We start from the raw sequence: 230,686 nt of genomic DNA, 5'->3' as shown, positions 1-230,686 counted from the left end.
TTTTCTCGGCCTTTTCTGCGGCTGCAACCTGAAGTTGCGCAGCATGGGCCGACAACAGTTCACTGATCCCTTCACCAGAGTTCACGGCTCGTGAGACGTCCTGAGCAGGATCACGCCACACTTCTACCGACGCGAGATCGTTCCAAGCCCTCGAGTCCGGCACTCCTGCCGCCAGAGACGACGCCAACCGACGCAAATCCTCAGCGCATGGTCCTTCCAACGATTCGGCTACCGTTGTTACTGCCGACCGCAATGGCAGCCCAGCCTCCATCGCACTCGAGAGCATCAGGAGGGCCTCAGGCAGCTGGGCCGCCCGATGCTGTTCCATCCGTCTATGCCCCGATGCCTCAAGCCGGCCAGATCCCCACCACATCACCGCTCCCACAAGAACGGATAAACCCGCCGCTGCTGGAAACGGCCACGGCACGCCGACGAGGACCGCGCAGGCCGCAACTAGCCCCGCTAGCACCCGTATGTGCGATGCTGGGGCTCCGGGGCGAGGAGCCAGCCAAACGGGAGGCGGTTTCCGACCCTGAGTACGTGTTCGTGCTGTCGCCGGAACGACCAGCCACGCTGCAATCGCGGCCATGATCATCGCCGGAAGGAGGGTTCCCGTCACATCGATGTCGCTCATGGCAGTGCCTCCTTCGCTACCCGATCAGCCAGAGACTCACTCCACAGCACCCCAACGCATGCCAGCAGGGTCGATCCCAACAAGCAAGCCCTCCCTAGCCATGTAGTGGTAAGGAACACCGTCGGATGCGCTCCGACGACATGGCCCATGAGCAATCCGACCAGAGGTAGCAGACCCATGATCCGCCCCGACGCCCGAGCCGCCGCGAGTTCGGAGTCGAGGGTGGCTTCTAGACGGGCTCGCCGAGCTGTTCCTTCAGCCACGGATTTCGCCGCTGGGGCGAGGGGCGCACCTGTTGTCGCCGCCAAGTGCCACGCGTGGGCTAGTGGCACCAGACCAGCCATCCCTGGTTGCCGGGAGGTGGCAATGAGGGCGTCGGAAACGCTTCCGCCCACTGCATGAGCCCGCCTAGCCTGAGCCAATACCTCCACGTCATCGGCCACGTGCTCTAGTGCAACTGAGGGGATCTCCCCCACCGACACCCGTCCAGCCAAGGCCCTTGTCGCCCGGGCAACATCGCGACCGCCTTTAAGAATCTGGGCTCTTCGACGTTGACGGCGCACAACGACAAGCACCGTTTCGCCCACGACTACCGTCATAACGGCCCACACCACACCGCTCGCGCCAAAAAGTAACCAGGCCACCACGAACCCCACCGGTATCCCCGACCACGCTGGCAGATGCCGCCCTTCCTGCTTCCTTGTGGCGGATGGCATAGCTATCCATACCGCCAACCCCATAAGCAAGGAGGCTCCGATGACCGTCATCGCGCCACCTCCATTCCGAGCAACTGCGACAACCTCCCCGCACCGTCGCCAAGAGTCATCACGCCGTCGGCATCCCACCGCACGGCGGGTAGGACCACAGCTCGACCCTCGACATCGACGAAAACCCCAATCTCCGCCACCCGTCGCCCCCTCTCTCCCCTCTCCACATGAATGACGGTGTGGAGGGCTGCGGTGATCTGAGCCGATGCCGCCTCCCGAGATAACCCACCCAAAGCAGCCAGAGCCTCCAGACGAGCTGGTACCTCGGCCACCCCGTTGGCGTGCACCGTCCCGCAACCACCCTCATGACCGGTATTGAGGGCCATGAGGAGATCTCGCAGTTCCGCCCCTCGCACCTCTCCAAGGACGATCCGGTCGGGCCTCATTCGCAAGCACTGACGGACCAAGTCGGTCAAAGTCACCGATCCTTTACCCTCAGAGTTGGCTGCGCGGGCCTCCATTGACACCCAGTGCGGATGGTCGATCCAGATCTCCCGGGAGTCCTCCACAATGACCAGCCTTTGGTCCGACGGCAAGCTCGTCAGCATCGCGGAAAGCAGGGTCGTCTTTCCGGTCCCGGTACCCCCAGTTACCAAGAAGGCTAACTTCCGGCTCAAAATTGTGTCGATCATCCGTCGGCACCCCGGCGCCATCGATCCTCCGGTTACCCAATCGTCGAGGGAGAGGCAGCGTCGGGACGGCACTCGCAAACTAAGACAGGTCCCTGGCCTCGCCAGCACATCCAAGACAGCGTGAACCCGGGTGCCGTCGGGCAGCCTGGCATCCACCCACGGATTGCCGTCATCGAGCCGACGCCCCACCGCTGCAGCCAACCGCACTGCTAAAGCCCTTACTTCCTCAGGTCCGCTGAAGGTGACGTCGGTCAGTTCCAGGCCTTGTCCGCGGTCGATAAACACCTGGTTGGGACCGTTGACGAGGACGTCAGTGACCCCGTCCATTACCAGCAAAGGATCTAATCGCCCGGCCCCAGTGCTGGTGCGGCGTAGCTCTTCAACGACCGCCAATACGGTTTTGTCTGAAGCCACCCGGCCACAGTCGAGAATGGCGTGAGCGACGTCCATCGGTGTCCAGTCCCGCGCAAGGCCAGCCAGTCGGCGTCGCACCTGCTCGACGAGCTTGAGATCCGGTTCTTCTCCGTTCATGAGCCCATCACCTGATCAACGAGCTCAGCGCACCCGCTACGCCATCGTCGGGAGGCCACCACCCATGGTGCTTCCCCATCCCCCTGACCACGAGCCAGTCGGCGGTCGTCCTTGATCGTCATATCGGGCCGTACCCCCAACACCGACTCGATGTCCTCGTCCGGCATGGATCGTCCTGGCCCTCGCCGCGCTACGAGGAGGTCCGGAAGGTTCTGCCCTCTGGCCGTCATCACAGATCTGAGGTCAGCCGCCACCACCCCGACCTTGACGTTCACCGTCACCTCCGGGGTATCAAGACCTCCCGGATCCACGACGACAAGATCGTGATCGCCAGCCAGGGAATCAACCACAGCCCTACGGGCTGCTGGAGGCACGTGAACACCCACCCTGCCTGCACTCACCACCTCAACACCGTCGAGGGAAGGCACGTGAGACCCCAAATCAGTCGTCACCCCGCGGGCCGACGCCAACTCAGGCCACCGCCACCCGTCTTTTCTCTCGATGCCTAGCAGCAGGTCGATCCCGCCGGCACTGGGATCAAGTTCAACCAGCCCAACCTTCATCCCCGACCTCGCAGCGGCCCACGCCAGACCTGATGCCAAGGTGCTGACCCCAGTACCGCCTCCACTCGAATTCACCTGCACCACTGTGGCCCTCGATGTCGTCGCCAGTTCGTCATGGAGAATCTCAGTAAGCACCTGATTGGCTCGCGGCACGACGATGACGCTGGCCGATAGTCCCGCCGACCAGCGTGCCGCCTCCTCAGCGTCGAAACCGACGACATGGGTGCCCGGCCGTGGAGACAGCCCCCACGCCATCACCGACCCAGCCATGTCCGCTCCTACCAGCAATGGACCATTCTTCGACCAAGCCCGTGACACGGCTTCGCGGCCCCCTAGGACTTCCACACCAACCCCACCGCTGGCTGCCACTGACCCGACGACTTCCGCCAATCGACTATCCCGGGTCACCAAGGCGACCGCTGTCTCCTCCGGGGCAGCACTATGCGCAGGCCCATGCACCGCAGCGCCCCGTCCCTGTCCAAGAATCTTCATACCTTCAGTTGTCGTCGGAAACCGCAGAATTCATCACCCAATGTCAGATCTGTGGAAAACCGTGCCAACTCGCCGACGAGCCCCTGTGGACAACCCTGGCCACCACGATTCCCTCTACAATCGGGGCCATGGCAGTCTCTTCGGCACCGCATCTTCCCAGCGGCACATTCGAATGGCTGACTGCCGGACGTGTGGACCCAGGTAGTCGAGTCGTCGTGCTGTGTCCGACCGTCGCCCATTGCCGAGCCGTTGCCTCCTATGGGGCCGACGTCCTGGCCGTTCACCGCGATCCCGATACCGCGGCAAAACTCAACCGCATCCCTGGCGTCATGGCCATCTGCGGGTCGCCCGAATCGTTACCTCTTAATTCATCCAGTTTCGATGCTGTCTTGGTGCATCAGGGCTTTCACGAATTGGCCCCCGGCCTCGCCTTACCTGAAATCGCCCGCGTCCTGCGCCCAGGCAGTGTCCTCGGCGTCTCCTGGCTGGTACGCGATGACACTGTTCCGTGGGTCAAGCGGCTTGCAGCGCTACTGCGCACCGTCGATGAAAATGCTATGAGCGGCGACTACGGCACCGAGTCAGTACATGAACTCATCTCCAGCAAGTACTTTCCGGAGGACGAGCACACCACCAAGCGCCTGTGGGTGCCGGTCGACCGTGACTCTCTCGTCGCCATGGCTGCGGCCCGACCGGCCGTCCGGGCCCTCGACTCCGACGCCCGCTCCAACTTGCTCACGAAGGTTGCCGCACTCGCCGACGATTCTGCCGGGACTAGCGGGTTACGTCTGCCCTATCAACTTGAATGCTGGCGGGCTTGGGTCAACCACGATGAGCTCACCACCCCTATTCGACCCCATGACGACGGCCTGACGATCACGCTCTGATCCCGCTCACACCGTGCCTTAACACGGTCCATCCACCCTATGAGCGCCGATCGGTGACATCACACCAATTTGGTATGCTGCTACATAGGGTGTGCCGGGAAGTCTGGTCGGCGTGACTCTGTCCCCTATCCCGCTGAGCCCGCGCCGCGGGTTCCCGAGAGGCATTTATGACGGATTCCCGCAAGAACAAGCGGCCTCGCAAGAGCATCCTTCGACCGGTGACAGGCCCGAACGCCCTTCACCTGTCTGACATCTTCCGAAACGAGACCACGGGCGGCATGCTGATGCTGGCAGCCACGGTCGCAGCCCTCTTGTGGGCCAATCTTGGTCATCACTCGTACCATTTCTTCCGTGAATTGGCCCTTGGTCCGCTCACAATCGAGCAGTGGGCGGCTGACGGCCTTCTAACGGTCTTCTTCTTCATCGCCGGCCTCGAGCTCAAGCGAGAGTTCGTTGAGGGATCGCTATCGCGACCTGCTGACGCATTGGTCCCCATCGTTGCCGCAGTATGCGGAATGGTGTTCCCGGCTGGCATCTACACGCTATTCAACGTGTTAGCCAGCGACGGACACCCGGCAGGTTGGGCCATCCCGATGGCAACCGACATCGCCTTCGCCTTAGCGGTACTAGCCATCGTCGGAGCAGGCTTGCCACAGGCCGTACGAGCCTTCCTACTCACCTTGGCCATTGCCGATGACCTCGGTTCGATCATCGTGATCGCAGTCTTCTTCTCCACGGGCCTGGACATCTGGTGGCTCGCCGGTGCGATCGCCTGCATCGGCCTCTGGGGAGCGATGCAACACTTCCACGTCGATAACGGTTGGTGGTACGTGCCGATCTTCATCGTCGGGTGGTGGTGCATGCTGCGCTCCGGCGTTCACGCCACCATCGCCGGCGTCGCTTTTGGCCTCCTAACCCGCACTGAGGAAGACGTCCTGGACGACCCCGTTGATCGCTGGCAGCACAAAGTGGAGCCATGGTCGGCCGGTGTCATCGTCCCCTTCTTCGCCCTTATGAGCGCCGGTGTCCACGTCAGCGGGAAAACCTTCCTGGCCCTGTGGACTCACCCAATCTCGCTAGGTATCGTCTGCGGGCTCATCCTCGGAAAGGTCATCGGCATCACCCTCGGATCCTGTCTCACCGCCCGATTCACCTCAGCTGAGCTGGGTCGCGGTGTTGTATGGCGCGACATCATCGCGGTAGCTATGTTGGCGGGCATCGGATTTACCGTCTCGATGCTCATGACCGATCTGTCCTTCCCGAAGAACCACGAATTCGCGGACGAGGCCAAGGCATCCGTGCTGATGGCATCCTTCTTGGCGGCCATCCTTGGTGGTGGCATGCTGCACCATCGCGGCAAAAGTCACGCCATGCGCCAGACCAAACATTCCCACGAGGTTCCGGTAGCAGCCGGTACCTGCAACGACTAAAGCTAATTCCTGCGACGACAACTCAACCCGAATACAGCAGATCGAACCTATTCCCGTTAGGCTGAGATCACCACATTCATCACGCGGAGGCATCCCATGGCAGACAAGCTCCCGGTTGGCGATACGATTGACAACCTTAAGACGGACGGCCAGAAATTCGTCCAGGACTCCAAGGCCTTGGTGACGGCGGAGATCAAGCCTGCCGCCAAGCACGCCGGGATTGGTGTCGGTATGTTCGGAGGCGCTGGTTACTTCGGTATCGTCGGCGCACTGTTGCTGTGGCTGTGTGGCGCCTTCGCTTTCTCTCTCATGTGGCAGCATATTGGCAACTGGGACATCTTGCTGTCTCTAGTTGTCGGTTTTGCGACGATGGCTGTCGTCCTATTCATCCTGGCAGGCATCCTCGCTCTGGTCGGCAAGGGACAGATCTCTCAGGTCAAGGCCCCGACCGGCATCGTTGACGAGGCTAAATCGACCCTCGGGGCGGTCAAGTCAGCCGTCGCCCGTGGTAAATACAACGCCACTGCCCGCAGCAGCATCGACGCCAGCGAAGCTCCTTCCCCTGCCACTCCAGTGTCGGTTGGCGGCGCTTCCGCTCCCCGCCGCGCTAGCGGTGCCACCGAGCGCGACTAAGCTAACTGTTACGGCTCTCCCACAGTTATGTGGGAGAGCCGTTGCTTTATGATGCAGCCGTCAAGGCACGCAGCCCGCACCTCAAGGAATGTCATTCGGTGTCGTCCCCTCCGGCAGGCGTCGAGCCCCTAGATATCCTTCCGGAATCTCCACCATGCGCTCCCGATCCCACGGTCGGGACCATCCGCCGCGATCCAGCAAAGCATTGAGAACGTGGGCAGTGAATCCCCACACGAATATATCGGGTAGAACGAAGGCCGGACCGCGATATCCCGAGGGGTGACGTGTGGTGGCACGAGCCGCCGGATTTGCCAGGTCAGCCAGTCTGACACGCTGCACCATGGCCACCTCGGCGGGATCCACGACCCCAACTGTCCCTGCCCCACTCCAAGTGGCGATGACGGTCGTGACATCAGAGCCGCTAGCAGCCACGTGGGCAGTCGGCAGCACTCCCCTCACGGTGACGAGGCGTCTGTCCAATCCCACCTCCTCGTGGGCTTCCCGTAGGGCGGTATCGACGATCGTCTCGTCAGTGTTCTCAGCCCGACCCCCAGGTAGGGCTACCTGTCCAGCATGGTGACGCAAGGACAGTGGTCGTCGAGTCAGGACAATGTCGTTCCTTTCCTCGCTGATAAGGGCCAGCACCGCCGAGGATCGTCCGCCGCCAGGTCGTCGTCCCACTGAAAAATCAGGGTCGTCACAGCCAAGACTCGCGATGAGGGCACTTAAGTGGCTCATGGCGTCCTCTTAATGGCCTTGTCAATAGCAGAGTCAAGCTCCCGCTGGGAGCGCCACTGCCCACTGTGGCGGGTGACGATAGTTCCGTCGCGCACGATGAAGGTGACGGGCACCCCACTGATCTGCCAAGCGCCTTGGATAGTGCTGTCAGGATCCTGCAGGTGAGGGAAGGTCAGACCCGCGTCACCCGCAAACGAAATGGCCTCGGATGCGTCAGATTCGGCATAATCGATGCCAAGGAAGTGCACCCGGTCGTGATACCTGCGGTACGCGTTTGCAATGAGCGGAGCCTCACTACGACATGGTCGACACCACGACGCCCAGATCGTCACGACGGTCACGCCCCTCGATGTCGCCCGAGACATGGAGATCGTCGGCCCCTCGCCAAGGCATTGCAAGCCGTGATCGGGCATGGGCCGGCCCTCTGTGGCCGTCCCGGAACTTTTCGCAATCGGCCCCGACGGCAAATGCGAGCACCCCGGTATTCCGGCATTTTCACGCTGATGAGCTATGCCCGCATCTCCCCCGCAGCCAGCAAACATCAAGGCGGCCATCACCGCGCCGAAAACGTTCATCCCCCTCATCGACGCGGCTCCCGGACTAACGTGGCGGCCTCCTCAGGATCCGTTGGGCCTTCCCCGAAGGAGGGGCACCGCTCGGCAACCGGGCATACCCCGCAGGCAGGACGCCGCGAGTGACAGCGCCGCCGCCCGTGCCAGATGAGGCGGTGACACAACATCACCCATTCGGACGGGTCAAAAAGCTCAGCCAGGTCGGTTTCCACCTTGGCGGGGGTAGTCGCATCGGTCCAGCCCAGACGTCGAGACACCCGCATGACGTGGGTGTCCGGGGTGATTCCGGGGATGCCGAAGGCATTACCTAAAACAACATTGGCGGTCTTACGACCGACTCCGGGCAGGGTCACAAGCGAGTCAAGATCGTCAGGGATGGCACCGTCAAAATTGTCGACGAGCTTTGCACCCATCGACACAAGGCGCGCTGCTCGGGTTGGTCCACATCCCAACGGGGCGACTACTGTCTCGACTTCACCAATGTCGGCATCGGCCAGGGCCTGGGGGCCAGGCCAACGGTTGAACAACGTGGGTGTGACGGTATTGACTCGCCGATCCGTCGTCTGAGCCGACAGCACCGTAGCAACGAGCAATTGGTACGGACCGACGTAATTCAACTCGCAGTGAGCGTCTGGATAGGCCTCGGCAAGAAGTACTCGCACCTCGTTGGCGCACGCGCGGCAGTCCTCCCGTTGAGGTCGAGATGCGCTAGGGGATGCTGCCATGGAGCTAAGCATAGGAGGAGAATCGAGGCCCGGTGTCAGCACGGAATGTGACAGCTGCCACAATGTAGGCACACGCCCGGCCACAAATGGTCGAACGATGCACGTGCTCATGAGGGGAGATGTTCGGATGGCAAATGTGGTGGCAACAGCGGCGACCCAACCGTTCTTCGCAACTCTCGGCGCCGCCTCGGCCGCCCGAATCATGGCCATGTGTGAGGCGTCAGTCTGCCCGCGAAATACCGTGATCTTCGAGGCCGGAGACTCGGCTGACAACCTGTACCTCGTCGTCGAAGGAAAAGTGAAGCTCACTCGCTCCACAACTGCCGAAGACCTCACTCCCCGCGACTCCCTGTTATGGCTTATGGGCCCCAATGACATGTTTGGGGAGCTGTCGCTGGTTGACGGCGGCACCCGCTCCACGACGGCCACCACTGTGACCCGCTGCAGCCTGCTCAAGGCTCCGGGTGCGCAGATGCGCGAGCTCGTTAAAGGCCGTCACGACGTCGCCCTGGCTATGTTGGGACGCCTGTCGGAGCGCCTGCGTCGAGCCGACGACAACACCGCCCATTTTGTCTCCGGTGACGTCCCAAGTCGATTGGCGTACACCCTGCTCGACCTGGCGCGACGCTTCGGTACCGCGAACCCGTCAACTGGGCACATCGTGGTGCGTCACGACCTCACCCAGCACGAGCTCGCCCAGGCCGTCGGCTCCTCCCGAGAGACCGTCAACAAGGCGCTGACGGATTTCGCCGCTCGGGGATGGATCGCGGCGCGACCCAAGGTTGTCACCATCATGGAGCCAGAGAAGCTGGCATCACGGGCCAACTGAGTTCGCGGCACCTCGCATCCACAAGTGTGGGGGCCAGGCGTTGACACCTGGCCCCCACAGTATTGTTCTGGAACCGGCGCGATCAGACTTCGACGGTCAGTTCGACCTCGACGGCTGATCCGAGTGGCAAGGTGGTCACCCCGACGGCGCTGCGGGCGTGTCGGCCATGCTCACCAAAGACCTGGCCAAGCAGCTGCGAGGCGCCGTTGGCTACCCCAGCTTGACCGGTGAAGTCCGGGGCCGAGTTGACGAAGACGACCACTCGGACAATCCGCTTAATGGCGTCCAACCCACCGGCCACGTCAGCCACAGCAGCGATGGCGTTAAGAGCAGCGGCGCGGGCAGCCTCAGCGGCCTGCTCAGCGGAAACGGCGTCTCCCACCTTGCCAACGGCAGTCAACTCACCGTCAACGAAGGGTAGCTGACCGGAGGTAAGAATTTGTGATCCGGTCTGAATGGCCGGCACGTAGTCGGCGACCGGAGCCGCAACTGGAGGAAGAGTAATCCCCAATTCGGCACACCTCGTTGTGGCGCTCATCGGGGTTCCTCCTGGTCAGAAAGCGGACGTTTGAAGTAGCCCACTAGCGAATCGGGGTTGGGACCGGCGACGACCTGAACAAGTTCCCAGCCGTCGGCTCCGAAGTTATTGAGGATCTGCTGCGAGGCGTGCACCAGAATCGGTGCTGTGAAATACTCCCATCGGGTCATGACTTCACCCTAGCCGTTTTCGTCAGAGTTCCCCGGTCAGCGAGCAGCACATCACGCCAGCTCGTCACGTCTGGACGCTCACGCAGCAGGCGTCGCCTCTCACGCTCGGTCATGCCGCCCCAGACCCCCCACTCAAGCCGGTTATCCAGGGCCTCAGCAAGGCATTCCGGACGGACGCGGCAGTCAGTGCAGATACGCCTAGCTCGGCGCTGCTCTTTTCCATCCGGAAAGAGGGCATCTGCCATACCGCGGCAATTTGCCTGGAGCGTCCAATCGTCAGCTTCATTGCTTTCCACGAATCTCACGGTACGCGATACGGATGCTTTTTGACAAGGGACGAAATAGACAAACTGACTGCACGGCGGGCCGTGGTATCGCATACACCGACCCTAGAGTTACCCCATGGACACCACGGCCACCATCGGCTGGGGAATCGCGGGCACTGGATGTATCGCCCGCACGGTTCTTAAAGACTTTGCACACGTCCCGGGAGCACGCATCTGCGCTATCGCGTCAAGGTCAGCAGCCCGCGCCGATGCTTTTGCCGATCTGGTTACTCAGAACCTGGGTTGCCCCCGCCCAGACGCTCACGATTCCTATGTCGACATGATCACCAACCCCACAGTGGACGTCGTTTACGTGGCAACCCCGCACCCTCAGCATCGACCGATCGCCCTGGCTGCCATTGACTCCGGGAAGACTGTTTTCGTCGAGAAATCCTTCGCCGCAACTGCCCATGCGGCTGCCGAAATAGCTGAGGCTGCTCGGGCTAAAAAGATCTTTGCCATAGAGGGGATGTGGACCCGGTTTTTGCCTGTCGTCACCGAGATGATCGACGCCGTCAACAATGGCGCGATCGGCGAGCCGACGGGTATCCAGGGAGATGTGTTCGCCCTGCGCGATTATGACCCTGACGACCGTCTCTTCTCCCCAGCTCTAGGTGGTGGAGTAACCCTTGACCTCAGCGTCTATGCCCTCGATTTCGCCATTCGCCTTTTTGGAGAGCCCACCGAGGTCATCGCCCGTGGCAACCACTTCCCCAATGGGGTGGATTCCGACGCTTCAATGCTGCGGACCTTCCCAAAGAACAAATTCGCCACGCTGGCCATCTCGTTCACCTCCGACGGTGCGGGACGCATGACTATTCAAGGCACCAACGGCTGGATAGAGGTCGAGCCTAGGTTCCACCACCCCAGCCGTATCCTCATCCACCGCCGCAAAGTCATCCCGGAGGGCCACAACACCCCCCGCGCTGAGCCGCGGCTACGCTCACGAGCTCATGGAGGTCTGCGAATGCCTGCGAGCCGGACGCACCGAGAGCCTGACGATGCCACTCGACGACACGCTGGGAGTGGCCGGGGCGATATCTCGGGTCCTCGACCAGCTCGGTGTGGAGAACTACGACGACACTGAACTGTCCCACGCCTGAACCTTGGGCCCGACAACAGGCCGTGACTCCTCAGATCACTCGCCCACTCCTCGCCCCTCCAGGAAATCGTACGGACGCTAGTAAGTCCAAAACTCCGTGACTGACGTGCCACTTCCCTCTACGTTCCTGCGGGATAATCATGGTCACCTCCACGGCTACCTGTTCGATGCAGGGTAAGGAGTATGCTAACATCATCAAAAATCCGAATCTCGACGAAGTTGATTCCCATGAATACATTGGTCACCGTTGACCGACCTGCCAGTATGACCGAGCAGGAATGGCGAAAAGCCATCAAATTTGACAGCACCGACTGGGGCTGGATCATTATGAGCATCGGCATGGCTATCGGTGCTGGTATTGTATTTCTTCCAGTGAAGATCGGCTTAGTCGGATTGTGGGTTTTCCTCGTCTCATCGGTGATCGCCTATCCCGCGATGTACCTGTTCCAGAGGCTATTCATCAACACATTGGCCGAATCAGCCGAATGCAAGGACTACCCTAGCGTCATCTCAGGTTATCTGGGAAAGAACTGGGGCTTTTTTATCGGTGTCCTCTATTTCATCATGTTGGTGATCTGGGTATTTATTTATTCAACAGCCCTCACCAACGATTCTGCCTCTTTCCTCCATTCCTTCGGAGTGACCAAGACTGTGTGGTCGCACAATCCGTTCTATGGTCTGGTCGTCATCTGCATCATGGTGGCGATCGCCTCACGAGCGGAAAAGATCCTTTTCCGAATCTCGACGGTGATGGTACTCACGAAACTGTTTGTCGTGATTTTCCTCGGCCTCGCGATCATCGGCAGCTGGAACCTGGCGAACGTCGGGGCCTTCCCGAGCTTGGGCTACCTAGTGAAACAGACCATCGTCATGCTTCCATTCACATTGACCTCGATACTCTTCATCCAGTCACTCAGCCCGATGGTCATCTCCTACCGAGCCCACTACAAGTCAATCGAAGTGGCACGTCACAAGGCCTTGCGCTCCATGAATATCGCGTTCAGCGTGCTGTTCATCACGGTCTTTTTCTACGCCATCTCCTTCAACTTGACCATGGGACATGACGTAGCAGTAAAAGCCTACAATCAAAACATCTCAACCTTGGCGATGGTGGCCCAGGGCATGGGAGGCTCGACCGTCAAGATTTTCTCCTTGATTCTCAACATCTTCGCCGTAATGACGGCGTACTTCGGGGTGTTCCTCGGCTTCCGTGAGGCATGCCAAGGAATTGCGATGAACGTGCTACGCCGCCTCATCCCCGAGGAGAGAATCAACAAGAAAATTGTTTCATGGTCCATCCTCGTCTTTGCGATCCTAGTGTCTTGGGGCGCCATCCTCCTCAATGCCCCTGTGCTGAGTTTCACCTCCATCTGCAGTCCCATCTTCGGCATGATTGGTTGCCTCATCCCAGCGTATCTTGTATTTAAGGTTCCCTCACTTCACAAATTCCGAAGCCCGAGTCTAATTCTCATTATCGCAACAGGGATTCTTCTAGTTGTCTCCCCATTCCTGGCTTTCAGCTAATTCTTATCAGAAAGGTTGATCATGACACCCTTGGTGACCGAAGGAGTCCGGAATGCCGACTCGATGCAGAAAACACGATGTCAAACCCCGCTCTCTCCCTCTGAGATCAACAACCTCATTGAGGCCCTCCACCAGGGTGTGACCCCAGCCACCGGCTGCACCGAACCCATTGCCCTGGCCTATGCCGCGGCGCGCGCCAAACGAGCTCTTGGAAGCGACGCGAAACAACTCGACTCTCTCCACATTGACGCTCGGGTATCCCCCAATATTATGAAGAACGGCATGGCCGTCATGGTCCCCGGCACCGGACGGCCCGGCCTCGAGATCGCCGCAGCGGTGGGAGCCCTCGCAGGCAACCCCGATGCGGGGCTAGCGGTCCTGGCCGACGTCAGCGAAGACGCGGCAGAGAAGGCGCGTCATCTAGTCGACTCAGGAGTCGTCGAACTCACTGTGGCCGATGTGGACGATGACCTCTATGCCGAAACCGTCCTTCACCTCGATGGTCACCACGCTCGAGCATGCATTGCAGGCGACCACACAAACGTATTCCTTGTCAGCCGCGACGACGAAGTCCTTGAGAGCAAGGAACGCCCGGCCGCAGGCCACGTCCCCCCGACGGCCGCGCTCCTCCAAGGTCTCAGTCTGGCCAAGATCTACGATTTCGCTACCACCGTGGACATTGAGCTTATCGAGTTCATTACCGAGGCCGAACGCCTCAACAACGCCTTGGTCGACGCTGGACGAGACGGCTCCTACGGGATTGGTGAAGGTGCCGCCATACTCGGATCGATCGACCGCGGCATGGCCTCAGACGACCTGTGCACACGCATGACCGCATACACTGCAGCTGCCTCAGAGGCACGAATGGGCGGTGCCCCGTTGCCGGCAATGACCAACAGCGGATCCGGCAACCAAGGCATCGTCGCCACCGTCCCAGTCACTGTCGCCGCGGACTACGCAGGTGTCGACCACGAACGGCGCGTACGCGCCCTGGCCCTCTCTCACGCCGTCGCCCTCTACGCCCACGCCGGGCTTCCCGTGCTCTCCGCTTTCTGTGCTGCGACCACAGCAGCGATGGGTGCGGCAGCCGGGATCTGCCTGGTGTTAGACGGCTCCTACAGCGCGGTGGAACGCGCAGTCGCATCAATGACCGGCGACGTCGTCGGCATGGTCTGCGATGGTGCAGGCTGCAGCTGTGCGTTGAAGGTCTCCGCCTCAGCGAATGCAGCCGGCCGTGCCGCCTTGCTCTCGTTGGCAGGCCGACGCATACCTGGGACGAACGGGCTGGTACACGATGACGTCGACGCGGCGATTCGCGGCATCGGCCGGCTGGGAACCGAAGGAATGAAACAGACCGATCCGGAGATCCTGTCGCTGATAATGGCGAAACAGACCGTCTGAATCACGGGACCATCAGCCCAGCCTCAGCCGGGCCGATGCGCGAGGTTCCGCGTCGCGATGCTGCTCCGTCGATCCACACCTGGCGACTGGCCGGCACGGCGACCCTCCGTGTCCTCAGACCTTGACGACCTTGACCGCTAGTCCTAGGTCCGGCTCGATGGCCCAGTCGTCGGCGCGGGGCTCACGCGACATCTGGACCGCCAGCACCTCCTGACTGATCTGCTCAGCATGCTCCTCGATAGCTTTAGCCAGATCGGCACTAGCAGACCACGCCAAGGTGATGCGGTCGGAAACGTCGAGTCCAGCCTTCTTGCGGCTGTCCTGGACGAAACGGATGACCTCACGGGCTTGCCCAGCGCGAGCCAACTCGGGGGTAATCTCCAAATCGAGAGCCACCGTCTCACCCTGCTCGTTGACGACGCTCCAGCCTTCCCGAGGACGCTCGGAGACGATCACATCGTCAGCGGTCACGACGGCCTTACCTCCCTCGACCTCTGGTACATCCAACTCGATGGACCCCTTGATGGCCAGTTCGGAGGCAAGCCACTCGGGATCGGCAGCGGCAATAGCGGCTGCGACCCTCGGAGTGGCTTTAGCGTACTTCTTGCCTAGGGCCCGGAAGTTGCCCTTCGCGCAATGATCAACGAGGTCCCCAGCCGCAGTAAAGGAATCCAGGGCCATGACGTTCAGTTCGGACCGGATCTCAGCCTGCAAATCCTCGTCCAGTTTAGCCAAGGCGGCACCAGAAATGAGGGCGCGAGACAAAGGCTGACGGATCTTGGCCTTGGCCTCTGCACGGGCACCGCGCCCCAGCTCGACGATGCGTCGGGCCACATCCATCGATTCGGACAGGGACTCGTCAATGAGCGAGTCGTCGGCCACCGGCCAACTTGCCAAATGGACCGACTCCGGGCCGTGCGGATTTGTCGTCACGAAGAGGTCCTGCCAGACCCGCTCGGTGATAAACGGAACCATCGGTGCCATCAGTTTAGTGAGGGTTTCTAGGGTCTCGTGCAAAGTCCACAGGGCGCCCTCATCGCCGTCCCAGAAGCGACGGCGGGAACGGCGCACGTACCAGTTAGACAGCTCGTCGACGAACTGAGCAATAAGGTTGCCGACGCGCTGGGTATCGAAGTTGTTCAGCGCCTCAGTAACGTCGCGTACCAGCACATTGGTGGCGCCGACGAGCCAGCGATCCAGCACGTGACGCTGTGTTACAGCGGGGGGGACAACCCCCCCGAACCCCCTCGAATCCACAGCGGGGGGGACAACCCCCCCGAACCCCCTCGCCGGGTCGGCATCATCCTGCGTGCCTTGAGCTGGAGACCACCCATTGGCGCGGGCGTAGAGGGCCTGGAAGCTCACGGTATTCCAGTACGTCAACAGAACCTTGCGGACCGTCTCCTGGATGGTCTCGTCACCGACGCGCCGTGCACTCCATGGGGAACCGTCGGCCGCCATGAACCAACGCAGCGCGTCGGCACCATGGGAATCCATGAGCGGGATAGGCAACAGGATGTTGCCCAGGTGCTTGCTCATCTTGCGACCGTCCTCGGCCAAAATGTGGCCCAGACACAGCACATTGCGGTACGAGGACTCGTCAAACACCAGGGTTCCGACGGCCATCATGGTGTAAAACCACCCGCGGGTCTGATCGATGGCCTCACAGATGAAGTCACCCGGGTAGTGAGACTCGAACTTCTCCTTCGAGCCGGGCACATGCGGGTATCCCCACTGGGCGAAGGGCATCGAGCCCGAATCAAGCCAGGCATCAGCCACCTCGGGCACCCGGTGATAGGTATGACCATCCCGGGTGAAGGTCACCTCGTCAATGAACGGACGATGCGGATCCATCCCGGTGAGGTCACGCCCGACGTACTGGGATAACTCGGCCAGCGACTCCACACAGATGACATCGGAGCGATCGTCGTCGTTGCGCCACAACGGCAACGGAGTACCCCAGTAGCGCGACCGGCTGACAGCCCAGTCGATGTTGTTCTCCAGCCAATCACCAAAACGGCCATGCTTGATCGTCTCGGGATACCACGTGGTGCCCTCGTTCTGGGCCAGCAGTTGTTCCTTAACCTTCGTCGTGCGGATATACCACGAGGGCTGGGCGTAATAAATCAAGTGGGTATCACAGCGCCAGCAGTGCGGGTAGGAGTGCCAGTGCATCTCCAGGCGGAATAGAACTCCGCGCCTGTCAAGATCTTCGCATAACGGCTTGTCGGCGGTCTTGAAGAACTGCCCGCCCACCAGCGGCACGGATTCCTCGAAGGTACCGTCGGGGCGAATCGGGTTGACCAGCGGCAACCCGTAGCGACGGCAGGTCTGTAGATCGTCGGCGCCAAAGGCTGGGGCCTGATGCACCAGCCCGGTGCCATCTTCGACGGTGACGTAGTCAGCTAGAACGACGAAGTTTGCGTCAGCTGGGGTGGGACGTCCATCAACCGTCACCCGCTCAGTCTTTGGCCACTCCAGGAAGTTGTAGGGGCGCTCGTAGGTCCAAAATTCCATCTGCGAGCCCAAGAAGGATTCGCCGGTAAGGCTCCACCCCTCACCCAGCACTTTTTCGAACAGTGGCTCAGCGATGATGAGGTCCTGAGAGGCCGGATCCTCTGCAGAGGCAGTAGCGACGGCATCGGATCCCTCCGGAACCGGATCCTGGTGGGCGACGACGTATCGCACCTCGGGGTGGACGGCCACAGCAGTGTTCGATACGAGGGTCCAGGGGGTGGTCGTCCACACCAGCAGCTTGGCGCGTCCAGCCAGCGGGCCCGACGTCACCGGGAACCGCACATAGATCGACGGGTCGCGGTCATCCTGGTAACCCTGAGCCAGCTCATGGTCGGACAGGGTGGTGCCGCAGCGCGGGCAGTACGGGGCCACGCGGTGGTCCTCGCCGAGCAGACCCTTATCCCAGATTCGCTTAAGACCCCACCACACCGACTCGACGTAGGACGGGCTCATCGTCCAATACGCCTCATCCATATTGACCCAGTAGCCCATTCGCTCGGTGAGTTCGCTGAAGGCATCGACGTGGCGGGTAACGGACTCGCGGCATTTGGCATTGAACGGTTCAACGCCGTACTTCTCGATGTCAGGCTTACCGGAGAACCCGAGCTCCTTTTCAACGGCCAGTTCGACGGGTAGACCGTGACAGTCCCAGCCTGCCTTGCGGTCGACGCGGAACCCCTGCATCGTCTTGAAACGCGGGAAGATGTCTTTGAACACCCGGGCCTCAACATGGTGGGTACCTGGCTGGCCGTTAGCGGTCGGCGGGCCCTCAAAGAAGGTCCACGGCCGGCCGTCCTTGGTGGCCTCCAAGGACTTGTCAAAAGTGTGCTGACGAGCCCACAGATCAATGATCTCGTGGTCCATCGCGGGCAGGTCAATCTGTGGCGGCACGTTGTTGTACTGCCTGCAGTTGTCGGAGCGAACTGGGTTCACATCGGTCATCGCAGCGGGTGGTCCTTCGTCTCGGGTCACCGAGGGACGAGCACACCGGATTCTCCGGGTACCCGCGGTACCACCCTCCTTGCACGACGTCAACGACGTCGGCCTCTCGGTTAGTCGATCGCTGCTGGTTCTACTAAGGCAGTGTATGCACTCGCCCGTTCTTCCAGCGACTCCGGGGTGATCGCCCCATCACTGCCTTGCGGTCGCAAACATCTTACTCCAACCGGAGAAAACTGTGGCGGGTCTCCGGGCACGGTGGCAATGATGTCGCTCTACGGCATTGTTGCCACCACAGACGCCAGGAACGCCCATTACCTACCGAAATGCCACACACCTGGAAGCTCCCCCGGCCCGCACGTAGACACTTGATCGACGTTTACCCCAAACACCGGTGGCAATCAGGCTTCAGAATCAACAACGGACCACTGAGATGCTCTGTGCGCGGTAATAGCCACCGTGGGTATCCGGCGTCCTAGACGTCTTCAGCCATGGGTGACACGAGCTAGGTTGACATGAAAAAGAACACCCAAGTGTGCTTGAGATGTTGCTCGTTCCCGTCTCGATGGTCCCGCCTCACCGTCATGCTCGTGTGCCGGAGGGACCCCACCTGCCCACACTGGTCAGTTGACCTCGCGTATGAGGATCACCCACGATTACGCCACGGGCGGGGCTTAACCAGCGAGGCAGAGATCCCTAGAAGGCAGAGAGCCACTGAAAGCACTGCAGACAGTACATCTGTGCGATCCTTCACCGGCCAAGACCACGGAGCTTCGAAACTTGCGGTACTCCCCGCCAATAGACTCATGAGAACCCAAATAGTCGCAGGTAGGGATGACAGCCTCTTGACGCCAAGTGCGTTGGCAAGAAGGGTCACCCCAGACAATCCGACAGTATTTCGCGTGGCAACCATTCCGACGGGGAGATTTCCCACATACGCCACAATTCCAACAAGGACGGCCGGCGTCGTTGACAGGAGACAATCGGCAAGTGCAGTCCGCCGCTCGGATCCTGCCTCCAGCCGCGTGTCACGCCGCGAAAGACACCAACCTTGCACGATGACCACGCACAGGGGAACCACGGCGGCGTTAGAAACGTCAACACCTCTGCCTGTCAAAAACGGGGGGATCGCGATTATGACTTCGGAAGTGAGTCCGATGAGGACACAACAAACCACAGTCGCTGCAAGCAAAGATAACAGGGATCGATTTCGAGCCCAGGCCCTCCAGCCCAGCAGCACATTACCGCTCAACATGTCCGAAGCCGGGCTCGATCATGTTCAATAATGCTGGCCTGCTTCTCGATCGGCAGTCGATCGATGGATTTCAACCACTCACGAGTCTCTGGGGATAATGCCGTGTCTCGCACCTCGATGCCTGAATGTTCCACCAACCAAGCGACAACACGATCCTGAACATTTTGCACCCAGATCTCCACTTCGTCTTGACGAACTTGACATGGAGCAACAGCCAGGCCCTCCGCGACTGCCGATAGTGCGGGTAATGCCGATTCAGACACATCCTCTGCCGACGCCGACCACCAAACGGTTGTTTGAGTCGATTGCCCAATGCCCTGCCGGTATGCCCTTGGAACGTGAACCCCGTTAGCCCTCCACGCAGCATCTGCCTTCTGCACTATGGGCCCCAGCAGTTGGAGGTCGTGCGCATCCCAGGTACACACCGTGGGATCCTTCAAACACGTCTGCGTCCCAGTTCGAGGCACGGCAGGAAAAGCACCCACACCCTCCACCTCACGGAACCCAATTAACACTGTTGAGACCAACCCGATAATCAAGATCACGGTCACGATGGCACTTGAATGATAGCGCAGCCTACTCGCAATAAACGCCACCATAGACACAACAAGAACACCGCACGCCATCGTCATGCCGGCCGCAAGGACTTGCGGATCTAGCATCTCCCCCGCATTACAGCAGTCCATGTAATAGCCAACCAGATACCTCAATTCTAGTACCGATACGGCCGGGCCATACAAAACGAGTATAAATGGGATCAAAAGAGCCGTCGGTGCCGATAATGCCAATGGCCATGACATTCCAATCACGGCGCCAAAGACACCCCACGCGAGCATCCAGACAACACCAATCAACGACATTTTTACAATTTGATCCCCAGATCCTGAAAGCAGAACGAAAACGCCTACAGCTATTGTAGAAGGAAGAACAGCAATTGCCCACCACGGCGCCACAATTCTCAGCCGAGACCGCTTGGATAATCTCTTTAGAATCTGACCTTCGGTAAATCTCCGAAGTTCCAAGCAAGTACTCAGCGCAACAGGCCCCGCAACCATCATGAATGCGTAAAGTATACTGGAAGCCCGCTCAATAGCTGAGCGCGCCGGAGGGTTCCCAAATGCCCCATACCACCACATGAGCAGCATTACTGGCACAAGACGCACGCCATAAGACCGTCGAAGCAGAAGATGCCACGTCATCGCGCCTGCTCCGATACACCCACGACATCAAGAAATGCCGCCTCTGCTGCGTGAGAAGATCCCGCACCATGCATGAGGAACTCATCGGTAGATCCGTCATAGGCAATGTGCCCCTCATGCAGTATCACGACCCTGTTATACATTGAGTCAACGTCGGAAGTATCGTGAGTGGACACCACAAAACTACGAGTAGCGCCGAGCTCCGTGAGCAGATTCCGAAATACGTGCTTCTGCGCTGGGTCAAGGCCAGCAGTTGGCTCATCGAGCAAAACAATCGGCTGTTCTCCTACCAGAGCTTGAGCCAAACCAACTCGACGCAGCTGTCCTCCGGACAACTGATTGGGCTTGTCCTTCAGACGGTCTTCTAATTGGACTGCCTCTAGCGCCATAATTGCCCGCTTCTCACTCTGGGACGAACTACACCCGCCGAGCCAAGCTGAATATGCCACTTGCTCAACTACCCGGAACCCAGGAATTGGCCTGATCTGCTGGGGCATCAGAGACACAACGGAACGAGGGTCTTTATCCCCATCCACGGCTATTAACCCCGCCGAGGGCTGAAGTTCGCCCGCACATAGCCGCAGCAGGGTAGTTTTCCCCGCACCATTAAGGCCCAAGAGAACCGTTGGCCCGGTATCACCCAGAATTAAGTTCAGTTCAGTGAAAAGCCGGGATTTGCATCGTGGATAGGAGAAGTGAACCCCTTCGAGCTGTAGTGTCTGGGTCACCATCGGATCCGGAAATCACGAACAGAAAGCTTCAACCACGTAGGGGATCCCCCAGTCAGGCCAACTAACCGGAATCTGTAAGTTCCGGCAGACAGGCGCCCATAGTAAGCGGAACCGGTCTTCGCGCAAGACAGCGTCTTATCACCGATGTTTACGTCTGGTCTGAAGTCCTTTACCCGACGCAGATTGTACGTTACGGTTCTAGGAATCACACCGGCACTATCGGGCGCGGGTGAACACTTCGTGTAGTGCGAGAGGCTAGTCCTGCCGTCATGCCTGTTAGGATCATCCCACGTAGATGACTCATGTCCCACCACCCAGTTGGAGATGTACGTGTTTCTAACCCCATCTGAAGTTTCTGCCCATGCCGTGGCGCACCCAATTACGCCGAGACAGGTGGCCGCTAGGGTCACGCCTGCAACCGTTCGATTCTTCACGCTGCTTGTCCTCGTATCCTAATGCCCGCCGCCGCTCGGAGGGCCGTCGGCGGCTAAGCATATTTCCAGACTTTAATTATACGACACCTATATTAAAATCGCCTATGAGAGGGCCGTACCTCATATACTTCCTGTCAACCGCTATGTTGAGCTCCGAATCGTTCGTCACCGTTCTCTCACCGACAGCAGCTTCTCGACGACCTGCGCAACCCCGTCCTCGGCATTCGACGGCGCCCGGTGGCGGGCCGCTGCGACCGCCAACGGCACCGCATGAGCCATCGCGTAGGAGTCTCCCGCCCAGGCGAGCATCTCGACGTCATTAGCTCCGTCACCGAAAGCCACGGTGTCGGCCCGGTCAATGCCCAGGTGATCGCACAGCATGGACAAACCGGAGTCTTTGGCCACCCCGTTAGCACTAATCTCTAGCATCGGCTTGCCCGAGGTAGTGACGTGTACCTCGTCAGCCATACCGACGCTCGCCGCGCGCGCAGCGAGTTCCTCGACGGGCAGGTTCGGATGGCGGGCGACCATTTTGAGGCAGTCTCCGTCAAGCACCTCGTCAAGATCCAGGGCGGGCATGTCGGATGGCTCGCGGGAATGGTCAGCGAACGTCGTCAACTCGGCATAGCCGCGCTGGGAGGCGAAAGTGAGCCCGTCGTCCTTGATCGTCAGAAAGCGGGTGCCGGGAGCGGCATCGAGGAGACGGTGGGCGAACTCGTTCGCCACGGCAGCCGGCATGAGTTGGCGAAAGAGTACGGTGCGAGCCTGGAGGTCCCAGCAAATGGCGCCGTTGGAGCACAGTGCCCAGCGGCCTAAGTCGTCACGCCACTTCTCAATACCGTAGATCTGCCGTGCGGTGACTGGCACCACCGGCACCCCGGCCTTCTCTGCGCCGCGAATGGCATCACGAGTACGAGGGCTAATAGCGCCGTCAAGAGTCAGGAGGGTTCCGTCAAGGTCAGTTGCGATGAGCACACTGCGAGATTATCGAGATGCCAGCAACTCCTCGACAACAACGGCGAAACCATCCTCCTCGCAGGAGGGAGCGCGCCTGTCCGCAGCAGCAATCGCCTCCGGCTTGGCGCCGCCCATCGCATAAGACACCCCGGCCCACTGCAACATCTCAACGTCATTGGCCCCGTCTCCCAAAGCGACGACATGGGCACGATCCTCCCCGAGGAGCTGGCAGATGCGTTCTAGACCACTGGCCTTTGTCACGCCTGCTGGTCCGGCTTCCGCCACCGTGAACCCGGCCCACGTAGCGTGAACTCCGGGCACCCGCAGACGCCTGGACAGCTGGTAGATATCTGAGGCAGGCACTGTCGGGTGCACGATCATGAGCTTGACGGCTTCACTAGAGCACAGCTCCTTACGACTGACGAGAACGTGCTCGGCGGGATCGTTCTCAGACTCAAAGGCAGGGACAATCTCGTCGTACCCCTCCTCGACGAGGAACACTGAAGAATCCCCAACCTCCGCACAGAACACCACCCCCGGACACTCGGCAGTGAGTTGGTCGACGTAGGACTTCACGGTACGAGCCGACATCGTCTCGGTGAAGAGAGTCTCGCCAGTGGACATGTCCGTACCGACAGCACCGTTAGACACCAGGGCATACCGGTGAAAGACCGGACCGATGACGCGCAGCCCACCAATAGCCCGGCCCGTTACCGGAATGACGTGAATACCAGCTGCCTCGGCGGCCTTCACGGCAGCCCGGTTTCGAGGAGACACGGTGGCGTCGGGGGTGAGGAAGGTTCCGTCGAGGTCGGTCGCGATGAGCACCCCGTCACCCTATCGACAAGTCCCGAATCCGTCCCCGTTTGGGTACCGTCGGTAAAGACCATCACAATGGTCCTGCAGGGCGTTCCTGCGTGGCGCGAGGAGGGTGTCAGATGGCGGAGAAGCGGTCGGGTGCTCGTAGCGGATCCGCGTCCCGAAATCATCCGCGCTCCTGGCACGGCGACGACCCGATCCCACGAACTGCTGACGGCATTGACGCCCGTATTTTCCGTCCAGGCCAGGCCTCCGCCCAGCCCGCTACCCCACCACAGTCGAGTGCCACCCCTTCTGAACCCCCGGTCGATGAGGATAACCCGACGAAGATAGCCCCGGTAGGCAGCCTTTCGAGGTCGTGGCCCCTGACCCGTTCAAGGACGACCTCTCCCCACAATGGCCAAGCCAAACTCCGCCATTCCAGGCCACCAAGGGCGCACCGAACCCGACGCGTCCCGCTAGAAAAACTCTTTCGCGCCAGGACACCGGTAGAGCCGACTCTGGCTCTCAACCTGGGCGACGCTGAGATGGCGATCATGCAAGCTCGACGTGTCGTCGACCTCGTCACCCGCGTCGCGGTGATGGCGATCTCGGTAGGAGGTTCCGCGTCTGAGGCCGTCGCAATAGCCCTGCGCATCACCGCGACCTACGGAGTGACCGTCCACATCGATATTACGAACACGTCCGTCATCGTCACCCAGCATCGTGGACTGGACGAAGACCCCATCACCGCGTTGCGGGTGGTTCGTTCCCGCAGCAACGATTACCAGCGCCTGGGCGAACTGCAGTTGCTCGTCGATGACATTTGCGACAAGACCGTAAGTCTCGAGGAGGCCGCCGACCGCTTGGCCGCCATCACGCGCAGCCCCCGGTTGTACCGTCAATGGTTCGTCACTATGAACATTGGTCTCATGGGGGCAGGACTGTCTACCTTGTTCGGCGGTACCGTCATGGACGGCGTGCTGAGCTTCTTCTCGACGTGCATCGTTGACGCCACCGTTCAGGCGATGGCGCGCAAGCGGATCACGAATTTCTTTGCTCAAGCGGCCGGTGGCGCCATCGCGACCGCGTTCGCCCTTATCGTCATGGTGTACATGGCGGCTTCCAATCACCCTCTGCCGCTGTCTCCTTCCCTCATCGTCGCCGCCGGAATCGTCTCCCTGCTGGCCGGCGGCTCTTTCGTCGCGGCCTCCCAGGACGCCCTCGACGGCTACGTCGTCACAAGTTCCGGACGATTCCTGGAAGGGTTTGTACAAACCGGTGGCGTCATCCTCGGCGTCATCACGGCGATGTGGATCGGACTGAGGCTCGGAGTGCCCGGGTACATCTCGCCCGCCCTGGGGTTCTCCACCAACCCGGTCCTCCAGATGGTCGCTGCCGCGGTCATCGCCGTGACCTTCGGCGTTTCTTCTCACGCTGGATACCGCACCCTGGCGATCTGTGCGGCCTTGGGGGCAGCAGCCTGGGCCGGATACCTCCTCGGCATGCAGTTGACGGGATCTGTGTCAGCAGCGTCAGGACTCGCAGCCATGGTGGCAGGCTTTATCGCAGGCCTAGGAGCGAAGCGCTGGAAGGTACCTCAGCTAGGTTTGGTGACGATCGCCATCGTCCCCCTCATGCCCGGCGTCATGATGTACCGAGCCCTGTACATGATCGTCAATGCGCAAAACGAAACCGGCGGCACCTCGAGCGCTGGGTGGACCCTCTTTCTAGAGGCCTTGCTCGTCGGTGTGGCGCTAGCCGTCGGAGGCAGCTTCGGCGCGCTGCTGGCCCGTCCATTCACTCTCCCGAAGGATCTGCGGTCCCGGTTGGCGACCCTCGCTTCCTGGGGTGCTGGTCAAGCCGTCCCGCGTGAACGGCGCCGTCGGCGATCCCAGCCCCCGGCGGATCCGCACCATCCAGCTCTCAACAACACTGAGACTGACCCGACTGTGACGGGAACTTGGGCACGGTAGGCGTCAGTCCAGTCTCTGCATCCGTGGTCGCGGCACTGGTACGGCGACCATCGTCACTAAAGCCAGCAACACCGGCGGGGCGAACACGATGAGCGCCAGCCACGGCAGTGGCATTGGCATCGGCCAGCGGGGGCCGACGCACGTCATAACGGCAACCGGCACGAACCCCACGAGAAAGCCAAGGACCTGACCAAGCCCTGTCGTCACGAGGGCCTGTGCTGCCACCATTCGTCTCAAGGTCGCCTTTGACGCCCCTACCGACGCGATGGCGGTGCGCGACCCCCTCGAGTCGGACAGAGTCAAGACCAATACCACGGCGCCCACGCATACCGCCAACAGCGTGCCCACTACCGCCGACCAGCGCATCACGGTCCCGAAAACATCCGAGTACCCCTCCTCCCATATGAACTCCGAGGAGGACCCAGTGACGTCCATGAGGGAATGTTGCAGACGGTCCCCTTCCTTCGCGGTCGGAATGTGCGGCAACCGTAACCACACCGTTGTGGATTGAGTTTTCACGTTGTCGGGGCTTACCCCAAGCACCTTGGCTGCCGTTCTACGGCTGATGAGATTGGGCACACCGTATCCCAGGGCATGGTGGGGAGCATGGATAGCTGGAAGCACGGTGGTGCCGGTACTGTGACGTTCATCATGGTCGGAGATGATGGCCTGCGAAACCCGTGTGGCATCGGGCGAGAACAGCACGACTCCGTCATCGAGAGCCTTCATCACCCTGCCGTCTGCCTTCTCCCCAGTCAGCAACTCATAAAGGGTACCGTCGTCGATGACCACCGTCGACGACATCGCTCCGTTAGGTACCTTGGGGGCAACTTCGAGACTGCTAGTGCAGTACTTCCCGTCCTGACCGCACGTCACCGGCTCCTCCGGCCGTAGATATTTCACGTGCGGCCCGAAAACCGCAGTGACCCGTTTGATCTCCCCGGCAACACGATCGTCCGAAGTCCTGACCCCGTCATCGTGTTCACCAGCGAGAACCCCAATGTGGTCTCCGAACTCCGGGACGTATTCGGCCTTGTCCTGGATGGCGAGACTGTCGCAGAGCGAGACGGCGGCGCATGCCAGCACGGTGATAGCCATGGAAGCGGCGACCCCTGGTACCGCCCGTCCTCGGTTACGGTTAAGATCGCGCAAGGCGAACCGGATCGGCAGCCGCGACGATTTGCGTCCCGACACCTTGTCCACCAACCAGGGCATGGCAGACACAGCGGCCAGGTACAGCACGACAATGGTGACGATAATGCCAATATTCAGGCGCACCATCACGTCGCCGGTCGTTCCACGACGGCCATACATGACGCCACCGACCCCGGCGAGCAGACCGGTCACCGCGATGACGATCGCTAGCGTTGGTCGCCGCGCAGGCCGTGCCGCAGATTCCGCATGTTTGACCCCCATGAGGGCGTCTTGACGGGCAACGTCACGAGCCGGGAACCAACAAGCGGTCAGTGCCGCAAGCAGACCGACCACGGACCCGACGGCGGCATATCCCCAATCGACCCCATAGGTGATGTAGTCGGGGTACACCATTCGAATGATGGCCACCGCGCCATTGCCCATACCCACGCCGAGGCCCACCCCGAGGAGGGCCCCCGTCAGGCCCAACAGCATTCCCTGATGAATCATCACACCCATGAGGTCACGTCGAGCGGCCCCGGTAATGCCGAGCAGGGCGAGCATCCGCCGCTGTTGACGAGCGCCAATAGCGAATGCTGCGGCTGCGATAGTGGCTACGACAATAGCCGAGAGCACCCCAGCGGCCAGTATCAGCGCAAACATGTCCCGTTCGAAGGTGTCTCCTTGACTGACACTCTCTTCGGCACGGCGGTCGGCGACGCCCACCCCGGACGCATTAAGCTTCTCGACTTGTTGCCTCGTGAGCGATGCACCGTTGACGTAATAAGTGAGCTCTCCACCACGGGCCAACGGGCTGCGAGGGGCTACCCAGAACGTTGGACCATTCCCCGGCCATTCTTCCCGGACCACCCCAGTGATGGTGTACCGGTGCCCGTTGACGGTTACTCGGGACCCCACCGACCAGCCATAATCTTTCGCAGCACCGGTGGTCACCCAGATGTTATTGCCGGTAGGCATGGGGCCACGCGGGAACTCCATGCGGTAGGGACGCATAGTCGTCAGGTCCATCGCCTTGACCGTTGCCGACAAGGTGGCAAGCCGCCAGGAAACGCTAGCCTCGGTAGTCCTCAAAAGGTGCAGTTTGTGGCCGGGCAGCGTCAGGTTAGCCAGAGCCGTCTGTTGCTGGGTTCGTTGGCGCACATCTGGCTCGGCACCGTGGTCACAGTACGGGTTAGTCGGCCCTTGCTGGGAACATTGACCATCCCAATTTGATATCGGGCTGATGACCATGTCGGCGTCACCGTAGTTGTTGAGGGCCTGACTGCCGGAGATACTGCCGTCCGAGCGCAGGAGCACCCCTAATCCGGACATGATGGCCACCGGTAACGCTATGAGCATCACGATAAGTAGGGAGCGCAACTTGTGCCTGCCGATGTCACGTACGGCCAGGCGATTGATGAGACGGCGGTGGGGCCGTCCTCGGGCAATGGCGTCTCCGGAGAGGCGAACCGCGCTAGTCGGCATCTCGGGCGTGGTCCGGGCTGACATCACCACCGGCCACGTTTCGGGTTGTCGTTGAGTAGTTCCATAGGATCGCTGACGACCTGGGACTCGTCGACGAGCCTTCCGTCTCGCAGGAAAATCACCCGGTCAGCCCACGCCGCGTGACGAGCCTCGTGGGTCACCAGGACGACGGCGACCCCCTCGTCAGCGAGGGTCCGAATGAGGGCCATGATGTCGTCGCCGGTGACCGAGTCAAGGGCGCCGGTGGGTTCATCAGCCAGCAAAACGCGGCGATCCCCGACGATGCCGCGGGCAATCGCTACTCGTTGACGCTGCCCTCCCGACATCTTCTCGATGTGGCGATCAACTAGTTCCGGGACGCCGACGCGGTCGAGGGCGATCTCGGCGGCCTTGCGGGCACGGGTGGCCGACACCCCGTCGAGTTCCAGCGGCACAGACACGTTCTCGACAGCGGTAAGGGTGGGCACGAGGTTGTAATCCTGGAAGACGAAACCAAGCTGACGACGTCGCACCCGCGCCAGGTCGTCGCGGGACATGCCGCCAAGCGGCTCGCCACATACCGACACAGTTCCAGAGGTGGGCTGGTCCAACCCACCAGCCAGACCGAGGAGGGTGGATTTACCAGACCCCGACGGCCCCATGACAGCGGCAAAGGTACCAGGGTTGACGCCTAGGCTGACGTCGACGATGGCGTCGACCCGCTGCTCACCCTCGCCGAAGGAACGACTCACATGATCCAGGGACAACACGGTGCGCTGCATCGTGGGAGTGATCTGGTCAGCAGCGCACGACGGGGTCGACGTCATCCGGTTCAGGCTTCCTGGACGACCTTAGAGCCGTCAATCACTGGCTCGACGGGCTGATGGGGGCGGGCGTGAGAAGCCTGTATTGCCTTGGATTCGCAGTGGTCAAGCCAACGGATCTCTGCCTCGGCGGCGAAAATCATTCCATCAACGAGTAGCTGACCGGCGAGGTCGTCCTCTGCGACACTACGGCGGGCCTGACGACACTCTTGCAACTGGTGCATGGTGGCGTGACGCTGATCCTGGATGAGGGTGGCGACGTCAACATCTTTCGACGTAGCCGCCAGGGCGATCTTGATGGCCAATTCATTGCGAGGCGGGTTGGCTGGGGCGATCGGGGTAGTGAACCATCGACGCACTTCCTCGCGGCCCTTCGGACTGATGGTGGCGATAACCCTGCCATCAGGGGTCTCCTCTCCGCGGTAACACAACCCGTCACGCTCAAGACGGTCCAACGTTGTGTAAACCTGTCCAATGTTCAAGGGCCAGGTATGATTTGTGCGCCGATCGAACTCGTTTTTGATCTCATACCCGTGACGAGGCTTCTCAGCCAGTAAGGCGAGGATGGCGAACTTGATGGACATGTAACCTCCGGGTGCCGTGCTTCGATCTCGACCAATAGTCGCATACGCAATATTCGTCGGTCAAGGACTTATCCGACCTTTGACCACTTAGTGAGACACAGCGTTAATCAGGCACCAACCCCCACATGGAGACGTCCCTCGAAGGCGCGCCCCAGGGTGACCTCGTCGGCGTATTCCAGATCGCCGCCAACCGGCAAACCAGAGGCTAGTCGGGACACCGTCACGCCCATGGGCGCGATGAGGCGAGAAAGATACGTTGCCGTTGCTTCCCCCTCAAGGTTCGGGTTGGTGGCCAGGATCACCTCGGTAACGGTTTCGTCAGCCAACCGCTGGCACAATTCACGGATGTGGAGATCAGCTGGACCTTTTCCGTCTAACGGCGAGATCGCTCCGCCAAGAACGTGATACAGACCACGGAATTGTCGGGTACGCTCCACAGCAATAACGTCTTTGGACTCCTCAACAACACAGATCATCGACTGGTCCCGACGCGGATCACGGCAGTACTGGCACACCTCGTCGGAAGAGACATTAAAACAAATCTTGCAGAACTTGGCCTTCTCTTTGACCTCGCGCAGGGCGTCGGCCAGTTCATTGGCTTCCTCCGCAGGAGCGTCGAGGATATGAAAAGCGATCCGCTGCGCACCCTTCGGCCCGATCCCCGGTAGCCGAGAAAGGGCGTCAATGAGTTCTTGCAGCGGACCGTCGTACATCGATTCTCCTGTCTAGTGTGCTGGGGTAGCTCACAGCCCAAGGCTGGGCATCTGAGGCATGAGAGACTGCTGCATGGCGCGGGCCTGGCCGGTGGCGTCCTTGACGGCAGCCACAACGAGGCCCGCAAGGGTCTCGGCGTCGGTGTCTTCGAGGGCTTCGGGCGCGATCGTCAGCGCATCGAGTTCACCGGTTCCAGTAACCGTGGCGCGAACAAGGCCACCTCCAGCGGTGCCCTCGAAATTGCTCTCCGCGAGTTGGTTCTGGGCCGCTTCAAGCTGGTTCTGGACAGACTGAGCCTGCGCGAGCAAGGCACCCATGTCAAGTCCCCCGAGGTCGAATCCTCCAGTGGTCATAGTGTCTCCCGTATGTGTGGCCCCTGGTCCTCGCCGGTGGGGCGGTGTCGTCATCCACAGTAGCCGTCGGTAACGACGAGATCTTGGGTTGATATGTTCCCGCTCGCATTCATCTGGCGGTTGAGTCACCGTCAGTGTCTATGACGACCCCACCTAGCTCGCGCATGATGAGGTCAATCGGGCTCTCGTTGGACTCCTCCACAACGGTGTCGTCCCACTCCCCGCCGTCATCAGGCGGCTCCTCGACCTGGGCTGGCCGCGAAGTCACCTCAAGAGGGCGAACACTTCCTTTAGCGCGTTCACTCCAACGGTGCACAGTACTGGCCGCAGCAGCGGAGGGACGGCCTTGCGAGGATGCGCCACCGGGAGCGATCTGCCGCGCAGACTCAGCGCGTCCGGCAGCCTCGACGTGATCCTGGCCTGGCACCAGATCGGGTTTAGGATCGGCAGCTCCACCGCTGTCAGGGTCTGGGGCGCCAACTATGGGTCCCGATTCCACGACCTCATCGCGGACATCTGCGGACTGGTCCTCGGTCGTGGCATCAGGGGCAGAATCGTCGTCCCCGGCCTCGCTGGGATGGGAGCTGGTCACCGGCGGGGGTGGCGCATCCTCTGAAACGTCGTCGGAAATCGCCTGACGGTCACCCGGTCGGCCCTGAGGATCCCGACCGGGATGAGTAGGGTCCGACAGTTCGCCACCCCGCGTCGAGTCTTGATGGTGTAGCCCTTCCTCCCAGGGATCGTCACCCGGTGGTTCCTGGGCAGCTGGTTCACTCTGAAACTCAGCAGGATGGGACTCGGGGCGGACGGCGGCCGGAGGCTCCCCGACGACCGCAGTGAAGGCCAGATCCACTCCCAGCACCTTCACAACGGCGTCATGCAAGACCTTCGGGTAATTACCGGCAGCGAAATTTTCCCGGGCTCCGATATTAGAGAATCCCAAGGTGGCCTGATTACCGTGAACCTCAAGCACCTGGGCGTACTGATTGAGGACCATCCATGCGACACGTCCGCCATCCTTGACGGCTTCGAGGACCTGCGGCCACTCGCGACGCAAGGTGGTGATGTTTATGGCATCGTCGGCGCGACCGCCTTGTTCGGCGGAAGGCTGTTGAGGTTGGGCCGGTGGGGAGTCCTGACGATCCCGCTGAGACGGCTGGTGGTCCTGAGGTCTGGGTTGCTGGCGCTGACTGGTTGACGGACCGCCCTGCTGCCTTGGTCCCTGCGACATCTGACCATCATCGCCGTGCTGGTTGGACGGCGGCTGTTCAGCAAGCTGATTGCCGGGCCGGTAATCCTTACGGCTGGGACGTGGACGCCCAGATGGACGCTGTCCGGGCGACGGGGCGTCGTGGTGTTCTGGCGCGGACCGACGCTCCGGGTTTTGAAGGTTCTCCGCTGGCCAGTGCTGAGGAGGACCAGCCTGCTGTGGTGTGTCCGTATAGCGAGGGGGAGGCTGGGCGGTGACCGGACGCTCAGCACGTTCGACCTCCTCAACGGGGCCAGAGACGCCGATCCTCCTCTCTAACCGCTCCAAACGTGCATGGATTCCACGACCATCCGTGTCGGCTCCGGGTAGGAGAATCCGCGAGCACATCAGCTCTAGATGAAGCCTGGGGGCGGTAGTGCCACGCATATTCGTCAGCCCAGTGGCCAATACTTCGGCAGCACGCGTGAGCTCGCCTGCGCCGAAACCGGCGACCTGATGAGTAAGCCGGGTGGCCTGCTCCGGTGAGACATCGATGAGTCCGCTCCGGCAGGCGTCAGGGACCGCCGAGACGATGACGAGGTCGCGCATGCGACGCAGCAGGTCCTCAGCGAAACGGCGAGGGTCCTGACCTACCTCGATGACCTTGTCGATCGTGGCAAAAACCTGGTGGGCGTCCCCGGCGGCGAAGGCGTCGACGATCTCGTCCAGGAGAGCCTCTGGGGTGTAGCCGAGGAGGGCCGCCGCCTGCTCGTAGCTAACGTGACCGTCAGCAGCACCGCCGAGAAGCTGATCGAGCACCGAAAGGCTGTCTCGCACCGACCCACCACCGGCACGCACCACCAGCGGCAGGACGGCATGGTCGACGTCGATCCCCTCCTTGCCGCATAGCTCAGCCAGATAATCGACGAGCACCTTCGGCGGCACAAGGCGGAACGGGTAGTGGTGAGTCCGGGAGCGAATCGTCCCGATGACCTTTTCCGGTTCTGTGGTGGCGAAGATGAACTTGACGTGTGGCGGGGGCTCCTCGACGAGTTTCAGCAAGGCGTTAAAGCCCTGCGGGGTGACCATGTGGGCCTCATCGATGATGTAGATCTTGTAACGCGAATGCACTGGGGCGAAAAAGGCGCGTTCGCGTAAATCACGTGCGTCATCGACCCCGCCGTGGGAGGCAGCGTCAATCTCGATGACGTCAATCGATCCGGGTCCACCACAGGCCAGGTCGCGACAGGACTGACACGTTCCGCAGGGAGTCGGCGTCGGGCCCTGCTCACAGTTCAGCGCTCGGGCAAGAATGCGGGCGGTCGTCGTCTTGCCACAGCCACGTGGCCCTGAAAACAAGTAGGCATGGTTGACGCGGTTATTAAGGATCGCGCGCTTGAGAGGCTCAATGACGTGATCCTCACCAATAACCTCATCGAAGGTCTCCGGACGGTAACGCCGGTAGAGGGCCAGCGGAAGCTCTGGAAGATCGTCATCGGGGTTGCTGTCAGGGGTTTCCCCGATTAATTCCTGAACCCGCTCAATGACGTCAGCGCCATCCTCCTCGTCCTCGTCTGTCTCGAGGCCGTCGGGTTCCTCAGGGGTCTCGGGGCCGTCCAGCAGCCCTGGATCGCGCGGATCCGAGGGAAGGTCGTCATCAGGGGTAGCTTCGTCAGGAGGCATGACGGGGCGCGGCGACTCCTCGTCACCAAAAAGATCCGGACCGTCTTGCCCGAAGACCTCAGGCTCAACGGCCTCATTCTCCATGCCCGGTTCAGGCACCCTCTCATCCACGGTGAAAACCCTAGTTGACGGCTGCGACACATTCTCATCGGTCCGCCCAGCTCCGCGCGGAACACCCTCAGCCAAAGAAAACCAGCAAGAAGCTGATCACCGTCACAACAGCGAAGGTGGCCCACGCGATCTGAACCGCAGAGCGCACCGGGTGGCCGAGCCGCTTAGCTTTACGGCCGCACGAGGTGGTCACGAGCGGGGGAATGAAGAAGGCCACAACGTCTAGGCCGACGACTGTCCAGGTCAGCCAGGTCGGCACACCGCTGTCGTGAAGCTGGGGGTAACCGAGATTGGCCGGCAGCATTGTTTGAGCCATCATTCCGATGATGCCGGCGACGATAAAGAGCAACAGCGAGCACCAAGTGATACCTGCCCAGATGGAACCAGCACGGTCGGTCGTGATGATGCGTCGCTGATCGTCCATAGCGACCCTCCTCCCGGGCATTGATCGAAACCTTATAAGGCACGGCTGCCGCGGACATGAAAAGGGCTCCCCGCGCACCCGGTAGAGCCAACCTACCCTTGCTACCTCTCGGTCCTGGGGGAGTTCAGTCAGGTGCCGCCGCACGGGGAACCGGGTTCCACTTTAACCGACGCCCTGCCCGGGGAACAACCCGTGGCAATGCTGCGCGAATCATCATCGGCTGCAACAACGCGTGACTCGCCATAGCATTGCTGACACGTTTTCCACGGCAAGGGAGGCATCATGACGAGGATCGACGTGTGGCTGTGGTCGGTGCGCGTCTATAAGTCCCGGTCGTTGGCTACCGCCGCCGTCAAGGGCGGCCACATTCGCCTCAATGGAGACCCGGTCAAACCCTCCCACGCCGTGAAACCCGGCGATACCGTCACCGTCCACACCCCCGGATGGGACCGGGTTCTCCAGGTCATCAACCCGATCACGAAAAGAGTCGGCGCCAAACTCGCGGTCGAGGCTTACGAAGATCTGTCAGCCCCCGACCCGCCTACCTCTCTGCTCCCCTCGCCCGCCGCGACCGTGGGGCTGGACGACCCACCAAGAAGGATCGTCGCGAGATCGATCGGCTCCGAGGCCGGGACTCTCGCTATTGAGGACTCTTCGCCCGGCCCAACACACCACGGCTCGCGGCCGAATTGGCGCCACGCGTCAAATCCATGTACGCTACTTTGCGGAGGATTCGCCTAGAGGCCTATGGCGCTCGCTTGGAAAGCGGGTTGGGTTCACGCCCTCACGAGTTCGAATCTCGTATCCTCCGCGGCAAGTCCGCCTTTCGGTCTATCCGGGGGCGGACATTTTCATTTGAGTTCACTGCATTCTGCCAGGGACCATCGCAAAATAGTACTTCGGGTTTTCAGCCAACGTCACTCGCTCACTCCTCAAGGCCGGTGGTTATGCCCCGTCATAAAGAGCGGGTATATTTCTCCGCGCATAAATCAAACGGCGCAAAGGTAACCACAGAATGACCAAGAAATTGACGAAAACCTGTTTGCTGGGCATGGTCGGCATCATGGCGATCGGCCTTGCAGCGTGCGGGGACAAGACAAACTCGTCATCCGATACCCCCGCAAACCCCTCGCCGTCCACCAAGGCGGTCAAGCGAATTAGCAAGGACGACTTCACCAAGGCGTTCTCCCACAAGAAGATCGATGGCCACATGTTTGTCATCCAGGACGACTCTCAGCTCAGGCCCGTTGTGGACAATCTCGACAAGACGCTCAGCCAAGCGAAGATCTCCCCAGCTGGATGCGATGCGGCTCTCAGGCAGTCCTCCCTCGGCCTCACTTCACACGAGATCAGCGACACTCTCGTGGCCGTCAGTGACAAACCATCCACACGAATCATCGTCACCACGACCATGTCCGACCGACAGAAGAAGGCATACAAATCACAAGAAGAACAAACTTCCAGGTGTGGTCATACCACGTTGTCCACGCAAGGTGTCAATCACGGCCTGGAAATAAACATCAAGGCGTCACCCATCAAGGGTTACGAAAATATCTCCAAACAAGCCGCTCTTTTCGATCTCTCCATCAAAAGGAGTACCGGAACCTCTGATCACGGCTATCAGGCATACATCTGGCTCAACAATGATCAGGCGATCCGCATCTTCGGACGAGACGCCGGAATAGTCAAGTCCACGCTGCAGTCAGCCACCAAAGCACTGGGAATCGCCAAGAAGTGACACAGGACGTATAGCAGCCCTCAAAAGTCTAGCGCCTGCCGACTGCGCTCAGGACATGCCGGCAGGCCAGACAGTGGAGCATCACGCTGCACTTTGCCCAAAGAGCAAGGGAGCATTCAGTGGTCGATTTCAGTGTTTTCGGCGACTACCAGAATCCCGTAGAATTCAATTTCTCAACAGCCGAGGGGTTCTCTAGCCAGCTGCGTTGGACCTCACAACGCATAAACATTTTTGACGCGCGAACGTCGCTTGTTGAGTCCATCGCCTCACGAGAGTTTCGGGGATTCTTCGCGACTGTCTTCACACAGAACATCCACGTGTGTTCCGCGGACGCTATGGCGTTGTCAGAGGCATTGACCACCGCCGCCGACATGGTGGACTATCTTGCCGAGCAAGCTCGGTTAGAGAATAAGCGACGCCAACAGGTTCGCGATTTCGCTGCGCAACATGACGATTTTGGTGACCATGTGCGCGATTTCTTCACCGGCGTCGATGTTCCGCCCAACCTCACTCCTGCCGAGTCTCCCTCCCCCCAGCTGCTCCATCCGCCTGTGACAGGAGATCGTCAGCAGGATCGGTCGATTCCAGCTCGCTCACGTCCGCCGACGGCCTTGATGGATCGAGCCGCCGATGGGTTTATGACACGGCGGGACGGCTCGTCACCACGACGTGTCAGGACGCCGGCACCAGTCAGATCTGTCACTACGACTACGACCTCGCCGGCGAACTCGTCAGCACGGTGACGCAATTGGGGCCTGGTGACAGCACGGTAGAGACGCACTACCAGTACGACCCATGCGGCCGACGAATCAAGGCTGCATCCTCGGCTGGGATACGCGAGGAGTTCAGGTGGGATTCACGGCGCTGGCTGGCGGGAGTGATGACTCTCCGAGCAGGTCGCTCACAGGAATTTGCCACACATGTCGACGCTTTCGGATGTCTGACCGACGTGTCCGGTCCTGCCGGACGAACCCCGATTGCGTGGGATCTTGCGACCGGTGAATCTCGGTTAGTACAGGTTGGCGACATACCAGCACTGCCACTCCCCGACGGCAGTGTTCTGACACCAGTGAGCGCAGACAGCGATCAGGATGAGCCGTGGCGTCGCCCAGCCACCGATCCCCTCGACCCGTATACGTTGATCCAGGAACACCTGACGGCGGACATCAGTATGACGGGAGGTCATCTTGGTGTAGCTGGTTTGGCATGGATGGGAGCGCGCGTTTATGACTCCACCACGGCGAGTTTCCTGACCATTGACCCGCTTGCGGCGCCACCAGGATCCTTGTGGGAGGCCGCCAGCTACGGTTACGCCGCCACCAATCCCCTTGCGCTAGCCGATCCATTAGGCCTCAGACCCGTCACTGATGCCCAGATGCGCCAATTCGCTAGCACTATTGACACCCGAAACCTGTGGGACCGCCACATCCGCAACGTGTTCTCGTGGGAGACCCTCGGGGGTATTGCTCTGGCCACCGCCGGAGGACTCCTGATGTGTTTTGGGGCTGAGGTGCCCGGGGCGATGCTGATCGGCGCCGGAGGCGACATGGTTTTCCAGCAAGTCGTACGCGGCCACGTCGACTATGGGGAGTGTTGCCTTGTCCGGAGCGTTGGCACCTACGGGAGGCTCGGGACTCAGCGAAATCGCAGGTCTCGGAACTCGAACTCTCCTCACCCGCGGGATAGAAGCCGGCACAACCCAAGGCTACGTGATGGGCAACTACCACTGGGTAACATCACCCGGGCCCCACAACGCCGAAACCTACCTAGAGCAAGTAGGCGGAGAAACACTCAGCGGCGCCGCCTTCGGAGGCATCACCGCCACGATAGGAGGAAAAGCATACGACACACTCCCAGACTCAATACCCACCGGACACTTCGGACCCCATAACACAACCCTTGGAGTTAGGAAAGAGCCAACATCCTTCGTCGCCCGCTACCAGAGAAATGGCCAGTTAAACCTAAGTCAGGCAACGTCATTCCGCGGGGCCACATTCAAAAGCAAGATCGCCATAAAACCCATCACAACTTACCGTAGCTGGAGTAATCCAACCTACGAGGTAGGCGGCTACGTGTCCCGGACACGACCAGCGGGACCCCTCCAAACTCAACTCGACCTAGCACTGGCCCCTCAGTGGGGAAACAAGGCCAACCACATCTCCGAATACGAGATACCACAATTCACGCCATTCTACGAAGGTGCAGCCGGAGTGCAACCCGTCAAAGCCATCGACGGCTCAGACACCTTGGATCAGTTACCCGGAGGCGGAAACCAAATACTTATCATCGACAAGCAGGTACTAGACCAATGGAAAACGAAGAAATAGAGGCACCATCCAGAACCATTAACCTTTCGGAAATCAGACCGCTCGTGCTAGGAAAATGGTCCCAAATTTACGTCGATTCTAAATGCACCGGCAGACCAGGAGATCTGTCATTTATGCCATCCAAATACGACTACATTCCGGATACACAACTGAAAATTCAGATGGTCGAGCCATTTCTCTTAAGTATCCAAAACCTATTTCCGCAATACAATCCGTAAAATTTGTTCGCATATACAGCGCTGAAACCATATCGTTCTCCTGCATAAACCATCAGGACAACACGAGCGGGATAACTGGATCAGACTATGTTGACATATTCGACTGCACGAATCGCACTATCCTTAATGATTGGTCGTGGGCCTTCAGCCACAAACCCGTCGTACCCAAGTGGTGGCACCACATCGTCCCCAAAACGTGGCTACGCTAACAGTAAACCAAACATCAAACAGCGAAAGGAAACTTCGCAAGCCGGAGAAAAGCAAGATCCACCAGAAAATCACAACAGGGCACGCCAACTACGCAGAGAATACCCTGTTAGATCCGCTATCACTGGTGGACGAACCCGAACCCTACTCACCTGCGGCATAGAAGCCGACACAACTCAACGATTCATCACAGGGAATTACCACAGACCACACCGGGGCGAGCACCGCCCCGGGTGCGCACCTATCTTGGATTGGGTTCCTCGTTAAACCCTGAAGTGTTCGTCGAATTTGCACTCCACGGGTCCCCGATGTAACGACCATCCTGCATATAAGGTTGGTTGCCCCCGGAATTCATCGATTCCCCATACTGGTGACCGTCCTGACCCGGAGCCTGCCATTCTTGGGGCTGCGGCTGCCCGTATCCCGGGTACTGCGCGGTCGCAGTTGCCCCGCCAGACTTCGCCCGCTTTTTCTTCGCACGTCGCTTATTACCAAAATAGGAGGCAATACCCGCAATGAGGCCAATGATCCCCCCTCTGATGCCATGCCTCCCGAAGCCCTTCCAGAATGACGGACCCGCCGTCGCAGCACCGGTAGGTCGCTCGCCCACAGCCTTCAACCCTGATGTAGAGTCTTGATATCGGTCCACGTGACAGTATTGCCGTCAACACTGCTTGAACCCGAGTGGCTGATCACCTTACCAGGGAACGTCACCGAGACTTTAAAGGCACCTACCTTGATTTTATCAAGCCGAGCATCCTTGAAAAACTTCCTACCAATAGATAGTGACACCTTGTCCGCATCAAAAGCCAATCCCAATCCAGCGCCCCGCGCGTCATCTGCAGTGGTGGTCATCGTGAATTTGCAGCCAACGTATTCCTTGTCCTCGACGAACTCAGCTTTTACGCCGTGTTGCTTGTCGGAGGCAGACACATCGAACGTCTTGTCGCAATCGGAGAAATCTGAGAGCTTCTTCCCTGCCTCCTCTAGATCTGCTCTAGAGACACCGTAGACGAACGTGGAGCGGACGTGATCCTCGTCTCTAATCTCCATACCATAATTGAATTTCGCGGCACCCATGACGACAGGAGCAAGCAAAACCACCAAACAGCACCTCACCGGGCGCGGCAGATTGAACATAGCCATATTAAATCATGAATAGGAGACCTGTGCCTTCAGGTTTGAGCGTGGCGCTCACGGCTCGACCTGGCAAGCAGTCGACGGTCACCACGACAGTCCCCTTGTCATCGCAATGATCAGGTGACGGAATCATGGCACTGAGATAAGTGAGCGCCTCAGCATGGGTATCAAAAATTTCTGATGTTCCGAACACAAACGCCGTCCAGTCGTACTACGGCCTACTTGGGCCTCGTGTTCTCAGTCAACATCAGTGATGGTAGCTTCAGGAGGCGCAAAGCGACGATGACACAACTCCTCGAATATACGAAAGCACGCCAACCCACAGTCAAAGCGAACTCCTCGATAAAACACATCACCACAAACTGGGGCCACGCGCTGTCCCAATCAACTCTGAATCGGCCCATGGAAACCTTTCCCAAAGACCACTAACTTCATTTTCAACGGACACCGTCACGATCCACCGGCAACAATGGTAATCGGGGTCTCCTGCACCTGATAATTCCCGATCTCTGCACCGATGCTGCACGAAGCCGGATGCAGAGCACTCACGTCGTGACCGTCCGGAGTGATGGACACTGCACCCGAACAACGATCCGTAAGCCGAACGTTCTCCAACTTATCTCCTGTGATGTCGGTGAGGATGCTCGTCGGATTTGAGCTGAAAGGCGTGGTGTAGATCGGCGTCATCTCGTTCTCTCCGCCCGGCCAGGTGCCCAGGATCGTCACCGGGATCGCGGATCCTTCCTTGACTCGCGGGGGGTATCTTGATCCGCATCGTTTGCAACCGTTGCAAAGAATACGCAGTTGAGGTAACAGCGTCATTGTTCAGTGCCTTGTCGGTAGCTTGCTGCTGATTTTGCAGCCAAGTCTGCAGGTTTGACTGATTGCTGATCGCCGCTTCCGTCGCTGGGAATTTCGCCGTGACGGTCACCGGCTCCTCCTGTGGGAGAGTCTTCAGCGTGATCGTCCACCCACATTTGGCATCAATCGAAGTGAGCGCCGGACTATGCGGCACAACTTTGGCAGTGTCATCCCATGTAGCATCAGGGCAGGAACGGGCTGACGTGACCGCCTCGAGGACGTCTCCGCTCAGCGGCTGCTTGATAGTGCGATAGGTGAGGGAGTATTTCAATGTTCCCTTGTTGACCGTCGCCGCCGGGTGTCTCGGCAGACGTACACCCAGCAAGTCCCCGTCATAATCAGCATCTGGCACTAGCAGGACTCCCAGCCGGGACTTACGGATCTGCCCCGTCCAGTGGCTGTACAGGGTGCGCAGATCATTATTACGCCCAGCCACGATTAAACAGTAAAGGCGAGTCCGGAAGGGCCAGCACTCGTGCCAAGACCTGACTGTCGTCGGCAACCAGGTGCGCATCATCGATCAGGACGATGCATGGCTCGGGGCAGCGCTCTGAGTTTCCACCACGTCCACGAGTTGCTCGGGGGACATGACGCCAGGCAGCATCTAGATTCACAAGTGCGGGGTTATCTACCATCTGTGTTGTGTCTGTATTGTGAGAGTGTTGTGTATGTAATGTGAGGCTTCCGTGTCTGATACGAGTGGCGTGGGTGATTACCAAAATCCCGTCAAGTTTGATTTCGCGGTTCCGGCGAACCTGACCGGTGGGGCCCGGCTGATTCATGGAGCAAATCGGGGGTTGATGCCCGCGTCGGCGCTGGAAGCACTGTACGAGCACTTCTGCGCGAGTTGCCAGTATGGATCATTGACTGTGGGGGGCTTGTTTGGCCAGTACCAGCGGTGGATGGGCCTCAACGACGCTAATGTGGCGTGGTTGGAGGCAGTGGGCCGTGCATTTGCTGCCGCTGGCGGCTCCGGATCGGTGATATTGGCCGATGCGGCTTTGGAGGCCGGACTGCGATCTGCCGGAGTGAGTATGACGCGGGCAGATATTCAGGTGTCCTCGCCCATCTTGAGTGGGATTGATCCTGCCACTGGTTACATCGAGGACCCGGTGAACTCGGCAACCGGGAACTTCGTGCTCCCGGAAACGGATGTGGTCTTTGGCGGGCCGAGCCAGGGGCTGGCGATCTCCCGGATGTATAACTCGACGCTGGCTGCCGCCTACGATGAGCCCGAGGCGTGTGGGGTGTTAGGGCCTGGCTGGTCGACCATTCTGGATCAGCGTTTGATCATCGATGATGAGCAGGTGCGTTGGGTGCGCGATGATGGCCGCGAGATCGTTTTCCCTCTCACGGACCACGATGGTGCCAGCGGCTCCGCCGCTGCTGAGGGCTGCCATACCGTCGCGGGGCCTTGGCGTGCCGTCCAGGACAATGTGTGGATTTCCCGCGGCGATGCCGCTGATCTGGCCGTTCAGGCTGCTGACGTAGCTAGGCCTGTGTGGATCGTTGCCGACAACACTGGTAGCCGGTGGGTTTTCACCACTGAGGGAGCGTGGGTCGCCTCGGGGTCCGGTGCGGGCGATGGGGTGTGGATCGAACGCCATGATGGCGTGATCACTTCTATGCACTCCGAGTGGGGCCGGTCGGTGGATCTGTTCTACGCGCAGGGCCGTCTGGCTAAGGCCGTGGCCAGTGATGGTCGTAGCGTAAGCTATGCCTACGATTCCCAGGGTCGACTGGTAGAGGTAACCCGTCCTGACGGGGTTCACCACTACCAGTGGGACGGCTGGCTACTCAGCCAGGTTATCGATGCGTCTGGTGTGGCCCAGTGCGTCAACACCTTCGATGCGCTCGGCCGGATCCGCACCCAGCGCGATGCCACAGGACACCTAACACGGTTCACGTATCTTCCTGGTGGGGTAACCGTCGCCGATGACGGGCAGGGTCACCATTCCAATACGTGGATTAGTGATGCCCGGGGCCGTACCGTCGGGATCATTGATGCTGACGGGCAGCGCACTTCTATGCGGTATGACCGCTATGGCAACCTTGTGGGGGCTACTGATCGAGCGGGCAAGGTTATCCGTCACACCTATAACGAGCGGGGACATCGCACCCGCACCACACTGCCCACTGGCGGGGTCATTGAGTACAGCTGGGATGAGGCTGACCGGCTCACCACCATCTCAACCGCCGGCACACTCCGGGCACGCCTGGACTACGACGGCACGCAACTCACCCCGGTGCGCCTCGCCGATCCCCACGGCACTACGGTAACGATGTCGTGGGATCGGGGCCTACTACGCCACCTAACCGACGCTACTGGCGCCAGCATCAGTGTCGACTATGACAAATATGGCCAGATCATGGCCATCACGAACGGGGTCGGTGCCACATGGCAGATCAGCCACGATGAGGCCGGACAGATCAGCCAGATCCTCACTCCGCTGGGGTACCGCACCGAAATGACCCATGACCAGGCAGGCCGCCTGGTCGAGCGTATCGATCCGGACGGGGCCTGTTGGAGCTACGACTACGACGAGGCCGGACACCTTGAGACAGCCACAGCCCCTGATGGTGGACGCACCCGCTACACCTGGGGCCCTGATGGCCAGATCACCACGATCACTGACCCAACCGGCGCCACGACGACACTGGCGCATGACGAGGTGGGGGATCTGGCGGGGATCGGTCTACCCGACGGGGGCCAGCTGGGGATTCCTGCGTGACGCGATGGCCCGGCTGTGCGGAGTGAAGGACCCGGATGGGGCCCACTGGCGCGCCTCCTACAACATCATCGGAGAACTGACCTCGCTCACCGATCCCCCCGGGGTGAGTCTGCACGCCACTACTACCGCCCACCAGGCTCAGGTCACGAACGCCGCGGGTCGGGTGATAGCCGCCGATCAGTTCGATGATTATGGGCGCATCGTCTCACGCACCGATGTTTTCGGTGCCACCAGCAGCATCGACTACAACACAGCCGGTCTGCCAGCCGTGCTTACTGACCCCCTCGGTGCACCCACCCGGTTCGACTATGACCAGGTAGGACACCTGTCCGCCATCACGAGCCCCACCGGGCTGCAAGAGCGCTACTCCTACGACGCAGCTGGGCGCTTGGCTAGCACAACCGATCCGACCGGCGCGGTTACCCGCTACCTTTACGATGCCGATTCCCGACTAACTGGCATCATCGACCCCACCGGGGTTGCCACCGAGTACAGCTGGGACCCTGTGGGTCGGCTCGTCGAAACGCGTGCCGGCGAGGTCGTCACCTTTACCGCTGACTATGACGTGTGCGGACGACCCACGCGCACCTGGGATCCGGTCACCGGAACCCGGAACTTCCGTTACAACACCGCTGGCCGCCTCATCACGGCAGTCGATGCTGCCGGCCAAGTCCACCGCTACACCTGGGACAAACGCGGACGACTGGTCACCACCACCAACGCCGCCGCGCTGACCACCTATCGATACAACCAGCTCGACCAGATCGTCGAATCCACCGATCCCGCCGGCGGAACCCACCGTTACACCTGGAACCCGGCCGGGCGTCTCACCAGCCACACCGGCCCTGATGGCATCACGACCAGCTACGACACGCGCGGCGGGACAGAAACAGTCACCATTGACGGTCAGGTTTCTACCCGCAAGTGGTGGGACCTAGAGGCTCGCCAGCTTCACATCGACGACCACACCGACCCTGCGGCCCCTCTGCACCACACCATCAGTGTCGATGCGCGCGGGCTTGTTTGCGACCACACCACCACTGACGGTGACGGTAAGGTCATCAGCCGCCACCGCTGGGATTGGGATGGTGAGGGTCGTCTGACCCGCGCCGACGACACGCGCGCCACCGTGTCATATACCTACCGGGGTGATGGGCTACCCACCCGTATTACTCATTCCGCCTTAGGCGCGGCGAGTCTGGCGTGGGATAGTGCCGGGCGACTCACCGACGTCACCACCCCCGACCATCACGACCACTGGGGATCATGATGGCGGCCTGGTGTGTGGGTATGTCCACGATGGGCGCGTCACGCGTGTCGCCCGTGATGCTCAGGGGCGGGTTACCGGGATAGAGGGGCCATCAGGGCGTTGGAGTTACGGCTACAACGAGGCTGGGTCACTCATCAGCGCGACCGGGCCCCGCACACAACATAACTGGACTCACGACGCCTATGGCCGGCTCACCAGCCACGCCACATCCGGAACCGACACCACCTTCGCCTGGGACCAGGAAGGCCACCTGGCGCAGACGTGTACGCGTGCACACGGGCATGCCACTGCCACCCAGTATCGCTATGACGCAGCGGGACGGCGCGTCAGTGCGACCAGCTCAGACGGCCAGGAGGAGCGTTACTCCTGGGATGGACGGGGTTGGCTGTCTGACATCACCACCGACGCCACGACCGTATCGACTCACGTCGATGCATTGGGGCGCGCCAGTCGTATCACCACTAAGGGCCAGCAGGTACGAGTGGACTGGGACCTCGTGACCGGAGCCCCCACCTCGATTGATGGTCGTCCTGTGCTTCCCCTGCCCGGAGGACGCATCCTCGGTGCCACACCCATCGGCGATACCAACCTATGGCGTGAGGTCATGCCCACCGACCCTGACAACCCCTACCAACCAACGACGGTCGCTATTGAGGGTGTCCCCGAGACGATCAGGATGGCCGGGAACGCGCTAGTGGTTGATGGTCACCCTTGGTGGGAGCGCGCCTCTACGACCCAACTACCACCACCTTTTTGTCTCCTGACCCGTTAACCCCGCCCGCCGGCGCGCTATGGGCCAACAACCCCTACGACTACGCCAACAACAGCCCCCTCACCCTCACCGATCCTCTCGGGGACCCACCCCGTCACCGACGATCAACTAGCCGGCCTGACCCACCCCATCGGCACACTCGCACACTACGTCGCCAACTCCGTCAGCACACTCGTGCATCACATCACCGATCCGATCAGCCACTGGTGGACCGCCCACAAAGACCGGATCCTGTCTCCAGAATTCATCGGCGGAGCTTTAGCTATCGGTCTCGGTATTGCTGTGTCAGCGACCGGTGTTGGTGGCCCCTTTGGAGCTGCAATCATCTCCGGAGCCCTTTTCGGCGCTGGCTCGACGGCGGCCATAGAAAAGTGCACCACCGTCACGTCAACTGGCGGGATGTCGTGGTTTCTGGCCTTGTTGGGGGTTTCACAAATGGCTTTGGTAGCTGGGTGAGTAAAACGGCCCTCTTGACAAAAAATGCAGGACAGACAGTTGCAGGTCTCCGAGCGATGGCTGGTGTCAATGCGTTCACGGGTTCGGTGGGATCGACAATCTCCTACACTTTGTCCCCTGGACCAAAGAGTCTGCGTGGGTACGCTGGGGCTCTCATCTCCGGAGGAGTTGCAGGAGGCCTTGACGGTATGGCAGGACCAGCGACAGGATCAATAAGCAGGAATCTATCCAAGGAATCCTCACCGTTTACAGAGAAAGTCATTGAGCGTACGATAGGGTTCGGCGCCTCAGCAAGTGGATCAGTCATAAATAGCCCCGTCAGCGGAGAACACGTCTCCCTCGCTGATATCGGTAAAACAAGCGTAGTAGACCAGGCGGTATCATCTGCTGGATCCAGACTTTTCCCCGGCCAGCATGGAGTGGAGTCGATAGAAAGCAGTCGTTTTGGCGTGCGATCATTGCACGGCGTCATCAAGCCAACCGGGAAAAACGCACGGCGTCTTTGGGCTGAATCAGCAGGCGGAGCGGCCCTTGGGATAGGGACAAACTATTTATTAGATACATCCTCCGAAACATCCCAACGTTAGGAATCCACTATCCCGAAAGTCAAAATCGCGTGAATATAAAATTAACTTGGTTCAACGAAAAAATAGGCTTCGAGCCACACTCATCTACACCGCTATTCTTGTCGTCACCCTCTTAGTCATCCCAGCGCTCCAAAATGACATGGCGCGGCTAAATTCGTGGATTATAATCTTGCTCGCAGATTTCGCACTGGGCGCCGTTTTGCTCTACATTCCGGGAGTCTGGTCTTACGAGATTATTATCATGTATATACTTTGTGGCAGGGCGGTTCTCGTGAGATCGGGTAGCCCAGTTTCAGATCTACTGTGGTTAACCATAGTCTGGGCGTTGATTCAACCATGGTACTACTTCATAGCACGGAGAACAATACGGCGCTGCAACTCTAAGCTAGGGAGACACTGCTGGAAAAATAAGGATCTTTCGGTATGGGAAATTCAAAAATTCTTCATGCCATCCTATGTCTGCATTTCGCTCGTCATTGCAATTTTTGGTGTAGCTTTTCCTATGTTCGTGGGCGTCTCTCGACGCGAGATTATCCGAGATCTGTGGATGGGGCTACCCTGCGGATTTATCCTTGGCCTACTCCGCTACCACGAATTTCCTCTTATACTCGTTCTTATTTTCGGACCTCTCATTCTACTGCCATTTACCGGAAACTCTTACTCTCAAAACTCTTTGACCACCATGATGATAGCGTGCGGTAGCTTTATCACTGCATGCTTTCGGGGCTACGCTACGGCGTTTCCTTCGTTCTACGAAAGTCGAATGATCAACAACAGGCTATTCCGCCGGAGGGTATGAGATATATGCTCCGTGAAATCACGCATATGCGCCAACCGCAGTAATACACCGCAACACCACCACACAGAAAATGAAGGCCGTGCCATGAGTGTCAAACCCCGCTACCTTTCCCCGAACATGGAGAACCCACCGATTCCCTTGGTAGAGCGTCCATACTCCCGGAAGCAACGCCGACTGCGAACCATGAGCCCGGACCCAACCCAGCCGCGTATTTTTTCCTACGCACCGCTCAATGCACCAATATGGCTCCCGTTCGCGGCAGTCGCGACCGGGATAATTATCTGGTTTGCCGTCAACAACACCGGCGGATTCAGAACCAACCTTACAGGCTGGCTTATGAGCACCATAGTACTCGCCATATCTTACAGCTGTCTGGCGGACTGTTTGTGGCACAGATTTGGCGTTGATCAAGACAAGGTATGGACGCGGTTCGGCCACCTCGGCCACCGCGAAATCCGTTTCAACGAGATCACCCATTTCGACGCGGATGCATACAACTTCAAACTGCGGGCAGGAAAAACTAAGATCACCGCTAACTACCACTACTTCGATTACGCTTTGCTTTGCTTGCGTCTATTAGAGGAACTCCACCACCGTCGGATACATCTACCGCAAGCCCGTGCGGATGACCCCAACGGGGACCAAGAAGCGCAGAAATGGCGCAACATCCTCGCTGGAACTGTGTGGATGGAGCACCGCGATTTCTACGACAACCACCCTGAGGCCTTGGCACAACTCAACACCCTTATCGCACCACCTACAATGTACCAAGCGTCGTCTGGCTCTTCGTTGGACGATCCATCTTATGGTGCCTTACAACAAGCGCGCGCAGAGCACGACGACAACCGACACCTGGACTTCAACAGCGCTTCACAGGTTGCACAATCACTTCCGCCACTTCACCTGTCAAACGTACGCGTCAGTGCACAGCCCACTAGCGCTGAGGTTAGGCACCTGTTGCGCGACACCGAGTACGGATACACTTTGAGGATTCGATTCGACACCGCCGATGGCGACAGCGTCGTATTCGACGGTAATGAGTTCGAACCCTTGGACGAACTCCTCATGGACCCAGCACACGTCGTCATTGGGACAGGCCCATACCTTACAGGGACCGACTTCCCCGACACCCCGGCTTCCGAGTTGGCCAAAAAACACCATATTACCGTGGATTGTCTCATACTTTACGACGTGGAAGACTACGCCATGACAGGCCATGATCAACTCATCGCAACGATCAACTCTGATGAAATACCGCAGCTACACGCCTGGGTGGATCGATTTCTAGAACTTGTCAAATAATGCTAACAATAACTATCCACAGAATGTCACACATGGGGCATCTTTTACACCACACCGAACACGAAATACCGGGATGTACAAATGCGGCCCATCGCTGGCAACTTCGGTCTTTCCCGTCGTCACCTTAAGTTCTCGTTGGAATTACGACGGGTGCAGGTGGCGTTGATGATAACCGGAGTTAGTCAATATGTTCGTCGAACACGTCAGCAACCATGCATCCATCTAGGCAGGCCCGGGGACAAGTGTTGATCTCGCGACAAACCTTATCCAGGTCAGCATGGGGGATGCCGAGAGCCTCCAGACAGAGACAGTGGTAGGCGAATGCTGGTCCATTACCGGTGGCGATCGACCGGACCGGCAAGCCGGTACCCTAAACACAAGGAAGCAAACCCCTCCACGTAACGACTTGAACACTCACACGCTAGAAGGTGTTGCACTTCCGAGCCTAGGTATCGCCACGACGGCCACGTCGTGAACTAAAGTATGGGCTAAGGGCACGAGGAGGCGTCCATGAAACCATCACGAGCCCGCTGGGATCAACTGCCCGATTCGGTTCACCATCGAGTCGCCGAAATTCTGGGGTCCCCGGTCTCCGTTGATCACGTCCAGACCCACGGCACCGCTCCTGGCGTGGCATCGCGAGTCGTCACCGCTGATGGCTCTCATGCCTTCGTCAAAATAGGCCATCCAGCCATCAATGAGGCCATCCCCAGCCTCAACCGTCGTGAAGCCACCCTGCTGTCGCTCCTCCCCGACACCGCACCCGCCCCGCGCATACTTGGTCGCATCGACGTCGACGGATGGGTAGGCATGGTCACCTCCGACATCGAGGGCCCCCACCCCGACCTGCCCTGGTCCGATGAGGACATCGACACCACCCTTGCTTCGCTGTCCCGGCTGGCTGAAGTGACGGCCGATTTCCACCAGCAGTGGGAACCATTCTCGGCACGCCTGCAAAACACCCACTCGGTGTGGGAACAGTTCATGGCCGACACCCCCGCCGACCTCGACCCCTGGCTCATCGAGCGCCTACCCGACCTCGCTGGACGTGTCGAGCGGCTCGCCCGCCACGCTTACGGTGACACCGTTATCCATAGCGCGGTTCGATCCGACAACGTGCTTTTGCGCACTAGCGGAACTATTCTCGTTGATTGGTCCCATGCCGTGATCGGCCCGGCATGGGTCGACGCTGCAGGACTCATCGTCGACATCATTCACACCGATCCAATTGACGCCCCACGATGGAATCGCGCCGATAACCTAGTTAAGCGCGTCGCGGCTGAGTTCTCCCCATCCACTCACGGCGAACCAGCAGTCGAACCTATCGTCGACTTTCTCGTCGCCATTTTGGGGCTCTCAGAACGCGAATGCCGCAATCCCGACCCCGCTGGAATGCCGCAATTCCGCGAGTTTCAGCGCGAGCGGGCAAGTCGATTACGCGCCTGGCTGTGGGCCTCCGAACACCTCGCGTAACTATCGAACTGAAACGGTGCGAACCCTCATGAGCCCCCTCTCATGAGCCCCCCTCGCGCGGCAGAATAAACACCATGCACCTCGATCTCGGCCTGACCAAGACCATCAACCGGGCAACCCATGTCACCCGCGGATTCCGCCGCATTATCATGGTGACCGCCGCAGGCGAGGGCCGCCCTGACCGTCTCGTCACCGACCTCACCAACGAGTTCTCCCGGCGGGGAATCGATGTGTCACAGCTCCCGATCGAGGGATCCGAGGACACCGCTTCGTCAATGCCTGCCCCGGCACACAAGGTGCTGGCGAAATGGTCACGTCACCGTCAGGGGACAGCACGCCATGAACTCGGTGAGAGCCTCGACCACCAGTGCGCACTCATCGTTACTGATCCCCGTCGTCTTGACGAGATCGTCAGCCTTCAAGCCCAGTCGGACCGCCCCGTCGTCGTCCTGCTCGCCACCGACCCTGACGACGCTCCTGACAAGCTTCCGGAAATTGTTGACGTTGTCGTCACCCCTAACCCCCAGACCGATCCTTGGGAACACCTCGGCGTCCCGGTGCATTCCATCGGCGTCCCGGCGACTGGCGGCAGTCCGGCCCCTGGCGACCGACCCAACCGAATTGCCCTACTTGGCCCGTGCACCGATGAGCAGCTTGCCGACGCTCTCCTCGCCTTCGACCACGCCTGCCAAGTTGTGCCCGGCTGGTCCTTGGAGATCTGCCTTGACGATGAATCCAGAGCCCGCTCGGCAGTGGCAGCCCGCCGCGACGTCGGTATTCACCCAGCTGGATCCGAAAACACGGTTATGAACCAGAGCGAGTTGGCCCTCGTCATGACCCGCAAGGAGGATCTGGCCTCCCGAATCCTCGACGCCGCTGGCGCCGGCCTGCCCTCAGCCGCTTACGCCGACACCCCTGCGGCAGCTGACATCTTGTCGCGGTGCGGGTACCCTGCCGCCGGCGAATTGTCGAGCGCCCTGGCCCAGGGCATGGCTGACGCACCGCTGCGTCGGATCCAACGGGAGTATGTCGCCGAGGTCCTTGCCGACCACGCCGGCGCAAAGATCGGCGAGGCATGGCTCGACCTCATGTTCAATGTTGGGCTGAGTCGCCACTGAGCCGGTTCTCTACGGCGCGTAGCGTATCCGAGAACGTGTTCGGCCCACCCACACGCCACGCGGAACACGGTCTCCACGCGGCGCCGTCAAACCTTCTGGGTACACTCGCATGGGGGGTTACCCGTGTGAAACGGGCGCCGAACCCGACATGTAGCCGGAAGGAGGAGCCGGGTGGGATTCCTGGACAAAGTCGAGAAGTCGATCGAAGGTGCCGTCAGCGGCGTCTTCGCGCGCGCCTTCCGTGGTGAGGTTGAACCGGTGGAGATCGCCGGTCGGCTGCAGCGCGAGCTCGACTCCGAGGCACAGATCCTGTCCCGCGACAAGTCACTGGTCCCGAACGATTTCGTCGTCCGCTTGTCCAGCCGTGATTACGAGCGTCTAGTCCCCTACACCAAGACCCTTAACGCCGAGATCATCCCAACCCTGCGCGACCACGCCAGTGAACGTCACTACGTATTCAACGGGCCTATCCACATTCGGTACGATTTAGACGACACCCTTCCAGTGGGTAAGTTCACCGTCCTCACCGGGGAAAACCACGCAAAGGCCGTCTCAGATCGGCGTGCACCGCTCGTGCTGGAAGTCGACGGGGTGCGCCATCCCCTCACCCCTCCGGGACTGACGATTGGCCGTGGATCTGACGCCGACATCCGCATCAACGATCCGGGTATCTCTCGCCTCCATGCTCGTATCAACGTCTGGCCCCAGGGCAACGACATTGGTTTGTCCATTGAGGACCTCGACTCCACCAACGGGGTGACGGTCAATGGCGTCAAGGTCACCAGCACCGAACTTGGCGACGGGTCACGCATCGAGATCGGCTCAACGAGGATGCTGGTCCACTCGCCGACGAGGATCTGATCGTGAGCGAATTTCTCGTCACACTATTACGCATCGCTTATCTGGCGATATTGTGGATCTTCATCCTGTTTGTCACCAATGTCATTCGTACCGATATCTACGGTCACCGGGTCCCTCGCAATGCTGGAGAAGCCGCCGTGGAATCCAGACGACGCAGTAAAGGCCGCAGAACTCGTCGTCGTGAGCAGGCCCCCATGCCAACCGGCCTGCAGGTCATTTCGGGGAGTCGAGCTGGCACCTTTGTTCCGCTAGCCAACGGCGTCACGGTAGGGCGCGGCAACGACTGCACCCTACCGATCGACGACGACTACGCCTCCACCCACCATGCCGAGTTCAGCCCAGGGATCGACGGCGCATGGTTCGTTGAGGATCTGGCCTCAACCAACGGCACCCATGTCAACGGTGAGCGCATCGAGAATCCGACGCGCCTGTCGGTGGGGGACGAGGTGCGAATTGGCAGGACCACCATGACCGTCACCGGTAGGCGATGAGCAATGGCCTTTTCCCTCGATATTCGATGCCATTCCGAAATCGGTCTGGTCCGACGCAATAACCAAGACTCGGGATACGTCTCCCCGAGGATGCTCGTCGTCGCTGACGGCATGGGAGGCGCAGCCGCGGGTGACCTTGCCTCGACCGTCGCGGTACGCCACGTTGCTAAGGCCGACCGAAGGTTCTCCGGCGAGGGCTCACCAGCTCGCCCCCAAGGTGAGGAGATGCTCACCGTTCTTTCCGGTGCGGTAGCCGACGCCAACGACGAACTGGCGGATCTCGTCGCATGGGACTCCTCCCTTGAAGGGATGGGAACGACCTTCTGTGGCGCGATGTTCTCTGGTACCCAGCTTGGCATCGTTCACATCGGCGACTCCCGTGGCTATTTGCTGCGTCAAGGCCGGATGAAACGGATGACTCACGATCATTCCTGGGTGCAGTCTCTTATTGACGATGGGCGGATTACTCCCGAGGAGGCCGCTGTTCACCCACACCGGTCCCTCCTGCTCAAGGTGCTTAATGGTCAGCCTCAGCACATCCCGGACACCCAGATCGTGGATCTTCGTTTGGGTGACCGCATTCTCTTTTGCTCCGACGGACTATGCGGACTGGTTAACGACGATACGATCGGCGAGCACCTCAACACCACCAACCTCGACGACGTCGTCGATCTGCTCACAACAGACGCCCATGCTGGCGGCGGCACTGACAACATCACCATCGTCGTCGCCGAGGTCGTTGAGGCCGACCCCAACCTGGACGCTTCCGAACCACACATCATTGGCGCAGCAACGACCCGCAAAGTACCCGAGCATGAGGTCACCGCCCCACTGCCCCTCGATCAACCGGCATCCGCGACAAACAATGACGGCAAGTCAACCGTATTGTTCGACTCCGAGGCCGAAGAGTCGATGCGCTACGCCCCCGTGGATTCCATGACCCGTCACCGCCGCCATTGGTTGTGGCCCGTCGTCATCTTGGCCTTCGTCGCTGTGGTAGTCAGCGGCATTTTTGGCGTTCGCGCCTACCTCAACACCCAGTACTACGTTGGTACCGACGACGACACAGTAGCCATCTACCAAGGATCACCCGACAATTTAGCCTGGATCCAGCTATCCCACGTCACCGAGAAAACCAACATCAAAACTGCTGATCTTCCCCGCTATTACCGAGACCGCGTCTTGGGGAATATCAGGGTCTCGTCCATGGATTCAGCCCACGCCACAGTTGCTGAACTGCGTACTGGGGCCCAACAGTGCAAGGTAATAAGGGAGGGTGCCACTGCGCCACCTCCTACTAAACCCGCGACGCCCCCCTCAACACCCCCGCAACCTTCCGCCAGCGGGCCCACCGCGAACGCCCATCACACTCCCCAGCCGTCCGCTGTACCAACCCCGGCCACGCCGACGCCAACTTCCGCTATGCCCTCACCGAGCGCCTCAGGCCATGAAGTCGACCTCCCGGCCGTCACTTCGGGGGATTGCCAATGAGTATCGGACAGGAATTTGATGACGGCACCGTCGTCATTCAGGCCAAGAGGCGCTGGACGGAACTCTTCATGCTCCTCATCGCCTGGGCTATTGGCTTCGGCGGATGGGTTCTCACCGAGCTCAACATCAACCACGTGCTGCCAGATACGTGGACAACCGTCGGCGGCGTGTGGCTGGCGGTGGCTGTCGTCGCGCATATTTTCGTGAGGATCGTCATACCCTACGCTGACCCGGTAATCCTGCCTATCGTCTTCACTCTCAATGGGCTCGGGCTAGCGATGATCCATCGCATCGACTACATCCCTGATCCGCACTATCATCGCATGGACGCCCAGGCTTTGTGGACGGCTTTGGGCATTGTCCTCTTCGTCGCGACGCTGCTCATCCTGCGCGACCACCGCAACTTGCAGCGCTATCCGTATGTGCTGTTCATTGTGGGCCTGGTTTTCCTCATGCTGCCCCTGGTGCCGGGCCTGGGCATGGAGACGTTGGGGTCGCGGGTGTGGATCCACGTTGGCTCCTACACCTCCCAGCCAGCCGAAGTATCAAAGGTCGTGCTCGCTATCGCTTTTGCTGGCTACCTCGTCGACAACCGTGACGTCCTTTCCCGCGCCGGGCACAAGATCCTTGGAATTACTCTGCCGCGCGCCCGCGACCTCGGGCCAATTGCCGTTATGTGGGTAGCAACGATGCTCGTCATCGTCTATCAGAACGACCTGGGCACCGGAATGCTGTTCTACGGCATGTTCGTCGTGATGCTGTACATCACCACCGAACGAGTCGGATGGGCCATACTAGGGGCGGTGAGCTTCCTCGGCGGCGCTGTGCTGGCGTACACCTGCTTCGGCCACGTACGAGTTCGCTTCGACTCATGGCTGCACCCATTCAGCAATTACACCCAGAACTACCAAATCATCCAGGCGCAATTCGGGCTTGCCTGGGGAGGATTAGCCGGGCGCGGCTGGGGGTTAGGACGTCCCGGCATGGTTCCCCTGGCGTGGAGCGACTTCATCGCTACATCCATAGGTGAAGAACTCGGCGTCACCGGCCTCATGGCCGTCATCGTGCTCTTCTTCATCCTTACCGCCCGCGGAATGCGCACCAGCCTCGGTTGCCGTGATGACTTCGGCAAGCTTATGGTCGCTGGCTTGTCCTTCACCCTCGCCCTGCAGGTCTTCGCCATCATCGGTGGCGTCACCCGCCTCCTACCATTGACCGGTCTGACAACGCCATTTATGAGTCAAGGTGGTTCTTCCTTGATCGCAAACTGGGTCATCGTTGCGATCATCATGATCGTCTCACACCGGAACCGAAAGCCTGCCGACGACTTCGCCGCCACCGTCCCGGCACCTGATCCGCAACAGGCCATCACCGGAGGCACGCGATGAATAGACAAATTCGCGCAGTCTCTTTGCTCGCCGGGCTGATGTTCCTGGCCCTCATGGTCAACCTCACAGGTTCGGCTATGTTCCGGCAGGCCAGTCTCAACAACGATCCCCACAACGTCCGGGTGCGTGACGCGGAGTTCTCCCAGAACCGCGGCAACATCCTCGTCGGTTCGAGACCGATCGCTACCACGACGTCAAGCAATGGCAAGTTCGCCTATCAGCGTGTGTACCTATCGGGGCCGAAGTACGCACCCATCACCGGGTATTACTCCTACTACTACGGACGATCCATGCTGGAGCAGACCCAAAACGCCCAGCTCACCGGAACCTCCGATGCCCAATGGCTCTCTCGCATCACCGGCACCTTATCTGGCCACAAACCTGAGGGCGGCTCTATCACCACGACGATTAACGCCAAAGCACAGGATGCCGCGTGGAACGGGCTCAAGGGAAAGAAGGGCGCTGTCGTCGCATTGGACTACACCACTGGCGCGGTGCTGGCTATGGCGTCGTCCCCCTCCTATGATCCCAACGAGCTTGCCTCCCACCACCTCAACGACACCACCCGAGCATGGAAGAACCTCGTCGCGGACCCGTCGTCTCCGCTGTCGAACCGCGCGACCCGAGAAATATATCCTCCGGGCTCAACATTCAAACTGGTGACCGCCGCGGCAGCTCTCCAGAACGGGTATCACCCGAATTCCATGGTCGACTCACCGGAAAATTGGATCCTGCCGGGCACTCGCACCCCGCTGACGAACGAGACCAACTGTGGGGGCAGCAGGATCACCTTGACCCACGCCCTTGACATCTCGTGCAATACCGCCTTCGGTAAAGTTGGCGTGAGCCTGGGCCAAGACAAGATCCGAGATCAGGCTGAGCGATTCGGGTTTGGCAAGGTTGTCAGCTCCGATGTGTCCTCAGTCGCATCAAGATTCCCCCAGAACCTCACCGATGCGCAGTTGGCGCAGAGCTCCATCGGCCAGTTCGACGTCGCAGCCTCTCCGCTGCAAATGGCCATGGTGACTGCCGGCATCGCCAATGACGGCAAACTCATGACCCCTTACCTCACCGCGCAGGTGAGAGCATCAAACCTGCAGGTAGTCTCCGAACATCACCCGAAGCAGATGTCTCAACCGATGACAAAGGAGTCGGCCGAGCAGCTAAAGGCGATGATGGTCTCGGTGGTCAACAATGGCACTGGCAAGAGGGCGCGCATTAATGGGACCACCGTCGGCGGTAAGACCGGCACCGCCCAGACGGTACAAGGTAAGGCCCCCTATGCGTGGTTCGTCGGATGGTCGGACAACCCGCACGTCGCAGTAGCGGTCTTCATCCAATCTTTGGACACCGCCATCAATGAAATCTCGGGAGGCCGACTCGCGGCTCCCATCGCTAGAGATGTCATCGAGGCGATGAGATGACAAGCAGACAAACAACCCACTACGTCAACACAAAGGAGATCCCTCAATGAGCGCTGAGAGTTGGCTCTCCGGGCGTTACGAGCTGCAGAATCTCATCGGTCGTGGCGGCATGGCCGATGTCTGGAAGGCCCGCGACCACCGCCTCGGCCGCGACGTCGCGGTCAAGAAGCTGCGCACTGACCTCGCCAGCGACGACACCTTCCAAGCGAGGTTCCAGCGCGAGGCGCAGTCGGCTGCGCGGCTTAATCACCCCAATATCGCCGCCGTGTACGACACAGGTGAAACGAAAGACCCGGCTACCGGCCTGCCGGTGCCGTTTATCGTCATGGAGCTCATTGACGGTCACACCCTGCGCGACGTGCTACGTGACGGTCGCAAGATCCTCCCCCGGCGTGCCCTGGAGTTCACTCAAGGTGTGCTCGATGCACTGAGCTACTCCCACGCCGCCGGCATTGTCCACCGCGACATCAAACCAGCTAACGTCATGCTCACCCGCGAGGGCTACGTCAAGGTCATGGACTTCGGTATCGCACGTGCGGTCGCCGACACCTCCGCCACCATGACCCAAACGGCCGCCGTCATAGGCACCGCCCAGTACCTGTCCCCTGAGCAAGCCCGCGGCGAGACCGTCGACAATCGCGCTGATATCTATGCCACCGGCTGCCTGCTCTATGAGCTGCTGGTCGGGCGTCCACCGTTTATCGGTGACTCCCCCGTCTCGGTGGCCTACCAGCACGTCCGCGAGATCCCGGCCCCACCGTCCTCCCTGGACGCTGAGATCACCCATCAGATGGACGCAATCACCCTCAAGGCGCTCGCCAAGGACCCGGCGGATCGTTACCAGACTGCTAAGCAGATGCGTGACGACATTGATCGCCTACTCTCGGGACGCGAACCTTTTGCGATGCAGAATTACGCCGATTCTGGGGCTGATACTGAGGAGCAGACTCACCTTATTCCAGCCGCTGCAACCGATCCCGTCCCTGCCACTGCTGCTCAGCAAGACGAGGCCAGCCCTGCTAGCGCTGAAAGTCCCCAGGAGCCTGAAGAGCCGCATCGTAAACGTTGGCCGGTTATCGTCGTCACGATCGTAGTCGTGGTGCTGCTCGCCCTGCTCGGGTTCGGATTACATAAGATCCTTAATTCGTCCTCGCAGCCCTCTCCGGCTCCTACGCCATCCAGAACGGTGAAAATGGTCAAAGTTCCAGCCGTCACCGGCTTGAGCCAACAGGGGGCAACCTCAACCCTGGAAAATGCCGGTCTGAAGGTCCAGGTCGACCACGTTCAAAAGGACCAGGCGACCGCCAACCAGGTCGTCTCGCAAAGCCCAGCCGCTAACGAGAAGGTTCCTGCCGGTAGCGACGTGAAGATCACGGTTAACGATGGCCCGAAACAGCTAACGATCCCGCGCAATATTGTCGGATTGCCTAAGGACGACGCCCTTAAAGCCCTTAAGGATGCCGGGTTCTCTGATAGCCAGATCAAGGTAACCAACGACGACCCCAAGACTGAGCCGAATTCGGCGAAAGCTGGCGCCGTTGACGCTGTCAGCCCGGAAGCCGGAACGACTCTGGCCCCAGATCAGCAGGTCACCTTGACGATCGCCACCGGCAAGTCGGTGGTGCCGAACCTTAAGGGTATGAGCGTCGAAGAGGCTAATTCGGCCGCTGGATCAAGCGGATTCTCCATCTCGGTGGAGCGTCAGGTGACGTCCTCTGCTGCTCCAGGAACGGTCTTTGGCCAGGATCCGGATTATGGGGCTATTGCTAACAGGTCAACGGCCATCAAGGTGCTCGTTGCCGTGGCACCGCCAGCCCCGGAGCCTACTCGCGAGCCACCGACGAACTCCGCTCCTTCCGAGGAACCGTCCTCGTCGTCAATCGCACCGGTCCCGCCGGCCCCGACGACTGCAGTACCCACGACTAGTTCGTCGTCGGGCCGCTGACCGATGCGCTCATCGGCGGGCTCATCTGGCTGGCGCTAGCGGGGGCTTCGATGTCCCCATACCACAGCGTCCGCTAAATTGCCCGGCTCAACGCGGCGTGGCGTGACTCACAGCAACGGCGCCGGTGTAGGCAGGCATGGTGACTTGGCCAGCTCTCTCCACCGACCACCCGAGCTGGTAAGCACTCACGTATTCCTTGTAAATGCGCACCGCTTCAGAGGTGTCGAGAGCTTTCTGCATGGCGTTGAGGTCCCCGATCGCCTCGATGACGTAGGGAGGAGCGTAGGCCACGCCATGCAGGACCACGGTATTACCGACGCATTTCACGGCTGTGGTGGAGATGACTCGCTGCCCCTGAATGGTCATGGCCTCTGCTCCCCCAGACCACAAGGTGTTGACAACCATCTGGATGTCCTGCTGGTGGACGACCAGCATGTTGGCGTCGACCCCGTCCGGATTCTCGCTGAGGGGTGCGTCGTCGAGCGTGACGCGCAGGGCTTTACCACTGACAGCTCCCAAACCAACGGACGGCGCTAAAGCCGACGCCGACGAGATGACCGAGGACGTGACGCCCGGAGTCTGATTAGCTTTGGAAAAGTCTTCCACCTGCGCCCGCAGACCGGCTGCCTCCTTCTGCAAGGCGGCGTTGTGACTGGCCTGGCTACGCACTAGGGTGGCCATGTCGGTATCACGCTCGGGCCGAAGATCGTGACCGCGTGAATTGATAGCAGCCGTCGTCATCATGAGACCAGCCAGGGCCATGACAATCACGGTGGCGGATCTAGCTAGACGAGGGTGCCGCGAATCCGAACGGACGTCCTGAATAGAGGGGTCTGTCGTAGCCTGCGACCTATCCTCGTCGATATCGACGGATGCGTCGTCGGGACGGACGTCATCAGGGTCGTTGCCGTCGCTCATCGTCCCCTCCTCGCAGGCTGACCCGTGTCGCCGGAATTGGCGATCGTCCTCTAGGCTAGTCAAGCAAGACTTGTCCCATCACGCTCGGTGGGCGTGTCCTCGAACCCCAGGAGTAGTCACCGTGCCCGAATCGAAGGTCAGACCGCAAGCCAAGAAGAAGGCCCAGGCCAAGGACCGGGCCACAATGGATGAACGACGAGCCGAGAAAAAGGCTGCACCGGTTGATCGCTCGTGGGTCCCGAAGGTCTTCGTCCCTCTCTTTTTACTCGGGGTGTTGTGGCTGATCGTCTACTACATCGCGGGTAATCAGATCCCCGGTATCAGCGACCTGGGTGACTGGAACATCCTCATCGGTATGGGGCTCATGGCTGCTGGATTCGGCGTCGCTACCCTGTGGAAGTGAGCGGGAGGCCCACCAGGGATGTCCCGGCGGGCCTTCGGGTCAGTGTTCTGGCTTGAGCAGCGGGAAGAGAATCGTCTCGCGGATCCCAGCGTTGGTAAAGAGCATCACCAACCGGTCGACACCCAGCCCCAGACCACCCATGGGCGGGCAGCCGAATTCCAAGGCTTCGAGGAAGTCCTCGTCAAGCTGCATCGCCTCAGGGTCGCCCGCGGCGGCAGCGAGGGATTGCTTGGTAAGAACTTCACGCTGGATAACCGGGTCGACGAGCTCGGAGAAGCCAGTACCGCGCTCCATCCCGCCGATGATGAGGTCCCAGGCCTCAACCATGCGAGGATCGTCGCGGTGCGGACGGGCCAGAGGCTGGGCGATAGCCGGGTAATCACAGACGAAGGTGGGGTTGATAAGGCCTGGCTCGACGAGTTCACCGAAAAGCTCCATAACGACCTTGCCAGCCTCCCACGACTGGTCGATCTCAATCTCGTGCTCAGCGGCGATGGCCTGCAACTCCTCCAACGGGGTGTCAAGGGTGACCTCACGCCCTAGTTTTTCCGACAGGCCTGGGTAGACGCTGACCCAACGCCACTGCCCGTCGAGGTCGATAGTGCCTTTGGGGGTCTCAATCTGATGGACATCGAGGGCGTCGGCCACCGCCATGATGATGTCCTTGATCACCTCAGCAATAGTGAATTGGTTGCCCCAGCTCATGTAGGCCTCGAGCATAGAAAACTCGGCCGAGTGGCTGGAATCAATGCCCTCGTTGCGGAACACCCGACCCATCTCGTAGACCCGATCGGTGCCGCCGACCATCGCCCGCTTGAGATAGAGCTCAAGAGCGATACGCAAACTCATGTCAATGTCGAAGGCATTGAGGTGGGTATTAAATGGGCGGGCTGCGGCACCACCGTGGACCAACTGCAGGATCGGAGTCTCGATCTCGAGGAAACCGCGCTCGTCGAGGGCGCGACGCACCGCGCGGGTGATAAGGGCGCGGGTGCGCACCATCTGGCGAGACTCTTCACGAACGACGAGATCCGCGTAGCGACGACGCACCCGGGTCTCTTCCGAGAGCTCCTTATGGAGGGTCGGCAGCGGACGCAGAGCCTTGGAGGCCAACCGCCACTCAGCAGCCATGATGGATAACTCACCACGACGAGAGACGACGACCCGGCCACGCACCCAGACATGGTCACCCAGGTCAACGTCGGACTTCCACGCAGCCAAGGACTCATCGCCCACCTCGGCTTTGGAAAGCATGATCTGCAACCGCTCACCGTTGGAAGTCTCGGTAAACCCGTCCTGCAGGCTGGCGAAACACAGTTTGCCGGTATTGCGAACAAAAACGACACGTCCGCCGACGGTGACCTCGTCGGTGGTCTCCTCGCCAGGTGCCAAGGTCAGCTCCCCGGTGTCGTCGGTGTATTTCTGACGAACCTGGACCAGGGTGTGGTCGCGTAGCAAATCGACCGGATAAGCCTGGCCTCCGTCAGCGATGATCCGGGCCCGCTTGTCGAGGCGGACCTGCATCTGCTCGGAGACGTCAGGGGACTGGCTGGATGCAGTGTCAGAACTCACCAGGGAATCTTATCGAAGCAGTAAGCTGACGACGATTTCGCCTATGTCGTTCGTCACAATGCAGAATCCCCAGCCCCGTCGTCACGCCTACGACGATCCAACATCGTTCTTTCGTACCGCTCGACCATCTCCTCCTCGCTCGGTGGCTCAGAAAAATCGATGTCATCAACGGGGGCACCTAAAACCTTGGAAGTCAGCATCGGATCCGCGTTACCTTTCTCCGTCTCCTCAAGCAACGCAGCTATGACGGTCGGGGACCAATCAGGGACGAATACATCTCGGTATCGCTCTGCCGCACTGGTTCTGGCGAGTGTGAGTAACTTCGGAGTCGTCAGCTTTTTGGCTTTACCGGCCGGAGAACACCATGATCTACCTGCCCGGCGTCGACCATCCGCCACTGCTCATCGGTGAGCTTGCACACCCCGTCAGAATCAACCAGAAGAGCCCCGCCACCACAAGCGTCTCATCCCCCTCACAACACCCCACCTCCCGCGACACACAGCCTACCGACCTACCGCATGCGGGCGACCAACCGTGAACTCCACTAAAGTGGTCGTGCCGCTCGCATTTATCCGGCACACCGGCGGCGGTTGCACACGTCCCCGTCTGAGGAGTATTCGTGCTGGCAAAACTCGTGACCCGACACCTGAGGGCCTATCGGTTGCACGTTGCCGTCATCATCGTTATGCAGGTTTGCGCCCAAATCGCGGCCCTGACCTTGCCAACCATCAACGCAGACATCATCAACAAGGGCGTCGTGACAGCGGATACCGGATATGTCACCACCCACTCCCTCTTCATGCTGGCGGTCGCTTTAGGGCAAGCCATCTGCCAGGTCATTGCGGTTTATCTCGCCGCTCAGGTGGCGATGGGAATGGGCCGTGACGTTCGCGACGCCATCTTCACCCGCACCCTTGACTTCTCGGCCCGGGAGATCAACAAATTCGGAGCACCATCACTCATTACCCGGACTACCAACGACGTCCAGCAGGTGCAAATGCTGGTCTTTATGACCCTGGCAATGCTCATCGGGGCGCCGATCATGATGATGGTCGGGATCATCATGGCCGTGCGCGCCGACGTTTCCCTGTCGTGGATCATCGTGGTGGCAGTCATCCTGCTAGCCATCGGTGCGGGGCTGATCGTCTCCCGGATGGGGCCACTGTTTAAGCGTCAGCAGAAACGCATCGACGACCTCAACCGAGTCGTGCGTGAACAAATCACCGGCATCCGCGTAGTGCGAGCTTTCGCCCGGGAGCGCCACGAAGCGGCACGTTTCGACGCCACCAGCTCCTCCCTGCGCGACATCCAGGTGAGCGTCGGCCGGACTATGGCGGCGATGTTCCCCCTCGTCATGCTCATCATGAACCTGTCCCAGATTGCGGTGTTCTGGTTTGCGGCCACACGGATTGACGACGGACAGACCGAAGTCGGCATTTTGGCCTCATTCACCACATACCTCATGCTGATTCTCATCAGCGTCATGATGGCGGTCATGCTCATCGTCATGTGGCCACGAGCCTCGGTATGCGCAAACCGCATCGAGGAAGTGCTGCACACCTCGTCGTCTCTCACCATTGATCCCGAACCTGTAATGGCCCTGCCCGACGCTCCGACCTTGCTGGAGTTTCGCGACGTTACATTCAGCTACCCCGGCGCTTCTGAGCCGGTTCTCCACGACATCTCCTTCACCTTGGCCCGTGGCACGACGACAGCCATCATCGGTTCCACTGGGTCGGGGAAATCAACCCTGGTCAACCTCATCCCCAGGCTCGTCGACGTCACTCACGGACAAGTACTCGTCAACGGAACCGACGTGCGCCGTTACGACCCTGAAACCCTATGGAGCTGCATCGGACTGGTGCCCCAGAGGCCCTACCTCTTCGGTGGCACGGTAGCGTCAAACCTGCGTGATGGTCGCTGCGACGCAACTGACAAGGAGCTCTGGAACGCCCTGCACGTCGCACAGTCAGACGATTTCGTCTCCCACATGGACGGAAAGTTAGAGGCCACCATCACCCAAGGTGGCACCAACGTCTCCGGAGGTCAGCGACAACGCCTATCCATCGCCCGAGCCTTGGTCAAAGATCCCCACATTTACATTTTTGACGATGCCTTCAGCGCCCTCGACGTGGCCACTGACTCCCGACTCAGAGCCGCCCTCGAGGCCAATCATGGCGACGCCGCGATGATCATCGTCGCCCAGCGGGTCTCGACGATCCGCAACGCCGATCAGATCCTCGTCCTCGACGCCGGACACATCGTCGGTAGGGGGACTCACGACGAACTCATCAAGTCATGCCCGACCTACCTCGAGATTGTCGACTCCCAGCTATCGATCGAGGAGGCGGCATGACCGGCAAGGACGCCCAGCAGGCACCTACCAGGAATGAGCAGGCTGAGATCGCCCGGGCCTCCTCCCAACAAGGCCATCGTGGTAGTCAAGTTGCCGAAAAACCCATTTCTTTTGGGCCCTCCCTCAAGCGACTGCTCGGCCAGCTCAAACCCCATCGCATCACGCTGACGATCGTCGTCATCATGGCCGCGATCTCAGTGGCTTTCAACGTCATCGGCCCGAAAATCCTGGGCCGCGCCACCGACGTCATTTTTGGCGGCATCGTCGGAAAACAGATAGGCAAGCACATTCCCGCAGCCCGGGGCATGTCAGCCGACACATTCATCAACACACTCGGAAAAGCCAGCCACGGTGGAGATCGAGGAAAGATCATCACCCTGCTGCAGCAATATCCTCATGTCGTCATCGGTTCCGGCATCGATTTCCACCGGCTCGGCGTCATCATAGGTTGGGCGTTGGGCCTGTACGCCTGCGCAGCCCTCTTAATGTTCCTGCAGGGGTTCCTGCTCAACACCGCCATTCAGCGATCCATGTACGACTTGCGCCGCCAGGTCAGTGCCAAACTAGACAAGCTGCCACTGTCGTACTTTGATGGTCAGCCCCACGGCGAGCTCATGAGCCGGATGACCAACGACATCGACAACGTCTCCCAGACCTTGCTACAAACCTTGCAGCAGCTCCTCAACGCTCTGTTGACGATCATCGGCGTGTTGATCATGATGTTTTGGATCTCACCGCTGTTGGCCGTCATTTCCCTAGTCGTCATCCCGATCGCCGGGGTCATCGCAGGTCTCATCGGCAAGAGGGCCCAGGGACAGTTCGCCCAGATGTGGAAAGCCACCGGCGAACTCAACTCGTGGGTGGAGGAGGCGTACTCCGGCCATGCCCTCGTCAAAACCTTCGGGCGCAGCCGGGCTGTCGCCCAGGAATTCCACGAACGAAACGAGGAACTGCGTCAGGCGACCACCAAGGCCCAATTTGTCTCCGGCCTCATCCAACCAGTGATGTTCCTGCTCGGTAACGCCAACTACGCCATCATCGTCCTCATCGGATGTCTGCGGGTGGCGAAGGGCCAGATGCCGCTAGGCAACGTGCAGGCCTTCATCCAATACTCCCGAATGTTCACCCAGCCGATAACCCAGATTGCCTCCATGGCAAATCTGCTGCAGTCCGGGGTGGCTTCCGCGGAGCGGGTGTTCCAAGTTCTCGACGCCGACGAATTATCCACGGATACTCACGGAAGCCTCCCAGCCACGAAGGGACGAGTCGTCTTCGACCACGTTCGCTTCTCCTACAACCCGGACAAGCCTCTCATCACCGACCTATCCCTGGTCGCAGAACCAGGACAGACGATTGCGGTCGTCGGACCCACGGGAGCCGGCAAGACGACGCTGGTGAATCTGCTCATGAGGTTCTACGAGATTGATGACGGAACCATCACCCTTGACGGCGTTGATATTTCCACCGTCCCTCGCGCCGAACTGCGCTCCCGGCTCGGCATGGTCCTACAGGACACCTGGCTATTCAGCGGAACTATCCACGACAACATCGCCTACGGCTGCCCTGAAGCATCCGAAGAAGACATCCTTAACGCCGCACGGGCCGCCCACGTCGACCACTTCGTTCACACCCTGCCCGACGGTTATGACACCATCATCGATGAGGATGGATCCAATGTTTCAGTGGGTCAAAAACAGCTCATCACCATCGCTAGAGCCTTCCTAACGGCCCCGGACCTACTCATCCTTGACGAAGCCACTAGTTCGGTGGACACCCGCACCGAGATGCTCGTTCAGGAAGCGATGGCAAACCTGCGCAAGGGGCGTACTAGCTTCGTCATCGCCCATCGCCTCTCCACTATCCGGGACGCTGACCTCATCCTCGTCATGGAACACGGCGACATCGTCGAGCAGGGAAGCCATAGTGAGTTGATCGAGCACCAGGGTCACTACTACGAGTTGTACCAAGCGCAGTTCGCCGCGGCGAGTCACGAATGAGGCACCGCACCCACATTCTTAGCAACAGGCTCTAAAGTTGATGAGGTGCCCACCGGGGCACAGCGTCCGGCCAGCCCCCAGCCGGTCGTTCTCATCGACGAAAGAGACCCATGGCCGAGGTCAAAAACTCCCAGCTGACTGCCCACAACGACACTGACATGGCGAAGGACCAGACGAAGGTCCTGCAACGTACCCTCAACCGATTCGACATCGTCTTCCTCATCGTTTCTGCGGTGGTCGGGCTGGAGATGCTGGGATCGGTCTCAGCCGAAGGCCCCGAAACCTTCACCTGGCTGGTATTCCTCATCATCGTCTTCCTCATCCCCTATTCCCTCATCTTCGCCGAGACCGGCTCGGCCTTCGTCGGCGAGGGAGGGGTGTACCTATGGACCCGACGTGCCTTTGGGCGACCAGCTGCCGCCGTCACCAGTATCTTCACCTGGATCACCCAGCCGGTATGGGTGGGCGGCTCGATGGCTTTCCTCAACGCGGAGGCCGCCCACAACCACCTCGTTCACTTTTCCGCAGGATCGGCTGGTGACTACCTGTTTAAGCTGGCCTTCATCTGGCTGACGGTGTTCGCCGCTATCTTGTCCCTAGCTAAAGCCAAATGGATTCCTACCGCCGGCGCCTTTTTCAAAATCTCCTTCCTGTGCTTGTTCTTAGTCACCGCCGCCGTGTATGCGGCCCAACACGGCGTCCAGCCCCTCGGTCTTGGTAACTTCTCTCCCACCCTGCGCGGATTCATCACCCTGACGCCTTTGCTGCTCTTTGCCTTCCTTGGTTTTGAGGGTGGATCGAGCGCGTCGGGGGAGATGCGCAACGCCCAGCACGACATCTCGGTCTCGGTGCTCCGTTCGGCCACTATGGCTGGAATTTTTTACCTCCTTCCAGTGGCGACGATTTTGCTCGTCCTGCCTCCCTCCGACATCGACGGAGTCTCAGGACTGCTTAAAGCCGTCAATACCGTCTTCTCGGTATATGGGCCGGCTGCCGAACCGATGATGGTGCTAGCCCTCGTTATGTTCACTTTGGCAAATATCGGTCAGGGCGCGGCGTGGATGATCATGTCCGACCGAATGCAGGCCATGGCCGCTGCTGATGGTTCCTTCTTCGGTGGGTTCTTCGGAAAGTTCCACCCCCGGCTGGGCACGCCGGTACACGTCAACCTGTTATCGGGGATCGTCTCCACTCTTTTCATGCTCGCCGCCATGGAGTTGACGGGTTCTAGCGCTGACCTGTTTAACGTCGTCCTTGGAGTGGCAGTAACGACCTACCTGTTCAGCTACCTGCTCATCATCCCCGCCGCAGCCAAATTGAGGCTCAGCGAGCCCGACGTCGAACGGCCCTTCCGGGCCGGCCCGAACTGGTTTTTCATCCTCATGTGCGTAGTGACGACGACATTTGTCGCCTTTGGGTCATGGGTGAGCATCTTCCCAGGCACCCTCGAGGCCCTTGTGGGAATGCCTCACGACTTCTCCAAAGCCCAGGGGGTCTCGTATGCCTCCTTCGAGGCGCTGACACTCGGCACCCTGGCGTTCATCATCGTCATGGCGCTCATCGGCTACTGGCGTGGGGCTCCACTACGCCGGGCGGGTATCTCCACTGAGTCTTAAGCGGCACCTGGAGGCGTGACCAACCGACAACGGGGGCTCACAGGCGCGAACCGACGTGCGATTAACTAGTTTCGGCGGTCATGCGGATGCAACGCTAACGTCACCAGCAACATGGCGCACACCTGACCTTTTGGTCTGTTTTTGCGCAACACCACTCAGTCCGGCCAAACCGGTGACCTCGGATAGTAAGGTACCCGCCATGGATGCCCAACTGATCGCCCGATGGCAATTCGGGATCACGACGGTCTACCACTTCTTCTTCGTCCCGATCACGATCGCGCTATCGATGCTCGTGGCGGTGATGCAGACAGTGTGGCTTAAGACCCGCAACGACCGTTATCTTCGTCTGACCAAGTTCTACGGCAAGCTCTTTCTCATCAACTTCGCCCTCGGCGTCGTCACCGGAATCGTGCAGGAGTTCCAGTTCGGCATGAACTGGTCGGAGTACTCGCGATTCGTTGGCGACATCTTCGGTGCTCCGCTGGCCCTTGAGGCCTTGGTAGCCTTCTTCATGGAGTCCACCTTCGTTGGCCTGTGGGTGTTCGGCTGGGAGAAACTCCCCAAGGGAGTCCACCTGGCGTGCATCTACCTGACAGCCATTGGCACCATGATCTCCGCAGTGTTCATCCTCGCGGCGAACTCCTGGATGCAGAATCCTGTCGGAGCCAGCTACAACCCAGTCACCCACCGGGCCGAGTTGACCGATTTCGGGGCCGTGCTGAGCAACCCGGTATTCAAGGCGACTTTCGTTCACCAGATCTCATCTTCCTACACGGTGGCTGGCGCCCTTATTGCCGCCATCGCCTTCTGGCACTTGGCTAAGGTCGCCAGAGGACGCGCCACCTCCCAGATCTCCGACGCCGAAGAGGTCGAGAGCGTCCGCACGTGGCGCTGGGCCTCGAAGTTCGGCGCATGGGTGCTCATTATCGCCTGCGTCGGCGTTGTGCTGAGTGGCGACTACCAGGGCAAGGTCATGACCGACGCACAGCCCATGAAGATGGCTGCTGCCGAGGCTGCCTACCAGAACACCTCGGATTTCTCCGTGCTGACCATTGGCAACAAGGACGGCTCGGAGGAGGTGTGGGCTCTCAAGATACCCGGCATGCTCGGCTTCCTCGGTAACGGCAAGTGGGGCTCGCAGATCAAGGGCATCAACGAGCTCAAGAGCTACCAGGTCCACGAGTACACCTACCATCGCAAGGACGGCTCGCAGACCTCCCTGCAGACCTCTTACCAGAATGTGCTGCGTCAGAAAATCGACGCCAACGGCATCAAACTCGAGCCGAACGTCCCGTTGTCCTACTGGACCTTCCGCATCATGATCACCCTCGGCATGATCGGTGGCCTCATCGGCGTCGTCATGCTCATCGCAATGCGCGGAGGCCGCAACCCGAAGCCGCACGGATGGCTGACCTTCTTCATGATCGCCCTACCCCTGCTGCCACTGTTCGCCATCTCCTTCGGCTGGATATTCACGGAGATGGGACGCCAGCCTTGGATCGTCGCGGGTGTGCTGCCAACTACGGCAGCCGTCTCACCCAACGTTTCAGCCGGCAGCGTGCTTTTCTCGACCATCGCCTACACCGTCGTCTACGGCATTCTGGCGGTCGTCGAGGTGGGGCTGTTCTGGAAGGCCCTCAAGGAGGGGCTGCCTGAGCTCTCCACCCGTGATCAACCTGTTACCGAGGGCGAGGACACTCCGCTGTCCTTCGCATACTGAGGAGGTAACGACATGCTTCCCGTTCTTGAAACTACTGCCCACTCGCCCCTGACGATCGTCTGGTTCGTCCTCATCACCGTTCTGTGGGTCGGATTCTTCTTCCTCGAAGGATTCGACTTCGGCGTCGCCATGCTGCTGCCCTTCCTGGGACGTGACGACAAGGATCGTCGTCTCATGGTCAACACCATCGGACCGACCTGGGACGGCAACGAGGTGTGGTTGCTGACCGCCGGTGGCGCCACCTTCGCCGCCTTCCCCGGCTGGTACGCGACGATGTTCTCCGGTCTGTACCTGCCACTACTACTGGTGTTGCTCGGTCTCATCGTCCGTGGCGTTGCCTTCGAATATCGTTCGAAGAACCCGTCCTCCTCGTGGCGCAACGCTTTCGACTGGATGGCCACTATTGGCTCCTTCCTGCCCACCCTGGTGCTCGGCGTCGGCTTCGCGAACTTCGTTCGCGGCCTGGCCGTCGGCCCGCACTCGACCCCAGACGGCGGCACTGCGCCGTTGGTGACGACCTCCTTCTGGGGCTTGTTCACCCCGTTCGCCCTCATCGGCGGCATTCTGTTCGTGGTGCTCTTCTGCGCTCACGGGGCCAACTTCGTCGCGCTCAAAACGATGGGCGACATGCACGACCGCGCTCGCAACACCTCGGCCAAGCTGGGCTGGATCGCCACCGTCGTCGCTCTGGTGTGGGCCTTGATGTTCAACATCATGTACGTCACCCGGGACGGACGTCAGGTGTTCACCTGGATCCTCTGCCTGCTCGTCGTCGTGCTGCTGGCCGCAGGTTCGACGGTCGTCGCCAAGGGTCGCGAGGGGCTGGCTTTCCTGTGCACCGCTCTGGGGATCGCCCTCATGATCGCTGCCTGCATGTTCGCCATGTACGGCAACCTCGGGTACCGCCCGTCGGGTATCGCATTCGACATGTGGATCGCCTCCGCAACCGGCCGGACACTGAAGATCATGACGATCAGCGCCTGTGTCTTCGTGCCGATTGTGCTGGCCTACCAGGTCTGGAGTTACTGGGTGTTCCGCAAGCGCCTCACTCGGGAGGCCATCCCGGACACCGCGGTGGCTGCCTAATCCGTGGCAGCTCCGCTGGATCCGCGCCTGGTTCGCCGGGCGCGGGCCACTCTTCCCTTTCTCGCAGGTCTGTGCGTGGTGGGCGTGGCTACGGCCTTGCTCACCCTCGCACAGGCCTGGTTGTTGTCCCGTGGTGTCTCGTCGGTCTTCGCCACCCATCATCTCGACGGCGTGGGGATGTGGTGCGGGCTGCTTGCGGCGGTGTTCTGTGGCCGAGCTTGCCTCGCCTGGCTGCAAGAATCCCTGGCTCATCGAGCTTCAGCGTCAGTCAAGTCGCAATTGCGGCGCGACATCCTGCAAGCCAGGTTGTCGCGTCCCACTGACGCAACCATGCCGTCGGGAACCCTCATCAGCCTGGTAACAACAGGCCTGGACGCCCTCGACGGCTACTACTCGAAGTACCTTCCCCAGCTTGTACTGGCCGTCATCGTGCCAGTAGTGCTAGCCACCGCGATCGGCCTGAACGACCTCACCAGCGTCGTCATCGTCGTCGTGACGATCCCGCTCATCCCCGTTTTCATGGCCCTCATTGGCTGGCGGACCGAGGCGGCCGTAGCAAAACGGTTCAAGGTAGCCACCCGACTGGCCAACCACTTCGCTGATCTGGTCGCTGGGCTGCCGACCCTGCAGGTCTTCGGACGAGCCCGCGCTCAACTCGAGGGGCTGCGCCGCACCGAGGCGGCCAACCGCTCCGAAACGATGCGCACCCTGCGCATCAGCTTCCTGTCCTCTTTCGTACTTGAGCTGCTGGCGACCCTTTCGGTAGCCCTGGTGGCCGTTACCGTCGGTTTCCGGGTTGCCGCTGGCGGAATGGACTTGCGCACCTCCCTGTTCATCCTCATCCTCGCCCCCGAAGTTTTCCTGCCGGTGCGGCAGGTGGGGGTGCTCTTCCACGATGCCGCTGACGGAATGGCCGCCGCAGAGGTGTCCTTCGGGCTTATTGAGTCCGGGCGGCCGACGGCACCCAGGAGCGACGTCGAAATCGCCTCACCTCGCGAGGTCCCGGTGGTCATCAGCGGGTTGACGCACACGTATGAAGGGGCGGATCGTGCCGCCCCTGACGGGTTGTCCCTGCGCATCGAGCCCGGGAGTGTCGTCGCCCTCGTCGGGCACTCCGGTGGTGGCAAGACGACCGCCCTGTCGTGTCTGCTCGGATTCATCGACCCCGATTCCGGGTCTATCCTCGTCGGCGATCGCGAGCTCATCGGGGCCGACGAATCGGTATGGCAGTCGTGGCGACGTCAGCTGGCCTACGTGCCCCAGGTGCCAGCGATGATGGCCGGTACGGTGGCCGAGAACATCCGTTTGGGGTGCTCGGATGCGCCCGGAGCCATGTTGCGCGACGCCCTGGATCGCTGCGGAGCCGCGACAATCCCGTTGGATAAGCGTATCGACGACGACGCCGAAGGTCTGTCCGCCGGGGAACGTCGTCGTGTGGCCTTGGCCCGCGCTCTGGTGCGGGTGGAGCAAGCCGAGGCCGGTCTGCTGGTCCTTGACGAGCCGACGGCAGGTCTTGACGCCGACACCGAGGCGACCGTGTTGGAGGCGGTACGTGCCTCGGGCGCATCGGTGTTAGTCGTGACCCATCGTCGCAACATCATCGCGGCAGCCGACGTGGTCGTCGACCTGGAGGTGCTGGCATGAACGCGCGAACCACCCAGTTGCTCAAGACTCTGTTGCGGGATGTCCCGCGAGGTCGCTGGCTACTCGTCCTGTCGACCCTGCTCGGCGCATGTGCATCCGGGGCGTCGGTGGCCCTCATGGGTGTGTCAGCGTGGTTGCTGTCTCGGGCCGCAGAGATGCCACCGGTGCTTTACCTGGAGGCCGCAGCCGTCGGGGTGCGATTCTTCGGCATCTCCCGCGGTGTCTTCCGCTACGCCGAACGTCTGGTAGGCCACGACCTGGCTCTGCGGATGCAGGGGGCATTGCGGATGCGGGTCTACGACCGGCTGTCACGTACCACCCTGCTGGGACGTCGCCGGGGTGACCTGCTGGTGCGGGTTACTGCCGACGTCGACGCGGTGTTGGACATGGTCGTGCGGGTGATCGTTCCGGCGTGCGCGTCAAGCCTCGTCATCATTGGCACGACGGTCCTGCTGGCTCGGTTCTCATTGGCTTCGGCTGCGGTCCTACTGCTGTCGGCCCTACTGGCGGCCGTCGTCATGCCGGCGATCACCCAACGCCTGTCCCGGGCTGCCGACTCCTCCTTGGTGCCGCTGCGTGGTCAGCTGGCCGACCGCACTCGCGAGTTGGCCCATTGCGCCCCAGATCTGGTGGCTTACGGAGCCCAGGACGCGATCCTAGCCGATGTGTTAGAGGTCGATTCCCGGTTGCGCACCGCCGAGCAACGAGCGGCATGGGGACGAGGTCTCGGCACCGCAGGTCAGATCCTGGCAGCCGGGTTAGCAGTCGTCTCGGCCCTATGGATCGGTGGCAATGCGGTTGCCGACGGGCGTATCGGTGGGCGAATCCTGGCTGTGCTGGTACTGACCCCACTGGCCCTCCACGAGGTATTCGGAGCGTTCACGGGGGCCGCCCAGACTCATACCCGTGCCAAGGCGGCCCTGCAGCGGGTAGCCGAGGTGCTCGACGCGCCTCAGGTCGGGGTGGGCGACTCCCCCACCGCGGCCGCTTCCGAGGAAAAACCCTCCTTGGTGATCGAGGGGCTGACGGTTGGTTGGCCAGGAGACCAGCCGGTACTCTCAAACGTCAACTTGCACGTGGCGGCTGGGGAATCGGTGGCCATCGTCGGCAGGTCAGGAATTGGAAAGACGACCCTCGCGGCGACCATCATGGGGCTCATCCCACCGTTGGCTGGGACAGTGACGACGACCGGGCGGGTGCGTTACTTGGCCCAGAATGCCCACGTCTTCGCGACGTCAATCAGCGAGAACGTGCGGATCGGTTGCAAGGACGCCACCGAGGACGAGGTTCTCACGGCCTTGGATCAAGCCGGGCTTACCATGCCGCCGGGACGGGTCATCGCCGAAGACGGTGGGACGCTGTCCGGCGGGGAGGCCCAGCGACTTGCCCTAGCCCGAGTGCTCGTCAACCACGAGGCCAGCGCTGATGCGACGGCGCACGACCTGCTCATCCTCGACGAACCCACCGAACACCTGGACGTCGAGACCTCCGAGGCTCTCATGAGCGACCTGTGGGCGACCACCGGTGGGGCCGCGAAAGTGGTCATCACCCACGACCCCCTCGTCATGGCACGCTGCGACCGGATCTGGCACGTTGGGTGAACGGATTATTCTTACGCACCGCAATGTGCCGCCACGTCACCATCGGCGGTCTGCTCAATCGTCATCCGCCGCAGAACGTTGCCGCACTTTCCGAGTCGGAATCGCTAAGGCCAACACACCAAGGATCGTTGAGGCAACGATCCATCCTCGACTCACCTGCCCCGACGGCTTGGCCACTGGCCAATTCCACCACGCCTCCCCGTCGTAGGCGCGACCTGTCAGAAGACCTACGAAGAAATATGCGATCGCAGGCAGCGACGCAAGACTACGCGGCATCCAGCGAGCCGCGACCATCGTGATCCCTAAGAATATCGGGACGTCGCGAACAACACTGGCATTTCCTGGCCCGCCCAATAGTCCCAGCAGCATGATCACTGAAATGGCCACCCCCAGAGCCGCGTCAAGAAATCCAGTATGTCGGGACGACCTATCTTCGACAGTCAGATCTGCCCGAGACAGACCAACAGCATAGACAATCGCGAGCACCAGGCCGAACAAGTTGTTGAACACCATGAAGGCACCGATACTGCCGAAGACAGCGGGCACTGACAGCTCCCCGGGATCGGTAAGGGCGCACGCCATAGCAAAGAAACATGCCACGGCTAACTGGAGCCACGCCAGACGATTGCGCAACCAGCACTTCATCGAGGACACCCTCGCAGATACTCCTGCATCTTCCTTACTGCACTGGCCTGAGCCGTTACACTCTTGGTACGCAATTTCCTGGCCCAGTCGGAATCCTCACTCGCTATCCCCTCCTCAGTGACCTCAAGACCAGCCGCGCGCGCCACTTGCCGCAGCCACGCATCAATACGACCGCTGTATTGAATGATCTCCACAGGCCGAGTCTCCTCTTTGTCTGAGATCAAACAGAAGGGGCGTCCAGTAGCTGCCGCAAGGCGAGCAGTAGCGATCGAACCCTCCATCATCCCTGAGAAGACACTGAGCTCGACGGCATCCTTCCGTCCCGGAAGAACCTGCTCGGAATATAGTCTCGGAAGAGCGATTCCCGCACGCCTCCAGATCGGAAATACCCGTTTGACGGTTGAATCCAGCATCGACCGCTCCGACTCGTGTTCAGGAAGCAGACACACTTGAACGCCCGTGCCTTCTACCACATGGCACCTCACAACAGTTTCACGCGCGATGGTCGGAAAAGCATTAAGGTGCCCGACCTGGACGGCACCGGCGACAAACCCCATACTGAGAGCCAAGACTCCCAAGCAAAGAGACAACCGACGTCTGTGCCGTGCCACCCGCGCCGATGCAACGATCACGCCCCCTACCAGAAGACCAAGCTGAACAGCTAAGGTTCCCGTTACGACGACCGGATTCAGTGTCTGCGTGATGGTGCAGCAGCTCATCCACGTGCCGGTGAGGTGACGTAGCCAGTAAATCGACATCCCAGGCGGGAAAATCATCCACGCCACAGGTACCGCCAAGGCCAACGGCGCCGCCACGGCCACGGGCAACCACAGCCCCAGCGCAACCCCGACGACACTCCATGACCATACCGACAACAGGGTCACACCGAGGACGGCCCATCCTAAAGGGTGCGAGGCAAATCCATGCTTCATCATGAACATCACCGTCAGCACGGTAGTCACCGTAGCCGAAGCCACCACGGGCTCCAATAAGATACGCCACCACGTCCTCACCCGATTGCATGTTAGAGCGACGACATTAAGCCGTCGGCCCTCCAGCACCCCGGCAAAGGCACACAATCCATTGGCGACCATGACCTTAGCCGTGTCCCCAACCACCTGGGAAAGCCAGTACGACTCGCTGGAAGAATTCTGGTCAACCATGATGAACACGAGCGCGATGAAGGGTGCCAGCCAGACCCCAGGCGCGGTTCGCAATCGTGTCGTGAACCTCATTCGCCGACCACCAGACCCAGATAGGCCGTCTCTGCGCGGTGCTGGGCATCTTCCGGTGCTAGATCGAGGAACTCGAGAGGAGTCCCATCGAAGACGACTCGTCCGGAGGACAGGACAACCACCCTGTCGTACCCATCAGCCAGATCATCAACCTGATGGGTAGAGACGACGGTAGCCCGATCATTGGGAATCCGCTCAAGGACATCACGAAAACGCATCCGCTGGGCGGGGTCAAGTCCGGCGGTGGGCTCGTCGAGCAGCAGCACCTCCGGCTGCCCGACAAGCACCTGGGCCAAGCCCACCCTGCGCAACTGGCCACCCGAGATTCTGGAGGAGCGCTCGTCAGCCTTATCAATCAGATCGACATCTGCAATTACCCTTTCAGCCTTGATAGCAGCCTCGCGGACACCCAGCCCCATAAGCCAACCACAGTAAGTAACTTGCTCACGTACCGTAAGCCCAGCAATAGGTCGGACGGTCTGACCCATGAGACCCACCCGACGGCGCAAGGTCCGCGACGAAGCCTCAGCAGTTCCCAGCCTGATTTTCCCTGACTGAGGCACTGTGACTCCCGAAGATAGAGAGAACAGGGTGGACTTGCCGGCCCCGTTGGGGCCGAGTAACGCTGTCCTGCCCGGCGTGAACTCGATATTCACACCGTGCAAGACTTCATGATGCCGTCGGTAAGAAAAAGAGACGTGGTCAATGATCATGTCAACGCTAATTGTCAATATTTAATTCGGAAGTCGTTCACCGAAACCGAGGCCCTTCCACTGATACCGCGGATGACCACATGGTAGTCACCCTCGACTTGACGTCCCCAGTACCGCGAACCGGTCCTTGAGCATGACAACGCCTGGGTACCTAACTTGGCGTCAGGGCGCCACGAATACTCATGTATGAGCTCATAGCTCACTGACCTGGCGTTGCACTTGGAATAGTGTGAAACACTAGTTGAGACTCCATCAGAATCGTCGTCCCACCAACTTCGGGTCTCAAATCCCACTCTCCCATTCGATATGTGGCTGTTGATAGTACCCTCAGCGAACGCCGGAACCGTCACGGATGCGGCTACAACGAGACCTGCAGCAGTGGCCGTCACTACCCTGCCAACTCTCTCCGAAAGAGTCACAATAATTTCCTTTGATCTGTTGGGTTTCACCCGTATGAGATCAACCCCGGAGCGGATCCTACCAACCCATTTCTTTCCTCGCCACAGGGCACAACGTGACTCACACATAGCGCAAAAAGAGCACGGTTCGAAGAATGGGCTGGGTGGTGATTCTCCCGTATGCAGGTCCACTGCTCAGTCCAGTGGATGCCAGTCACTGGCCACTACACCATCGCTCAACACCCATCGACGACGATGACATAAAGCCGACGAGGCCCATGCACTCCGTCAACCCGGGACAACTCAATGTCAGAGGTGGCCGAACCACCGGAAATGAAGGTCAACGGCTGTCCTTCATGCACCGCCGGTTTGACGATCTGGATGGCCTCCGGGACGTCGGAAACCACCTGGCTAGCCTTGACGACGCAGACGTGGCGATCCGGGACAAGGGTGATGGCCCTACGCCCCTGGTCCTCCACGTGGGTCAACACGATGCTGCCCGTGTCAGCGATACCACACGCAGCGCCGGTGACGACAGCATCGGTGTCATTGAGATCCTTCTTCGATAGCTGCGGATCATCGACGCGGGCGTCAAACCCGGCACCCTCGATCGCCTCCACCCAGGACTTGTCCAAACCGACCGGAACGACGGCGCTGTGCTCAGCACCGGTAGACCTAAGTCCCTCAACGACGGCCTGGGGAACGTCAGTACCCTTGACCCGCACGACGGTCGCCTTGTAATCGATGACCTTTTCAACAAAGGTGCCAACCACGTCGTCCATGTCGATGCCAGTGCCGTACTCCCACTCGATCGGCACATCTGCGACCGGGTCAGAATTGGTGATGTCAGTGCTGGCGCGACGAATCCGGGCGAGGATCTCGGTACGCGCCACCGGATCAGTGCTGATGGTGGTCATCGCTGCTCCTGTCTGTTCTTCTTCCACCAGGTGCGGAAAGTGTCAGCTGGGGGTGCGTCAACGTCGCGATATTTAAGCCATCGCTCGGCCACCGGCACTGGAACCGGACCCATCTTCTTGCCGCGCAGGACACGTCCCACGCCACGCGAGCCAACCTGGATCGCCTCGAAATGTTTATGATCACTGAACGCCCACGAGGCCGTCTTCATGAGACCCATCTCGCCGGCCACCTCGTAGTCCTGCGGTATACGGTCGGCTTTCTCGGACTCGACCACCTTGTTGCGCAGCTTAAGAAGGATGTCGGTGAACGGGATCTTCACCGGACACACCTCATTACACGCACCACACAGCGAACACGCGTATGGCAGACCACGATCGACGGGATGCTCCACGCCCCGCAGCTGCGGATTGAGCACCGCACCAATCGGCCCGGGGTACACCGAGCCGTAAGCGTGACCGCCCGCCCGCTCGTAAACCGGGCAGATATTGATACACGAAGCACACCGGATGCACCGCAACACTTCGCGACCAAGGGTGTCGGCAAGCACGTCGGTACGACCGTTATCAAGGAAAATGACGTGCTGTTCCTGCGGCCCGTCACCGTCGGTCACACCGCTCCACACCGAGTTGTACGGGTTCATCCGTTCCCCGGTGGCCGAACGCGGCAACAGCTTGAGGAAAACCTCAAGGTCGTCGAAATTCGGCAACACCTTCTCGATGCCGACGATCGACACCAGGGTGTCCGGCAAGGTCAGGCACATACGGCCATTGCCCTCAGACTCAACGATCACTAGGGACCCCGTATCAGCGAGCACGAAATTGCCACCCGAGACGGCCATTTCGGCACGCAGGAATTTCTCGCGCAAGTGCAGACGAGCCGCATTGGCCAGCTCCGGCGGGTTCTCCGAGATGTCCTCGGGAGCCGGACGGCCATAATTCTTCATCTCGTGCAGGAAGATCTCGCGGACCTCGGCACGATTACGGTGGATGGCCGGCACGACGATGTGGGACGGACGGTCGTGACCTAGCTGCACAATGAGCTCAGCCAGGTCTGTCTCCCACGCCGCGATGCCCTGCTCTTCGAGGTACTCGTTGAGGTCAGTTTCCTGACTGGTGATCGACTTGATCTTGACGACCTCGTCAACCCCCTTATCCTTGGCGATCTGGGCGACGATGCGATTGGCCTCCTCGCCGTCCCGGGCCCAGTGGACGTGAACGCCATTCGCAGTCAGGTTTTTCTCCGCCTCAACGAGATAATGGTCGAGGTGGCGGCCGACGCGATTCTTGATGGACTCGGCAGCATCGCGCAGATCCTGCCAATCCGGGGACTCGGAGACACGCATAGCGCGCTTATTGCGAATCGTCGTGGTGGCATTACGCATGTTCTTGCGCTGCACCGACAAGTTCAACTCACCCTTGACGGCCTTCGAAAACTTCGGCATGCCCATGTACGTGCCGGGCTTGTCGGGGGCTGGGGTCAACCGGGCGACGCCGTGGTTTCCATACGTGACGCGACGCAGTTCGGTGCTCATGGGTCACTCCTCCTCAGTGTTGGCGAGGATTTCAGCGATGTGAATCGGCTTAACGCCCGAGTTCTGGCGCGACAGCACACCACCGATATTCATGAGGCAGGAGTTGTCGCCGGCGACGACGTACTCAGCCTCGGTCTCGCGGACGTGGCGGGCCTTGTCGTTGGCCATTGCCGCACTCATATCGGGGTTCTTAATGCAGAAAGTGCCGCCGAACCCGCAGCACTGCTCGGCCATCGGCAGGTCGACCAGGGTCATGCCTTTGACGTGACGCAGCAGCTCGTAGGGACGATCACCAAGGTTCAGCAGCCGCTTGCCGTGGCAGGACGGGTGATACGTCACCCGATGCGGGAAGTATGCGCTGACGTCAGTGACCCCGAGAATGTCGATGAGGAACTCGGGTAGATCGTAGGTGCACTGACTGGTGTGCTCGACCTCCTTGGCCAGACCAGAGTCTCCGGCATGCGCGGCAAGCATCGGGTGCTGATCACGGACGGCGGCGACACAGGACCCCGAGGGTGCGACGATATAGTCGTAGTCTCCGAAGGCTCGCACATACTGGCGGACGGTCGGAATACCCTCGTCGAAGTATCCGGTGTTAGTCGTCATCTGGGCGCAACAGGTCTGTTCCCGTGGGAACTCAACTGTGCAGCCGAGGCGCTCCAACAGGGTGGTAACGGCCACGCCCGTTTGAGGGAACATCACGTCGTTGATGCACGTAATGAACAGCCCGACGGTCATGCCCGCCCCCGGCAAGCCGGGCGAGGCAGCCCTGGTGCCAGAGCTTGTAGTGGTTGTCATGGTGACCTCCATTGATAATGAACGGATGCCAGGCGGTGTCAACCGTCAGCAGATTCAGGGGACCATCCATCCGAGCACCGGGGTCGACATGAGGCCGACGATGATGCACATCAGGACGAGGAGGATGATTGAGAATTTAAAAACCTTGCGCAGGATGACCGACTCGCCGCCGGCTAGACCTATCGCGGTGGCCGCGATGGTCAGCGACTGCGGGGAGATCATCTTGCCGACGACACCGCCGGATGCGCCCGCACCAACCAGCAAATGCCGCATGCTTTCCATACCAAGATATGACCCAGCACCGACCTGTTGTCCCACACTGCTCTGTAGGCCAGAGAACAGGATGTTGGCGGAGGTATCGGATCCGGTGACGTATGTGCCGATCCAACCGAGGATCGGGGCGAGGAACGGGTAGACCGCTCCTGCCCCAGCGATGAACATGCCGAGGGCAAGGGTCTGGCCGGAGTCACCCATCACATAGGCCAAGGCGACAACCAACCCAATGGTCAGCATTGAAAACTTCATCTTCTTGGTGTTGATCCACAGCTCCTTGGCGACGTCGGAGAGGGTCACCCGGTAGATCAGGCCCACGAGAATTGCGACGATGGCGAGCAAGAAGCCCGGCTGGGACAGCCACTGCCAGGTGTAGGCCTGGTGGGCGGCGGCCTCGCCACCGGCGGTCACGAGTCCGGATAGGCCAGGCCAGGCCATCTTCACGTCGGCGGCTTTGAAACTGTCCTTGACAGCAGGGATAGCGGCGATACCGAAGACCACGATGACGAGGATGTAGGGAACGAGGGCCATAAAGATGCGGCTGCCAGTGAGGTCAGAAGTGTCGACCTCCTGAGCCTCAACCGACTCGGTCTCGACGGTCGGGTCCATCGGGATGCCGATGCGCTCGGCGGCCTCGCGGCCACCCCTGGGTTTCCAAACTTTAAGGAAGAGCAGGGAGAGGGCGACAGTGACGACGGCGGCGAAAATCTCAGTGAGGTTGTAGACCGGAGTACCGCCGACGATAACCTTCGTCACACCGAAGACGACACCGACGAACAGGCCAAAGGGCCAGCATTCGCGAACACCCTTACGGCCGTCCATGATCGCCAGCATGAGGAAGGGGACGACGAGACAGCGCACCGCGCAAACGCGGGCGGTAACCGGGGCTACCATCGCGACGTCCAAGCCACCGGTCTTGGCAGCCATGAGAACCGGCAGGCCGACGGCTCCGAACGCCACCGGGACGGTATTAGCAACCAAGGCAGTGACGGCACCACGGAGCTTGCCGAATCCGATAGCGATGAGCATCGCAGCGGCGATGGCGACGGGAGCACCAAACCCGGCCAGGGCTTCTAGCAGACCACCGAAGCAGAAGGCGATGAGGATGCCCAGCACACGCGGGTCGTCGCTAATGAGGAAGAAGGTGCGGCGCAGGTCGTCGAAGCGACCGGAAATGACCGTCACCTGATACATCCAGATAGCGCCCAGCAGGATCCACGAAATCGGGAAAAGACCGTAGAGGAAACCTTGGACGCTTGAGGAAAACGCCATTCCGATCGGCATACGGAAAGCGGTGATCGCCACAATGAGGGCGACACCCCATGAGAAGAGGCCGGCCAGGTGCGCCTTCCAACGCAGCGCACCAAGGGTAATGAGCATGGCCAGCACCGGCAGGACTGCCAAGAGGGCCGACAGCCATTGCGACCCCAGCAGGTTGGCCGATGGGGTGAAGGTCTGGAGAAGAACCATCGAAGAACTCCGTTGTTCAACCACTGCCTACGGTCGGCTAACCGCTGGCAAGGTCGGACCGATTTGGTCCGACCAATATGACGGTAGGACCGTTTTCGATGGACGTCAAGCACTTCCGTTCAATTCGTAGTTAGCTTAACAATCATTTGTGCAGCATTTAAGGTTTGCCTACGCTGTCAATGACTTTAAATATGTTGTGGGCGTGCGCGGCGACGTCCAGCACCGGACTGCGCACATCTCGACTCGGGCGCACCTCACACACCGCACCAAGCCACGGTGGGAATCGCGGAGATCACACCACATCACCCCGGGAAGCTCACGAGGTGGACATAAGATGAACTATTGGCGCCTACGAATCAACTCACCGACGAGGATCCCAGCCATGACACAGACCCGCGACGCCGGCTCCAGCCGACCAGACCCACACGCTGGACATCAGGCATCAGTGACCCATTCGAGCACCGCCTCAACATCGGGTGGGTTCTCGGTTGTCATGCGCCACATTGACGACGAGATCCTCGCCGGACGGTGGATCAACGGTTCTCGTCTTCCCCCGGAGCGAGAGCTCGCAGCTTCTCTCAGCGTCAGTCGGGGAGCGGTTCGAGAAGCCATTCGGGCTTTGGAGGCCCAGGGAATCCTGTCCTCAGGCACCGGACGCAGCAATGGAACCCGCGTCGACGCCCGCCCCTCAGACGCCATGGGACGCATACTGCGGCTGCAATTAGCCCTCGACGTTGTTTCGTTCGCTGATCTCACTGAAACCCGTGTAGCGCTTGAAAAAGCTGCCTGTGCTGCAGCTGCAAAGGTGCGCGCCCCTGTGCCCTTAGCTCGGGCGACAGACCTCCTCGTTCAGATGCACGACGCTATGCAACCTGACTCCTTCAACGCCCTCGACACTGCCTTCCACGTCGCCTTAGCCGAGGCCGGAGACAACCGCCTCATGAGTGACCTGACGGTGGCCATTCGCGAGGCGGTACACCTACCTATCTTGGAAGCGGAGCATTCCCTTATTGGGTGGGAACAATGGCGTGACGGTCTCGTCTGCGATCATAAAGAAATGCTTGCCGCGATCGAGAATGGCGACCCCGAGCGAGCAGCCAAGGTCACCGAGGCGCACATCCGCAATACCTACGACACTCTGCTCATCGACAGATGATTAACGCCGGTACACCCGCAGTCAGTTGTGCTGCTTATCCAGCTCCCCCTGGAGCCGCTCCAGTTTGGCCGTCATCTCACCGGTACACCCGGGACGAATATCGGCTTTGAGTACAAGCGACACCCGAGTGCCATACTGCGCAACCGCTTCGGTAGCCCGCTTAACGACATCCATGACCTCATCCCACGAGCCCTCGATTTCAGTGAACATCGACGAGGTGTGGTTGGGCAGCCCAGAATCGCGAACCACCTTGACGGCAGCAGCAACGGCGTCGGCAACGCCACCGTCCTCCCGCGAAGCTCGGCCACCACTGGGAACAAGACTGAAGGCAACGATCATGGTTCCAGTCTTGCACCATCGGCCAGGAAACCACCGAGTTTGACATCGGGAGCACGCACCGCTGCAAGTCCTCACACCTCACCATATTTCGATAATAAAATGGTTCGTAATTCCAAAATTTCGGATACGATTTAGACAAACCTTCCTGCACCAAATTTCAGCTCCTATACCCTACCCTGCACGCCCTTTCACATGTGGTCTAACATCGGCTGTAGGTTCGTTTGCGAACCCCACATTCGCAATCTGAAATGCCGCATTTCCAACAGGAAGAGCCAGGTATGAGCGCCGAGACCATGACGAGTGACACCACCGACCCAAACGGGTACGTCATCAGGGAAAACCAGGACATCACTGCACGTCCTGATCTAGCCCGCACGACCGGCCGCGTCACTCCCACCCGTACCCGCAGACCCGTGTACCTCGACATGCTTCCTCCCTGTAATGCTGGCTGCCCAGCCGGCGAGAACATTCAGGAGTGGCTGCGCCTCATCAAGGCCCACGAAGAAGAGAAGGCATGGCGCCAACTGACCGCCGACAACCCCTTCCCTGCCATCCACGGTCGTGTCTGCTACCACCCCTGCGAAGTGGCCTGTAACCGCGCCGACCTCGATGGTGCCGTGTCCATCCATTCCGTGGAGCGCTACCTCGGTGACCTTGCCATTGAAAAGGGCTGGACGTTCACCAGGCCCACAGAGCCCTCCGGGCACCGCGTTCTCGTCATTGGCGCTGGCCCGGCCGGCCTATCTGCCGCCTACCACCTCGCAATGCTCGGCCACGACGTCGAGATCCACGACGCGGGCGACAAAGTCGGCGGCATGATGCGCTACGGCATCCCCGAATACCGTCTACCGCGCGAAATCCTCGACGCCGAAGTAGCACGTCTCACCGACCTCGGCATCAAGATCGTCCTCAACCATCCCGTCAACGACCTCATGGAAGAAAAGGCCAAGGGGCGTTTCGACGCCGTCTTCGTGGCCATCGGCGCCCATCTATCCAAACGCGTCGACATCCCGACCGTTGATGCCTCCCGAATGGTCGACGCCGTGAGCTTTTTGCACAACGTTGCCTCCGGCGAGAAGCCACTCATTGGACGCCGCGTAGCTGTTTACGGCGGCGGCAACACCGCCATGGACGCCGCGCGCGTCGCCAAGCGCCTCGGCGCCGAGGAGTCCATCGTCGTCTACCGACGCACCGCAGAGCAGATGCCCGCCCACGCCGAAGAGCGCGAAGAAGCCGAGCGCGAGGGCGTCCAGATGAACTGGCTGCGCACCATCACTGACGTCGGCGACGACCTCACCGTCGAGGTCATGGAACTCGACGAGGACGGCAAGCCGCACGGCACCGGACGCTACGAGAAACTCGAAGCCGACACCGTCATCCTTGCCGTCGGTCAGGACGCCGACACCAGCTTCCTACACAAGATGCCCGGTATGAGGTTCCGCAACGACGTCGTCGACGTCAACCCCTCAACCCTCATGACCGATGTCCCCGGTATCTTCGCCGGCGGCGACACCGTCCCCTCCGAGCGCACCGTGACGATCGGCGTTGGCCACGGCAAACGCGCCGCCCGTCAGATCGACCTGTGGCTGAACCGCGAGTCCGGTTACCCGACCGCCAAGAACACCGCGGTGGGCTTCAACGACCTCAACCTGTGGTACTTCGGCGATCACCTGCGTCGCCACCAGCCCGAACTCGACCCGACCCAGCGCGTCGGATTCGACGAGGTCGTCGGTGGTCTCACCGACGATCAGGCCCATTTCGAAGCCGGACGATGCCTATCCTGCGGTAACTGCTTCGAATGTGACGGCTGCTACGGTTCCTGCCCTGAGGACGCCATTATCAAGCTCGGCAAGGGCCACCGCTACGAATTCAACTACGACAAATGCACCGGATGCGCCACTTGCTTCGACCAGTGCCCAGTTCATGCTATTGAGATGATTCCCGAAGGCACGGACCCGGCCACCGTACAGGGATCTGGCAACCCCACACCCGGCTGGGCGGTGCGTCCTGAACCTAATCCACAACGGTCAGCTTCGCTGAAGTTCACCGTCGACTCCGAGAACTGAGAAGGAGGACTGACCATGGCAAATAGCTCCGACTCCCGCGTCCGCACCATTGCCGACGGCAACACCGCCGCCGCCTCGGTCGCCTACCGTTGCAACGAACTGTGCTCGATCTACCCGATCACCCCGTCCTCCCCGATGGCTGAAACCGCCGACGAGTGGTCTGCCGCCGGGCGCAAGAACATCTGGGGAGACATCCCCACCGTCATGGAGATGCAGTCCGAAGGTGGCGCCGCCGGGGCGATACACGGCGCTCTGCAGGGTGGCGCCCTGAGCACCACCTTCACGGCCTCCCAAGGCCTACTGCTCATGATCCCGAATATGTACAAGATCGCTGGTGAGCTCACCAGCACGGTCTTCCACGTGGCCGCCCGTTCGCTAGCCGCCCAGGGCCTATCCATCTTCGGCGATCACCAGGATGTCATGGCCTGCCGTCAAACCGGCTTCGCCATGTTGTGCTCCTCGACCGTGCAGGAATGCCACGACCTGGCCCTCATCAGCCAGGCAGCGACGATGCACTCCCGCGTGCCCTTCATGCACTTCTTTGAAGGTTTCCGCACCTCCCACGAACTCAACGTGCTCGAGATGCTCTCGGACGACGACATCCGACACTTCATCACCGATGACCTCGTCCACGCTCATCGGGAGCGCGCCCTCTCTCCGGCTCACCCGTTCATCCGCGGCACCGCCCAGAACCCCGACACCCACTTCCAGGCTCGTGAGGCCGCAAACAAGTACTACGAGAAGGTGCCGAGCATCGTCCAGTCCCTCATGGACGAGTTCGCCCAGGTCGTCGGACGTCAATACCATCTCGTTGAGTACCACGGTGATCCTGAAGCCACCGAGGTCATAGTCTGCATGGGCTCTGGCGCCCGCACCATCGAGCACACCATCGACCACTTCAACGCCCGCGGGCACAAACTCGGTCTCGTCGAGTTGCACCTGTTCCGTCCCTTCCCGGTCGCCGAGGTCGTCAAAGCCATCCCGGAGACAGCTCGTACCGTTGCCGTCTTGGACCGCACCAAGGAGCCCGGCTCGAACGGCGAGCCCCTCTTCCTCGACGTGCTGGCTGCCTTATCCGAGGCTTATTCCCGCGGCACCCGAAATTCCATGCCGATTGTCTCAGGCGGCCGTTACGGGATCTCGTCAAAGGAGTTCACCCCCGGTATGGTGGCCGGGATCGTCGCCGAGCTCGAGCTGGAGAGTCCGCGTCCCCGCTTCACCATCGGTATCGACGACGACGTCACCGGCATATCCCTGCCATGGGAACCCCTCGACATCGAGGATCCCACAACGATCCGCGCAGTGTTCTACGGCATGGGTTCTGACGGCACCGTCGGTGCTAACAAGAACACCATCAAGATCCTCGGATCGGACCCCAACACCTACGCCCAGGGCTACTTCGTCTACGACTCTAAGAAGTCCGGTTCCAAGACGACTTCCCACCTGCGTTTCGGACCCAAGCCGATTGAGGCCCCCTACCTGGTCAGCCAGGCAGGGTTCATCGGTATCCACGCCTGGGGGATCCTGGAGTCGATGGATGTGCTGACAATGGCCCGCGAGGGAACCACCGTCCTACTCAACTCTCCGTACGCGGTCGATGAGGTGTGGGACAAGTTGCCCGACACCATGCAACGTCAGGTCCTCGATAAGCACCTCGACTTGTGGACCATCGACGCCCTGTCCGTAGCCCGCAAGGTGGGTCTGCGTAACCGCACCAACACCATCCTGCAAACCTGCTTCTTCGCGATCTCTGGCGTGCTGCCCAAGGATGAGGCCATCGCGAAGATCAAGGATTCGATCCAAAAGACCTACGGTAAAAAGTCCCAGAAGATCGTCGAGATGAACCATGCGGCCGTCGACGCCTCCCTGGAACACCTACACCAGGTCAAGGTTCCCGACCAGATGACTGCCAACCACAGCCTCATCCCGGCTGTGCGCGAGGATTCCCCCGAGTTCGTCAAGAATGTTACCGCCCGAATGATCGAGGGATTCGGCGACCTGCTGCCCGTGTCGGCCCTGCCCGATGACGGCACCTACCCTGCCGGCACCACAAAGTACGAGCAGCGGACGCTATCGGACGTCATCGCCACCTGGGAGCCCAACGCCTGCATCCAGTGCGGCAACTGCGCCTTCGTCTGCCCGCACGGCGTCATTCGCTCCAAGTACTACCCGCAGTCTCAGCTCGAGAGTGCCCCGGAATCCTTCCAGTCCGCAGAACTCAATGCCGCCGGTCTGCCGGAGTCCTGCTACACCCTGCAGGTCGTCCCCGACCAGTGCACCGGCTGCGGACTGTGCGTCGAGGCCTGCCCGGCCCACCCAGTCGGGGAACCCGACCGCAAGGCCATCAACCTTGAAGAGCACCTCGACAAGACCGTCCAGCGCGAGAACGTGAAGTTCTTCGAGACGATCCCGGTTAATGATCGCTCCCGTGTCGACTTCGCCACCGTACGAGGCACCCAGTTCCTGGAGCCCCTCTTCGAGTTCTCCGGGGCCTGCTCGGGATGTGGCGAGACACCTTACGTCAAGCTCATCACCCAGCTCTTCGGTGACCGCGCCGAGGTTGCCAACGCCACTGGATGCTCCTCCATCTACGGCGGTAACTTACCAACGACCCCGTGGGGCAAGAACGCATCAGGACGTGGCCCGGCATGGTCGAACTCGCTATTCGAAGACAACGCCGAGTTTGGCCTGGGTATGCGGATGGCGGCCAACGTCCAAACCGAGCTAGCCAGACGCCGCCTCCAGGAGGTGTCCAGTCAGCTCGACCCGGAGTTCGTCGAGGATCTGCTACACGCCCCGCAGCTGACCGAGCACGACCTGCAGAGCCAGCAGCACCGCGTCAAGGAGCTCCAAACCAAGCTCGCCGACATGGAACAGACCCCGGCAGTGCGCGACCTCATGAGCGTCGCCGACCACTTACTGCGCCGGTCGGTGTGGATTATCGGCGGTGACGGTTGGGCTTACGACATCGGTTCCAGTGGCGTCGACCACGTGCTCGCTTCCGGCCGCGACGTCAACGTCCTGGTCCTCGACACCGAGGTGTACTCCAACACCGGTGGTCAGGCATCGAAATCGACCCCGCTAGGCGCGGTCGCCAAATTCGCCTCGGCTGGCAAACCCACCGCCAAAAAAGACATGGCCCTGCAGGCCATCGCCTACGGGTCGGTGTACGTCGCCCGCGTGGCCCTGGGCGCCGATCCGCAGCAAACCCTGCGGGCCTTCCGCGAGGCCGAGGCCTACCCTGGCCCGAGCCTCATCATCGCCTACAGCCACTGCATCGCCCACGGCTATGACCTGCGCAACGGCCTGGACCAGCAGTACAAGGCGGTCCACTGTGGACACTGGCCGCTGATGCGTTACAACCCGGTGCTAGCCGACGAAGGGCGCAACCCATTCCTGCTCGACTCCCCCAAACCCGACGAGACGTGGCGGGAGTACACCAAGCTCGAACTGCGTTACCGGATGCTCCAAAAGGCCCATCCGGAAGAGGCCGAACGTCTGCTGGACCTGGGCCAGCGCCAGGTGGAACGTCGCTACGCCGAGTATGCCGAAATGGCATCTCGCACCGCCGAGAACTTCGCCGTCGATGCCCGTATGTCCGAGTTCGCCGCTTCATCCAACCGCGCCTGACAGCCACGAAGGAATGACGTGTCATGAGTGATCTTCACACCAAGTACATGGGGCTAACCCTGAAGTCGCCATTAGTTGCCTCCGCCGGCCCCATCCAGCAGAAAGTCGACGGGGTCAAGGCCCTCGCCGACGCCGGGGTCGGAGCCATCGTCATGTACTCCCTATTCGAGGAACAGGTGAGGCACGAGGAGGCTCGGCAAGCCGAAATCGAGCTAGAGTACATGGACTCGTTCGCCGAGTCGCTGAGCTTCTTCCCGACCGTGGCCAGCAACGAAGGCGGCATTACCGAACGCTACCTCGCCCATCTGGAGGCCAGCGCCAATGCCGTTGACATCCCCGTCATTGCGTCCCTCAACGGGGCCACAAACGGCGGCTGGGTCGACACCGCCAAGCGGATGGAGGACGCCGGCGCGGCAGGCATCGAGTGCAACATCTACATGGTGCCCGGCGACCTTGAACAGTCAGCCGAAGAAGTCGAAGACCGCCACGTCGAGATCGTCCAGGCCGTCAAAGACGCCGTGAGTGTACCGGTTGCTGTCAAGCTCTCGCCGTTCTTCTCGGCCCTGGGCAATATGGCCACCCGTCTGGATGCCGCTGGTGCCGACGCCCTAGTGATGTTCAACCGGTTCCTGCAGCCCGACATCAACGTCGAGACAATGCAAGTAGAGCCCGGGGTGTGGCTGTCTTCCCCGGCTGACGCTCGCCTGCCACTGACGTGGATTGCTGCACTGTCGGGCCGCATTGGCGCATCGCTGGCTGCGTCCTCAGGTGTCGAGAGCGCCGCCGACGTTGTCAAATACCTGCTTGCTGGAGCCGACGTCGTTATGACCACTTCAGCGTTGGTGCGTCACGGCACCGGGTACGCGACCGAGCTGCAGAAAGGACTGGAGTCCTACCTGCAACGCAAGGAGGTCAACCTCGACACGCTGCGCGGAATGCTCGCTGTCCCAAATGATGCGTCGACCGCCGAGTACGAACGCAATGGTTACGTCGCGGCCCTCGAGAAGGCCAAAACAACCTACGGATCCTGACCCTCGAATGTCCAGAGGGGCCGGTGGCGATCGTCACCGGCCCCTCGTTATGTCCGACACCTATCGCTGACAAGTGCACGGGCGATGCGCCCTGCCCGGGAGAGCCCACGTTTCTCCTCAACCTCGCACCTCTCCCCGGCTCTCCCCGCGTGTGGCAATCGGGGTAATGATGATGTCCGGTGCCATCTCAGGTTGCTCAGTCATTACTCACCAACCGAGATACCACACCACCTCTCGAGCGAATAGCGGTATCCAATGGCCAGGGCGCTACCGCAAAGGCGCGGTGTCGAACCCGCCGGTTGAGCTGTAATGCTGGTGCGCGAGGCCATCACATGATCACCCCGACTCGACGTCATCTTGAACGTGCCAGCCACAAGCTCAGGGAACCGATCCGAGCGCCATGATCGGCCGCTGCCGGAATCGGTCAGCGGACCCTGGGGCCAGCCGTGGTAAACGGGTTCCGCAGAGGGCCCCGCGCTACCTTGGCTGCCTCCACGACGAAACAGAACCAGAATTTCCACGAGTTATCATCGATTGAGTACCGCTTCCGGTCGTCAGGAGGATCAATGTCCCGCCCATCACACTTCACTGCCCCATCGCCCTCGAAGCGCCACCCCTTACGCACCTTGAGCCGTCTCGGAGTAGGCGGGCTACTGGCTTACGCCGGTGTCGGTCACCTCACCTTCGTCCGCGAGGAGTTCCAAGCTCAGGTACCCGATTGGGTACCGGTCGATGACGACACGGTTGTCTGGCTGTCAGGTACCGCCGAGATCATCCTCGGCGCCGCCTTACTGTCAGGCCGTCACAAGAAGTTCTGGGGACGCAGCGCAGCTGCCTTCTTCGCCGCAATTTTCCCTGGCAACGTCGGCCAACTCGTCGAGCACAAGGATGGATTCGGCCTTGACGACGACCGCAAGCGCGCAATTCGCTTGCTCTTCCAGCCCATCCTGGTGGGCCTAGCTCTGGAAGGCACCCGCGAGGACTAACACCCTCAGGGCTACGGCTCCGGTCGTGGCTCTGTCCATAGGCAGCGACCATGCCCGGTAGGGTTAGTGTGCGCCCAAACCCAGGAGGAAAGATGCCGCAACGCAAGGTCAGCGTGATCAATCACTACGCCTTTCCACCGGGATCGGGCGGCATCACCCGGAACTTTGACATGTTTTCCCGGCTGCGCGGCTGGCAGCCCCATTTTTATGCTGCCAACATCAACCACACCTCCGGTGAGCGCATGACGGTTGACGACCCGCGCTACACCCTCGTCCCGATCCCGGAGTACAAGGGCAACGGAGTCAAGCGGGTCCTCGGCTGGGTTGCCTTTGCCGCCGGCGCCGGAGCCCGCGCCCTAGTCCGCCCGGCCGACGTCATTTTTGCCTCCTCCCCACAGATTTTGTCCCCCGCAGTCGGGATGGTCGTCGCCGCTCTTCGTCGCAAGCCATTCGTCGTCGAAGTCCGCGATCTATGGCCGGAATCCTTGGTATCGGGCGGCGCCCTCAAGGAGGGGTCAGCCCTGCACAAGGTGCTGCAAGGGTTGGAAAAAACCATCTACGCCCACGCTCGCCAGATCGTCGTCGTCACGAAGGGCTGGGAGGACCACTTCCGCGAACTCGGCATTAACGTCGACAAGGTCACCGTCGTCCCTAATGGCGCCGACCTGGCTGAATACGAAGTCAAAGAGTCCCGCGAAGAGTTGCGCAAGGAGTACGGCATCTCCGGGTTCACCGCGGTGTTCTCGGGAACCCATGCCAACTACGTCGGACTGGACCTCATCGTCGATGCCGCCCGTCGCCTGCCCGACGTCAACTTTCTGTTGGTCGGTGCCGGGGCGCGTAAGCAGTGGGCCATTGACGAAGTCGCCAAGCTCCGCCTAACCAACGTCACTTTCCACGACCAGGTGCCGAAGTCAGAATTGGTGCGCATCCTGTCGGCCTGCGACGTCGGTCTGCACACGGTATCCCCGCAGTCGGTCTTCGACAAAGGTATGAGCCCCAACAAGCTCTACGACTACATGGCTGCCGGGCTAGCCGTCGTCTCCAACGCCAAGGTGCCCATCCGCGACGTCATCAGCGACGACGAGGTGGGCGCATGCGTCGACTCCACTGACCTGGTAGCCGGTATCGAGCGGGTACGTGACGCCGACGAAGCCACCATGAAGCGCTGGCACGAGCGGGCCCGTGAACTCATGGCAAACAAGTACTCCCTGCAGGCATCCGTCGACAAGCTGGCGAGGGTGCTCGAGAAAGCACTATATCGCTGAGCGCGCGTCAGTTCAGCCGAACAACACCGCCGCCAGGGCTGGAACCGCGACAACAAACGCTGCAAGCACCACTCCCCACAGATCACGAGCATGCCAGCGCGACTCCAGCGCATAGGTCCGGCGGGTCGCCGTCGCGAATCCGCGGGAATCCATCGCTCGGCTAAGGACTTCCGAGGACCTCATGGCATACAGCACCATCGCGAAGGTCATTGACGACAGGTACGTGATCCGCGAGGACAGGGACCGCTTGGGGCCCAACCCGCGCAAGTTACGTACATCGGACTGAATGTGCCACTGGTCACCTAGGTGACCCATCCGCACCACTCCGGCCATTGAAGCCACCACCGGACGCTGCGGCAGGTGGGTCTGCTGGGCCAAGGCGTCACCCAACCGAGTAGGGTCGATGGCCGCCGAGGCCAGCGCCCCTGGCAGGACAAAGACGAGAATCCTCAGTCCCTGACGAGTCGCCTCGCTCCAGGCGGACGGGTCAGTGAACCCGCTGTGCAGTAACAGGGTCGTCCAGACCAGCATCACCGCAGCGATGAGAACCGGCACCGTCCGCACCACCAAGGGTTTGACACGGCGGGAGCACATCGGGGCCATCACGGCAGCCGGGATAAGTCCCATAGCCCCCACGAGGGGGGAGCGCACAAAGAGAGACCCGAAAATGCCAGCAATGGCAATGAGAAAAACAACGAGGGGGTTGATCGTCGTCAGGAAGGCCGGTTTTTCTCCCGGACGCTCATTGGGAGTGGGGTCCGGGACGCGGTAAGAGGCGACGTCGACAACCTCGTCTGCCATAGCTATGACCTGACGATCGTGGGAGGAAACGACGACGGCGACACCTGAGTCAGCAGCAGCACGAATCGCTGACAGCACGCTCACGCCGCGGTCGTCGTCGAGGCCGACAGTCGGCTCATCGAGGAGGAGAAGGTCGGGGAGCTGGGCCACAGCTGCCGCGATAGCAAGGCGCCGCTTCTCGCCCCCGGAGCACGTCATGGGGTGGGAGTCCAGGAACGGTTTGAGCCCGAAGGTCCGCACCAAGTCCCTAAGATCGGCGTTCTCCGGGACCATCGGCGAGGCAAACAACTCGTCGGCAGCCGTTCGAGCCACCAGGTAATTCTCCGGGTTCTGCGGCACCCAGGCGGTCTGGTCAGGCAGGGTGAGTTCGCCAGACGCGGGGACGTCAAAGCCAGCGAGCAGCCTCAGCAGGGTGGATTTGCCAACCCCACTCGGGCCCGACAGAACGGTGATGTGACCACGCCGGGCAGACATGGTGACACCACGCAGCAGCACGTCGTCGGACTGGGGACGGTGGGCATCGAGGGAGCTGGTAGAAGCAACCACCTCGCCCGCGATGGAGGTGTGTGGCGGCAATGACGTTGCCTCACGCGAGTCCAGGAAGTCTTCAAAGTCCCAGATCTTCTTGAGGGTGCCGTGGTCGGTCAATTCGACGACCTGGTCAAGGACGCCACGCCACTGGTCGGGATGGTGATCGACGACGAGCACAGTTCGGTCATGGGCCATCCTGGCGACCTCATCACGGATCGCCGTAGCCGACTCCTCGTCGAGCATGGAAATGGGCTCATCAAGCAGCAACAGCCCGGGATTGGTGGCGAGGATCCCGGCGATGGCGAGGCGCTGCATCTGGCCGCCGGACATCTTCGTAGTCGAGTGGTCCATGGGCATGGTGAACCGCGCTCGTCGTTGGGAATCCTCGACGATCGACCAGATGTCCTCACGCGGGACACGATGGTTCTCCGGGCCAAAAGCGATGTCTCGTCCGCATGTAGCAGCAACGACGGAGTGGATCGGTTCCTGCTGCAACAGTCCGACGTTCACGTCGCCGGACCACGTGTTCACCCGCCCGGTGAGGTCGTAGCTCTCTTCCTCCAGTAAGCCGCCGACGGCGTGCAGCAAAGTGGTCTTACCAGCCCCCGACGGTCCAGATACAAGTATCCGGGATCCTGCCGCCAAATGGAGGTCGATGGGGCCAAGAATGGGCTCGTCGCGATCAGGAACGCCGACCGTCAACTCCTCGACATCCACCGGCACCGCCCGGCGACTAGAAACCTCGTCAACGTGGTCAGCATAGGTCAAGACGTCAGTCATGACAGGTTTCGCGATGAGGTTGTGCTCCGGGGTGACTTCCCGCCACGCAATTCACGAGAAACTGCGAAGGGGCTGAGCGCACCGGCAGCCGCGAGGCCACGGACGATACCCCATGCCACCAGACCGCCAAGCAGAGCCCCGGAAACGATCATGAAAACGAAGTAGACGATCGTATCGCCGAAACGGAACATCGGGTAGTAGGAGATGCGCTCGTAGATGGCCTCAGCGAAACCGGTAAGAGCCCCGGCCACCAGGACGAGCTTCGGACCGGCCTTACGGTAGGCGACGACGAGCAAACATAGTTCCATCGGCAGGGCCTGGACGACACCGGAAATGAGGGTGCCAGCCCCCCACGGGCCGCCGAGAGCAGCCTCAACGGTGGCCGCCAGAACCTCGGAGAGTAAGGCTGCGCCCGGCTTACGAACGATGAGCCCGGCAAGAAGTGCCGGCAGGAACCAGATGCCAGAAAGGATGCCCTCAATGGGCAGATACACCGACGTGGCCGGCTTGAGGAGGCTATATACCGCTCCATAACCGAGGAAGATGACGCCGAATGCCACAGCAATCATCACTGGGGTCACGATGTCGATAGTGCGGTATCGCACGGTGAGTTTGTCGTTGGTCATAGAAGTCCTTCCGCTCATTCGGAAGGGGCGCGAAAGCGCGAAGAGCCCGACTCCCTACGCCGGTCCTAACCGGTTCAGGTTCGAGGGTCTGGGCAGTGCCCACTCTCAGCATCCGACGATGCTCCCCTGTCGTTGCCCTCGATCATAGCTATGACGCCGTGAGATCACCACCGCTCGACGCCACTCGACGCCCGCAAACCATCCGTGGCAATCATGGTTGGGAAACACCCCGGAGCCACTCCTGGTGGTTACCCACGGAATCAAAAACCAATTCACCACACGTATCTTGCCCCTGGAGGACGCCACATCAGTTCCCCCGCAGGGCGCGGTTCGTGCGCTTAGTAGGTGTGGCTGTCATGGGGTCCTCCGGCCACGGGTGTTTGGAGTAGCGCCCCCGGTTTTCAACCCTCACCGCGGGATACACACTGGCCCAGAAACTCGCCAGATCGTCGGTGACGGCCAAGGGCCGTCGCGCCGGGGATAGCAGGTGGAGGACCACCCTCACCCTGCCGTCACACACCGTCGGGCCGTCAGCCCAGCCAAAACACTCCTGAAGTTTGACTGCAAGAACCGGGGAGGTGTCACTGCCAGGCTCGGGGTAGTCGATGCGGATCCGCGATCCGCTGGGGACGGTGATGGTCTCGGGGACGACCTCGTCAAGACGAGCGGATTCCCGCCAGCCCAGCAGCCCCCGCAACCCCGAAGTTGCGTCACTTCCCCGTCCTGCCGCCAACGCGTCAAGGTCAAGCCACTCCTCGGCGCGGGCTAGCAGAGCCTCATCGCTGACATCGGGCCAGGGATCGCCAAACACCCGATGGGCAAGGGCAAGACGGCGTCGCAAAGACTCACCGTTCTTCGTCAGGCTCGCTACGTCAAGTCCCCCAGACCTCACCGCTTCCAGCGCCACGTGGCGAGCCCGTACCGGATCTGGGCGGACCGGGGTCGACGACAACTCGATCGCACCGAGGCGCAACACCCGCCTGCCCCGTACTTTCCCGCCATCCCAAGTCACCGTTGTGTCGCTCGTCAGCATCGCCTCACCGGACTCCAAAGCAGCCGACTCCGAGAGCGGGACAGCGGCCCGGATGAGGGCGCCACTAGTAATGCGCGAGGTACGTGCCACCGCCAGCCACGGTTGCCCGAGCAGCCCTGGAGGGCAGTTGCGAGGAAGGTCAACCCCCGTGCCACAGGCCAGTAGATACGACGCGGAACCCTCCCCTCGACTGCGAGCAATCCACCCCGGGCGAGCGAGGGAAACGACGGTGGCGACGGCATCGTCATCGGTGATGTCGGTAGGGGGAACGTCGTTGATGAGCCGGGCCAGCCGATCAGCTTCGCGGCGCCACATCACAGCCTCTGGGTGTCGCCCCGATCGCAATTGACGCCATTGCCCAACGAGGTCGACCTGGCCGTCTTCCAGGCCAAGCATGGCGGCGATCTCAGCACAGCGGCGGGATCCGACGATGGCGGCACCGTCGGTCAAAGCCCTTGCCAGACGTGGGTCAAGGGGAAACGTGGCAAGGTGACGCCCCCTCACCGTAATCCGCCCCTCCGCGTCGACAGCACCCAGATCTCGCAGTTCCTCTTCGGCCGCAGCTACCCGATCCTGTGGCAATGGTGTTGGCAGTGCCATCCCTTCGCCACGAGGAGATCCCCACACCGCCAAAGACAACAGGGACGCCACAAGGTCGGCGTGGTCGACCTCGGGGGTAGGGTCGGCATTCATGCCCGCCCAGTCCTGGGCACGCAGGCAGCGCACGGCTACCCCTGGGCCCAGACGAGCTGCGCGTCCGGCGCGCTGCACTGCTGAGGCGCGGGATTCCCGGACCGTCACTAAGCCCGTCATACCTCGACCACGGTCGAGTCTCGGTTCGCGTGACAACCCGGAGTCAACAACGAGCCTCACACCAGGCACCGTCAGGGAAGATTCTGCGACAGCCGTCGAGACGATAACGCGGCGCACATTCCCCGGATCTGACAGAGCGTGATCCTGCTCACGTGCCGACATCGCCCCGGACAACCCGACCACATCTATCCCGGCGAGTCGGGAACGCAAATCCGCGACGACGTGGTCGACCTCGCGGGCGCCCGGAACAAAAACAAGTGCCGACCCTTCAGTGTGGCGATCAAGCGCGTCAACGGTCACAGTGCCAAGATGACCGAGAAACTCGCGACTCACTCCCCGAGATTCCACAGCAGCACCAGCTGCCGGTGCCCACTCCACCTCGAGTTCATGCAGAGCGGAGGCCACCTCGACAACCGGCGCCGGCTCAACACCACCGAGAAAGGCCGCCCACCCGGAACTATCAACGGTCGCCGACATCGCGACAATGGTCAGATCATCGCGCAATTGAGCAACTTCGCACACCATTGCCACGACGAGGTCAGCGTCGAGGTGCCGTTCGTGGACCTCATCGAGGACGACAGCATCCACCCCAGTCAGGTCGGGGTCGCTGAGTAGACGGCGCAGCAACACCCCGGTAGTAACGAACTCCACCTTGGTGTCGCGGGTTGTCGTCGACTCGCCGTGCACGGTGTGCGACGCGAACTCCCCGGGGCGGGTCCCGGTTAGCGCGGCAAGTCGGCGAGCAGCGGCTCTCGCTGCCACCCGGCGAGGCTGGGTGACGATAACCCGACCAGAACACCTCGAGGCCACCAACGGCGGGACGAATGTTGTCTTACCAGTACCCGGTGGAGCCACGATGACGGCCCGCCCACCATGTAAAGCCGTGGTGATCTCGTCACGGTAGGCGGCAACCGGAAGCCCAGCCCCAACTCTCGCCAGGTCTGGACCACAATTCCTCGTCACTGAGCGGTCCCCCACCCCAGCGTCTCCCTGTCGTCGAGAGGGTCAGGAGCGGTGGCCTCAGCAACAGACCGATCGGTCATCGCCTCAGCGGGAGCGTCAGCCAGGGACCAGCTCGTCGCGGGAATCGCCAACCATGAATCAGCCACCCTTTCAATGATCATCGTCATGATCATGACTGCGTCAGGCTCGGCCCCCGGCAACGTGGCAAATTCGTCAGGACTGACCCACTGCAGCTCTTGAGACTCCCCCGAGCGCGGTTTTTCCGCCGGATCGCCATGGGCGACCATCGCCATGACGATGTCGGAGTGGAAATGGCCCGGGTAGGGGCTGTGGGTGTTGAGGAGCACCGGGGTGGGATGCATGAGGTCGTGTATGCCGTCGGGCAGCCGGTCCCAGGGTTGCAGAACACTCAATTGGTCGATGCTGTAGCCCGTCTCCTCATGAAGCTCGTGTGCCAGGGCCTGCCAGGGATTCTCGGTATGTTCGACGTGCCCGCCAGGCTGGATCCACAGGTTCATTTTGCGGTGTTTGTGCACCAGCGCCTTCCACTGCTGACGACGAACGCCGTCAGACGGAAACTGTTGAGGATCCACGCACTGATCGTCACGTCATGTCCGTGCGGCTGCGTATGGAGATGTGGCATGGTCCCAGCCTGTCACGCTGGAAGCGGAAGTGCCCCTTCCGCGCCTTTTAATGAGACCTAACTCATTGCGAGTTACACCACATTTTTGGGAGTATCGTCTCATTGCAACATCATTCGGAGGATTACGATGGGCATCAATAACCTGTTGTCAGACATCGGCCTGCCGGGCCTGGGCTGCAAACCGGTTCTGACGGGCTCCAAGCCCCGAGTTGTCATCGTCGGTGCCGGATTCGGTGGCCTGGCTGCTGCCGAAAAGACTGCCGAGGCAGGATGCGACGTCACCCTCATCGACCGCAACCCGTACACCACATTCCAGCCGCTGCTGTACCAGGTGGCGACCGGCGGTCTCAACCCTGGTGATGTCACCTACCGACTTCGCTCCTTCGCTGCTCACAACGGTCCTCACACCCACTTCCGTCGCGCTTGTGTGACCGGCATCGATACCGAGAACCGGATTGTCGAGGTCGACAACGGCGACCCGATCTCCTACGACTACCTCGTCCTGTCCCAGGGCGTCGGGGCCAACTTCTTCGGAACTCCTGGTGCCGCCGAAAACTCGTACACCATTTACACCCGTGCATCCTCGCTGCGCGCTCGCGACGCGATCTTCACCTACCTTGAGGATCTCGACACCCAACGTGACAAGACCTTCGACGTCATCATCGTCGGCGGCGGCCCGACCGGCGTCGAAATGGCCGGCACCCTCGCCGAGATGAAGTCAATCGGCATCCCGGCGATCTTCCCGGGTGTGTCCACCGACCGGGTCCACGTGACGCTCGTCGAGATGGCCAACCACCTCCTCATGCCCTTCGACCCAGCGCTGCGCCACTACACCCGCCGCCAACTGCAGAAGCGCGGCGTGGACGTGCGCACCAATACCGCCATCGCTGAGGTGCGCGAAAATTCCGTGCTCCTCAAGGACGGCCAGACTCTCCCGGCCGACATGGTCATTTGGGCCGCTGGCGTCGGTGCCCACAAGTCTGTTACGAATTGGGGATTTGAGCAGGGCCGAGGTGGCCGCATTGCTACCAACGGCACCCTCCTCGTCAAAGGCCAGGATCGCATCTTTGCTGTCGGCGACGGTGCCATCAACACCGAGGATCCCAAGCCCCAGCTCGCCCAACCTGCCATCCAGGGAGGCGAGTGCGTTGCTCGTCAGATCGTTCACCTCGAGCTCGGCGAGCCGCTGGAGAAGTTCGAATACAACGACAAGGGCACGATGGCGACGATCGGCCGCAACTCGGCCGTCGTGCAGCTATCCGAAAAGCTCAAGTTCACCGGTATCGGTGCATGGCTGACATGGGTCACCGTGCACATCTTCACCCTGCTGGGCGGCCGCAACCGTCTGCAAGCCATGATCAACCTCGGCGCCCGCTACATCGCCTTCCATCGTGAGGCCGGAGCCATCGTCGGTGATGTTCTCAGCGAGGAGGGTAAAGAGAACATGAACAGGAATGCCCTTCGCGACGATGATGAGAAGGGCGCTAAACCCATTGATGGGAAAGAGTGAAAAGATGAGTAAGCCCGAAGTCAGCCCTGAAGAGATCAACAAGGGCACCCTCGTTGCCGTCGCGGTGGCTGCTGTCGCCGTTATCGGGATCGCACTGATAGCCATGCGTAAAAGCCCTAAGGATAGGAAAACGGGCTCCCAGGACCCGTCCTTGTTCGAGAATCTCGCCACGCGCAGGCCTTCCGGCGGGCGAGTGACCCAACGTCGCGACCCTCGAGCTGATGGTCATGCAACCCCGATGGGTGGCACCGGGCGAGTCTCAACAGCCCCGGACTTCTACTCCTACAAGTGACGATTCGGTGGGGGTGACGCGAGAGCGTCGCCCCTCCGTTCGCCGTAGTGAGACGTGAACCGGGAGCAGCACAACCCATCGATCTACGGTGGAGTCACTCACCAGGGCTCCCATGCCAGACCCCAAACTTCCTAGTTTGAGCTGGCTAGCCTTGAGCTTTCCCCTCGGGGTCCTCCTCCTTGGCGCGCTGTGGAAATCGGGTATCTGAGTACCAGTCATGCTGCATGAAATTGCAGCTGAGTTGACCATCACCCCGATTTCCACGGCGCGCCAGAGCCGAGGGGCCGCGAAGGATAGAGCAGGGTCAGGCCTGGTTTTCCGACACGTGAGCCATGTACCGAGTTGCGCCTCAAGCTGGGGCGGCACCGCTCATGATCCGTCGCAAAGCGAACTCGGTAAACATAGTTTTGGGTCGATGACGCCGGTGGAGGTGGGAAGCGAGCCAGTCTAGGACAAACCTCGGGTTCTCGCGAAACATTGTTGGGGTGACGTGAAGCACCTTCCAGCCATGGCGGTCTAAATGCGCTGAGCGCATCATGGTCGCCTCAAACCCGTCAATCGTCCCGTGTACCGATCGACCATCAATTTCCAAAGCCACCTTCTCAGCCTCGAAGGCCCGGTCCAAGTAGTAGTAGCGGCCGCCCACACGAACCTTGTGATTCGGTTTGTGCCCCGTGATTCCAGTAGCGCGCAGTACTCTGCCCATCTCTAGTTCTGGAATCGACCACGCAGCCAGACAGATGTCGGCCAGAGCAGTATCAACCTTGGTCTTGGGATACCGACCTGTCAGGCTCTTACGAGCCTGCCGGCATGATTCGGGCGTCACGACTCGCTGCCGGAGAGCCTCACACACCCATTCCCACTCGCCCTGAATAGCCAGTATGAGAACCGACACTTCAGCAGTAGCGATGCGAATTTGCTCCCGCTCGGTAATAAACCGGTGAGGTATATGCCACCGACGCACTCGAATTCCCGGCCGGGTGAGACGACGAGTTGTAGAGAAAGCCTCCACCTCCTTAACGCCGTAGAAGTCCATGGACCGGGTTGTACCCGGGGCTTTCATCCCGAGCATGATAAGAGCAGCCTTTCCGACCAACACAACGTCACGGTGCCACAACAACAACGCCCGGATAATGATCCTCGGGTCTCGGGCCACAGCAGTCGCAGCGACCACCCCCGGCAGGACGCGGACAGCCTCCCCTCGAGCTACCGCCCGGTCGGCCTGGCCCCGCACATAGCTGTGCCGGTGGATTCGGGCAACGCCGCGTCGGTCGAGTCGTTCTCCAAGATTCCTCACACTAAAAAGTTGTCGTCGGAGGAGCCGATTTCCGCCAACCGTTTTCGGTTCTGTGGACAACCTCGGTCGAGGTACTCACACAGCTTGTGGAAAACTGCCTCGTGACCCTAGCACCTGCTACCGGGAATAGCTTTGGGGCCGATCATTACCCGAATCGCCACACGGTGGCTGGAAAGAGCAGCGGAGACTCCACCAACTGTTGGCCGGGCACGTAACCGGGGAATCAGCCCTCGAGCAAACCGGCTACCAGATCGGTCAAGGCCTCGGCCTGGGACTCGAAGTTGAGCCCCGTCTCAACCGCTCGACGCCCAGCACAGCCCATCTCCCGACACCGCTGCGGGTCCGCCAAGAGCTCGCTCAGGGCATCTGCGGTAGCTGCGGCATCCTCAGTATCAACAAAAATCCCAGCCCCGTAACCATCGAACATCTCGCGCCAGGCCGGAAAGTCCGAAGCCGCAAATGGCACTCGGGAAGCCATGTACTCGAACAGTTTCGTCGGCAACGACGCGACATAGTTCGGCAGCGGCTTGAGGAAGACCAGTCCTACCTGCGCGCTGGCCAACACCTGCGGCACCTCGGTAGGGGCGACCAGCCCGAGAGGCTCCACAAACCCTTCTGCCACGGCATGCTCCACCGTCTCCTGACAGCGTGGCAGCACACGTCCGGCCAGCACCAAATGCGCTTGTGGCACCTGCTTACGGACTGTGCGCGTCACCTCGATCATGAAGGAAAGTTTGCGCTCCTCCGACAGGTCCCCGACGTATACGAGCTTCCCCGGCACCGGCTTGGACGGCACCGTGTAATTGTCTAGCCACGGGTAATTGCGCACTACCGTCACTGGGGCGTGGGGGAACCTTTCTCCCACGGTCGGTGTAGCAGCCACAACGGCGTCGGCGCTGCGCTCGGCCAGCCCTACAAGTCCGCGAGCGGCCATCTTGGCCAGCGGCCGCGTCACCGCGCCTAGGTACGGCTTAGTGTCGACCTGGCCAATGAGGTCCTCGTGAGCGTCGTAGATTACCTTGCAGTGGTGGCGCCGACGCCACACCAGTGCCAGCGGAATGAGCTCCGGGTCGTGAATATGCAGCACCTCGGGCTGGAGGGCTTGCAGGTGGCGCCATGCCTCCCGCTGACTGACGACGAGTCGGCGGACCCGGCCTTCCTCGCGATGTAAGGCGACGACGGGGACCCCTTGGTCGATCCGGTCACGGTCAGCGGAAATGACGAGGTGGTAATCGTGCCCGGCTGCGACAAGAGCCTTGGCTTCTTTGTTGAAAACCCGGTTGTCGTGACCGTGATGAACTGTCGAAAGGGAGACGACCCTGCCGAGGCGGGAAGAATTCGCCATCAGGAACGGTCTCGCTCGCCGGTTTTCAACAACACGGTGGCGACATTGCGAGCCGCCTTGCCGTCACCGTAGGGATACCCCGGATCGCCCTCGGGGTGCGGGCGCGTGGCGTACTCGCCCAGGTGCTCGGCATCGGGATCAAGCACGTTCCAACCGTTTTCGACGGTCTCCACCCACTCGGTCTCGGTACGCACCGTCGTGCAGATAGTGCCAAGCAGGAAGGCTTCTTTTTGCAAACCACCCGAGTCGGTGATGACGCCAGCGGCGTTGGTGACGGCGTTAACCATGTCGGGGTAAGCCAACGGGTCAATGGTGGTGAGGTTGCCGCGAGCGATAGTCATGCCGTCGGCCTCAGCGCGGGCGCGCAAGCGCGGGTGCACCGGCAGGATGACCTTGCGATCTAGGTTGCCGAGGGCGTCAAGAATGTGGACCAGACGCTTGGGGTCGTCAGTGTTGTCGGCACGGTGGATCGTCGCCATAACGTACTCCTCACCCACCTCAACACCGGGCACCGGGCGCCGGTTGGCGAGGACGGAATCGCGCACCTGCAGGCACACGTCGGTCATGACGTCCCCGACGAGAACTGCACGGGCGGCCAGCCCCTCATCGGCCAGATGCCCCATGGCTACCTCGGTCGGGGCCAGGCACAGGTCTGCGGCGTGGTCGGTGAGGACTCGGTTGTGCTCCTCGGGCATGCGACGGTTGAAGGAACGCAGCCCGGCTTCCAGATGGGCCACCGGCAGGTGCATCTTCACCGCCGAGAGGGTGCCGGCAATGGTCGAATTGGTGTCGCCGTAAACGAGCACCCAGTCTGGGTCCATGTCCTCAAGCACCGGATCAAGCTGCTCGAGCATTCGACCGGTCATGACGCCGTGAGAGCCGCCTCCTACACCAAGATGCAGGTCCGGGTTCGGGATCCCGAGCTCGGCGAAGAAGGAATCCGACATGTTGACGTCGTAATGCTGCCCGGTATGGATGATCTTGTGGTCAATCCCCTTAGCCGCGAAAGCCTTAGCCACCGGGGCTAATTTCACGAATTGGGGACGAGCCCCGACGATGCTCACGACGCGCACGACGCAATCCTCTCGATGAGATGGTCAGCCTCTCCCCGAGGCCACATGACAGCGCCCGAATCGGGAACTGGGCGCAATGCTGGCACTCTACCTTCCACTACCCACCGTGACGACCTGAACAATGCTGGCGAACTGCATCATCGATGGTGTCCCGATACGCCTGCTCCATGAGATCGAGGCTATGCTCCCACGAATACATCTCGACGACGTGGTCGCGACCAGCCCCACCCATACGCAGACGCAACTCGACGTCATCAACCAGCTGCATCAGGGCGGTAGCGCTGGCAATAACGTCACCACGGGGGACGATCAAGCCGGTAACACCATCCTCGACGACCTCTGCCGGACCATCCGCATCGCTGACGACCGCTGGCAGTCCACAGGCTCCCGCCTCGATAATCGCCACTCCGAAAGACTCCGAATCCAGGGTCGATAAGGCGGCAAAGATGTCCAAACTACCCAAGGCATCTCTGACCTCAGAATGATCAATGGCACCGCGAAACTCCACCGAACCGTCCGGGACAAGACGGCGAGCCAAGACCTTGAGGGGATTCTCGTCTGGGCCGCCGCCCCAGATACGAAGGACGGTATTAGGCCGTTCATCATGGACCCGACTGAAGGCACGGATGAGTTCGCCGATCCCATATTTGGAGTGGAGAGCCTTGATAGTCCCGATGCGCACCACCCCGTCACCGCCGTTCGCATCACGCCGCTTGTCAAAGGGCGTGAGTATTTCCGTATCAACACCGAAGGGGGTGATGGATATGGGTTTGTTCACCAAGTCACGCGTGACACGCGCCATGCAGTGGCTTGTCGATGCGATCCGAGTAGCTGAGATCAAGTTGGATCGAACCATGTGACGCATGAGGGGATTTGCCCGGGGGGAATCGTAAACGTCACTCCCCCACACCGACAGCAGCATCGGGGCGTCAATATGGGCAAAGCGAGCGAGCAGACCATAACCGGTCGCATAGTGGACGTTGACGATGTCAGGTTGCACCCCAGCCGCCACTGATCGCAGCCAGCCGGCATTGACGACGTATTTTGCCTTCCCGCCGTGTGGGGCCAGGTGGATCCGAACTCGGGGATCAATGGAGTGACGGCCCGCCGGATGGACTGATGCCAGGTGAACCTCGTGACCCCGCTTGACCAGTCCATTGACCCATCGAACGGTGTGGATGGACGATGCCGCACTGACAATAAGTATCCGCACACCTTCCCCTCTCGTACTGCAACGCCGATGCCCGCTCTCCTTTAAGGCACCGGCGGTCCCACACTACCGTGACCTACATACGTCCAGACACGACATGCGGTGGAATTCAGTCACCTCGTCATTGCGGCGTTTCCTGACGGGACGAACTCGCCGCCAAAACACATACCAGCCACCCGAGTTGGTTCACCGACTGAACCAAGTAGGTGCTGTTGGCAAGTGAGAGCACCGGCATTGCAGTGATGAGAGCCGCCCCCCACCATCGTCGCGACCGCCAACATCGACCAATGGCCAGACACCAACACACTGCGACTAGAGCGGTAACGACCAAACCGTATTGGGAGGCAATCTCCAGGATCCCGTTATGGGGATCGGACTTGCCATGCGGAAACCATCGCTTTGGCGCAGCGAGGATGTTAGCCCGGTATCCTCCCGGACCCGCTCCAAGCAGGGGGTACTCCATCACGAGCGCAAGACCCCAAGCCAACAAAGTAGTCCTCACCGCGAAGGATGATGGGCCCTCATCGTTGTGGTGAATCAGTACACCGATGAGCCTGTGCCATACCAACCCGGCTTGGTGCAGGTGCGTCACCACGATTACCACGACGACGGCGATGACCACCCCGGGAAGCACCCAGCGCCACCGTCGAACCGCCCACAACCGCACCATGACGGCCAATAACAGCGCCGCGTAGACTATGCGACTGTCCGTCGCTAGTAACAGCCCTAAACCGGTCACCGCCGTGGCTATGGCAGCTATCCGCACCCACCGAGTAGCGCTTCGCACGCCAACCACACCGACCCATACGGAGCCTATAGCCAGGAAAACCGCGTAAAGGTTGGGGTTGGTGAGCCACGTCGCCGGCTGGCGATAAAGCCCTGGATGGTTCCGCCATGCCCCGTCGGCGTAAGTGCCCAAGTGTCGCGCGGTAAGGATTTCCCAGACGGCCAGCGGTGCCCCCGCCCAGACTGCGACCGCCCAACCGATCGCAACATCGCGTAAGGCACGCTCACGGCGTATGTGCCTATCCGAGATAAGTCTCGCCACTGACCATGCCCCCGCCAGGGCAAGACCGGCCCCCATCAGGCTCGAAAGATCCCGATGCGGGCCCAGCCTCATAGCACCTACCACACCGGTTACGGCCCACGCCACCGCAACGACCACGATGGCGCAAGCTGCGCGGCTGAATCGTCGCACCCAGGCGGGATAAATCCATCCCGTCACTGCGCACCCGACTAGCAACACCACCAAGATGCGGTAGCCAAACACTCTCCCACTGCCGGCCCAGGGCCCCAGGAGGGCTGCCGGGGGCAACAGCACCAACAGCCCCTCGACGATCATGTCGAGGAAGCTGCCGGGGTACTCAGGCCTCCCCGTCACCAACGACGATGACCTCGACGTCTCCCCATACGGCCGGATCGACGACGTGACGACCGTCGACGAGCACCTTGATACCCGGCAGGTCCGCCGGGGTCAGTTCGGCGTACTCGGGATGGTCAGCCTGCAGTAGGGCGCCGTCAACCGGATCGCCGATGTGGTAGGCCTTAAAGCCGAACTTGCCGAGCTCCTCGTCGGTGAACATCGGGTCGTGGACGCTGACGTCAGCGCCAACCTTGGCGAGGATGTCAACAGTCGGGAAAACCCCGGAGAAAGCAGTTTCCTTGACCTTGCCCCGATAGGAAGCGCCAAGGACGACAATCTTTTTACCGGACAGATCACCGAGCACCGAGGCGGCCTGGTCGACGCAGTACTGGGGCATCGTCATGTTGGCCTCGCGGGCAGTGCGGACGATGGTGGCGTCCGGATCGGTCCACAAGTAGAGACGCGGGTAGACGGGGATGCAATGACCTCCGACGGCAATGCCGGGACGGTGAATGTGGGAGTAGGGCTGCGAGTTGCAGGCGTCAATGACCTTGTAGACGTCGATGCCGTTGGCCGCAGCGTACTTGCCGAACTGATTGGCCAGGCCAATGTTGACGTCACGGTAGGTGGTCTCGGCAAGTTTGGCCATCTCAGCGGCCTCAGCGGTGCCCATGTCCCAGACGCCGTTGGCGCGAGGAAGGTCGTCACGGTCGTCGAAGTCGAGAACTTGCTGGTAGAAGTCGATGCCCTTGGCAGTGCCCTCGTCGTTCAAGCCGCCGACGAGTTTCGGGTAACGACGCAGGTCAGCGAAGACGCGACCAGTGAGAACGCGCTCCGGGGAAAAGACGAGGTGGAAGTCTTTGCCTTCACTCAGACCAGAGATCTCCTCGATCATGGGCTTCCAGCGATTGCGGGTGGTGCCGACTGGCAGGGTGGTCTCGTAGGAGATGAGGGTGCCGGGGGTGAGGTACTCGGCCAGCGACTTGGTGGCATTTTCCATCCAGCCGAAGTCCGGTTCCCAGGTCTCGTCGTTAACGAAGAGCGGGACGACGAGAACTATCGCGTCGGCGCCGGGGATGGCCTGGGAGTAGTCGGTGGTGGCGGTGAGCTTGCCTGCCGGGACAAGCTTCTTCAACTTCTCGTCAAGAAAGGCCTCACCGGGAAAAGGCTCATTGCCCTTGTTGATCTCGTCCACGACGCGCTGCTGCACGTCGACGCCGATGACGTCGTGACCCTTCTCGGCGAACTGCACGGCCAGGGGAAGCCCGATCTTGCCCATGGCGACGACGGCAATTTTCATTCCTGAACTCCTTGGGATTCGCGAATACTCCGTCAGTCTATCCGGGTACGGCACCTAGACGAGTCCGTGTTATGCTCACGCCGTCGCAAAGACGCTCGCACCAGGCCCCGACAAGGCCTTTCGCAATACGCAGTTGCGGCGAATGGTATTCCCAAGGAGAGCCCGTGTATCCCGCCGAAAGACACAAGTGGCTGATCGATACTGCCCGCGAGACCGGTCGAGTATCGGTTGCTGAAGCCTCCACTGCACTAGGAGTTGTCCCCGAGACCATTCGCCGTGACCTCGACCAGTTGTGCAATCAGAAAATGCTGCGGCGGGTACACGGTGGCGCTATCCCGATCGAGTTCGACCTGCTGGGCGACCAGCCCCTCGCCACCCGAGACTCCTCGGCAGTGACGCAGAAGGAACAAATCGCCCGGGCGGCACTATCCCATCTACCTAGTGACAAGGGGTCAATCATCCTCGACGCCGGGTCGACAACCGGCCGGTTAGCGTCGATCATGCCCTCCACAAGGCGATTCACCGTCTTTACGAACTCATCCCCAATCGCCAGCACGGTGGCTACCCACAGCAACTGTGACGTCCACCTGCTGGGAGGACGACTGCGCCCCACTACCCAGGCCACCGTCGGTAACGTTGACGCCATTGCCCGACTCCGCGTCGACGTTGCCTTCATGGGCACTAACGGCATTTCCCCGACGCACGGCTTATCCACTCCTGACGCCGATGAAGTTGCAACTAAGGCGGCAATGGTCGCGAGCGCCCATCACGTCGTAGTTCTGGCCGATTCTCGGAAGATGGGTGCGGAATCGACGATGAGGTTCGCAGAGCTGGGCGACGTTGACGTCATCATCACCGACTCTGGGGTGACTCCTCACCAAGTCGAGATGCTGCACAAGGCTGGCGTCGACATCGTCATCGCCTGACATCGGCCGCTGGTAACCAGCGACACAACCCCTTTTCTGCTGGAGAGCATCACACCGGACGCCACGAACACCGCTTCGATAAGCTCCACCGCGCGGTGTGGAAATCTGGGTGATGATCGCGTCAGCACCCATCGCCCATGGCAGTACCCCACGTCGTAACCCGGATTGCCACATCGATGTTTGGACCACCTATGCCAGCCCTCGCTCCGAGAAACCTACACAACAAATGTCCGTATTAGTGTGTTTACGAACTAGAGTGTCACACATCCCAACATTGATGGTTCTCTCGGGCCCGAGGAACCGTTGGCCAAAGCCGAAGGAGTCCACGTGATCGTCACCGTCACGCTCAACCCGAGCATTGACCGCACAGCGCCCATAGCTGGGCCGCTGCGGCGCGGTCAGGTGAACCGACTCGGCAGTTCCACCGAGGTCGCCGCCGGTAAGGGGGTCAACATCTCGCGAGTCCTTCGTGGGGCTGGAATCGAAACCTGCGCCGTGGTGCCAGCCGGAGCCAAGGGCCGCCTGCCCCTCGGCCTCAGCCACGACGACATCCCGCACCTAGTCGTACCCGTTGCAGCAGCGGTGAGAACCAACCTCACCATCACCGAACCTGACGGCACTACAACCAAGATCAATGAGCCCGGATCCGACCTCAGTTCCGAGGAGCTGACCGCAGTTGAGGAGGCCATCGTCGAGAAGTCCTTCGGTGCGCAATGGGTCGTACTGTCAGGATCCTTACCCCCGGGCGTACCCACACATTGGTATGCCACAATGACCGACCGCCTCCATGAGGTCGGCGTCAAGGTCGCCGTCGACACCTCCGATCAACCCCTCCAAGAACTGGCGGTCCGCCTCCCCGACTGTGCCCCTGACCTCGTCAAGCCGAACTCCGTCGAGCTCGGCCAACTATGCGGGATTGACGGCGGCTCCCTCGAGTCCGCTGCCACAAGGGGACAGTTCGACGACGTTGTCGTGGCCGCCCGAGGTCTGCACGGCATCGCCGAGGTCATCGTCACCTTGGGCGGGACCGGCGCTCTGCTCATCACCGAGCACGACGCCTGGCACGCCCGGCCAGAGCCGGTCAAGGTGAAGTCGACTGTTGGCGCCGGAGACTCCTCCCTGGCCGGATTCTTGCTGGCGCGCGCCCACGGCGACCAGCCCGAAAACTGTCTGCGCGCCGCCGTGGCGTGGGGCACAGCAGCCGCCGCTCTACCGGGGTCAACCATGCCAACCCCGTCTCAGGCAGACGCCATTCACGTCAGCCTCACCCACCTGTAAGGAGAACTGATGAGCACTCCTCTCATTACCCCGGAATTAGTATCTCTTGACGCCAACCTCGGCTCGACCAAAACCGAGGTCATCACCTCAGTCGCCGGACTCATTGCTGCCGCTGGACGCGCCGATGCTGACGGCCTCGCCCACGACACTCTGGACCGCGAGTCCAAAAGTCCGACTGGTATGCCCGGTGGGTTCGCCATCCCCCACTGCCGCTCAGCCGCGGTATCTCAGGTATCCCTGGGGTTCGCCCGGCTGTCGCCCGCTGTCGACTTCAATGGACCTGACGGCCCGGCCGACCTCATCTTTATGATCGCGGCCTCCGAAGACGGCGGCGCGGACCATATGAAACTTCTGACCAAGCTGGCTCGCGCCCTCGTCAATCCTGAGTTCGTCGAACAGTTGCGCCAGGCCCCCGACGCGCAAACCGTCGTCGACCTTATCGGTGGGGTCGTCGAGCCGAAGGAAGAAGCCTCGACCTCATCTGCAACGGCCCTCCCCGCTCCTGGGCACGCTGCGGTAACCAATACCGCCTCCGATACGCCCCGCATCGTCGCCATTACGGCCTGTCCCACCGGCATCGCCCACACCTACATGGCCGCCGACTACCTGAGGGCTGCTGGAAAGAAGCTGGGTGTTGACGTCAAGGTCGAGCCCCAAGGATCCACCGCCACCGAGCCTCTCAGCACCGCCGACATCGAGGGTGCTGACGCTGTCATTTTCGCCACCGACGTTGGCGTCAAGGGCCGGGAGCGCTTCGCAGGCAAGCCAGTCATTGAGTCCGGGGTGAAGCGGGCCGTCGACGAGCCTGAGAAGATGGTTTCGGAGGCCGTCGCCGCTTCCAAAGACCCACACGCCCATCGGGTCCCCGCTGGCCATGGCGAACAGCAGGAGCCCGAGCAGGCTGGATCTCACATTGGCTGGGGCAAGCGCATCCAGCAGGCCCTCATGACGGGCGTGTCCTACATGATTCCGTTCGTCGCCGCGGGTGGTCTGCTCATCGCCCTGGGATTCCTCTTCGGCGGGTATGAGATTGCCAAGGACGGCATGGATATTGCCTTGCACAACACCTTCAACAACTTGCCAACGCCAACCGCCCATGCTCTAGGTGGGTCAGCCACCATGACCTACATCGGCGCGGTCCTTTTCGCCGTCGGGCAAGCGGCTTTCGGCTTCTTGCTACCTGCCCTGGCTGGGTATATCGGCTTCGGCCTGGCAGACCGCCCCGGCATCGCCCCCGGTTTCGTAGCGGGTGCCGTCGCTGGGGTGACCGGAGCGGGATTCATCGGTGCCATCATCGGTGGTCTGCTCGGCGGTTTCGTCGCCTACTGGTTCACCCGTCTCAACCCGCCGCGCTGGCTGCGTGGCCTCATGCCGGTTGTCATCATCCCGCTCGTCGGGTCCCTAGTCGCCGGTGGGTTGATGTATGTCGTACTGGGACGTCCGCTGGCAGCCTTGACGAACGCCCTCAACAACTGGCTAGGCGGCATGAGCGGCGCCTCAGCCGTCATCCTCGGAATCGTCCTGGGACTCATGATGTGCTCTGACCTGGGCGGCCCCATCAACAAGGCGGCTTACCTCTTCGCGACAACGAACCTCGCGGTCACCAACGTCGGATCCCTCAAAGTGATGGCCGCCGTCATGGCTGCCGGGATGGTTCCCCCGCTGGCCATGGCGCTATCGACGACCCTGCGTCCGAAGCTCTACCAGCCTGCCGAGCGTGAAAACGGCACTGCTGCCTGGCTGCTGGGAGCCTCCTTCATCTCCGAGGGCGCCATCCCGTTCGCAGCTGCGGATCCGCTACGAGTGATTCCCTCGATGATGGTCGGAGGTGCAACCACCGGTGCCCTGTCAATGGCTCTGGGGGCCGCTTCTAAAGCTCCCCATGGCGGAATCTTCGTCTTCTTTGCCATTGATCGGGTCTGGGCTTTCATCCTGGCCATCGTCGTCGGCACCCTCGTGGCAGCCTTGCTCGTAACCGCTCTCAAAGCCTCAGCCCGGCGCAAGGCCGCGGCTGCCGCGTAAAATTTCCACACCACAACCCCGAAAGGAACACCATCGTGGCCAGCAAAACCGTTAAGGTCGGATCCTCTGTCGGACTCCACGCCCGCCCCGCCGCCGTCATCTCGCAGGAGGCTGCCAAGCTCAGTTCAACCGTCACCCTAGCTACCGAGGGAGGCGAGCCAATTGACGCCAAGTCCGTGCTGCTCATCATGACCCTCGGTGCCAGCGCAGGTGACCCAGTGACGGTCGCCGGCGATAACGAGGACGACGTCAACACCATTGCCGACCTGGTTGCCTCTAACCTCGACGCCTGAGCCAGCCTCCACGATGGGGCCGCTGTCATCGTGACTCGGCCCCACAGGCACCAATGTCGAACCTCAAAAAGTGGCCACCGATCCGGAGTCGACGCGGTAGTTCGATCCGTTAACGAACGAAGCCTTGTCCGAACATAGGAAAGCGATGACGGCAGCCACCTCCTCAGGCTCGCCGCGCCGCTTGAGCTCCATATAGGGGCGCTCCTGGTCAAGAAAGGACTCGATGGCCTCGTCAAAGCTAACGCCAAGCTCCTTGGACCGCTTATTCATCATGGCGTCAGTCATCGGGGTATGGATGAAGGCTGGAGAAACGGCGTTGACGAGGAGTCCCTCACGGGCATAGGTCCGCGACAAACCCTTAGCCAGAGCCAATACTCCGGCCTTGGCAGTGCAGTAGGGGATCTCGTCGTCGTAGGGCTGGACGCCATCCTCAGAGGCCAGCAGCACGACACGCCCCCAGCCACCCGTACGCAAGTCATCGAGGAACTCACGCAGCACCCGCACCGGGCCCATGAGGTCAATGTCAAGGGTGGAACGCCAGCCCTCCTCATCGATCTCGTGGAACTTACCCTGGGCCCCGGTCACGCCGGCCGACTGGACGAGGATGTCGATCGGACCGAGGGCGTCCTTCACGTGCTGGTGCAGCTTCGCCAGAGAGTCAGCGTCAGTGACGTCGGCCGGGAGGGCGACGAGACGGTCATCAGCGACGTCGAGAGCCTGCGCAGCGTGGGTGAGTTCGTCAGAGTCGAGGTCGGTGATGGCAACTTTGGCTCCCTCGGCGAGGAGGAGTTTCGCGGTGTGCCAGCCAATACCCGAATCAGCACCAGTGATGAGCGCAGTGCGTCCGTTGAGTCCAAGGTCCATGATTCCTCCTAGTAGTTAGCTGATGGCGGTCGAGAGGTCCTCAGGCGGATCGGCAAGCACTGTGACTGCCTCGTCGGTGCGTCCGGGAAGATTCCACAGCAGCACACCGACAGGCTTGCCATCGGACAGGTAGTAGACGACCTGCCCATCCCCGGCTTCCACTGATGTGGTCGCGAGGCTGGAGTCGAGGGTGCCGACTGCCTCCCAGCGCACCCCAAAGACTTGTGAGTACATCATCGGGGTATGGGTGTAGGAGTCTTTTGATCCCGCCATGATGCGGCCGGCCGCCTTGCCCATCGCGGTGGCATTGTCCACATGCTCGACGCGGGTGCGGCCCAACACCGGGTCCGGGTAGTTGGCGATGTCTCCGGCGGCCCAGATGGCCGGATCGTTGGTGCGCAACTGCTCATCAACGACGACCCCATCATTAACGGTAAGGCCCGCTTCCTCGGCCAGTTTGGTGACCGGGGATGCCCCCAAACCCGCAATAACATCGTCAGCCTGGAGGATAGTGCCGTCATCGAGGGTGACCTCGGCCGCTTCATGTTTGCGCACCGAACAGACGCGCTTCCCAGTGACGAGGTGCACCCCAGCATCGGCGAAAAGCTTCTGGTACTCAGACGCAATCTGGGCCGGGAATTGCGAACCACCCAGCGTCGGATCGGGGGTGACGAGGGTGACCTCGCAGCCCTGCTGGACGAGGCCCGCAGCAAGCTCGGCACCGATATATCCGCCGCCGACGACCACGAACTGGTGACCGGGCTGGGCCAGCGCACGCAGCTTCTGGTAGTCCCGAGCAGACCGAAAGTAGAGGACGGCATCGCCGTCATCGTCAATGCGCGACGGGGTGAGGCCGGTAACGAGCAACAACTTCTGGTAGCCGAATACCTGGCCGGAAGCGGTCAGGACGGTCTTGTCGTCACGGTCAATGCTGAGCACCTCAGTGCCGAGCCGCAATTCCGCGCCGGTGTCAGCGACAGTAGCAAGGTCGACCTGGTCCCAGGTGAACTCAGGGTCGGTCCACAGCTTCTTGCTCAGCGCTGGCCGAGGATACGGGGCGTCGACGTCAGCGCTGAGGATGGCGATCGACCCTTTCTTGTCGATGTCGCGGATACCGCGGGCGGCAGAATCAGCGGCCATCCCGCCACCGACAATGAGGTACTGGTACGTCGTCATATCTGCTCCCAGAATGGGGTTCATCGTCGAAACGATGCGTACACCGACCACGGTAACCTGCCGACCCTGCCTCTTCGAGGGTTCCAGCGAGCTTTTCGCACTAGGCCAAGCTTCGTATGGCATATCGGCACGCAACGGCATGTCTTGCCACGAGGGGTGGCACCACACCACGCGTAAACCCCCTGACAAGGCACGAGGCCCGCCCCAAACGGGACGGACCTCGCAATGGGTTGGGAGTGAGGTCAGGCGTCACCCTCCTCGGCAACGGAGTCGACATCCTTCATCTTCGCCTGGGTCCATGGGGCGATCACGAAGAGCACCACCGCTACAAGGATCGTCACGATACCTAGGCTGTAGTAGAACACCACGTCACCAAGGTTCTTGGTGCGCTCGATCGTCACCGAGGCGAGGCCCTGGCCACAGGCTGAGGCGAGCAGCCACAGGGTCATGTTCTGGGATGCGAACTTTTTCGGGGCTAGCTTGGTCGCGGTCGACAAACCGATCGGGTTCATGAACAGCTCAGCAACAGTCTGAATGACGAACACCACCGCCAGGAGCCACCACGGTGCGAGTCTGTTCCCACCTGGCCAACTCCGGAAACCGAATCCCATAATGAGGGCGGTTATACCAATGATGAACACCGAAATGGCGAACTTCTGCGGGGTATTGGGGAACTTCCCTTCTCTGCGCCGGAACCACATGCCTAGCAGGCCAGCCAGGATCAAGACTGCAGCCGGGTTAATGGTTTGGTACTGCTCAGGCTCCACCGACCACGACCCGACGATGTGGCCGTCGGTGTTGTCCTTAGCAAAGGTGGCCATCTTGCCGGCCGCCTGCTCGAAGATCATGGTGAACAGCACTTGGCCAACCCACAACGGCACAAATGCCCATAAATGGCCACGCTCACGATCAGAGACCTTCGGGGAGCGGAACATCGTCAAGAAGTAGCTCAGTGCCGTCACCGAGGCAAAGGCGAACAGAGCGTAGGCGATGGCCGAGGTCCACTCGCCCAGCAAGGCTTTGAAACCGATGGCAAGGACGGCACCGACGACGGCAATACCCAACGCGCGGAGCACCATCCGGCGACCCTCGCCGGGGGCCAGCGGATTGGGGATGTCGAAGGCGAACTCACGCAGTTTGGAACGACCATGGAAGAAGGCGATCAGCCCCAGAGCCATACCGATAGCAGCGGCAATGAAACCTACGTGGTAGCCGTAATGGTCCTTGAGGAGGCCGGTGACGATCGGCGCGAAGAGAGATCCAATATTGATCGACATGTAGAAGTACAGGAAACCTTGATCGCGGCGGGGGTCGCCGTCATCGTAGAGACCTCCTACCACCGTGGAGAGGTTCGGCTTAATAAAACCTGTGCCAATGGCGATGCAGATTAGGCCGATCCATGACGTCACCACCTGCGGAATCGCCAGGATGACGTGACCCGTCATGATGATGAGACCGCCGCACAGGGTGGACATCCACGGCCCGAGGATGCGGTCAGCGAAGATACCGCCAGGAATCGTCATCAACAACACTGCGGCGCCGTAGGAAGCCATAACAACCTGGCCGGCGTTGATCGGCAATCCCAGCCCGCCATGGGCCAAAGTGTCGGTGATGAAGTAGACGAGGATGGCGCGCATGCCATACCACGAGAACCGCTCCCACATTTCTACCTGGAGCATCCACGGCAAACCGCCGGGGTGGCCCAAGAATGACTTGTCGTCACGCGAGGGTCCTGTCACCAGATGCTTAGGCCGAAAACCTCGTGCTTTGGTGGCGGCGGCGACGCCTTCCGCGTCGACATCAAGCGGTTCGAGGGACATTTTCCCTTCCTTTCCGATGTTATGAGGCACCACGAGGTCCTCCAAGACAATGGTTCGGAACTCCCCCCAGGGGATGACCGACCTGTGCCTAGACAGTGGTGCCTGTGTTCATCGCATCGCGACAGCGTCGTCACAAGTGTGAATAATGACGAAGATAGGCTAGTACGAAAGTACTACTCGCGCGCGACCAAAAGTTATTTATTCTCAGGCGTACTTCTCCTCGCGGTAGCCTGAGTCACCCTCGACGTCCGCATCCCCGGTGGTCACTAACCGGCAGAGTGCCAAGGTGAAGATCCACCAGAACAGAGCTACTGGGAAGTTCTTGATGAGGTAGGTGTCCATGAGGAAAGCCGGCATTGTTGCGAGCACGCCCAAGGATAAAAGCGGATAGCCTCCGCGAATTCCCTTGACACACACCGCGATAACAGTTCCCAGGCAGACCAAAATCAGGGCCAGCCCGATCACACCAAGCTCACCGACAACCTGGACGATGAGGCTGTGGGCGTGTGGGAGGCTGTAACCATAAAGAGTTCGGCGCATCCCGTGGGATGATTCGGGCATAAAGGTGGACTCGACAGCGAACCACGGCCAGATTGTTCCGTATCCGGTTCCCACCAAGAAATGGCTCGGCGAATCCACAACAACACGTCCCGCCAATGCCCAGGTTCGCGCACGCGCCGGATCGACAAGAGACCCAGAACGGACCGTCGACACTAGCCATATGGCTACCCCTGCTGCCAAGAGTCCCAACATTGCGATGACGGTCCGCTGTTTCCGGCTGCGCGTCCGGTAAGAACGTCCGAAAAATACCAGCCCGATGACGAATAGTGCCAGGCTAATGGTTCCGGCGCGAGACCCGGATGCTGCCAAACAGGCAAGATGGCTGACAGCAGCCACGCTGGAGAGAATCCGGTGGCGGTGTCGTATCACGGCGTCCACAGCAACGGCCAGGGCCAGGATGAGAAGGACGTGACAGATGGCGGCCCCACCGAGTCTGGTGGCAACCCGCCATCCGGTGGTATTGCCTTCGACGTACTCACGAACAAGGTCAATTGGGTTAGCGATGGCCATCAGCATCGACAACCGCCACAGCGCGCCTTCAAGGTTCCCGACCGCGATCATCCGGCACGCGAAAATAGCCACGAGAAGGGTAACCGTCGCCTCCGCCAGAGGCATCACTAGGGCATATAGCGGAAGATCCCGGGTAACTCCCATGGAATCGTCGTAGATGAGATGTTCGTGAAACGGGATTGAGACCGCACCCCATACCAATAGCGCCACGAAACTGCACGTCACGATAATGAGGGAACGGGACCACTCGCGCGGCGACGGCACCCCTCGAACATCCCGCACGATGCACAACGCTTCGAGTACCAGTGCCGCTACAGCAAACAGCGGGAGCATCAACTGGCATGCGCCATTATCAAAGACAGGCTGGGCGACCGTTACGAAGGTGCAGGTGACGAAAAGACACGCGACGATGACCTCAGCTGCCCCGCTGAACCATTCGATGGGGGCAACCGAGCGCAATAATGTTACGGCCGAGGAGCCGTCTGGGGAATCATGGAGACGAAAGATGGGAGTCATCCTACCTGTGGGGCAGCTGGCCGCTCCGGGGCGCAGGGAAAATCGAGCAGAGATGTGAGAATCGGGCCGGACCTTAGCGGCCCGGCCCGACTACTGTTACGTCAGGAGATCTTGACGAACTCGCCGGTCGCGGCGGAGGTGATCATCGCCTCGCACACCTGGACGACCGTGGCGCCCTGGGTCATCGTCACGATGTCGGATTCCTTGCCCAGCACCGCGTCACGGAAGTTCTCATGCTCGGTGCGCAGTGGTTCGGGCTTCGGGATCGCGAATCTGGTCACGTCACCCTCGGCAACACCACGGAAGTTAGCGATATCGTCCCATACCGTCGCAACCTTGGCGTTGGAGTAGAAGGTGAGGTCGGCGGTCAGAGTGTCCGCGACGAACATACCCTTCTCGCCGGTCACGAAGGTGCGACGCTCCTTAGTCGGGGTCAGCCAGTTGACGAGGTGGTTACTCATGAGCCCGCCCGAGAGCTGGCAAGTCGCCGAGACCATATCCTCGTAATCGCGGCCAGCCTTGAACATGGTGCGAGCGGCGACCAACTCGAACTCACGCTGGGTAACCCACGCGGTGAGGTCAATGTCGTGGCTAGCGAGGTCCTTGACAACGCCGACGTCAGCGATACGGGCCGGGAATGGCCCCTGACGGCGGGTAGCCACCTGGTAGAGGTCACCGAGGTCGCCGTTCTCCAGACGCTTACGCAACGACTGCAAGGCCGGGTTGTATCGCTCGATATGGCCGACCGCGCCCACCAGACCCTTGCTCTCAAAGGCCTCAGCCAGACGAGTCGCAGCCGCAGTGTCGTAGGCCAGCGGCTTCTCGATGAGGGCGTGGACCCCCGCCTCAGCCAGCTTGAGACCGATCTCCTCGTGGAACTTCGTCGGGGCAGCGACGACACAGTAGTCGATACCAGTCTCGATGACCGCATCGACGTCGGGGAGAACGGGTAGGTCACCGGCGACTCCAAACGGGTCTTTGCCGGAGGCATCCGCGATCGCGACCAGATCGACGCCGTCGATGGCGCGCAGGTTGCGGACGTGGTTCTTGCCCATCGAACCGATGCCGACCATGCCGGCGCGCAGATTCGCCATCAGGCACCTGCTTTCGCGCAGGTATTGACAGCGGCAACGATGCGCTCACGGTCAGCCTGGGACAGCGAGGGATGGACCGGCAGTGAGACACACTCGGCGGCAACCTTCTCGGTGTTCGGCAGCTCCAGGCCCGGAGCGTAGGGGGCCAGCGACGGCAGCCGGTGGTTCGGAATCGGGTAGTAGACACCCGAGCCAACCTGGTGTTCCTCTTTGAGAGCGGTGACGAAACGGTCACGCTCCTCACCAGTAGCTCCCTCAAGACGAATCGTGTACTGGTGGTACACGTGCACATAACCCTCCGGCACGGCGGGGGTGATGGCCTCGGTGATGTTGGACGACAGGAACGCCGCGTTCTCCTGGCGGGTCTTGGTCCAGCCGGCCAGCTTGGTCAACTGCACCCGTCCGATGGAAGCGTGGATGTCAGTCATGCGGTTGTTGAGACCAACGTACTCGTTGGCGTAACGCTTCTCCATGCCCTGGTTGCGGAGCATGGCAGCCTTACGGGCGATCTCCGGGTCGGAGGTGGTGATCATGCCACCCTCGCCCGAGGTCATGTTCTTCGTCGGGTAGAAGGAGAAAGCTCCAAAGATGCCAAAAGTACCGACATGCTTGCCGTCGATGCTGGCAGCGTGGGCTTGGGCACAATCCTCGAAGATCTTGAGACCGTGCTTTGTGGCGATCGCGACGATTTCGGCCATGTTAGCCGGGAGACCATAGAGGTGCACCGGCATGATCGCGGCGGTCTTGTCGGTAATAGAGGCCTCGATGGAAGCCGGGTCGAGGGTAAACGTGACCGGGTCGACGTCAGCGAACACCGGCTTGGCGCCGGATAGGGCTACCGAGTTGCCGGTAGCGGCGAAAGTGAAGGAAGGGACGATGACCTCGTCGCCCTCACCGATGCCAGAGGCCAGCAGGCCAATGTGGAGGGCCGAGGTTCCCGAGTTGACGGCGACGCAGTGAACCCCGTCGACGACCTGGGAGGAGAACTCGTCCTCGAAGGCGTGGACCTGGGGGCCCTGGGCGACCATGCCGGAGGCAATAACCTCGTCGACGGCCTTACGCTCGTCATCGCCGAGGATCGGCTTAGCGGGAGGAATGAACTGGGCGGTCACGTGAAAGCTCCTAACTATTCGGACGGGAGGTCCGGTTTGTGGGCGCCGTAGCACCCACGAGGGGGTATTGGGGGACGACGGCCTTAGGCCTGCTCGCCCTCGCTAACCAGGGTCAGCGTATCGGTGGCAGGATCCTCGACGAACCGGTCTCCGGTACGCGAGTCGATCCACTTGTTCTCACCGTCGGGATCTAGCGGGAATCCGGACCGGCCCACCCACTTAATGCGACGGGCCGGGACGCCGGCCACCAAGGCATATGCCGGGACATCCTTGGTGACGACCGAGCCGGCAGCCACCGTGGCCCACTCACCAATAGTGACAGGCGCAATGCACACCGAACGGGCGCCAACAGAGCAGCCACGCTTGCAGGTCACACCCACCTGCTCCCAGTCGTCAGCAGATTTGAGGGAGCCGTCGGGGTTGATAGCCCGCGGGAAGTGGTCGTTGGTAAGCACCACTGCCGGTCCGATGAATACCCCGTCTTCCAGCTTCGCGGGCTCGTAAACCAACGCGTAATTCTGGATCTTGCAGTTGTCGCCAACGTGGACGCCCTCGCCGATGTAGGCACCGCGGCCCACGACGACGTTCTGCCCGAGGACGGCCTCGCTGCGAACTTGAGAAAGATGCCAGATCGACGAACCGTCGCCGATGGTCACACCGTCGTCCAAATCAGCGGTGTCGATGATCCGTGGTTCACCCATGTGGGACGCCTTTCATGCCGGTTACATCAAGGCCAGCTTACTCGTGCTAGCCCGACAGGCCCGTCGCCCCTGCACGGCGACGCCGAAAATCCGGCGTGGCGGCCCGCCTTCCAACCAATTTAACGCGCGGGTATCACCCGTCTGCTTAGCTGAGCTGTGTAGCATGCACTAACGTGAGCAGCCTTCCCTCTGAACCCACCGTCGCACAATCCGGGTCCTCCGCCATTGAGCGCGAGGCCACCACGGATTCCTCTAACCAGCCACCGCGCCCGCGCGACCCGAGACAGCCGATCGATCTACTCGGGTTCCTTAAGGGACTGGGGCACCACTGGCTCGCTGGCCTCATAACCTTCATTGTCGCCGCCGGGCTTCTCGTCGGCTATTCCCTCCTCATGGCACCCAAGAACACCGTCGGAACGGTCGCTGCCCATGCCCATGTGATGGTCACACTGCCCGAGCCACGCACCGAGGCCCAGGCCACTGTCGAGTCAGCTACCGTCGGCCAGATCATGAGCAACTACGTCGCTCTCACCACCCCGGACCCCATCGTCAACACCGCCGTGAAGTATCTCCATGACGGAACAACCGCAGACGACCTCAAGGCGGGCACCTCGGTGTATTGGGGCGGGGGCGGCACTGTCATTGCGGTCTACGCCATGGGAACCAACCAAAACCAGGCCATCGAGCGTGCCAACGCCTATGCCCACGCATTCGCCGAAAAGGCGAACGACCTGGTCCCTAGTTCTCTCGCTGGCCTCCCGCAGCCGAAGCTGACGATCATCCAGCCGGCCTTCCCATCGGACCCCAACCCGAACGCTCCAGCAACCAACAAGAACAGCACCAAGCTCTCCTCCCCGATGGTGGGAGTGGCCGCCGGCCTGATCCTCGGACTGGTCGTCATGGGCGTCCTGGAATACCGCTCCTCACGCCGCTCCCGTACTTCCCGCTGAACGTTCGGGTTGCGTCACCGCATCCCGGACCATACCTAGCGTCGGACGTCCGGCACCGTTTGCTGCGACAGTCTCTGCAGTGATGCAGCTAGCCGCAACAAGATAGAGCCAGGTCACGTGATACCGCAGGGTTGATGACGGAACGACGCCGAGCACAGGGAAAAGCATTACGACGGTGAGCCCGAAGGCCGCCCGCCAGTCGGCCACAGGTCGACGCGGCAAGAACCCACGGACCAGAATCCACAACCAACAGATAACGAAAAGGATCATCGCGATCGCTCCGTAGCGGAGGACGATCTCCAACAGCAGATTGTGCGGGTCCATGAGAACGTGTCCGTACAGAGCCGACGCCCGGGCTTGATACTCCGACAGCGAGCCGTATCCGAGGAGCAGGGCGGCTGGGCTAGACAACGTCATCGACAATGCGTTGGCCATGATAGTGCCACGCTCCGCTGTGGAGTGATCCTGGACGTACGGACTCATCCACAGCCCGGTACCCAGCACGATGACAAGCGCTCCACCCCAGACGAAGGCACGCACCCCCATAGCGGCTGTATGGAGACGGCGAACGTTGAGGACAAACAACAGCACGACGGCACAGATGCAGCCAAAGAGGGCGCCTCGCGACCCACCAATGAGGATCATTACCAGACACGTCGCCAGGACGAACAACCGTCCGAGACGAATCGCACCTCTCCGCGGGTTGAACCACAGCCGGGCGAGCACAGCCGTGAAAAGCATCGCCATCACGACGCCGTAATCGTTGTAGTTGGGGTAGGTTGCAGTAACAACCCATCGATTCTTTGACACCGCACCCAGCGTGTTGGCCCGCGGGTAGAGTAGTGGCAGCAGCTTGACACCGGTCACGATCTCTCCCATGCCAATAAGCCAGACGAGGATTGCACCCCAGTACAGGCCGCTAAGGACCTGACGAGCCGTCCTACCTGGCTCAGCTGACCGGAACACCACGAGGGTCACACCTATAACCGCGAGCATGATAAAGGCGCTGTTCCCGGTGTCAGCTAGGAGTCCGGGGTGGAAAAGTGCCACGGCCATCCCGGAAGCCACCATGCAGCACACCTCAACCGCAACGAGAGGGGTCACGCTGAGGCTGGAAGCAAACCGTGTCTGCACCGCCAGGATGACCCACGGCACGATCAGAAAGAGGAGGAATCCCATGGGCAGCCGCATTACCAGCACGGCAGCGACCGCGCCCAGCCACACCCCTGACGTGGCCCGGCTCGCCATCCCCTGACGGTCTAACGGCCGTGCTGCCGTTCGTTCGGCGACGCTCATCGTTGATCCACCGCAGCCAGGGCCGCAACCAGCTCCTCCACTCGGGCTGCCCAGGTGTGCTGGTCCCGTGCGGCCATGACCCGGTCGCGAGCTGCATCAACCCGCTCCGGATGTTGGGTGAGCTGTTCCAGGAGGGCCGCGAACTCGACCACGGAAGCCTTCACCGTCCACCCCAGTTCGTCGCGCGTCACGACATCCCCGACGAAGGTGTCCTCGGTGGCAATGATCGGTTTCCCGTTGCCGATGTACTCGAAAAGTTTAAGCGGAGCCGCAAAGTCTCGGTACTCATGCGGAGCCATCGCCAGGACGGCTACATTGGCCGCCGCGAAGTAGGGCTCCAACTCCTTCTTGCCGTTAGCATGGACAACCTTGGTGTTGTTCCCTATAAGGTGCTCGTAGTCCTTGTGCGCCTGTTCCCATTCCTTAGGCCGAGTGCAGATCGTCAGGGATGCCTCGGGGACACTGGCGACTGCCTCGCAGAAGGCACGCAGGTCGTAAAGGGACCCCAGTCCACCGACGTAGAACATCGACAGTGGCGATGACGGGGTGGCCGTCGGGGTCTCGTCAATGTCGTGGCCGGGGGGCAAGGCAACCTTGTTCACTCGACCACCGACGTCAACCCACTCCCCCATACGCAGTGAAGGTAGGAAAAGGACGTCGAGGCACTGCCGATAAGCGAACAAGTCGTAGCGGTACATCGCCTGCGCCACGAGCTGTTTGGCCTTCGGGACTCCCTCACCGTAGAGCGGGAACTTCCAGTAGACGTCCCGATAGAACAGACCCACCGGAATGCCGTGCCGACGCAGGCGAGTTAAGAAGGCGAAGTCCTCCAAAGGGTGGGTAGGCAGGTGATGGGACTCGGTAAGAGTCGTGGGCATCGTCGAGGACTCCGAATAGCAAAACTCGAATCGGGTGCCAGCACGGATGGCGTTCATGACCACCTGCATTAGGCGGCGCCGTTGATGGGCGTCACCAGCGACCACCCACACTTCGCCCCACTGCGTTAAGGCTTTGAACATCGCCACAGCGCGCTTCTGCCCACCGAAAGTCGTGTTCGGGTCCAGTGGGTAGGGGACGTGGTAGATGCAGCGTCGGACCTCGCGATCAGCGCCGGTCTGTGGCATGGGTTGTCCTCCGATCCGCCGAACAATTCACCACAACGGTACCCGAGGTCTAGGACTGCATCAGACCTGTAACAGCACAAGACACCATGTCGAGACGGCAACACACACGCAATACCCGACCACTGTGGCAATCACGTTCGGGAACCGTCGCATAGAGATCTTGGATGGCACGGGCTCCCTGCACCAACCGTATTGCCACACGTAGTCGACCTGGCGACCACCCCACGCCCCGCGAGGATGACGACCCTGGCACGTTAGGATCACCACATGGCACATCGAGAGTCGACGTTGATCCTCCTGACGAACACCTACCCGCTGTCACGCGGGGAGGAGTTCCTCGAAAATGAGATCGACCATGTGGGGCGCGCCTTCGACCGGGTGGTGATCATCCCGATCCAGGCTGGCCCCGCCGATGTGCAGACACGAGCCATCCCGAGCAACGCTCAGGTCATGCACATTGCCCGGTCTTCACCCCGGGGCCTCGACCGCGCCCTCGTCGCCGTGAAGGGACTAGTTCGGCTGCCACCCAGCGGAGTGGACTGGGCAGCGACACGACGACAGCCCCGCCTACTCGTCTCCGACGCTCACTTCGAGGGTCGCGCCCAAACAGCCCTCAACGGCATCCTTGCCAAACTCCCGAGCCTCAGGCTGACCCCGGAATCCCATGTCACGATCTATTCCTTCTGGCTGCACATCACGGCCCGCACCGCAACCCTGCTAGCCGACCAGCTACGCGCCCAGGGGGTCACCATGGACCGTGTGATATCCCGAGCCCACGGCTACGACCTGTATCCCAGTGCCTCCCCGCGCCATCACATCCCAGAACGTCGCCTTCTCCTGCAGTCTCTTGACGGGATCTGCCCGGTCTCCGAGCAGGGGACTCGGGAACTGCGAACAACGTGGCCCCAGTACGCCGGGAAGATACACACTCGTTACCTGGGCACTTCCGACCCCGGCCCGACGGCCCACTGCCGACGTGACCCATTCACCATCGTCAGCTGTGCCCATCTTGTTCCAGTCAAGAGAATGATCCGGATGGCCGCCATCCTCGCCAGGGTGCGAGCCAACGGCATCGACGCGCACTGGACTCATCTGGGTGACGGCCCACAGATGGACACTCTGCGCGAGGAGGTCGCCGTTCACCGCGTCACGGATGCTGTCACCCTGCTCGGTCACGTCGACAACACCCAGGTCATGGCGACCCAGCGTGATCTCAAACCGTCAGTATTCGTCAACCTCTCCTCCTCGGAAGGACTTCCTGTATCAATGATGGAGGTTGCTTCCCTCGGTATCCCCATTATCGCGACTGGCGTCGGCGGAGTAGGAGAAATCGTCTCGTCTGACAACGGGCATCTATTGCCTGCCGAGTTCACCGACGCCCAGGCATCTGACGCGTTAGTGCAGCTGGCACGTCTGTCTGAGGACGAGTACCAGCATGTGTGCCAGGCCTCCCGCCAGGTGTGGGAAGCAAAGTTCCGCGCCTCTGTCGTCTACCCCGAGTTCTGTCGCGAGGTGCTGGGCGGACGCTGATCAGTCCACGCCACGCTCGACAGGGTGACCACCCACCACCACATACTCACGCCGAAGTTTTTGACCAAGTAGGTATCAACGAGGAAAGCTGGCAACGTGGCGACGACCGCCCAGCGCAGCACGACCCCCGCAGGAGAGCCAGTACCGTCAAACAGACGGCGAACCAACTCCACCACAGGGCCTAGTAGAACGGGCAGGAGCAGAACAAAGCCCAGTAAACCGAGCTCCACGAGGACCGCTAACACAGTGGAGTGTGCGCTGCTGAGGGTGGGTCCCCACTGCGTCGTCATTAACTCGCGCCACGGCTCCTGCCGGGCATGACAGTCGTACAAATACCACGGCCACAAACGCCCCGATCCGAGCCCGAAGAAAACATGGTTAAGGTCGCTCGACCACACCTGTATTCCGGTGCGCAGCGTGCGGGACCTCATCGGATCAGACGGGTTCAGCATGCGTCGAAGCCCAGGAACCACAATCACCATACCGATGACGACTACAGCCAGTGCTACGAGCCCTCCCCAGACCATTCGTCTATGACCCGCCCGTCTCACTACCCGGGAGCGGCGCCACATCACCGAACCGATCGCGCATCCGAGCACGAACAGGGTCGCACAAGCCAGCCCGGCTCGCGAACCCGTCAGTATGACGGCGACAAGCGCGCCAGTAGCCAGTATCCCGCTGACGACGCGCCGGCAACCGGCCACCGCAGCCGCCACCAACACACCACAAGCCAGCAATAAGGCGACGTGGAGCACCGCAGAACCACCCATACCGGTCGCGAGTCGAGTGGATCCGTGCACCTTCATGGCGCGAGGCCACTGGAGATAAGACGCGCACGTCATGGCCGCAGCAGGCCACCACAATCGTTCGATCACCATCCGTCCAGATGACCTGATCGTCAGCCCCGCGGCCACCGACAGGCCGGCGAGCAGAGTCGCAACCGCAGTGACGGGAGCCATCACTAACAAGAGCCTGGCCACCGGCTCCGGTCCGAGATTAGGCAGCGGGCAGAAAGTCGCCGAGACGATAGCCCAGACCATGAAACCCAAGGCTCCGCCGAGCATCCACCGTCCGGCCCGTCCAAGGTCATGACGACGCAGCCACAACGCCGATCCACAAGCCAGGATGATCAGCACATCAACAATGAGATAGCTACTGACGATCCACGGCGGCGAGGTGAGTCCATGCCGAAAATCAGCGAAGGTCTCAACGACCACGAGTGCCACTAACCCCCAAGATGTCAGCGAACCGATGGCCTGCTGGTAGCGTCCCGGCCCGATGAAGGCCGTACGACTCAACTAGCCCACCCCCCGGTAAAGAATCGCCAACCCCACCACACCATGACAGCAAGATCAATGGCGATGACGATGCCCATGATCCCCCGCCACAGCAGCACCAGACCGGGCGGCTTAGACGGACCACGAGTGACCTCAGCAAGGGCGACAAAGAGCGGGAACCACAACAAGGTGGCGCGGTTGACGCTCATGTACCAGTAACCGATCGAAAAGGCCACCACCTGGATGCCCACCCAGGACGCCGAAGCCCAACGTCGTCGGATAAGGCAGTAGACAAACACCAGGACACCCAGCGCCACCGAAACCAATTCAAGCCGAAATACGATGGCCACACCGCTAGCTCCAGCGCCGTAGAGGGACCGCCAGGTGTCGGCGTGAGTGGCGGGCAAAGTATGCCGCAAAGTCTCCGCCGGGGTCGTAAAACCGCGTCTCCACCCATTCGTCTGGGCCTGGGACCACGCAGTCCACGACCCTGTCAGCCGGTGTAGCCACACCACGAAAGCCACCAGCACCGCAGTGGGCACCAGCAGCGTGGACAATCGGTTGACGACATCTATGAGGCGGCGACGTCGGGCAGCCTGGCTCATCGGACGGCCCTCATCCCCATCGCCAAGGACTGCCAAGACTGCCAGCGCCCCTATCAGGAAGAGGCCAGAAACTCGGAACGTGCATGCCAGACCAGCGAGGAGGGCTGCCGCCCACCAGCGCCCAGCACGAGCACGCTCCCAAGCCCAGAAGGCAGCAGCGCAGAAAGGTGCCTCGGTGTATCCGACCATGGTAAACACGGTTGCCGGGGCAATAAGCCACAGACAGGCGGGAAGCATCCCACCAATCCGGAAGAGAGCCCATGCGGCTAAGGCCGAACCGATCAGACCGAGGAGTACCCCGGTAACTTCCATAGGAATACCAAGGAAGCTGCCACCTTTCAGCAATGCCGGAAGTCCGGGAAAGAACGCCATCTCGAGAGGATCGGCGTACCCATTGCGCGCGATCGACATGTAGTGCTGCACGTCCCAATTCCCCGTCACCTGGGAAAAGGTGCGGTGATACCCGGTCATGACAACCACAGCGACGACTAGCAAGATCGCACGGCTCCCCAACCAGGTCTGGGTCACCAGGCGTCCGTCAGCTGTGGGAGCAAATCGCCTAGCTGTCGCGCGTCCGGTACGCGTCATCGGGCAACCTCCGCGCTGGAATCCTCAACAGGTTCAGGAGCCGGATCTGGGGCGTGATCGAGGACGCCGCCGGTGGGATCGTCGGCATACCCCACCCTGACGACGTCGTTCCAAGGTCGTCGGATGTCATCCAGGACACCCCACGCGAACCATATCTCGCAGGCCAGACGTAGCACTATCGACGCCCAGTACACGACGTCAGCGTCAGAACCACCAGGCAGAGAAAGCCCACCCAAATGAGCCCACACAGCCAAGGAGTAGAAGCACTCACCCACCATGAGCACAGCCCAATCCCGCAGGTCAGGACGGGCCAAAGCAGCAAGAGGGACCAGAAAGAGTATCCACTGCGGCGAATACACCTTATTAGTGATGAACAAGATCAACAGGGCCACGCAGGCCACCTGGGCGATGCGCGGACGCCTCGGCACCGTCATCAACAGCCACGCCAAGCCAAGCAGACCGCCAACCGTCAAGGTGCCCGTAATCCAGCCAATTCCCGGAATTATGCCGCCAGAAGAGTCCTGAATGACATACCAAATCGTTCCCAGGCCAGTACCCGACCAGAAAGTCGAACGCAGATAGGCCCACCAGGTGTGCAAGCCCAAACAGGCCGCGATGACGTGGCACACCACCAGCACCAGGGATCCCGCCAGGAGGTACCGTCCCAACTCCGGCAACCGCGTCGCACGCAAACAGCACACCAAGACGGCAAAAGCCACCACGGCCGCCTGGAGACTCCCCGCGCAGGCCAGGCCCATCAGGATCCCGGACAACCACGGGCGACGACGAGCCCAGGCCAGCATGGACGTCGTCGCTAAGGCAACCGGAACCATGGAAAAGTCGATGAGACCGGCGAGGTACACCGCCGGGCACAGCACCACCCAGAAAACATCCCAAGATCGCCTCCGTGCCTGGGTCGGGCGGCCCTTATCACCGACCGGAAGATTGGTGTCCGATCCGCGCCCCAGCAGCATGACGGAGATCGCGATGGCCAGAAAGGCGACAAAGAGCACGATCTGGGCCACTCCCCAGTAGGCATTGGCGGCGTCCAGAACTTGCTGATCCGTGGCCTTCGGGGAGACCTCTGTACCGAAAGCCCACACGACTCGACGACAAAATGCCATGAGAACGGTTACAAGGGGGGTCTGGGCAATATCAGGGTTCGCGAACAACGACCCGCCATGACCCATCCCTGACGACCGATACAGCGTCGGGATATCCGAGTAGCACTGCCGCTGATATGGATCGACGACCTTAGCTACATTGTGCTGCACACACGGGGTAACGCGATAGATCGTCAATAACCAGATGACGATGGCACTCATGATGGCCCAGGGGCCCGGATCAAAGAAGACGCCGCGCGGCCAGGCATGGCGGCCCATACGCCCGCCGATGCGACGGTCCAGTCCCAGTTGAGACACACGGGACCCGCGCGGAACGTCAAGGCCACGGCGAGCCGTGTAACCCGGGGATCCATCATTTGGGTGTGCGACAGCACACCTCCTAGCTGCCATAGCGTCGTCTTTCGGATCGGGGATGGTCACGTGGTCAGGCTACCCATTCTGTGCCCGACCACTCGGCTGGTTCCCACCGCGCGTCGTCTCGCCCGAGGTCGGGCGAGAGGTGTGGGTGGAGGTATGAGTCGGTCTAGAGGTGTGCGTAGGCTGTGACGTTTGTGTGGGTTTAGAGGTGTGTGTATGGGCCGACGCCGTTCTCGTCGCTGAGGGCTCGGAGGATTGCTCCCGAGAAGGCGCCGATGACGGCTCTGGGCTGGAGGCCGACGTACGAGTCGGATACGGCCCACCCAGCGACTCTGGATCATCCTGGTTCGACCGGTCGCGATCGGAATCATCCTCGACCGACACCTGCGGACGGTTGGTGGAGCCATAATGCTTGCCTGACAGATTCACCCAGTCTGGAGCAGCAAAGGACTTATTGGGTATCCCCTTCATCGCCGTCTGCATATAGTCGAGCCAGGTGCGAGCCGGGTAATCACCACCGTGGAAACCGGTAGCCTCTTCACGGGCGTAGCGGTCAAGATTTTCGTTGCCGCTATCCCCCGCCACAAACATGACAGCTGTCGAAATCTGCTTGGTATAGGCGACAAACCACGCCGACGTCACCCCGTGACCGACTCCCGAAGTACCCGTTTTCCCGGCCACGTGATGGTCAAAGCCGGCCACAATCCGTCCAGTGCCTTCCTCAACCACTGACTGCAGGGCGTAGCTGACGTCATGGCTGATATCAGCCTCAATGGTCTGCTTCGACGGCGTGGGAGCCTGATAGAGGACCTTGCCTGACTGGTCAACGACCTTGTCCACAATGTGTGGGGTAACCCTTTTGCCGTCATTGGCGATCGTCGCATAGCCCCCCGCCTGAGCCAGTGGACTCACCTCAGCAGTGCCCAAAGCGATCCGGTTGTTCAGATCCCACCCAGTTCCCTGAGACAAACCGGCGTCAGTAGCGGCCTGAACAACAGCCCTCGGACCATTCTTAATCCGTGAGACCATGTCGACGAAAGCGGTGTTGATCGACTTCGCAATGGCCTGACGCAAACTGACGGTGCCGTAGTTCCGGTCGTTCTCGTTGTGAACCTCGGTGCTATCCCCGTCAGGCGTGAAAGCGTTACCTTCCAACCGGGAGCGCAAGCTGAACCCATGGCGCATCCCTGCTATGGCCGCGTAGGTCTTGAAGGTGGATGCCGCCGGGCGCGCAGTAAGCGCCCAATCGCGGGTATTGGAAATATAGTCATCGCCACCGTAAAGGGCCAGGACACCACCGGAGCTGACGTCGACTGAGGCAAGCGCAGGATGTAGATTTTTGGCTCCCTCAGGACCAGCGTTGCGGCCGGCAATTTTCTTATACTTCTGGCCTGCAGCCACGGCAGCCTGCTCGTCCTTACGATCCAGGGTGGTCGTCACCTTGAGGCCACCGCCCTTAATTTGTTGATCGGAGAACCCTCTGGCGATGAGCTCGTCGTAAACCAACTTCATGAGGTAGCCGTCGGTTCCCGCCCATCGGTTGTAGTCGGGGACCTTCGGGAATTTCGGCAGCTGCCGATAAGCCTCGTCGTGCTGAGCCTGGGTGATATTGCCGGCCTCCAGCATTCCGTCGAGAACGTACCGGTATCGCTGGAGTAACCTCTCGCGAGCGCCTACGCCACCGCTGGGATCGAAATTCGACGGGCTGTTGAGCACCGCAGCCAACACCGCCGACTGAGACAGGGCGAGCTTCGAAGCATCGATGTAGAAGAAAGCCCGAGCGGCAGCCTGAACACCATAAGCTCCCCGGCCAAAGTAGATGGTGTTGAGATATCCGGCGAGAATGTCCTTCTTAGAGACCTCCTTGCCCGTCTTCACGGCCAGGAGGAGCTCCTTGAATTTGCGACCCATAGTGCGTTCCTGGGACAGGTACAACACCTTGATGTACTGCTGGGTGATCGTCGAACCGCCTTGCATCTCACCACCGCGCGCGATCGCCCAGGCGGCGCGCGTCATGCCCTTGACCGAGATACCCGGATCGGACCAGAAAGTGCGATTCTCCGCCGAGACGACGGCGTCGCGCAGAGTCTTCGGCATCGACTCATAAGGGATTGATTGACGGTTCTGTACCGAGAAAGACCCGAGGCGACTGCCGTCCCGGTAGTAGATAAACGAGGTGTTCGTCTGGAAGTCGCGGTTAGGGTCGGGAAGCTCGGTGCGCTCATAGGCGACAAAGACCCCAACGCCGGCGATGAGCACCAAAGACAAGATTGCGATCAGCAGACCCCGGAAAAACTTGCTCAGCCTCGGGTGACGGCTAGGTTTCCTGGCGGCCCGACGAGCCCTTCCGGCACCGCCCCCGGTCGCGGGGGCGTGGCGCTTCGATACTCTACCGGGTTTGTGGTCAGCCATAGATGTCCTCCACGGTCGGCTGATGGCGAGGTGGGCGGCGGCGTCGACCGTCACCCAGGACGTAGTCGACGAGGATGTGATTCCACAGACAGTCGGGGCAAACCTCGACCTCGTAGACGTGAAACTCGCCGAACTGGTGCTCCATCTCCTCTAGTTCGTCCAGGGTACGGATGCGACCCGAGTATTGGCCCAGCTGGTGGCCGAAGGCATGGCGCAGCAGGGCTAAGCGCGGGGACTCACAGACCGGGCAGTCGTGGTTGAGGGGCTCGCCATGGTGCATGGCGGCGCGTACCAGCATGGGGTCGGCGTCGCACGCCGTTGGGGCGCTGAGATCGACCTGGGGGCTGCGCAACGCCTCCAGGGTGTGTCGGCGTTGCAGAGCGTGGGAAACCACGTTTCGCTGCGTCTGCATGCCCTCTAGAGTACGGCGCTGCTCAGACGACTTCGCAGCACCAGTGTTCGACGGTGCGTTCTCGAAGAGTCCGCCGCACGTGCTTCGAGCCCCGTGTGGCAATCAGGGTGGGAGAGGTGAGGGTTACCACCCCTACTGGCATCAAACCCCGTCCCCAACACATTCACCACACCGGTCTCGTGGAGGGGCCCGAGCCACTACCCCTATGCTCGGACCTATGTCCGAAGCCCTCCAGTTACACCGCGCGACTCTCGACAACGGGATGCGCGTGGTCGTTAATCCCGACACCACCTCTCCCGGAGTTGCCGTCAATGTGTGGTATCGAGTGGGATCGGCAGACGAGGAGGCCGGCCATTTTGGGTTCGCCCACCTCTTCGAGCACCTGATGTTCTCAGGCACGACGAGCGGCATCGCATCAAGCGAACATCTGGCAACGATCGAGTCGGTGGGTGGGTCAGCAAATGCGTCGACCAGCTTCGACCGCACCAATTATTTCGAGACCGTACCGGCCGGGGCGCTGGAACTCGCACTGTGGCTAGAAGCTGAGCGGCTGGCGCACTTGGCCGTCACCGAGGCAAACCTGGCGACCCAGCGCGAGGTCGTCAAGGAAGAGAAGCGGCAGCGTTACGACAACACCCCCTATGGGGACCTACTCGATATGCTCCTTGACGGAAGGTTCGGCAGCGAGCATCCCTACGGCCACCCAACCATCGGTTCGGTCCCCGACCTCGACGCCGCCTGTCTCGACGACGTCACCGCCTTCCATTCCACCTGGTACCGGCCCGACAATGCCGTTCTTGTCATTTCCGGATGTGTTGAAGCCGACGAAGGGTTGACCTTGGCCGATAAGTACCTCGGGGCGGTTCCCGCTGCCACCGGGGACCTCCCCGAGCGCATTCAGGGACGAGTTCGCCACGACAATCCTCGGGTCGTCGTTACGCGCCCCCTCCCGCGAACTGCGGTGACCCGGGCATGGGCTACTCCGCCCATCACCAACCCCGACAATCTCACCGTCGCCATGGCCACCGACATACTCGGATCGGGGATGAGCTCACGGCTCATTCGCACCCTGGAAAGGGAACGTCACCTCGTCGATGGAGTGGGTATGAACGACTTTGGGCTGGCACGAGGAACGTCGGCAGCTCTAGTGTCGGCACACCTCAAGCCCGGGGTCTCCGAGGAGGAACTGACCGGGGCTGTCGATGAGATCATCACCGAACTCGCCGCCAACGGACCGAGCCAGGCCGAGCTAGAGCGAGCGCGCGCCCAGGTGGAACGAAGTTGGTTGGAGTCGTTGGCTGTTGTTGACGAACGGGCTGACCTACTCAATATGCACGAGTCGCTACTAGGGGACGCTGCCCTCGTCAATACTCACCTCGACCGCATCCGGGCTATCACCGCAGACCACATTGCCGAAGCCGCAAGACGATGGCTATCCCCCCATCAAGCGTCAACCGTCGTCCACCAGGAGGCGTGATGAAAACCTGTAATGAGCGTCCTCTCACCAGTCGCCCCACCGTGCGTCCCGGCTCGCCGTGGTCCTTTCCACAGTGCCTCGTCGAAACCCTGCCAACCGGCCTCACGGTGGTACGCGTTCCGATGCCTGGCCAGCGCATCGTCACTATGGAAATCGGGTTGGACGCGCCGCTGTGTACCGAACCTGCTGGTCTCGAGGGCCTTGCTGGGCTCGTCGTCCGCACAGCTGACGAATCCACCGGCCCCCATCCCGGCGCAGCTTTCGCTGAGGCCATGGAGTCGATCGGAGCCAGCTACGACGGATCGGCCGGGTTGGCCGGAAGTCACGTCGGCGTCGATGTGCCCGTGACAAGGTTCGACGCAGCGGCTGAACTCTTCGTCGAATTGTTGAACACCACGAGCCTGGTTGAAGAGGACATCGCTCGTCAGATCGACGCGGCGCGAGCCTCCCTGGCCCAGACCAGCCAGCGTGGATCGGCCCTAGCCGAGATGGCAGCAGCACGTGCGCTATGGCCAGTGGGGTCACGGTCGTCCCTGCCCACGATCGGCACCCTCTCGTCGGTGGAAAAGCTCAACGCCGCAGCCGCACGAGAATTCTGGGCCGCGCACTGGACGATCTCCGATGCCGTGCTGGTGGTTGCCGGAGACGGAGTCGAGGACCTCGACTTGTCAATACTCGAGGAATGGACGGCCAGCGGTTCCCCCTCGCAGGTTGCTCCACTCCAGCCACGCCTCGATGGACCACGGGTGATTCTTGTTGACCGCCCCGACGCTGTGCAGGCCGACGTGCGTATCCAGCAGGCCACTGTGGGGCGCTCCCACCCGGGTTGGGCAGCCCTCAAGGTCGCATGCGGAGCCCTCGGCGGAACGTTCGGGTCGCGTCTCAACCAGGTGCTGCGGGAAGACAAGGGATGGTCTTACGGGGTCGGAATGTCGAGCCGCCCACTCCCCGATGGTGGAGTGGCGACCGTTGCGGGGTCCTTCCGGACTGAGGTTGGAGCCGACGCCGTGGCCGAGGCATTACGCATTCTCACCTCCAGCGACGATCTGCGGGCCGACGAAGTGGATGCCGCCCGCGACCACTCGGTTGGCATCGCCCCATTGCAGTACGACACCGCCAGTGCGGTCGCCCACCAAGTGGCAGCTCTGGTCGGGGCCGGACTGGCACCGAACTGGGTCGACGATCACCTTGCCGCCGTGGCATCGGCGAGGGCGAGTGCTGGGGAATGGTCGGTGAACCGGGCCTGGCGGGAGTTGCTGATCCCTGACAGTTGGCGGATCGGTGTCTGCGGTCGAGCCGAAGAGTTGGCTCCCGCACTGGCTGAGCGTGGGCTCGAGGCCGTTGTCGTTAGTCCCGCCGAGGTGCTGTCGTAGTCGGGGGCCGATGCGTCACAAACTGCCCCAAAACGCAATGGCACCGTCACAATCTCGACTTTTTGGCAGGACCAGACGACATTGCGCGAGGCTTCGACTCGCCCAAACCACCGCGCATCCTCTACACTATGGAGGTCCACGGGGCATTGGCGCAGTTGGTAGCGCGGCTGCTTTGCAAGCAGTAGGTCAGGGGTTCGAGTCCCCTATGCTCCACGTAAGATGAGAAAATCGAAACTTGCCTCGCCTGATGGCGGGGCAGTTTTGTTTCTGCGATACTTGCGCCGGGACGTCGATGCTGGTGTGGGCGAAGACGCTGGCTACGTGACTGGATCGAGGCTGGTGGTGGATGGTGGTTTGTCTCTTTGCCAGTAATGATTCTGTTGTGCCCTGGCGGAGAACGTGGGGTTTCGCGTGCTGTTCGGGGCGTGCGGTGAGGTGTTAGCTTTCCGAAACAGGGTCGGATCGCCTGTCAGGCAGTAGTTGACGGCCGAATTGCGTGCGAGGCTTCCCGGGGTCGAGGTTTCTCCGGGGCACAGCCCTCAAGTTCCGCAACCTGGCCCTACGACATCGCCCGCTCACTGCTCGAAGCCGGCGGGCTGTGACTGGTTCTCGCGGTCGAGGAAGAGGTAGACGACGGGAATCACTGGAATTACGAATAGCAGTGCGACCGCCAGCAGTTGGCCAAGCAGTCCGAATGCTCCAACGAAAACCACGCCGAGTGGTTCTGCCGGCTGCTTCTGCTCCGCTGAAACCGGGCAGAAGGGCTGAGAAGAAGTCTCCGACCTCATCCGCAGTCAATCGCCGCCGAACGTCGGCGAAGAAGCAAGTCGTCGCAGCGGCCTCGAATAGTCCGCTGATGAGAGCAGCACAGCAGCTGTGAGCTCGAGTCCTTTGGAAGCAAAGAGGCTTATGACCAGCACAGCTTCGTCCAGGTTGCCGATCAGGTAGACGAGCCCGAGCCGATGGCGCGGCACCTTGGAGACGAACAAGCCGACAACTGTTGCTCCCAGCGCCTGTGCGCTGAGCAGCCAGCCGTAGGCGCCAGGATCGCGGGGCTATCGAACCGAGACCACCTGAAGCAGCACGATTTGCAGGGCGCTTACGCCGACACCGTAAACGATCCCGGTGAACAGGTATGCCACGACACGTGGATCCCGGAAGAAGCTCCGTTGCCAGAGACGTTTCCGATCGCGGGGCGGACTCGCGTCGGGAAGTGTTGGGGCGACTGACCTCGACACCTTGGGGATTCCCAACAGAAGCGCCGCGCCAAGAATCGTCGTCAGCGTTTCTACGCAGAACAGCGTCCTGACGCTGATCAGTATGAGCGCAAGGCCAGCGAGTGCGGGGCCAATGAACTGCGGCGTTCCCCCTTGACGACGTTTTCATTGTCGATGACCCCGGATCGGAGGACGAACAGTGCGGGGGAGGCGTAGATCGTGACTAAGCCACCCAGGAGGGAAAGCATGTTCAGCTGAGCAAGGGACTGGGTGAAGGGAATGAGCACGGTGGACACCACCCAGGACCATGGAGACGCCCGCGACGATTCGGGCGTCCGCATGGCGTAGTAGCCAGGCGGAAGTTCCTCCGGCAATCATCATCGGTAGTAGCCGCAGCATGAGGGTTCTGGCGAGTTCCCCTCCGACTCCGTATCGTTGGACCAGGAGAATGGGGAATGCCACATTCGTGATCGAATAGCCAAGATTCATGATTGCCATTGCGCTGAGCAGCAGGGAAAATGATCCGGGCCTATTCACGCGATGACCGGTCACAGTCTTCTCCCACCCGAATACTTGACGCGAAGTGAGCCGCCTAACTTAACGTGATTAAGCTAACATTCGCGATTACCATACCAGCTCTCAGAACACCCTCGAACGCTGCTAGGAGCCGGCCTTCATACACGGTGACTAGCTCGTCGACTTCGGCGTCGGTCAGAAATGTTTGAGCCATCTCAAGTAAGCGGACAGACTGACCCCGGGAGTCCACAACACAGGGTTCTGATGGCCGCTTCGATATACGGTAAACCCCTCGCGACAAGCGAGAACACGCGGTTCGTGCGACCGAGACAAAGTTCAAACTCTCACTGATCGGTGACGAAACACCTCTGACGAGCGAAAACAGTCAAGCGTGGTAGCCGGCAGATGGACGACCACTACCTCTCAGGCCACCGCTTAAGCCCCCCTATGTGTCAAATGTCCAGAACCTCGTAGGGTGCGACGTGCAGCGCTGAGTCGACCCGTTCTGCAAGTTCACCATCCGCTGTTCGCAACTCATCCAAATTCGCAAAAACCGTAAGCGTACGATCTCCAACCGTCCAGAATTCCTTGTCCCACGTTTCTGGATGCGACCAAAGATCTTCCTTGCCTTCGGCCCAGCTTGGCAGAACACGACGCACCTTCGACACCACGGCAAATTGCTCCCTGGCAGTTGCGTAGACGGTATCAATGCGACAGCCTTGCTCGTGGTCTCGTTGCACCTTGACCAACCGACGCCCCATGAACGAGACACGGTGGTCGATCCCGTCAGTACGCAGATCTACCTCAACCTGCTCGGCCCCTCCCCTCATCAGCTTGCGACGTTTCACGTACTCGCGCAGAGCTTCGCTCACTGCAGGTGAAAACCCTCCTGCAAGCTCGGCTGCTTCTTGGAACAGGTTTTGGTCTTCGTCGGAGACATACACGTTTCTAGTGGGCATGTGCATTATTATATGCATATATCAGGGGTCAAGCACCAACCGGTACCCCATTCCGGCATCAGTGATGAGATACCGCGGCCTACTCGGCTCGGGCTCCAGCTTCTTGCGCAACTGGGAAATGTAGAGCCTCAGGTAGCCGGTGTCGGTGACGTGCTCGGAGCCCCAGACCTGACTCAGCATGGTCTGACGAGTCACCAGCCGACCCTCATTACGGATGAGCAGCTCCAGCACCCGCCACTCGGTCGGCGTGAGCCTGACATTGGCCCCGTCACGGGTCACGGTGTGCGCAGCCAGATCTACCCACACCGACCCGAAAGCGACGATTGGTTCCTCATCTACCTCGTCCTGGCCAATACGCCTTGTCAAAACGCGGATACGGGCAAGCAGCTCATCCATCGAGAATGGTTTGGTGACGTAGTCGTCAGCCCCAGCGTCAAGAGCTTCCACCTTCTCGGCCGACCCGGATCGTCCCGAGATCACCAGGATCGGCGCCGACGACCAGCCGCGCACCGCCTCAATGACCTTTACCCCGTCCAGACGCGGCATCCCGAGATCCAGCAAAATGATGTCCGGCTTGTGATCGATGGCCATCTCCAAGGCGTGCTGCCCATCACGCGCCAACAAGACCTCGTATCCCCTGGCGCCCAAGGTGATCCGCAAGGCTCGCAAAAATTGCGGGTCGTCATCAGCGATAAGAATTCTCATTGCACACTTGCCTCCTCAGCCCCTACCCGGGGCAAGCTGATCACCATCGTCAGTCCCCCGCCAGGAGTGTCCTCCAAGGCCAGGGTGCCGTCCATTCCCTCGACAAATCCCTTCGACAGCGCCAGCCCAAGCCCCAGCCCAACGCTGGAATCCGTATCACCCAGCCGCTGGAAAGGCACCATCACATCGCCGCGACGGTCCTCTGGAATCCCCGGGCCGTGATCGATGACTCGAATCTCCACCTGGTTGGCGAAGCTACTCTCCGCCAACCGCACCCGGCTGCCCGCCGGCTCGTAACGCAGCGCATTCGACAACAGGTTGACGACAACTCGCTGCAGCAAGGCTGGGTCGGCGACCATCTCGGGAACGTCAGAACCCAAGTCGATCTCGACGTCGGCCGGCCCCAGGGACAACTCGTCCAGCGCCGGCATGATGACCTCAGCCGGGTCTACCGGCATCACCGAGACCCCCAGCACCCCCGACTGCAACCGGGAGACGTCGAGAAGGTCGGTGACCAAATTCGCCAACTGCGACAACGCTTCATCAGCGGTTTCCAACAAATCGGCACGATCCTGGTCAGAAAGCTTCGACCACTCGCTGCGCAGCCCAGACACAGCGGCGGTGGCAGCCGCCAGCGGGCGACGCAGGTCGTGACCGACCGCTGACAACAACGCCGTGCGCACCCGGTCGGTGGCCGCTAACGGCTCCACCGCCTTCGCCGTCTCCTCCAGCTGACGCTGCTCCAAGGCTGTCCCCAACTGGGCGGCGATGACCGACATCAGCCGACGCTCCGAGGCGGCCGGGTCCGGGCCGTGGAATTCCACCACGGTATGGTCGTCGATGCGGTGCTCCGTGACTTGATCACTTGTTATACCCCAATTTGCCACAACCTTTCCGTCGGTCATCAATCGCGCCCCAGATAGCCCGAAAGCCTCAGTTGCTCTGGACAACAACGACTCAACGGCGTCCTCGCCGCGCAGCACCAAACCGGCCACCGACTGCAACAGTCCCGACTCAGCGGCGGCGCGTCGGGCCACCCGGGTCTTACGGGCAGCGCGATCGACAACAACACTCACCAGGGCCGCGGTGAGCAGGTACAGCAACAGTGCCACCAGGTGTAACGGTTCGTTGACGGTGACGGTGTAGAAGGGTTTAGTGAAAAAGTAGTCCAGGGCAAAACCCGAGGCCAGAGCCGCAATGAGCGACGGGAATGCCCCACCTACCAAGGCCACCACGACGGCCAGCAACTCGTAAGCCAGCACATCGGTCGTCAGCGCCTCCGGGCTACGCAACGACACCAACAGCCACGTCAAGAGTGGCCCGAACACCGCCAGCACAGCGAAACCTGCGATCCGACGCCGCGTCGACAATGACCCACCCATTCGCGGCAAACGCAGCGCCTTCGCCTGGGCGTCATGACTGACGATGTGAACGTCGATAGCACCGGAAGCCCGGATGATGTCTGCCTCGACGTCGTGTCCGGTCAACAGCCGCGAGAGTTTGCCACGCCGACTAGCCCCGATGACGAGCTGGGTGGCGTTGACCGACTTCGCGAACTCGATGAGAGTGTCGGGGATGTCATCGCCAACGAGCTGGTGGAAGGATCCTCCTAGCTTGTCCACCAACCCTCGTTGCCGGGCTAGTTCCCCCGGATGCGGGGAGCGCAGCCCGTCCTCAGTGGTGACGTGCACCGCCAGCAAGTCTCCGCCACCGGCTCGAACCGCGATCCGGGCACCGCGTCGCAGCAGGGTTTCGCCCTCCCGACCCCCTGTCAGGGCGACGACTACCCGTTCACGGGCTTCCCAACGGGAGTCGATGCCGTGCTCGCTACGGTAGTCGGCCAGCGCGTGATCGACCTCGTCGGCCACCCACAACAAGGCCAACTCACGCAGGGCGGTGAGATTGCCGAGCCGGAAGTAGTTTGACAAGGCCGCGTCGATCCGCTCGGCCGGATACACCTTGCCGCTCGACAACCGGTCGCGCAGGGCCTGCGGGGCGAGGTCGACGACCTCCACCTGGCTGGCCCTGCGCAGCACGGTGTCTGGGACAGTCTCGCGCTGTGGTACCCCAGTGATTTGCTCAACAACGTCGTTGAGGGACTCGATGTGCTGGATGTTGACCGTCGAAATGACGTCGATCCCGGCCTCCAGAAGCTCCTCAACGTCCTGCCAACGCTTCTCATTACGGGACCCGGGGGCGTTGGTGTGGGCAAGTTCGTCGACGAGGGCGACGTCAGGGTGCCGGGCCAGCACCTCGTCAAGATCCATCTCCGGCAGCTCAATGCCGCGGCATTCGACATAGTGCCGCGGGACGACCTCCATCCCCTCAGTCATCGCCGCAGTAGCTGCCCGGCCGTGAGTCTCAACAACGGCGATAACGACATCAGACCCCCCGGCGCGCAGGTGCTTGCCCTCGTCAAGCATGGCGTAGGTCTTGCCGACGCCCGGTGCCGCGCCCAGCAGCACCCGCGACCTTCCCCGAACAGCCACCGCGTCCTCCTAAGCCATGATTACCCGACCGTCAGCACCGTCAGTGCTGGCGATCCAGTTCGGCATTGAGCGTCACGACGTTGACCTTAGTCTCGCCAAGGAACCCGAGTTGGCGTCCCGTGGTGTTATCGTCAACGATCCGCCGTACGACGGCCTTGTCGAGATGACGAGCCTTCGCCACCCGAGCGATCTGGATGTCGGCGTATTCGGGGCTGATATGTGGGTCCAGACCCGACGACGACGCCGTCACAGCATCAGCGGGTACCCGGTCAGCATCGACGTGGTTGAAGGCCGCCACCTGGCTGCGACGCTCCTTGATGGCCTTCGCCAGGTCCGGGTTTTCCGGGCCCATGTTGGAACCGCCCGAGGACCTGGCATCGTAACCGTCGTCACCGGCAGCCGAGGGACGCGGCTGGAAGTACTTCGGCAACGGCCTTCCACCCTTGTCGGTGAAGGACTGGCCGATGAGGGTCGAGCCGACCACCTTGCCGTTGACCGTCAGCTGCGAGCCGTTGGCTTGGTGATAGAGCACCAACTGACCCAGCCCAGTCATGAGGCCGGTGTACACGACGCCGACAATGACAGTAAACAGCAGCATCGAGCGCAACCCGACGAGGGCGGTGCGAGTCCTAGAGGAGATGATCATGATGAACTCCGATCAGAAGCCGGGAATGAGACGGATAATCAGGTCGATAAGCCAGATGCCGATGAACGGCGCAACAACACCGCCCAACCCGTAGATGCGCAGGTTCCGTGCGAGGATTTTCGACGCTCCGGCGGGCTTGTATGCCACGCCTTTGAGGGCCAGCGGAACCAAAATAACGATGATGATAGCGTTAAAGATGATCGCCGAGAGCACCGCTGACGCCGGGGAATGCAAACCCATAATGTTGAGGGCCGACAGACCCGGGTAGGTCGCCATGAAGATCGCTGGGATGATCGCAAAATACTTGGCAATATCGTTGGCGATCGAGAAGGTCGTCAGGGCACCGCGCGTGATGAGTAGTTGCTTGCCGATTCCGACAATGCTGATGAGCTTCGTCGGGTCGGAGTCAAGGTCCACCATGTTGCCGGCTTCCTTGGCAGCCGAGGTGCCGGTGTTCATCGCGACGCCGACGTCCGCCTGGGCCAGAGCCGGGGCATCGTTGGTGCCGTCACCGGTCATCGCGACCATCCGGCCACCCTCCTGCTCCTTGCGGATGTAGGCGAGCTTGTCCTCCGGGGTGGCCTCGGCGAGGAAATCATCCACGCCGGCCTCCTTGGCAATGGCGGCTGCGGTCAGCGGGTTGTCTCCGGTCACCATGACGGTGCGGATACCCATTCGACGCAGCTCAGCAAACCGGTCGGTCAGACCCTCTTTGACGATGTCCTTGAGATAAACGACGCCGAGCACCTTGCCCGAGTGGTCGGGGGTGCGTACCGCCACGACGAGCGGGGTACCGCCAGACTGGGACACCGAGTCGACCCGGCGATCCATGTGGACCCGTGTGTCGATGTCCATATTGATGTGGGACTCCGTCAGCCAGGCGCGCACAGCAGATCCGGCACCCTTACGGATTTTGGTGCCATCGGGAAGGTCGATGCCCGACATTCTGGTCTGCGCGGTAAAGGGGACGACCTTCCCCTGTTCGCCGCAGGCATCGGGGACGAAGCCCTGCTCGCGGGCCAGGTCGACGATGGAGGTGCCCTCGGGAGTCGGGTCGGCCAGCGAAGACCGGGCGGCCGCGTCGCGAATCTCTTCGTCGCTCACATCCGACATCGGTATGAATTCGCTGGCACGACGGTTTCCGTAGGTGATGGTGCCAGTCTTGTCGAGCAGAAGAGTCGTAACGTCGCCGGCGGCCTCCACCGCGCGTCCAGACATTGCCAACACGTTGTGCTGCACCAGGCGGTCCATACCCGCGATGCCGATGGCCGACAGCAGAGCACCGATCGTCGTCGGGACGAGGCAAACCAGCAGCGCCACCAATACCGTGACGCTCACCGGCCTGGCGGCCAGGGACGCAATCGGGTTGAGGGTCAGGGTGACGAGGACAAAAACAATCGAGAGGCTCGCCAGCAAAATATTGAGGGCAATCTCGTTGGGGGTCTTCTGACGTCCGGACCCCTCAACCAGGGCGATCATGCGGTCGACGAAACTCTGCCCGGGCTTCGAGGTGATTTTGACGACGATGCGGTCCGAAAGCACTGTCGTACCACCGGTGACGGCAGAACGGTCGCCGCCGGACTCCCGTACCACGGGGGCTGACTCACCGGTGATGGCCGACTCGTCGACCGAAGCGATGCCCCAGACGATGTCGCCGTCACCAGGGATCGTCTGGCCCGCCGCCACGACGACGACGTCGCCATACCTGAGCTCCGAGGAGACGACCTCGGTTGTCGTGGTGTGCTCGGCGGACGGATCGTTCCGCTCGTCCCACCCGTCGACGCGAATTGCGCTCGTGGCGGTGCGGGTCTTGCGCAATGTCTCGGCCTGGGCCTTGCCGCGTCCCTCGGCGATCGACTCGGCAAGGTTGGCGAAGATGACGGTCAGCCACAGCCACACCGCAATGGCCGTGGAAAAACCGACGGAAACACCGCCGTCGGTGACACCAGTGAGCAGTTCCAGGCCAGCGATGATGGTTGTCAGGACTGCGCCAATCCACACCAAAAACATAACCGGGTTGCGCCACTGAGAACGCGGATCGAGCTTACGAATGGCTCCGGGCAGGGCCTGACGCACCTGAGCCCCGGTGAGACCGCGGGAACGCGAATTCGAGGGGATAACGGTCATGATCAGATCAGTCCTTCGGCCAGCGGTCCGAGCGTGAGGACCGGAAAGAAGACAAGCGCTGTAACGAGGATCGCGGTGAACACGATCAGGGTGGTGAACAACGCATTGTGCGTGGGAAGGGTGCCGGCGGTGACGGGCACTGGTTCACGTTCGACCAAGGCACCCGACAGGGCAAGGATGAGGATGATCGGTACGAAGCGCCCGAGGAGCATGGCCACACCAAGGGCGGCACACAGCCAGTTCGTCGAGGCGTCCAAACCAGCGAAGGCCGAACCATTGTTGTTGGCGGCTGAGGTGAAGGCGTATACCAGCTCGGACAGCCCGTGCTCGCCCGGGTTGGAGATCGAGGTATTGACACTACTGCGTAGGCCCGGGACAGCCAGGCTCAAGGCCACGCCGCATAGCACCAGGGTCGGCATGACGAGGATGTACAAGGCCGACAGTTTCATCTCGCGCGGGCCAATCTTCTTGCCAAGGTATTCCGGCGTACGACCGACCAGCAAGCCGGCGATGAAGACCGCGATGACGGCGATAACAAGCATGCCATAAAGACCGCTCCCCACACCGCCAGGGCTAATCTCGCCGAGCATCATGTTGAGCAGGGTGAACATCCCTCCAATGGCGGTGAAGGAGTCGTGCATCGAGTCGACTGCGCCGGTGGAGGTCATCGTCGTCGAGTTAGCGAAGAGGACCGACTGAGCCAATCCGAAACGCTGCTCCTTGCCCTCCATCGCGGCTCCCGCGAGGCGTGCGGCAGTGCCGTGGCCAGAAAATTCGGCAGCGGCCATGGCAAATAGGTTGACGGTGAACAGGACGACCATCGCAGCGAGTATCGCCCTGCCCTGCCGCACATCTTCCACCATCTTCCCGAAGGTGCGAGGCAGTGAGAACGGGATGAGCAGGATGAGGAAGATCTCGAGCATGTTCGTCCACGGTTGCGGATTCTCGAAGGGGTGAGACGAGTTACCGTTAAAGAAACCACCACCGTTAGTGCCAAGCTCCTTGATGGCCTCCTGAGAGGCGACGGGGCCTCCCGGGATGACCTGGTTTCCGCCAGCTACACCGGTCACGTGCAGGAACCCGGTGAAATTCTGGACCGCGCCACCAACGATGAGCAGGAAAGCCGCTACGGCGGCAATCGGCATCAGGATGCGCAACGTGCAGCGGGTGATATCCACCCAGAAGTTCCCGATGGTGTGCTCACCACGGCCAACGAATCCGCGAATCAGCGCAACCGCGATCGCGATGCCGGTAGCGGCGGAGACGAAATTCTGCACACACAGGCCAGCGAGCTGGACGAAGTGCCCGAGGGTCGCCTCCGGTGAGTAGGCCTGCCAATTGGTGTTCGTGACGAAAGAGATCGCGGTGTTGAAGGAGACCGCCGGATTGACTGATCCCTTCCCCAGGGACCATGGCAGCCACGGCTGGAGACGTTGCAGAGCGTAGAGGAGGACGACTCCGCAGAAACTGAAAGCCAGCACTGCGCGAGCATAAGACTTCCACGTCTGACCAGCACGGGGATTGACCCCCATGACGCGGTAGCACCAGGTCTCGACCCTCGTGTCCTTGTCAGAGGTGAAGACACGGGCCATGTAGGTACCCAGGTGATGTTGGGCGATACCGAGCGCGATGGCGAGCAGAGCCAGACCCGCCAGGAAACAGATCCACGTCATTAGAAACGCTCCGGGCGGATAAGGGCAATCACGAGATACACAACGGCGGCGATACCGAGGATGGCGGCCACCAGATTAAGGATGGTCATAGCGCATCGACCCCCTTCACGCACAGGGCGAGCAGGATGAACAAGGCGATGACACCGAGCAGCCAGATGACGTCGAGCATGACAGGCTCCTTGACAACGACCCGGGGTTTCCGGGGTGCCGGTTGTGGCACCACCACCCATCGAAACCGCGCGACCCGGCCGTTGTCGCGCTTCCCTACGGATCCCATATGGGGGTGTGCGAGATCCTGACGTTTTCCTAACACTCCCAGTTCCAAACGGTTCTGGGAGCGCTAGTTACCCCGGCGACCCCCATCACACAGGTTCCACGTACCATCCCCTCCTTGGCCTCATCATCATTACGACCCTCCTCGCCACATCACCCTCTTCCCGCCATGGACCCGTCACCACGATGTCCCTTCACCTCCTCCAACCTGAGTGTGGTGATTGGGGTGGTAGCTGCCCGTGATGCCATCTCACGTGGTTGGGATGCGGGTGGACGACGACTTATCCACAGCCAGTACGGCTGACCTGGGCCGGGTTGTCCACAGGTTCAAAAAACGTGGCACATCTACGGGCCTGTACCGATAACTGTCGACATGAGGGAAAATTTCGAACTGGAGCTGCGTAGCAACGGCGGGGTGGCGCGCATTGTCCGTGACAGCCCATTGCGAGGCCAGGCTGACCGGTCCGTCACCCGGGGCGATACGGTACGCATCCTGCCGGGAGTGGTGGCCACCACCGGCGCTGCCCGCCGCGTCACTACGATGATTCAAGCACTGAAATTATGGCACCGCGGTGCGACGCTGGTCGGCATGGCCGCCTTGGTGTTGCTCGGATTGAAGAATCCGGTCACTCAGCGCCGCTGGGACTACACCGGCATCCAGGCCATCGAGGCGTTCTCGCCCACTCGCCGTCTGAGGCGACCCCGTATCTGGGTGCATCGCTGGCACGTGCCCCACCATTTCACCATCGAAGAAGAAGGAATACGAGTCGCGATCCCGGAGGTATCGGTGATCATCCTGGCAATCCAGGGACAGTGGGACTGGGTGTGCCAGGCTCTGCGCCAACGCCTAGTGACCCCGGCCTCATGCCGGGCGGTCCGTAAAGCCCTCACCGGCCGGTATTCGAAGGCCGAAGTCGACCGTGCGCTAGCCGACATCGACCTAAATCCTTGGTCGATCCCGGAGCTGGAATTAGCACGAATCCTACGGGCAACCGGGATCACTGGTCACAAGCCGAACCACCAAGTGTGGGTTGGTGAGGGGAATTATCGCTATGTCCTGGATCAAGCGTTCCAGGCTGAGATGCTGGGCGTGGAAATGGAAGGCCGCTCGGTCCACGGTACCCCGGAAGGGTACGAGGCGATGATGGTGCGTTCGGCCCATCTGGAGCAGGCCGGGTGGAGGATCCTGCACACCACCCCGACGATGCTGCGGCGCGATCCGAAGTTCGTGCTGGACTGGATCATCAATCACTTGCACAAACGCCACCGCCCCAAGACCACGCTCACCAACCAGGTCCTGCGCCAGATCATGAATAGCGCCGTACCGGCGTAAACCTTGCTGACTTCTCTAGCTAGACGGCAGGTGATTGTGTCCGGTTGTGGAAATCAGGGTTACGAACCCACGGTCTGCAACCCCACCAGGCATCCCCGACGATCACGACCCGTATCACCACACGGAGCTGAGGTGAACAGAGTAGAAGCGTCAACACGGGATAAAGTCACAGCCCCGCGGAGGAAGACGGGACCGCAACCTCAATGGCCTACGCCAACGGGGGAAACAACGTCAGCCCACCAAACCTCCTCAGAGCATCAGCTAACCCGAACCTCATCGAAAGACTGCACAACCTGCCGCACCACTGCAGCAGGGTCATCGGAGGCCATGATGGTCCGCACCATCGCGACACCGGCCACACCGGTGGCCGCCAAAACAGGGACATCGGCCACCTGGACGTCACCGATAGCGACAACCGGCAGACTGCTCGCCCCTACTAAGGCCGGATACCCCTGAACGCCGAGCGGGAAGCGGCCCGATTCCTTGGTCGGGGTGGGTCGGAAGGGTCCGGCACCCACATAGTCGAGCGCATCAGCGAACGGTTCGGCCGATCTCACGAGGTCCAAGGTCCCCGTGGTGTAACCGACGATCGCGTCGGGGCCCAGCATCGCCCGCGCATCACGCACCGGCAAATCCGTCAATCCGACGTGCACCCCGTGGACGTTCCCCCGCGCCCGTATGGCCGCCCAGGCAACATCGGCGCGGTCATCCACGACCACCCGCGTCGCGGGGTTCGCTCGACGAACCGCCTCGCCGACCTGCAAAACCAGGCTGAGCAGATCACGAGTGGACAATTCCTTGGCCCGTACCTGCACCATCCCGGCACCCGCCCCAGCGGCCGCTGCCGCAGTCTCGATGGTGTGCCGATCAATCCCCGACGTCACCAAATAGCACCGCAGGTCTAAAGTCATCTCATCTCCTATTTTGCGGTTCTCGCCGCCTTGTCAAGGGCGTCACGCAGCTGCACCCGAAAACTTCCGGGTCCGCCAGCACGCGCTGCTGCAACCTCCCCGGCCACGTCAGGCCCAGCATCAAGGAATTCCCGAGCCATCCGGGTACGTACCGGGGCTAGCCCGATAGTCGTCGAGTCGAGCACCCACGGGGTTCCTTCGGGCCGCGCGGCAACGGTGGCGGTAGGGCAATGGACCATCGGGGCCCGACGACACCCGCCCGCAGGGCAGCGCGTCCCTCAGAGGGCATCGACGTTCCAGCCGAGGCCCGGCGCGCAACAGACACAAGTATGGTCATGTGAATCTTTGTGCTGACGAGCTGGTCAGACCCGCAAAGCTTGGTCGAAGAACTCCAATTCGTGACGGCAGGCCGTCAGGTAGGCGTGGGCAGCGCGAGCCCTGGTGACGGCGGAGGCGTTCTGGAAGGCTTTCTCCACCAGACCGATGGTGTGTGACGCCCCCTCGACGAACTCGGGATCCCCATAGGTCTGCAACCATGAGGCGTAAGGGTGGTCGTCGGGAACGTGCGGAACCTTGGCACCCAAGTGTGCATAAAGCCAGAAACAAGGCAGTACCGCTGCCGTACCGACGACGTAGTCGTCACCCAATGCCCGGGCCAGCAGGAAGTCCGTGTAGGCCAAGGTCACCGGCCCGGCAACCACGTCGATGTGATCCCCTAGCCAAGAGCGGTGCAGTTCTGCCTCCTCCACAAGACACGCCTGAGAGGACTGCGCCCACCACACTGACTCCTCCGGGTCGACAGCACGAGCCGCCAAGGATGCCAAAGCTCGTGAATAGTAGGTGAGGTACTGAGCATCTTGCCCCAGGTAGAACTCGAAGGCCGGCTTCGACAAGGTGCCGTCGACGAGAACGGCAACAAAATCCGAGTCCTCAATGCGACGCGCGATGTCCCCACTTGCTTGCCACAGGGCCGTCGTCCATGGCCCGGCTGGAGCAACCACCGCGTCCGGTGCAGGCTCAGCCGATACAACCAACCCTTGTGGAGATTCCAATGGGTCGATGGGCGCGAACCACGCCACTGCTGAAGCGTCCTCGGCCAGCCGACGTGCTCGATGGGAGTGGTCCACCGGGCCGTGACCCTTACCGACGTTCAGCGCCGACCCGTACTGAATCGCCTCGTGCAGCCAGTCGGTGACCCACGCCAGGGCATCCCCCGGGGTGTCACCGGCACCCAACCGGGTCGCCAAGGCTGAGGACAGTGAGCACCCGGTACCGTGGGTGTTGGTCGTCTCCACCCGCGCCGCCGGGGCGACGTGCATTGCTCCTTCCGTCGTCACCCACATATTGTCGACCCGCTGCGAATTCAAATGCCCGGTCTTGACGACGACGGCCGCTCCCGTCTCAGCCGCCCACCGACGAGCCTGCTCCACGGCCTGCTCCGGGGTCGTCGCCGGCTCGCTCTGGCACAGCACCGCGAGCTCCGGAATATTCGGGGTGATGACGGTCGCGCGGCGACAAAACTCGCGCATGGCAGCCTCTGCGTCGGGGGCAAGGAGGCGGTCCCCGCTGGTGGCGACCATTACCGGATCGACGACGACTACCAGCGGTCGATGCTCGTCGAGGAAGGTCGCAACCGCGTCAACGATCTCAGCGGTGCCGAGCATCCCGGTTTTGACGGCGTCGATTCTCACGTCATCGCTGACAGCGGCCAGTTGCTGGACCAGGAAGTCGGTCGGCGGGGTGTGGATGGCGCGCACCCCTTCGGTGTTCTGGGCCACCAAGGAGGTGACGACAGCCATCGCATATCCACCTGCCGCGATGATCGATTTGGTGTCGGCTGCGGTGCCAGCTCCCCCGGACGGATCGGTACCCGCAATTGACAGGACGCGGGGAATTGTTCCCCGCTCGGCAAGCGCATCACTAATGGTCATCTCGGACATCCCTTCGCCAGTACGAACTAGATCAGGTTCCACGGGTGTGATCTCAGCGCCACCGAGGCGCACCCCGTGTCCATGGGCCAGTATGCCACCCCACCACGACGTGCGCTCCGCCGCTGAAAACTGACCGAACACCCGTAAAATTCCTACAAAAGTCATTGACAGGGGTCCATTAAGCGGTTATAGCGCTATCGTGGGAACTGGTCGGAAGTTCATCGGAGAACTTCCGACGAAGTCGTATGAGGAGCACGTCATGACGAACTTCCAAGACATTTATCAACACAGCTACCCGGTGAGTCCGGATGGCAACCCTTTCGTGCAGAACGACCTAGGCCGCTACACCCAGAACCATCCTGTTCCGCCCGATGACGTCGCTGAACGCAAGGCATACCTCGTCGGCTCTGGCATCGCCTCGCTTCTTGCTGCTGCCTACTTGATTCGAGACGCCCAGATGCCTGGGGAGAACATCACCATCCTCGAGGAAATGTCAGAACCCGGCGGCGCGTTCGACGGAGCAGGGGATACGGAGAAAGGCTTCATCGCTCGCGGTGGTCGTGAGATGGGACAACACTTCGAGTGTTTCTGGGACATCATGAAAGACATCCCAGCCTTGGAGATGCCCGAGCCCTACAGCGTTCTGGACGAATTCCGGATCGTGAACGAGAACGACCCCAACATCAACCCGTGTCGTATCATCAACAGTTGCGGTCACAAGCGCGACGCCTCAAAGATGGGGCTCAACAAGAAGGGCCAGCTCGACATCATGAGGCTCTTGCTGGCCAAGGAGTCGGACACCTACTACAAGTCGATCGAGGACTGGTTCGACGAGGACTTCCTGCAATCCACCTTCTACCTGCTGTGGAAGACGATGTTCGCCTTCGAGCAGTGGCAGTCCCTCACGGAGCTCAAACGGTACATGCACCGCTTCCTGCAGTATCTTCCCGGTTTCTCGAATCTGTCCTGTCTGCGATTCAGCCGCTACAACCAGCACGACTCTTTCGTCGTCCCGTTGGTGAAGTGGCTCACCGAAAAGGGCGTGAACTTCCAATACGACACCCTCGTCTACGACGTCGACCTAGAGATCACCGCCCACCGCAAGATCGCCCGCGGCATCCTGTGGCGCGATAAGGAGGGTGGCGAGCATCGCATCGACATGTCCGCCAAGGACCTGGTGTTCGTGACCAACGGTTCACTTACCGAGTGCACCGGATACGGCGACATGGACACCCCCGCCCCTTACCACAAAGACATGCAGGCCGGCTGGGAGCTGTGGCGCAACCTGGTTCGCCGCTCCCCCGCGTTCGGACGTCCCGATGTCTTCTGCGGCGACGCTGACAAGACGGTGTGGCAATCAATCAGCTTCAACTTCATCGGTCGTGATCACCCGTTCCTCAAGAAGATCAAGGAGCTGACCGGCAACGATCCGTTGTCCGGGCGCACCGTCACCGGCGGCATCATCACCGCCGAGGACTCGTCGTGGTGCATCTCGCTGACGATGAATCGCCAGCCACAGTTCCACGGCCAGCCTGAAGACTGGGGCGTGGCATGGGCCTACGGGCTGTACCCGTTCGAGAAGGGCGACGTCGTCAACAAGACAATGCTGGAATGCACCGGCGAGGAGCTGCTCAAAGAGTACTGCTACCACTTCGGACTGCTCGACCAGTTCGAGGAGGTCAAGGCCCACACCAAGGTGCGAATCGCGACGATGCCGTGGATCACAGCCTTCTTCATGCCCCGTGGCAAGGGTGATCGCCCGGAGGTCATCCCGGACGGCTGCGTCAATCTGGCTTGCCTAGGCCAGTTCGTCGAAACCCCCGATGACTGCGTCTTCACCACCGAGGGTTCGGCACGCACCGCAATGATGGCCGTCTACGGCCTGCTCGACCTTGACCGTGACATCCCGCCGATCTGGCCAACCCAGTACGACATCCGCTCCCTGCTAGCCTCCGCCAAAACCCTCAACAATGGTCGCCTACCCGGTAGTTGGCTGTTGTCGAAGCTGTTGAAGAACACCTACTACGAGGACATCCTGCCGTGACGTCCTGACGATGCGGTTTCGGGGCGGTTGAATAACACCATGACCGCCCCGAACCGCGTTCCCTCCCGGTGCTTGTCCATCACCCGACTACGCGACCTACTGCTGGCCGATATCCCGGCCTCCCGTCTGGTCATCGCCTGTGACACGATCGGCGGCATCGGGCCGCGTCCCGACGATTCCTATCCGGCCGACCCGGTGTGGTGCGCCCACTTGGGAGCGCGAGTGCCGCTGCTGGAGGTGCTGTGCGCCGGTGCGCGTCCGCTTGTCCTCGTCGACACACTGTGCCAGGACAGTGCATCTGCTCAGCCCATGATTGCCGAATTCCGACGCTGTGCGCTCGACGCCGGGATCGACCCAGATGCGGTTACCGGATCGACGGAGGACAACGTCGCCACCACCCAAACCGGCGTCGGGGTGACGATTATCGGCGTCATGCACCACGAGGATGTGCCGAAGTCCCTAGACGGAGACGTCTTGGTGTGTGTCGGCGCTCCGATCTCGGCCCCTAACGACGACGTCGCCCTTGGTCGGCGCGAGATTGTGGGCGTCACGGAGGTTAAGGCACTAATGGCTTCGGGGAAGGTGCACGACTGCGTCCCGGTCGGGTCTCATGGGGTGGCCTGGGAGGCCAAACAGCTGGCCTCCACTGCGGGACTGCGCGTCGCATTCCAACCCACCGACGTCGACCTAACCCGCTCCGGCGGCCCGGCCACATGCGTCGTCATGGCCTGTGCCAAAACCAATCTTGAGCAGTTGCACGCCCTGGTCAATCCGGAACGACCGTGGGCAGTCATCGGGCACCTGCGCTCCTGACGATTCGCTACCTGGAACTACCTGCAGCATTTTCCATCCCCCGCGACGAACCCCATATGCATGGTGTTAGTGTGCGATTGCCTCGAGTCGGATTCGGTTTGGGGCACTCCGCAGTGGGCGAAGTCGGTGCAAATCCGACACTGTCGCGCAACGGTAATGCCTGCAAGGCTCAGTCCGGTCGACTCTCTGAGGAGTGGCAGTTGTTAACTCTCGCCGTAGGAGTCTGCCGGGCACACTATGTGCGCCTCAGCGAAACCTGCGGCATGACCGCAGGGAGAACCGCGTGAGTACTCCGAGAACGATGCCGAGGAGGATCTCGGCCCTCATTACCCTCTTCGTCGCACCCGCCCTGGCCCTGACGGGCTGCTCGGGTTCGAGCAACAGAACCACCTCACTGAACACCTCGACAGCCACCCCGTCAGTCGGTACCGGTGCCAACATGTCGGGGTGCATCAAGTCTGGGGAGTTCGACAAGGACAAGGATTACTTCGGCGACAAGGCCACCTTCACCGGGGCCAGGAACGTCCACGTCAGCTACCACAAGTCCTACAAGGTTCTCACCCTCGGTGAGCAGGACAGGCCGGCACAGACCTTCGTGCTGCTGCAGTGCGGTGCCCCCAAGCCGGCACTCACTGGTGACCTCGCCAAGGCCCCGATCATCGACGTCCCGGTCAAACGGGTCGTCGCCTCCTCCACCACCCAGATTCCGGTCTTCCACACCTTGGGGGCCCTGGACTCTATCGTCGGCGTCAACCAGATCGAGCAGATCTATCGCGGACCGGCACGTAAGGCCCTTGAGGCCCGCCACATACCAAGCTACGGATCGAGCAGGATGCAGATCGACACAGAGAAGATCATCTCCCTCAAACCCGACGCCGTGCTGGCTGCCAGCTCAGAGGTGGGAGAGTTCAAGCAGGTGCAGTCCGCCGGCATCCCGGTGCTGCAAGACCTCGACTACCTCGAGTCCACCCCGCTGGCTCGGGCCGAGTGGATGAAGGCCTACGGCATCCTTCTCAACAAGGAGGGCGCCGCCACGAAGAGTTTCGACAGCATCGCCGAGCGTTACGCCGAGGTGGCGAAGAAGGCCAAGAACGCTGCCGACAAACCCAGCGTGCTCGTCGGTCAGGAGACCAAGGGGCAGTGGTACGTCCCGGGGGCCGACTCCTACATGATCAAGTTCATGACCGACGCCGGAGCTTCCGACGTCATGGCCCAGGCCGTCAAGGGCAACGGAGCCACCCCAACCGACGCCGAGGTCGTCTTCAAGTACGGTTCCAAGGCCGACTTCTGGCTCAACGGCAACTACATGTCCATGACGACGTGGCACGGCAAGGATGACGCCCTCAAGCAGAACCCGCGCTACGCGAACCTGTCGGCCTTTCAGCATGGCAACGTCTGGAACCCCAGCAAACGCACTGCCCCAGACACCGGAAACGACTTCTGGCAGTCCGGGATCGTCCAGCCCGACGTCGTACTGGCTGACCTCACCTACATCTTCCACCCAGACCTCATGAAGGGGTACACCCCGTACTACTACACCAAGCTCAGCTGATCCCTCGACGGCGTTGCTCGCCGCACACCCTCCCTTCACCATTTTCTGGAGCAAACATGTCCATCAATCGTCTGGTGGCGGGTCTGGCCGCCACCACCATGTGCGTCGCCACCCTCACCGGGTGCTCACACTCCGAGCAGTCGGGTTCCTCGGCGAACACGTCGTCCAGCGGGTCCTCCCGGCAGGGCTGCATCAAGGACTTCGACCCCTCGAAGGATTACTTCGGCGACAAGGCCACCTTCGGCGACGCTCGCGACATCACCGTGTCGTACCACAAGTCGTACAAGGTCGTGACGCTCAAGCACCCGTCGAACACCGCGACGAAACCGGTGCAGTACGTCCTGGTGCAGTGTGGTGCCCCCGACCCGCATCTGGACGGTGAGCTCGCCAAGGCGCAGCGGATCACCATTCCCACCACCAAGGTGGCGTTGGGCTCGACGACCCTGCCAATGAAGTTTCAGATGTTGGGAAAGCTGGACTCCGTGGCTGGCATGGTCAACGTCGACAGAGTCGGGAATCCGGACACCCGTCAGGCCCTCAAGGACCACAAGGTCGCCAGTTTCGCGGCAGGCGACAACGCCACCGAGATCAACACCGAGAAATTGGCGGCATTGCGCCCGGACCTGTTCATCTTCAACCTCGTCAGCGGCAGCGACAACACCAGCAAGATCGACAAGATCAAGGAGATGGGCATCCCGGTCGTTGCCGAGCCGAACTTCCTCGAGAGCACCCCGCTGGGACGTGCCGAGTGGATCAAGTACGACTCGTTGTTCGTCAATGCCGAGAAGACTGCGAACCAGAAGTATGACGAGATCGCCGAGAAGTACCACGCGACCGCGAAACGCACCGCCAAGGTCAAGACACGACCGACCGTGCTCCACGGATCACAGTACAAGGGCGTCTGGTACATCAAACCCAACGAGAACTACGCCATCCAGTTCCTGCGTGACGCCGGTGGTGAGTACGTGTTCAAGGACCTCCACGGGGTGGCCTCGAGGAAGCTGGACACCGAGGCCGTCATCAAGCAGGCCCACGACGCCGACTTCTGGATCGACGGGCCGGAGAAGTCGTCCATCCCGCAGATCCTCAAGGCCGACCCACGTCTGAAGTCGCTCAAGGCCCTCGACAACGGCAATATGTGGGACGCCACCCCGCGAGCCGACCCGAAGCACGGCAACGACTACTGGCAGACCGGAGTCGTACGTCCCGACCTCGTCCTGGCGAACCTGACGGCGATCCTGCACCCCGAGCTGGACCGCGATCACCAGTTCCACTTCTACCGCAAGGCCACCGCGAAGTGACTGCACCTCGGTACATGATGCAGTGCCGTCACGAGAGGCGCGAACGCCCCGAGGCACACCGCGGACGTATCAGGGGCAACCAGTGAGACACAGCCACCAGGAGACGTCGCAGAGCCGAGAGGCACCAGGCCAGGACGTGCGGGATCACCGGGATGTACGAAGCCGGCAGACGCAGGGGCGGCGCGGGCTGCCGTTGCCGGTACGTTTCACGATCCTCGCAGCGATCTTCGTCGCCGTCACCCTGGCCGGCCTGGCGTTGGGATCGGTGAACATCCCGTTAGGTGACGTCATGGCGGTCATTACCGGGGGTACCAACGTCGATCCTGTCTCCCTGACGATCATCCACGATGTCCGAGAGCCTCGCACCATCACCGCCCTGCTCGTCGGGGCGGCGCTGGGAATGTCCGGGCTGGAGATGCAGACTCTCTTCCGCAATCCCTTGGCCGACCCGTACGTACTGGGTATCTCGTCGGGTGCCAGTCTCGGCGTCGCCCTGGTGGTGCTGTCCACCTCGGCATCGGCGGGTGCGGCGACCTTCGCCTCCGGATTGGGCATCGGACCGGACCTGTTGATCATGGTGGCAGCCGCTCTGGGGGCAGCCGTCGTGCTGCTCATCGTCATGCTGGCAGGACGATTCATCCACTCCTCGACGATCCTGCTGCTGCTCGGCGTCATGATCGGGTACTTCGTCTCGTCTGGGGTCACCGTGCTGCTGTCGCGGGCGAGCCCAGAGCTCATTGCCCAGTACACCCGCTGGCAGTTCGGCAGCTACCACGGTGTGACGTGGCAGAACCTGCGAGTCATGGTGCCGATCATTGTGGCCATGATCCTCGCCAGCCTGCTGCTCGCCAAGCCGCTTAACGCCTTGTTGCTGGGGGAACGTTACGCTCAGACGATGGGGATGAACCTCAAGGTGATGCGCACCCTGCTGGTGGCGAGCACAGCCATTCTCGCCGGTGCCGCCACCGCGTTCTGCGGGCCGATCGGCTTCCTGGGAATCGCCATTCCCCACCTGACGCGTGGGGTGTTGGGGACGGCCGATCATCGTCATCTGCTGCCCGGATGCATCCTCACCGGCAGTTCCCTGGCATTGATGGCCGACATCCTGGCACAGCTGCCCGGTGACGACGTGCTGCCCGTCAACGCCGTCAACGCAGTTTTCGGGGCGCCGGTCGTCATGGTCATCCTCATCCGCTGGTACCGGGAGGCGGAGGCGACATGACCGGTCTCGCACTGTCGAACCTGACGGTCGGGTACCGTTCGGGCCGCCACGTCACGAGGGTGCTGTCGGGGGTGACGGGTTCGGTGGTTGCCGGGCAGATGATTGGGCTCGTGGGGCCCAACGGTGCCGGAAAGTCCACCCTGCTGCGCTCGGTCGCTGGACTGCAGCCGAGCCTTTCCGGCGAGGTGCAGATCAACGGCACCCCGACGTCCCGGATGTCGCGCCGTCAGGTCGCCCAGGCCCTCTCGACCGTGCTGACCGACCGGGTGTCGGTGGCCCGGCTCACCTGCCGCGACGTCGTCTCGCTGGGGCGCCATCCACATTCGGGCATCGGTGGGCGGCTGCGGCCCCATGACCATGCGGTCATCGACGAGTCGCTGACGGCGGTGGGCGCTGCCGATCTGGCCGACGCCTTCATCGGTGAGCTGTCGGACGGTCAGCGTCAACGGGTGATGGTGGCCCGGGCGCTGGCCCAGGAGCCGTCCATACTGCTGCTCGACGAGCCGACCTCTTTCCTCGACCCACCGGGACGGATCGCCCTGCTCGGCATGCTGCGCGAGGTATGCACGGCGCGCAACATCGCCGTGGTGGTGTGCAGCCACGACATCGAGCCGGTGATGCGTTACGCCGACACTCTGTGGGTAGCCGGGCACAACACCGACGTTGTAATCGGGGCACCGGAGGACCTGGCCCGCAACGGTGCGCTTGAGGCAGCCTTCCGTACCGAGGGAATCACCTTCGACCTTCGCACCCTCACCTTCTGGCAATCCGATGCCGGGCGCCCGGTCGCACGGGTCGTCGGTCACGGTGTAGACGCCGACCTCGCTCACCACGTTCTGACCCGATCCGGGTACCGGGTCGTTGAGCAGCCGGGTGACGAGGTACTAACGATCGGAGTCACCGATGAAGGTTGGGCGGTCGACGACTGTGTACTACCCACCCTCTCCCAGCTCCACGAGCATCTCATCGGTCGTCACAGGGAGCGTGCCCGGTCATGACCGTGCGTTATCTCGTCTTGTGGCCGACCGCGGCCTGCGATCTCACTTGTCCCTACTGTTACCGCCGCGACCGTCGAGGCGGCCGAATGCCCGTTGAGGTGGCAGACACCGCTTTGGACCTCGTCGCCGAGGATGTACGCACCACCGGGCGGCCCGCCCACGTCCAACTGGCCGGCGGGGAGCCGACTCTGGTGCCCTCCCTCATTGAGCACGTCGCCAAGCGTGTTGTGGAAATTCGGTGGGAAAAGGTCACCTGCGGCATCCAGACCAATGCTGCCCGCCTCGACGGCGACATCATCGCCATGCTGAAACGCCACAGCGTCCGAGTCGGGGTGAGCGTCGACGGGCCACCCCCAGTGCACGAAAAGACGCGCGGTTCGGCGGCGCAGACTTTCCGGGGCCTGCTCGCCCTCGCTCACGCAGACATCCCGGTGCGGGTGACAACAGTGCTGTCAGCCCTCAACGTCGAGCACCTAGACGAGCTGGCCGTCACTCTCGCCACGCTTCCCAACGTCACCGGATTCGGGCTCGACCCGCTTGTGGCAATCGGGAGCGCAACCGGGCGAGACGATCTCGTGCCCTGCAACGAGGCCGTCATCGACGGGATCACCACGCTCTACCGGCGGCTGGCACAGATCAACGCGCTGCGCGCCACGCCCCTGCGCTGGCGGGAGTTGGAGACCGTCAGGACTGCACTCCGCCGTGGCCCTGTACCCACGACCAGCGCCGTCGACCCCGCGGGCCGCACTCTGCTCCCCGTGGCGAACCACCCCTACTGCCATGCGGCGGTCGGGGAATCAATGGCGGTCGCACCCGGTGGCAGCGTCTACCCCTGTTCTCAAGCTGTCGGAGATATGGCTTCCCGGGCGGGAACCGTCCATAGCATCGACTGGGAAAGCTTGCGACGGCGTTTCTCGCAAGATCGCCACACCCTGCGCGGACCCTGTCACCGCTGCGCCTTGGCCGGACGATGCCCCGGCGATTGCCCATCCCGAGTAGAGGCCAATGCCCTTGCCGACCCGGAACAGCGCCGGGCTCCCCTCACCTGCCTCATCGACAGCACTCTCGCCCGTCTGGAAAGTGCATCATGACCACCCTGAGCTTCTTCTCGGCCACCGGCGGCGAACTCACCCTCGTCAGCCAAGCCTTGTCACGGCTACGCACTCGTGGTCTCGAGATCACCCTCTTCGGCCGCACCAAGGATCAGATCACCGACCCGGAACTAGCCCGCGCCTTCGCCCAGGCGGCCGCCCGCAGTGACGCCATCGTGCTTAGTTTCCACGGCGGTACCACTTCCTGCCCGGCATGGCCCGCACTGGTCGAGGCGTGGAAAAACCGTCGCGAATCCGGTCTGCCGCTGCCGTGGATCCACATCCAACCCACCTCCGGTGACGATGACGGGCTCTTGGCCGCCCAGGACTGGGCCAGCGGGCTCGACGACGGCACCTGGAGGGGTCTCATCGGGCTGCTGGAGATGGGCGGCCCGGACAACGTCGAGGCGGCGCTACGGATCCTCGTCGACCGGGTGCGGGGTGGGTCAGCCCCCATCCCCGACGTCATCCCCGCCCCCACCGAGGGGATCTGGCATCCACGTCACGGCCTGTTCACCACCCTCGCCGAGTACCGGCACCATCTGGACCCCGATCTGCCCACCGTTGGGATCACCTTCCCGCGCAGCTACTGGCTGGAGCACAACACCGCGCACATCGAAGCCCTGGTCGAGGCCATCGAGGGACTCGACGCCAACACTGTGCCGTTCTTCTGTTTGCGTCTTCCTGACGCCCGCCGCGGTAACCCCAGCATGGCCCAAACCCTCGAAACTCTGCTACGCGACGAGGATGGCAACCGCGTCATCGACACCCTGATCGACGTCCACGGCATGTCCATGACCGCCGGCGTACCTGCCAACGCGGACGCCTACCCGAAGCTTGGGGTGAGCGTGCTGCACGCCTTGACCTCCTACGCCCCGTTCGCGGCATGGGAAGCCCAGGGGATGGGGGCGATGGACGTTTCCACCCAGGCCGCCCAGCCGGAATTCGACGGTGCCCTCATCACTAAGTTCCTGGCCACCCGAGAAGTCGATCGGGTCGACGATCTCACCGGAGCCGTCGTACCACACATGGTCCCAGTCCCCGGCCGCCCCGAGGCGATGGCCGAACTGGCCCTTTCGTGGGCCCGGCTGGCCCGCACCCCCGCCAACCAACGCAAAGTGGCGATCGTCTTCCACCACCATCCGCCGCGTAATGACCGGATCGGCTGCGCCACTGGGCTGGACACCTTTGAGTCGGTACGCCGGCTCCTCGTCCGAATGGCCGAGGATGGCTACGACGTCCCAGAACAGTTCGACAGCGCCGACGACCTCGCTCAGGTGCTGTTGTCATCGTTGACCTGCGACCAGCGCTGGCTCACCCCCGAGCAGATGTATCAGCGCGCCGAGGTCCATGCTGACCTTGCCACCTCCCGGTCCTGGTACCGGGCACTTCCCGCATCCGTCCGCGATTCGATGGATCGCGTTTGGGGCCCGCACCCGGGATCCCTCTTCGTCCACCACGACGAGTTTTCCTTCGCCGGGCACCTCGACGGCAACGTGTTGTTGACGATCCAGCCGCCGCGGGGAAATTTCGAAGCTGTCACTGATTCCGACATCCACGACCCACTCCTGCCCCCGCCCCACCACTACCTAGCCCACTACCGCTGGATCCGTGACGTGTTCAAAGCTGACGCTGTGATCCACGTCGGCACCCACGGGAGCCTGGAATGGCTACCCGGCAAAGGGCTGGGCCTGTCCGAGGAGTGCTACCCGGAGCTTGCCTTGGACCGGATGGTCAACATCTACCCGTACATCATCAATAACCCTGGGGAGGGCACCCAGGCTAAGCGGCGCAGTGCCGCAGCCCTCATCGACCACCTCACCCCGCCGATGCGTCAGGCCGAGTTATACGACTCCACCGCCGAGATCGACCGCATCTTGCGCGAATACGCCGGGGCACAGTCGCAAAGCCCCCAGCGCGCCCGACTTGTCGCCGAACAGGTATGGGACGCCGTCACCAAAGCAGGCCTGGACACCGATCTGGGTCTGACGAGTGCCGACGTCGACGCCGACCCCGTCGACGTGCTCGACAGGGTCCACCATCATCTGCTCGACCTGCAGGACCGTGAAATCTCTGACGGTCTGCACGTGCTGGGCCAAGTCGTCGCCGGACATGATGACCCGATCGCCGCCACGGTGGAGTACGTCGCCCAACTCACCCGTCAGCCCAACGGGCCGGTGCCATCCCTACGCGAAGCCGTGCTGAATGCCTGGGGGACCAGCCTTGACGAGGTCTCTGCTAGAGCCGGCGAGCCCGTGCCCGTCACCGCCGACCTGCCCGATGGTCTGACCGGACGCCAGCTCATGTCCGAGGCTCATCGTCGCTGCGTGAAGCTGCTCACCCCTGTTGTCGTCCACCACCACGACCGGCGCCCCGACGACACCGAAGCGCATGATCTGGCGGCCCAGTTGTGTCGTGAGCAACTCGGTGCCGAACGTGGGGACGTCATCGAAACCCTCACCTGGGTCCTCACAGACCTCATGCCCCGGCTGGACGCCACCAACAACGAGATCGACGCCATCATGACGGCCCTCGACGGCGGGTTCGTGGCCCCCGGGCCGTCGGGAGCGCCCAGCCGTGGCAACGCCCACATCCTGCCCTCCGGCCGAAACTTCTTCTCCTTGGATCCCCAGACGATGCCCACCCCGACGGGATGGCGTGAGGGGGTCAAACTGGCCGACCAGCTCCTCCGAGGGTATGCCGAGGCCCACCCCGACCAACCGTGGCCACGCACCGTCGGGGTGGTGGTCTGGGGTACCCCGAATATGCGCAGTGGAGGGGCCGACATCGCCGAGATCTTATACCTCATGGGGGTGCGCCCGGTCTGGGAGTCCTCCGGGCTCGTCAGCGGGCTGCAGATCATCGAGCCCTGCGAGTTGGGGCGTCCCCGTATCGACGTCTCCCCGCGCATTTCCAGCCTGTTCCGTGATGCCTTCCCCAACCTCGTCGAGATGGTCGACCGGGCGGTGCGGATGGTTGCAGCCCTCCCCGAACCTGACGACGACAACATGCTGCGCGCCCACGTCGAGGCCGACGTCGCCGAAATGACTGCCCGCGGGATTGACGTCGAGCAAGCCCGCCGCCGGGCGACCCTCCGGGTTTTCGGATGCCCGCCCGGCGGATACGGTGCCGGGGTGGAGGAGCTCATCGAGACCAAAGCATGGCAGGACAAGGCCGACCTGGGCCGGGCCTACATTGCCGCCTCGTCCCACGCCTACGGTGAAGGAGTGTTCGGGCAGGTGGAGACCGAACGATTCACCGCAAGCCTGAAACGCATGGATGTCACCGTCAAGAATGAGGACACCCGCGAATACGACATGCTCAGCTGCACTGACTTCTACAACTACTACGGCGGGCTTATCGCTGCGGCGACGACGGTACGGGGCGAGGCGCCGATGTCGCTGGTGGGGGACTCTTCGGATCCATCCCGCATCGCCACGCGCACCACCACCGAGAAAGCCCGACTCATCCTACGTTCACGAATCCTCAACCCATCGTGGATCGAGGGACTGCAGCGTCACGGATATAAGGGAGCCGGCGACCTATCGGCGGTACTCGATATCCTCATGGGCTGGGACGCCACCACCGACGTCGTCGATGACGGCCTGTGGGAGCGGGTTGCGCGTCGTTACGCCCTCGACCCGGCGATGCAGGAGTGGTTCCGGCAGGTCAATCCACACGCCCTGCACAACATCGTCGACAAACTGCTTGACGCCGCCCAGCGTCACGTCTGGGAGGCCAATCCGAGCACCGTCGAGGAACTCAAGAACACCTACGCCGATATCGAGGGCACCATCGAAGAGGTCTCCGACGACCCCGCGATCGACCCAGACACCCTGGTGAGTGCGCCTCCGCAGACCCCTGCCGGTGGACTCGACCTGTTCGAGCTGGGGTTGATCTAATGACCTATCCGTTCACCGCCGTCGTCGGGCAGGACGAAGCCAGACTCGCCCTGCTGCTGTGCGCGGTCAACCCGCGTATCGGTGGGGTCGTCCTTAGCGGGGAGAAGGGAACGGCCAAATCGACGGTGGTTCGTGGCCTTGTCGAGCTGTTACCCGGTCACATCATGCGCACCCTGGCTCTGGGAACCACCGAGGATCGTCTTGTCGGCGGGTTGGATCTGGAAGCCACCCTGGTGGTGGGACGCCCCGTCCTCCAACCGGGTCTGCTTAGCGAGGTCGACGGAGGGGTGCTCTACGTCGACGAGGTTAACCTCCTCGACGACCACCTCGTCGATCTCGTCATCGACGCCTGCGCCGGAACCGTGCGGGTGGAGCGTGAGGGATTGACGGCCTCCCTGTCGAGCCGATTCGTGCTGGTGGGAACCATGAATCCCGAGGAGGGAGCACTACGTCCGCAGTTGTTGGACCGGTTCGGACTGTGCATCGACGTGCACGGCGAGTCCGACCCGGCCGTCCGGGCTGAGATCATCCGGCGGTGCCTCGACCACGACGCCGATCCGGCCGAGTTCGACCACCACTGGCAGAACGACCAGAACCGTCAGGCCGCAGTCATCGAGAAGGCGTGGCACATCGTCGCCGGAGTCCGACTGGACGAAGTCGTCACCGAACTCATCTCCTGCCTGTGTCGGCAGAACCACGTCGCTGGGCACCGCGCCGACATCGTCATGGCCGAAGCCACGCGGGCCCATGCCGCCCTGGCCGGTCGCGGCGTCGCCACCGAGGATGACGTGTTAACAATCAGCGAGATGGTGCTGCGGCACCGCCGTCGCGTCGAGACCCCGTCGGAGTCCTCTCCGCCCCGCAACCAGCACCCCGACGTGGGAAACCGGCAGGTGGGCGAGAATCTTGCCACGCCGCCCAGCAGTTCAGGCGAACAACAACCCGAATACCACGATGCTCCCCGGGGGCAGCGAGACAACGGCCAGCACGACCCGCAGAAACAACCCTCAGACAGCGATGAACAGGTGGCTGCCGTCGGGGACCCGTTCGCCGTCCGCCCCTTGGAACCTAGCCAGGACCGCCTCGCCCGTCGCGCCTGCGGACGACGTTTGCGCACCCGCAGCAACGATCGACGTGGCCGCTACATCTCGGCCCGGCCCACCGACCGCCCTGACGACCTCGCCCTGGACGCCACCCTCCGCGCGGCGGCGGTTCATCAGAAGTCACGTCGGGCCACCGAGCATCCTGACCTGGCGGTGCACGTCAAACCGATCGACTGGCGGGCCAAAGTACGAGCCGGACGAGCCGCCTCCTGCGTGATCTTCGTAGTCGACGCTTCCGGGTCGATGGGGTCACGAGGACGAATGGTCGCCTCCAAGGGAGCCGTGTTGTCCCTCCTCTTGGACGCCTACATCAAGCGTGATCGGGTGTGCCTTATCGGTTTCCGTCGCGACCGGGCTGAGGTGCTGGTGCCGGTGACCTCCTCGGTGGAGGTAGCCCAGCACGGTTTGGCAGAGCTACCGGTCGGTGGGCGCACCCCGCTGTCAGCCGGACTGGTTAAGGCCTGCGAGGTGGTACGGCCCCTGCTCCTCAAGGACCCCGGGCTGCGTCCGCTACTCGTCCTCGTCACCGACGGGCGCAGCAACGTCGGTCTGGACGGCCGTCCCAACTCCCGGGCCACCGATGAGGCAATTCGGGTGGCAACCAAGATCGGCGTCGACACACGACTCAGCTGGGTCGTCATCGACACCGAGGACCCACGAGGCATCCAGCTGTCTCGGGCCCGCGACATTGCCACAGCCTTGGGTGGACCTTATCTGCGCATCGACGACCTGCGGGCTGACGACCTCGTCAACGTCGTCTCTCGGCTTGACCCCTCCCACCAATCCCCTCGAAAGGACCGCTGACATGGCACAACGCCCGGTCTATCCCTTCTGCGCCATCGTCGGTCAGGAGGAGATGAAGCTGGCCCTCATCCTCGCTACCATCAGCCCCGATTTGTCCGGGGTACTCATCCGCGGCGAGAAAGGCACCGCCAAGTCCACCGCGGTGCGCGGACTAGCAGCCCTACTGCCGCAACACCGGGAGATTCCCGGGCCCTACCACCTATCCCCCGACGAGTACCCGACCCACGCGGTCGCACTTAACCTGCCTGAGGTCATGCCCGAGCCTCGCACCGTGCAGGTGCCGGTCGTCGAACTGCCGGTGGGAGCCACTGAGGATCGCGTCACCGGCACCCTCGACATGGAGACAGCCCTGCGAGAGGGACGACGCCGTTTCGAGCCGGGTCTGCTAGCAGCCGCGCACCGGGCGATCCTCTACGTCGATGAGGTTAACCTGCTCGACGATCACGTCGTTGACCTGCTGCTGGACTCAGCCGCCATGGGCGTCAACACCGTAGAGCGAGAGGGAGTCAGCGTTACCCATCCAGCTCGGTTCACCCTGGTCGGCACCATGAATCCGGAGGAGGGTGAACTGCGCCCCCAGTTGCTCGACCGCTTCGGGCTGTGCGTCACCGTCAGCGGTGAGGACGACCCGGACAAGCGCACCGAGGTAATCCGGCGCCGCATGGCCTTCGACGACGACCCCGGTGGCTTCTCACGCACATGGGAACAGGATGGCCACAAGCTCAGCGAACGGATCCAACGTGCCACTGAGCTCGTCACCAAGGTAGTCATCTCCGACGAAACCCTCATGACAGCGGCTCGTACCTGCATCAACGCCCACGTCGATGGTCACCGCGCCGACATCATGATGGTCCGAGCGGCACGCACTCTGGCAGCCTGGAACGGTTGCACCGAGATCACCACAGAGGACCTTTCTCAAGCTGCCCGGCTCGTCCTGCCGCACCGGATGAGACGACAACCACTCGAGTCGGTTGGCAGGGCAGTGTGATACGCACCCCGCGCCGACACTGGCAACCGAAGCTGGACTGGCTTCCACACATCCCCCGGCAGACCCCACCGCCCATTGATGCCCCTCTGATCGACGTCACCCATGCCCACGACGGGCGGGCAGTGGTGCGCCGGATGACCCGCGATGGGCGGCGCTGGCTACTGCCCGGGTCGGTCTCCTCGGCCTTCGTCAGCCTGGTGAACATCGGCGTGCCGCTAGCTCTGGGACGCGCCATTGACGACGGGGTAGTGGCTGCCGATGCCGCTGCCTTGACCGGATGGCTGGCCCTGGTCGCACTGGCCTACCTGGTGCGCGCAGTAGCCCAGATGATCCGGATGCAGACCAATGTCGGGGCCGGTCTGGCCGAACACGACCTGCGGGTTCAGGCCCTCGAGCAGATCACTGCCCCGGAGGGGATCGGTGGGCGCTCGCGGCTTCCCGGCGATCTGCTCGCGGTCGTCGTCACCGATGTGCGGGCGGTGTCGCGCGCCTTCATCACTTTGACGTCGATCCCCGGCAACGTTGTCACCCTGCTCGGTGCCCTGATCTCGATGGCCCTCATCAACGGCTGGTTGGCATTGGCGACGGTGTGCATCGTGCCGCTGCTCATCCTGTTGTCGGTGAAGGGGGTCGCCCCGGTCAAGCGCAACACCCGGCGTGAGCGCCGCGCCGAGGCCGCCGTCGCCGGGTCGGCCGCCGACCTCACCAGTGGGTTACGGGTGATACAAGGGCTATCGGCGCAACGCCGAGCCACCGCAAGGTTCCGTGCCGCCAGCCGCCAAGGCCTCGACGCTACCCTACGCACCCGACGCGTCAAGGGGGTCTACACCGGGACGATTAACGCCTCGGTGGGAGTATTCATCACCGCGCTGACGGTGCTAGCTGGGTGGCTCACCCTAGCCGGGCGTATCAGTGTCGGGGAACTTGTCACCGTGGTCGGGCTGGCCCAAACCCTCGGCCCTCCGCTGCGAGCACTGGGCGTCGACACCGCGACGATGTTGGCCACCGCCCACGCCTCCGGGGACCGATTCTGTGAGTTGCGTGATAGCCCGGCAGCCTGGCAGGTCCACCCCGACGACGGTGCCCGCACCACACCCGGTGATGGCCCGGTGGAGTTGCACATCCCGGTCGGGGATTTCCAGCTTGACGTCGCCGGAGGCACCCATGTGGGTGTCATGGCGCCTCAATCGGTCTGTGACGCCTTGGCCGGGGCGATAGACCACGGCTCCGAGACCGTCCTGAATGGGGTCCCCGCCAGTCGCCTCAACCCTGCCCAACGGCGTCGTCTGGTGCTGGTGGCTCCCCGCTCCCCTGAACTATTCGACGATACTGCCCGTGCGAACATCGTGCTTGACAGCCAGACAACTGTCGCCAGGCTGAACGCCGTCGTCGACGCAGCCGCTTTGGACACTGTCGTCGCCGTGTTACCGCGGGGGTTGGAGACCGAGGTCGGAGAGGGCGGTCGCCACGTATCTGGGGGCCAGCGTCAACGCCTAGCTCTGGCGCGTGCCCTGCTGCACTCTCCCGACGGCCTCATGCTCATTGACCCCACCACGAGCATCGACGCCGTCACCACCGCCACCATCGCCAGGAAGGTGCGGCAGTTGCGGGCCGGACGCACCACCATCATCGCTACGACGTCCCCGGCCTTGCTGGACCAGATGGACGAGGTGGTGCTGCTCGACGCCGACGGCCGCCAGATCGCACGGGCCCCGCATCGCGAACTGCTGGCCCGCAACGACTACCGGGAGATGCTGTCATGAGTACCCCGCGTTCATTGCCACTAGCCACTGCCGCCCAGGTTCGTCAGGAGGTCCACCGGGCAGCTCGCGGAGTGCGCGGCTATTTCATCGGGGCAATCGTGGTGATCACGGCGGCGTCTCTGCTTGATCTGGCGGTGCCGGTGGCCACCGGCTGGATCATTGACGCGGCCAAGGCTCACCGTCCGACCTCGGCGCTGCTTACCCCGGCGTTGGTGATGGCTGCCGCGGTGATCGGGTCGGGGACCTGTAACGGTGCCGCACAGTCCCTCACGCCGTCCTTCTTCACGACCATCATCACCCGGCTGCGGGAATCCATGATCGCGGTCGGCCTGGGGCTAGACCAGCAGCGGGTCGAGAGAGCCGGTACCGCTGATCTCGTCTCACGGGCCTCCGACGATGTCACGGCTGTGCGCGACGCCGCCAATGGCGCCCTCCCCCGCCTCGTCAACACCATGATCATGGTGATCGTGTCAGTGGGTGCGCTAGCCAGCTTGCACCCGCTCTTCTTCGTCCCCGTCCTCCTTGCTGGGGTGCTCTACGGCCTCGCAATCCGGGAGTTCCTGCGCACGGCCCCACCGGTGTACCGGGCGGAAAGAAACGCGTCGACGACCCAGTCCCAGCACATTCTCTCGACGATTCACGGGGTGGACGTTGTACGCGCCTTCGGCCTGGAAAACCTGCGCACCCGAGCGGTGGCCAACGGATCATGGCAGGCGATCCGTTGGAACCTACGCGGACGGTTCCTCGGCAACACCCTTGTCGTGCGGCTGCTAGCGGGCGAGGCGGTGGCGACTATCGGCGTCGCCTGGACGGGATACCTGCTCGTCACCACCGACCGACTGAGCGTCGGCGCAGCTGCGACGGCGGTGCTGGTGCTGCTGAGGTTGTTCTCTCCTGTGCGGTTCCTGCTCATGTTCCTCAACAACTTGCAGGCCGCATGGGTATGTCTACAGCGAGTGGTGGGCGTCATCCAGGCCCGCCACGACAAACCGGCCATCTCCGAGCGGTACCAGCGCGGGCCGACGTCGATCCACGTGGATCGGGTGAGCTTTGGCTATCAGGACGGACCCGATGTACTGCACACGGTGAGTCTGGACATTCCGGCCGGACACACCATGGTGCTTGTCGGGGAGTCGGGGGCAGGCAAGTCGACCTTGGCGGCCCTTGTTGCGGGGTTGCTGGAACCCCGGCAGGGGAGCATCACCATGACATCGGGCCATGCCCGGACGGTGCTTATCAGCCAGGATATCCACACCTTCTCCGGCACCCTCTTCGACGATGTTGCATTGGGGCTGCCCGCGCAGGCCGAGGACTGGCCTGGCGAGCGCGTCCGCGACGCCGTCCTCGCCGCATTGGAACGGGTCGGGGCCGATTGGGTCGAGCAGCTCCCTCACGGCATCGACACCGTGGTGGGACGGTTGGGAACCCGCCTGTCACCTGCCCAGGCGCAACAGGTCGCCCTGGCACGCGCACTGCTGGCAGACCCGCCCATCATCATCCTTGATGAGGCGACGGCGGAGGCCGGCAGCTCCGGTGCCACGGCTCTTGACCGTGCCGCAGCTGAGGCTGTCAGGGGGCGGACCGCCCTCGTGGTGGCCCACCGGTTGTCTCAGGTGACGATGGCCGACGAGGTCGCCGTCATGGACGGTGGCCGAATCGTCGAAGTCGGGGCGCCAGAGCAACTGCGTCAAAGCGATGGCCCATTTGCGGCGCTGTGGCGGGTGTGGTCAAACCAGCACTGAGCTGCGGGACAGCCCAGCGCTGGGAACGATCAACACGTCAGATTCTGCCCTCGACTGCCTCGGCAACACCGGCGTCGATGTTGCGCCAGTAAGACAGCGTGTTGCCGATGACCGGCTCCTCCATGTCGAAATTGGTCATCAAGTCCACCAAGGTATCGACGAGCTCGTCACGCTCTGCGTCGGAGAAGACGTCATGCACCAGGGTGTGGGCCTGACCGAAGTCGTCATCTTCGGCGTGCCGGGTCTGGGCGGAACGAACGAGTTCGCCGTCAGCCTCCCAGGTAGCCTCGGAACCAGCTCGGTACCCGGTGGCAAAGTCGCGACCGTAGGAGTTTGGGGCGTAGGTGGGTGCCGAACCGGAGTGTTCGAAGGCCATCTGGCCGTCAAAGGTGTACTGGTTTATCGGCGTCGTTGGCCGGTTCACGGAGAGCTGCTCATAGTTGACCCCCAGACGGTTGCGGGCGGCATCGTTGTAGGCGAAAACGCGACCCAGCAGCATCCGGTCTGGGGACAACCCAGTGCCCTCAACGGTGTTCGACGGAGAGAAGGCCGCTTGCTCGATCTGGGCGAAGAAATTCTCCGGGTTGCGGTCCAGAGTGAACTTGCCGATGGTGTGCAGCGGGTAATCCTTATGCGGCCACACCTTGGTGATGTCGAACGGGTTGAACCGGTAGTCCTTGGCCTCGTCATAGGGCATGAGCTGCACCTTGACGGTCCAGGAAGGATAGTCGCCGTCGGCAATGTGGTTGAAGAGGTCCTCGCGGTGGATGTCTGGGTGATCACCGACGATCGCCTTGGCCCGGTCAGCAGTCATGTTGTGAACACCCTGGTCACTAATGAAGTGGTATTTCACCCAGGTGATCTTCCCTTCGGCGTTAACCCACGAGTAGGTGTGCGAGGAGTAGCCGTTCATCGTGCGATAGCTGAGCGGAATGCCGCGCGGTCCCATGAGGTAAGCCACTTGATGGGCCGATTCGGGGGACAGGCTCCAATAGTCATACATCATATTCGGACTGCGCAGTCCGGAATTCGGTAGCCGCTTCTGGGAGCGGATGAAGTGCGGGAACTTCATCGGGTCACGCATAAAGAACACCGGGGTGTTGTTGCCGACCATGTCGAAGTTGCCTTCGTCGGTGTAGAACTTCAACGAGAATCCACGCACATCACGCCAGGTGTCAGGGCTGCCGAGCTCACCGGCAACTGTGGAGAATCGGGCCAGCATGGGGGTTTCGCGCCCCTTCTGCAGGAAGGATGCCTTGGTGTACTCCGAGACGTCAGCGGTAACCTCGAGGTGCCCGAAGGCTCCCGATCCCTTGGCGTGGGGCTTGCGCTCGGGGATGTTTTCCCGGTTGAAATGGGCCAGGGTGTCGACGAGATGCGCGTCGTGGAGCACTACCGGGCCGTCAGCGCCGACGGTGAGGGAGTATTCGTCGCTAGGCGCTGGCGACCCATTGGTGTTCGTTGACGGCTTGCTGGGATCAATAGGCATGACGACTCCTCTTTTATGAGTTGAGTGCTCTCTTCCAGATTGCCCTCCAACAAGGTCATCTCCAAGCTCATAACGCCACGGGAGAAAGTCTGTACAAGAAAGGCAGAACCCAAGGACGATTACCCGACAATGGGGTGTATGAGTGAAACGACCGTCACCAAAAACGACCAGCAGTCACGCTACGAAGCTCATATCAGCGGGGAACTCGCCGGGTTCGCCGAATTCCGACGCGAGGGGGACGTCATCGTCATGCCCCATACCGAAACATTCGAAGCCTTCAGTGGCCAAGGTGTCGGCAGCGCTCTGGCGCGCTTCGCCCTCGACGACATTGCTTGCCAGGACTTGTCGGTGCGTCCGGACTGCACCTTCATCAAAGGGTGGTTGGACAAGCACCCCGACCACCCGGTGAACGTTATTTGAGCCCCCAAGTGCGTAGGTGGGGCTGAGCCTTTTCCAAAGCTCAGCCCCACCTACGCGCTCTCACACTGGGCACTTCAACGGATTGTGCGAGTGGCGGCATTCATCCGACTACGAGCATCACCCCGTAGGAAGCCAAGCAGGCAACCGATATCGAGACGATGCCGGGGATCAGGAACGAATGGTTGAAGATGTACTTTCCGATCCTCGTCGTCCCGGTATCGTCCATCTCGACCGCAGCTACCACGGTGGGATACGTGGGTAGCAGGAACAGCGCCGAGGCCGCCGCGAAACATCCGACCAGCACCGACGCTGGAAGCCCAAGAGCCGCAGCAACCGGCATGAACGTAACCGTGGTTGCGGCCTGCGAGTAGAGCAACGATGCAGCCAGGAATAGCACCACGAACAACAGCCACGGTGCCGAGTGGATGACTCCCGATCCGGCAGCTTTGATGGTGTCGATGTTTGAACTCACGAAGGTGTTGCCTAGCCAAGCGACCCCCATCACGCAGATGGCAGCAGAGGTGCCACTTTTATAGGTTGCCTGAGAAGTGATCTCGTTGAGCGGGACCTTACACAGGGTGGCTATGACGAGGGCAGCAGTCATCATAAAGGTCATGATGGCGGCGCCTCGCGGCAGCGGGGGTTTGTCCACGGCGGTGATGGCAGCGGCATAAGCCATCACCACGACCAGGGATACCACGAAGATTATCAGCGAACGCCTTGCGTAAGGCTTGATGTTGTAGTTGTCCGCCCCCCGATGCGAGATTTGGCCCTTTTCCAGTCGCTGTAGATAGACCGGGTCGAGTTCCAACTCGCATCCGAGTTTTGAGGAAACAACCGCACCAATCATCGAGCCAACGTAACCCCCAACGATCGAGACCAGGATCAGTTTCGGATACGAAACCCCCAAGGGGCCAACAATGGCCGCCATCGCCACCATCGCCGCCGAAATCGGAGAGGCACATATGCCGATCTGCGAGGCCACCGCCGCGATGGATAGTGGGCGTGAGGGTCTCACCTTCTGTTCCTTCGCCACTTCCGCAATGACTGGAAGAGTGGCGAATGCGACATGTCCGGTACCACACAACACGGTCATGAAGAACGTCACGGTGGGCGCCAGGAAGGTGATTCTCTTCGGGTTGTGCCGTAGTATCCGTTCGCTGAGCATCACCAGCAGTTCTAGGCCGCCGGCTACTTCCATCGCCGCCACGCAAGAAATCACTGAGATGATGACCCCAATGACGTCCCACGGAATACCAGTACCTGGGTCGACCTTGCAGTCGAGTAATCCCAGGACGATGACGCCGGCACCCCCTGCATAGGCGATGCCAAGTCCTCCCTTGCGTGCCCCCAGGAAGATGAATAGTAGGACGACGACCAGTTGAATGAAGAGCATCATCGTGTGTCAGCAACGCTCGGACACGAATGTCCTGGGATCCTCCGGGAGACCGCGGTCACTCGGCTCGTAGGTACGTCCGGAATACCGGGGGTGCAGGAAGTTCTGGGTCGACATGATCTCGTCCAGCCTTTCCTCCGGGATGAGGTCGTGTTCGAGGACGACCTCACGAACTGACTTTCCGGTACGGGCAGCTTCCTCACCAATGAGGTCGCCCTGATAGTGTCCAATCACATCATTCAGGTAGGTCACGATACCGATGGAATTGGTGACATACTCCCGGCACCGCTCCACATTTGCGGTGATCCCGTCAATGCACTTGCTACGCAACGTGTCGCAGGCATTGGTCAGCAGGTGGATAGACTCGAACATTGCTTGCGACAGCGCCGGTTCCATCACATTAAGTTCTAGCTGACCGGCCTCGGCAGCGAAACAGACAGTGACATCGTTTCCAAATACTTTGAAGCAGATCTGATTGACGACCTCGGGAATGACCGGATTCACCTTCGCCGGCATAATGGACGATCCCGCCTGCATCTCTGGAAGGTTGATTTCCTTGAGCCCAGCCCTCGGTCCAGATGAAAGCAATCGTAAATCGTTGCAGATCTTGGAGATCTTCGCTGCTAGGCGTTTGATAATAGAATGGACAGCAATGTAGGCGCCGTTGTCGTAAGACGATTCCATGAGGTTGGTGGAGGGACGAATCGGGTATCCAGTCACCTCGGCCAGTTTCTTGGCAGCAAGTTCAGCATATCCGTCTGGAGTGTTGATCCGAGTGCCGATGGCGGTGCCGCCCAGGTTGACCTCTACGAGGAGATCGCTTCCGACATCAAGCCGGTCCAGTTCAGCACGGATGTTGTGCGCGTACCCGTCAAACTCCTCACCCAAAGTCATGGGGACGGCATCCTGCAATTGGGTGCGCCCCATCTTCAGCACATCGGCAAATTCCTTAGCCTTGGCATCGAAACTGTCTGCGAGATCGGCGACGGCCCGCTTCAATCCCTCTAGCAAGGCGTACACCCCGAGCCGAAACCCGGTGGGGTAGGCGTCGTTAGTCGACTGGGACTTATTGACGTCATCGTTGGGGTGGATGACGTCATAGGTGCCCTTCGGGTATCCCAACATTTCGAGAGCCAAATTGGCGACGACCTCATTGGTGTTCATGTTGATCGAAGTTCCCGCTCCTCCTTGGAAGGAATCAGTCGGGAATTGGTCCATACAACGCCCATCATCCAAGATCGCATCGCATGCAGCGACAATGGCGTCAGCGACATCACTCGGGAGAACCTTCAACTGCTTGTTCGTCAGAGCTGTTGCCTTCTTCACCTGAACCATTCCACGAATGAAGTCAGGCTCGTCGTTCATACATCCGCGTGATATTTGGAAATTCTCTAAAGCCCGCAAAGTATGAATTCCATAGTAGTGCTCATTCGAGATTTCCCGTTTCCCAAGAAGATCTTCTTCGATCCGAATCTCAGTCAAATTTACTCCTAACCAATATATGTTGTTTTGTCGTCTAAACCCGCGCGCCTAATCTTTAACCACATACATAGAAGCAGGGTTATTGAAGGCGAAAATAGAGATTTTATATAAGCCAAGAAATGGCGCTCCATTAGGTACCAGAAAATAGCCATCATTCCGAATAGTCCACAACCGCAAACTACAAATTTTGCACGGAATGAATAGCGATAAGCCCACCTCCTTATGGACACCACATATCTAGGCATATTAGCACGCCTCCAGATGATGGACAACCTGACCCCCGACGGGCAAGATCAACCCATGCCTACACGCTCTGAACCGCATCACCCGAGAGCCCTGCTTGCTCCTGTCATCCCAGGTGAGATAGGTAGAAAGCGCGTCGGCGCGCATAATATTTTGAGGATACGATAGTCGAAAAAGGATTCCCCGTGCCTACTTCCTCCGCCGGATCGCACCGCGCCTGGCTCATGGTCGGGGCCGGTATTTCTCTGCTAGCCGGCCTTGACGGCGCCCTGCTACTACTCGGAGTGTGGTCACCAGTGACGTCGACGCGACTATCCGAGTGGCATGGACCCCTCATGGTGCTCGGGTTCGTTGGGACCGTCATCTGTCTGGAACGTGCGGTGGCCCTCGGCCATCGCCTCGCCTTCCTCGTCCCGGCCGTGTCCGGGCTTGGCGTCATCGTCCTGCTGGCGCCTCTGCCCTTCGACTCCGCCCGCGCCGGGCTGGCTCTGCTCACTCTTGCCCAATTGGGGCTGCTGACCATCTACGTCCCCCTATGGCGGCGCAGCCACGACGACGCCATCGTCATCCAGGGCGCCGGAGCCTTCTGCGCCGCTGGGGCCGCCGCCCTGCTGACAACCGGGGTACACGTGTCCCAGATCGTCGGATGGCTGGCCTGTCACATGATCCTGACGATCTGCGGGGAGAGGTTGGAGTTGTCACGACTGACGATGGCGCGTAATCGCGCCCTACCAGCCTTGTGCCTGGCGGTGGTAGCAGCCCTACTCGTCTCGGTGGTCAGCCCGGCGATCGGATGGCGAGTACTCGGTGTGGTACTCATCGGACTGGCGGTGTGGTTATGCCGCCATGACGTTGCCCGTGGCGGTCTGAGACGCGGCGGCCAGGCCGCTTATATTGGCACCCTGCTCATGGTCGGCTACCTGTGGCTCGCAACGGCCGGTATCGTCTGCACGGTTCAAGGACCACCCATTTCCCGAAGTGGGTATGACGCCGTCGTCCACTCGCTCTTCCTCGGATTCACCATGGGGATGATCCTCGGCCACGCCCCCATCATCCTGCCCGCCGTGTTGCAGGTCCGGCTGAAATGGACGACGTGGTTCTGGCTCCCCGCCTTCCTGCTGGAGGCCTCCCTGCTGGTACGCATCGGCATCGGGGACGGGTTGGACCGTTCCGCCGCGGTGCAGGCGGGAGGGACCGTCAACGTACTCAGCCTATTGACCCTAGTCGCTGTCGTCGCCACGCATATCCAGCCCCGCAACAGAGCCGGAACGCACCCGAAATCCACTCCACGCTCCCAGTCAGGAGAGGACCATGCCTGAGATCACATCCGCGCCCATCGATCGCAAACCTGATACGGATAAGCGCAGTTGGCACCGTAAAGCGTCACGTCCGGTATCAGGGTGGCTGGTAGCCCTGCTCATTGTGGCGGTTGCGAATCCGTGGATTCCGCAGTCACGCTGGCTGCTGGTGCACATGGTCACACTCGGCGTAGCGACTACCTCGATCATGGTGTGGGGCCAGTACTTCACCGAGGCGATCCTGCACAACAACCTCACCGACACTGACCGTAGTCGTCAGGTATTACGTATCAGACTTCTCACAGTCGGCATCGTCATCACCTGTATCGGCATGGTGGTGACCTGGCCATGGATGACCGTCACCGGCGCCGCTGTCATCGGATCGATGCTGACCTGGTACGCCTTCGCTCTAGGCCGCCAAGTCCGCCACGCTCTGCCGGGACGGTTCGACTCGACGGTGTGGTTTTACTGCGCGGCCGCGTGTCTACTGCCACTGGGGGCGACCCTCGGCACGATCATGGCCTTCTCCCCCACCGAGCCGTGGCGAACTCGCCTATTGGTGGCCCACCAGGCGCTCAACCTGCTCGGCTTCGTCGGTCTGACCGTCGTCGGCACCCTCATCACTTTGTGGCCGACCGTGCTGCGCACCAAGATGCAGCCCGCCCAAGATCGCCACGGGAAAATCTCCCTGTACGTCATGCTCGTTGCGGTGGCGGCGACAACCACCGGCGCCCTGTGCGGGTTGTGGCGGCTGGCTGCCCTCGGTGTGATGGCCCACATCGTCGGAATCTGTATCGTGCTAGGCGACCTGGTGGCCTGCGCTGTCCACAAACCGCCGCGCGACTTCCCCGGGTTCACCATAGAGGCTGCTATCTGCTGGATGTTGGTGTGGCTCGTCTGGCTGGCATGGAAGTTAGCCTCCAACGGCACCAGGCTGCTCGCTGACGACATCTTCACCCTGTCGGTACCCGTCATCGTCGGATTCCTGCTCCAGCTCCTCATCGGCGCGATGAGCTACCTCATGCCGATGGTCATGGGCGGCGGGCCGAAGATCGTCCGAGCCACCAATGCCAAAATGCATGCCTACGGAGCACTGCGCGCCACGATCACCAACGCCGGCCTGTTGCTGTGGGTGCTCGCGATGGGCACTTGGACCCGTCGCATCGGCATGGTGCTGACCGTCGTCGGATTGGCCACCTTCCTGCCGGCGACTGCGGCGATGGTGCGCACCGGAGTGCCCATGCTCAAAGAGAAGGGACGCCAGATGGCGGCTCAAAAGGCTGCTTCGGAGAAAGGCGAAGCCCCCGATCCCGACAAAGGGCCGGCCCAGGCTGCGCCTACCGCCTCCCTAGATCGCTCCGCCGTGGCCGGGGCCACCAGCAAGCCCGCTAAACCTGCTCCCACAGCTCCTCCAGATCGCCGCTCCTTCGTCGGGGCTTTCGCCGGTCTGGCCACTGCCCTGACGGCGGCCGCGGTCGGCCACCATCTCGACCAGACCACACTCACCAATGACACCAACGGTTCGGCAGCGGTCGTCGGGCACGTCGCCCCCACCGGTCACACCACGACAGTCAACATCACTGCCAAGGGGATGAAATACCACCCCAGCACCATCACCGTTCCAGCTGGTGACCAGCTCGTCGTCGAGATCACTAACAAGGACCCCAACCAGGTCCACGACCTTCAATTCGCCAACGGGGCTCACTCATCACGCCTCGCCCCCGGAGACCACGCCACCGTCAAAGTCGGAGTCATCACCGGGCCAACCGAAGGCTGGTGCACCGTCGTCGGACACAAATCGATGGGAATGGTACTCGACGTACAAGTCGACGGCATGTCCGGCGTACACGATCGGGACGATCACGTTGATTCTGCCGATCCGCGTCGCAGGATCGACTTGACCAAGGCCCCGGGCAAGGATTTCAGGACCCGAGATGCAGTGCTACCACCACTGATGACCGGACGTGTTCACCGGATGACGCTCATCGCCCAGGAGTCGGTACAGGAGATCGCTCCCGAGACCACCATCGACGCGACGACCTACAACGGCCGTTACATGGCTCCGGTTATCCACGCCCGCATCGGCGACGAGATAAGGGTCCATCTGGTCAACAGGGGCACTATGGGTCACTCTTTGGACTTTCACGCCGGTACGGTCTCCCCGACCAGGGTCATGCGCACCATCGCTCCGGGGCAGGAGTTGGACTACAACTTCACCCTGCATCGCGCCGGGATCTGGCTCTACCATTGCTCCACCGCCCCGATGTCGGCCCATATTGCAGCAGGCATGTTCGGGGCCGTCATCGTGCCGCCGCACGACCTGCCTCGGGCTGATCGGGAGTTTTACCTGGTGCAGTCGGAGACTTACCTCAGTGAGCACAATGGGGCGGAAGTTAACACCGCCAAGATTGCCAACGAAACCCCTGATCTAACGATGTTCAACGGCCACGCCAACCAGTACGTCTTTGAGCCCCTCAAGGCCAGGGTCGGTGAGCGGGTGCGCATCTGGGTGCTCGCGGCTGGCCCAAGCCGGGGGTGCTCCTTCCACGTCGTCGGAACCCAGTTCGACACCGTTTTTAAGGAGGGCGCCTACACCCTTAAACGTGGCAATCCGGAAGGTGGCGGCTGCCAAGCCCTCGACCTGGCCAGCGCGCAGGGTGGTTTTGTCGAGATGGTCTTTGAGGAGCCAGGACGCTACACCTTTGTTAACCATTCCTTCGTGGAGATGGAGCGTGGCGCTAAGGGATTCATTGAGGTGACGACATGAGCACTCGGCACGATGACACCGCGAGCCTGGTCGATCCGGGGTCACAGAAGCGTATCGACGAGGTCGCCGACGCCCTGAGACGACGTGGCGGTTCAGCGACGAGCGCCGAACTGGCCTCCGACCTGGGGATTCACCCCTCGACGGCGCGATTCCACCTCGACCGTCTCGTCGAGCAAGGACGAGTGAAGGTGGCACGTCGGCATCGGGCGACCCGGGGGCGCCCGCACACCGTCTTTACCCTCGTCAGCGACGAAGGGCCGCGAGCCTATCGGTTGCTAGCTCAGATGCTCGTCGATGAGGTTGCCCTCAGCGACAACCCGACAGCTATGGCCATACGCATTGGTCAGCGTTGGGGTCGGCATCGCCGCGGCGACCTCATCGCAGTGCTCGATGACATGGGCTTCTCCCCGGCCGCAGAAGAGGGCGGCATCGTGCTGCGCCACTGTCCCTTCCTCGACCTGGCCCGCGATCACCCCCAGGTGGTGTGTTCCCTGCACTGTGGGGTCGTCGAGGGTGTGACGGGGCAAGCCGCGACTATCGACGCTAACCCCGGAGTCGGGTGTGTGGTACACACCTGAGTGACGGATGCCCTTGAGGGGGATTAGGGGCAGAACCTCAGTCGCCTAGACCGGTTCCGACCTGACGGGCCGCCTTAACCCATGGGTGGTCGGCAGGTACGTATTTAACCTTGCCAGCGACGTCTTTCAACGCAACGGTCGTGGCGTCTCCGCCCTGAGCGGCGACCATGATGCCGAACTCACCGTCGTCAACGAGCTTGGCACCCATGGTTCCCAGCCGGGTCGCGAGCAGACGGTCGTGGGCGCACGGGATACCACCGCGCTGCACATAGCCCAGGATCGAGACTCGCGATTCCAGCCCGGTGGCCTCCTCAAGCTGAGTAGCCAATTTGAGGGTATTGTCGCGCATGGAATGCTCAAGGTCCTTCTTGGCCTTCTTGGCAGCCGCCTTTGTCTCAGGGGTCTTGGAAGCGTCAACGAGGGCCTGAGCTCCGGCCATCGCGGCCGAATCAGCCTCATCGCGAGCTCCCTCAGCCACCGCGATGACCGAGAAGTTCAACCCCTGCTTTTGTCGGTTTTCCACCGCCTGGACGATGGAGTCCAGCTTGTAGGGCACCTCGGGCAGCAGGATGACATCAGCACCACCAGCGATGCCCGAACCGAGGGCCAACCACCCGGCACGGTGGCCCATGATCTCAGCGAGAATGATGCGGTGGTGGGAATGGGCGGTGGAGTGCAGCCGGTCGATGGCCTCCGTGGCAATCTCCAGTGCTGTCGAAAACCCGAAGGAGTCGTCGGTTCCGACGATGTCGTTGTCAATCGTCTTGGGCAGATGCAGGACGTTCAGCCCGGCCTTAGCGAGCTTGTACGCGTTCTTGGCGGTGCCACCACCGCCCAAAGTCACCAAAGCGTCAAGCCCCAGCTTCTCGTAATTCTCGACGATGGTGGGCACCATATCCCGTTCCTCGCCGTCGATAATCATGTGATTGACCTTGTCACGGCTAGTTCCCAGGATGGTCCCGCCGACCGTCAGGATGCCTGAGAGGGCACGCGGGCCAAGGGAGATGGTGCGGTTTCCCGCCAATCCAAGAAAGCCGTCCTGAATACCGATGAGCTCCATGTCGTGCTGGCGGATGGCAGCCTTGCCAAATCCGCGGATAGCGGCGTTGAGCCCGGGGCAATCACCGCCTGCGGTGAGGATGCCGACCTTCTTCTTTCTGGACATGACGACTCCTGATCTGTGTCGGGTGGTACCTATCCTTCCATGGATGGCGCCGACAACACTGCGGTCCACTGTGGCAATCATGTGCGTCACTGTGACGACTGCCATTCGTCGTGGCAGCTGGCGCCCTACCCGGCAGGATTGCCACAGCGCCGGTGGGACGGGGCCTCGGTCAGATAATCCGCTGGGTGGAGGCGCCACTCGTCGTCGGCTTACGGAGTACCGATAAGGCGGAGCGCATGGGTGGCGGCTTTGATCTGACGGTCACTGATGGGAGCCTCGCCCCGGCGTGACATGCCCTGCTGCATAGGTCATTGATGGATGGTTCCGCCGCTGCGACCGCACAGTTATAGACACCTCTATCCGTGAAGAGCCATATTCTCGAGGTTCAACGCCTTCACCTTGAGACATCCAGTAGCCAAAACCGATCTGACCCGGAACTGCTCCGAGGCAGACGTTCCCCACCACCGACGACCCGTATCGTCGACGGTCCGTAATCCAACCGGACTGGTGCATTCTCACCTATTGACAGCCATTAGTGGCTATGCCATATTCGTTCACAGTGCGAACGAAACGGTGCCACTGGTCTTGTGGACCCGGCACCAGCCACCGGCTCTCAACGAGGAGAAGTCATGAACACGTTGCGATTGCGAACCGCTCTGGGACTCGCCTTCATCGCCACGATTAGCGGAACTATGCCACTAACCGCTACGGCCACTCAGCCCTATCCCCCATCAACCAAACCTTCCGTGCAGGTGGGTCCCACCGCCAGCTATCGCTACCCAACCGATACGCCCGGAGCCGGGCTCATCGACAAGGATGGCTCCTTCCACGTGCAACAATCTGCGGCCCTTTACGGCGCCAACGACGTGCGCGAATGGGCCTTCCTAACGGGGAACACCTTCGATGACCTAATACCCGATAAGGACCTCAATACGGCTACTAACCCAGCCAATCCCCAGGACCGCAACGATGACACCCGTGGCGCTGCAATAACTCGGTAACTGGCAAGGAAGCGACGCTGGCACCGCAACCCACTAACTATTCGCAGCCGAACTATGGCGACTTAGTCGGCTGGTGGGCAGACCCCGACACCGGCGATTGGCATGGCCTAGTACACAACGAGTTCACCCCACGCCCTTTCGGCGACAACCTGCACTACGACGCGATCGATCACGCTGTGTCACACGACCAGGGTAAGACGTGGACCATCACCGGCCACGTGCTCACCTCGCCGTGGAGCACGACGCGCGGGGACACCGACGCGTTCGGTCAACAAAGGTACAACTACAGTGACGGCGACCCGCGGTTGTTCGTCGACCAAGCATCGGGCTACTTCTACGTGTATTACGGATCGCGGGTGATTCCGAAGAGGGGCGCCGGCGGCTCCAACGTAGGGCTCTCCCACGTTGCCCGCGCACCCATGTCAGGCAAGATGGCGCCTGGAACATGGCACAAGTGGTTCGGTGGTGCATGGAGCCAGCCAGGCATTGGCGGCAGGGAGAGCAACTTGGTCCCGGTTACACCGGACGCGCCACTCGGCTACACGCCGGTGGACAGGGATTACAAACCCACCGCACCGGGCAACGTCGAAGAGCAGGTCGCGGCCGATACCCTGCCTGTCAAGTCCGACCTGTTCATCATGAACATCACTTGGGATGCCCACTTAGGCACATACATCGGTGCTCCTGAGGTGGTCAATGGCACCGCTCCCCAGCACTACTACATGACCGACAATCTGGCCACACAGAAGTGGCGTCTGATAGGTGATTCCGGCACGTGGTATCGCTGGTTCCTCGATAATGGCAACCGCACGGACTCGATGGTCGTCGGCCGCACAATGCGCTCCTATTGTTCAATCGCCTGTTCCACTTCCGATGGGGAGTACAGCGAGCTCACGATCGGCGGCAACCTGCCCCAAGCCAATATGGTGCGCACCTCACGGGCGATGCGGATAGAGAGCAACGCCGGCTTGGCGCTCGGGCAGGTGGCCGATGGCACAGCCACCACAGCCCAGCGCTGGCCCTATAAAAACAGGTTGCTCATGCCGTCGCCCTGAAGCAGTGGCAGTTCGTCGCCGTCGGCGATGGTTCGTACCGGATCCAGAACCTCGCCACGGGCGCAGCCCTAGGCGTCGATTCGGCCCACCCAGCTCACCGAGCATGGGGTGTGCGTCCACAGGCAACAGGTCTCGTAACCGAAGGACCGGCTGCCCTCGGGCAGCAGTGGTGGGTAATCCCCACGCGCAGCAAAGACGGGGTACCCGATGGCCACATGCGCGTAGTAAACCGCTACACGCAGACGGCACTCTCGCTGGGCGCGCACGGCGCCGATCTCACCCCGGTGCGCTCATGGACCGACCGCAGCGGTTCGACAGTCGGCGCCGGACGCACTGAAGCCGAGCAGGTGCTCAGGGTAAAAGCCATGGGACAGGCCCCTGATGTGGTGACCCAGCTGACAGCGGGACAAATGCGCAGCGATAAGGGCCAGCCGGTAACCTCCCGAATGACCGCCACCGATTCGCGTGGCTTGCCCGTGCACTTCACTGCCACAGGGCTGCCCGACGGGGCGACGCTCTCGCCCGACGGTAGGATTACAGGTGCCGTGACCACGGTCGGCGTTTATCAGGGCGGATCCAGTGTTCGCGCCCGTTGACCACGATGATGACGTCTTCAGCATGGCCACGGTCTGCCACGATCTCGAACCAGGTAACCCAGCCGTCGCGCCACTGCATTGAGACGCGATAGCCGCCGCGAGCCCGCAGACCGATCACCTCGCCCTCCGCCTCCCATGCCGGTGGCAGAGCGGGAAGCAAGCGAATCCGACCGTCGTGGCTCTGCAACAGCATCTCCGCGACGGCCCCTACCAGCCCTAGGTTGCCGTCCACTTGAAAGGGCGGATGGGTGGTCCACAGGTTCGGCAGCATGTTGTAGGTCAGCAACCCGCGTACCATCTCGCCAGCCCGGTATCCGTCCCCGAGGCGGGCAAAGAGCGCGGCACGCCAAGGCCACGTCCATGAGCGTCGGCTGTCGCCTACTACCATCTCAGCGCGAAATGGTGCCGCGGTAGGTGCACCCACCACCGGCGGAGGTTCCCCACAGCGCGCCTTCAGGGACACCAGCGCAGCCGCCTGCAGCTCGGGTGTGTCTGTGGTTATCTGGCGCCCGGGATAGACGGCGAAAAGATGCGAGGTGTGGCGATGCAGCTCGGTGGGATCGTCCCGGTCGTCCTGCCACTCCTGCAGTTGGCCCCAGCAGCCCACCTGGTTGGGCGCCAGCCGGTCTCGCAGGCGCTCCACCCGATAGTAGAGGTCGTCCTCGACGCCCAAGGCCCGCGAACACTCCAGCAGGTTGGTGAACAGATCCCATACGATCTGCTGGTCGTAGGCTACCCCGTCCTCGCGTGGGCCGTGCTCGGGCGACCATCCTGCCGGCGCGACGATCATCCCGTCGTCACGTTCCACTAGCTGGTGCTCCCAGAAACGACAGATCTCAGCTAGCATCGGCAGACCCCGAGTGCGTAGCCACTCGTCATCGCGAGTAAAGGCCCAGTGCTCGTAGACGTGGTGGGCGTACCAGGCACTCGCCATGGTATTGGGTTTCCACCCATTGCCCCCCAGCGGGCTCTGGGACGTGCGTGCCGTCCAGCCGGGGACATCGGGGCCACACATCGCCCGGGTAGCGGAACGGCTAGGGACAGCCACCTCCTCCACGAAGTTCAGCAAGGCCATATGCTCCTCGCTCTGGCCGGTTACCTCCGCGCCCCAGTAGTTCATCTGAACATTGATGTTCGTGTGGTAGTCACTACCCCAAGCAGGATCGTTGCTGTCATTCCACAGGCCTTGCAGATTGGCCGGCAGCCCCTCCGCCCGCGACGAAGACACGAGCAAGTAGCGACCCAGCACGACAGCGAGCTGTTCCAAGCCCACGTCGGCGGCCCCGTCGCGATAGCGTCGCAGCCGTTCGTCAGTGGGCTGCGCGTCGAGTTCTGGGACGGAACGACCCCAGCGCAAGCGACACCGGTCCATCACCGCTGAGAAGTTAGTGACATGAGCGTCGTGCAGCCGCCCCCATCCCAGGGCCATGGCCGAGCAGATTCGTTCGTCGACGACCGGCCGCGGGTTAACGCCACGCCACCCCGCTACGGCACTCAACGCATAGTCGGTACCGGCGTCAAGGACGAGCGCCAATGTAGTCGCGTCCGCGACGACAATTCGATCGCCATGGGCAATCGACCGGCCATCGCACTCCAGGACGACCAAGCTCGCACAGTAACGCAGCCCGTTGCCCAGTACACCATCGAAGACAACGGATGTGTCGCCAGCTACTCGCGAAGGCACCCCCTGCGCCGATTCGAGTCTCACCGTGCACCCGAAAGGTGCCGATGCCGAATACCGCAGCACGATGACGTCTGCCTCACGACTCGCGAAGGCCGAACGTTGGTGCCGCACGCCACCAGCATCGAAACAGGTATGCGCCACGGCACGGCGCAGGTCCAGTCCGCGCTCGTAGCCACTAACGGTCGACTCCTCGAGACCGGCGAAGCTGATCGTCACTCGACCGAAATCGAGGTAACGCCCGAAACCGTGCATCGAGGTGTCGAAAACGTCGTCAGCGACACCGCACAGACCGTTGTCGTAGTTGTTGGACCCCGCCCACAAACTGTTCTCGTTGAACTGCACCACGTCATGTGCGATGTCCCCCCGTAGGACGGCCCCAAGGCGACCGTTACCGATCGGCAACCCGTAAGCTTCCCACTCCGCTGCAGGTGAGCGATAGTGCAGGCGCCATGACTCAGCCAGCATGACACGGCGCAGTCGATGATCTCAGCACCAGTTCCGGCTCCATCAACACGCCGTGGTGCTCTCGGTCGGGTCGTTCGACCATGTCGACAAGCAGATCGATAGCGGCGGTCCCAAGATCCTAGAAGGGCTGGCGCACCGTGGTCAGTGCGACCGGGGCAAAAGCAGCCAGCGGCACATCGTCGGTGCCGACCACCGACACATCCTCGGGTACACGTCGGCCTCGATCAACCAGGGCGCGCAGAATCCCGAACGCCATGTCGTCGCTCGCCGCGAAGATAGCCGTTACCTCCTCCATTCGAGCCAGCAATGTTCCGAGCCTCCAGCCAGACTCGGCACTCCAGTCACCGATGAGCACCGGCGGCTCGGGGCACCCGTGCTCGGCCAGCGTCGCCGCCCAGCCCGCCTGACGGCCCGACGCGTCGGCCCAAGTGCTGGGTCCGGCAACGTGCCATACGGTGTCGTGCCCAAGTTCCAGCAGGTGCTCCGTGGCTAGTACGCCTATCCGCTCCTGGTCGATGCACACCGCGTGGTGCCCAGTGCCGTCCGAGAAGTCATCCGGCACCGCCTCGCTCGAGGAGCCACCAAATACGACAGCAGGTAGCCCTCTTGCCGCTTGCGCGAGAGCATCGACGTCATAGACCGGGACCGCCACGACGATACCGTCGACTCCCTGCTGACGCAGGTGTTCGATGCTCTGACACACCGCTTCGGGGACAGTCGATGTCACCGACGCTGCGGCCACGTAATATCCGTGGCGGCGGGCGGCCGACGTCATAGCGGCCACGTAGGCAGCACGGGAGTAAGCGACCGAGCCCTGGGTCAGGACCCCTAACGTCATCGTGTGCCCGGTCACCAGCGCTCGAGCGATGCCAGTGCGCCGGTAGCCCAATTCGTCGATCGCCAATTCCACCTTGAGTCGGGTTACCTCGGATACGTTCGTTTGGCCTCGAACCACCCGCGACACCGTTTGGGGAGACACGGCAGCCCTCTTGGCCACGTCGGCCATTGTCGGTGCCCTACCGGTCAGAGGCGAGGAGAAGCCGCTCGCGGACATGTCACACGTATCGGCGGTTGTAGACACCGAGCACGGCGATGACGACGCCCAGGGCAAGAGCCATGATTCCTGCCTGGACCCATCCCGTGGTACGCATCGCCACCATGACGACGACGCATGCGCCCAGTACCAGCGCAAGCGCCAGCCACCCAAGCACTTGAGACATTTTGTCAGACACGGATTACCAGTTCCTCTCACTTGAGTCCGCCGCCACCGATGCCGGTGACTAACCGCTTTTGGATGATCGCATAGAGCAAAAGCACTGGAACCATCACGATGACCATGCCGGCGTATAGGCGACCATAGTCGGCGGCCGCCCGCTGAGCCTGGAACAGGTTCAACAGACCGACTTGCAAGGTCTTATGCTCTCCGGGGATGAGGGTGAGAGAGATGATGAAGTCGTTCCAGAAGCTCAGGAAGTTGAACAGGATCACCGTGGAGATGGCTGGGCGTGCTATCGGCACCATGATCGACAGCATTGTGCGCAGTCTGCTCGACCCATCCAGTGCTGCGGCCTCCTCGTAGATCGCAGGGATGGTGCGAAAAAACGAGACTAGCAGGTAGATAGTGAACGGCAGGCTGGTGGCAGCATAGACCAGAGCCAGCACCGCGAGGTTGTCGATGAAGAAGCCGTTCGGCAGCCAGGATGCCAGCGCCTTATCCCAGCCCAACAACATGAGGAAAATCGGGACGACGATGTAGTTGACGTTAATGAACAGGCCGGCCATGAGGAAGCCCTCTACCAGCGCCCGTCCTCGGAAGGGGACACGAGCGATAGCGTAGGCTGCAGGGATTGCGACGGCCAGTGAGAAGACCAGACCAAGCACGGTCACGAATAGTGAATCCGTAAAGTAGATGCCCATCTTGGCGGTGACGAAGGCGTCGACGAAGTTCTGCCAGTGCAGTCCGTCGGGCAGCCGCCACGGACTGCCGAAGAATTCGGGCTTCGTCTTGAAGGCGGCCATGACGACCCAGGCCACCGGGACGATGACGAGAATGCTGATGACCACTAGAAGGGCGTGGGCGGCCAGTCGGTAGCGCCGGTCGGCACGCAAGGGGGTCGGGACGGCGCTCATGAGTACTGAAGGACTTCTCTGCGAGTCACGTGGCTGATCAGCATCGCGACGAGGAACGAGAACAGGAACGTCACCACACCAATCGCCATACCGTAACCATAAGCTGAGTTAGTGAACGCCTGCTTATACATGTAGTTGAGCAGCACCTCCGAGCTACCATTAGGCCCGCCATCAGTCAGAGCCTTGACCAGCACGAAGGCGAGATTCACCGAACTCAGCACGAAGAAGGTGAGGGTGGTGCGGATGTTGCTCCAAATCAGGGGAATGGTGATCGATCCCAACTGAGTCATCCGCCCGGCACCATCCAGCGAGGCCGATTCGTAGATCTCGACTGGCACCGACGACATGCCGGCCATGTAGAGCACCACGTAGTAGCCGAGCGATTGCCAGACCATGGCGATGGCAACGGAGTACATGACCACGTTCTGATCGCCGAGCCAGACTGGCCCGTGTCCCAGTCCCAGCGCTTGCAGGAGGCCGTTCACCAGTCCGTTGTTTTGATCGAAAACTGCCGAGAAGATGGCTGCCACGACGACGATGGACAGCACCGACGGCAGGTAGAGCACAAACCGGTACCAGCCAGCTCCCACCAAGGTCTCCCGGGTAAGGACCGCCGCGATAAAGATGGAACTGCAAATGGTCACAATCGTCACTACGACGAGGATAAACAATGTGTTCTCAAACGCCCGGACGAAAGTGGGATCGTGAACAAGGGCGGCGAAGTTGTCCAGCCCGATGAAGCTAGGGGCATTTCCCAGCCCATTCCAGTCGAACAACGACATACGAAATACGTTGAGCGTCGGATAGACGAGGAAAAGTACATAAAGGACCAGCGCCGGCAGAATGCACAATGCAGCGAAGGGGCCGGCACCGCCCATAGGCGTGCGGCGACGGGCCCGGCGACCGGCTGGAACAGTCGTTATGGGAAGAGTCAAGACAGTCTCGATTCATCCATGATCAACACAGAGGAATCAGGGGTCAGTAACCGCCCAGCTTGTTGCTGGCCTCGTTGACCTTCGCCTGCCAGTCCTTGACCGACAGTTTTCCACTAGCCACGGAGTCCACCGAGTCGAGCAGCGCGGTTTTAATGTCGATGCCGGGTACGGCCTTGGCGGACTTGAATCCACCGATGGTCGACTTGAGGCCTGGCTCGTCGTAGACGGTATAGAAGGGTGCCACTTCGGCCAGCAGGCCCTTTGTTCCGGTCTTGGTAGGCATTGCTGCACCAGCCTTGGCGAATAAGTCAGTGGCCTTGTCGGAGTAGAGCCAGGCGATGAAGGTTTTCGCCGAGGCCTTATTCTTCGCGCCACTGGGGATCCACACACTCTCGATAAAGCTAGTGAGGTGCCGGTCTTCCTTCTTCATGGCCGGCACTGTCGTGAGCCCCCACGCGAAGCCTGCGCTGCGCGGAGCGTCTTTCATCTCCCCCGCCACCCAGGAACCGTCAGGGCAGAAGAGCGCCTTGTCCACCATGAGGGCTGCCTGGTTCTTGGTGTAATCCTGGTTGTTCGCGTAACCGACCGTCTGCGGCAGGGTGTACTACGTCAGGAGCTTGCCGACGAGGTTGAGCACTTGGGTAGCTTCACTGCCCGTCCAGATGTTCTTCTCGTAGCTCATCACCTTCTTGAAGTAGTCATCACCGCCGATGCTCGACAGCAGCGCAAAGAAGAAGGTGTCAAAATATCCGGCCGTCGGGTAAGTGAACAGCGATATGCCCTTCGCCTTAACTTCGTCACCCAGAGCGAAGAACTCGTCCCAGGTAGCCGGTAACGTCCAACCATTCTTTGTGAAGAGGGTCTTGTTGTAAACCAGTCCAGCCGGGGCCATGAACGTCGGCGCCAGCATCAGCCGGTCGTCATCATAAGGATTGGTGGTGAGGTTACCCACCATACCCGGCAGGAGTTTGTCGCCGACGGTCGTGGTCTCGCCTTTGTTAGTGATCTTGAGAATGTCGTTAAGTGGTTCCAGCGACTTGTTCTGCACAAATTTGTCAGTGAAACCAGTTTTGCCACCCACACCCATAAACACGACATCCGGAAAGTTGCCTGCCGCCACCTGCGGCGTCAACTCCTGATCGATGGTCTTACTGACGGTGAGCTCGACTTTGGCACCAGTGGCCTTCTCGAAGGCTTCGGCGACCTGCTTGTAGATGGCTGCGCCGTAAGCATTCTCGAAAGCGGCGACCTTAATAACCCCGCTGGCCTTCCCCGCACCACCCGAGGTAGACGCCGTGGTTCTCGAACCCGGAGAGCAGGCGGCTAGGGGGACAGTAGCCGCGGAGGCAGCCAGGCCGACCATAAGGGCTCGTCTAGTGAGTTGCATGGGAAGTCCTCTCGCGCGGACAGAAGGCATAACGAGTGCTCGGGTCACCCCGCTGTGACCCTGCGCTCCCTGTCATTCAGTAGTTTGGCACGAGATGTTATCGATGTCATGAGTTCTCAGAGATCGCCGAGATTATGGCATTGATGCTGCTCTACCCCCTCTCCGGTGAGAGGTGACGCAGCCGCCATCGGTGAAAGCTTTGAGACCATTCCGGACCGCAAGATTGTGTGTGGTAGTGATGGCATCACCGAGCATCACCTCAGCGATCTATCAACTTGCCACATCCGACAGGAAGCGCCAGTCGAGCTAAGCGATTTGTCAGTCACTCCGGCAGGTACCCTACCGAGATAGGACGGCAGAGGGAGGGGGACATGCATTCAGCAGTAGTGGGTGCGGAACGCATCGATCATGGCACGATGAGGACGATTAATCTTGCCCTCCTACTTGGAGCCCTGCGATCAGAACCGATCTCCCGCGCGGAGTTATCCCGAAGGACCCATCTGTCCAAGGCCAGCATCACCAACCTGGCCGCCGAGCTGGCGGCGAGGGGGCTCGTGCGCGAGGGAAGCCCGGACCGCAACGGCACAGTGGGGCGCCCCGGCACCATGCTTACGCTAGAAGGTGCGCGTGTGTGCGGTGTCGGGCTGGAGATCAACGCCGAGTACCTCGCCGTGTGTGTTGTAGACCTGTGCGGGACAGTGCTATACGACCGGGCTCAGCCATTCGACGTGGCTTCGCTACCCATCTCCGATGTCCTCGACGAAGTTGCCGGGATCATGCGGGATACCTTGGAACAACTCCATAGCGCACGACGGCACGTGGCCCAGGTCATGGTGTCCGCGCCGGGTGTGATCAAGCAGCCCGCAGGTACCGTCCACCTGGCTTCGAACCTCGGTTGGCGCGACGTCCCTTTGCGTTCACAGCTGCTCCAGCGACTGGACGCCGACATCAGCTTGCAGGTGGAGAACGACGCGAAACTCGCAGCGGTCGCCGAGTACCGCAGATATGAAGACTCCGACGTACGGGACCTGGTCTACCTGTCCGGGGACATCGGCGTCGGCGCTGGTATCATCGCGGCTGGCCAGCTGATGCGCGGCTGGTCGGGATTTTCCGGAGAAGTCGGGCACCTGCACCTCGACCCCCGCAACCTACCCTGCCACTGTGGCCGCACAGGCTGTTGGGAGGCGCGCGTCGGCCTACCCGAGTTCCTGGCGCATACCGGGGACCGACTGGACGCCCAACCTATCGACCGGTTACTCATCCAAATTCAGGATCGTGCAACCCGTGGGGACCAGCAGGTCCTCAATGCCCTCGATAACCTGGCTACCAGCCTGGCCGAGGGCCTCAGCGTGGTCATCGACATGCTCAATCCCCGTGTGGTCGTCCTGGGCGGCTACTTCAGCTGGTTCACTGACTTCCTCATTCCGCCGATAGCAGCCGATCTGACCGCCCGCCGACTGGATCCAGGCGCGGGTGCGCTGCTCGCCGGTGCACAACTCGGCATGGTCTCTTCCGCCCATGGGGCTGCCCTGACGGCCCTAGACAGTGTATTCGCCAACCCTTTATCCGTTCCTCGATGCTGACGCCATCACCCCCTCTTCCCCAAGCACGAGGCATCCGGATCGGGGCCCGGTGCCAGGCACCCAATCCGGGACCGGCGGTCCGGAGAGCATTGACAGTCGTGTGGCCGCATGTCATATTTTCGGCAGAACATGAACATTTAAGCTGAGGGAGCCCGATGTCTAGCAGCACGTCTCAGACCACCAGCCGGGCAGGGCGGTTGACCCTGCCCGTGGAGAAGGGCATGGATGCGCAGGTCGCAGAGCTGCTCGAGCGACTCCAAGCCGATGCTGTGCGCAACAGCGACGGCACCGAACTACCGGAGATCGTTAACGAGCTCGCCACGAAGATCTACCAAACCTACTTCGTAGGGCGCGGAGACCAGGACTGGGCCCGAACCCACCCCCGGGAGTTAGCCCGGATCTACCTGATGAGCGAACGGACCCCAGCGCTAGCAGACGGTGAGCTATCGATCGACCTGATGACGAATTGGTTCGTTGACCAGGTGTATCCCGACACCGACTGCGATGTCGAGCGGTGGTGGCAGGTGATTGATCGCATCACCGGGGATGTCATCGCCCCCGGCGCATGGCATGTTGACCCAGCCGGTTTGAGCGTGACGATCGACCAAGCCCAGGCCGGGCACGTCTACACCGTCGGTTTCCTGGCTGTGCAGCGCTGGGACCCCACCCAGATGTATAACTATCTCACCAACGGTTGGGCCGACGATCCACAACGGATCAAAGAATCGCCCTACGACATCCGCTATCCCCAGACCTGGCAGCACGTACGCCACGCCTTGGACCAGTGGCTGGCCGATAACCCTCAGGTCGACGTAGTACGCTTCACGACCTTCTTCTACCACTTCACCCTCGTCTACGGTTCCGATGGAACCGAGCGCTTCGTCGACTGGTTCGGCTACTCCGCCTCCGTCTCGGTACCTGCAATGGAAGCTTTCGAGAAACGCTTCGGCTACCCATTGCAGGCCGAGGACTTCATCGACGAGGGTTGGTACAACTCGCCTTTCCGGGTACCCCGCAAGTCCTTCCGGGACTGGATCTCTTTCCAACACGAGTTCGTGACATCCCACATGGCCGAGCTGGTGGAACAGGTTCATGCCGCCGGCCGCGAGGCCATGATGTTCCTAGGCGACAACTGGATCGGCACTGAACCCTATGAGCCCCATTTCGCGCACACTGGAATAGACGCGGTAGTCGGATCCGTGGGCAGCGGGGCCACCTGCCGAATGATCTCTGACATCCCCGGCGTCCGCTACACGGAGGGACGCCTGCTGCCATATTTCTTCCCCGACGTCTTCCATCCGGGTGGAGATCCGGTGACCGAGGCCAACGCCTCGTGGCTAGCTGCACGTCGCGCCATCGTGCGCTCTCCCCTGGACCGAATCGGCTACGGCGGATACCTGAGCCTGGCCGTCCAGCACCCCGAATTCGTAGACCGCATGGAAGAGATCGTCAACGAGTTCCGCACTATCCATGCGGCTGCCGCCGGTCAGCGACCCATCGCTACCGGCCCCCGGGTTGCCATCGTGAACTGCTGGGGGGCGCTGCGCAGCTGGCAGACCCACATGGTCGCCCATGCCCTGCACTACCGACAGGCCTACTCGTACCTCGGCGTCCTTGAGTCGCTCAGTGGGCTGCCGTTACAGGTGGACTTTCTCAGCTTCGACGACATCCGCAACGGCGTGCCCGAGGGAGTTGAGGTGCTGATCAACGTCGGTGCCGCCGGCACTGCGTTCAGCGGTGGATCCGAATGGGCCGACGAACGTGTCACCTCGGCAGTGCGCAGATTTGTCGCAGCCGGAGGCGGTCTGGTCGGCGTCGGTGACCCCACCGCCCACCCCGCCCGCGGAGCGGTCTACCAGCTCAGCGATGTCCTTGGTGTCGACCGCGAACTCGGGTGGGGCCTGAGCACGCACCGCCCCATGCATACCAGCGATCATCACTTCGTCACCCTCGATTTGTCGAGCCACTTGGACGTGGGAGAAGGCACTCCCGACGTGTTCTGCGCCAGCGCCACCACCACTGTCCTGGCAGCTCACCACGAGCAAGTAGACCTCGCAGTCAACCAGTTCGGCTGCGGCCGTGCGGTTTACCTGGCCGGACTCCCATACTCGTCGCAGAATGCTCGGTTGCTGCACCGAGCCCTCACCTGGGCCGGACACCGCGAGGACGCTTTCACCACGTGGACCAGCAGCCACGTGCGTGCAGAAGTCGCCGTCTATCCGCACAGTGACCGACTGCTGGTGATCAACAACTCTTTGGACCAGGTGACCACCACCGTGTCGACCCCTACGACGGTCCGCGAAGTGCACATGGAAGCCGCAGGGCACCTGTGGTTCGACCTCGAACTTCATCCCTTGGACATCCCAGGGTGAACCCTCCAAGGCTCAATTTAGCCTTGGAATCCTCACGGCCGGACAACAACAGGGCAAGTCCGTTCGACAGCCATTCATGAATCACCACACGCTCGCCCCAAGGAAGCCACATAAGGCTCTGCCCTTTACCGGCGCATAATTTAGGTTATCCTCTAAAGCAACGACGGCAGACCAAAGCACCACGGGAAGGAGCGCTCCATGCTCGCCTGGGTCATTCTTGCCGACCAGGTCAACAGCCGACGTCACAACGACGAGGTCCCCCATCTCCTCGCTGCCCTGACCTCCCCCGGGTTGCTGGTGAGCCCCACGGGTCACAGGGTTGGCACCCCGAACTGGGTCCTCCCTCCAGAACGGACCTCCGGTGACGAAGTCCAGGCCCTCACCACCGACCCCGCCAGCCTCATCCACGCCGTGTGGACATCAGGTTCGGGACCATGGCGTATCGGGGTCTCCTATGGCGAGGTCGACACGCCGCTGCCCGATTCCACGCGCGCAGCACGAGGCCCCGCTTACATATCGGCTCGAGAAGCAATCGACGAGTGCCGACGACGTCACGCAGCAATCCACGTCTTTGCCAACGGCACCGATGGGATGCGCCGGTTCTCCCAAGTGGCCCAGATCGTCGTCGATCTCGCCCGACGGCTGCGCCCCGCCACCCGCGATGTCGCCAAGTTCTACGATCTGTCTATGAGCAGCGACGAGACCGCACGGGCCCTCGGAATCAGCACCTCGGCCGTCAGTCAGCGACTTACCCGCGCTCGCTGGGAGTACCTCGTCGGGACTCGACAGCTCGCCGTCGACCTGGCTCAGGAAGCGCAATGACCGTCACCATGAGGATCGCGGCCACCCTCCTCGTAATCGCGGCAGTGTGGGGCGGCAAGTACGCCGTCTCCCTCATCTTCCGCGCCGCCGGGGTCCGGGCCGGTGGGAATACCGGCCTGCTGCGCGGAGGTCTGTGGATCGGCTACCTGGAGCGACTGGGAATCGTCACCGCTATCCTCACCAGCTACCCAGCCGGGATCGCTGTCATCCTCGGCGTCAAGACCCTGGCACGCTACGCCGAGCTGAAGTCGCAACCGACTCCGGGATCGGACGCGGCGCAGGCCAACAAGGAGTCGAGTGCAGCTATCGAGCAATTCATCATCGGAACGATGGCATCAGCTCTATGGTCGGTACTGCTCACGGTGACAGCTAAAGCCCTATGGGGCTGACACAGCTACACACGCGGTCCGTGACCGGCCCGGACCCCCACGATGCGCTATCAGCCCCCGGAACTCACTCAGCCCTAACCGGCTCCAGCTTCCACACTTGCTCGGCATAGTCGCGAATGGTGCGGTCCGAGGAGAACCGACCAGACTTGGTGACGTTCACCCATGCCTTGCGCGCCCAACCACGGGCGTCAGCATGATCAGCGGCCATCTTGTCCTTGACATCCCGGTAGGACGCGAAGTCGCCCAGCACATAGTAGACGTCGGGACCCTCCCAGCCGGGCTCCATGAGGCTTTGACGCAGATCGTGGAACCAGCCAGAACCATTGTCGTCGAGGGTGCCGTCGGTCAGCGTATCAATGACCCGCTTGAGGCCCGGTACATTCTCGTAATGCCAACGCGGATCGTAGTCCCGCTTGAGGGAAGGCAGCTGCTCCTCAGTGGCACCAAAAATGTAGGCGTTGTCGTCACCAACCGCGTCGAGGATCTCGACGTTGGCCCCATCCAAGGTGCCCAGGGTGAGAGCGCCGTTCATCATAAACTTCATATTCGAAGTACCCGAGGCCTCCTTGCCGGCCATCGAAATCTGCTCGGAGACGTCAGCGGCCGGAATGATGTGCTCGGCCGGGGAGACGTTGTAGTTGTGGATAAAGACGACCTTGATCCGACCGTTGATGTCCTCGTCGTTATTGACCAGACGAGCCACCTCGTTGATGAATTTGATAATCGCCTTAGCACGGATGTAACCGGGAGCGGCCTTAGCGCCAAAGACGAAAACCCGCTTCGGAACGTTGAGGCTCACGTCGTCCTTGATGCGGAAGTAGAGGTCGAGCACATAGAAGGCGTTGAGCAATTGACGCTTGTACTCGTGCAGTCGCTTGATTTGGACGTCAAAAATAGCGTCCGGATCAATCTCGACGCCCTCACGCTCGGCTACCCAAGCCGCGAAGTCGACCTTGTTAGCGTGTTTGATCTCGTTGATGCGGTCGTAGACCGACTCATCCACGGAATCAGTGTAGTTAGCGAGCACTGAAAGGTCTTTGACCCAGGCGTCAGAGCCGGTGACTCCGGTCAGCAAACTCGCCAGACGCGGGTTGCACTGGTTGAGCCAGCGACGCGGGGTGACGCCGTTAGTCTTGTTGTTGAACCGCTGCGGCCAGATTGCGTGCCACTCTTTGAGGGTCTCGTGCTTGATGATCTCGGTGTGCAGGGCGGCGACACCGTTGATGGAGTAGGAGGCGTAGCAGGCGATCCACGCCATCCATACCTGGTTGCCGCTCACCGGGGCCATGTACTCGATGGTCTGACCGTCCAGACCGCGCTTGTTCATGTCTTCGCGAAAACGACGGTCAATCTCGCGAACGATCTCGGAAATGCGCGGGAACAGGCGATCGAAGATCTGCATTTCCCACTTTTCGAGGGCTTCGGCCAGCACGGTGTGATTGGTGTAAGCGAAGGTATGGGTGACGACCTCCCACGCCTCGTCCCAACCCATACCGTGCTCATCGAGGAGGATGCGCATGAGCTCAGGGATGGACAGCACCGGATGGGTATCGTTGAGCTGGATCGAGTTGTATTTGGCGAAGCCAGTAAGGTCCTCGCCGTGGTGCTCGATGTAGTTGTCGACGATCTCCTGCAGGGAGGCTGAGCAGAAGAAATACTGTTGACGGACCCGCAGCACCTTGCCCTCGAAGGTGGTGTCGTTGGGGTAGAGCACGCGCGAAATGTCGGAAGTGCGCTCCCGTTCGACGATAGCGTCAGTGAAACGCTGGGAGTTGAAAGCCTGGTAGTCGAACTGTTCCATCGGCTCGGCTTTCCACAGCCGCAGCGTCCCGACGTTGCGGGTCCCATAACCGGTGATCGGCATGTCGTGGGGGATGGCGCGCACCCACATGTCGGCGTAGCGAACGATGCGCTGTTGCTCTTCACGACGGATGACGAAGGGGTAGCCCTCCTCCATCCATGGGTCTGGGTGTTCGGTCTGGAAGCCGTTGTCGAAGAGCTGCTTGAACAGGCCGTAACGGTAGAGGATTCCGTAACCAGTAACAGGCAGTTCCAGGGTGGCGCAGGAATCGAGGAAGCAGGCGGCCAGACGACCTAGGCCACCATTACCTAGAGCAGCGTCGGGTTCCTGTTCGAGCACCTCGGACAGATCGATACCGAAACTGGCGAGGGCCTCGCGGGTCTCGTTGACGAGTCCGAGGTTCGACAAGTTATTGAGCAGGGCTCGTCCCATGAGGAATTCAGCGGAGAAGTAGTGCTCCTGGCGCCCGGCCTTGTACGCAGCGTCGGTGGCCTGCCAGTCATCTGCGATACGGCCCACGACGGAGGCCGATAATCCCTGCCACACCTCCATGGGGGTCGACGCAGTAACGGAACGTCCTGAGGTCGATCGCACCTGGAATGCGATTGCTGAAGCCAGGTCCTGAGTCATGTGCCTTCCTTGGATATGGGTGCGCCGCACCGCGGCTGGTACATCGCGTTCACACTACCGCGGATCAGACGTATGGCCCGGAGCCCGACCAATCCGTCCGTGGATCCCCAGTCCACGCCGACTAACGAGAACGAACCCTGTCCAACTGAGCACCACCGCGGCGAAAACGACCGGGATCCCTAGCGCTCCAGCACGAGTCAGTTCTAGCGCGAAGGCGGCGGCGAAGAGCGGGGCGCGCTGGGTCATAGACAACGCGCATCCGGCTCCGACGATCACCATCATGGCGATCTGGGAGGGTGCGTCGATCCCTGCCACTACAGCCACCAGGGCTCCGACCAGGGCGCCTGCGGATAGGGACGGCGTGAGTAAACCACCGGCAGCACCGGAGCGTAATGCCATCGTCGTGGCAAGAATCTTGCCGACGAGCAGGATCGCCAAACTGGCTGGAGCCACGGGATGGGCCAACACCAGATTGACGATGACCTGGCCATTTCCGACCACTTGAGGTGCCGCCAGAGCGATGGCGGTCACTCCGGCCGATCCCAACGGAACCGTCCACCACAGCCTGGAGGTAACCGGGACTCGCCGTTTCATCTCCCCGAAGAGCACCCCCATCCCAGCTCCCACAACGGTGGAAATCGCAACGACAAGAACCACCCAGCCAAGGCCGGTACCTGTCACTGTGGCGGCTGGTGAACGATAGATGGGACGGTCATGGTTCAACAACCATGCCGTCACCGTTGATAGGACGGAGACGACGCCGGCTATTCCCACCTGTCCCCAGCCACGCTTGGTGCGAAGATCAGGGCGCACCGTCAGTTCCAGGGCGTACAGCGCTCCAGCGACGGGCACGTTATAAACCGATGCCAGGCCGGCACCGGCGGCACTGGCCAGCACAACCCGCCGGGTGGCGGCGTCGACTCGGAAGGTGTCGGATAGCCCTTGGGCAGCCAGGGCAGCCATCTGACGCGGTGCCGCCTCTCGGCCTAGGGAGCTTCCTGACCCGACGACGACGAGCTGGGCGAGGGCGTCAACGATGGTCTCGACTGGGCGTAGCCGCGTCGGAGAGTCGATGGCCTGTCGCACCGAGGTAATCGACCCCGACGGGAACGGACGCAGCCACCGCCACGTCAAGCCCGCAATGAGAGCACCTATAATCGGCGCGACGAGGCGTCGCCACACAACGACTTCCCCAACACCCGTCGTCGACGAGGAGAAGGGCACACCGAAGGCGCAGACCTCAATGAGGTGGGACAGTTCGCTCGTAAGGCCACCGATGAGTCCCGACGCCAACCCCGTCAGTACGACAGCAGCAACGAACCGGATCCGTGAGATGGCCACGAGTCAGACGCTACTGCCACAACCTTAAGAGCACGGCCTGTGAATCACGCTGGAAGGGCGACATAGATCGTCTCCAGGAATTCTTCAATACCCTGGTAGGAACCCTCGCGTCCCAGTCCGGACTCCTTGACGCCACCAAATGGGGCAGCCGCGTTAGAGAATACCCCTAGGTTCGCACCAATCATGCCGGTTTCTAGCTTCTGTCCCATCTGTAGGATGCGAGCTGTGTCACCGGTGAACACGTACCCGGCCAGTCCCACCGGAACCGAGTTGGCGAGGGCTAACGCTTCCTCTTCGGTGCGGAAGGTCGTTATCGGGGCGACTGGTCCGAAAATCTCGGTTTGCATGATCTCAGCGTCGGCGGGAACGTCAGAGAGCACCGTCGGTGGATAGAACCAGCCCCGACCCTCGGGAATCTCACCACCGCAACGCAGGGTGGCACCGTCCTCAACAGCTGAACGCACCAGGCCGTCAACTTTTTCGCGGTCACGCTCGGTGATCATAGGCCCGACCTCGGATTTTTCGTCCAACCCGTCCCCGACGACCAACCCGGACATCATTTCGATCATCTTGTCGGTGAATTCCTCGGCCACCGACTCGTGGACGATAAAGCGGTTCGCAGCGATGCAGGCCTCGCCCATATTGCGCATCTTGGCACCCTTGGCCCCGGCGATAGCCTGGTCCAGGTCCGCGTCATCAAAGACGATGAAGGGAGCGTTGCCACCAAGTTCCATTGAGGTACGCAACACGTGCCTGGCAGCCTTGCTCAGCAGGTTTGCACCCACCCCGGTAGAACCGGTGAAAGACAATTTGCGCAGTCGCGGATCCTCCAGAATGGCGTCAGTGACGGCGTGATCCAGACCAGTGATGACATTGAGAACACCAGCTGGCAGACCAGCTTCGAGGAACGTCTTGGCAAGCAGCAAGGTGGTCAACGGGGTAGCCGAGGCCGGGCGGATCACCACAGTGCACCCAGCAGCCAGAGCCGGGGCGACCTTGCGGGTAGCCATCGCCAACGGGAAGTTCCACGGGGTGATGAATAGGCACGGACCGACGGGACGCTTGGTGACCAACTGACGGATGTTGCCCTCCGGCAGCAAGCCGTAGTCACCGCGGATGCGTACCGCCTCCTCCGAGAACCAGCGCAGAAATTCGGAGCCATACGTGACCTCGCCGTAGGACTCCGCGAGCGGCTTGCCCATCTCGAGGGTCATGAGGCGGGCGAAGTCATCCTTGCGCTCGGTGACGAGGTTAAAGGTCTTGCGCAGGATTTCGGCACGCTCCCGCGGGGCGGTATCGGCCCAGGAGTGCTGGGCGCGAACAGCAGCGTCAAGGGCATCAGTGCCCTGGTCAACAGAGGCGTCGGCGATGGCGACGAGGGGCTTCTGGGAGGCGGGATTGATGACGTCGAAGGTGCGGGACGCCTCGGCGTCCACCCATTCTCCGTCAATGAGCAACTGGGTGGGAAGATCGGAGGGGAGCGAACGGTCGTTGGTCATCATGAAACAACCCTACGACGGGGTGTCGACGCTATGGCAGGGTTCGACGTTCACGTGGGGAGAACACGCTCCTACCACAGAAGGACCAGCTAATTCGCTCGCCAGCACGATGTATGACGAGGGGTTCCAGCAACACAGTGGATGCCATGTTGACGACAACTCGCCCACATCCGCGCGCCGCTGACACAACCATCCGTGACGCTCACCTGCGCGCCCTCGGACTGACGAAAACCTATGGGATGACACGTGCCCTCGATCACATCGACATCGCCATCCCAGCCGGCCAATCGGTCGCCGTCATGGGGCCATCCGGGTCAGGAAAGACCACCCTGCTGCACTGCTTGTCGGGGATCCTCTCGCCTGACTCCGGCAGTATCGAACTGGCTCTGCCGGACCGCACCGTCAACGTCGAAAACCTCTCTAACGAAGGCCGAGCAAAGCTACGCCGTCAATCCCTTGGTTTCGTTTTCCAGCAAGGAATGCTCGTACCCGAGCTCACTGCTGTCGAGAACACCGCCCTACCCCTCATGCTCAACGGCGTATCCCAAACCGATGCGGTCAGGTATGCCACCCAATGGCTTGAATCGATGGGGTTAGGCGGCATGGAGGATCGTCGGATTGGCCAGCTCTCTGGGGGCCAAGCTCAACGCGTCACTATTGCCCGGTCCCAGGTAATCGATCCGTCGATTGTCTTCGCTGACGAACCCACCGGAGCCCTCGACTCAGCCACCGCCGTCGAAGTCATGACCATTCTGCTTTCGGCGACGACCGGGCGGGGACGCACCCTCGTCGTCGTCACCCATGACGAGGACGTTGCCCGCCGCTGCCAGCGCATCCTTCATCTGCACGACGGTCGGATCGTCTCTGACCACGTACGTCATTCCGATGGGAGGTGGTGATCATGACTATAACGCCCCCTATCGAACCGGGAACCGCCGATCAAAGGATCCCGTCCCTCACCGTCCCCGAGCCACTGGGAGCTACGCCCGGACGTCTTACCACTGCTGCGATCCTCAGCATGACCCTCCGTGCCTCAGCCGCTGACCACTCCACCTGGCGGTTGCCGGTAGTTGCTTTCGCTGTCATTGCAACCATCATCCTCGACGTCACTGGCGGTGCCGTCATGATGTGGCATCTACCGGGAGACAACTCTGGCTTCTACAAGCTGACCTCGACAATTGCCGTCATCCTGCTGGTGCTGCCCTTGATGACCCTGGCAGCTTCGGCGGCACGATTATCAGCCCGACGCCGGGACGACCGGTTGTCCTCTCTACGACTTGTGGGCGCTTCGTCCCACCTGTTGCGGATAGTGGCCCTGACCGAGGCCGGACTACAAGCCCTTATAGGTTCCATCCCCGGCATCACCGGATACGTACTGTGCCTGCCTCTGCTAGGACAGCTCTCCTTCAACGGCGGAAAGGTCGGCGCAGATTCGATCCTGCTCGGGTCCATCCCCGTGGCCGGAGTCATCCTCACTCTCGTGCTACTCGCCCTTGTCAGCTCTGCGATCGGCCTGCGTAAGATCGACGTCTCCCCGCTTGGAGTGCGAATGCGCAGCCAACCTCGGTCGGTCTCGTGGGTTCGGCTGGCAGTCGGTGGTGCCATAGTCCTGCTCATCGTCTTTTCTAAGGCCGTGTTGGGACTTCTCGGTCACCAGACAGGCATGGTCGGCGTGTACGTGTTTATCGCCGTCATTCTGGCTGCCGTCGTCGAGCTCGCCAACATCATTGGGCCGAAGCTACTGGCTATGTACTTCCAGCACCGTCTACAACGGGCCAAAGATGCCACCGATCTCGTGGCAGCCCGCCAGGTGCTTGAGAACCCGCGCGCCGCCTGGACCCAGGTAGCCTCGCTAGGAGCGGTGTGCGTGGTCGGAATGCTCGGAGGCACCGGAGCCGCGATGATGCAAACCATCAACAACGATCCCCAGGCCACGAAATCCGCCCGGATCGTCGGAGAAGACCTACAGACCGGGGTGGTCCTCCTCATCATCTTCGCGTTCGCTACCGTTGCCAGCTCGGTGGGAGTCAATCAAGCTTCCGCGATCCTCGACCGTCGATCTGTCGAGGTGGGGTTGGACATCGTCGGGATGGATCTGCAAGCCCAGGACAAGGTGCGACGCATCACTGTCATCTCACCGATGCGGTTCGCCATGGTCACCGGCATTATTGCCACCGGGCTGCTGCTCGTCCCGGCAACCGGAATTGCTCTCATCACCCGGCCAGCAACCGTCCTCGTAACGGTCGCCACCATTGTGGCGGGAGCGGGCATGGTTCGGCTGGGTCTGTGGGCTACCCGCCCGACTCTGCGCCGGGTCATCGACGATGGGCTAGCCCGAACTGAATAGGAAAAGGGTCAGCGTCGCTGCTCATCGTCGGGGCGCTCGTCGATCCCATCCATGCCGAATCGCCAAACCTCGTCGATCCAGCCCCTCCTCACTGAGCTGATCCGGCTGACCACTGCAATGGTACTGGCCACGACGGCAAGGCCCACAAGGAAAGGTTTGTTCACGGCACCACTGTAGGCCGACGGCTACCCCGAGCCCAGCAGCGCCTTCGCGCTGGTCTGACGACGCCGCCCCACCGCCCTCAGGCTGGCCACCAGAGCCACCACGGCCCAAGCCACGACGGCCAGCAAGGACCCGAACGCGGGATTCTGGCCGGCCACCACGGCCTGCACCGCCCGCAGGGCCGGGTTGAGTGGGGAGACGGCGTCGGCCCAGCGCACCGGAGCGGGAACTGTGCTGGCTAATCCAGCAGCCACTGTAGCGGTGACCAGCGCGACACTGATAAGTCGCCCCAGCCCGTGTAGCCATGCCGCCAGGGAGTGGTTGACCAGCCCGAACATCACCCCGACAAGCAGCAACAAGCTACCCAAACCGATTGACCTCGGCACCGAGAGTCCCAGAGCCGTACCACCGATGACGGCCAGGCCACCGCTCACCGCGACGTTTACTACTGCCCCGACCGACATTGTCCGAGCCAGTAGCCCCAGGGTTGAGCGTGAGGAGGTGAGTGCCCCCGAGGGCACCGTCCGGGCCACCAACCAGGTCGCCAGAGCGGCGATCCAGGCGCCCAGGACGAGCAGCACAGCGACGACAGCCACCGAGGTCGCGATGGCTGGTCCGTCCCCGTTGACAGGTGCAGAGACGACGTCGGCAAGCTTGGTGCGGTCGTTCTGGGAGTATGTCGGCACCTTCTTGGCTCCGGCTGCCAGCTGGCTGGAGAACGCGCCGGTGCCCTCGGTGAGTTTCCGGGCTCCTGAGTCGAGCTTGGTCATCCCCGACGCGAAAGTTCCGGCACCCGTGGCGGCTTTCGCCAGGCCGTCGGAGAGACGATCTACCCCATCGACGTACTGGTTAACGCCGTCTTGAAGTTTCGGCGTCGAGCCAGCAGCCTTGCTCACCCCAGCGGTGTAGGCGTTAACCCCGTGGGCAAAGGTCGCGGCCCCTGACGATAACTTCGCCCCGCCGGCCTTGAGCTGTTGGGACCGGCTGGCTAAGGCCTGGGCACCGGTAGCGGCCTGGTGGATACCCCCATGTAGCCGGGTGACCTGCCTGACCATCTTCAGCAAACCAGTGCGCAGTTGTGTAGTGAACTCGTTGACCCCTCGAGACAGTCGTGAGGAACCGTCAGCAAGTTCGTCGATGCCGTCGTCGATGCTCTTGCCAGAGTTCGGATCCTTGATCGCCATCGCCTTGACGGCTACCCCCGACCCGGCCCGCACACCCAGGGCGTACCCATCGGTCATCGCGTCGCGGGCGATGGGCACCAGGTCGTGGCATTCCTGCGCGGTGTGGCTTCGCATGCACCGACGCAGGAAGTCAGCCTCGCCCCGGGACAGGGCTTCCTTACTAAGTTTCGCGGTTTTCTTCCCCGACGCGTACTGACGGATCTCAGTACGATAACCCACCAGATTGCCGGTGAACTGGTCGATGCCATCAGCAAGCTGTCCGGCCCCACCGGCGAGTTTATCGAGCTGGGAGGGATCGATTTTCCCGGTAGCCGCAGCGATCTTCTCATCCATCGTCGTCAGACCAACCGACAGCTGCCCGATGCCGTCGACGACCTTCCCCGTGCCATCGGTGTAGGTCGCCACCCCGCTGGCCAGCCCGTTGGCCCCTTGGCTGAGCTGCTGGCCCTTGTTAGACAAGGTTGTGAGCCCTCCGGAGAGCTGGGAGACACCGTCGGTGAGCTTGCCGCTGTTAGCTGACAACTGCTGAGCTCCCCCGCTGAGCTTCGTCATGCCGGAGGCAAGGGTGGCTGCGCCGGCGGAAGAACGTTTAGTGCCGTCAGCGAGTTTCGTGGCCCCGTCGTCCAGTTTCGCGGCAGCACCGGCCATCCTGGCCATCTGTTGGGCAAACCGATTGAAACCAACGTAGACATTCTCCAGATATTTCGAAGTCAGGGTGGTGTTGAGGGACCGGCGCGCCACCTGAGCGGTGAGTTCAGCGATCGTGGTGTCGGTGACCGGGGAGTTCTGGGAGGCCGTCACGTCGATGAGGGCCTGTTTGGCCTTGTTGGCGTCGTTGGCGGAAAAGGAGGTGGCATCAGCCGAGAAGGACTCCGGAATCGTCACTACCACCGAGTAAGTGCCGTCCCGCAGCCCCTCGGCAGCCCCGTGGGCGTCGGTGAGAGTCCAGTCGACGGTGTGGCCATCAGTGGTGTGCGAGCCAGAGTCCATCAAGGCGGCGGTGAGTTGGCGGCCCATGGGAACCAGTTGTCCATGCACCTTGACGGCCTTGTCCTCGTTGACGACGGCCGCTTTCACCCGGCCCAACCGGTCGGTGGTGTGCCAGGTCATCCCGACCAACCCGGCGACCACCAGCAGCGGAACGAGGACGAGAACCACCACCACCGGCCACCTTAACCTGATCGTGGAATGGGAACGTTCAGTCATCATCGAGTACCTCCAGAGGACGACTCAAAATGGTGTTCGGCCAGGTTGTGGATGATCTGTGGGGAGAGCCAATCGATGCGACCGCGACGCTGGGCACCCAAGATCACCGCAGCCTCGCCGACTTCGCGGACCAGGGATTCCAGCAAATCCCGAGTGATGGGATCGACGATCCGGTCGGCGTGGTCAATGAGGAACAGCCGGGGACGTTTGCTGGGTCGTCGGGGCAGATGGGTGAGTACCGTCATCGCTGAGCGCAGCTCGTCAACGACATCGGGAGCGGACGCGTCGAGGAACCACGTCACCCGACGCACTCTGGAAGCCCGCTCGGGTAGCAGCAATCCTCCCGACCTCATCCGGCCGTGATCCAAGGGCAGCCGTCCCCCGATCGCCAGCAGGACGGCCGAGACACTGTTCTGCGATCCGACGACGGCTTGCACCTGACGCGGTTCGACGTGCAGATCGAGGCCTTCGAAGAGCCCCTCCACCCCGATCCCCTCGGCGTGCAGGGCCTCGGTGTGATCCGCTGTGGGCCAGGCGGCCAGCTTTTCCTCGTGGGTGATCCCTTCTCCCTCGATGTCGAGGCGGGGTAGGCGTCGATCCAGCCACCCGGGCAACCACCATGCCTTGTCACCTAGCAGGGCCATCACGGCCGGGACGAGGGTCATCCGCACCAAGAAGGCATCCGTGAGGATCCCGACAGCCAGGGCCAGGGCGATTTCCTTGATGGCGTTCATGCCCTCGGGGATGAAGAAGACGAACACCGAGATCATGATGACGGCGGCTGCCGTGACGACCTTGCCCGAACCGATGAATCCCCTTGTCACAGCACCTTTGGCATCACCGGTGTGTACATATTCCTCACGCATCCGCGAGACCAGGAACACCTCGTAGTCCATCGCCAATCCGAACAGTATGCCCATGACGACGATAGGCATGAAGGAGATGATGGGCACCGGACGATCCAGGTTCACCACCTGCAACCCGATACCCCGGTTGAAGACGAGTTGGGAGACCCCGAAAGCGGCCAACACCGATAACAAGTACCCGACGGTGGCTTTGATGGGCACTGCGATGGAGCGGAACACCAAGGTCAGCAGCACTAGGCACAGCCCGACGACGAAGATCCCGAAGGGTAACAGGGCGGCACCTAGACGTTGCGAGACATCGAGCTTGATGGCTGTCAAGCCGGTGACGGCGGTGTCGACACCGTAGGTATCGCGCCACTGAGTCTCGTGGTCACGCAGGGTACGCACCAGGTTATTGGTGGCCTCGTCGGCCGGACCGGTGGTCGGCAGCACCTGGATCATCGCGGAGTCGGCATTTCGGTTCGGCACCGCCAGGGCAACGGTGTCAACCCCGGGAATCTTCTCGATGTCGGCCTTCAGCCCGTTGACTATTCTCATCGGGTCGTGCGAGGAGACGACGTCGGCGGTGACGATGACCGGCCCGTTGAACCCCGGCCCGAATTTCTGCTCCAGGACGTCATAGGTCTGCCGAGCGGTGTTGCTGGCCGGCAGTTCTGCAGCGGTGGGCAGGGAAAGGTGCAGGTCCTTCATGGGGACAGCCAAAGCCCCCAGCCCCACTACGACAACAAGAATGGTTACCAGCGGCACCCGCGTGACAGTGCGAACCCACCATCCGAAGATGCCCCCGGAACGTTCCTTTCTCCCGGCAGTCCTGGCCTTCGTGTCCGCGCGGGATCTCCTCGGACGCAGCCTCTCCCCCATGAGCCCCATGAAGGCAGGGAGCATCGTCAGGGCGATGACGACGGCCAGGGCCACACCGATAGCTGCGAAGATACCCATGACGGTGAGGAAGGGGATCCTGGCAATGGCCAGGCCGATGAGGGCGATGACGACCGTCGCCCCGGCAAAGACCACCGCCGAACCCGAGGTCGCGACGGCTCGGGCAGCCGATTCCTGCACCTCGGCACCGTCACGCAGCTGGTCACGGTGGCGCGACAGGATGAACAGGGCGTAGTCGATCCCGACAGCCAGCCCAAGCATGACCGCCAGCATCGGTGTGACGGAGTTGACCGTGGTGAATCTGGTGAGAATCGCCATACCTGAATAGGTGACCCCGACCCCGAGCACGGCTGTGACGATGGGCATTCCAGCTGCTACCAGGGATCCCAGGGTGACGGAGAGGACGACGAGGGCCACCCCGACTCCGATGACCTCGGTGATTGACAGGGAGGGTAGCGTCGCCTCGAAGGCTTGACCCCCTACGTACACATGGGACCCGGATGGCAGGTCCGATTGAATCTCGTTGCCAACCCTGATCAGGTCGTGACGTCCGGAATCAGGAAAGGTCACCGCGTTGTTCTGCCCCAGCTCTACCTGGATGACGGCCGCGGTGTGGTCCTTGTTGACCATCCCGGTAACGTACTTGTTCCACGGTGATGTCGCCCCGGTGACGAGGGGGAGGTCTTTGAGCTCGTCCACCCCCTTTTCGATCCGGGAGCGGATGAGCTTCGACGAGATGTTGGTGCCGCTAGGGACGGTGACGACGACGTTGGCGCCGAGCGCAGAGGCCTGCGGGAAGGCCACCTGGAGTTTGTCGTAGGCCACCTGAGAAGGCGCCCCCGGGATGGTGAAGGAATCGTCGTAGTCACCGTGCAGAACGGCAACTCCCACACCAAGCAGAGCCAGCAGGACCAGCCACAGTGCTACAACGGTTTTGGCCCGCCGGAAACACCACACCCCGAGATCGTGGAGCAAGGAGGACATCATCACCCCTCGGTTGGAATCACACGAACACCACTCGATACACTTATGTATCCGAGGTAGCATCGTATCCGATACATCCACCCCATGAGTGGTTGTACGTCCACTGCCTCGGGATCCTCATGACTACAACCAGCGACACCCCTCCGATCTCGGCGCGCCGCGCCGCCACCCAAGCTCGGCTGGCCGATGCCGCCGTTGCTGTTTTTGCCCGCAAGGGGGTCCCGGGATCGACCGTCGAGGAGATTTGCGAGAAGGCTGGGTTCACCCGCGGCGCCTTTTACTCCAACTTCACCTCGAAAGACGACCTGTGCACCACGGTGCTACGTCGTTATGCCGAGAAGAATCTTGCGACCCTGGGGTCCTCTCTGGACTTCCCCAACGACGGTCACGAAGCGTTGCGTGACCGCATCCACGACATCATCGCCCTGTTCGCCTCAACCGTCGGCTCCGATCCCCTGACGGCCATGGCGATCCTGGAGATCACCATCGAGGCAGCACGGAATCCACGATTGCGTCAGGCCTACCGGCAGGTCGGGGACGCTATCACTCCTGCCTTGTGCCACATGGTCGAGCAGGCTCTGCGTGAACACGCCGCCACCGCCACCATCGCGGTCTCCGACCTCGTCGAGGTCACCCAAGCCGTCTTCGATTTTCGGGTGCTGGCGGCAATGGCGTCAGGACGCCAGGCCGACATCGACCGCATGACCAACCAGCTGACAATGATGGTGCTGACCTTCGTCCACCCCATGTGACCCCGCGACAGGCCCCGACAGAGCACCGGCCCCGCACAAGTGCAGGGCCGGTGGTGTGGCAACAGGGAAGAATCAGTAACCCAGGATCTTCTTGCGCTCGGGCAACCATGCAATGGCGTCACGAATTCCATCCGCCTGGGTCAGCTCCGCGCTCCAACCGAGCAGGTCCTTGGCCCGGCGGGACACCGTGTAGGCACCTGCGACATCGCCGGGACGCGGCGGGCCGTAGACGACATTGAGGGATTTACCCGTACCCTCTTCGAAGGCCTTAACGAGCTCCTTAACGGTAACACCGCTTCCGGTACCGATATTGAATACCTGGTACGGGTCGTCGGTCGTAACCTCATCGAGATGCTCCAAAGCAGCAACATGAGCACGAGCCAGATCCCAAACGTGGATGTAGTCGCGAATACCTGACCCATCGCGAGTCGGCCAGTCCACTCCAGTGACGGTGAAAGTGGAACCCTCCACCCAGGCGTCAATCATCTTGCCGAGCACGTGGGTGGGATGCTCAATCTGCTGACCAGTACGCAGCTTCGGGTCCGAACCGATCGGGTTAAAGTACCGCAGGCTCAATGCCTTGAGATCGGAGGCGTGCGCGGCGTCACGCAAGATGAACTCCACCATGAACTTGGTGGTGGCATAGGGGGAACCGGGGTCCAGAGCGGATTCCTCAGTGACCTTGAACTCCTCGTCAGTGGCATAGATCGACGCCGAGGACGAAAACAAGATGCGGTGTACGCCGTTGCGCTCCATCCCCTTGAGCAGAGCAACGGTCTTGCCAACATTGTTGCCGTAATAGGTCAGCGGCTCATCAACCGATTCGGGGACGATGATCTTGGCTGCGCAATGGACGACGGCGTCGATCTGGTTCTCGGAGAAGACGCGGTCGAGCAGGTCCTGATCAGCGATGTCGCCCTCGTAGAACGTGCGGTCGCGAACGAATTCGCGGCGTCCCGCGGATAGGTCGTCCAGCACGACAACCTCATGGCCGGCCTCCTCACATGCCGAACCAACCGTTGATCCGATGTAACCGGCCCCGCCGGTGATGAGAATCTTCATGGGAACCTTCCGTAACGTCGATCTCGTCGCCGTCAAGTCTAGGTGCGGCTCGCCAGCCTCGATGGCGGGCACGGGCTGCGTGTGGTGAATTGGTCACGAACGGTGCGCGTTGCCAGCCCACGCGTCGCTAACTGGCGTGCCCAACCAATCTTCCACGGCCGGTTTCTAGAATTGCTGTTATGGAGGACACCGGATCGCAGACCTTGCCCACGGAGTACCGTTCCAACGGCTCCCGCGGGGCGGGGGTGCGCGCCCGTCTCAATCGGTTCAATCCGAGCCGCAATAACGTTCCCCAAATCAACATCCCCGGTATGGAGGAGGTGCTGGACCCCAAGCTCGATGACGGCCGCCCGGCCGACACCGAACGGGCATGGTGGGGAGACGTCACCCTGACCCTCATCATGGCCGTAGTGACGATCGCCCCCTACCTCGTCAGTCTGGTGGAGTGGCCGCGCCCAGAGTACATCGCCGCCCTCTTGTCATCGATGGTCATGGTGGCCTCTCTGCCGATGCGTCGCGAGCATCCTCTTCTCATGATGACCTTGGTCGCCATCGGGGCTGCGATTCAGTTCTTCTTCGTGCCTTTCCCGGTGTTGAGCATCTTCGTCGTCCCGATCGCCTCCTACTCGGTGGCGAGGTGGGTCGACGGCCACCAATCCCGCTGGGTGCTGTGGGTGGGAGCCGTGGGGTCAGTCATTGGACCGATGAGGTGGATCCCCACCATTGCCGCCGGTTACGATCCCTCATCGGGAACGCCCTGGGTGCTACTGGTGCTTGCCATGACGGTGTGCGCAGGCCTCGTCCTCACCCCATACGCGGTAGGTCGACGACTGCGGGAATCCGCCCTCATCGACTCCCAGCAACGCATCGTCAAAGCCCAACGGTACCGGGCGATCCTCGCTGAACGTGAACAGCAGGCCAGGGTGGCCGAGGAGCGCACCCGTAACGAGATCGCCAGAGAGCTCCACGACATCGTCGCCCACTCGCTGTCAGTCATGATTGTGCAGGCCGAAGGCGGCAAAGCACTGGCGACGAAGAAGCCGGAGAAGGCCCCCGAGGTGCTTGAGACGATCGCCGAAACCGGACGTGAGGCCCTCCTTGAGATGAGGCGAATCGTCGGGGTATTGCGTCAGGACACCGACGCCGAGTTCTCTCCCTCCCCTAGCCTGGCTGAAATTCCCGACCTGGTGGACAAGTCCGGGGTGAAAGTTGAACTCAAGGTGACTGGGGAGGAGCCGGTGGTCTCCCAGGCCCTTGGGCTTGTGGTCTACCGAGTCGTTCAGGAGGCCCTCACCAACGTCCTCAAACACGCTGGCCCGAGCGCCCACGCCACTGTGACCGTGGCCTATTCACCTACCGCGATCTACGTGGAGATTCTCGACGAGGGGTACGGGGCTGCCGTCCAAGGGGACGGTCGGGGACACGGCCTCCAGGGGATGCGAGAGCGCGTTACATCAATGGGTGGGCAATTGTCGGCGGAGCCTCGCAAAGAGGGCGGGTTCCGCGTCATGGCGAAACTGCCGGTCCAAGCCGACTCCCGTCAGAGATGAACTCGGCTCCGACGTCACTTACCCCAACAGTTCGGGGAGGAACCCTAGCCGCTCCGGGGCCCGCGGTACCCAGGCGAGCACATCCTCAGGTGTGAGTGGGTCGGCAGTCCCGTGCACTCGCGAGGTGACAATAGTCCCCACCAGGGCGGCGACGTCAAGCTTGCGGGCCAACGGCACCTGCCACCCCCAGCACCAAGCCAGACCGGCCAAGGCGGCGTCTCCGGCACCCGTGGTGTTGACCGGGTTAATGTTCACCGCCGGAACGTGAACCTCCTCGCCGGTACGAGAATCCACGCCGACGATCCCGTCACCACCACAGGTGACGACGACCATTGGAACGCGCTCGGCGAGGGCTCGAGCTGCCCGCACAGGGTCGTCGGCGCCTGTAAGGTGCATCGCCTCAGCGGCGTTGGGCGTATAGCAGGTGCATCCTGACACCGCGTCAAGCAATCCGGGTTCGTATTCCTCCTCGAATCCGTGGTCTGCGATCACCGGAATCCCTGCGTCGGCGGCGTCATGCAGCCAGGCGTCAGCGGGAACCGACACATGGGTGACGATGACGTCAACTCCGCCAAGATTCGGTGCGGGAAGTGGGGCTGGTAACGCAGTTTCCACCGTCGTCATGGCCCGCTCGGTACCACACGCCTGGCTCATCGTCACCGGGAGAGTCCAGCCAGGGTTGATCGGGCTTGGGGTCAGGTCAATGCCCCACTCGGTCAATTCCCGACAACACATCTCGGAGTTGGGGTCGTCGCCTAGACCTGTCAGTAACTGGACTCGAGCACCCAGGCTTGCCGCGATCCGTGCCGTGTTGGCGACCCCACCCCAGATGGTGACGAAGTCGGTGCCGTAACGCTCCTCGCCCAGACCGGGCAACTCGTCGATTCCAGAGATGACGAGGTCGCGGAAGGTAATACCGGCGGTAAGCAGCCGAGGATGACGGTTGACGGACATGGGCATGGCTCCTGTGCGCGATTGGTCACCCTTCAGCATAGACAGCTACTAGCCCCGGTAACCTGTGAAACACCCCATTGACAGGCGATGCCCCGAGGAGTAGAGATGCCCACCAACGACACCCTCATCCGGGGCTTGTGCCCCCAGCCCCGCCAGGTGCAACTCACCGAAGGACAATTCCCCCTGCCGTCGGTGCTCACCTGGACTGGCCCCGACGAGGTCATCAACGTCGTTACGATCCTCACCGAGCGACTGGCTCCAGCACTCGACGTCGTGCGAGCAACATCACACACCGACGATGCCTCCCTCACCGTCACAGTGGATCCCGCTTTAGAAGCGGAGGGCTATCGCATTGACATCGACACGCAGGTCCGCATCACTGTCGGCAGTCCATCTGGGGCGCGTTGGGCAGTGCAAACCCTGCTCCAGCTGCTCACCCCGTGGGTTTACGGGCCCGGACCGCTAGCGCTGAAGCACCTATGCCTTCCGAAAGGCGTCATCGTCGATGCGCCACACCACAGTTGGCGCGGGGCCCATCTGGACGTTTCGCGACATTTCATGCCCGCCTCGTTCATCATGAGTTTTTTGGACGTGCTGGCCGTGCACAAGCTCAATCGGCTGCACCTGCATCTCACTGACGATCAGGGGTGGCGTCTGCCGGTACCGGGCTGGCCGCGGCTGACCACGGTGGGCGCGTGGCGTCCAGGAACGGTACGAGGGCACCAACCGCCACCCGACGACAACGGCTGTGACGACGTCGCTGAGCACGACCACATACCCCACGGTGGTGCCTACACCGTCGACCAGCTGCGCGCCATCGACGAGCGAGCTCAGCTGTTGGGCATCACGGTCGTCCCGGAGGTCGATCTTCCGGGACACACCGAGTCGGTGGTGGCCGCCTACCCCGAGTTGGGCTGTGGAGCACCGATCAGCCATCCGCGCACCGCCTTCGGGGTGTCGGAACACCACATCAACCTCACCGATGCTGCGCTGGGTTTTTGCCGCGACGCCCTGGACGCCGTGATGGAGATCTTCCCGAACTCGCCGATCCACATCGGCGGCGACGAGTGCCCCGGCAAGGAGTGGTTTGGACATAAGCCCACCCGCACCCGGCTAGCCGAGCTGGGCATCACGACCCCACACCAGGCTCAAGCGTGGTTCGAGCGCCAGATCTGTGGCCACGTCGTCGCTGCTGGGCATCAGGTCATTGCCTGGGACGAGGTGTTGGAAGCGGGTGCGCCCGAGGAGGTCACCGTGATGGTGTGGCGGGATGCCGACGACATCGCCCGCGCTGCTGCCGCAGGTCACGATGTCATTGCGGCCCCCGCCCGGCATACCTACTTAGATCACGGCATGGAGACGGGTCCGCAGGCACCGGTGACAATCGACGCCCCGATGACTATGGACGATGTCGCCGGGCTGCACGACGTGCTGGCCGCGGTGAACTCACCCCACCTGTTGGGTGGACAGTTCCAATTGTGGACAGAATATCTGTGCACCCCTGCCCAGGCCGAGGATGCCGCCTTCCCGCGCGGCACGTCGATCGCCGAACAGTTATGGACTGGCAACCCGGCTCGACCGCTGTCGGAATTAGAGGCCCAAACTCGCCGTCTCACCGCGATGGGGGTCAATTGGCACCGATAATGTCATCGATATCGGCCACGTTCATCATGAGCAGGCAGGCCATCGAGTTCGACCAACTGAACCACCCTCGGGTGAACCGAGTAGGGTCGGTTGGATCGAAGCTCTCGTGGGTCCAGCCAGTACCACCATCGGTGGCGAGGATCGTCTCCAAGCAGTCGCAGGCCTCTGCATCGTCCCCAGTGAGTCCTTGCACCGCCAAACCAATGTGCCAGATATAGCCCTTTGGACTGTGCGGGCTACCAATTCCCCGGGCTACCGGGCCACTGAATAAGTACGGGTTAGCCGCGCTGAGCACCCAGCGGCGGGTGCTCTGGTAGAGCGGATCGTCACGACCGAGGTCACTGGTGAGAGGCAAAGACAACAGGGAAGGCATGTTCGCGTCGTCCATTTCCAGCACTGATCCAAGCCCATCCACCTCGTAGGCAAGGTGGTCCTCGACGATGCCGAACTGCCTCACCCCGGCATCGATCTCATCGGCCAGCTTCGTGGCGCGTTCGGCAAGATCCTCGTCATCCCAGACGCGACAGAACTCGCGAATTTGACGCAGGGCACGCATCGCCATGAACTGAGCCGGAATGTTGTAGCCGTAACGGCAGGCGTCGTCGGAAGGTCGGAACCCGCTCCAGGTCATCCCGGTGTGTCCCACCGGGGTGCCCGAGCCGTCGCGGCCGAGAGTGTCGGACGGCTCGGCGGGGCGCACGTGGCGGTAGGTAGACTGCGCATGATCCTGCTCCAAGCTCCAGATGTCGATAATGCGTATGCACCCCTGGTGGATCGCGCCATTCAGATGCTCCGAGCTGCCGGTGGCCTGCCAGTACCGCCATGCGAGGTCGACGGGAAACGCCAGCGAGTCCACCTCGTATTTGCGCTCCCATAGCTCGTCGGCCACATCGAGGTCATCGGCGTCGAAGTGCGCCCCGGTTGGGCCGGAATTGAAGGCGTTGGCGTAGGGGTCAACGTCGATGCAGTGCCACTGGCGGGCGATAACATCGCCGATCTGACGGGCCACCTCGGGGAGGTCGCACATCATCAGGAACGGCCACAACTGCGCCGAGGAGTCGCGCAGCCACATAGCCGGAATATCGCCAGTGACGACGAAGACGCCGTGCTCGTCGCGGGACATAGTGCGCGTCCACGTGTCCGTCATCCAGGCCACAAATCGGCTTGCAGCCTGCCGGCCCATCGCCTCGTCAAGGCCCTTGCCTACGCCCTGGCTGATCTGAGCACCGATCTCGTCTAGACGCTGCCGTAGGGCGGGTGTCAGCTCGCACGCCCTCATCGACGGGGCTCCCAGAAGGTCACCCGCTCATCATCCAGCCCGGGAACCCACATGTCCCCCTGGCCCTTGAGCCTGCGTCCGACCGTGAGAACCCACGCTCCAGCAGCCCGTCCGGCGCGCAATCCGAAAGCGGAGTCCTCGATGACGACACATCTGCTCGGGTCGGCCCCTAGACGCCTCGCTGCGGTGAGGTAGGGGTCGGGGGCCGGTTTGCCGGCAGCGACCTCGTCCACCCCAAGGACGGTGTCGAACAGTTTCAGCCAGCCTTGTGAGGCCAATCCGTCACGCACCAAACGCGTCGGGGAATTCGACACCACAGCGATGGGTACATGACCTGACAGCCTCTTCACGAGGCGGTCAGCTCCGGGCATCGGCTCGGTGTGGCCAGCCAGGTTGGCGTCAAGGATGTCCATGAAACGCTCGATGGTGGCCTGGGGATCTGCCTGAGGGTGGTCTCGCAGATACAGCTCAACGACGTCGTCGACGGTGCCCCCGTCAACCTTGGCGCTGTCAGCGTCAGCCAGAGAAGTGCCCCACAGATGCTCAGATGCCACGCACCAGGCCGGCAGGGTGTTGAGCAGGGTTCCGTCCATGTCAAAGAGGACGGCATCCACTTGCTGCGGCGGGTACATCGTCACCATTCAAAATCCATCTCTCTACTTGGGCCGATCGGTTCCACGTCACGCAAGACGCCGACGTCGCTGGCGTCCATATGGCCAGGGTGCACTCCCATTGCCTGCAGTAACAGCGGTGTCACCTCGTGGCTGCGAAGGGCAGCGGTACGCAGCAACGGCTCGGGAAGCGTCCCACCGATGTGGTGGGCTACCAGGAAGCTGCGACGTACCTCCACCTCGTCTTCCCCGTGACCCCCTTCGGGTTTGTGACCATGATCGGTGGTGACGGCGACAAGCCACTGCTCCCCGAGCTGCTCGTGGCGCTCGGCGACGGCCTTGACGAGGTGACGGGTGAGCTCGTCGACATGACCCACTGCCTGCTGGTACTGCTCGGAGTCCGCTCCGAAACTATGCCCGGCGTGGTCGACCCCCTCGAAGTAGACGACGGCGGCGTCCGGGCCCTCGTGCAGCAGATGCCAGGCGGCCCACGACGACACTTGCTCATCAGCCCGGTCGATGCCTTGGGAAAGGTCGGGGCCGAAGAGCTGGTGCTGTCCGGTGCGCTGTTGGTCCACCCGCTGGTGGATGATCGGGCCGGGCCCGTAGGGGCTCACGAAGGCGTCCCAGGTGGCTGCGGCGAGGGTGCGCGCCGATGGGTTGGCGAAGAACACCTGGGAGAGGATGTCGGGGTGACGTGCCAGATCGTGGCCGACGAACTCGTTCCACCACACATTGCACTGCTCGTGGGTGGCACCGGTGAGGATCGTCGTCCAGCCGGGGGCAGAGTCGGTGGGCGGAGTCATCCACATGGGGATGATCGTGCCCTGGGAGCGGTCATCCCCTCGCACCAGGCGAGCGAGGGACGGAGCCAGGTTCTTCGGGGCCCGATCGACGGGCAGGGTGTGGTCCAGGGCCGGCGCCGGATGCTCGGGGACCGGCTCGCCCTGCCCCACGCCCCGCACGAATCGGGGATCGGCGGGGTGATCGGGGTGGGTGAATCCCGGATCGCGTTGCAATGCCTCGGGCAGCGCGATGTCGAGACGCAACCCGTCGATGCACACCAGGAGAAGTTTCATCGCTGGCTCACTCTCAGTGTCAGAATCTGGAAGGGTCGCAGGGTGAGTTCCACCTTGCTGCAAGTGCTGGCCGGCAGCTGTTGGGTCGGCTCGTCAATCGGGTCCTCAAGCAGATCCACCTCACTCACACAACCGTCCTGGTCCAGCAGCAGACGCACCCGGCTGCGAGCACCCTCGGCTTCATGTATGCGTATGACGAGATCCCCGAACCCGTCAAAGGCCTGCTTGACGGCGTCGATGACGGTTGTGCCGTGCACCGGCTCGATCCGGGCCGTACTGGGCAGTTCCACCGTCCCACTTCGCACCTGGAGCGGCTGGTTGAGTCGCGCCGCCTCGACGTGCGCGGACTCGATCCGGGCGTCGGTGAGCAGGCTGTAGACGATGTGGTGACGCCCCTGGTCGGGGTGGGGGTCTGGGCTCTGCGGTGAGCGCAACAGGGTAAGTCGGGCCATGACCCCCATAGTGGGGGTGTGCTCGTCCCCACCGGCCGGGCTCACGTCGTGACCATAGCTGGACTGGTTAACCAGCGCCACCGCGCACCTTGGTTCAGCCAGCAACATCCACTGCTGCCCGCAGCTCTCGAAGTGGGCGTCGTCCCAGGAGGTATTGGCCTCGATCGGCCGTTCGATGTGGCCAAACTGGATCTCGTCACGGCTGGAGCGGGCGGCCACGTCGAGGGGAAAGTCCACCTTGAGCACGCGGGCCCGTTCGGCCCAGTCGACGTCGACGCTGAACTCCACCGCCCGACTGTCGGCATCCAGGGTGATGGTCTGGACGAAGCTGGACTGACCGGCGTGGCGCTCCACGCGCACCTGGGCGCGCAGCAGGCTTTCGGTGACGCGCAAATCAGTGACCCGGTCCACCGGATCGCCGCTGTGACGGTACTGCTGCTGCAGCTCCCAAGCATCGAAGCAGTCGGGATAGTCTGGGTGCAGGACGAGCCGGTTGGCGCGCTGTCCAGACAGCAGGAGTTCGCGGTCAGATACCAGGTCAACAATCGAGTTCACCAGCCCGTCGCGAGTGTCAATACACACGTCGACGAGTCCGTTCGTCATCCGGATCGCGTCGCGACCTCGCTGCACATGCACCGGGTGCTCGGCGTCAACCACGGCATCGGTCAGCGATTTCGCGGCCATAGCTGGCACCTGCACGAGTACGGGTCGGTCACTGACAGTGAGGACCTCGCGCCGGTCCGCCTGGGACGGATTAACCACACTCACCCCCGCAGTCTCGCCGCCACTCGCCTGCAATAGTGCCTGCCAGGCGTCGTCCATGAGCTGATCCAACTCGGCACGAATGGCGATGAACTCAGTGATGGCCTCTTGGTTCACCCACGCAATCGATGATCCGGGAAGAATGTCGTGGAACTGCAGCAGCAGGGTGCGCCGCCACAGTTGTTCCAGCTGCTGGTGAGGGTAGGGGTGGCCGGTACGGGCCGCCAGGGTGGCGAGCCACTCGGCAGCCGCGAGCCCAGCCTCGGCGCGCCGGTTGCCGTTCTTGAGGAGGTGGGCGGAGGTGTAGACGCCCCGGTGGAACTCCAAGTACATCTCGCCGCGCCACACTGGCGCCTGTGGGTGGTCCTCCTGCGCCTGGTCGAAGTAGTCGTCCGGAGAGCCCAGCCGCACCTGCGGCGCGTCCTCCAGGTCGGCGAACCTGCGTGCGCGTTCCACTTGTTCGGCGGTAGGTCCACCGCCGCCGTCGCCGTATCCGAATGGCAGGATTGAGCGTCGAGCCACGCCCTTCTCTTTGAAGTTTGCCTCAGCTTTCTTGACCTCTTGGGCGCTGACAACACAGTCGTAGCAGTCCACTGGCGGAAAGTGCGTCCAGATCCGGGTGCCGTCGATGCCCTCCCACCAGAAGGTGTGGTGGGGAAGGGTATTCGCCGTGTTCCAGCTAAGTTTCTGGGTAAAGAACCAGCGCATGCCAGCAAGTCGAGCAATCTGGGGCAGCGCACCGGTGTAGCCAAAAGAATCCGGCAACCACAAGCAGTCCGGACGCACCCCGAGATGTTCGCGCATCCAACGCAAACCGCTGGTGAACTGTCTCACCAGCGACTCCCCGGAGGGCAGGTTAGCGTCGGACTCCACCCACATACCGCCCACCGGGTGCCACTGGCCACGTTCGATGGCCTCCTGAACGCGGCTGAAGAGCTCTGGTGAGGATTCTTGAAGCCAGGCATAGTGCTGGGCACTGGTGCAGGCGAAGTGGAAGTCGGGGTACTCCTGAGCCAGGGCGACGACGTTGGAGAAGGTGCGCACCACCTTGCGGCGAGTCTCACGCAACGGCCATAGCCAGGCCGAGTCGATGTGCGCATGCCCAATGGCCGTCATCTGTTGGGCCGATGAGTTGGCCCCCGAATTCAGGTACCCGGTAAGGACTTGCCGGGCCACTCCGGCACCGGCGACGATCCCCTGGTGATCAACCTCGTCAGCAGCCTGTTCTAAGCCGCGGAGCAGCCGGGCACGATGGGTAGACTCGGCTGGTAGCTGGCGCATGAGCCCGTCAAGAACGTCGATATCAAGCCACAAGCCCCACACCTCATTGCGGCGCACCGAAAGTTCCGCTCCCTTGAACTGCCACAGCGGCTCCTGACCCGCAGTGCGACGATCTCCCAGCTCGGTGGGTCCTCCCAGGTGCTGGGCCATGTCGGGGTTGCCGGCGGCCTCTACCCACAACTCGACGTCTCCGTCGGCCCCAATGAGCGGCTCGCCCTCCTCGGCGAATCGGGCGGCGAGCGCCCCGTAGTTGAGCCCGATCCGGTGGTTGCGTGGGTTGAGGGCCTTGAGGGGGCGTCCGTTCGCGGTGTAGACTATCGCTTCGGACTGGCTACCAGCCCAATCACCGACGAATCCAAGGTCCATCGAGAGATCGACCTCTTCACCAGCGTGGCTAGCAGGCAGGGTGCCGGTGACGTGCAGCCACCAGGTGCTCCATGGAGCACCCCACCACGTCCCGGGCGGAAATGGCTGGTAATTGGCGGCAGTAGCTTCCTTGAAGCTCACTGGCTCGCTGGGGACCTGCCAGGCCGTCACCTGCAATGGACAGATCTCCTCGGTGATTTCTCGTTCGAGACGTTCCTTGAGGTGACCAATCCGGTCTTGGGTGAGTTTGGTGTGATCATGCATGGGCGTCCTTGAGGTACTCCAGGCCGTCGAAGGCGTCAGCGAAGTCGTCGAGCAGCTGTTCGGCGACGTGAACGGAGTCGACAAGCGGGTGGTGGCTCAGGGCCAGCAGGGCGGCGGTACGGCTGCGGTTAACAGCAGCGTCGATAGTGCGTTGCTCTACGTACTTGGTGTTAACGACAAGTCCTCGGGCATGGTCGGGCAGCGCGGGAGTGGGCAGCCGGTGAATCCCGGCACCGTCTACCCGACACGGGACCTCCACGACGGCCTCGTCGGGCAGGTCAGGAAGGGCCCTGTGATTGGCGACGTTGAGGATGAGCTCAGCGGGCACGTCGTTGGCGATGGCGTGCATGATCGCGAGGGCAACCTTGTCGTATCCGCCGGTCTCCAAGTCGGCTTCATCGCGCTCGAATTCACCCGAGACCTCGCGATTGGTGGCCATGTAGGTCTCCTCGCGCTCCAGACGGGTGGCTTCCCATAGGCCAGCGACATCGTCGGTGTGTTGAGCCTGGGTGTAGAACTGGTTCTGCTGGGCCTCCAGGAAGGCTCCGCGTGGGGCTTCAGCCTTCCGATCGACGGCGAGGTCGTCGCGGGAATAGTAGTAGTAATGCAGGTATTCGTTGGGCACGGCGCCCAAGGCTTGCACCAGGTCGGCACCGAAGAGACGACCTTCCTCGAAGCTCTCGATGAGGTCAGGTCGCTCAAGCAGACGCGGCAGGACGTCGACCCCATCAACGTTCAGACTGGTGAGCCAACCTAAGTGGTTGAGTCCGCTGTAACCGATGTGAATGCGTCCGTCGCCGTTGAATAGGGACCCCAGGTCGGCCGGTGCCAGCCCGGCACCCTGCAGGGTGGTGAGGATACGACGGGCCAGACCCACTGGAGAGTCGCAGATGCCCACTACCTGGTCTCCCAGGCGACGCTGCATGACCTCAGTCATCACTCCTGCCGGGTTAGTGAAGTTGATGACCTTGGCGTCGGGGGCGTACCGCGTGATCTGCTCGACGAGGTCGAGTACCACCGGGATACCCCGCAAAGCATACGAAATACCGCCAGCTCCCACGGTCTCTTGACCGATGACACCGCGAGCCAGGCACATCGACTCATCGAGGGCACGTCCATGGGTGCCGGCGACGCGGATGGCCGAAAAGATGAAATCGGTTCCCGCCAAGGCGGTGGGCAGGTCGGTAGTGGCCACCACTGACGGCGTGTGAGGCAAGGCGGGGGTCAGCTGGGCTACAACCGTCTCGATGACGCCTAGCCGGAGTGGGTCGGTGTCGTAGAGCCGCAGTTCGGTGACCCGTTGCGGCGAGGTGTCGCGAGCAAGGGCCTTAAATACCAGCGGAACGCGGAATCCTCCGCCACCGAGGATAGTGAGCTTCATGCGGTAATGACCTCCACTGTTGATTCGCAGTGTGCGTCGAAGTCCGGTGGCAGCGGCCCGGTGGTAATGACGCCACTGACTTCCTCGAGGGTGAACGGGGAATGCGCTCCGACGCCCGGAAATTTCTCGGAGTCGACGAGCAAGTAGCTCCGACTCGCGGCAGCGATGATCGCCTGCTTGATGTATGCCTGAGAACGACTCGTATCTCGAACCCGCCCGTTAGCACTCACCCCTGAGCAGCCTAGGAAGGCCAGGTCAGCTTGGTGGTGGGTCAGCGCGTCAGCGACGAACTGACCGTCAAAGTACTGGTAACGCTCCGACCACACTCCCCCGAGCACGACAACGGTGATGTCCGGGGCGGTTCTGAGAGTCTCAAAGACGGGCAGGGATGCAGTAAGTACGGTGATGGAGCGCCCGGTGAGCAGCCCGGACAGGTGATGGACGGTGGTGCCGATGTCCATGATGATCGTGTCGCCGTCGTGGATAAGCTCGGTGGCCTTGCGGGCGATCGCAGCTTTGGCCTGAGTGTGATGGTTCATGACGTCACCGAAGTGGTCGTCCACGCTCGTGACGAGTTGGATACCTCCCCAGGAACGCTCGATGATGCCCTTATCTTCCAGGGCGATGCAATCGCGTCGGGCCGTGGCCATGCTCACGTTCAGATTCCGAGCGACGTCGACGGTTCGCATGGCAGGCCGGTCCCGGAGCAGTTCGACGATCGCGTCGTGACGAGCGGCCCTGAGCATGTGCCCCATGGTACCGATCCATGACCATCCGTCTACACAATTTCGTCATTTCAATCATTTTTCAGCAACTCATCGCCCACCGACCGCTACAGTGATCTCACAAACCAACCTTTGTCGGTTGGTTTGACCATACTCGAATCAAGCATTGACAAGGTTGTTGCCTGGAGATCACCTACAGTTAACCTCAGTTGCACACAGTCGTGACACCCTGAATCCTTGGCGGGTACACAAGCCCCAAATATTCCCCGAGAAGGCATTCGCACCACGAAGGGAGGGGCCCAAGCCCCGCCGATATCTGAACATTATTGAGCGATTTTGTCAGTGACGATTCCCGTTCAACCCAAGGAGGGACCTCATGAATCTGTCGCGTCGTCATCTGCTCTCCGGCGGTTTCGCCGGGCTGGGCGTGTTGGGAGTGTCGGCGTTGACCGGATGCTCCACCTCCACCGAGCCCAAGTCCGATACGGGCGCCGGTGACGCTAAGAAGCTCGTCCTGTGGATGTGGCCAGAAGGCTTCGACAAGCAGACGTTAGTTGCCGTCGCCAAAGCGCAGCCGTCTTATAACGTGCGTCAGGACATCATCGGTGGCGATTTCAAGCAGAAGCTCACGACGACCTTCACTGCGGGCTCCGGGCTGCCCGACCTTACCGGCGTCAAGGGCGAGGACATCGCCTTCTTCCGTGACCACGCCGGGTATTTTGTTGACCTCAATACTCTCGGCGCCAAAGACATTAAGTCCGACTACCTGGGCTGGAAGTGGGCCCAGGCGACCACCACTGACGGCAAGCAGCTGGGCATCCCCTCCGACATCGGTCCCACAGCCCTGTTCTACCGGGCTGACATCTTCGAGCAGGCCAAACTTCCCAGCGATCCCGACCAGGTCGCCACCCAGATGACCACCTGGGATGCCTTCATCGAGTTCGGTACCAAGTTGCTGGCCGCCAAGAAGAAGACCTACCTAGTGCGTAACGCCGCTGGCCTGTTCGGCACGATCTGGCCGCAGTCGGGCAAGGGATTCATTGACGAGAAGAAAACTTTCATCGGCGACCAGGACCACATTCGCAACGCGTGGGACATCACCGCAAAGGCACTCAAGGCCGGCATCATCGCTACGATCCAGTCCGACACCTCCGACGCCGCAGCCGCTGTCAACGAGGGACGTTTGCCTGCCGATTTCGGTGCCTCCTGGCACCTGGCTGACCTCATGGTTGACGCCCCTCAAACGAAAGGAAAGTGGCGGGTGTGCGCCCACCCCGGCCCGGCTATCAACCAGGGAGGTTCATTCCTGTCTATCCCGGCCGGCGCCTCGGATCCTAAGGCATCCTTTGCCGCGATCCGCGAGCTGCTCAGCGTAAAGTCCCAGATACGGGAGTACGTCCACAATGGCAACTTCCCCGTCTCCCCGAAAGCCTACGACGATCCGAAAGTCTCGGGTCCAGTGGACTTCCTCGGCGGCCAGCATGCGGCGAAGGTCTTCGGCAAGGCTGCCGAGTCGGTACGTCCGCTCTTCGAGGACTCGAACTCCGACGCCGTCTCCGCCCCGTTTGCGGCCCAGCTCGAGCGGGTCGAATCCTCGGGAAAGAATCCGGAAACTGCCTGGCAAGATGCCGTCTCCGAGGCTAAGCGCATCGCCAGGCAATTGCATCTCACCGTCAGGTGAGGCGTCTGTACCGAGATGAGTTCACCACATACCGCCACTGCCACCCCCACGGACGAGCTGCACCACCCGTCCGTGGGTCGACGAATGCGCAAGGCTTTGCCGATCTATGTCGCTTTGAGCCCGTATTTCTTCTTTTTCCTTGTCTTCGCCGCTATACCGATGATCTTTACCCTGCTACTAGCCTTCACCGACTGGTCCGGCTTGGGGAGTGCCCATTTCGTCGGTTTAGAGAATTTCACATATCTCATCAGCGACCACCTGTTCTACAAATCGCTGGGCAACACGCTCATTCTGTGGGCGATGGGCACGATCCCGACACTCATCATTGCCACGATCGTCGCCCTCATGCTGAACAAGACGATACGGTTCTCTACGACCTACCGGGTCATTTACTTGGTCCCGAACATCACGTCCATGGTGGCTATGGGCATCTTGTTCAGTTCGATTTTCTCCAGCCAGTTCGGCCTAGCCAACGCCGTGCGCAACCTACTAGGCCAGGAAAATATCGCCTGGTTGCAAAACGAGTGGGGCATCAAGATCGCCATCTCGTCCCTGACAGTGTGGTCATTCGTCGGCTATAACGCACTGCTCATCCTCGCCGGTCTGCAAGCCATCGACAAGACGCAGTATGAGGCGGCTGCCATTGACGGAGCCAACGGGTGGCAGACGTTCTTCCATGTCACCTTGCCCCAACTTCGTGCCATCGTCTTGTTCATCACCCTCATGTCGACGATCGGTTCGTTGCAGAGCTTCACCGAGGCGCAGGTGCTCACGAGTTCCCAGTCCGCCGGGGCGGCCTCGGCAGGCGGGGTGAACAATTCCGGTCTGACGATGGTGCTCTACTTCTACTCAGTGGCCTTCCAGGAGAACCGATACGGCTATGGAGCGACGATCGCCTGGGGAGTATTCGTCGTTGTGCTGTTCTTCTCGATCATTAACTGGCTCGTTACCCGCGAGCATGATCGCAAGGTGGCGTGATGAGACGGCGTATGCACATCGGGACGTTCTTCCGACACCTGTTCCTCATTCTGGGCGGGCTGATCTCGCTGTTCCCGTTCTACTGGATGTTCGTGCTGGCCAGCCGGCCGTCCTCGGTGATCTACAAATACCCTCCGGTCCTGATCCCCGGCAACCGTCTGGGTGAGAACGTTCACACCATCACCGATAAGGTCAACATCTGGGCGGCTATGGCCAACACGGCTCTCGTGGCGACCACGGTGTCGGTACTTGTGTTACTCATCTCGTCGCTGGCAGCTTTCGCCTTCGCCAAGTTCGATTTTCCCGGCAGGAACGTGCTCTTCGTGATTGTCCTGGCAACATTCTTGCTTCCCACCCAACTCGCGACGATCCCACAGTTCGTCCTCATGAGCAAGATCGGGTGGGTAGGCGACCTCAAGGCCGTCATCGTGCCCTCCCTGGCTAGCTCGTTCGGGGTGTTTTGGCTGCGACAGTACGCTACGAATGCCATCCCGAAGGAACTGCTGGAGGCTGCCACGCTAGATGGGTGCGGGTTCTGGCACCAGTACGTGCACGTGTGTCTACCGATTATTCGTCCTGCCATGGCATTCTTGGGGATCTTCACCTTCATCGGCTCGTGGAATGACTTCATGTGGCCCCTTATCGTCCTCAACGATCCCAGCAAACTGACCCTGCAGGTAGCCTTAAGCCAACTCAAGACGGCACACGGCACCGACTACGGCATGCTCATGGCTTCTTCGCTCATTGCTGTCGTCCCGCTGCTCGTCGTGTTTGTCATCGGTGCCAAGCAACTCATCGCCGGTATCTCGGAGGGAGCAGTCAAGAGTTAAGCCGCATCGAGGAGAGGCCATCCACGGCGGCAGCGCTGTCAATCGAAACCGCATCGCGCCCAGGGGTTCTCGTTGCTGAGGCTCGCCAGAGCGTGCCTGTGGTCATTCACAGCCTCGCAGCAAGAACTACGATTCATGCGCGGTGTGACGCTGGATGATCGAGATATGAAATACTATTACGCTGTGTTAACTCATAGCATCACGAAATCCCTGGACATCGTGCTCCTCACCGTGGCTGTAGCGCTTGGGTTTTTCGGACTGACAGCGTGGATAATCCTCCCGGACTCCCAGGCACCGCTCGTCGAGGCGTTAGGAATCCCGGCTGCATCGTGGCTCGTGGCATTGATCCTTGGCCTGATATTGCGTCCGTTTCCCACCAAACTAACCGGCAAGGTTGACGCCACCGCGATGAAGGGTGCCATCGCCAAGAAGACGATGATGGCGTTCTGTGGGATCACCTGGCCTGCGCTCATCCTGTTCGTTCTCGCATTCTTGCTACACCTACCGCGCGCATTCGTCTTGCTCGCCATGATTGCCCACGGCGCGACGCTGTTCCTCCTTCTTCGCTCGACCGATCAGCGTCTAGAGCAATTCGCCGAGACCTGGTGTGGCGACCATTACAACCCAGCGAATCCAGAGATCGACACATTCCTGCACGGCACGCGGTCGGTAAGCTTCGACTGACGAGCAACTGGAGGTGCCATGCCCGATCCGATTCGCGTCATCCTCGTCGACGATCAATCCCTGGTCCGTTCGGGGTTTCGTATGCTCATCGAATCCGAGGATGACATGGAGGTCGTCGCGGAGGCGTCAAATGGCCTCGAGGCCCTTGACGTGCTACGTCGAATGCCTGTCGACGTCGCCCTCATGGACATCCGGATGCCGCAGATGGACGGTGTCGAGGCCACTCAACGCATCACGGCGTCCCCACTGGATACCAAGGTGCTGATTCTGACCACCTTTGACCTCGACGAGTATGTGTACGCCGCTCTCAAGGCCGGCGCCTCGGGGTTCCTGCTCAAGGATGCCCGCCCCACGGAACTGCTGAGCGCTATCCGCAATGTTGCTGACGGCGACGCTGTCGTCGCACCATCAGCCACCCGCCGCTTGCTCGACCACGTCGTCCCCACCCTGCCTAACGATCCCAAAGCCGCAGATAAGAGGCTGTCGGTCTTGACGGATCGCGAGAAGGAAGTGCTGGTGGAGATTGCAAAGGGAGCGACGAACGCCGAAATCGCGCAGACCCTCTACATGGCAGAAGGAACTGTGAAAACTCACATCGGCCGACTACTATCGAAATTAGAGTGCCGTGACCGGGTTGGCCTCGTGCTGTTTGCCCATGAGGTCGGCCTCATTTGAGATACCTAAACCGTACTCAATACTGGGCATCATAAACGTCCGTCTTTTTCACGTCACCTAAGGCGTGAGGGGGTGTCGGCTACTAGTCGATACCCTTTTCGGGAACCATGAAAGGCATCATGAGCGACCACGACCGACCTTACGAATCTGACGAACCCCAGCACTCGCTGGACCATGCGATTCCGAGCGAGCCAGGGCCCTTCGAGCCACCACGACATGGCACCTCACCGGACTGGAGCGGTGACTCGCTGCGACCTATCGGTGAGCAGGATCGGGAACTAGCTCAATCCTGGGGACTACAGGCGCCGGCTCCTCAGCCGCCCCACACTGCCGAGTCTTTCCCTGCCCAACCCTTTAACACCGCCACCACGGCCCAACGCGGTGGCCTTGCTCCTGGGCTCCTCAATGCTCCCGTAGAGACCGACGCCGCAGCCGGCATGCAGCTCACCAAGATCTTCGGAGAAGGGGAAACCCGCGTCACAGCCCTGAATTCAATTAGCGTTCGCTTCACCCGCGGCACCTTCACCGCGATCATGGGACCGTCGGGATCCGGCAAGTCAACTCTCATGCACTGCCTGGCTGGCCTGGATCGCATAACCTCAGGGCAGGTATTCCTGGCTGGTATGGAGATTTCGAATCTTCCTGATGCCAAGCTGACGACTCTGCGCCGCGACAATGTCGGGTTCATCTTCCAGTCGTTCAACCTGCTGCCAATGCTCACCGCTGAGGAAAACATCCTGCTTCCTCTGGACTTGGCCGGACGGAAGCCTGACAGGGCACTGTGGGACCAGTTGATCACCGGCCTGGGCATTGGCGACCGGCTTAAGCATCGTCCCTCGGAGCTGTCGGGCGGCCAGCAGCAGCGTGTCGCTTGCGCCCGAGCCATGATCACCAAACCGCACGTCGTCTTTGCTGACGAACCAACCGGTGCGTTGGACTCAAAGTCAGGCGCAAACCTCCTGGGTTATCTGCGCCACTGCGTCGACGATCTGGGACAGACGATCATCATGGTCACTCACGACGCGAAGGCCGCATCCTATGCCGACCGCGCCCTCATGCTGTTAGACGGTCGCATCGTCGACGACATTGCCTCCCCCACCGCCGAATCGGTGAGCGAGGCAATGGCCGGATTGGAGGGCTGATGTTCACTGAGGCTCTCAGAGAGCTGCGTCACCATCCCGGTCGGATGGTCGCAACCCTCGTTGCCATCGCAGTGTCAGTTGGGTTCCTCGTCGGTATCTCGATGTTCGTACGTACCCAGGGTGTGGCGCTGGGGAAGGAACAGGCTGTCGCCACCTCGAAAGCCGACGTCGTCGTCGACACCGACGGAGCGGTTGTCGACCCCGATGAGGTCACCCGAACTATCAAGGAAACCCAGGGGGTCGGGGCTGTCGACACCGTGTTGTCGACGTCCATGCCAGCAGCCCACGGACACGATTCGGTGATGATCGACCTCCACCAGGTTCCGGAAGAGCCCTTCCGCTGGTCGACGGTCAAAGACGGGTCCTGGCCGTCGAAGGCCGACGAGGTCGCTCTGTCTGAAGATGCTGCCAAGCAACTCCAGGTCAGCATCGGCGATACCGTTGCGTTCAGCGGCCATGACCTCAAGGTGGTCGGCATCACCGACGACCCCTCAGCTCTGCAAACTGCTCCGGCTTATGTGGGTCAACTTCCCGGCCAAGCCCCCAACACCTGGGTTATCAAGGCCAAGGATGGGACGGCGCCGGGGCAGCTCGTCACCAACCTTGAGAAGACCCTGTCGAAGGTCAAGGACGCACCGCAGTTCAATAAAGACGACGCCGGCGCCACGATCTCGACGGCTGACTCTTTCCAGAAGAAAACCATCAATAGTCTCACCGAGGACTTCGATGTCACCAAATACATGCTTATGGTCTTTGGTGCTATCGCCCTGTTGGTGGGAGCGATTATTATCACGACGACCTTTCTCATTCTGTTGGCTCAGCGACGTCGCCAGATCGGCCTCATGAGGGCTGTTGGGGCGTCGAGCGGCCAGGTGAGACGACGAGTCCTCGCCGAAGCGATCGTGCTTGGCGTCCTTGGATCGGTGCTGGGGGTCGTGCTTGGCATCCTGCTGACCGTGGCCGGCACGGCCTATACCGGGGCCTTAGCCTTCGGGTTGGCCTGGCCGTGGGGTGACATTATCGTCGAGTTCCTCATCGGCATCGTCATTACTGTGTTGGCGGCCTTCCTGCCGGCACTGCAGGCAACTCGAGTGGCCCCGTTGGAGGCACTGCGCCCAGTACCGACCGTGGAACAGAAGCGTCGCATCGGTATTGCGAGAATCGTCGTCTGCTCCCTGCTTGCAGTGGCTGGAATTGCGCTATCTGTGGGGGCCATTGTCGGAACCGGTACATCGATCATCGTGATGGCGATTCTGTCAGCAATGTGTCTGTCTCTAACTTTGCTCATCGCGACCCCGCTGTACGTACCATGGTTGATCCGTGCCATGGGATTCCTGCTGCGGCCTCTCGGGCCCACAGCACGGCTATCAACCTCAAACGCCAACCGCAACCCGACTCGCACTTCTCTGACTGCGGTGGCCCTTATGTTGGCTATTGGCTTGTCGGTGACCTTGCAGGTGGGCATCTCGACGACGCGCACGACGGTCATGGACCAAATCAACGAGCACTTCCCGATCGACCTCACCCTCACGAACCGCCCCTCTTACGACCCGAATACCGGCCAGGAGACGGCGAGCACGCTCGACACGTCAGCCCTAAAGACGGTGCAGGACTTGCCGAACGTCAAGGACTCCATCGTCCTCAAAGGTGGGTTCGCCGAGAGTGATCTGTCCCCTCACACCCATATGTTGTCCGGAAACCCTGACGAGATCGCCAAGGTGGCACCCTCCATCGCCAAGGAGATGAAGCCGGGGGTCGCACTGATAACCTCCATGGACAACCCGCCGCAGACTATGACCTTCACCTCTTCTAAAGGCAAGGTGGCTCTCAAGGTCATGAAGGTCCACGGGCTTTCTGAGGGCGACGTCGTGGTCAATCAGGAGGACTTGAAGAGGATCGTGCCTTCCGTGACTGACCAGTCCATCTGGGTCCATCTGAACGACCGCAGCAATTTGGCCTCCACTCTGACGGTGATGATGTCCATGTCGAGCAGTAGTTCGCAGCATATGGACATCGGTGGAGGCGCCCTCATCGGCGGAATCGTCGAGCTAATCCTCAAGGTCCTGCTGATGGTGATGACGGCCCTGCTCGGTGTGGCAGTGCTCATCGCCCTCATCGGCGTGGCCAATACCTTGAGCCTGTCCGTGCTGGAGCGGCGTCGGGAATCTGCGCTGTTGCGGGCTATGGGCATGCAGCGGCGTGGATTGAGGTTGATGCTGCTGTACGAATCGATCCAGGTCGGAATGGTCGGCGTCATCGTGGGAATGGTTGCTGGGTTCTACTTCGCCTGGCTGGGCATTCGGTCGGTGTTCCGCGTCGCCTCGGACACCATCCCTGTGCACTTCTCGATCGATTGGCCATGGACCCTCGGTCTTATCGCGATCTGCCTGGTGGCGGCATGCCTGGCCTCGGTGTTGCCGGGCAGGCGAGCCGCCAAAGCCATTCCAACCGAGGCGCTCGCCGACGAGTGAGACCTTGTGCGGGAAGCCGTGAACCGGCCGCGTCCTTCGGGGCACGGCCGGTTTTCGCAGCGATTCATCGGACAACACCAGACGAGATAGGGGCAACACCGGTGTAGGAAAGGGCAACACCTACACGGATGTGGACAACACCGCAGGCAACACCACTTCGATGGGCTTAGGGCATCGCCCATCCGAAAGGTGCTGCCATGTTCACGTCCGCTACACCCCGCCGTCTCCACTCCCTCTGGCAGGAGTTGTGCTCCCACCCCCGTGCCCCGTGGCGCACCGACGTCATCTGCCGCGGGTGCTACCCAGAGGACCTTCCCCAACGACTGCGTCACGACGACGCTGCCGCACTTCGCGCCCTCATCGCCGCCCGCAGCGGGGCCGGTCAGACATCCGAATTCGCCGGGATGGCGCTGATTCAGGCGATTCTTCCTACCCTGGTCATGATCGCCAATCGTGATCGTCAGGCCTGTCTAGATGACTACATCGGCGAGGCCTGGGTCGTTATCGTCAATTTCCCGTTGTCCCGTACTACCAAGGTGTGCACAAATGTGGCCTTGGACTGTCTGCATGCCATCTCATCTCGACGCCAGCGCAGCAGCCCAGAAACCCCTGCCGAATCGATCAACATCAGCGCACCAGAGGTGCAAGAACCAGGGCAGGTGGCGTCGGACCTGCTCAGTGCAGCTGAGGAGCTCGGAATCATCACTCCGGCAAGCGCACCAGTATTGCGTAGTGTGTGGGTGGAGGCATTGGATTGCGCTACCGCCGCACGACGTCATAACACCAGCCCTACAGCGGTGCGAGCTCGATGCTCTCGGGCGAGCCGGGCCATGAGGCAGCGTCGTGACGAGTTGCTCGCCGCGTCGTGAATGAGGTTGCGATGCGTGCGACGTATGCTTGTTCGCTGTGACGAAGTTCAAGCGTGTCATGGCTCTGCTCGGGGTGATCTATCTCGTGACCGTGGGAGGCTTGTACTTCGTGCTAGCTGACCGCAGCGACAATTTCATCCATGATGGCCAGATCATCCAGGGGACCGTGACAGCTGTCTACTCGCACCGCTCCGTCAGTACCGGTGC

181 protein-coding genes, 2 tRNA genes, 1 other RNA gene, 13 pseudogenes and 2 riboswitches (2 of these 199 cut by a window edge) are annotated in these 230,686 nt (G+C 61.5%); of the genes and pseudogenes, 93 read left to right on the top strand and 104 right to left on the bottom strand.

Annotated features, from left to right (window positions below):
- The 4 genes in view from LRP59_RS12075 to ssd are tightly spaced (each overlapping or abutting the next) and all read right to left on the bottom strand, a layout consistent with a single transcriptional unit that may run on beyond the window.
- A protein-coding gene (locus tag LRP59_RS12075) for a type II secretion system F family protein (RefSeq protein WP_002512954.1) crosses the window boundary here: on the bottom strand, positions 1–634 show its 5' portion. It extends 116 nt beyond the left edge of the window; the window shows 634 of its 750 coding nt (coding positions 1–634); it begins with the start codon at positions 632–634; the stop codon falls past the left edge of the window.
- A complete protein-coding gene (locus LRP59_RS03205) occupies positions 631–1,401 on the bottom strand; it encodes a type II secretion system F family protein (RefSeq protein ID WP_002512953.1) in 771 nt (256 codons plus the stop codon). The genes LRP59_RS12075 and LRP59_RS03205 overlap by 4 nt, the downstream gene beginning before the upstream one ends.
- Positions 1,398–2,564, bottom strand: a complete 1,167-nt coding sequence (locus LRP59_RS03200) for a TadA family conjugal transfer-associated ATPase (RefSeq protein WP_002521089.1) — start codon at positions 2,562–2,564, stop codon at positions 1,398–1,400. Before LRP59_RS03200 ends, LRP59_RS03205 begins: the two co-directional genes overlap by 4 nt.
- Positions 2,561–3,619, bottom strand: coding sequence for a septum site-determining protein Ssd (ssd, locus tag LRP59_RS03195; RefSeq protein ID WP_002512951.1), 1,059 nt, complete (start codon positions 3,617–3,619; stop codon positions 2,561–2,563). Before ssd ends, LRP59_RS03200 begins: the two co-directional genes overlap by 4 nt.
- 8 nt (positions 3,620–3,627) lie before the next feature.
- Here ssd and LRP59_RS03190 point away from each other — a divergent pair, with 8 nt between their 5' ends.
- From LRP59_RS03190 to LRP59_RS03180, 3 genes are all read left to right on the top strand, one after another.
- Positions 3,628–4,506, top strand: coding sequence for a class I SAM-dependent methyltransferase (locus LRP59_RS03190; protein WP_002512950.1), 879 nt, complete (start codon positions 3,628–3,630; stop codon positions 4,504–4,506).
- Positions 4,507–4,673: 167 nt separating this feature from the next.
- Positions 4,674–5,936: a Na+/H+ antiporter NhaA gene (gene nhaA, locus LRP59_RS03185; RefSeq protein WP_002512949.1), complete on the top strand. Its 1,263-nt coding sequence runs from the start codon at positions 4,674–4,676 to the stop codon at positions 5,934–5,936.
- A gap of 96 nt (positions 5,937–6,032) precedes the next feature.
- Positions 6,033–6,569, top strand: a complete 537-nt coding sequence (locus LRP59_RS03180) for a phage holin family protein (protein WP_002512948.1) — start codon at positions 6,033–6,035, stop codon at positions 6,567–6,569.
- Between the two features lie 81 nt (positions 6,570–6,650).
- Here the strand turns inward: LRP59_RS03180 and LRP59_RS03175 are convergent, their stop codons facing one another.
- The 3 genes from LRP59_RS03175 to nth form a co-directional block, all read right to left on the bottom strand.
- Entirely contained in the window at positions 6,651–7,214 is a 564-nt protein-coding gene (locus tag LRP59_RS03175; protein ID WP_002533244.1) for a CoA pyrophosphatase, read from the bottom strand.
- A gap of 89 nt (positions 7,215–7,303) precedes the next feature.
- Positions 7,304–7,891, bottom strand: coding sequence for a TlpA disulfide reductase family protein (locus LRP59_RS03170; RefSeq protein WP_002521082.1), 588 nt, complete (start codon positions 7,889–7,891; stop codon positions 7,304–7,306).
- Positions 7,888–8,616: an endonuclease III gene (gene nth / locus LRP59_RS03165; RefSeq protein ID WP_002521081.1), complete on the bottom strand. Its 729-nt coding sequence runs from the start codon at positions 8,614–8,616 to the stop codon at positions 7,888–7,890. The genes LRP59_RS03170 and nth overlap by 4 nt, the downstream gene beginning before the upstream one ends.
- A gap of 85 nt (positions 8,617–8,701) precedes the next feature.
- Between nth and LRP59_RS03160 the strand changes: the two genes are divergently transcribed.
- Positions 8,702–9,433 carry a Crp/Fnr family transcriptional regulator gene (locus LRP59_RS03160; protein ID WP_002521080.1) on the top strand — a complete coding sequence of 244 codons (732 nt, stop codon included), beginning with the start codon at positions 8,702–8,704 and terminating at the stop codon, positions 9,431–9,433.
- Positions 9,434–9,515: 82 nt separating this feature from the next.
- On the opposite strand, the gene LRP59_RS03155 is transcribed toward LRP59_RS03160, so the two are convergent.
- The 3 genes from LRP59_RS03155 to LRP59_RS03145 are packed head-to-tail and all read right to left on the bottom strand — an operon-like array spanning position 9,516 to position 10,437.
- Positions 9,516–9,971, bottom strand: coding sequence for a RidA family protein (locus tag LRP59_RS03155; RefSeq protein ID WP_002512942.1), 456 nt, complete (start codon positions 9,969–9,971; stop codon positions 9,516–9,518).
- Positions 9,968–10,141, bottom strand: coding sequence for a DUF4177 domain-containing protein (locus tag LRP59_RS03150; RefSeq protein ID WP_002512941.1), 174 nt, complete (start codon positions 10,139–10,141; stop codon positions 9,968–9,970). The genes LRP59_RS03155 and LRP59_RS03150 overlap by 4 nt, the downstream gene beginning before the upstream one ends.
- Positions 10,138–10,437: a WhiB family transcriptional regulator gene (locus LRP59_RS03145; RefSeq protein WP_002517165.1), complete on the bottom strand. Its 300-nt coding sequence runs from the start codon at positions 10,435–10,437 to the stop codon at positions 10,138–10,140. Before LRP59_RS03145 ends, LRP59_RS03150 begins: the two co-directional genes overlap by 4 nt.
- A gap of 106 nt (positions 10,438–10,543) precedes the next feature.
- Between LRP59_RS03145 and LRP59_RS03140 the strand changes: the two are divergent.
- The 4 genes and pseudogenes from LRP59_RS03140 to LRP59_RS03125 all read left to right on the top strand — a co-directional run bounded on the left by LRP59_RS03140 (position 10,544) and on the right by LRP59_RS03125 (position 14,494).
- Positions 10,544–11,570: pseudogene (locus LRP59_RS03140) on the top strand (Gfo/Idh/MocA family protein).
- Positions 11,571–11,709: 139 nt separating this feature from the next.
- Positions 11,710–11,820, top strand: a complete 111-nt coding sequence (locus LRP59_RS03135) for a hypothetical protein (protein ID WP_014604320.1) — start codon at positions 11,710–11,712, stop codon at positions 11,818–11,820.
- Positions 11,821–11,833: 13 nt separating this feature from the next.
- Positions 11,834–13,093, top strand: coding sequence for an amino acid permease (locus LRP59_RS03130; protein WP_002533241.1), 1,260 nt, complete (start codon positions 11,834–11,836; stop codon positions 13,091–13,093).
- 21 nt (positions 13,094–13,114) lie between these two features.
- Complete coding sequence (locus LRP59_RS03125) at positions 13,115–14,494, top strand: serine dehydratase subunit alpha family protein (RefSeq protein ID WP_148378476.1); 1,380 nt, start codon at positions 13,115–13,117, stop codon at positions 14,492–14,494.
- 114 nt (positions 14,495–14,608) lie between these two features.
- Here the strand turns inward: LRP59_RS03125 and ileS are convergent, their stop codons facing one another.
- The 6 genes from ileS to LRP59_RS03095 all read right to left on the bottom strand — a co-directional run bounded on the left by ileS (position 14,609) and on the right by LRP59_RS03095 (position 23,354).
- Positions 14,609–17,953 carry an isoleucine--tRNA ligase gene (gene ileS, locus LRP59_RS03120; protein WP_002521075.1) on the bottom strand — a complete coding sequence of 1,115 codons (3,345 nt, stop codon included), beginning with the start codon at positions 17,951–17,953 and terminating at the stop codon, positions 14,609–14,611.
- 643 nt (positions 17,954–18,596) lie between these two features.
- Positions 18,597–19,187, bottom strand: coding sequence for a hypothetical protein (locus LRP59_RS03115; protein ID WP_002521072.1), 591 nt, complete (start codon positions 19,185–19,187; stop codon positions 18,597–18,599).
- 11 nt (positions 19,188–19,198) lie between these two features.
- The gene (locus LRP59_RS03110) at positions 19,199–20,350 is read right to left on the bottom strand and encodes a hypothetical protein (RefSeq protein ID WP_002531636.1); all 1,152 of its coding nucleotides are present in this window, start codon (positions 20,348–20,350) and stop codon (positions 19,199–19,201) included.
- Positions 20,351–20,400: 50 nt separating this feature from the next.
- Complete coding sequence (locus LRP59_RS03105; protein ID WP_148378473.1) at positions 20,401–21,135, bottom strand: ATP-binding cassette domain-containing protein; 735 nt, start codon at positions 21,133–21,135, stop codon at positions 20,401–20,403.
- Between the two features lie 599 nt (positions 21,136–21,734).
- Positions 21,735–22,544, bottom strand: a complete 810-nt coding sequence (locus tag LRP59_RS03100; protein ID WP_002521069.1) for a Cof-type HAD-IIB family hydrolase — start codon at positions 22,542–22,544, stop codon at positions 21,735–21,737.
- Positions 22,545–22,553: 9 nt separating this feature from the next.
- Positions 22,554–23,354: an HAD hydrolase family protein gene (locus tag LRP59_RS03095; protein WP_002533239.1), complete on the bottom strand. Its 801-nt coding sequence runs from the start codon at positions 23,352–23,354 to the stop codon at positions 22,554–22,556.
- A gap of 518 nt (positions 23,355–23,872) precedes the next feature.
- On the opposite strand from LRP59_RS03095, the gene LRP59_RS03090 reads away from it, so the two are divergent.
- Positions 23,873–25,300: a threonine/serine exporter ThrE family protein gene (locus LRP59_RS03090; RefSeq protein ID WP_002530785.1), complete on the top strand. Its 1,428-nt coding sequence runs from the start codon at positions 23,873–23,875 to the stop codon at positions 25,298–25,300.
- A gap of 3 nt (positions 25,301–25,303) precedes the next feature.
- Here LRP59_RS03090 and LRP59_RS03085 read toward each other — a convergent pair whose 3' ends face one another.
- The 8 genes from LRP59_RS03085 to ffs all read right to left on the bottom strand — a co-directional run bounded on the left by LRP59_RS03085 (position 25,304) and on the right by ffs (position 33,935).
- Positions 25,304–27,943, bottom strand: a complete 2,640-nt coding sequence (locus tag LRP59_RS03085; protein WP_002533238.1) for an FtsX-like permease family protein — start codon at positions 27,941–27,943, stop codon at positions 25,304–25,306.
- The gene (locus LRP59_RS03080; protein WP_002512929.1) at positions 27,943–28,725 is read right to left on the bottom strand and encodes an ABC transporter ATP-binding protein; all 783 of its coding nucleotides are present in this window, start codon (positions 28,723–28,725) and stop codon (positions 27,943–27,945) included. The genes LRP59_RS03085 and LRP59_RS03080 overlap by 1 nt, the downstream gene beginning before the upstream one ends.
- A gap of 5 nt (positions 28,726–28,730) precedes the next feature.
- A complete protein-coding gene (locus LRP59_RS03075; RefSeq protein ID WP_002512928.1) occupies positions 28,731–29,306 on the bottom strand; it encodes a PadR family transcriptional regulator in 576 nt (191 codons plus the stop codon).
- Positions 29,307–29,413: 107 nt separating this feature from the next.
- Entirely contained in the window at positions 29,414–30,019 is a 606-nt protein-coding gene (recR, locus tag LRP59_RS03070; RefSeq protein WP_002512927.1) for a recombination mediator RecR, read from the bottom strand.
- A 30-nt stretch (positions 30,020–30,049) separates the two neighbouring features.
- Positions 30,050–30,373, bottom strand: a complete 324-nt coding sequence (locus LRP59_RS03065; RefSeq protein ID WP_002512926.1) for a YbaB/EbfC family nucleoid-associated protein — start codon at positions 30,371–30,373, stop codon at positions 30,050–30,052.
- 109 nt (positions 30,374–30,482) lie between these two features.
- Complete coding sequence (locus LRP59_RS03060; RefSeq protein WP_002512925.1) at positions 30,483–33,329, bottom strand: DNA polymerase III subunit gamma and tau; 2,847 nt, start codon at positions 33,327–33,329, stop codon at positions 30,483–30,485.
- A gap of 94 nt (positions 33,330–33,423) precedes the next feature.
- Entirely contained in the window at positions 33,424–33,801 is a 378-nt protein-coding gene (locus LRP59_RS03055) for a hypothetical protein (RefSeq protein WP_002521063.1), read from the bottom strand.
- A gap of 37 nt (positions 33,802–33,838) precedes the next feature.
- Positions 33,839–33,935, bottom strand: an RNA gene (ffs, locus tag LRP59_RS03050) — signal recognition particle sRNA small type.
- A 127-nt stretch (positions 33,936–34,062) separates the two neighbouring features.
- Here ffs and LRP59_RS03045 point away from each other — a divergent pair.
- The 6 genes and pseudogenes from LRP59_RS03045 (at position 34,063) to LRP59_RS03025 (ending at position 38,272) form a co-directional block, all read left to right on the top strand.
- Positions 34,063–34,427, top strand: a pseudogene (locus tag LRP59_RS03045) (RNA-binding S4 domain-containing protein).
- 79 nt (positions 34,428–34,506) lie between these two features.
- A tRNA-Ser gene (locus tag LRP59_RS03040) sits at positions 34,507–34,591 on the top strand.
- A 204-nt stretch (positions 34,592–34,795) separates the two neighbouring features.
- On the top strand, positions 34,796–35,518 hold the full coding sequence (locus LRP59_RS03035) for a hypothetical protein (protein ID WP_002512922.1): 723 nt from the start codon (positions 34,796–34,798) through the stop codon (positions 35,516–35,518).
- Between the two features lie 119 nt (positions 35,519–35,637).
- A pseudogene (locus tag LRP59_RS12205) lies at positions 35,638–36,114 on the top strand (type IV secretion protein Rhs); the annotation flags it as partial.
- Positions 36,090–37,845 (top strand): annotated as a pseudogene (locus tag LRP59_RS03030) (type IV secretion protein Rhs); the annotation flags it as partial. The pseudogenes LRP59_RS12205 and LRP59_RS03030, both read left to right, overlap by 25 nt.
- A pseudogene (locus LRP59_RS03025) lies at positions 37,827–38,272 on the top strand (hypothetical protein). The pseudogenes LRP59_RS03030 and LRP59_RS03025, both read left to right, overlap by 19 nt.
- 613 nt (positions 38,273–38,885) lie before the next feature.
- On the opposite strand, the gene LRP59_RS12200 reads toward LRP59_RS03025, so the two are convergent.
- From LRP59_RS12200 to LRP59_RS03010, 3 genes and pseudogenes are all read right to left on the bottom strand, one after another.
- A complete protein-coding gene (locus tag LRP59_RS12200; RefSeq protein WP_002512919.1) occupies positions 38,886–39,374 on the bottom strand; it encodes an LppM family (lipo)protein in 489 nt (162 codons plus the stop codon).
- A gap of 486 nt (positions 39,375–39,860) precedes the next feature.
- A pseudogene (locus tag LRP59_RS03015) lies at positions 39,861–40,707 on the bottom strand (hypothetical protein).
- A pseudogene (locus tag LRP59_RS03010) lies at positions 40,694–40,875 on the bottom strand (ABC transporter ATP-binding protein). Before LRP59_RS03010 ends, LRP59_RS03015 begins: the two co-directional pseudogenes overlap by 14 nt.
- Positions 40,876–41,140: 265 nt before the next feature.
- Here LRP59_RS03010 and LRP59_RS03005 point away from each other — a divergent pair.
- The 13 genes from LRP59_RS03005 (at position 41,141) to pknB (ending at position 58,380) form a co-directional block, all read left to right on the top strand.
- Positions 41,141–43,003 (top strand): DUF6531 domain-containing protein, encoded by a 1,863-nt coding sequence (locus LRP59_RS03005; RefSeq protein WP_002512914.1) that lies wholly within the window; start codon positions 41,141–41,143, stop codon positions 43,001–43,003.
- Positions 42,936–44,273 carry an RHS repeat protein gene (locus LRP59_RS12195; protein WP_002521053.1) on the top strand — a complete coding sequence of 446 codons (1,338 nt, stop codon included), beginning with the start codon at positions 42,936–42,938 and terminating at the stop codon, positions 44,271–44,273. The genes LRP59_RS03005 and LRP59_RS12195 overlap by 68 nt, the downstream gene beginning before the upstream one ends.
- Before the next feature lie 10 nt (positions 44,274–44,283).
- Positions 44,284–45,045, top strand: coding sequence for an RHS repeat protein (locus LRP59_RS02985; RefSeq protein WP_002512912.1), 762 nt, complete (start codon positions 44,284–44,286; stop codon positions 45,043–45,045).
- Between the two features lie 174 nt (positions 45,046–45,219).
- Positions 45,220–45,501: a hypothetical protein gene (locus LRP59_RS02980; protein ID WP_002512911.1), complete on the top strand. Its 282-nt coding sequence runs from the start codon at positions 45,220–45,222 to the stop codon at positions 45,499–45,501.
- 1,569 nt (positions 45,502–47,070) lie between these two features.
- Positions 47,071–48,189 carry a hypothetical protein gene (locus tag LRP59_RS02975; RefSeq protein ID WP_002533230.1) on the top strand — a complete coding sequence of 373 codons (1,119 nt, stop codon included), beginning with the start codon at positions 47,071–47,073 and terminating at the stop codon, positions 48,187–48,189.
- Positions 48,190–48,699: 510 nt separating this feature from the next.
- The gene (locus LRP59_RS02970) at positions 48,700–49,662 is read left to right on the top strand and encodes a phosphotransferase (protein ID WP_014604313.1); all 963 of its coding nucleotides are present in this window, start codon (positions 48,700–48,702) and stop codon (positions 49,660–49,662) included.
- A gap of 74 nt (positions 49,663–49,736) precedes the next feature.
- Positions 49,737–50,780 (top strand): hypothetical protein, encoded by a 1,044-nt coding sequence (locus tag LRP59_RS02965; protein WP_002512905.1) that lies wholly within the window; start codon positions 49,737–49,739, stop codon positions 50,778–50,780.
- A gap of 171 nt (positions 50,781–50,951) precedes the next feature.
- Positions 50,952–51,641 carry a DUF3662 and FHA domain-containing protein gene (locus LRP59_RS02960; RefSeq protein ID WP_002521044.1) on the top strand — a complete coding sequence of 230 codons (690 nt, stop codon included), beginning with the start codon at positions 50,952–50,954 and terminating at the stop codon, positions 51,639–51,641.
- A gap of 2 nt (positions 51,642–51,643) precedes the next feature.
- Positions 51,644–52,132 (top strand): FHA domain-containing protein, encoded by a 489-nt coding sequence (locus tag LRP59_RS02955; protein WP_002512903.1) that lies wholly within the window; start codon positions 51,644–51,646, stop codon positions 52,130–52,132.
- Positions 52,133–52,135: 3 nt separating this feature from the next.
- Positions 52,136–53,623, top strand: a complete 1,488-nt coding sequence (locus tag LRP59_RS02950) for a PP2C family serine/threonine-protein phosphatase (protein WP_002512902.1) — start codon at positions 52,136–52,138, stop codon at positions 53,621–53,623.
- Complete coding sequence (locus LRP59_RS02945) at positions 53,620–55,011, top strand: FtsW/RodA/SpoVE family cell cycle protein (protein ID WP_002512901.1); 1,392 nt, start codon at positions 53,620–53,622, stop codon at positions 55,009–55,011. Before LRP59_RS02950 ends, LRP59_RS02945 begins: the two co-directional genes overlap by 4 nt.
- Positions 55,008–56,435 carry a penicillin-binding transpeptidase domain-containing protein gene (locus tag LRP59_RS02940; protein ID WP_002512900.1) on the top strand — a complete coding sequence of 476 codons (1,428 nt, stop codon included), beginning with the start codon at positions 55,008–55,010 and terminating at the stop codon, positions 56,433–56,435. Before LRP59_RS02945 ends, LRP59_RS02940 begins: the two co-directional genes overlap by 4 nt.
- Before the next feature lie 46 nt (positions 56,436–56,481).
- Positions 56,482–58,380 carry a Stk1 family PASTA domain-containing Ser/Thr kinase gene (pknB, locus tag LRP59_RS02935; RefSeq protein WP_002512899.1) on the top strand — a complete coding sequence of 633 codons (1,899 nt, stop codon included), beginning with the start codon at positions 56,482–56,484 and terminating at the stop codon, positions 58,378–58,380.
- An 87-nt stretch (positions 58,381–58,467) separates the two neighbouring features.
- Here the strand turns inward: pknB and LRP59_RS02930 are convergent, their stop codons facing one another.
- Complete coding sequence (locus tag LRP59_RS02930) at positions 58,468–59,298, bottom strand: DUF881 domain-containing protein (protein ID WP_002512898.1); 831 nt, start codon at positions 59,296–59,298, stop codon at positions 58,468–58,470.
- 121 nt (positions 59,299–59,419) lie between these two features.
- Between LRP59_RS02930 and LRP59_RS02925 the strand changes: the two genes are divergently transcribed.
- Positions 59,420–59,701 (top strand): cell division protein CrgA, encoded by a 282-nt coding sequence (locus tag LRP59_RS02925; RefSeq protein ID WP_002512897.1) that lies wholly within the window; start codon positions 59,420–59,422, stop codon positions 59,699–59,701.
- Positions 59,702–59,740: 39 nt separating this feature from the next.
- Here the strand turns inward: LRP59_RS02925 and lysS are convergent, their stop codons facing one another.
- Positions 59,741–61,273 (bottom strand): lysine--tRNA ligase, encoded by a 1,533-nt coding sequence (gene lysS / locus LRP59_RS02920; protein ID WP_002512896.1) that lies wholly within the window; start codon positions 61,271–61,273, stop codon positions 59,741–59,743.
- A gap of 53 nt (positions 61,274–61,326) precedes the next feature.
- Positions 61,327–61,620 (bottom strand): annotated as a pseudogene (locus LRP59_RS02915) (DNA-binding protein); the annotation flags it as partial.
- A 272-nt stretch (positions 61,621–61,892) separates the two neighbouring features.
- On the opposite strand from LRP59_RS02915, the gene LRP59_RS02910 reads away from it, so the two are divergent.
- The 7 genes from LRP59_RS02910 to cydC all read left to right on the top strand — a co-directional run bounded on the left by LRP59_RS02910 (position 61,893) and on the right by cydC (position 73,293).
- Positions 61,893–63,629 carry an ABC transporter ATP-binding protein gene (locus tag LRP59_RS02910; protein WP_002512895.1) on the top strand — a complete coding sequence of 579 codons (1,737 nt, stop codon included), beginning with the start codon at positions 61,893–61,895 and terminating at the stop codon, positions 63,627–63,629.
- Entirely contained in the window at positions 63,626–65,626 is a 2,001-nt protein-coding gene (locus LRP59_RS02905) for an ABC transporter ATP-binding protein (RefSeq protein ID WP_002512894.1), read from the top strand. The genes LRP59_RS02910 and LRP59_RS02905 overlap by 4 nt, the downstream gene beginning before the upstream one ends.
- A gap of 110 nt (positions 65,627–65,736) precedes the next feature.
- On the top strand, positions 65,737–67,242 hold the full coding sequence (locus LRP59_RS02900) for an APC family permease (RefSeq protein WP_002512893.1): 1,506 nt from the start codon (positions 65,737–65,739) through the stop codon (positions 67,240–67,242).
- A gap of 199 nt (positions 67,243–67,441) precedes the next feature.
- Positions 67,442–68,962, top strand: a complete 1,521-nt coding sequence (locus LRP59_RS02895; RefSeq protein ID WP_002512892.1) for a cytochrome ubiquinol oxidase subunit I — start codon at positions 67,442–67,444, stop codon at positions 68,960–68,962.
- Positions 68,963–68,974: 12 nt separating this feature from the next.
- Positions 68,975–70,048, top strand: coding sequence for a cytochrome d ubiquinol oxidase subunit II (gene cydB / locus LRP59_RS02890; RefSeq protein ID WP_002512891.1), 1,074 nt, complete (start codon positions 68,975–68,977; stop codon positions 70,046–70,048).
- Between the two features lie 75 nt (positions 70,049–70,123).
- Positions 70,124–71,692, top strand: a complete 1,569-nt coding sequence (gene cydD, locus LRP59_RS02885; protein WP_002531624.1) for a thiol reductant ABC exporter subunit CydD — start codon at positions 70,124–70,126, stop codon at positions 71,690–71,692.
- Positions 71,689–73,293: a thiol reductant ABC exporter subunit CydC gene (gene cydC, locus LRP59_RS02880; protein WP_002531623.1), complete on the top strand. Its 1,605-nt coding sequence runs from the start codon at positions 71,689–71,691 to the stop codon at positions 73,291–73,293. The genes cydD and cydC overlap by 4 nt, the downstream gene beginning before the upstream one ends.
- A 54-nt stretch (positions 73,294–73,347) precedes the next feature.
- Here cydC and LRP59_RS02875 read toward each other — a convergent pair whose 3' ends face one another.
- The 7 genes from LRP59_RS02875 to LRP59_RS02845 all read right to left on the bottom strand — a co-directional run bounded on the left by LRP59_RS02875 (position 73,348) and on the right by LRP59_RS02845 (position 81,274).
- A complete protein-coding gene (locus tag LRP59_RS02875; protein ID WP_002521032.1) occupies positions 73,348–73,938 on the bottom strand; it encodes a hypothetical protein in 591 nt (196 codons plus the stop codon).
- Entirely contained in the window at positions 73,935–75,173 is a 1,239-nt protein-coding gene (locus tag LRP59_RS02870; RefSeq protein WP_002512887.1) for a hypothetical protein, read from the bottom strand. Before LRP59_RS02870 ends, LRP59_RS02875 begins: the two co-directional genes overlap by 4 nt.
- On the bottom strand, positions 75,170–75,886 hold the full coding sequence (locus tag LRP59_RS02865) for an ATP-binding cassette domain-containing protein (RefSeq protein ID WP_002512886.1): 717 nt from the start codon (positions 75,884–75,886) through the stop codon (positions 75,170–75,172). Before LRP59_RS02865 ends, LRP59_RS02870 begins: the two co-directional genes overlap by 4 nt.
- Before the next feature lie 634 nt (positions 75,887–76,520).
- Positions 76,521–77,201, bottom strand: coding sequence for a lactate utilization protein C (locus tag LRP59_RS02860; RefSeq protein ID WP_002512884.1), 681 nt, complete (start codon positions 77,199–77,201; stop codon positions 76,521–76,523).
- Positions 77,198–78,733 (bottom strand): LutB/LldF family L-lactate oxidation iron-sulfur protein, encoded by a 1,536-nt coding sequence (locus LRP59_RS02855; RefSeq protein ID WP_002512883.1) that lies wholly within the window; start codon positions 78,731–78,733, stop codon positions 77,198–77,200. Before LRP59_RS02855 ends, LRP59_RS02860 begins: the two co-directional genes overlap by 4 nt.
- 3 nt (positions 78,734–78,736) lie before the next feature.
- Positions 78,737–79,543, bottom strand: coding sequence for a (Fe-S)-binding protein (locus tag LRP59_RS02850; RefSeq protein ID WP_002521027.1), 807 nt, complete (start codon positions 79,541–79,543; stop codon positions 78,737–78,739).
- Between the two features lie 42 nt (positions 79,544–79,585).
- The gene (locus LRP59_RS02845; RefSeq protein ID WP_002512881.1) at positions 79,586–81,274 is read right to left on the bottom strand and encodes an L-lactate permease; all 1,689 of its coding nucleotides are present in this window, start codon (positions 81,272–81,274) and stop codon (positions 79,586–79,588) included.
- A 493-nt stretch (positions 81,275–81,767) separates the two neighbouring features.
- Between LRP59_RS02845 and LRP59_RS02840 the strand changes: the two genes are divergently transcribed.
- Entirely contained in the window at positions 81,768–82,430 is a 663-nt protein-coding gene (locus LRP59_RS02840) for a FadR/GntR family transcriptional regulator (protein WP_002521024.1), read from the top strand.
- A 21-nt stretch (positions 82,431–82,451) separates the two neighbouring features.
- Here the strand turns inward: LRP59_RS02840 and LRP59_RS02835 are convergent, their stop codons facing one another.
- Positions 82,452–82,769, bottom strand: coding sequence for a thiamine-binding protein (locus tag LRP59_RS02835; RefSeq protein WP_002512879.1), 318 nt, complete (start codon positions 82,767–82,769; stop codon positions 82,452–82,454).
- A gap of 248 nt (positions 82,770–83,017) precedes the next feature.
- On the opposite strand from LRP59_RS02835, the gene LRP59_RS02830 reads away from it, so the two are divergent.
- The 3 genes from LRP59_RS02830 to LRP59_RS02820 are packed head-to-tail and all read left to right on the top strand — an operon-like array spanning position 83,018 to position 89,496.
- A complete protein-coding gene (locus tag LRP59_RS02830; protein ID WP_002521022.1) occupies positions 83,018–84,835 on the top strand; it encodes an NAD(P)-binding protein in 1,818 nt (605 codons plus the stop codon).
- A gap of 15 nt (positions 84,836–84,850) precedes the next feature.
- Complete coding sequence (gene nifJ / locus LRP59_RS02825; protein WP_002512877.1) at positions 84,851–88,465, top strand: pyruvate:ferredoxin (flavodoxin) oxidoreductase; 3,615 nt, start codon at positions 84,851–84,853, stop codon at positions 88,463–88,465.
- A gap of 23 nt (positions 88,466–88,488) precedes the next feature.
- Positions 88,489–89,496: a dihydroorotate dehydrogenase-like protein gene (locus LRP59_RS02820; protein WP_002522911.1), complete on the top strand. Its 1,008-nt coding sequence runs from the start codon at positions 88,489–88,491 to the stop codon at positions 89,494–89,496.
- A gap of 203 nt (positions 89,497–89,699) precedes the next feature.
- Here the strand turns inward: LRP59_RS02820 and LRP59_RS02815 are convergent, their stop codons facing one another.
- Positions 89,700–89,924, bottom strand: a complete 225-nt coding sequence (locus LRP59_RS02815) for a hypothetical protein (RefSeq protein ID WP_002521019.1) — start codon at positions 89,922–89,924, stop codon at positions 89,700–89,702.
- Between the two features lie 138 nt (positions 89,925–90,062).
- On the opposite strand from LRP59_RS02815, the gene LRP59_RS02810 reads away from it, so the two are divergent.
- Both LRP59_RS02810 and LRP59_RS02805 read left to right on the top strand, forming a co-directional pair.
- The gene (locus tag LRP59_RS02810; RefSeq protein WP_002512874.1) at positions 90,063–90,482 is read left to right on the top strand and encodes a MauE/DoxX family redox-associated membrane protein; all 420 of its coding nucleotides are present in this window, start codon (positions 90,063–90,065) and stop codon (positions 90,480–90,482) included.
- A 92-nt stretch (positions 90,483–90,574) separates the two neighbouring features.
- Positions 90,575–91,750, top strand: coding sequence for a glycosyltransferase family 4 protein (locus LRP59_RS02805; protein ID WP_002512873.1), 1,176 nt, complete (start codon positions 90,575–90,577; stop codon positions 91,748–91,750).
- 12 nt (positions 91,751–91,762) lie between these two features.
- Here LRP59_RS02805 and LRP59_RS02800 read toward each other — a convergent pair whose 3' ends face one another.
- The 4 genes and pseudogenes from LRP59_RS02800 to LRP59_RS02785 all read right to left on the bottom strand — a co-directional run bounded on the left by LRP59_RS02800 (position 91,763) and on the right by LRP59_RS02785 (position 97,940).
- A complete protein-coding gene (locus LRP59_RS02800) occupies positions 91,763–93,862 on the bottom strand; it encodes an ATP-binding cassette domain-containing protein (RefSeq protein WP_002512872.1) in 2,100 nt (699 codons plus the stop codon).
- Positions 93,859–94,488: an ECF transporter S component gene (locus LRP59_RS02795; RefSeq protein WP_002512871.1), complete on the bottom strand. Its 630-nt coding sequence runs from the start codon at positions 94,486–94,488 to the stop codon at positions 93,859–93,861. The genes LRP59_RS02800 and LRP59_RS02795 overlap by 4 nt, the downstream gene beginning before the upstream one ends.
- A gap of 34 nt (positions 94,489–94,522) precedes the next feature.
- A riboswitch (TPP riboswitch) is annotated at positions 94,523–94,626 on the bottom strand.
- Between the two features lie 169 nt (positions 94,627–94,795).
- On the bottom strand, positions 94,796–97,312 hold the full coding sequence (gene hrpB, locus LRP59_RS02790; protein ID WP_002512870.1) for an ATP-dependent helicase HrpB: 2,517 nt from the start codon (positions 97,310–97,312) through the stop codon (positions 94,796–94,798).
- Positions 97,294–97,940: pseudogene (locus LRP59_RS02785) on the bottom strand (NUDIX hydrolase). The gene hrpB and the pseudogene LRP59_RS02785 overlap by 19 nt, the downstream one beginning before the upstream one ends.
- A gap of 127 nt (positions 97,941–98,067) precedes the next feature.
- Here LRP59_RS02785 and LRP59_RS02780 point away from each other — a divergent pair.
- Both LRP59_RS02780 and LRP59_RS02775 read left to right on the top strand, forming a co-directional pair.
- A complete protein-coding gene (locus tag LRP59_RS02780; protein WP_002512868.1) occupies positions 98,068–99,450 on the top strand; it encodes an NAD(P)/FAD-dependent oxidoreductase in 1,383 nt (460 codons plus the stop codon).
- Positions 99,437–99,742: a hypothetical protein gene (locus LRP59_RS02775; RefSeq protein ID WP_002521016.1), complete on the top strand. Its 306-nt coding sequence runs from the start codon at positions 99,437–99,439 to the stop codon at positions 99,740–99,742. The genes LRP59_RS02780 and LRP59_RS02775 overlap by 14 nt, the downstream gene beginning before the upstream one ends.
- Positions 99,743–100,091: 349 nt before the next feature.
- Here LRP59_RS02775 and LRP59_RS02770 read toward each other — a convergent pair whose 3' ends face one another.
- The 7 genes and pseudogenes from LRP59_RS02770 to LRP59_RS02740 form a co-directional block, all read right to left on the bottom strand.
- The gene (locus tag LRP59_RS02770) at positions 100,092–101,039 is read right to left on the bottom strand and encodes an endonuclease domain-containing protein (protein WP_002512866.1); all 948 of its coding nucleotides are present in this window, start codon (positions 101,037–101,039) and stop codon (positions 100,092–100,094) included.
- Positions 101,036–101,185 (bottom strand): annotated as a pseudogene (locus LRP59_RS02765) (toxin HicA). The gene LRP59_RS02770 and the pseudogene LRP59_RS02765 overlap by 4 nt, the downstream one beginning before the upstream one ends.
- Before the next feature lie 77 nt (positions 101,186–101,262).
- Positions 101,263–102,384, bottom strand: a complete 1,122-nt coding sequence (locus LRP59_RS02760; protein WP_002512865.1) for a glycosyltransferase — start codon at positions 102,382–102,384, stop codon at positions 101,263–101,265.
- Positions 102,384–103,457 carry a non-hydrolyzing UDP-N-acetylglucosamine 2-epimerase gene (gene wecB / locus LRP59_RS02755; protein ID WP_002512864.1) on the bottom strand — a complete coding sequence of 358 codons (1,074 nt, stop codon included), beginning with the start codon at positions 103,455–103,457 and terminating at the stop codon, positions 102,384–102,386. The genes LRP59_RS02760 and wecB overlap by 1 nt, the downstream gene beginning before the upstream one ends.
- Before the next feature lie 97 nt (positions 103,458–103,554).
- Entirely contained in the window at positions 103,555–104,670 is a 1,116-nt protein-coding gene (locus LRP59_RS02750) for a glycosyltransferase (protein ID WP_002512863.1), read from the bottom strand.
- 118 nt (positions 104,671–104,788) lie between these two features.
- Positions 104,789–106,048 (bottom strand): O-antigen ligase, encoded by a 1,260-nt coding sequence (locus LRP59_RS02745; RefSeq protein ID WP_148378464.1) that lies wholly within the window; start codon positions 106,046–106,048, stop codon positions 104,789–104,791.
- Entirely contained in the window at positions 106,032–107,330 is a 1,299-nt protein-coding gene (locus LRP59_RS02740; RefSeq protein WP_002512861.1) for a nucleotide sugar dehydrogenase, read from the bottom strand. The genes LRP59_RS02745 and LRP59_RS02740 overlap by 17 nt, the downstream gene beginning before the upstream one ends.
- Positions 107,331–107,494: 164 nt before the next feature.
- On the opposite strand from LRP59_RS02740, the gene LRP59_RS02735 reads away from it, so the two are divergent.
- Positions 107,495–108,256 carry a DeoR/GlpR family DNA-binding transcription regulator gene (locus LRP59_RS02735; protein ID WP_002512860.1) on the top strand — a complete coding sequence of 254 codons (762 nt, stop codon included), beginning with the start codon at positions 107,495–107,497 and terminating at the stop codon, positions 108,254–108,256.
- On the opposite strand, the pseudogene LRP59_RS02730 reads toward LRP59_RS02735, so the two are convergent.
- A pseudogene (locus LRP59_RS02730) lies at positions 108,246–108,430 on the bottom strand (hypothetical protein). The gene LRP59_RS02735 and the pseudogene LRP59_RS02730 sit on opposite strands and share 11 nt — an antisense overlap.
- Positions 108,431–108,559: 129 nt before the next feature.
- On the opposite strand from LRP59_RS02730, the gene LRP59_RS02725 reads away from it, so the two are divergent.
- The 3 genes from LRP59_RS02725 to LRP59_RS02715 are packed head-to-tail and all read left to right on the top strand — an operon-like array spanning position 108,560 to position 111,849.
- Positions 108,560–109,534 (top strand): 1-phosphofructokinase family hexose kinase, encoded by a 975-nt coding sequence (locus tag LRP59_RS02725; protein WP_187361749.1) that lies wholly within the window; start codon positions 108,560–108,562, stop codon positions 109,532–109,534.
- Positions 109,535–109,543: 9 nt separating this feature from the next.
- Positions 109,544–111,556 (top strand): fructose-specific PTS transporter subunit EIIC, encoded by a 2,013-nt coding sequence (locus LRP59_RS02720; RefSeq protein ID WP_002512858.1) that lies wholly within the window; start codon positions 109,544–109,546, stop codon positions 111,554–111,556.
- Between the two features lie 35 nt (positions 111,557–111,591).
- Positions 111,592–111,849: an HPr family phosphocarrier protein gene (locus tag LRP59_RS02715; RefSeq protein ID WP_002512857.1), complete on the top strand. Its 258-nt coding sequence runs from the start codon at positions 111,592–111,594 to the stop codon at positions 111,847–111,849.
- 63 nt (positions 111,850–111,912) lie between these two features.
- Here LRP59_RS02715 and LRP59_RS02710 read toward each other — a convergent pair whose 3' ends face one another.
- The 7 genes from LRP59_RS02710 to LRP59_RS02680 form a co-directional block, all read right to left on the bottom strand.
- Positions 111,913–112,713 carry an SDR family NAD(P)-dependent oxidoreductase gene (locus LRP59_RS02710; protein WP_002512856.1) on the bottom strand — a complete coding sequence of 267 codons (801 nt, stop codon included), beginning with the start codon at positions 112,711–112,713 and terminating at the stop codon, positions 111,913–111,915.
- Positions 112,714–112,728: 15 nt separating this feature from the next.
- Positions 112,729–114,030, bottom strand: coding sequence for an NAD(P)/FAD-dependent oxidoreductase (locus LRP59_RS02705; protein ID WP_002531610.1), 1,302 nt, complete (start codon positions 114,028–114,030; stop codon positions 112,729–112,731).
- 101 nt (positions 114,031–114,131) lie between these two features.
- Positions 114,132–115,754: a peptide MFS transporter gene (locus LRP59_RS02700; RefSeq protein ID WP_002521009.1), complete on the bottom strand. Its 1,623-nt coding sequence runs from the start codon at positions 115,752–115,754 to the stop codon at positions 114,132–114,134.
- A 159-nt stretch (positions 115,755–115,913) separates the two neighbouring features.
- Positions 115,914–117,296 carry an O-antigen ligase gene (locus tag LRP59_RS02695; RefSeq protein WP_002512853.1) on the bottom strand — a complete coding sequence of 461 codons (1,383 nt, stop codon included), beginning with the start codon at positions 117,294–117,296 and terminating at the stop codon, positions 115,914–115,916.
- Positions 117,297–117,397: 101 nt separating this feature from the next.
- The gene (locus tag LRP59_RS02690; RefSeq protein WP_002512852.1) at positions 117,398–118,390 is read right to left on the bottom strand and encodes a Gfo/Idh/MocA family protein; all 993 of its coding nucleotides are present in this window, start codon (positions 118,388–118,390) and stop codon (positions 117,398–117,400) included.
- A complete protein-coding gene (locus tag LRP59_RS02685; RefSeq protein ID WP_002512851.1) occupies positions 118,390–119,502 on the bottom strand; it encodes a DegT/DnrJ/EryC1/StrS aminotransferase family protein in 1,113 nt (370 codons plus the stop codon). The genes LRP59_RS02690 and LRP59_RS02685 overlap by 1 nt, the downstream gene beginning before the upstream one ends.
- 83 nt (positions 119,503–119,585) lie before the next feature.
- The gene (locus LRP59_RS02680) at positions 119,586–120,203 is read right to left on the bottom strand and encodes an acyltransferase (RefSeq protein WP_002512850.1); all 618 of its coding nucleotides are present in this window, start codon (positions 120,201–120,203) and stop codon (positions 119,586–119,588) included.
- A gap of 173 nt (positions 120,204–120,376) precedes the next feature.
- Here LRP59_RS02680 and LRP59_RS02675 point away from each other — a divergent pair, with 173 nt between their 5' ends.
- Complete coding sequence (locus LRP59_RS02675) at positions 120,377–121,153, top strand: chain-length determining protein (RefSeq protein ID WP_252236814.1); 777 nt, start codon at positions 120,377–120,379, stop codon at positions 121,151–121,153.
- Here LRP59_RS02675 and LRP59_RS02670 read toward each other — a convergent pair.
- Both LRP59_RS02670 and LRP59_RS02665 read right to left on the bottom strand, forming a co-directional pair.
- Entirely contained in the window at positions 121,127–122,449 is a 1,323-nt protein-coding gene (locus LRP59_RS02670; RefSeq protein ID WP_002512848.1) for an O-antigen ligase, read from the bottom strand. The two genes, LRP59_RS02675 and LRP59_RS02670, sit on opposite strands and share 27 nt — an antisense overlap.
- The gene (locus tag LRP59_RS02665; RefSeq protein WP_002533218.1) at positions 122,446–123,573 is read right to left on the bottom strand and encodes a glycosyltransferase; all 1,128 of its coding nucleotides are present in this window, start codon (positions 123,571–123,573) and stop codon (positions 122,446–122,448) included. Before LRP59_RS02665 ends, LRP59_RS02670 begins: the two co-directional genes overlap by 4 nt.
- 267 nt (positions 123,574–123,840) lie before the next feature.
- Here LRP59_RS02665 and LRP59_RS02660 point away from each other — a divergent pair, with 267 nt between their 5' ends.
- Entirely contained in the window at positions 123,841–125,103 is a 1,263-nt protein-coding gene (locus LRP59_RS02660) for a glycosyltransferase (RefSeq protein ID WP_002512845.1), read from the top strand.
- Here the strand turns inward: LRP59_RS02660 and LRP59_RS02655 are convergent.
- The 5 genes from LRP59_RS02655 to LRP59_RS02635 all read right to left on the bottom strand — a co-directional run bounded on the left by LRP59_RS02655 (position 125,064) and on the right by LRP59_RS02635 (position 131,878).
- Positions 125,064–126,401 (bottom strand): O-antigen ligase family protein, encoded by a 1,338-nt coding sequence (locus LRP59_RS02655; protein WP_002512844.1) that lies wholly within the window; start codon positions 126,399–126,401, stop codon positions 125,064–125,066. The genes LRP59_RS02660 and LRP59_RS02655 overlap by 40 nt on opposite strands.
- Complete coding sequence (locus tag LRP59_RS02650; protein WP_148378457.1) at positions 126,398–127,573, bottom strand: hypothetical protein; 1,176 nt, start codon at positions 127,571–127,573, stop codon at positions 126,398–126,400. Before LRP59_RS02650 ends, LRP59_RS02655 begins: the two co-directional genes overlap by 4 nt.
- Positions 127,570–128,955 (bottom strand): DUF2029 domain-containing protein, encoded by a 1,386-nt coding sequence (locus LRP59_RS02645; protein ID WP_002521005.1) that lies wholly within the window; start codon positions 128,953–128,955, stop codon positions 127,570–127,572. The genes LRP59_RS02650 and LRP59_RS02645 overlap by 4 nt, the downstream gene beginning before the upstream one ends.
- Positions 128,956–129,126: 171 nt before the next feature.
- A complete protein-coding gene (locus LRP59_RS02640) occupies positions 129,127–131,466 on the bottom strand; it encodes a transglycosylase domain-containing protein (RefSeq protein WP_002512841.1) in 2,340 nt (779 codons plus the stop codon).
- On the bottom strand, positions 131,459–131,878 hold the full coding sequence (locus LRP59_RS02635; RefSeq protein ID WP_002518625.1) for a DUF5318 family protein: 420 nt from the start codon (positions 131,876–131,878) through the stop codon (positions 131,459–131,461). The genes LRP59_RS02640 and LRP59_RS02635 overlap by 8 nt, the downstream gene beginning before the upstream one ends.
- 205 nt (positions 131,879–132,083) lie before the next feature.
- On the opposite strand from LRP59_RS02635, the gene LRP59_RS02630 reads away from it, so the two are divergent.
- The 3 genes from LRP59_RS02630 (at position 132,084) to LRP59_RS02620 (ending at position 134,941) form a co-directional block, all read left to right on the top strand.
- Positions 132,084–133,355, top strand: coding sequence for a pitrilysin family protein (locus LRP59_RS02630; protein WP_002533216.1), 1,272 nt, complete (start codon positions 132,084–132,086; stop codon positions 133,353–133,355).
- A 122-nt stretch (positions 133,356–133,477) separates the two neighbouring features.
- Positions 133,478–134,728, top strand: a complete 1,251-nt coding sequence (locus LRP59_RS02625; RefSeq protein WP_002521000.1) for a pitrilysin family protein — start codon at positions 133,478–133,480, stop codon at positions 134,726–134,728.
- Between the two features lie 140 nt (positions 134,729–134,868).
- Positions 134,869–134,941, top strand: a tRNA-Ala gene (locus LRP59_RS02620).
- Positions 134,942–135,303: 362 nt separating this feature from the next.
- On the opposite strand, the gene LRP59_RS02615 is transcribed toward LRP59_RS02620, so the two are convergent.
- Entirely contained in the window at positions 135,304–135,516 is a 213-nt protein-coding gene (locus LRP59_RS02615) for a hypothetical protein (protein WP_002512837.1), read from the bottom strand.
- 6 nt (positions 135,517–135,522) lie between these two features.
- Positions 135,523–135,717 carry a hypothetical protein gene (locus LRP59_RS02610; RefSeq protein WP_002512836.1) on the bottom strand — a complete coding sequence of 65 codons (195 nt, stop codon included), beginning with the start codon at positions 135,715–135,717 and terminating at the stop codon, positions 135,523–135,525.
- On the opposite strand from LRP59_RS02610, the gene LRP59_RS02605 reads away from it, so the two are divergent.
- A complete protein-coding gene (locus LRP59_RS02605; protein WP_002520999.1) occupies positions 135,691–135,957 on the top strand; it encodes a hypothetical protein in 267 nt (88 codons plus the stop codon). The genes LRP59_RS02610 and LRP59_RS02605 overlap by 27 nt on opposite strands.
- Positions 135,958–136,043: 86 nt before the next feature.
- Here LRP59_RS02605 and LRP59_RS02600 read toward each other — a convergent pair whose 3' ends face one another.
- The 9 genes from LRP59_RS02600 to LRP59_RS02560 all read right to left on the bottom strand — a co-directional run bounded on the left by LRP59_RS02600 (position 136,044) and on the right by LRP59_RS02560 (position 145,337).
- Positions 136,044–136,286 carry a hypothetical protein gene (locus LRP59_RS02600; RefSeq protein WP_002520998.1) on the bottom strand — a complete coding sequence of 81 codons (243 nt, stop codon included), beginning with the start codon at positions 136,284–136,286 and terminating at the stop codon, positions 136,044–136,046.
- 627 nt (positions 136,287–136,913) lie between these two features.
- A complete protein-coding gene (locus LRP59_RS02595; protein WP_002520996.1) occupies positions 136,914–137,438 on the bottom strand; it encodes an EXLDI protein in 525 nt (174 codons plus the stop codon).
- A gap of 3 nt (positions 137,439–137,441) precedes the next feature.
- Positions 137,442–138,125 carry a response regulator gene (locus tag LRP59_RS02590; RefSeq protein ID WP_002512833.1) on the bottom strand — a complete coding sequence of 228 codons (684 nt, stop codon included), beginning with the start codon at positions 138,123–138,125 and terminating at the stop codon, positions 137,442–137,444.
- Positions 138,122–140,614: an ATP-binding protein gene (locus LRP59_RS02585; protein WP_002512832.1), complete on the bottom strand. Its 2,493-nt coding sequence runs from the start codon at positions 140,612–140,614 to the stop codon at positions 138,122–138,124. Before LRP59_RS02585 ends, LRP59_RS02590 begins: the two co-directional genes overlap by 4 nt.
- A 40-nt stretch (positions 140,615–140,654) precedes the next feature.
- A complete protein-coding gene (gene kdpC / locus LRP59_RS02580) occupies positions 140,655–141,260 on the bottom strand; it encodes a potassium-transporting ATPase subunit KdpC (protein ID WP_002512831.1) in 606 nt (201 codons plus the stop codon).
- A gap of 12 nt (positions 141,261–141,272) precedes the next feature.
- Positions 141,273–143,387: a potassium-transporting ATPase subunit KdpB gene (gene kdpB, locus LRP59_RS02575; protein ID WP_002512830.1), complete on the bottom strand. Its 2,115-nt coding sequence runs from the start codon at positions 143,385–143,387 to the stop codon at positions 141,273–141,275.
- 2 nt (positions 143,388–143,389) lie between these two features.
- Complete coding sequence (kdpA, locus tag LRP59_RS02570; RefSeq protein WP_002512829.1) at positions 143,390–145,060, bottom strand: potassium-transporting ATPase subunit KdpA; 1,671 nt, start codon at positions 145,058–145,060, stop codon at positions 143,390–143,392.
- Positions 145,060–145,149 carry a potassium-transporting ATPase subunit F gene (locus LRP59_RS02565; RefSeq protein ID WP_002524221.1) on the bottom strand — a complete coding sequence of 30 codons (90 nt, stop codon included), beginning with the start codon at positions 145,147–145,149 and terminating at the stop codon, positions 145,060–145,062. The genes kdpA and LRP59_RS02565 overlap by 1 nt, the downstream gene beginning before the upstream one ends.
- A complete protein-coding gene (locus LRP59_RS02560; RefSeq protein WP_002520991.1) occupies positions 145,146–145,337 on the bottom strand; it encodes a hypothetical protein in 192 nt (63 codons plus the stop codon). The genes LRP59_RS02565 and LRP59_RS02560 overlap by 4 nt, the downstream gene beginning before the upstream one ends.
- 369 nt (positions 145,338–145,706) lie before the next feature.
- Here LRP59_RS02560 and LRP59_RS02555 point away from each other — a divergent pair, with 369 nt between their 5' ends.
- Positions 145,707–146,666: an endonuclease domain-containing protein gene (locus tag LRP59_RS02555; protein ID WP_002512826.1), complete on the top strand. Its 960-nt coding sequence runs from the start codon at positions 145,707–145,709 to the stop codon at positions 146,664–146,666.
- Between the two features lie 257 nt (positions 146,667–146,923).
- Here the strand turns inward: LRP59_RS02555 and LRP59_RS02550 are convergent, their stop codons facing one another.
- The 3 genes from LRP59_RS02550 to LRP59_RS02540 all read right to left on the bottom strand — a co-directional run bounded on the left by LRP59_RS02550 (position 146,924) and on the right by LRP59_RS02540 (position 149,517).
- Positions 146,924–147,577 carry a thiamine phosphate synthase gene (locus tag LRP59_RS02550; RefSeq protein WP_002512825.1) on the bottom strand — a complete coding sequence of 218 codons (654 nt, stop codon included), beginning with the start codon at positions 147,575–147,577 and terminating at the stop codon, positions 146,924–146,926.
- An 8-nt stretch (positions 147,578–147,585) separates the two neighbouring features.
- On the bottom strand, positions 147,586–147,816 hold the full coding sequence (locus tag LRP59_RS02545; RefSeq protein ID WP_011183603.1) for a hypothetical protein: 231 nt from the start codon (positions 147,814–147,816) through the stop codon (positions 147,586–147,588).
- Between the two features lie 123 nt (positions 147,817–147,939).
- A complete protein-coding gene (locus tag LRP59_RS02540; protein ID WP_032496468.1) occupies positions 147,940–149,517 on the bottom strand; it encodes a bifunctional hydroxymethylpyrimidine kinase/phosphomethylpyrimidine kinase in 1,578 nt (525 codons plus the stop codon).
- Positions 149,500–149,594, bottom strand: a riboswitch (TPP riboswitch). Its footprint overlaps the gene before it by 18 nt.
- Positions 149,595–149,767: 173 nt before the next feature.
- On the opposite strand from LRP59_RS02540, the gene LRP59_RS02535 reads away from it, so the two are divergent.
- Entirely contained in the window at positions 149,768–151,552 is a 1,785-nt protein-coding gene (locus LRP59_RS02535) for an oleate hydratase (protein WP_002530836.1), read from the top strand.
- A gap of 39 nt (positions 151,553–151,591) precedes the next feature.
- Positions 151,592–152,365, top strand: a complete 774-nt coding sequence (locus LRP59_RS02530; RefSeq protein WP_002512821.1) for a hypothetical protein — start codon at positions 151,592–151,594, stop codon at positions 152,363–152,365.
- Positions 152,366–152,611: 246 nt separating this feature from the next.
- Here LRP59_RS02530 and LRP59_RS02525 read toward each other — a convergent pair whose 3' ends face one another.
- The gene (locus LRP59_RS02525) at positions 152,612–152,806 is read right to left on the bottom strand and encodes a hypothetical protein (protein WP_002520988.1); all 195 of its coding nucleotides are present in this window, start codon (positions 152,804–152,806) and stop codon (positions 152,612–152,614) included.
- On the opposite strand from LRP59_RS02525, the gene LRP59_RS02520 reads away from it, so the two are divergent.
- From LRP59_RS02520 to LRP59_RS02475, 10 genes are all read left to right on the top strand, one after another.
- Positions 152,805–153,917 carry an ABC transporter substrate-binding protein gene (locus tag LRP59_RS02520; RefSeq protein ID WP_002520987.1) on the top strand — a complete coding sequence of 371 codons (1,113 nt, stop codon included), beginning with the start codon at positions 152,805–152,807 and terminating at the stop codon, positions 153,915–153,917. The two genes, LRP59_RS02525 and LRP59_RS02520, sit on opposite strands and share 2 nt — an antisense overlap.
- Positions 153,918–153,973: 56 nt before the next feature.
- Entirely contained in the window at positions 153,974–155,218 is a 1,245-nt protein-coding gene (locus LRP59_RS02515; protein ID WP_002512819.1) for an ABC transporter substrate-binding protein, read from the top strand.
- Between the two features lie 82 nt (positions 155,219–155,300).
- Positions 155,301–156,440, top strand: coding sequence for an iron ABC transporter permease (locus tag LRP59_RS02510; RefSeq protein WP_002531604.1), 1,140 nt, complete (start codon positions 155,301–155,303; stop codon positions 156,438–156,440).
- Entirely contained in the window at positions 156,437–157,438 is a 1,002-nt protein-coding gene (locus LRP59_RS02505; RefSeq protein ID WP_002512817.1) for an ABC transporter ATP-binding protein, read from the top strand. The genes LRP59_RS02510 and LRP59_RS02505 overlap by 4 nt, the downstream gene beginning before the upstream one ends.
- Positions 157,435–158,529 carry a radical SAM/SPASM domain-containing protein gene (locus tag LRP59_RS02500; protein WP_002512816.1) on the top strand — a complete coding sequence of 365 codons (1,095 nt, stop codon included), beginning with the start codon at positions 157,435–157,437 and terminating at the stop codon, positions 158,527–158,529. Before LRP59_RS02505 ends, LRP59_RS02500 begins: the two co-directional genes overlap by 4 nt.
- Complete coding sequence (gene cobN, locus LRP59_RS02495; RefSeq protein ID WP_002512815.1) at positions 158,526–162,431, top strand: cobaltochelatase subunit CobN; 3,906 nt, start codon at positions 158,526–158,528, stop codon at positions 162,429–162,431. Before LRP59_RS02500 ends, cobN begins: the two co-directional genes overlap by 4 nt.
- Entirely contained in the window at positions 162,431–164,338 is a 1,908-nt protein-coding gene (locus LRP59_RS02490; RefSeq protein WP_002512814.1) for a magnesium chelatase subunit D family protein, read from the top strand. Before cobN ends, LRP59_RS02490 begins: the two co-directional genes overlap by 1 nt.
- A 1-nt stretch (position 164,339) precedes the next feature.
- Positions 164,340–165,326 (top strand): ATP-binding protein, encoded by a 987-nt coding sequence (locus LRP59_RS02485; RefSeq protein WP_002512813.1) that lies wholly within the window; start codon positions 164,340–164,342, stop codon positions 165,324–165,326.
- Positions 165,327–165,460: 134 nt separating this feature from the next.
- Positions 165,461–167,089, top strand: a complete 1,629-nt coding sequence (locus tag LRP59_RS02480; RefSeq protein ID WP_002512812.1) for an ABC transporter ATP-binding protein — start codon at positions 165,461–165,463, stop codon at positions 167,087–167,089.
- Positions 167,086–168,831, top strand: a complete 1,746-nt coding sequence (locus LRP59_RS02475; protein WP_002512811.1) for an ABC transporter ATP-binding protein — start codon at positions 167,086–167,088, stop codon at positions 168,829–168,831. Before LRP59_RS02480 ends, LRP59_RS02475 begins: the two co-directional genes overlap by 4 nt.
- A gap of 37 nt (positions 168,832–168,868) precedes the next feature.
- On the opposite strand, the gene LRP59_RS02470 is transcribed toward LRP59_RS02475, so the two are convergent.
- A complete protein-coding gene (locus LRP59_RS02470) occupies positions 168,869–170,320 on the bottom strand; it encodes a catalase (protein WP_002512810.1) in 1,452 nt (483 codons plus the stop codon).
- A gap of 138 nt (positions 170,321–170,458) precedes the next feature.
- Between LRP59_RS02470 and LRP59_RS02465 the strand changes: the two genes are divergently transcribed.
- Positions 170,459–170,740 carry a GNAT family N-acetyltransferase gene (locus tag LRP59_RS02465; RefSeq protein ID WP_002520977.1) on the top strand — a complete coding sequence of 94 codons (282 nt, stop codon included), beginning with the start codon at positions 170,459–170,461 and terminating at the stop codon, positions 170,738–170,740.
- A gap of 100 nt (positions 170,741–170,840) precedes the next feature.
- Here the strand turns inward: LRP59_RS02465 and LRP59_RS02460 are convergent, their stop codons facing one another.
- On the bottom strand, positions 170,841–172,139 hold the full coding sequence (locus tag LRP59_RS02460) for an anaerobic C4-dicarboxylate transporter (protein ID WP_002512808.1): 1,299 nt from the start codon (positions 172,137–172,139) through the stop codon (positions 170,841–170,843).
- Between the two features lie 6 nt (positions 172,140–172,145).
- Positions 172,146–173,618, bottom strand: a complete 1,473-nt coding sequence (aspA, locus tag LRP59_RS02455; RefSeq protein ID WP_148378452.1) for an aspartate ammonia-lyase — start codon at positions 173,616–173,618, stop codon at positions 172,146–172,148.
- Between the two features lie 467 nt (positions 173,619–174,085).
- Here aspA and LRP59_RS02450 point away from each other — a divergent pair, with 467 nt between their 5' ends.
- From LRP59_RS02450 to LRP59_RS02440, 3 genes are read left to right on the top strand one after another with little or no spacing between them, the layout of a single operon-like run.
- A complete protein-coding gene (locus LRP59_RS02450) occupies positions 174,086–175,180 on the top strand; it encodes a hypothetical protein (protein ID WP_002533211.1) in 1,095 nt (364 codons plus the stop codon).
- Positions 175,173–177,926 carry a multicopper oxidase domain-containing protein gene (locus LRP59_RS02445; RefSeq protein WP_002512805.1) on the top strand — a complete coding sequence of 918 codons (2,754 nt, stop codon included), beginning with the start codon at positions 175,173–175,175 and terminating at the stop codon, positions 177,924–177,926. The genes LRP59_RS02450 and LRP59_RS02445 overlap by 8 nt, the downstream gene beginning before the upstream one ends.
- Positions 177,923–178,504 (top strand): metalloregulator ArsR/SmtB family transcription factor, encoded by a 582-nt coding sequence (locus LRP59_RS02440; protein WP_002512804.1) that lies wholly within the window; start codon positions 177,923–177,925, stop codon positions 178,502–178,504. The genes LRP59_RS02445 and LRP59_RS02440 overlap by 4 nt, the downstream gene beginning before the upstream one ends.
- A gap of 37 nt (positions 178,505–178,541) precedes the next feature.
- Here the strand turns inward: LRP59_RS02440 and LRP59_RS02435 are convergent, their stop codons facing one another.
- Positions 178,542–179,774, bottom strand: a complete 1,233-nt coding sequence (locus tag LRP59_RS02435) for a 6-phosphofructokinase (RefSeq protein WP_002512803.1) — start codon at positions 179,772–179,774, stop codon at positions 178,542–178,544.
- Positions 179,775–179,779: 5 nt separating this feature from the next.
- Between LRP59_RS02435 and LRP59_RS02430 the strand changes: the two genes are divergently transcribed.
- The 4 genes from LRP59_RS02430 to LRP59_RS02415 all read left to right on the top strand — a co-directional run bounded on the left by LRP59_RS02430 (position 179,780) and on the right by LRP59_RS02415 (position 182,321).
- Complete coding sequence (locus tag LRP59_RS02430) at positions 179,780–179,959, top strand: hypothetical protein (protein WP_002520973.1); 180 nt, start codon at positions 179,780–179,782, stop codon at positions 179,957–179,959.
- A 339-nt stretch (positions 179,960–180,298) separates the two neighbouring features.
- Entirely contained in the window at positions 180,299–180,670 is a 372-nt protein-coding gene (locus tag LRP59_RS02425; protein ID WP_002512801.1) for a hypothetical protein, read from the top strand.
- 176 nt (positions 180,671–180,846) lie between these two features.
- Positions 180,847–181,725, top strand: coding sequence for a hypothetical protein (locus tag LRP59_RS02420; RefSeq protein ID WP_002512800.1), 879 nt, complete (start codon positions 180,847–180,849; stop codon positions 181,723–181,725).
- The gene (locus tag LRP59_RS02415; RefSeq protein WP_074025667.1) at positions 181,722–182,321 is read left to right on the top strand and encodes an RICIN domain-containing protein; all 600 of its coding nucleotides are present in this window, start codon (positions 181,722–181,724) and stop codon (positions 182,319–182,321) included. Before LRP59_RS02420 ends, LRP59_RS02415 begins: the two co-directional genes overlap by 4 nt.
- Here LRP59_RS02415 and LRP59_RS12070 read toward each other — a convergent pair.
- The 6 genes and pseudogenes from LRP59_RS12070 to LRP59_RS02380 all read right to left on the bottom strand — a co-directional run bounded on the left by LRP59_RS12070 (position 182,260) and on the right by LRP59_RS02380 (position 188,898).
- The gene (locus LRP59_RS12070; RefSeq protein ID WP_014604294.1) at positions 182,260–184,470 is read right to left on the bottom strand and encodes a glycosyl hydrolase family 95 catalytic domain-containing protein; all 2,211 of its coding nucleotides are present in this window, start codon (positions 184,468–184,470) and stop codon (positions 182,260–182,262) included. The two genes, LRP59_RS02415 and LRP59_RS12070, sit on opposite strands and share 62 nt — an antisense overlap.
- Positions 184,460–185,476 (bottom strand): annotated as a pseudogene (locus LRP59_RS02400) (LacI family DNA-binding transcriptional regulator). The gene LRP59_RS12070 and the pseudogene LRP59_RS02400 overlap by 11 nt, the downstream one beginning before the upstream one ends.
- A 49-nt stretch (positions 185,477–185,525) precedes the next feature.
- Positions 185,526–185,690, bottom strand: a complete 165-nt coding sequence (locus LRP59_RS02395; RefSeq protein ID WP_002520969.1) for a DUF6903 family protein — start codon at positions 185,688–185,690, stop codon at positions 185,526–185,528.
- Between the two features lie 28 nt (positions 185,691–185,718).
- Positions 185,719–186,600, bottom strand: a complete 882-nt coding sequence (locus tag LRP59_RS02390) for a carbohydrate ABC transporter permease (protein ID WP_002520968.1) — start codon at positions 186,598–186,600, stop codon at positions 185,719–185,721.
- On the bottom strand, positions 186,597–187,478 hold the full coding sequence (locus tag LRP59_RS02385; RefSeq protein WP_002512793.1) for a carbohydrate ABC transporter permease: 882 nt from the start codon (positions 187,476–187,478) through the stop codon (positions 186,597–186,599). The genes LRP59_RS02390 and LRP59_RS02385 overlap by 4 nt, the downstream gene beginning before the upstream one ends.
- Before the next feature lie 100 nt (positions 187,479–187,578).
- Positions 187,579–188,898 (bottom strand): annotated as a pseudogene (locus LRP59_RS02380) (carbohydrate ABC transporter substrate-binding protein).
- Positions 188,899–189,338: 440 nt separating this feature from the next.
- Here LRP59_RS02380 and LRP59_RS02375 point away from each other — a divergent pair.
- The 4 genes from LRP59_RS02375 to LRP59_RS02360 all read left to right on the top strand — a co-directional run bounded on the left by LRP59_RS02375 (position 189,339) and on the right by LRP59_RS02360 (position 194,088).
- Positions 189,339–190,505, top strand: a complete 1,167-nt coding sequence (locus tag LRP59_RS02375) for an ROK family transcriptional regulator (protein WP_002520965.1) — start codon at positions 189,339–189,341, stop codon at positions 190,503–190,505.
- A 155-nt stretch (positions 190,506–190,660) separates the two neighbouring features.
- Entirely contained in the window at positions 190,661–192,877 is a 2,217-nt protein-coding gene (gnpA, locus tag LRP59_RS02370) for a 1,3-beta-galactosyl-N-acetylhexosamine phosphorylase (protein ID WP_252236812.1), read from the top strand.
- Positions 192,878–193,075: 198 nt separating this feature from the next.
- On the top strand, positions 193,076–193,699 hold the full coding sequence (locus LRP59_RS02365) for a sigma-70 family RNA polymerase sigma factor (RefSeq protein ID WP_002512788.1): 624 nt from the start codon (positions 193,076–193,078) through the stop codon (positions 193,697–193,699).
- On the top strand, positions 193,696–194,088 hold the full coding sequence (locus LRP59_RS02360) for a hypothetical protein (RefSeq protein WP_002512787.1): 393 nt from the start codon (positions 193,696–193,698) through the stop codon (positions 194,086–194,088). The genes LRP59_RS02365 and LRP59_RS02360 overlap by 4 nt, the downstream gene beginning before the upstream one ends.
- A gap of 64 nt (positions 194,089–194,152) precedes the next feature.
- Here LRP59_RS02360 and LRP59_RS02355 read toward each other — a convergent pair whose 3' ends face one another.
- The 3 genes from LRP59_RS02355 to LRP59_RS02345 are packed head-to-tail and all read right to left on the bottom strand — an operon-like array spanning position 194,153 to position 199,362.
- Positions 194,153–196,519 (bottom strand): glycogen/starch/alpha-glucan phosphorylase, encoded by a 2,367-nt coding sequence (locus LRP59_RS02355; protein ID WP_002512786.1) that lies wholly within the window; start codon positions 196,517–196,519, stop codon positions 194,153–194,155.
- 54 nt (positions 196,520–196,573) lie between these two features.
- Positions 196,574–197,860: a chloride channel protein gene (locus LRP59_RS02350; RefSeq protein WP_002512785.1), complete on the bottom strand. Its 1,287-nt coding sequence runs from the start codon at positions 197,858–197,860 to the stop codon at positions 196,574–196,576.
- Positions 197,861–197,904: 44 nt separating this feature from the next.
- Complete coding sequence (locus LRP59_RS02345) at positions 197,905–199,362, bottom strand: NAD-dependent succinate-semialdehyde dehydrogenase (RefSeq protein ID WP_002512784.1); 1,458 nt, start codon at positions 199,360–199,362, stop codon at positions 197,905–197,907.
- A 143-nt stretch (positions 199,363–199,505) separates the two neighbouring features.
- Here LRP59_RS02345 and LRP59_RS02340 point away from each other — a divergent pair, with 143 nt between their 5' ends.
- Both LRP59_RS02340 and LRP59_RS02335 read left to right on the top strand, forming a co-directional pair.
- The gene (locus LRP59_RS02340) at positions 199,506–200,258 is read left to right on the top strand and encodes an ABC transporter ATP-binding protein (RefSeq protein ID WP_002512783.1); all 753 of its coding nucleotides are present in this window, start codon (positions 199,506–199,508) and stop codon (positions 200,256–200,258) included.
- The gene (locus LRP59_RS02335; RefSeq protein ID WP_002520960.1) at positions 200,252–201,706 is read left to right on the top strand and encodes an FtsX-like permease family protein; all 1,455 of its coding nucleotides are present in this window, start codon (positions 200,252–200,254) and stop codon (positions 201,704–201,706) included. Before LRP59_RS02340 ends, LRP59_RS02335 begins: the two co-directional genes overlap by 7 nt.
- An 8-nt stretch (positions 201,707–201,714) precedes the next feature.
- Here LRP59_RS02335 and LRP59_RS02330 read toward each other — a convergent pair whose 3' ends face one another.
- Genes LRP59_RS02330 through LRP59_RS02320 form a run of 3 tightly spaced genes read right to left on the bottom strand, consistent with a single transcriptional unit; the run spans position 201,715 to position 206,990 of the window.
- On the bottom strand, positions 201,715–201,870 hold the full coding sequence (locus tag LRP59_RS02330) for a hypothetical protein (protein ID WP_002512781.1): 156 nt from the start codon (positions 201,868–201,870) through the stop codon (positions 201,715–201,717).
- Positions 201,871–201,891: 21 nt separating this feature from the next.
- The gene (locus tag LRP59_RS02325; RefSeq protein ID WP_148378444.1) at positions 201,892–204,261 is read right to left on the bottom strand and encodes a YhgE/Pip family protein; all 2,370 of its coding nucleotides are present in this window, start codon (positions 204,259–204,261) and stop codon (positions 201,892–201,894) included.
- Positions 204,258–206,990: an MMPL family transporter gene (locus LRP59_RS02320; RefSeq protein ID WP_002520958.1), complete on the bottom strand. Its 2,733-nt coding sequence runs from the start codon at positions 206,988–206,990 to the stop codon at positions 204,258–204,260. The genes LRP59_RS02325 and LRP59_RS02320 overlap by 4 nt, the downstream gene beginning before the upstream one ends.
- Positions 206,991–207,106: 116 nt before the next feature.
- Between LRP59_RS02320 and LRP59_RS02315 the strand changes: the two genes are divergently transcribed.
- Positions 207,107–207,739, top strand: a complete 633-nt coding sequence (locus LRP59_RS02315) for a TetR/AcrR family transcriptional regulator (protein WP_002512778.1) — start codon at positions 207,107–207,109, stop codon at positions 207,737–207,739.
- 72 nt (positions 207,740–207,811) lie between these two features.
- Here LRP59_RS02315 and galE read toward each other — a convergent pair whose 3' ends face one another.
- On the bottom strand, positions 207,812–208,873 hold the full coding sequence (gene galE, locus LRP59_RS02310) for a UDP-glucose 4-epimerase GalE (protein WP_002520956.1): 1,062 nt from the start codon (positions 208,871–208,873) through the stop codon (positions 207,812–207,814).
- A 107-nt stretch (positions 208,874–208,980) separates the two neighbouring features.
- Between galE and LRP59_RS02305 the strand changes: the two genes are divergently transcribed.
- Positions 208,981–210,351: a sensor histidine kinase gene (locus LRP59_RS02305; protein WP_148378442.1), complete on the top strand. Its 1,371-nt coding sequence runs from the start codon at positions 208,981–208,983 to the stop codon at positions 210,349–210,351.
- 18 nt (positions 210,352–210,369) lie between these two features.
- On the opposite strand, the gene LRP59_RS02300 is transcribed toward LRP59_RS02305, so the two are convergent.
- Positions 210,370–211,344 carry a carbohydrate kinase family protein gene (locus LRP59_RS02300; protein ID WP_002520955.1) on the bottom strand — a complete coding sequence of 325 codons (975 nt, stop codon included), beginning with the start codon at positions 211,342–211,344 and terminating at the stop codon, positions 210,370–210,372.
- A 66-nt stretch (positions 211,345–211,410) separates the two neighbouring features.
- Here LRP59_RS02300 and LRP59_RS02295 point away from each other — a divergent pair, with 66 nt between their 5' ends.
- Positions 211,411–212,949, top strand: coding sequence for a beta-N-acetylhexosaminidase (locus LRP59_RS02295; protein WP_002512774.1), 1,539 nt, complete (start codon positions 211,411–211,413; stop codon positions 212,947–212,949).
- On the opposite strand, the gene LRP59_RS02290 is transcribed toward LRP59_RS02295, so the two are convergent.
- From LRP59_RS02290 to LRP59_RS02265, 6 genes are read right to left on the bottom strand one after another with little or no spacing between them, the layout of a single operon-like run.
- A complete protein-coding gene (locus LRP59_RS02290; RefSeq protein ID WP_002512773.1) occupies positions 212,933–214,228 on the bottom strand; it encodes a glycoside hydrolase family 125 protein in 1,296 nt (431 codons plus the stop codon). The genes LRP59_RS02295 and LRP59_RS02290 overlap by 17 nt on opposite strands.
- A complete protein-coding gene (locus LRP59_RS02285) occupies positions 214,225–214,869 on the bottom strand; it encodes an HAD family phosphatase (protein WP_002512772.1) in 645 nt (214 codons plus the stop codon). Before LRP59_RS02285 ends, LRP59_RS02290 begins: the two co-directional genes overlap by 4 nt.
- Entirely contained in the window at positions 214,863–215,918 is a 1,056-nt protein-coding gene (locus tag LRP59_RS02280) for an alkaline phosphatase family protein (RefSeq protein ID WP_002512771.1), read from the bottom strand. Before LRP59_RS02280 ends, LRP59_RS02285 begins: the two co-directional genes overlap by 7 nt.
- Positions 215,915–219,043: an alpha-mannosidase gene (locus tag LRP59_RS02275; protein ID WP_002512770.1), complete on the bottom strand. Its 3,129-nt coding sequence runs from the start codon at positions 219,041–219,043 to the stop codon at positions 215,915–215,917. Before LRP59_RS02275 ends, LRP59_RS02280 begins: the two co-directional genes overlap by 4 nt.
- Entirely contained in the window at positions 219,036–220,424 is a 1,389-nt protein-coding gene (locus LRP59_RS02270; protein WP_002512769.1) for a 6-phospho-beta-glucosidase, read from the bottom strand. Before LRP59_RS02270 ends, LRP59_RS02275 begins: the two co-directional genes overlap by 8 nt.
- Complete coding sequence (locus LRP59_RS02265; protein ID WP_002512768.1) at positions 220,421–221,179, bottom strand: DeoR/GlpR family DNA-binding transcription regulator; 759 nt, start codon at positions 221,177–221,179, stop codon at positions 220,421–220,423. Before LRP59_RS02265 ends, LRP59_RS02270 begins: the two co-directional genes overlap by 4 nt.
- A 346-nt stretch (positions 221,180–221,525) precedes the next feature.
- Between LRP59_RS02265 and LRP59_RS02260 the strand changes: the two genes are divergently transcribed.
- From LRP59_RS02260 to LRP59_RS02220, 9 genes are all read left to right on the top strand, one after another.
- Positions 221,526–222,830, top strand: coding sequence for an ABC transporter substrate-binding protein (locus LRP59_RS02260; RefSeq protein WP_002512767.1), 1,305 nt, complete (start codon positions 221,526–221,528; stop codon positions 222,828–222,830).
- Between the two features lie 84 nt (positions 222,831–222,914).
- Complete coding sequence (locus LRP59_RS02255; RefSeq protein WP_002520950.1) at positions 222,915–223,808, top strand: carbohydrate ABC transporter permease; 894 nt, start codon at positions 222,915–222,917, stop codon at positions 223,806–223,808.
- Positions 223,808–224,638 (top strand): carbohydrate ABC transporter permease, encoded by an 831-nt coding sequence (locus tag LRP59_RS02250; RefSeq protein ID WP_002520949.1) that lies wholly within the window; start codon positions 223,808–223,810, stop codon positions 224,636–224,638. Before LRP59_RS02255 ends, LRP59_RS02250 begins: the two co-directional genes overlap by 1 nt.
- 135 nt (positions 224,639–224,773) lie before the next feature.
- The gene (locus LRP59_RS02245; protein WP_002520948.1) at positions 224,774–225,322 is read left to right on the top strand and encodes a hypothetical protein; all 549 of its coding nucleotides are present in this window, start codon (positions 224,774–224,776) and stop codon (positions 225,320–225,322) included.
- An 18-nt stretch (positions 225,323–225,340) separates the two neighbouring features.
- Entirely contained in the window at positions 225,341–225,997 is a 657-nt protein-coding gene (locus LRP59_RS02240) for a response regulator transcription factor (RefSeq protein WP_002512763.1), read from the top strand.
- A gap of 107 nt (positions 225,998–226,104) precedes the next feature.
- Entirely contained in the window at positions 226,105–227,139 is a 1,035-nt protein-coding gene (locus LRP59_RS02235; RefSeq protein WP_002512762.1) for an ABC transporter ATP-binding protein, read from the top strand.
- Positions 227,139–229,610, top strand: coding sequence for an ABC transporter permease (locus LRP59_RS02230; RefSeq protein ID WP_002512761.1), 2,472 nt, complete (start codon positions 227,139–227,141; stop codon positions 229,608–229,610). Before LRP59_RS02235 ends, LRP59_RS02230 begins: the two co-directional genes overlap by 1 nt.
- Positions 229,611–229,807: 197 nt before the next feature.
- Positions 229,808–230,479, top strand: a complete 672-nt coding sequence (locus LRP59_RS02225; RefSeq protein ID WP_002512760.1) for a hypothetical protein — start codon at positions 229,808–229,810, stop codon at positions 230,477–230,479.
- A gap of 58 nt (positions 230,480–230,537) precedes the next feature.
- Positions 230,538–230,686: the start of a hypothetical protein gene (locus LRP59_RS02220; RefSeq protein WP_032499752.1), read on the top strand. The gene runs 340 nt beyond the window's last position; 149 of the gene's 489 nt are visible here — the first part of the coding sequence; the start codon lies at positions 230,538–230,540; its stop codon lies off the right edge, out of view.

The sequence above is a fragment of the Cutibacterium sp. 37298 genome (assembly GCF_023838685.1).
Lineage (GTDB): Bacteria > Actinomycetota > Actinomycetes > Propionibacteriales > Propionibacteriaceae > Cutibacterium > Cutibacterium acnes.
The sequence above is the reverse complement of the archived record's forward strand: the minus strand, read 5'-3'. Positions and strand labels throughout refer to the sequence as shown.

Bases quoted from the DNA above. Each gene is read 5' to 3' on its own strand.
- LRP59_RS02855 (WP_002512883.1), bottom strand. From the start codon at position 78,733: ATGAGCACCGAACTGCGTCGCGTCACGTATGGAAACCACGGCGTCGCC.
- LRP59_RS02895 (WP_002512892.1), top strand. From the start codon at position 67,442: ATGGATGCCCAACTGATCGCCCGATGGCAATTCGGGATCACGACGGTC.
- LRP59_RS03180 (WP_002512948.1), top strand. From the start codon at position 6,033: ATGGCAGACAAGCTCCCGGTTGGCGATACGATTGACAACCTTAAGACG.
- LRP59_RS12195 (WP_002521053.1), top strand. From the start codon at position 42,936: ATGACGAGGTGGGGGATCTGGCGGGGATCGGTCTACCCGACGGGGGCC.
- LRP59_RS02505 (WP_002512817.1), top strand. From the start codon at position 156,437: ATGACCGGTCTCGCACTGTCGAACCTGACGGTCGGGTACCGTTCGGGC.
- LRP59_RS03065 (WP_002512926.1), bottom strand. From the start codon at position 30,373: ATGACCACTGGAGGATTCGACCTCGGGGGACTTGACATGGGTGCCTTG.
- LRP59_RS02480 (WP_002512812.1), top strand. From the start codon at position 165,461: ATGACCCGCGATGGGCGGCGCTGGCTACTGCCCGGGTCGGTCTCCTCG.
- LRP59_RS03090 (WP_002530785.1), top strand. From the start codon at position 23,873: ATGGCGATCATGCAAGCTCGACGTGTCGTCGACCTCGTCACCCGCGTC.
- LRP59_RS02460 (WP_002512808.1), bottom strand. From the start codon at position 172,139: ATGATGCTCTTCATTCAACTGGTCGTCGTCCTACTATTCATCTTCCTG.
- pknB (WP_002512899.1), top strand. From the start codon at position 56,482: ATGAGCGCTGAGAGTTGGCTCTCCGGGCGTTACGAGCTGCAGAATCTC.
- LRP59_RS02640 (WP_002512841.1), bottom strand. From the start codon at position 131,466: ATGGCTGACCACAAACCCGGTAGAGTATCGAAGCGCCACGCCCCCGCG.
- LRP59_RS02595 (WP_002520996.1), bottom strand. From the start codon at position 137,438: ATGCATATAATAATGCACATGCCCACTAGAAACGTGTATGTCTCCGAC.
- LRP59_RS02320 (WP_002520958.1), bottom strand. From the start codon at position 206,990: ATGATGTCCTCCTTGCTCCACGATCTCGGGGTGTGGTGTTTCCGGCGG.
- LRP59_RS02500 (WP_002512816.1), top strand. From the start codon at position 157,435: ATGACCGTGCGTTATCTCGTCTTGTGGCCGACCGCGGCCTGCGATCTC.
- LRP59_RS02905 (WP_002512894.1), top strand. From the start codon at position 63,626: ATGACCGGCAAGGACGCCCAGCAGGCACCTACCAGGAATGAGCAGGCT.
- LRP59_RS02395 (WP_002520969.1), bottom strand. From the start codon at position 185,690: ATGTCTCAAGTGCTTGGGTGGCTGGCGCTTGCGCTGGTACTGGGCGCA.
- LRP59_RS02530 (WP_002512821.1), top strand. From the start codon at position 151,592: ATGACCGCCCCGAACCGCGTTCCCTCCCGGTGCTTGTCCATCACCCGA.
- LRP59_RS02260 (WP_002512767.1), top strand. From the start codon at position 221,526: ATGAATCTGTCGCGTCGTCATCTGCTCTCCGGCGGTTTCGCCGGGCTG.
- LRP59_RS02520 (WP_002520987.1), top strand. From the start codon at position 152,805: ATGTCGGGGTGCATCAAGTCTGGGGAGTTCGACAAGGACAAGGATTAC.
- nifJ (WP_002512877.1), top strand. From the start codon at position 84,851: ATGGCAAATAGCTCCGACTCCCGCGTCCGCACCATTGCCGACGGCAAC.
- LRP59_RS02710 (WP_002512856.1), bottom strand. From the start codon at position 112,713: ATGGACCTTGGACTCAACGGACGCACTGCGCTCATCACTGGTGCTGAT.
- LRP59_RS02345 (WP_002512784.1), bottom strand. From the start codon at position 199,362: ATGATGACCAACGACCGTTCGCTCCCCTCCGATCTTCCCACCCAGTTG.
- LRP59_RS02600 (WP_002520998.1), bottom strand. From the start codon at position 136,286: ATGCGGACGCCCGAATCGTCGCGGGCGTCTCCATGGTCCTGGGTGGTG.
- LRP59_RS03125 (WP_148378476.1), top strand. From the start codon at position 13,115: ATGACACCCTTGGTGACCGAAGGAGTCCGGAATGCCGACTCGATGCAG.
- LRP59_RS02835 (WP_002512879.1), bottom strand. From the start codon at position 82,769: ATGATCGTTGCCTTCAGTCTTGTTCCCAGTGGTGGCCGAGCTTCGCGG.
- LRP59_RS02515 (WP_002512819.1), top strand. From the start codon at position 153,974: ATGTCCATCAATCGTCTGGTGGCGGGTCTGGCCGCCACCACCATGTGC.
- LRP59_RS02850 (WP_002521027.1), bottom strand. From the start codon at position 79,543: ATGGAGGTCACCATGACAACCACTACAAGCTCTGGCACCAGGGCTGCC.
- LRP59_RS02870 (WP_002512887.1), bottom strand. From the start codon at position 75,173: ATGAGGTTCACGACACGATTGCGAACCGCGCCTGGGGTCTGGCTGGCA.
- LRP59_RS02525 (WP_002520988.1), bottom strand. From the start codon at position 152,806: ATGTTGGCACCGGTACCGACTGACGGGGTGGCTGTCGAGGTGTTCAGT.
- LRP59_RS02650 (WP_148378457.1), bottom strand. From the start codon at position 127,573: ATGACGCGTACCGGACGCGCGACAGCTAGGCGATTTGCTCCCACAGCT.
- nth (WP_002521081.1), bottom strand. From the start codon at position 8,616: ATGCTTAGCTCCATGGCAGCATCCCCTAGCGCATCTCGACCTCAACGG.
- LRP59_RS03135 (WP_014604320.1), top strand. From the start codon at position 11,710: ATGGTCACCTCCACGGCTACCTGTTCGATGCAGGGTAAGGAGTATGCT.
- LRP59_RS02635 (WP_002518625.1), bottom strand. From the start codon at position 131,878: ATGCAGACGCAGCGAAACGTGGTTTCCCACGCTCTGCAACGCCGACAC.
- LRP59_RS02435 (WP_002512803.1), bottom strand. From the start codon at position 179,774: ATGGCAGTCGTCACAGTGACGCACATGATTGCCACAGTGGACCGCAGT.
- LRP59_RS02275 (WP_002512770.1), bottom strand. From the start codon at position 219,043: ATGCATGATCACACCAAACTCACCCAAGACCGGATTGGTCACCTCAAG.
- LRP59_RS02255 (WP_002520950.1), top strand. From the start codon at position 222,915: ATGCGCAAGGCTTTGCCGATCTATGTCGCTTTGAGCCCGTATTTCTTC.
- LRP59_RS03035 (WP_002512922.1), top strand. From the start codon at position 34,796: ATGACCAAGAAATTGACGAAAACCTGTTTGCTGGGCATGGTCGGCATC.
- LRP59_RS02225 (WP_002512760.1), top strand. From the start codon at position 229,808: ATGTTCACGTCCGCTACACCCCGCCGTCTCCACTCCCTCTGGCAGGAG.
- LRP59_RS02950 (WP_002512902.1), top strand. From the start codon at position 52,136: ATGGCCTTTTCCCTCGATATTCGATGCCATTCCGAAATCGGTCTGGTC.
- LRP59_RS02325 (WP_148378444.1), bottom strand. From the start codon at position 204,261: ATGATGACTGAACGTTCCCATTCCACGATCAGGTTAAGGTGGCCGGTG.
- LRP59_RS02860 (WP_002512884.1), bottom strand. From the start codon at position 77,201: ATGACCACCATCAGCACTGATCCGGTGGCGCGTACCGAGATCCTCGCC.
- LRP59_RS03200 (WP_002521089.1), bottom strand. From the start codon at position 2,564: ATGAACGGAGAAGAACCGGATCTCAAGCTCGTCGAGCAGGTGCGACGC.
- LRP59_RS02695 (WP_002512853.1), bottom strand. From the start codon at position 117,296: ATGACTCCCATCTTTCGTCTCCATGATTCCCCAGACGGCTCCTCGGCC.
- LRP59_RS02800 (WP_002512872.1), bottom strand. From the start codon at position 93,862: ATGACTGACGTCTTGACCTATGCTGACCACGTTGACGAGGTTTCTAGT.
- LRP59_RS03055 (WP_002521063.1), bottom strand. From the start codon at position 33,801: ATGCCCGGGAGGAGGGTCGCTATGGACGATCAGCGACGCATCATCACG.
- LRP59_RS02550 (WP_002512825.1), bottom strand. From the start codon at position 147,577: ATGACTTTAGACCTGCGGTGCTATTTGGTGACGTCGGGGATTGATCGG.
- LRP59_RS02680 (WP_002512850.1), bottom strand. From the start codon at position 120,203: ATGGGTGAACCACGGATCATCGACACCGCTGATTTGGACGACGGTGTG.
- LRP59_RS02265 (WP_002512768.1), bottom strand. From the start codon at position 221,179: ATGGGGCACATGCTCAGGGCCGCTCGTCACGACGCGATCGTCGAACTG.
- LRP59_RS02470 (WP_002512810.1), bottom strand. From the start codon at position 170,320: ATGCCTATTGATCCCAGCAAGCCGTCAACGAACACCAATGGGTCGCCA.
- LRP59_RS02805 (WP_002512873.1), top strand. From the start codon at position 90,575: ATGCCGCAACGCAAGGTCAGCGTGATCAATCACTACGCCTTTCCACCG.
- LRP59_RS03150 (WP_002512941.1), bottom strand. From the start codon at position 10,141: ATGACCCGATGGGAGTATTTCACAGCACCGATTCTGGTGCACGCCTCG.
- LRP59_RS12070 (WP_014604294.1), bottom strand. From the start codon at position 184,470: ATGCTGGCTGAGTCATGGCGCCTGCACTATCGCTCACCTGCAGCGGAG.
- LRP59_RS02280 (WP_002512771.1), bottom strand. From the start codon at position 215,918: ATGAAACTTCTCCTGGTGTGCATCGACGGGTTGCGTCTCGACATCGCG.
- LRP59_RS02625 (WP_002521000.1), top strand. From the start codon at position 133,478: ATGCCTGGCCAGCGCATCGTCACTATGGAAATCGGGTTGGACGCGCCG.
- LRP59_RS02900 (WP_002512893.1), top strand. From the start codon at position 65,737: ATGGCCGAGGTCAAAAACTCCCAGCTGACTGCCCACAACGACACTGAC.
- LRP59_RS02930 (WP_002512898.1), bottom strand. From the start codon at position 59,298: ATGAGCGACGGCAACGACCCTGATGACGTCCGTCCCGACGACGCATCC.
- LRP59_RS02565 (WP_002524221.1), bottom strand. From the start codon at position 145,149: ATGACCATCCTTAATCTGGTGGCCGCCATCCTCGGTATCGCCGCCGTT.
- LRP59_RS02940 (WP_002512900.1), top strand. From the start codon at position 55,008: ATGAATAGACAAATTCGCGCAGTCTCTTTGCTCGCCGGGCTGATGTTC.
- nhaA (WP_002512949.1), top strand. From the start codon at position 4,674: ATGACGGATTCCCGCAAGAACAAGCGGCCTCGCAAGAGCATCCTTCGA.
- LRP59_RS02285 (WP_002512772.1), bottom strand. From the start codon at position 214,869: ATGGTGACGATGTACCCGCCGCAGCAAGTGGATGCCGTCCTCTTTGAC.
- LRP59_RS02665 (WP_002533218.1), bottom strand. From the start codon at position 123,573: ATGCCACAGACCGGCGCTGATCGCGAGGTCCGACGCTGCATCTACCAC.
- LRP59_RS02385 (WP_002512793.1), bottom strand. From the start codon at position 187,478: ATGGGCGGTGCCGGCCCCTTCGCTGCATTGTGCATTCTGCCGGCGCTG.
- LRP59_RS02720 (WP_002512858.1), top strand. From the start codon at position 109,544: ATGAGCACTCCTCTCATTACCCCGGAATTAGTATCTCTTGACGCCAAC.
- LRP59_RS02775 (WP_002521016.1), top strand. From the start codon at position 99,437: ATGGGAAAGAGTGAAAAGATGAGTAAGCCCGAAGTCAGCCCTGAAGAG.
- LRP59_RS02975 (WP_002533230.1), top strand. From the start codon at position 47,071: ATGAGCCCGGACCCAACCCAGCCGCGTATTTTTTCCTACGCACCGCTC.
- LRP59_RS03110 (WP_002531636.1), bottom strand. From the start codon at position 20,350: ATGCTGCTCATGTGGTGGTATGGGGCATTTGGGAACCCTCCGGCGCGC.
- LRP59_RS02355 (WP_002512786.1), bottom strand. From the start codon at position 196,519: ATGACTCAGGACCTGGCTTCAGCAATCGCATTCCAGGTGCGATCGACC.
- LRP59_RS02230 (WP_002512761.1), top strand. From the start codon at position 227,139: ATGTTCACTGAGGCTCTCAGAGAGCTGCGTCACCATCCCGGTCGGATG.
- LRP59_RS02865 (WP_002512886.1), bottom strand. From the start codon at position 75,886: ATGATCATTGACCACGTCTCTTTTTCTTACCGACGGCATCATGAAGTC.
- LRP59_RS02250 (WP_002520949.1), top strand. From the start codon at position 223,808: ATGAGACGGCGTATGCACATCGGGACGTTCTTCCGACACCTGTTCCTC.
- kdpC (WP_002512831.1), bottom strand. From the start codon at position 141,260: ATGATCATCTCCTCTAGGACTCGCACCGCCCTCGTCGGGTTGCGCTCG.
- LRP59_RS03130 (WP_002533241.1), top strand. From the start codon at position 11,834: ATGACCGAGCAGGAATGGCGAAAAGCCATCAAATTTGACAGCACCGAC.
- LRP59_RS03085 (WP_002533238.1), bottom strand. From the start codon at position 27,943: ATGTCAGCCCGGACCACGCCCGAGATGCCGACTAGCGCGGTTCGCCTC.
- LRP59_RS02810 (WP_002512874.1), top strand. From the start codon at position 90,063: ATGTCCCGCCCATCACACTTCACTGCCCCATCGCCCTCGAAGCGCCAC.
- LRP59_RS02375 (WP_002520965.1), top strand. From the start codon at position 189,339: ATGAGGACGATTAATCTTGCCCTCCTACTTGGAGCCCTGCGATCAGAA.
- LRP59_RS02645 (WP_002521005.1), bottom strand. From the start codon at position 128,955: ATGGGCCGCCATGCCTGGCCGCGCGGCGTCTTCTTTGATCCGGGCCCC.
- LRP59_RS03155 (WP_002512942.1), bottom strand. From the start codon at position 9,971: ATGAGCGCCACAACGAGGTGTGCCGAATTGGGGATTACTCTTCCTCCA.
- LRP59_RS02970 (WP_014604313.1), top strand. From the start codon at position 48,700: ATGAAACCATCACGAGCCCGCTGGGATCAACTGCCCGATTCGGTTCAC.
- LRP59_RS02475 (WP_002512811.1), top strand. From the start codon at position 167,086: ATGAGTACCCCGCGTTCATTGCCACTAGCCACTGCCGCCCAGGTTCGT.
- LRP59_RS02560 (WP_002520991.1), bottom strand. From the start codon at position 145,337: ATGGGATCCGTAGGGAAGCGCGACAACGGCCGGGTCGCGCGGTTTCGA.
- LRP59_RS02605 (WP_002520999.1), top strand. From the start codon at position 135,691: ATGGCGCGGCACCTTGGAGACGAACAAGCCGACAACTGTTGCTCCCAG.
- LRP59_RS02315 (WP_002512778.1), top strand. From the start codon at position 207,107: ATGACTACAACCAGCGACACCCCTCCGATCTCGGCGCGCCGCGCCGCC.
- LRP59_RS02760 (WP_002512865.1), bottom strand. From the start codon at position 102,384: ATGGCGAATTCTTCCCGCCTCGGCAGGGTCGTCTCCCTTTCGACAGTT.
- LRP59_RS02820 (WP_002522911.1), top strand. From the start codon at position 88,489: ATGAGTGATCTTCACACCAAGTACATGGGGCTAACCCTGAAGTCGCCA.
- LRP59_RS02590 (WP_002512833.1), bottom strand. From the start codon at position 138,125: ATGAGAATTCTTATCGCTGATGACGACCCGCAATTTTTGCGAGCCTTG.
- LRP59_RS02290 (WP_002512773.1), bottom strand. From the start codon at position 214,228: ATGAGGGCGTGCGAGCTGACACCCGCCCTACGGCAGCGTCTAGACGAG.
- LRP59_RS03170 (WP_002521082.1), bottom strand. From the start codon at position 7,891: ATGAGGGGGATGAACGTTTTCGGCGCGGTGATGGCCGCCTTGATGTTT.
- LRP59_RS02545 (WP_011183603.1), bottom strand. From the start codon at position 147,816: ATGGTCCATTGCCCTACCGCCACCGTTGCCGCGCGGCCCGAAGGAACC.
- LRP59_RS02780 (WP_002512868.1), top strand. From the start codon at position 98,068: ATGGGCATCAATAACCTGTTGTCAGACATCGGCCTGCCGGGCCTGGGC.
- LRP59_RS02445 (WP_002512805.1), top strand. From the start codon at position 175,173: ATGCCTGAGATCACATCCGCGCCCATCGATCGCAAACCTGATACGGAT.
- LRP59_RS02965 (WP_002512905.1), top strand. From the start codon at position 49,737: ATGCACCTCGATCTCGGCCTGACCAAGACCATCAACCGGGCAACCCAT.
- LRP59_RS02485 (WP_002512813.1), top strand. From the start codon at position 164,340: ATGGCACAACGCCCGGTCTATCCCTTCTGCGCCATCGTCGGTCAGGAG.
- LRP59_RS02705 (WP_002531610.1), bottom strand. From the start codon at position 114,030: ATGCCGTTGCGTGCCGATATGCCATACGAAGCTTGGCCTAGTGCGAAA.
- ssd (WP_002512951.1), bottom strand. From the start codon at position 3,619: ATGAAGATTCTTGGACAGGGACGGGGCGCTGCGGTGCATGGGCCTGCG.
- LRP59_RS02845 (WP_002512881.1), bottom strand. From the start codon at position 81,274: ATGGTTCTTCTCCAGACCTTCACCCCATCGGCCAACCTGCTGGGGTCG.
- LRP59_RS02555 (WP_002512826.1), top strand. From the start codon at position 145,707: ATGAGGGAAAATTTCGAACTGGAGCTGCGTAGCAACGGCGGGGTGGCG.
- cobN (WP_002512815.1), top strand. From the start codon at position 158,526: ATGACCACCCTGAGCTTCTTCTCGGCCACCGGCGGCGAACTCACCCTC.
- LRP59_RS03205 (WP_002512953.1), bottom strand. From the start codon at position 1,401: ATGACGGTCATCGGAGCCTCCTTGCTTATGGGGTTGGCGGTATGGATA.
- LRP59_RS03075 (WP_002512928.1), bottom strand. From the start codon at position 29,306: ATGTCCATCAAGTTCGCCATCCTCGCCTTACTGGCTGAGAAGCCTCGT.
- LRP59_RS02490 (WP_002512814.1), top strand. From the start codon at position 162,431: ATGACCTATCCGTTCACCGCCGTCGTCGGGCAGGACGAAGCCAGACTC.
- LRP59_RS02300 (WP_002520955.1), bottom strand. From the start codon at position 211,344: ATGCTGAAGGGTGACCAATCGCGCACAGGAGCCATGCCCATGTCCGTC.
- LRP59_RS03105 (WP_148378473.1), bottom strand. From the start codon at position 21,135: ATGGTGACCCAGACACTACAGCTCGAAGGGGTTCACTTCTCCTATCCA.
- recR (WP_002512927.1), bottom strand. From the start codon at position 30,019: ATGTACGACGGTCCGCTGCAAGAACTCATTGACGCCCTTTCTCGGCTA.
- LRP59_RS02875 (WP_002521032.1), bottom strand. From the start codon at position 73,938: ATGAAGTGCTGGTTGCGCAATCGTCTGGCGTGGCTCCAGTTAGCCGTG.
- LRP59_RS02390 (WP_002520968.1), bottom strand. From the start codon at position 186,600: ATGAGCGCCGTCCCGACCCCCTTGCGTGCCGACCGGCGCTACCGACTG.
- LRP59_RS02830 (WP_002521022.1), top strand. From the start codon at position 83,018: ATGCCGCATTTCCAACAGGAAGAGCCAGGTATGAGCGCCGAGACCATG.
- LRP59_RS02305 (WP_148378442.1), top strand. From the start codon at position 208,981: ATGGAGGACACCGGATCGCAGACCTTGCCCACGGAGTACCGTTCCAAC.
- cydC (WP_002531623.1), top strand. From the start codon at position 71,689: ATGAACGCGCGAACCACCCAGTTGCTCAAGACTCTGTTGCGGGATGTC.
- LRP59_RS02235 (WP_002512762.1), top strand. From the start codon at position 226,105: ATGAAAGGCATCATGAGCGACCACGACCGACCTTACGAATCTGACGAA.
- LRP59_RS02945 (WP_002512901.1), top strand. From the start codon at position 53,620: ATGAGTATCGGACAGGAATTTGATGACGGCACCGTCGTCATTCAGGCC.
- LRP59_RS02795 (WP_002512871.1), bottom strand. From the start codon at position 94,488: ATGACCAACGACAAACTCACCGTGCGATACCGCACTATCGACATCGTG.
- kdpB (WP_002512830.1), bottom strand. From the start codon at position 143,387: ATGACCGTTATCCCCTCGAATTCGCGTTCCCGCGGTCTCACCGGGGCT.
- LRP59_RS02295 (WP_002512774.1), top strand. From the start codon at position 211,411: ATGCCCACCAACGACACCCTCATCCGGGGCTTGTGCCCCCAGCCCCGC.
- LRP59_RS02535 (WP_002530836.1), top strand. From the start codon at position 149,768: ATGACGAACTTCCAAGACATTTATCAACACAGCTACCCGGTGAGTCCG.
- LRP59_RS02540 (WP_032496468.1), bottom strand. From the start codon at position 149,517: ATGTCCGAGATGACCATTAGTGATGCGCTTGCCGAGCGGGGAACAATT.
- LRP59_RS02245 (WP_002520948.1), top strand. From the start codon at position 224,774: ATGCGCGGTGTGACGCTGGATGATCGAGATATGAAATACTATTACGCT.
- LRP59_RS02450 (WP_002533211.1), top strand. From the start codon at position 174,086: ATGGTCGGGGCCGGTATTTCTCTGCTAGCCGGCCTTGACGGCGCCCTG.
- LRP59_RS02660 (WP_002512845.1), top strand. From the start codon at position 123,841: ATGGCACATCGAGAGTCGACGTTGATCCTCCTGACGAACACCTACCCG.
- LRP59_RS02340 (WP_002512783.1), top strand. From the start codon at position 199,506: ATGTTGACGACAACTCGCCCACATCCGCGCGCCGCTGACACAACCATC.
- LRP59_RS02425 (WP_002512801.1), top strand. From the start codon at position 180,299: ATGAACACGTTGCGATTGCGAACCGCTCTGGGACTCGCCTTCATCGCC.
- cydB (WP_002512891.1), top strand. From the start codon at position 68,975: ATGCTTCCCGTTCTTGAAACTACTGCCCACTCGCCCCTGACGATCGTC.
- gnpA (WP_252236812.1), top strand. From the start codon at position 190,661: ATGTCTAGCAGCACGTCTCAGACCACCAGCCGGGCAGGGCGGTTGACC.
- ileS (WP_002521075.1), bottom strand. From the start codon at position 17,953: ATGACCGATGTGAACCCAGTTCGCTCCGACAACTGCAGGCAGTACAAC.
- LRP59_RS02690 (WP_002512852.1), bottom strand. From the start codon at position 118,390: ATGGCGAATCTGCGCGCCGGCATGGTCGGCATCGGTTCGATGGGCAAG.
- kdpA (WP_002512829.1), bottom strand. From the start codon at position 145,060: ATGACGTGGATCTGTTTCCTGGCGGGTCTGGCTCTGCTCGCCATCGCG.
- LRP59_RS02670 (WP_002512848.1), bottom strand. From the start codon at position 122,449: ATGAGCGTCGCCGAACGAACGGCAGCACGGCCGTTAGACCGTCAGGGG.
- LRP59_RS02360 (WP_002512787.1), top strand. From the start codon at position 193,696: ATGACCGTCACCATGAGGATCGCGGCCACCCTCCTCGTAATCGCGGCA.
- LRP59_RS02630 (WP_002533216.1), top strand. From the start codon at position 132,084: ATGCTCGGACCTATGTCCGAAGCCCTCCAGTTACACCGCGCGACTCTC.
- LRP59_RS02365 (WP_002512788.1), top strand. From the start codon at position 193,076: ATGCTCGCCTGGGTCATTCTTGCCGACCAGGTCAACAGCCGACGTCAC.
- LRP59_RS02240 (WP_002512763.1), top strand. From the start codon at position 225,341: ATGCCCGATCCGATTCGCGTCATCCTCGTCGACGATCAATCCCTGGTC.
- LRP59_RS02740 (WP_002512861.1), bottom strand. From the start codon at position 107,330: ATGAAAATTGCCGTCGTCGCCATGGGCAAGATCGGGCTTCCCCTGGCC.
- LRP59_RS02615 (WP_002512837.1), bottom strand. From the start codon at position 135,516: ATGAGGTCGGAGACTTCTTCTCAGCCCTTCTGCCCGGTTTCAGCGGAG.
- LRP59_RS03080 (WP_002512929.1), bottom strand. From the start codon at position 28,725: ATGACGTCGACCCCGTCGTGCGCTGCTGACCAGATCACTCCCACGATG.
- LRP59_RS02270 (WP_002512769.1), bottom strand. From the start codon at position 220,424: ATGAAGCTCACTATCCTCGGTGGCGGAGGATTCCGCGTTCCGCTGGTA.
- LRP59_RS02440 (WP_002512804.1), top strand. From the start codon at position 177,923: ATGAGCACTCGGCACGATGACACCGCGAGCCTGGTCGATCCGGGGTCA.
- LRP59_RS03060 (WP_002512925.1), bottom strand. From the start codon at position 33,329: ATGGAGAATGAGGCCGTTGAGCCTGAGGTCTTCGGGCAAGACGGTCCG.
- LRP59_RS02465 (WP_002520977.1), top strand. From the start codon at position 170,459: ATGAGTGAAACGACCGTCACCAAAAACGACCAGCAGTCACGCTACGAA.
- LRP59_RS03160 (WP_002521080.1), top strand. From the start codon at position 8,702: ATGCACGTGCTCATGAGGGGAGATGTTCGGATGGCAAATGTGGTGGCA.
- LRP59_RS02840 (WP_002521024.1), top strand. From the start codon at position 81,768: ATGCGCCACATTGACGACGAGATCCTCGCCGGACGGTGGATCAACGGT.